The sequence below is a fragment of the Bradyrhizobium sp. LM2.9 genome, from assembly GCF_054056555.1.
In genome coordinates this window covers 4,484,148-4,707,339 of record NZ_JBSRYJ010000002.1, presented here as the reverse complement: position 1 = coordinate 4,707,339, position 223,192 = coordinate 4,484,148, and the positions used below count along the sequence as shown (strand labels likewise).

Sequence of the window (223,192 nt, the reverse complement as noted above, 5' to 3'; positions counted from 1 at the left end):
CGTTTTTTCAGACCGTTGTTGCAGCGGGTAGCTTCCAAAGCGGCGCTGAGCCGATGCGAGTCCCTCCTCGACGCCTACGGTTCTTACGCGCGCGTTGCCCTGTTCGTTCATCCCAACGCTTGCGCGATGTATTTCACCGCACTCGGACTTCTCGGCCGCGACCTGACGCGGGAGCTCGCCTATCTCGGCGTGGGTGCAGCGGCCTCCGTGGGCGTTCTGTTCGTCGTCGTGACCAGACTTGTATCGTCCGTAGGCACGACCGACGATGGGGAATTGCAGCTGTTGCTGGCCGCAGCGCTGGTCGCCATCGGGACACTGGTCGGTCTCTACACGGCCAGGCGGCCGGAGCGGACCGCCTGAAGCTTGCTCCGGAAGAGTGCGGAGGGATTTTGCGAAGCCCCACCCGGCCGCGTGGGACATATCGGGATGACGCCATCCTGCCCGTATTTTGCCCGACGGAGCAAGCGGATTCGGAAAAGGCGTAACACATTGATCCGGCTCGCATCGGCTACTGTGCATGGGGTTGTTTTCGACATTTTTGATTGAGACGGTCCCGAAGCGCCGTCAGGCGTCGACGATGGGTCCGCAATCGGGATGGTTCAGGAAGGTGAATGGTGGGCGCACAAGGGATCGAACCTTGGACCTCTCCCGTGTGAACCACAATTGGTGGACTGTAGCCAACCTAATCCAGCCATGGTCTTATAGTAAAAAGCCCTTGTACGGTAAGGACTTGTGGCCATATTGGACCATCCTTGGCCTCAGTCGGCCTTACCACATTTTGTATGTCCGTGCTGTGCCCTTCAGAGGAATTCCCTTTGGGGCACACATACTAGGAACTTGGAGGCAATGGCTTGTGGTCCATTTCTTCTCGGGTCGCGCCTCGACCCGTCTCAGGGCGCAAGGAGCAAGAGCACAAACGATGGAAAAGAGTAAAGAATCTCTCAGAGCTGAAGGAACGACGAATTACCTGAGACTCACTGACGCGGCGATCCGTGCGGCGACGCTGCCGCCGGGCAAATCGCAGCACTATCTGCACGACACAGAGCAGCCGGGGCTCGCGATCAGGATGCGCGCGACTGGTGGCAGGACCTGGGTCTTCATGTTCACAAAGCCTGGGACGAAAGGCACCCAACGCAAGACGCTGGGTGCATGGCCCAAATTCAATGAGAAGGCCGCGCGCAGGGCCGCCACCGTCGTCGCTGGGGAGGTGGTCATTGGGATCGATCCCAATGAGGTCAAGCGCGAGGCGAAGCGGCAAGCGCTGGCCGAGCGACCGTGCACGACACTGGCGACCCTGATCGTTGAAGATGGCCCCTACGAAATGTCCCTGACCGCGCGCCAGGTCGTCAACTGGAAACCGGCCATGTCGGCACTCCGACGCGGTCTGAAAGATCATTTCGACCTCGCCATCGCCGAGCTCACGCGACGGCAAATCATGGCGGCGGTGGACAGGATCGGCAAGACCGGCAAGCGCGGCGCAGCAAAGGACTTGCGCAAGCACACGCACACGTTCCTCGAATGGTGCGTCGGCGAAGGTTACGTCGAGCACAACGTGCTCGCCGGCTATCGCTTGCCCAGGGAGACGCGCGCGCAGCGGGTCGGGCGCAGAACAAAGGGCCGGGCGCTGACCGACGAGGAGATCATCAAAGTCTGGCACGCATCCGGCAAGCTTGGGACGTTTGGGCTATTGACACGAATGTGCCTACTTGGTGGCCCGCGCCGCAGCGAGCCAGCCATGATCGAGTGGCAAAATCACGTCATGGATGACCGCATCACTTTCGATGCAGCATGGACCAAGATGGGCCTTTACCACGACGTGCCGCGCACCCACCTCGTTGACGAGGTGCTTACGGCCGCAAAACATTTCCAGCGTGCGACGTCGGACTATGTCTTCCCGTCACCGAAGACCGGCGGCCAGATGTCGGGCTTCACAAACTTGGTCGACCGCCTGGTTAAGGAAGCGGGTGTCGCCAAGTTCACAATGCATGACTTAAGGCGCAGCTTGCGAACCATCATGTCACGCTGCGGCTATGACAACGAAATCCAGCGGTTGTGTGTCGGGCAAAAGCCGCGCGGGATCGATCAGGTCTACAATCACGACGAACAGTGGATCATCCGCAAGATGGCGTTCGAAGCTGCTCATGACTACATCGCGGAGTTGGTCGGCGCGAAACGGGGGGGCAAGGTCGTGCGCCTGCAGCGGACGAATCCGCTCGATCCCATCAAGGCCGAATTGCTTGGCCGCCTTCGCGAGCATTATGCGGCTGCGACGACTTAGTTGTCTTATCGCGTCCGGCCAGATAGTCGCGCACCGCATCGACTCGGTAAAGCGGGCGGCTATCGACGTAGCGCCATTTCAGCGGGTGGTTCGGATTGCGCCGCCATAACTCCAGGGCTCCAGGCGTGCGCCGGATCACGGCGGCCGTCTCTAATGCCGTTAAATTTGAGCTGCCCGGCAGCGAATCGATATCGAACGTCGCGGGCGGCGGCATGCCACGATTCTTCCGAGGTCGCTTCATGATGCGGAGCGTCTCCTTCGAGTGGCCCATCGTCAACTCTCACGATTGAAGCGAGCGAGGCTCTTGTGTAATCGCCTCGTCGCTTCTTGGGCGGAACGTCAAGAGAATCAACGCAGTCGTCGAACTTTGCCTGTCGAGTGCCGCCGATTTGACCATCATGCTCCGGTTGATGTTGCATAGGAACACGTCAATTGCGCGTCGTAGGATTGGATATCAACGCGAATAGAAGAAAAGTTGCTGGTAGGGTAGCCGAGACCACTCCGCTCGCTTTGCGGCCCTGCGAGTGGCGACGTCAGCGGCCGGTCACGCCCGCAGGCTATTGGCCGTCATGGGAAGCATGCCGATGAATGAAAAACGAACTGATAGGTGGTTCGACGCTTCGCAGCAACATCGAGGCGGGTTGGCGGACATCGGAATTGACTTGGCGATACGGACTTGCTCGGCGCCAAAGGCGCCTCACGGAAACGACTCGGCACGACGCCACTAGGACGGCGCGTCATGGAAGAACTTCGACGCATCCATCTACCGACCGTTTTCAATTGGCGTTCCATAAAAGCGACGCACCGCGTTCCAGGATTGGGTTCGTTCGCTGGCGGGCCATTCCTGTGTGCCCAATGCACGCGAGCGCTATGGGAATCTCGGTCAACCTTGGCGATAAGATCTGCCTCCTTCATCGCGTCAGGTGCATAGCCCCAAGGACATCCTGGCCGCAGAGTGAACAGTTCAGACGACAAGTGCCGCTGGAACCATCGCCATAAAGATATGTCTACGGATCATTAGCGACAAGAAAGATCTGTTCACGTTTCGCTTGACCGCGATCCATGATCTGTCTACATATCACTTCGGTGTTAATGATCCGAGAACATATCCATGGCTTCGGCTCCAAACCCGCTGCTCAAGGAACTTGGCCTGCACTTTCGAAGAGCACGAATGGCTGCTGGCCTATCCCAGGAGCAAATCGCCCTCCGGGCGAACATTAGCAGGCCCCGCTATCGCGACATTGAAACGGGTGCCGCTGCAGCCCGCGCAACGACACTCGTCAACGTTGCCCGCGCCCTTGCCATGGAAATGATGCTGATTCCGCAAGCGATGGTACCGGCTATTCAATCAATGCTGCAGCCAGCTACGGGCGATGATGACCGTCCTGCGTTCACGTCAGATGTTGAGGAGGAGGAGCATGAATAAGCCTGTCCTCGCGGCTGAACGTATCCAATCGCTCGACATCTCATTAAACGATCTTGCCGTCGGCACGCTCGTCCGAACGCCGGGCGACTACAACGCATTCAATCTCTTGCCCGCGTATCGGAGCTTGAACGGCCCTCCGATCTTCAGCCTGTCGCTTCGCTCGGCGGATGGCAGCCTCCGCCGGGATCCCAAACCCATACGCGGCGCGCTGCCGCCGTTCTTCGCGAACTTGCTGCCCGAAGAGAAACTGCGCGCAGCAATGGAAAAGCACCACGCAGCGTCAGTAAGACCTGGAAACGACTTCGATCTCTTGGCTGCACTGGGGACAAATCTACCGGGAGCGGTACGAGCATTGCCGAGCGACGGCGTCCCCGTTCCGGCCGGGCCAGAATCAGAAGGCAACAAGAAGGCGCGCTTTTCGCTCGCCGGTGTCCAGATGAAGCTCTCCGTCATGAAAAATACCGGGAAAGAAGGGGGGATCACGCTCGCCGTCGACGATGAGCAAGGGCAGTACATCGCGAAATTTCCCTCCCTCACCCATATTGGACTTTCGGAAAACGAATTCGCGATCCTGGCCTTGGCGGAAGCGCTAGGGATGGAAGTGCCTGCACGTGAACTCGTCGAAAAGACGGATTTCGTCGGCATTCCGGAAGAGTTTAACACCATGTCCCCACGGGCAAAGTGCTTCTTGTCCGTCGCTTCGATCGCCGTGCCGATGGAGCGCGCGTGCATATGGAGGACTTTGCACAGGTCTTCGGCCGCTATCCGTCCGAGAAATATACTGGTGCGGCGTATCACAATATTGCGGCCGCGCTGAACAGCGGCGTCTCGTTCGATTCCGCGATCGAATTTGTCCGTCGTCTTGCGCTCACCGTGATCACGGGCAATGGCGACATGCATCTGAAGAATTGGTCGCTACTGTATCCTGGAGACGGACGGACGCCTACGTTGGCGCCAATCTACGACGTGCTCTCAACAGTTCCGTATATCCCGAAAGATGGTCTAGCATTGAGCCTTACGGGCGAAAAGTCATTCAAGGCTCTGACTCCAGAGCGCTGGCGTAATTTCGCGAACCGCAGCCGTCTTCCAGAAGGGGCAGTGGTGACCGCTGTAGCTGAGACCGCGGCGGCCGTGCGCGACCAGTGGTCAGTTCTTCCAGAACGCGACGTCGTGCCTGGGCAGGTTCTCGAGCGTATCGATGCACATATCGACGAAATGGCACCCATCCTTGACCCTTAGGGGGCGGCAGTCCTTGAAAATGTACATCACCCGATTCCCATCGTATAAGTGACGTTTTGACGGATGCGTCCCTGACGGATTTCCTAGCCAGCCTTCCAGGCATCTTGCCAATCAAGACGCGACGGCCGGTTCTCGAAGGCGACCTCTTGTCCGCTGCCAAGCGCAGAGGAGACAGGTCGTTTCTCGACCTCGTCCTGGTGGATCGAATCTAACAGTTGGTGCCCTCGTTTGACGGCGGCTACGATTTTGTCTGGGTCTGCGGTCCATGTGAAGGGTTTTGCATCACTATTGGTTTCGTCGAGGAAGCGGTTGAGGGCGGCCTTGAGTTCGCGGACCGATCGGAAGACGCGCGTTGAGGCGGCGTCTGGAGAGCTTGGCGAAGAATCCTTCGACGGCATTGAGCCACGAGGATGAGGTGGGCGTGAAGTGGAAGGTGAAACGCGGATGGCGATCGATCCATTTGCCGACCTTTGGGTACTTATGGGTGGCATAAATGTCGAGGACGACGCGGACAGCCTTTTTGACCGAAACTTGAGCCTCGATCTGGTTGAGGAAGCGGATGAACTCCTGAGCCGATGCTTCTGCATGCTGGAATATAAGCGAGGGTGGCGTCCAAGGCGTTAGAGCAGCCCTCGTCCAAGGCGGCGGATCCATTGCCGCTGCTATCAAAAACGCTATAGCGAGGTCGCATCGGCTGGTTGAATTGCAGAACGGGGCCGGCCTGATAGAGTGGACAGAAGAAGCGCGCTTCGCCGCAATCGTCCGTCTCGCAGATGCGATGAAGACTAAGGAAATACTAGATCTCGCCAAGTCGCTCGGGGTTGACATGTCCTCAAGTTGGCGCGACCGCGCAATTTCGATCATCGATGGTGTCGATGCTCTCCGCGCTCTTGAGCGCGTCTCGTGGGAACTACTACAATCTCCAACGCTGGAGCACGAGCTGATTGAACAGCTCTTAAGGCAGGCGCAGGTTTCCTGCAGGTCCGTCGAGCTCTACTTTGGTTGCTCTCACATTGGCCACCCGAGCTTGAGGATTGGCGTTGGCTTCACCGAACCCAATAGGCGAGGGCTGGCCAGGTCCCCGGAGTTCGGATCGATCGCTGTGGAGTTACCCCAAACCTATACTGGCACGCCTGCTTGAGACTGTGTGATCTCCAGATGAACGCCGCTACAACTGCGCTTCTACGGTCGGTCCTCGATGAGGTCTGCGTAAGCCTTTCCGCTACGAGACAGGCGCTCGCGTTGATGTCGCCTCGAAAATTCTGGAAGCTGCCAGCAGAGGCGAGACGAGGCCCGAGCGGCTCAAACAGATCGGTCGGGAAGCGCTTTCCAAAGCTCCTATCATGGCGCGACAGGTCCTCGGCACCACGCGGGCTCCCTGCTTTGATTGTCCACCAGAGTGTGGGTGCACTCGGCCGTTAGGCGGCAGTTCTGAGCAGACATGCGGCGCCTGTCGTTGTGGTTGTGATGTGCTGCATCGCCCCATATTTCTGAGGGAGGTCAGCCATTGGTTAGATCACCTATTTCGTGATCGCCGCGATGTTCTTTTGGGACTCTCTTTGGAAGTTGCCGTTCTAATGATCGCGCTGGCTAATCTCAGACTATCGGCATGCTGATTGGCATGATGTTTCGAAAAGTCTGGTCGTATTGCGACTTCCCGGGACCGGCTGGCAAGTGCTCCATCCCGAGGATTGCGCGGAGGAGATGGGCAAGGGCTTTTTCAGTCTTGCGTCGGCCCGAATTCGCTCGCCAGGAACTGATCTTGTGTCCACTGCCTCAGCGCATCATCGTTGAGCGCCGAGTTGACTAGGGCATTCCAGTTCTTACCTGCCTCTTTCCATTTCGTTTTCCGATCCGGAAGGTTCCGCAGCAACTGGAATGCGTTCGTTGCAATCTTGCTTGCCTCTTTACCTTCAGCAGCCTCGCGGATCACGTCTTTGAACATTTGCTCCGGAAAAATCCACCCGGCGCCCGTGACGCGGCCGGCAAATATGTACTCGAATGAGGCGTGAAACATGACGGCAGCTAAGGCATCCTCATGTTCCGTGCCTGCACTACGCTCGTCAAACCATTGCAGCAGCCTTCGAACAGCGGCAGCGGGGGCAAACTGGCGATCACCGAGGGTCAGAGATACGAACATGTATGCGATGTCCGATTGAAGTTCGTCGTCCAGAGACACGTACCAATCTTTGATCGCTTGAATAGGTGTCATGAAAAAATCTCAAGAAAAACGTAGTGAGACAGGGGATGCGCGATTTGGCACGCTTGTTCACGTACTGCCATGGCTCTCAATGCAGCTTGATTGTCTGCAGAGACCCGCGGTTCACGAATCCCTGCGTCTCTGCTGTGCGGCATCGACGGTGGTGCTCGCAGCAGCTCGATCGCACCTCGCTGTCGCTGCAAAACGACAGGCTCCGAACAGAAAAGGATATGAAGCAACGGGGAACAGTTGGTAAGTCCTGCATTTCGGGCGGTTCAAGTCCGTACTCGTTGCCAACGTGCGATCTTGTCGCCGCGCAACATGAAGCGGCAGTAGCAAGCAGCTTCGCGGAACGGTTAAACTGAGGGCGCTCTCGGCTACTGCCGGCGGCGAAGCCTGCGAATCGCGCTGCGCGAGAATTCTGGGTATCGAGAGCTGAAAATTCACATCGTCAACCAAACTCAAGCAACGCGACCGCCGCACATGTTAGCAGCATCTGCCGGAGCCCGCGCTCGGCTTCAAACAAGGACCTGAAAAGTAACGGTAGTCACGGATCGTCCCGCGATTCGGACGCAAATTCAGAATGTCCTTTCGAGTTTTCGGGAGAGGCCCTTTGATGTTTTTCCCGGGCCGTTTCGGCACGACTTACGGGCTGTCAAGCATCGAAGCTGATCCGGGACAGCCCAGTGCTCCACGAAGGCGAGCCTACATTTCCCGAGGAGACGCAGCCAAAAACTCGCGAGAGTGAGTTTCCAATCTAAGGTCGCGACAGAGCAAGAAGATTGAAAACTACCATACGCGCGTGAATGTATCGGCACCCTTCAACTTGCCGGGCTTGCCGTTCTTATCAACGTAGAACAACGTCCATGAGGTCGGCATTTGAGACCCGTTGAGTTTTCCAACCCACCGGGTGAAGGAATTGCACTGGGCAAAGGTAACAACAAAATACAAGCCTGTTGGGCTAACGGCTCCCGATGCAGGATAAGGAATGCCCTGGCACGCAAACCCTTGAGCATGGTTTGTGAAAGTCCCTTGTATTGCCCCGCTATTGGCGGACCAAACAAGAAGTTCTGAACCTCTTTCATTCTTCCAGTATGAGGGAGCAGGAAGCCTCTGCGCAATGGCCTCGGCGGAAAAAAAGAAGGAATGGGCGAGCAGCAAGAGTCCCAGAAGTCTCTTCATATTGAAGCCCCAAAAGGTCGCAATGTGGATCATCCAGCGTGATACAACTTGAGGTCATATTCGCTGCTCTTATCTCGCTTTCGGCAAAGGAATGCGGCGCATACACCCGAAATCACGCTGGATCGCCGCGTAGCCGGACCCTATCGAGCCCTCGGTCTTTTCATCCCCGAATCGGTTCGCCTGGGCGGCCGAGCGCCGAGCCGATGCTCCGTTATTCTGATGTGAGGCAGCAAAGCCATGACTATGGTCGGAGGAGATGCGGAGAGTAGAGGTCATTGTCCACGAGCTGTATCGGATCGGGCAATGCCGAACGCGACGATAAGCGCCGCGGCGCCGACCTCGATAGCTCTCATCGTGAGCACGCCGAATCCGGCCCGGGCCTTTGGCGAGGCGGCTTGCGATCAACAGCTGGTATGGACCGTTCTACGACCTGGTCCAGGCCGCGCTGTCGAAGTCGGCACCGGTCACGGTCGAGCAGTTCTATAGCGAATTGTTGACCTTTACCGGCATCGCGCTGCCCTGCTTTTATGGAGCCTAAAGCAAGTGCCGCTGCCCACGGCGCCAAAGCGCCCGCTGGACCAATTGCATCTCACTGATCTGATCGGCCTTGGGGTCTCAAGGTATTCCTCCGTTGAGGGCCGCCTTGTTTGACGGACGCGAACGCTGCAGGTCCTAGGGGTAATCCTAGGAGAAGCGCTATGACGATTTCGAGGGTGGAGGTGATCACATCGGTCGAGCGGCGGCGCCGGTGGTCGCAGGATGAGAAGGAACGGCTTGTTGCAGCTTCGCTCGAGCCCGGAGCGAGTGTTTCCGAGGTGGCTCGCATGGCTGGCCTTCATGTAAGCCAGCTGTTCCGGTGGCGCAAAGAGCTTTGCAAGCACGGTGAAGCGAGTATAGCGCCGTTCGTGCCGGTCGAGATTGGGCCGTCTGTGCCGCCGCGGGAGATGGCCGAAGCGCCATTGACGACGACGGCGGCGCGTCGACGGAAGAGCCTGGGCATCATCGAGATAGATCTTGGTAGGGCACCGCATCCGGGTCGATGGCGAGGTTGATGGAGACGCACTACGTCGCGTTCTCGATGCTTTGGTACGCCGATCATCCCGGTTCCGACAGGCGCGCGAGTGTGGCTTGCGACAGGCTGCACGGACATGCGCCGAGGCTTTCCGTCGTTGGCGCTGCAAGTGCAGGAGGTGCTTCGCAAAGACCCGCTCAGCGGTCATCTGTTCGTCTTCCGAGGTCGCCGCAGCGACCTTGTGAAGATGATCTGGCACGATGGCCAGGGAGCATGCCTGTTCACCAAAAGACGGGAGAGAGGGCGGTTCATCTGGCCTTCGGTTGCGGGCGATGCAGTGACGATCTCGCCGGCGCAGATGAGTTACCTGTTGTCCGGGATCGATTGGCGCAACCCGCAAGAAACCCAGCGTCCGACGCGGGTCGGATAGCCGTTTTGGGTTTGAATCTGCTGCTTGATCTGATTCAATAGCTTCATGATATCGAAGCCGGACGACCTTCCATCGGATCTTGTCAGTGCCCTGGCAGCGCTGCAGGCCGAGCGTGAGGCCCGGCTGCGAGCCGAGGCGATGGCTGCCAGCGCGCAAGCGGAGCTGTCGGACAACGCGGCGCTGATCGCGCATCTCGAGTTGCGGATCGAGAAGCTCAAACGCGAACTGTACGGGCAGCGCTCGGAGCGCACGGCGCGGCTGATCGAGCAGTTGGAATTGGAGCTCGAAGAACTCGTCACCACGGCGAGCGAGGATGAGCTTGCCGCGCAGGCCACAGCGGCGAAGACGCAGAACGTCCGCCCCTTCATGCGCAAGCGGCCGGTGCGCAAGCCATGGCCGGATGACATCGAACAGGAGCGCGTCGTTATCGAGGCTCCGACGACCTGTGCCTGCTGCGGTGGATCGCGGCTGGCGAAGATCGGCGAGGATGTGACCAAGACGCTGGAGGAGATCCCGCGTCGCTTCAAGGTCGTCGAGACGGTGCGGGAAAAGTTCACCTGCCGCGATTGCGAGAAGATCAGCCAGCCGCCCGCGCGGTTCCATGCCACACCGCGCGGCTTCATCGGCCCACACTTGTTGATCCATTGCCCGCCTAAAGCTTACCGATCCACTCATGGATCTCGGTCAATATCTCTTCAAAGCTTGGTTGGTCACCATAATATAGAGCGCTGCTGTGCTCATAGGCGTTCGCATATAAGGCCCTTGTTTCGGCGTTGCTTAGTAGGAAGGCTTCATTTTCAGCAATGTTCTGATTGTCGCCTTGCCGGAAACGTTCCTGCTTGTGGGCCTCGTAGGCTTCGGTGCCGATGAAATTCTGGACTTCCGGTCGCTTCAGCAGAGCGTAGACGTCGTAATAGTGCCGCATGAATTCGGACGGATCACTACCATCCGCCTGCTGCTTGCGAAATTTTGTCGAGATCGTCTGGAGCTTCTCGACGAACGAGTATCCCGGATCATAACAGGGAACGTCTTTCGCGCGGTTGTCGATGATGGCCACACCCTGCTTAACCGCGTGGTCGTAAGCCCATGAGCTGATCAGCTTCGGCGTGTTGGGTGCCACCGTATCAAAGCCGACTTCGAGCAGCACGCCGTCTCTCAATCCTTCCAGCGGCTCGGAAATGCTTTCATAACTCAGCCTGATTCCAGCGCTCCGGTAATTCGGGACGTCGTCGAAGACGGTGTCACGCTCTATGCTGGAAATGCCGTCAATCCTGATGTTTTTTGCCAACCAGTCGTAGAAGTCGGTTCGCGTCTTGATCTGCGCCCGGCTATTCTGGTTCTTGCCGACCTTCACATTCTGATCCGCCGGTGGCTTGATAAGAATGTCGATGTCTGAGCTGCACCCGGTTCTGTTGACACCGGCTTAAGCTAATCCGACCTTCCGTTCGAACTCCATAGGCTCAGATATTCGATCGTCGAATGCCTTCGCTTCGGATTGTACAACGAGGTTTGAGAACGCCCACAGGACCGTTCTTCGCGAGGTTCTTTATCGATATCATCCTTGGTTTGGCTGCCGAGTTTGCGTTCATGGGGCCGTCGACAAGGCTGGCGATGTCGCCTTCCGCTGCACGCTGGATGGATCGCAAGCAGATCGTTGGCTGGAGGTTCCAGCATGGATGTTCGACCGGACGGCATGCCCTGAGGCGGAGCTTTTGGCAGCTCGGCCATTTGTCAGCATAACCGCACTTGCAGCGTTTTCAGCGCTTCTCGATCTGGCGTTGATGGATCGAACGTCATCAGCTGCTCTGCTTTCTAGCGCATCCAGAGCCTCTCACGACCAGAATCGGGGAGAGACCCATGTCACGGCAGACGGCAATGCCAGGGAGCGGATACCGACACAATCGACAACCGCGGCCGCAGCAGCAGATGGATCTGTTCGGGAGCGGCCTTTCGAACGGCGCCATCGGCGCACCAGCATGGCTGGAGCTGCCGGCGGAAGCTCGGGCGGCCCTCACAAGCCTGATGACGCAGTTGATCGTCGACCATGCTGCGATGACAGCGACGCCGCCCGCGAAGGAGGTCGGTCATGATCTCTGACAAGGTCAGGCCTCATCATCTGGAGCGCAAGGCGATTCTTTACGTGCGTCAATCCTCGGCACATCAGGTGTTGCACAATCGCGAGAGCAGCGCGTTGCAATACGCCATGCGGGACCGGCTGACGGCGCTCGGTTGGTCTGAGATCGAAGTGATCGATGATGATCTCGGTCGTTCAGCCGCCGGCGGGGTCCAACGCGCTGGTTTTGAGCGGATGGTAGCGGAGGTTTGCCTCGGTAAGGTCGGTGCAGTTTGCGCCCGCGAGGTCTCGCGGTTCGCTCGCAACAGCCGGGATTGGCAGCAACTCATCGAGATGTGCCGCGTGGTCGACACCGTTCTGGTCGATCAGGAGACCATCTATGCGCCAAGGCACGGCAACGACCGCCTGCTGCTCGGGCTCAAGGGTAGCCTCAATGAGTACGAGCTGGATCTGTTGCGCCAGCGCTCGCTCTCGGCCCGCTATGAGAAGGCGCGCCGGGGCGAGTTGATTGTGGCGGCGCCCGTCGGCTTCGTGAAGGCCGGCGACCGCTATGAGAAAGATCCGGATCAGCGCGTCCAGGAAGCGATCCAGTTGGTGTTCGACAAGGTCGAGGAACTGGGCAGTGCCCGACAGGCGCTCTGCTGGCTCCACGAGTACAATCTCGATCTGCCGGTGAAACAGTCCAACGGCGACACAGCCTGGCGGCGACCGAGTTACTCCGCCATCCACCGGATCATTGAGAACCCGGTCTACGGCGGCGCCTATGCCTATGGTAAGACGGCTGTGGCGGCGGGATACACCGCCGAGGGCGTGACCGTGAAGATCCGCCGCAAGACGCGGAACGAATGGTTGACGTTGAAGCCTAATACCCACGACGGGTATGTGAGCTGGGAGAGGTTCGAGGCGATCCGCGCGATGGTCAGCAGCAACGTTCCCACTGGTCGGCATCACGGCGCGCCCAAGCATGGAGACGCGCTGCTGGCCGGTCTGATCCGGTGCAAGCGCTGCGGCCGCAAGCTCACACTCCGGTACTCAGGCATGAAGCACCATATCCCGCGCTACAGCTGCAGCCGCGCTTGGATGGACAATGGCGGCCCTCACTGCATCGCCTTCGGAGGATTGCGCGTCGATGATGCAATAGAGGAAGCACTGCTTGGCGTTGTCGGCCCAGGCGCTATCGCCGCTGCAACCGCTGCCGCCAAGGGAGCCAGGGAACGCCGCGATCAGGTGCGCGATGCTCTCAATCGCGACCTCGAGGCGGCGCGCTATGCCGCCGACAGGGCTTTCCGGCAATACGATGCCGCTGACCCCGCGAACCGGCTGGTGGCGAGTGAGCTGGAAGCGCGCTGGAACAGGGCGCTCGCTCACGTGGCGGAGGTCGAGGGCAAGATCGCCATGCATGATGCAGTGACGTCCGCGCCCATTGCTGATCCAGCTTCGCTCAGCGTTCTTGCCTCGAACCTCAAAACGGTCTGGGATGCGCCGACGACGGATGCTCGCCTCAAGAAGCGCATTGTACGCACCCTCGTCCATGAGGTCGTGGCCGATATCGACGACGCGGCTTCCGAGATCGTTCTCATCGTCCACTGGGTGGGTGGTGCCCACAGCGAGTTGCGCTTGCCCAAGCGCCGGCGCGGACAGCGCAACAGCACCTCTGCCGATATTATCCAAGCCGTGCGTCAACTGGTGCTGATCGCCAGCGACGATCTGATTGCCGGCCTCCTCAACCGAAACGGCCTCAAGACAGGCAACGGCAATCGCTGGACCCGCGAGCGCGTCACATCAATGCGCTCGAGCTACCACCTCCCGGTGTTCAAGCCCGCCGATGACGGGATCGAACCCTGGCTCAACCTTAGCAACGCCGCAAAGCTCCTGAAGATCGCGCCCAAGACGCTCCGGCTGGCCGCTGAAGCCGGCGAAATCGAAGCCTTCCATCCGCTATCGGACGGCCCGTGGATCTTCGCCCGCGCCTCGCTGATAACAACTGCCGCTCAATCTATCGCCGAACGAGCGCGACAGAACCCAAGATACCACCACGGGATCGCATCCCAATCAGCAAAGTCTCTTCTCTACAACAACATAGACAGATGGGTGTTCTGATGCGCGGTTGTAGAAGCGCTCGATGTAGTCGAACACGTCGGCCTTGGCCTCGTTGCGTGACCGGTACACTTTGCGCGCTGTTCGCTCGGTCTTCAAGGACGAGAAGAAGCTCTCCATTGCAGCGTTGTCCCAGACATTGCCTGACCGGCTCATCGAGCAGACCACGCCGTGATCGGCCATCAGCCTCTGGAACTGTTCGCTGGTGTATTGGGCGGATTCAAACGGTCGTCGCAACACCAGTTACTTTCACTCATAACAGAAGATCGCCAGATCGCCATCACCAGGGCATCGGTGACGAGCTGTGCCGTCATTGCTGTACTCATTGACCAGCCGACCACCCGCCGCGAGAACAGATCAACGACTGCGGCCACATAGAGCCAACCCTCCGCCGTCCAAACATAGGTGAAGTCAGCGATCCATTTGCGATTGGGAGCGGGCGCTTCGAAGGAGCGGTCGAGCACGTTGGGAGCGACGGCGGCGATCTGCCGCTCACCCAGATCGGGCGGCAGTCGACGCCGTCGTGGGCGTGCTTTAAGGGCCTGCAGCCGCATCAATCGTTCGATCCGGTGCAGCCCGCAAGATATCCCTTCGGCCAGCAGGTCGTGCCACACCCGCCTGGCGCCATAGGTCCGGTCGCTGGCCAGGAAGCTGACTCGAACCTTCGCGCCAAGCTCTTCTTCGGTCCGGCTGCGTTCACTGCGCGGCCGTGTCAGCCAGGCATAGAAGCCACCCCGCGAGACACCGAGCGCCTCGCACAACCATTCCGCCGGCCAGATCCTTCGGTGCTTCGCAACGAAACCGAACTTCACGTCGATTCCTTCGCGAAGTAGGCCGCGGCTTTTTTTAGGATGTCCCGTTCGGCTTTAGATGACCTCGCGCTTCAGCTGCGCGATCTCCAGTTGCTCTGGCTTCATCTGACCGTGGCCAGGGAATGCATGTTGCGGATCGTCCGCAAGCTGCTTCACCCAACTGCGCAACTGGGTCGGATGAATACCAAGGTCTTTGGACGCCTGCGCATACGACACGCCGCGCTGCTTGATCAGCCGCACGGCCTCAAGCTTGAACTCCCGCGTAAACTGCCTTCTCTCCATGACGCACCTCCTGCTCCATAAAACACCTAACTTGGTGTCTTCGGAACCGGGTGCAGCTCAAGTGTCCTCGATCTCGAAGAACGTCTGGCCGCCGAGGTAGTCGTCCGTGAAGAACTCTGGCTTTAGGCTGGCGCAGTCTGAAGCGCGGCGGTGAGAGCGGTGAGGATTTGGCGCAGCAACAGGCTGAGCCAGCGGATGAGGCGGCGGAAGTTGTAGCCGGCGGCGGCGAGGACGGCGTTGGCAGCGTCCCCCTGGCGGAGCCAGAGATAATTGCGGCCCATGCGGTGCTCGGCCTTGAGATGGCCGATGACGGGTTCGACGGCGGCCCTGCGGCGCAGTTCGCGCTTGATGTTGGGCGTCACCCCTCGCTTCTGGCCGGAGATGAAGACCCTGAACTTGTGATCGGGCGGCGCGTTGTGGCCGCGGTATCCCTTGTCTGTCATTCGGCCTGCAATATTGGCTCTGACTCATATGTGGAACGGCCCGGGCTGCAAGATCTTTCTCTGGTTGAACAAGGGATGACGGTGCGGTCATATGTTCGGCCTGTGAAGCGGCGCCTGGCCGCTGGCCACGATGATATCCGCGGAAGCAATCGCCCAATCAATTTCTCGCGCTCGAAGCGCAGTGAGTCAGGCGGTCTGATTGCTACCGGGAATGACGTCATTCGGGGTTCATCCAGATTTGCACCTTGCCTCCTCGGCAGCTTTCTTCTTCCGCCGGAGAGCTCTTAAGATTAGGATTTCAGCATTGCGGTCGGCGCCTGATAGATGCCGCCTCTGACCAGCAAGGCCCAGATCGTGCGCGCAATCTTATTGGCGAGCGCGACCGATACGACCTTGACCCGGCCGTCTTTGCAGCATGGTCCGAATCCAGAGTGGGACTTTCAAGCCTCGTTTAGCAAGCTTGATGATAGAGGTCGCACCAACGATCAAGAGCGTCCGTAGTTGCCGATTTCCACGCTTTGATATCGCGCCGAGCCTTTCTTTTCCGCCGCTCGACTGTGCCCTCGGTGTGAGCCCCGTCCAAGCCGCAAAATCTCGTGCAGTCGCAAAATTGCGAGCATCCAAAACCGATGTCCGAACGGTAGCGGCGATGAGAGGACCGACACCCGGAATGCTCATCAGACGCCTTGCATCGGGGTCCTTTCTGACGGCAACCAAAATCTCTCTGTCGAGCTTCTCTATGCGGGTTGTAAGCAGCTCAATCTGTTCAGCGAATAGGATCAGGGCAAAGCGGGCGGCGCCGGGGATCCTATTGTCTTTTTCGTCCCGGAGAAGCACCAGGAGTTTTGCGATGCTTGCCATGCCTGTGCCGGCGATAATGCCCAATTCGGCCATATGAGCACGTAGGGCATTTGCAGTCTAGCTGCGCTGCCTCATCAGCAGCTCTCGCGTTCGCAAAATCATGCTGGCCGCTTGTTGTTCGGCAGTCTTCACCGGTACGAACCGCATTGTCGGGCGGGTGACCGCCTCACAATTGGCTTCAGCATCCGCCACGTCGGTCTTGTTTCGTTTGACGTAAGGCTTCACGTAGGCTGGCGGCATCATGCGGACAGCGTGGCCCAGCGCCGCGATCTCGCGTGCCCAGTGATGGGCACTCGCACAGGCCTCCATACCTACCAAGCAAGCTGGAAGGCTCCGAAAGAAGGGCAGAACCTGCGATCGCCGCAATGTGCGACGAACCAAGACTTTCCCGTTTTCGGCGATGCCGTGAACTTGAAAGATCGACTTGGCCAAATCCAAACCCACCGTGATAATCTTCTCCATGGAACGGTCCTTCCTTTGTGGCGCTTCTCTACGCGACCACGTTAGGCACTTTTGATGCCGGTTCGAAGGGCCGTTCCACACCATCACTTTTGATGAAGTTCAAGCGCCGGCTCGTGTTGGTTTCACAAAGGAATCAATATGATGCAGCGTGCCCTACGTCCGTCGGCTCTGGTCCCTCACGGGTTTGACGTGGAAAGCGCCTTTTGTGATGGCGCTACGACCGTGATCACCGTGCGTCCCACGAGCGGGACGAGTCTCTGTCCCGGATGCGGGACCAGTTCTGGGCGGATCCATAGCCGATATCAGCGTCGCCTAACCGATCTGCCGCTTGCGGGGCGGCAGGTTCGCTTGGTGGTCGTGGCGCGCCGCTTCCGCTGCGTTACTGCTCTCTGCGGTCGGCGTATTTTCACCGAGCGCTTCGATGACGGCGCTCTAGCACCGTGGGCGCGGCGAACGACCCGGCTCGATCTGATCGTCCATCACCTTGGCCTCGCCTTGGGTGGCCGCCCGGCGGCGAGTTTTGCCCGTCGACTTATGCTGCCCGTGAGCAACGACACATTGCTTCGGGTGGTTAGAAAGGCGCGGATGTCCGCCCTTTGCTGCGCCGAGTGTTATCGGCATCGACGATTGGGCCTGGCGGCGCAATCAGCGGTACGGAACGATCGTCTGCGACCTCGAGCGGCGACGACCGATCACTCTCTTACCCGACAGAGAGCCGGCCACCGCGCAGGCCTGGCTCGCGGGGCAGCCACAAATCGCTGTGGTCGCGCGTGACCGCGGCGGTGGTTATGCCCTTGCTGTGGCCAAGGCACTCCCGCATGCCACCCAGGTCGCCGACCGTTGGCACCTCATGGAGAACGCCAGCCACGCCTTCCTGGATGCTGTTCGCAAATCCATGCGCCAGGTCCGCATCGTGGTCGGCTCCGCCACCATAAATCCCAACTTATTGACCGCCGCCGAGCGCATTCAATATGAGGGCTATCTTCGGCGAGAAGACACCAACTCGGCAATCCTCAAACAGGCTGAGACGGGCGTCTCCATAAAGGAGATCGTACGGCTCACCGGCCATAGCCGGGGCCTCATCCGCAGGGTATTGCGAGGTCAGCGATCCGACGTGTTCAGGGTGCGCGAGAGCTCGCTCGAGCACTACCTGCCATGGCTCGATGTTCAGTGGGCCGCTGGTCATTGTAATGGCGCCGACCTGTGGCGTTGCCTCAAGGCGCAGGGATTTAGAGGCTCGGTGCGAGTCGTTGCCGAATGGGCGACACGCCGTCGGCGTGCCGAAATGCCCGATGCTCAGAGCCTGCAGCGCGTACCGTCCGCGAGAACTATCGCCCGCCTGATGACCCATGGCCGCGATACACTATCAAGGTCAGAGACCGTCACCATTGCGGCGATCGAGCAAGGCGTTCCTCTTCTGGTGGAAGCTCGAGAGATCATAGCCGCTTTCCATGCGATGATCCGCAAGAAGGCTCACGGAGAGCTTGAACCATGGTTGGAACGGGCACGCGCAAGCCTCGTCATGTCTTTCGCCAACGGCGTCATCAAGGACAAGGCCGCCGTCAGCGCAGCGATCACAACGTCCTGGTCCAACGGACAGACCGAGGGCCAGATCACCAAGCTCAAACTGGTCAAACGCCAAATGTACGGACGCGCCAAGCTCGACTTGCTACAGGCTCGGTTAATCGGTGCCACATGACCAGTGCTGCACCAAAATTGCGTCAGAGCCCAAATTTGACCCCTCGTATTGCCTCACTTGCAGATGTTACCCTGGCGGCGCCGTGGCCGATGACGATCCGAGGTCGCCTGATGGGTCGCGCCAGGTAGCTTTCCCGGCTTGCTCGATGAGAGGGGCTGTGGGCGGGTCGGGCCCTACATAGCCCGAGCCGTCCACAACCCCGGGCAATGGGGCTGCGGTCGTGACGTCCGCAAGCGGCTCCTTCGCGAGCAACTGCTTAACAGTCTTCCGTCGAAGCACCCTCAGCAGACGCTGCACAATAGAATGCTGCGTCGGCCCGAAATCCTCGGGGTATTTCTCGCTCAGCCGGCAGACAATGGCGAGCGCAGTTAGCTGCGGCTGCTCGGCGAGCCAACCCTCGATCACAGCAATATGCGGATCGAGCTTGGACGGCATGCGAACCCTGGTTTTATAGGGCCGACGGGTGCGCCGGTGTGTGGCACGTGGCTCGCCGGAGGTCGTCGTCTTGCCGAGCGTCTTCGCAAAGGTGGCTGTGGTGGCTGGCGCGGTGCTCGTGCTGGCGGCTTGCAGGCCGCGCACTTGTCCGGCACGACGATCGACGCGATTGCCGAGTTCGTCCTGGGTCGCGCGAATCTCGGCCAACAGCCCGACCGGATCGAGCGAGCGATACTGATCGCGCAGCCGCTTCTTTGCGGCTGCGGTGACCTTGGGATGCGCCAATGCACGCTCATAGGGTGTTGATGGGAGATGATAGCGCTTGATCACTTTAGCCCCTTCGCGGCGCTTCTCCTTCAGCTTGAATGACGGCTGGAAGAAGTTGACGTAGAGCCTTGCCGCCGCATAGAGGCGACCCATCACGCGCGCCGTCTCGACGCCATCGAAGCGGCCATAACCCATGAGGCGGCGGACGACGGCACCATTCTTCTGCTCGACGAACGCCTGATCGTTCTTCTTGTAGGCGCGCGAGCGTGTGACTTCGAGCTTCTGTTCGCGACACCATGGCACTACGACATCGTTCATGAAGGCGCTGTCGTTGTCGAAGTCGACGCCGCGCAACAGCCAGGGGAACAGGCTCTGTGCGCGGTTGATCGCCTCGACGACCAGCGAACCTTCCCGCGTCACCAACGGCAGACACTCCGTCCAGCCCGTGGCGACATCGACCATCGTCAAAGTCTGGATGAACGAGCCAGCCACCGACGTTCCGCCATGGGCGACCATGTCGACCTCGCAGAAGCCAGGCGGCGGGCTGTTCCAGTCATTGAACGTGCGGATCGGGACCTCGCGCCGGATTGCCGAATAAAATCCGGCACGGCGTCGCCTGCCACCGCTCGCCGCGACCTTCACGTCCACGAGCAGGCGGTCGATGGTTGCGGGGCTGATCGAGAGAACACAGTCACGATCCGCCTGGCCAAGTCGCAATCGGCCATATTGCTCGAGGGCAGGCAGCAAGGTCGGGATCATCACCTTGAGCCGCTTGCCGCACACCCGATCCGACGCCTCCCACAGCGCCGTCATCGCGTCCTTGATCGTCGCACCATATCTACGCTTGCGCTCTCGCGGTGCCTCAACTGCGCCGGGCCCAACCGTTGCGCGTCGCCGGAGTGCGCGCACCGCATGCTTGCGATGCCAGCCCGTCGTCGCGCACAGCTCGTCAAGGATCCGCCCCTTCTCCGCTCGTTTGGCCGATCGGTAACGTTCCATCACCGCCGACACCACCTCGCGCCTCGCGCCCATGCTGATCTTTCCCGCCATGGAGGCCAGCGAACCAATTTGGTGGCGCCGCTGCATTCATCGGCGAGAAGTTGTCCAGTAACATTCTGGGTGAGGCAATGCGCCCCGTATCGGCGTCCAATTTTGGCTCTGACGCATATTCGATGATCGTGATTGTTTTTATGGCGCGCCAATCAGCCTGGCTTGAAGTAGATCGAGCTTAGCGCGCCCGTACATCTGCCGTTTGACCAGCTTGAGCTTGGTGATCTGAGCTTCCACTTGGCCATTGGACCAGGGTTGCGTAATAGCGGCGTGCACCGCGCCCTTATCGTTGGCGATTCCATTCGCGAACGAGGCGATGAGGCTCTGCTTGGATTCATCAATCCAAGGTTCGAGCTCCATCTCGGCCTTCTTTCGGATCATCGCGTGGAAGCGGCCAACGAGGGCTTGCGCATCGGCCAGCATAGGGACGTTTTGTTCGATGACCGCAAGCGTGACGGTCTCGGCCCTGGTTAGGTGGTCGCGCTTCGTCGTCATCAGCTGCGCTATCGTCCTGGCGGCGGGCACCTTCTGCAATTGTTGATGGTTGATAGTCTCGGCACGCCGCCGTCGCGTCGCCCATTCCGCCACCACGCGTAGTGATCCCTTGAAGCCTTGTCCCCTCAAGCGGCGCCAGAGCTCGGCACCGTTGCGACAGCCGACTGACCACTGCGCGTCCAGGAACGGCAGATGTCCGTCCAGGGTGCTTTGACGGGTGCGGAACATATCCGAACCGCCGCCGCGGCTAATTTGGCGAACCTGATTGCGACTATGTCCTGTGCGGCGGACGATCTCCTTGAGCGGCACACCGTCGCTGACGAGAGCCGTAATTACGGCATGGCTGTCCTGGCGCCGCAGATAGCCCTGATAGCGCAGCTTTTCCGCACTGGTCAGCAATTCCGGGTTGATCGTCGTCGCTCCGATTGCGGTTCGGATTCTGTTCATGGAGCGTCGCACCGCATCAAGGAAGGCCGCGCTCGCATTTTCCATCAGATGCCAGCGGTCAGCGACTTGGATGGCGTTCGGCAGCGCCTTGGCTGCTGCCTCGCCGTATCCACCACCGCGATCTCGCGACACAATGTTGATCGTTGGGTGCTTCGATAGCCACGCCCGAACGGTCGCAGTTTCCCTGTCAGGCAGCAGGGTAACGATCTGCCGCCGCTCCAAATCGCACACGATCGTCCCGTATCGAGGGTTTCTCCGGAACGCCCAGTCATCGATGCCCACAACAAGCAATGGATCTGTCGGCATCGCCGCCCGCCGGCGGACCACCCGTAGCAAGGTATCGTTGCTGACGGGCAGCATCAGCCGCTTGGCGAAGCTTGCCGCCGGCCGGCCGCCGAGCGCTAACCCCAAGTGATGGACGATGTATTCCAGTCGTGCCGTCCGGCGCCGTCGAAGCGGGACGATGTCTTCACCAAACCGCTCCGCGAAGATCCGCCGACGGCAATGCGGCACCTCACATGTGAAGCGCCGCGTGAGCAATCGGAGGCGCACCTTTCTGCCCGCTGATGGCAAATCGGCCACGTGCCGGATGTAACGGCTATGGATTCGGCGCGATGCTGTCGCGCATAAAGGGCACTGGGCCTCCGCAGCCTCTGACCGAACAGCCAGAATAACCGTATCCTCTGAATCACTTACGCCATCAAATACCAAACCACTCGGGACGAGCGATGAAATTCGAAAACCTGTCCGCATGGCGCCGATTCTCCGTTGAAGAACCACAGTCGCCGGCGAACTTCATCAGAAATGAGTCAGAGCCAATTTTGGACGCCGATCCCCCGGGCTTAGGGGGTCAATATTGCAGGCCGAATGACAGTCGCGTTATCGCCTTGCGACGCTCGATGGCTTTGCCATGCGGATCATTTCAATGTTTCCGGCGCGCAGCGGACACAACCCGGCAATCTTGCAACTGGCGAGCCCTGGATCGGACTATCCCGCGATACGCAAAGCGGCGGTCGCCCTCTTAGAAGCGGGACATCTCAGCGACGTCCTGCGGGCGACCTACGACAGACTCTTTGTCGATGAATATCAGGATTGCTCGGCTGTGCAGCATGCGCTGGCGAAGGTTATGGCAGATGCGCTTCCGTCCTGCGTCCTTGGCGATCCGATGCAGGCAATTTTCTGGATTCAAGGGAAACACGCTCGTCGATTGGGATAACGACGTGCATGCGACTTTCGGAAGTGCGGGTGAGTTGGGCACGCCCTGGCGATGGAAAAACGCAGGAGAAGAGGCATTCGGTCACTGGCTGCTGGAAGCCCGCAAGACGCTTCTTGCCGATGGGAGCATCGACCTTACCTCGGCGCCCAAGAACGTAGTTCACGTTCTTCTCGATGGATCTAACGATCATGCCATAAGGCTCAAGGCGTGCCTGACCAAGGCACCCACGGCGGACGGTTGCGTGCTGATCGTCGCGGATGCGACGAAGCCAGCGGAGCAGCGGCGTTTTGCCAGCCAGACGCCGGGCGCCGTCGCGGCGGAAAGCGTTGACATGCGCGATCTCGTGGAATTCGCGAACGCATTCGATCTTGGCCACGCGCAAGCCTTGGATCGCCTTGTTAATTTCGCCGCCCTCGTGATGACGAATGTGGGGCCGGACGACCTTCTCACGCGCGTCAAGACGCTTCGGGCTGGGCGCGCCCGGAAGGAGCCATCGGAAGTTGAACGTGCGGCAATGGAATTCGCGGGCAAGCCGAGTTACGCGGGTGCGTCTGCGGTCTTGGCCGCCATCAGCAAGGACGCGGGCGTTATGCGATCACGATAGCGCGCGTCATTTCTTCTCTCTCCTGCTTTGACTATCAAAGAAGATCGGAAAGAAACTGCGCTGCTGTTTCAAGCGCAGGATGTCGCTAATCTTGATCGTGTTGGCTTTGCGGCGCTCCCCGCCGCCTTGTTCGGTGATGACCTCCAGGTCAGGGTTCTCGATGATCGCTGAATTGATGTCGAGCATGTGGGCCGGCGTCGCGTTGTAGATACTCGCGTAAAAATCTCCGACTGGAAGCGCATCGCCGTAATTTGTGATGAGCCGTGGAATATCATCGTGAAGCTGCTTTCTCGCTTGCGCCCTTCCCGCCGCATCGAACACGTAGAGCATGCTATCGGCTTCACTTGGGTCGTAGGACAGCATGTGCAAACCGGACCGTCCGTAGTGCGCCTGGGTGCTGCTGTTCTGATGGAGAATGTTATTGTATTCTTGGCGGGCACGAACCGAATTTGCGAAGTGGATAAGCCAATAACGCCATCCGTCCGGGTTGTGGATGGAAAACGGGCTGACATAGTTCGCGCAGCGCCGGAACGACTCAAACACGATGCGTTCCGCGGCGCCAAGCCAGGCGTCCTTGGTCATCAAACCATCGAGCTGCGATAGATCATCTGGACTGACGCCAAACGGCGCAAGCTGCTTGGCCAGCGCGGCCCGATCCGTCTGATGCAAGAACGTCAGCAACGTCTGGATGCCGAATGTGTAGAAGATCTCAACCGACGTGAACGACGCGACGATGTCGCCGATCGTGTTGATTTCAACACTGCCTGTTCCGCATTGATCCAGGTTGAAGAGGACATTGTGATAACTGCCGCGTTCCAGCAGTTGCTTCACCTCGGGATAGAGTTCGTCGAACTTCTCATTACGATACTCGACGCGAAGGTGGAGCTTCGGCACGTTCTCCTTGATTTCGGCGACGAGCGAAGCGGCATTCGTTTTCAGCAACTCGACAGTCTCTTTGTCGAAGTCATTCAGGATGAGCAGGCATTCGATGTCGAGCGGCGACATCCCCTCGGCCCGACGCTTGATGTTGAATTGCTCAGTCGCGACACGAAGCTCGTTTATAAAGATCAGTGGAGAACCTGGACTGCCGCACTTGTATCGGCCGCCGCCCGCAAAACCATCGACGATGGCAAGACGAAACCGGGACTGCTGAGGAAGCTGGCAGCGCACAGCCAGGTATCGCGCGACGTATTCGGCGATGACCTTGTGCTTGCGTTTTGAGTGCTCCTCAAGAATTGCGCCCGTGACCCATGAATACGGTTTTTTCGACATTCGCCCCCAAATGAATCCTGCTATCCAGAGGCGTCATTCTCATAGCGCGAGCGAAGCCTTCGGCATTTCGTCCCAGACCTGATCGCGATATACGCGCCCATTGGCCTTTTTGGAACGACGCTTGTTGTCTTTCCCCCATGTCCCCCACTGCTTAAAGAAGAACGCGGTGTTGTGCATCGCACACCGATCGAAGATTTCATCGATCCATTCTTCACGGATCGGGCGAGCCGATCTTCCGCTTTCTCCGCCGACGATGGCCCAATGGATGTCGCGAAGATCGACTGACCCTACCGGGCCGATCAGCGGCTCAAATGAGATGAAACGGATCGCAGCCGGGATGGTGCGCAAATGATCGATGCGACCCGCGACGTTGGCGCTCTCGACGCTGGTGCCGAGCCATACGTTCGGCAGAACTTCGCCGATCTTGGAGCGAACCAGCGCCCCCATCCGCTCCGGACGCTTGGTAAGGATCTGATAGTGATGGTGGGGCGTGGCACGCATGACGGCCCACACTCTCAGGATGAAGGCGTCCGTCACCAGATCATGAAACAGGTCAGACATCGAGTTAACGAAGATTTTTCGCGGCTTCTTCCAGCGCAGCGGAATGTCCAAGGCGGCCTTGTCTTCACGGACCACGCCGTTCCAAACGGTTCGTTTTCCGCTGCGGCGCGTGAGTCCTTTATATTTCGGGACATTCATCGCCTGAAGTCGTCTCGCCATTTCCATGGCATAGCAATTCGTGCAGCCGGCGCTGACGATGGAGCAGCCAGCAACTGGATTCCAGGTGGCGTCGGTCCATTCAATTTGCGTCTCGGCCATGACCGTTCCCATATTGTGCTGTCGATGACGTCGTCTGTCGATCACAGCCAATATCAGCTTAACCGTTAATACCGAGTTGGAAGGCGCCGGTCGCGGACGGTTACCCGCTGCAGCACTTGAAGCGTCCGTATTGGACGCCCCTGATGAAACCTTGCGAGACTTTCGCCTCCAATCGCCACTGCACTATAAGCAGGCTCCGGGTCGTACGTCGCGGATCGCCATCCTGCGCCGCAATCGCCTGGTCCACGGCCATATCAAGCCATTTCGATTCCGACATGGAATCGGCTTCCGCCGCTTCTGACATTTCGAGTTCCTGATTGACCTCGCTCGGTCTATGTTCTTATTTTGTTCTCATTGAGTCAAGCAACAAAAAACGCAGATTTACACCCTGGCGGGTCGAAGAGGAAAATGCCGAAACATTCGTCGTCACTGACGCCAACGGAACGAAGGTCGTGTAGGTTCATCATCGCGAGGCCTCGTCACGCTACTAGCTGGGCACGTTGGCCACGGCGCTGACACCGACGAGACCGATCGGGATCCAGCAATGCTGATCGAAGCTGTCGTTGAAGAACGATCGAACCATCGCGCCGACGAAAATCGTGAAATCACACAGACGTGCCCACCGCGACAGGAATGATTTATCCAGAAGCATGCGGCGCAAATCGTAACTGCCGCCCGCCCATAGCGCGGCGCGAAAATTTCCATTAACCCGTGCGGCTGTGTAGTGCGCGCCCCGATACGATCGTCTCGGGAACAGAAGGCGATCATCCGACCGCGTGGCCTTCTCCGCCGTCAGAGCTGGGACAATCCCGACAATAAGGACGTTTGGCTTGAGTTAGCGCGCGCCATAGGACGGCAAATTGCACGGAGATGAAAAAGACGGTTCGGGACAGCCGATAAGGGGGAACGGCATGACGACAGTATCACCGAAAATGAGGGCCGCACTCTATGCCCGTTATTCCAGCGACATGCAAAAGGCCAGCTCAATTGATGGTCAGCTATTGCTTTGCCGAAAGGTCGCCGAACGCAACAACCTGGATGTTATCGGTGAATTCGTCGACGCCGCGAAGTCTGGTCTTACCGAGGATGCGCGGGACGGCTACCACCGACTTCTCAACGGTGTGCGAAATCATGACTTTGACGTGATTGTCGTCGAGCACTTCGATCGACTATCGCGCGATCCCGCTACGATCCAACGCCTAAAGCAAATTTTCGAGTTCAACGGCGTTGACCTGATGGATCAGAAAGGCATTTACGCGACCGCCACCAATATCAGCATCGCGAGCCTCTACAACACCATCTACAAGCCGCAACTCGCTGAAAAGGTTCGACGCGGGCACGACAACGCCGTGGCGGATGGAAAAATTCCCGGCTCGTATGCGTACGGTTATCGGATGAAGCCTGGCGCACCTGGTGAGCGCTTGATCGACAAGAAGGAGGCGAAGATCGTATTCCGCATTTTCAGGGGGTATGTTGCGGGCCGTTCAACCCGAGTGATTGCCGCCGACCTCACCAGCGAAGGCGTGCCCTCGCCCGGTGCCACCCGCCACAAGAACAAGGCCGGGCGCACTACCTGGAATCATCAGTGCATTACGGGCGGTCGTCATGGTCGCGGAATTCTCAGCAATGAGCTGTATATCGGCGAAATACATTGGAATGTTCGTTCGACCATTCTCAATCCGGAGACACAGAAGAAACAAAAGCGCCGCAATCCTGATGAACGCCACCTCTTGGTCAAGAACCCCAAGATGCAGATCGTTCCGCAAGAGCTTTGGGACGCAGCGCAGAAAGTTCGCGGAGAACGTGCAATCCGTAAGTTTGGCCCGACCGGCAAGCCACAGCGCCGGCCACTGATGCCGCGCAATAACGAGCATCCTCTTGCCGGCGTCCTCCGATGCGGCGTTTGTAATGGCCACATGCGAATCGCGCAGTCGTCCCCGGAACGGCGCACCACGTGCCGCATGCGCCACCGCGCATAAGCGAGGCGCCTGCGAGCATAGCCGTAGCTTTAACATGGACGTTATCCGCTTCGCTCCGGCGCGGGCTGAGTTTGGGCCGCGCTAAACGACGTTTTTGAAGCCCGGCGGAAGGATAATTGTCGGCTTGCCAAGTGCGTTCATCGGATAAAGCAGAATGATGACATTGTGTGTCGTGTCGAAAGCCTCCGCCACGCACTCATAAGAGGTGCCGTTGCGATCCGTCAGTGAAAGGGTTGTGGGGCGTGTCATCCTTCGACCAACGGGCAGGATACGGCCAAGACTATGATCGGGCGTGATAACGGTGTCTGCGGGCTTGCCAAACCGAAGCATGAAGGAAGGGGAGGGTTCAATACGGCGGACGGCGGCCCGCGCACCGTGACCCGGAACGAACTCGATAGGTTCGAGGATATACACGACGCAGGCGCGATGGTGAGTACGCGCGAATTCCCGCGCTGAGGCGTAGTTGGATGCGCCGAATTTTTTCGCGAGCGTGATCGGTGTCTTGATGTCGAATTTACAGTCAGCGGCATACCGGGCATAAGCGTCGCCCTTAAACAGGGCGAACCTGGCAAAGTTGTTCGCCTCGCGTTCAAACTGGTCCGAGATTTCAGGATCGAGATGTTGTTCGCTATCTTGGAAAAACCGAAACATGCGCTTGTGCACAGGAAGATCGTGATGCGCGGTTTCGTGAAGGGTCAGGAAGGTCTTTTTGGATTTTGACTTTATAGCGCTGTCGTCAATGTGGATCAGCGTGTCAGCGGAATCGTATAGGCCGAACAACTTACCAAGGGCGGATTTAACGACGGTTGCTGTCTGGATTGCCTTTCCCGCCAAGTATTCCATGACGGCGACGGGATCGAATAGGCTGGTTTGTGCAACGCGCACGTTTGCAGCGGCGAGGATATCTTCAAGAGGCACGGGGAATCTGTCCCATGCGCTTGCGCGGTCAAGGAGCTGCCGCGCTCGCTCCTCGACCGCGCGAAGATCTTCGGGTTCGAGGCTGCTATCGTCAGCTTTTGTCACCCGGCTTTTTCCTCGCCCGCATGAATTCAAGGTACTGCAACATCTCGCTCTCTTCCTCGGCCGACAAATTATGCTCGGCGAACGTCGCGATGCGCCCGTGCCGCTCGGTATCGGCGCGCTTGGTGCCGGATATGTACCCGGCCATATCCATCAGATTCTCGAAGCTGATGGCATAGAGTTCTGCCAGCGCATGCAGAATGTTCGGCGACGGCTTTTTGATCTTGTTGTTTTCGATCTGCGACAAGTAGGCGTTTGAGACCTGCTTATTCGTCGCTTCCTCGACATCGCGCAGGCTCAGGCTCCGGTTCACGCGAATCGATGCGAGATACTGGCCGAGCGTTAGTTTCGACGTGTTCCTTTCGTCCGTGGGGGAGAGCATGGCCGGGTGCTCCTGCAAGGTATTGTTTCTATTGTGTTTCTACTCCAGTCATGCGGCTTCGTCAAGCGCGCAAAGAAGCTGCTTGATATTATTAGCGCGCTATGTAATATTGGAACTGTGGAAGGGCGAGGTGCCCGGATAAGGAGGATATCACATGACTGACAACCTTGAAGAAAGGGGCGCCGATCCCGGCGTGGAAGAGGTGCTGGACGAGATCATCGATCTCGAAGAGTACGCCAAACTGGGCAAGCGCCCGCCGCTCTCAAAGGGCTACCGCATCCTCGTGAACGGCGACCCATTCGTGGTGAACGAACCGAACCCGACCGGTCGGGCGATCCTGACCCTCGCGGGTCTCCTGCCTGCCGAGAACTACACGCTCCGCGTCAAAATTTGCGGGCGAGAAACCGCAGAAGGTTGGGCTCAACGAGCACGTCGATCTTCGCCGCCCGGGCGTCGAGAAGTTCAAAGCGCTGCCGCGTGATCAGACGGAGGGTTGAGCGATGCCCCTCCGCCGTCAGTTTGACTTGCTGCCCATCGACCGGGAATTTCTCGACGAATACGGTTTGCCGTGGGAAACCATCGTGGACGGCTCCCAATGGGTGCTGATCCACGATTTCCCGGTGCCGCGCGGTTATAATCACGCGACGGTGACGGCGGCGATCCGGATCGAGACCGGCTACCCGAACACCGAACTCAACATGGTGTATTTCTTCCCCGCGCTTGCGCGCGCGGACGGAAAGGCAATCGGAGCAACCGAGGCGCAGCAGCAACTCGACGGAAAAACCTACCAGCGCTGGTCCCGCCACCGCACGGGCGCGAACCCGTGGAAGATCGGGCGCGATCACATCGGGACACATGTCATTCTGATCGAGGACTGGCTTGACCGGGAGTTCGAGAAATGACCGCTCCCGTCACTCTGGCCTTTTCAGGCGACCAGCACGAGCACTTGAAGAGTTTTCTCTTCCCCGGCGACGGCAACGAGGCCGTAGCGATTTTGCTGTGCGGCAGCCGTGCGGGCGATCGCAGCCACCGACTCGTTGTGCGCGAGATTCACGGCATCCCCTACGAGGATTGTTCGGAGCGGACCCCGATGCGGGTCACTTGGCCGCCGGACTATATAGCCCCAATGCTCGACCGCGCTGCCGCTGAAGGATTGTCGATCGTTAAGGTTCACAGTCATCCCGGCGGCTATGCCGCCTTCTCGCTGACGGATGACAAGGGCGACGAGCGACTTCTGCCGATGATCCGGGGATGGGTCGAGGCAGACGTGCCGCACGGCAGCGCCGTGATGTTGCCGGACGGCCAGATGTTCGGGCGCGTCTTGAACGCGACCGGCGGCTTCGATCCGATCTATTGCATAAGTGTTGCCGGAGACGATCTGCACTTTTGGTACGCGGACGCGGGCAGTATCGAACTGCCCAACTTCGTAGCCTCCCACGCCCAGGCATTCGACAAGGGCACGATTGAGCGTTTGCGTCGGCTGTCGTTCGCGGTCGTTGGCGCGTCAGGGACGGGCAGCCCGACCATTGAGCAGCTTATGAGGCTTGGTGCCGCCGTGATTGTCGGTGTCGATGACGATCACATGGAGGAGCGCAACGTCAACCGTATCCTGAACTCCACCATGCATGATGTGAAGAACAAGCGCCCTAAGGTTGACGTGTTGGCCGACGCGGTCGAGCGCACAGGTCTCGGCACCACGTTCATTACTATAAAGAAAAACCTGTGGGACCCCGAGGTCATCCGCGAAGTTGCCCAATGCGACATCATCTTCGGCTGCATGGACACCGTAGACGGGCGGTATCTTCTCAACGCCATCGCTTCCTACTATTCGATTCCCTACTTCGATATCGGCGTACGCCTGGACGCGACAAAGGATTTCGATGGCGTAGCGCACATCCGTGAAGTTTGCGGCACCGTGAACTATTTGCGCCCTGGCCGGTCCAGCCTTGTCAGCCGGGGACTGTTCACGATGAGCGACGTCGCCGCTGCCGGTCTGCGCCGCAACGACCCGACTGCTCACGACCGGCAGGTGGAGGATGGATATATCAGGGGCGTGGCCGGGCACCGGCCCGCCGTCATCAGCGTCAACATGTTTGCCTCAGCGCTTGCCGTGAACGAAATCCTTGCGCGCCTGCATCCCTACCGTGAGGAACCGAACGGCGCGTATGCCGCCGTCACGTTTAGCCTCGCGAGCATGGAGCTCATCTACGATCCAGAAGAGGGAATTTGCGATATCCTGGGAGCGAAGGTTGGCTTCAGCGATACCACGCCACTCCTGGGGCTCATGGAGCTCGCGGAAAGGCGAAAGACGTGAACATGTTTCGTCGCTTTTGGCTGAATAAATATGGCCGAGCAAATCGGTTTGTGCGGGGCGCATACGGGCGTATCCATAATTGGATCGTCCCTCCGTATCCTACCTTGTTCGTGGAAGACACCCTTCCCAAGCAATTGAAGCGCCGAACCCTCTACATCGTCGAGGAGGATGGTTTCCAAGAGCAAGCAGCAATGATCTGCCCCTGCGGTTGCCGTTCTGTTTTACATATGAATCTTCTTCCTGATGAACGCCCTTGCTGGCGTGTCACACGCCATGACGACGGGACTGCCACTCTCCATCCCTCGGTCTGGAGGAAGAAGGAATGCGGCTCGCATTTTTGGTTTCGAAATGGCCGCGTCGTATGGTGCTAATGACGATGCGACTATCAAGGAACGCGACACCGCTGAAAAAACGAGCGGGGCGTCGCGCAGGTCGTATTCGACCGCGCCCTCGCTGAAACGCGCCAAGAGGCGCGGATCACTGAGGAGAAGATCGCTAAATTCGTCGGGGTGATGCGAACGAATGTCCTGAGTCGTCCGTTAACAACCCGGTTGAAGCGGTGATCGGTCGCTGGCAGCAGCGATGAGGGCGGTCAGGATCAGGCACCAAAGAGCCCTGAACCAGGCGAGGATGCGGCGGAAGTTGTGGCCGACGGCTGAGAGGATGACGTTGGCGGCGTCTCCTGCGCGGCCTTTGAGGTAGCAGCGGCCGAGGTGACCATCGGTCTTCAGGTGTCCGATGATGGGTTCGATGGCGGAGCGGCGGCGCAGCTCGCGCTTGATGACACCGAAGACGCCGCGCTTTTGACCCGAAATGAAGACGCGACGGGGATTCTGTGCGTCGTGGCCGCGATATCCCTTGTCGACATAGGCCCGCTCGATCGCACAGCCGGTGAGCGTCTCGGTGCGGTCGATGACGTCGCGCAAGGTGTGACCGTCGTACGGGTTGTCGGGCAGCGCCCTGGCGTGCAGCACGAACAGGCCACCGGGAGCACGGCGGTTGTTGGTGACGATGGAGGCTTTGACACCGAACTCGTAAGGCGCGGCTGCCTTGCCCTTGCCGATACACTCCACCTCCGGGGCGTGGAAGGAGTAAAGCTTCCAGCCGCGCTGGCGCTGCTGCTGCGAGCGGATCTGCGAAGCCCGGCTGAGCGGGAGGGCGAAGGCGTTCTCGAGCACCGCCTGCCCTTCGATCTTGCGGCGGATATCGCGAATGATCCGGCCCAGCCGGCTGCGCAGGATGCGCAACTGCCGCTGATGCCGCTTGAATTGCTTGGCATGAGCGTAGCGCCCCGCCATCATTGCCGCGGTCTTGGCGATGCGAAGATAGGACTGCCGCAGCCTGACCCCGTGCTTCCTCGCCAGGCGGTTGAGCCCCTTGATCGCCGCGTGCAGCAGCTTGGCATCGGTCGGGAAGGTGATGGCCTTCGGCTGCACGGTGGTATCGACCGTGACCCGCTTGAGGTCCTGGCTGCGCAACGCGCCGGCCTCGTGCGCTACCCGCAGGCTCTCGGCCAGCAACAGCTCCAGCTTGTCGCCGAGCCGCTTGCGCCAGTGGCTCAGGTCCGAGCGCTCGTGCGGGAACGCGTGCTGGAAGAACTCTTCGCCGGTGAAGTACTGGAAATACGGGTCGTGGACCCAACGCTCGCACACACCCTCATCGGACAGGCCGTAAATGTGCTTGAGCAGGAGCAGCCCGATCACGAAGCGGGTCGCGATGCCCGGACGCCCGTTCTCGCTATAGAGCGGCGCGATCTCGCCGTCGATCCAGTCCCAATCGACCTTGCCGGCGAGCTGAACCAGCTCGTGCTTCATGTTGATGATCTGGTCCAGCCTGGCCCGGAACAGATCGCCCGATCCCGTCGTCCTGTGCTTCTTCGGTCGCATCGCCACCTCCGATGCGACCACGGAATCATGACTGGCGATTCGACGGAATCCTGAAAATGAAATCGCAAGCTTCCGATGCCCGAAGCATCAAATCCCTGCAATCCCAAATCAGTCTACAAAGACAAATGCGATTCTGGCTCAGTCGCTTAGCCCAACTTCACGGACGACTCCTGACGCGCGAGACGCCATTCCCGCGGGCCTACATCCGGGCCGTGATTGACCAGGTCGAGGTCGATGACAAAGAGATCCGCAATCGGCGGGCGGACCGTTCTGGAACGCCTCGTCATGGGCGGCGGCCATTCCGGCCGGAGTGTCCAGTTTTGTTCGGAAGTGGCGCACCCGACACGATTCGAACGTGTGGCCTCCGCCTTCGGAGGGCGACGCTCTATCCAGCTGAGCTACCGGTGCTTACTGCTTACGCAGATTTGGCGCATGAGATAACCCAACGCGCAACCCTCGCAAGCCTTTGCATTACAATGCTCTTTCTTCCTCGCTGTTCGCACCAGCTGCCTTGACACATGCCTTCGGCGGGCAACGGTCCATGCCCATCAATCGGGAAACATCGCGCTCCACCAGTGGCGAGAATGGAACGAGGTGACGAATCAGAAGCTAGCATCCCGCGCTTGCTTCGCTCAGGGTTTGACGAGGAACTTCTATAAGTGGCTTCCCACCCCGCGCGATCGGCCAAATCGCGTAGTTGTGGAGCGTATTTGAGCGCATCTTGGATAGCGTCTGTAATGAATTCGATCGCTCTCGTCTCGCCAGCGGACACTGCGGTCGCCTTGGGTGGCTTGCCGGTGGTGATGAGCTTGATTGCCCTGAGGATGCGGTCAGTGTCGGTCAGCGGCACAGCATGAATCTGGCCGAAGGGCTTGGGCAGGTGTTCGGGCAGGATGTCGGAGTGATGGGCGTTAACAAGCTTGCCCTGCCGTATGGCGTGATCAGCTTCAGAAAGTACCCAATTGGAATTCGCGGAAGTGGCCGACCAAATGATCACCGCGGCGGAGCAATTGTTGAGCTGCGCGTCAATTTCCGCCCCGGAACCGCTGGATCGGCCGCAACTCCGTGTCCCACCAGACGGTGAGGCCGGCGCCTACCAAAATCTTCGCCAAATCTTCGGTCAGTTTGCGTTCCGCCTTGGAGTAGCTGATGAAGACGTCTGCCGTTGCCTAAACCGCTGATCTCGAATCACAAATGTGCTGCAGATGGTACCGTGTTTCGAGGTGCACGCCACTAGGCAAAAGGGTCTTGGCGGAAGCCAGTTTCAGGCCGCACATCAATCGTGGCGACACCGCGAATAACGCGGATTCCTTTCGCCGCCGGAGATATCTGGTTCTGAACAGTTCTGCCATAATTAGCCGGCTGATCGGGGCCTGCGGCATCGCCATCTGGGCGTAACGGGACTGCCGGGTGGAAGACTCGGAAGGTGAGTTCGAGAATCTCCCCGACGTTGTTGACTGTTGGCTCAATTCGGAAACGCGCAGCGCATCCCCAAGTCCCTGCGGCTCGCCACGGAAGGGGCTAGAGAAATCTACGCTTGTTCACGCTATTGCCCTCCAACGCCCCAATGGAATCAAGCTGTTGTTAGCCTCTTGTTGCGATATCGTCAAACCAGAGTTGGCCGACGTTGCGTCGGATACGACCATCGCTGCAGAACCAGCGAGAAAACTCGCTGTAAGGGAACGACGCGTGAGCATGAGAGAATGATCCTACAAAGGTTGAATAGGTGCGCGACTCGTCGAGTCCCGAGGTCTTCACTCCCGCGTCGGTCTCGATCGTCACACGGCCGTCGGCGAATATGCCGCGGCTGCCGGGCGCTGGAAATGGCGTGATCAGTGTCCGCGGACGGCGCGTATCGACCTTAACAAGAACATCCCGGAGACCGTGGGGCTGCTGTTTGATGGTCGGCCGCGTGCGCACGGTCAACGAATTTGCAGACCCGGATTGGGTCAAGGAAATGGAACGCCGTTGTCGACGACCGCGGCGGCGGCACCCTGCGCATGCCGGGCAACCCATGGATTTTCAGCCTTTCGGAATTGCCCGCCCCGGGAGTGCCCGCGTTTCAGGGCGAGTACAACGAGGAGATCCTCAAGAAGCTCCGCCTGCCTGAAGACCGCATTCGCGACATGCAGCAGCGAAACGTTCTTTTGAGCCGACGCTAGCGCAGAAGCGGAGCGCGAAGGTTAGCGTTTTTGGCGGATCGCCCCTCGCGTCTACGATCACCAAAAGCGCTTGTTGCGCTAAGTCGATTGGTGGCTTGCTGAAGTGAGGCATAGTGTTCAAAGACGGCACCTCTCGCCATCAAACCATTCGTGGCGCCATATCGATCGATGAAACAGACCAGCCAAGGACGGTAAAGGGCTGAGGGATGACGCGCGCAACTTTTTGAATTCGCAAGCTCACCCCGTTCAGATCGTACACGATCGCAAATTCGTCTTCGGAAACGAATGGAAGCTCGAGCATGCCCTCATAGAAGGCGCGACCACGTCTTTCGCGAGGGCACCTACCCTGTGGAATGAGGGTACCCCTTGGAAATATCCGGTGGACGGGCCGCGCGAATGCGCTAAACTAAACTGCCAACTACATACCTCTACGCGTTGGAATCAAACGCCGCCCAATCCCTGGGCGGCGTTTCTGCTGTGTGCCGAGTATGAACGACAGCTTGGAGGTGGAAGTCCTCTATCCAGCCTGATGGCGGCGAAGGATTAGCGAAGCGCAAGGGCGTCATCGTGAGGTGGGGTCTGAAGACAGCGTGGAGCAAAGCCGCGGCCCGATGGACAAGCACCGGATAACGAGGCCTACCCGGCCGGACGAGCGAGCAACTGATCGCGAAGTCCACAGTCATCAAGGACCGGGGTGGTAAATTCGGCGGGGGTGCGGTGAAGGCGGTCGGTCTTACCTCGGGAGGTCTGTGCTGTGTCCCGGCAACGGGACTGAGGCCGTCGCAAGGCGGCCTGACCGCAGTGCAGAAGTCAGCCGAGGGCATAGTAGGCGGCGGCGCGCTGCCGAAGGCCTGAACGGTGGAAGAGGCCAGTAGAGCGGTAATCTCGTGCGAGCCATGCGGCAGAAGAAACAGATCGAACTGAACTTGGGCACCGGAGCGAGGGGTGAAGCCCCGAAGGCCGCCGCCCAAGAGGCCGAAGCACGTGCGGCGAAAGCCAGTCTCGAACGCCCGGCGGTCGCAGGGGCCGTTGATGGAAGCAGTGGTCGAGCGTGAGAATCTGAAGGAAGCGTTGGCGCGAGTGAAGCGCAATAAAGGTGCGGCAGGCATCGACGGCATGTCCGTTGATGAGCTGCCGACCTACCTGAAGGAGCACTGGCCCACGATCCGAGCCCAGTTGCTGGAGGGCACCTACAAGCCGCAACCGGTACGACGCGTCGAGATACCGAAGGCATCGGGCGGCACTCGGCCGCTCGGCATCCCCACGGTGCTCGATCGCTTCATCCAACAGGCGGTACTGCAGGTGCTGCAGGCGGATTGGGACGGAACGTTCTCCGGAACGAGCTTCGGCTTCCGGCCGAAGCACTCGGCGCATCAGGCTGTGGAACAGGCGCAGGCGTACATCGCGTCCGGCCACGGCTTTGTCGTGGACATCGACCTGGAGAAGTTCTTCGACCGGGTCAACCACGACGTCCTGATGGGGCTGGTTGCCAAGCGGGTTGCTGACAAGCGCCTCCTGAAGCTGATCCGCGGCTTTCTGACCGCGGGCGTGCTGGAAGGGGGACTGGTCAGCGCGACGGAGGAAGGTACGCCGCAAGGCGGCCCGCTCTCGCCGCTGTTGTCGAACCTGATGCTGGATGTGCTGGACAAGGAGCTGGAGAAGCGCGGCCACCGCTTCGTGCGCTACGCCGATGACTGCAACATCTATGTGCGCAGTCGAAAGGCCGGCGAGCGGGTGATGGCCGGCATCGAGAAGTTCCTCGAAAAGCGCCTCAAGCTGAAGGTCAACAAGGCCAAGAGCGCGGTTGCCAAGCCGAGCGTCCGCAAGTTCCTGGGCTTCAGCTTCACAGGCGGGAAGGAGCCGCGGCGGCGTATCGCACCGCAGGCGATTACCCGCTTCAAAGCGAGAGTCCGGGAGCTGACGCGACGCACGTGCGGACGAAGCCTCGAACAGATCGCCAAGGAGCTGTCCACTTACCTTGTCGGCTGGCGCGGATACTTCGGCTTCTGCCAAACCCCGTCGGTGTTGAGCGCACTCGATCAGTGGATCAGGCGGCGGTTGCGCGCCATCGCCTGGAAGCAGTGGAAGCGTGGTCGCACTCGCTTTGCCGAACTGCGACGCCGTGGTGTCGGCCGGGATCTGGCGGCTCAAACTGCCGGCAGCCCACATGGCCCTTGGCGGTTGGCAGCGAGCCCTGCGCTTAACATTGCCTTGCAAACTGTCTTCTTCAGGTCACTCGGCTTGGCTTCCATCGCGGCTCCGAGACCCGCATAATCCACCGAACCGCCGTATACGGACCCGTACGTACGGTGGTGTGGGAGGGGCGACGCCGCGAGGCGTCCCCCTATCCCGATTCGGGTAGGGACCCGGATTTCTGCTTCGGGTAGGGACCCGGATTATTGAGGAATCCGGGTCACCAGAGCATAGAGCTTTTGACCTTTCTTCAGATTCTTTGCCGAACGTCCCTGCACTTCCATTTCGTTGTCGAGCGCAGCGCGAAATTCCTTTCCAAATTGCATAGCCGTCAAATCGTGGCGCGTGCTTCGCTTCGGATCGCTGGAGAGATTGAACGGACCGATTTTCTTCGGATAGACGAGCACGAGTTCGGCGGTCTGAATGTCATCCCATTCGAGGTTGTTGAACCCGAAGAACTCGGTTTTCTGAAAATTCAGGTCGCTCATATCGTTCGGATGCGAGGTCGGATAGGTACCACGGATCTCCAGGATGTCGCCCTTGCTGAGGTGGGCTTTCGGATCGATGAACTGAATCAAGCAGTGCTTCGCTGCCTTGTGGTCGCTCCTGTCCTCGAGCGCCAGGGCGCGGATCGGAATGTCCCGGTCCCGCGTCTGATTCCTCACACTCCAGATGGTGGGAACAATACTGGTGCCCGACAAGAGGAGATTGGACCGGTAGTATCTCACGTCGTCGCCGAGCACCTTGACTTCCGAGACACGGGTGACCGTATCGGCTGGCCGGCGGGCGGCGTCTTTCTTGTCCCGGAAGAATTTGTCGCAATTGATGCGGATCATGAATCGCGAGAGCGTCTGCTCAAAATTGCCAGCAAAATCGCTGGACAATTCATCCAGCACATTGCGGTACTGATCGACGTCGATGACATCGACCACGCGCGCCTCTTTCGGGGAGGCAATCGAGCCATACGACGTCAGGAAGTTTTCGATTCTGGCAAGCGCGGCGTCTTTTTCTTCTTTGTACCATTTTTTGTCCCGCAACACCGCGAGCGCCTCGCGAAAGTCGAGGAGACCCAGTTCCGTCTTCTGTTCGAACTGAAAGGGCGCTTCGATCTTCGCCTTCGACCTTGAAACGCCGTGGTTGATGGAGGCCGACAGCAGCGCCAGCAGATAGGTGAATATATTGTTTGTCGTTGATGGTTCCTTTTCCGGCGAGACTGGATAGATGGCGAAGACCGGCGAGGCGACGTCAGCCAGCAACCCTTCGATCGGAAGATTGTCGCAAAGCCCGCCGTCGACGTGATGGCTGCCCGCCAGCGAAGCAAACGATCGGAAGATGATTGGCAGGGCGCAGGAATCTGTCAGCGCGGAGACCAATGACCCCTTCTTGTGCTCAACGGCCGCAGAAGCCACGATGTTCGACGCGATGATCGTTAGCGCGGTGGTGCGGTTTTCGATCGCATGATCGTCACGGCCGGTCGAGAACTTGAACAGGGCCCGAAAGAAATCTCTGAGCGCGTTCCCGTTCAGGACTGGCCGTCCCGCCCATACGACGTCCAGGATCGCGTTGCGATGCTTGAACCATGTCCTGAGGTGCCACCATTTGGGAAGCGACTTGAGTTCGGCAAGCGGCCGAATATCTGCCGGTATCAGCTTAGACACCCAGCCATCGCCTTGGCTGTCGAGGAAGTCCAGGACCTTGGAAAAGTCTGCGTCACAGGCCACGAGTGCGGCGCATATGGCGCCGGCCGAGGTTCCGGCAACGGCCTTGATCTGCAGATCACCGCGCTTTTGAGCCGTGACAAAGGCGTCGGCGACGGGCAGCATGACGGCGAACTTGGCGCCGCCACCCTGGAATGCCAATTGGATATTAGGGATTGACATGATATGGTTCGCACCTATCTACCGTGCGCACTCTATCTTAAGAGGCCAAGATGTCGCAGAAGAAGGCACGAGTTGCAACGCGATTGGGCGTTGACGAAGTCGCGCTCTGATCAGATCTGGCCACTAAGGCTCTGATTTGCGTGTATATTTTGATGCTTCGGCCGGGACCGGCGGGAGCATTTTGAGTTTCCGGGAACCCGCCCCGGTTTCCCCTTTCCGAACCAGCCTCACGCGCTCCGTCGTGGAACCATTCACCGCAGTGAGGTCGTGGAACCATTCACCGCAGTGAGTCGGACAGCCTGTGTCCGACGCTGACGATCAGCTCCCAGGCAGGTCCGCGAGCGCTCCCAAAATCCACGCCCAGGAGCGGATGCCTTTGTGGAAGCTCTTGAGGTCGTACTTCTCGTTCGGCGAATGGATGTCGTCGTCGAGGCCGAAGCCGACCAGCAGGCTGTCGAGGCCGAGCGTGCGGTTGAAATCGGCGACGATCGGGATCGAGCCGCCGGAGCCGACCAGTAGGGCCTCCTTGCCCCATTCCTCGGTCAACGCGCGCTTGGCAGCCGCCAGCGGCTTCATGTTCCGGCCGGTCGTCAAGAGCGCAGAGCTTTTTTTTGGCAGCGCCAGCTGCCAATGTCTCTCATTCGTTGCTTCCAGCTACCGTGTTCGAAGCGCGCCCGTTTCTTCGGTTGATGGCTGCGTCCGCATCGCGGATCGCGCCAGACTATTGATCCCCGGCAAAGTGCATGCCGCATTCACGCGGCAGGGCGCTGATGTTTCCCTGCAGGAGCCGAGCTCAAGATTTTGGCGCTTGCTCAGAAAAGCGCCTCTGTGCAAGACAATTGGTTCTCGGAAATCGCAATAAGGGAAATTGCACTGTGACAGCCTCTCTTGATGGCGAAATTCGCGATGGCCGCCATCATATGCAGGTCCGTATCTATTTCGAAGATACGGACGCCGGCCAGATTGTTTATCACGCGAATTTCTTGCGCTTCATGGAACGCGGCAGAACAAATTACTTGCGTCTGCTCGGAACGGATCAGCAAGAGCTCCTCAAGGAAGCGCAGGAAGATGCGCCAGGCTTTGCTTTCGTAGTCCGTTCGATGAGTATCGATTTTCTAAAGCCGGCAATCTTGGACGACCTGCTTGAAGTTGTCACGGTTCCAGAAGAGGTAAGGGGTGCGTCAATTACCCTGCTGCAGGAATGCAGGCGCGGGGACGATCTTTTGGTCACGGCCCGCGTGCGCGTGGCGTTTATCTCAGGCGGAAAAGCGCAACGTATCCCGAAGGCGCTGCGGTTCGCCATGGGAGGAGCGTAGAAAAATCTACGCTTGTTTACGCTATAGCCCTCCAACGTCCCAATGAAATCAAGGCGCTGTGTTGCGATGTTGGCAAGCCAGAGTTTTCCGGCATCGTCTATCACGCCAATTATTTGCGCTTCATGGAGCGCGGACGGACCAATCATCTGCGGCTGATGGGTGCCGAGCAGCAAGCGTTGTTCGAGCAAGCCGAGACGGAAGAGGCGAGCTTCGCCTTCGTGGTGCGATCGATGCATCTGGATTTCCTCAAGCCCGCCCGGATGGACGACGTGCTCGACGTCGTGACCTGGCCGGTCGCGGTGAAGAGCGCCTCGATCATGCTGGCGCAGGAGGTGCGGCGCGGGGAGGACGTGCTGGTGAAAGCCGAGGTCCGCGTCGCCTTCATCAGCGGCGGCCGCGCCCAGCCGATCCCGAAGTCGATCCGCGCCATGATGAAGGCCGATCTGATTTCGTGATCGGGCGATAGCGGGCGGCCTCTCGACTCCGCGGAATGCAGGCGTAGATTGCGCTCCCGTCAACCGATGAGGCCATCATGTCGCGCCCGCCGCTTCCGCCCTTCACCCGTGAGACCGCCGCGCAGAAGGCCCGCATGGCCGAGGACGCCTGGAATTCGCGCGACCCGGTGCGCGTCTCGCTCGCCTATACCGAGGACAGTCGCTGGCGCAATCGTTCGGACGTGTTTCAGGGTCGCGAGGCCATCGTCGCATTCCTCACCCGCAAATGGGAGAAGGAGCAGGAGTACCGCCTGATCAAGGACCTCTGGGGCTTCGACGGCAACCGTATCGCGGTGCGCTTCCAGTACGAATGGCACGACGCGAGCGGCCAATGGTATCGCTCCTACGGCAACGAGCAGTGGGAGTTCGACGGGCACGGGCTGATGAGGCGGCGCGAGGCCTCGATCAACGACATCGCCATTGCGGAGAACGACCGGCGGTTTCACTGGCCGGCGCCGGGGCCGAGGCCGGCGGATGTGCCGGGGTTGGGGACCGATCCGTTCTGAGATTTCAACCCCCATGGTGAGGAGCCGCGAAGCGGCGTCTCGAACCATGCCGGCCCTGTTGCTGCAGCGGGGCTCGATCCTTCGAGACGCGCGCAAATGGCGCGCTGCTCAGGATGAGGGGATGGACTTGCGCGCCAGAAACCGCTCGGCGAACTCAATGCGGCCTCGCTGATCTCCAAGATCACCTCAGCGCGCGCCGATGTCGCGAACTTGCCCGAACTGATCGAGGCCAACACGGCGGTCGCCGCTGATGTCATCAAGCGGCCGGATCTCGGCCGCATCGAACCGGGGGCGACCGCCGATCTCACCGTGGTCGATCTGACCCATCCGCATCTTCAGCCGCTGTTCGACCCGCGCCGCGCGCTGATCGCGCTCGCCAACCGCGCCAATATCGATCAGGTCATGGTCGACGGCCGCATGCTGATCGATGCCGGCCGTTATCTCGGCGCCGACGAGGCGGCGATCATGGCCGCCGGCACCGCTGCGATCGGCAAGATCTGGGACCTGCCCGAGGCCCAGGCCGCGTTCAACGGTTGAGCATCGCTTCGTCCTCGAATTCGGCGAGCGACTTGCGCATGGTCTCGACGAGATCCAGTGCCACCGGCGACGGGCTGCGCTGTGCGGGGAAAACGGCTGAGAACTCGAAGTCGATGCGCGGCAGGAAGCGGCGCGCGATGACGCCGCGGGTTGAAAATTCCTGCGCGGTGAAGGGATCGCAGATCGCGACCCCGAGGCCTGATGACACCATGCCGCACATGATTTCCGACAGTGTGGTCTCGACCCTGAGCACGCGGCGGACGTCGCTGCGGTGGAAGACCTGATCGACGAGGTGCCGGCTCGACGATCCCGCCGATAGCGAGATGAACGTCTCGCCCTCGAAATCGCCCGGCTCCAGCACCTTCTTTTCTGCAAGCCGGTGTCCGGTCGGCAGCACTGCGACACGCGCCAGTGACGGTAGCCGCTGGCTCGGCAGGCCGGAATGGGCGATCGGCACCTCGGCAAAGCCGATGTCGCATTGATTGTTCAGCACCCAGTCGACCACGATCGGCGAGATCACACCGAAGAAAGCGAGGTTAAGGTTCGGCCGCTCTTTCAGAAAATGTCCGGCAAGCCGCGGCAGATAGCCATTCGACAGCGCTGGAAGTGCAGCGATCCGCAGCGAGCCGGTGCGGCGGCCACGGATTTCCTCGGCTGCCGCCGTGATGCGTTCGAGGCCGACGAAGGAGCGCTCGACCTCGGTATAAAGCGCCATCGCTGCGGCGGTCGGCACGAGCCCGGTGCCGCGCCGCTCGAACAGCTCCATCTTCAGCAGCGCCTGAAGGTCGCGCAGCAACCGGCTGACCGCCGGCTGCGTCACGGTCATCAGCGCCGCCGCCTCTGTCACGCTGCCCGTCAGCATCGTCGCCCGGAAGGCCTCCACCTGCCGCGAATTGATCCGCGCCATCCCGAATTCCATTCATAACATTTCGGCATGCAAGGGTTGCCATTATTCATTGGACGATGGAAGGCTAGGTTTGCGATCTTTTTCATCAGAGCTGGAGAGAGCCCGCTTTTTCGGCAGATTGGAGGGGTTCAAACCTCCGGATCGCGTCGAAACCTGTCGAGCAGGGGCCGGAGCCCTGATTGGTGTCGGGTTGGCGCGGAAGGGAATGCGGAAGGCGCTTCGGCTCATGAGACTCGTCGGCACGTCACCTCACCTCGGTATGGAGATCGGACCACATGAAGACTTTTCGCCTTCTGACAGCGGTCGGCATCGCGGCTCTCATGGCCGCCCCCTCGGTCGCCTCGGCCCAGCAAAAGACGCTCTATGTCGCCGGCTATGGCGGCTCGTTCGAGAAGACCATCCGTGACGAGGTGATCCCGACCTTCGAGAAGGAGAACGGCGTCAAGGTCGAATACGTCGCTGGCAACTCCACCGACACGCTGGCAAAGCTTCAGGCGCAGAAGGGCAACCAGCAGATCGACGTCGCCATCGTCGACGACGGCCCGATGTACCAGGCGATCCAGCTCGGCTTCTGCGGCAAGCTTGATGGCCTGCCGGCCGATCTCTACGACACCGCCCGCTTCAAGGACGATCGCGCTGTCGCGATCGGCATCGTTGCCACCGGCCTGATGTACAACACCAAGGTGTTTGCGGAGAAGGGCTGGGCGCCGCCGACTTCCTGGAACGATTTGAAGGACACGAAATACGCAAAACAGCTCGTGATCCCGCCGATCAACAACACCTATGGCCTCGAAGCGCTGGTGATGCTGTCGAAAATGAACGGCGGCGGCGAGTCCAATGTCGATTCCGGCTTCAAGATCTTCAAGGAGCAGATCAATCCGAACGTGCTGGCCTATGAGCCGTCGCCGGGCAAGATGACCGAGCTGTTTCAGTCCGGTCAGGCCGTGATCGCGGTATGGGGCACGGGACGCGTGCAGAGCTTTGCCAATACCGGCTTCCCCGTCGACTTCATCTACCCGAAGGAGGGCGCGGCGACGCTGCTGACGACGGCATGTCCAATCACCAAGCCGAACGTCTCGCCGCTCGCCTCGAGCTTCATCAAGAAGCTGCTCGACCCAAAAATCCAGCTCGTGTTGCTGAAGGACTACGGCTACGGCCCGGTGCTGAAATCGCTGGTGGTCCCGCCGGAGCTCGGCAAGATGGCGCCGATCGGCGAGCGCGCGGCAAAGCTCTACAATCCGGACTGGACGGTCATCAACGACAAGCGCGAGGAGTGGACCAAGCGCTGGAATCGCGAAGTCGAGCGCTGATCGGTCATACCGGAGACAGTGCCATGGCCTATCTCGAACTCGAAGGGATCGCCAAGCAATTCGGAGCGCAGACTGTCGTCGACGACTTCAGTCTCGCGGTGGGGAAGGGGGAGTTCATCTCCTTCCTCGGCCCCTCCGGCTGCGGCAAGACAACGACCCTGCAAATGATCGCGGGCTTCCTCGATCCCACCCGCGGCGCGATCCGGCTGGAGGGCAAGGACCTGACCGCGATCCATCCGGCCAAACGCGGGCTCGGCATCGTGTTCCAGAGCTACGCGCTGTTTCCGCACATGACGGCGGCGGAGAATGTCGCCTTCGGCCTTGAGATGCGTAAGGTGGCGCGCTCAGAGCGGGCCGAGCGCGTCCGCGCCGCGCTCGCGATGGTCGGTCTCGCCGGCTACGAGGACCGCCATCCGCGCCGCATGTCCGGCGGCCAGCAGCAGCGCGTGGCGCTGGCGCGCGCGCTGGTGATCAAGCCGAGCGTACTGCTGCTCGATGAACCCTTGTCCAATCTCGACGCCAAGCTGCGCGAGGAGATGCAGATCGAATTGCGCCAGATCCAGCGCACCATCGGCACTACCACTATCCTGGTCACCCACGACCAGAACGAGGCGATGTCGCTGTCCGACCGCATCGTGGTGATGAGCCAGGGCCGCATCGAGCAGATCGGCACGCCGCAGGAGACCTATGAGAAGCCGGCCTCGGCCTTCGTCTCGCAGTTTTTAGGCAAGACCAACGACTTTGCCGCGACGATTGATCGGACGAGTGCGCGTGCGCGATTGATTGCCGGCTCGTGGAGCGCGCCCGCGCCTGCCGGGCTCAGCGGTCCCGTGACCGTCAGCATCCGCCCTGAGCGGATTGGCTTTGGCGATACGGGACTCGGCGCGAAGATCGTTACCCGCATCTTCCAGGGCAATCACTGGCTGTTCCAGTGCGACAGCGAATGCGGCCCGGCGACCGTGATCCGCCAGAATGACGGCGAGAGGCAGCCGGTCGAGGGTGAGGCCGTTCGTCTCGTCTGGCGTCCGGAGGATATGGGTGTGCGCGGAGGAGCCTCCGCATGAGCGTGGCTGCTGAGGAGCGGAACGCACGCGCGCCCTGGGCGCTGACCGCGCCAGCCCTGATGCTGTTCGTCGGCGTGTTGCTGATCCCGCTGGCAATGACCGTGATGCTGTCGTTCCACGACTGGGGTCAGTACAAGGGCATTGAGCCGGTCTTCATCCTCAAGAACTGGCACGAGATCGTAACCGACCCCTATTACGCCGAGATGTTCTGGCGGACGTTTCGCATCGCGATTCTGACCACGCTGCTCACCGCCGTGCTCGGCGCGCCCGAAGCCTACATCCTCAACCGCATGAGCGGACGCTGGAAGAGTGTCTTCCTCCTCGTGATCCTCGGGCCGCTGTTGATTTCCGTGGTGGCGCGGACGCTCGGCTGGGCGCTGCTGTTCGGCGGCAACAACGGCCTCGTCAACAAGCTGCTGATGTCGGCCGGTGTGATCCGCGCACCCATTCCCTTCATGTTCACCGAAACCGGCATGGTGGTTGCGCTCGCGCATGTGATGATGCCGTTCATGGTGCTCTCGGTGTGGGCCGCGCTGCAGCGGCTCGATCCGCAAATCGAGAATGCCGCGCTGTCGCTCGGCGCCGGCCCTGTGACCATCATCCGCCGCATCATCATGCCGCAGATCATGCCGGGCGTGCTGTCGGGCGCAATCATTGTGTTCTCGCTCTCAGCCAGCGCGTTTGCGACGCCCGCGATCATCGGGGGACGCCGGCTCAAGGTCGCGGCGACGCTCGCCTATGACGAGTTCCTCAACACGCTGAACTGGCCGCTGGGTGCGGCGGTCGCCACGTTGCTGCTCGCCGCGCTGGTCTTGATCGTCGTTGGCAGCAACGCGCTGATCGAGCGCCGTTACGCGGAGGTGTTCCGATGAGCCGGAACGGTCCGCTCGCGCTGATCTTCCACACCATCTTCGTCATCGTCATGGTGTCGCCGATCCTCGTGGTCTGCCTCGTCGCGTTCACGCCCGAAGGCTTCCTGTCGTTGCCGACCAACGGTTTTTCGCTGCGCTGGTTCAGGGCGATCGCCAACTATCCCGAATTCATTCACGCCTTCTGGATCAGTCTTGGCCTCGGCGCGCTGTCTTCTTTTGTGGCGATGTTGTTCGCGGTGCCGGCGGCGCTGGCGATCGCGCGCTATCGCTTCCGCGGTCGCGATGCGCTGGCCGCGCTGTTCCTGTCGCCGCTGATGGTCCCGCATGTCGTGCTCGGTATCGCCTTCCTGCGCTTCTTCACCTCGGCGGGCCTCGGCGGCAGCTTCGCGGCGCTGATCATCGCGCATGTCATCATCGTGTTTCCGTTCGCGCTGCGGCTGACGCTTGCGGCCGCAACCGGCATGGATCTCTCGGTCGAGATGGCCGCGGTCTCGCTCGGCGCCGGCGGCTGGACGCTGTTCCGCCGCGTCACCTTGCCGCTGATCCTGCCAGGTGTCATCAGCGGCTGGGCGCTCGCCTTCATCCAGTCCTTCGACGATCTCACCATGACCGTCTTCCTTGCGGCACCCGGCACCGAGACGCTGCCGGTGCGCATGTTTCTGTACATCCAGGACAACATCGATCCGCTGGTGACGTCGGTCTCGGCCTGCGTGATCGCGATCACCATGACCGCCCTCATTCTGCTCGACCGCTTCTACGGGCTCGACCGCGTGCTCGCCGGCAAGGGCGATACGGGACGATAGGAGAACTCATGTCAGGGGATTACGACGTCGCCGTTGTCGGCGGCGGATTGCTCGGCTCCGCCATTGCCTGGGGCCTCGGCCGGCTCGGCAAGAGCGTCGCCGTGCTTGACGAGGGCGACATCGCCAAGCGCGCCTCGCGCGCCAACTTTGCCCTGGTCTGGGTTCAGAGCAAGGGCTTGGGCATGCCGGCGTATACGGTGTGGACTGTGCAGGCGTCACAAGCATGGGGAAGGCTTGCTTCGGAGTTGAAGCAGCAGACCGGTCTCGATGTTTCGCTTCAGCAAAATGGCGGCTTCCATCTGACGCTCGGCGAAGACGAGTTCGGCCAGCGCGCCGAACTGGTCAAGCGCATGCACAACCAGACTGGTGCGGCCGACTACAAGATGGAGATGCTCTCCGCATCCGACGTGAAGAAGTCGCTGCCGCTGATCGGCCCCGAGGTGTCCGGCGGCAGCTATTGCCCGCTCGACGGCCACGTCAATTCGCTGCGCACGTTCCGAGCGTTCCACACCGGCTTCAAGGCGTTCGGCATTGACTATTTTCCGGAGCGCCCGGTTTCGGCTATCAGCAAAAGCGGTGGTGAATTCAAGTTGGCCACGCCGAAGGGCGAACTTCGCGCCGCCAAGATCGTGCTGGCCGCCGGCAACGCCAACCAGACGCTCGCACCGATGGTCGGTCTCTACGCCCCGATGGGCCCGACCCGCGGCCAGATCGTGGTGACCGAGCGGACCATGCCGTTCCTGCCGCATCCCCTGACCACGATCCGCCAGACCGACGAGGGCACGGTGATGATTGGCGACAGCAAGGAAGACGAGCTCGACGATCGCGCGCTGAAGCACTCGATCAGCGCCGTGATGACCGATCGCGCCCAACGGATGTTTCCGCATCTGTCGCGGCTCAACGTGGTCAGGAGTTGGGCCGGCATCCGCGTCATGCCGGAGGACGGCTTTCCGATTTACGACCAGTCGGAGACCCATCCCGGCGCTTTCGTCGCCTGCTGCCATTCCGGCGTGACGCTCGCCTCCAACCACGCTTTCGAGATCGCGCGGATGGTCGCTCAAGGTTCGCTAGAGCCGGAGCTGGTCGGCGCGTTCTCGGCCAGCCGTTTTGGCGCCGCCGGCGCTGCGAACAACAGCGGCTACTAGAGATATTGAAGGAGCCAAGATGTTCAAACGATCCGAACAGGACAAACGGCCGCCGGTGCAGATCTTCGTCGACGGCGTTGCCGTCGCGGCGCGGCAGGGCGACACCGTCTCGGCCGCGCTGCTGGCCTCGAGCTGCGACGTGCGCCGGTCGACCGCGGTCAGCGGTGCACTGCGTCTGCCCTACTGCATGATGGGCGTGTGCTTCGACTGCCTCGTCACCGTCGATGGCGTCGGCAACCGCCAGGGGTGCCTCGTGCCCGTCGCCGAGGGCATGCAGGTCGAGATCCAGAAGGGCAAGCGGGAGATCGGAAAATGACTGTGGCTCCCAAGCGCGAAGACTATGATGTCGTGGTGATCGGCGCCGGGCCTGCGGGACTCGCGGCCGCTGCGAGCTCCGCCGAAGCCGGTCTGTCGACCCTGCTGCTCGACGAGAACATCGGTCCCGGCGGCCAGGTGTTTCGCGCCATCGCCTCGACGCCGGTGACCGAGCGCAATCAGCTGGGCGCGGACTATTGGGTGGGTGCCGATCTTGTGCAAGCGTTGCGCGCGAGCAACGCCGAAGTCATCCATCGTGCCACGGTCTGGAGCCTCGACCGCAACCTGGAGATCGCCGTCTCGATCGGCGGCGCCTCCGCCTTTGTCAAGGCGAAGCGCGTAATCCTTGCGACCGGTGCGCTGGAGCGGCCGTTTCCGATTCCCGGCTGGACGCTGCCGGGTGTGATGACCGCGGGCGCGGCGCAGACGATGTTGAAGTCGTCAGCGTTGGTGCCGGACGGACGCACGGTGATCGCGGGGCAGGGGCCTCTGCTCTGGCTGCTCGCCGCGCAGATTTTGCGGCTCGGCGGCCGCATCGATCGCATTCTCGACACCACCGAGCGTGGCAACTACTTCGCCGCTCTGCCTCATGCTTTCGCCTTCCTGGCCTCGCCCTATTTCCGCAAGGGCCTGTCGATGATGCGCGAAGTGAAGGCGAAGGTTCAGGTCGTCTCCGGCGTCACCGAGCTTGCGGCATCCGGCGACTGCCAGCTCGCGGGCGTGAGCTATGTGGCCGGTGGCAAGCGCGAGACCATTCCGGCGGATCTGCTGCTGCTGCATCAGGGCGTCGCGCCCAATGTCAATCTGGCGATGGCGGCCGGCGTCGATCATCGCTGGGACGATCTGCAATTGTGCTGGTCGCCGGTGCTCGACGCGAGCGGCAATTCGTCGGTCGCCGGCATTGCGATCGCCGGCGACGGTGCCGGCATCGGCGGTGCGAGTGCAGCCGTGGTACGCGGCCGCATCGCGGCGCGGGCAGCGATGGAAGCATTGGCGCCTGCGGCTGCCGCGAAGCTTCCCGCGATGGCGGCGCTCCGTTCCGATCTCGCCAAGGCCGAGCGTGGTCGCACCTTCCTCGACACGCTGTTCCGCCCAGCGCCGCAGTTTCGCATTCCCGCAGGCGACACCATCGTCTGTCGCTGCGAGGAGGTGACCGCGAAGGACATTCTCGATGCCGTCGCGATCGGCGCGACCGGGCCCAATCAGCTCAAGGCCTATCGCCGCACCGGCATGGGTCCGTGCCAGGGCCGGCTCTGCGGCCTCACCGTCACCGAGCTGATGGCGCAGGCGCGGGCCAAAACCCCGCAGGAGATCGGCTATTACCGGCTGCGCGCGCCGGTCAAGCCGATTACGCTCGCCGAGCTTGCCGCGGTTCCGAAGAGCAAAGACGACATCAAGGCGGTGGTGCGCGGATGACCAAAAACGTGGATGCGATCGTCGTCGGCGGCGGCATCCACGGATGCTCGACCGCGCTGCATCTGTGCCTCGCCGGCCTGAAGCCGGTGCTGATCGAGAAGGACTATGCGGGCCGCCACGCCTCCGGCGTCAATGCCGGCGGTGTGCGCCAGCTCGCGCGGCACATCCCGGAAATCCCCCTCTCGATCCGCTCGATGGGAATCTGGGAGAAGATTTCGGACCTCGTCGACGACGATTGCAGTTTTGAAAACTACGGCCAGGTGCTGGTCGCCGAGAGCGAGGAAGAACTCGCGATCTGCCGCGCGCGCGTCGCCGAGCTGAACGCGCTCGGTTTCACCCACGAGGAGCTGATCGACGCGACTGAATTGCGCCGCCTCGTGCCGGCGGTCGCCGAAACCTGTCCCGGCGGCGTGGTCTCGCGCCGCGACGGCGCCGCCAATCCGGCGCAGACCACGACGGCGTTCCGGCGCAAGGCGGAGCAGCTCGGCGCGATAGTGCGCGAGGGCGTCGCCGCCAGCAACATCCGGCAGAGCGACGGCCTCTGGCATGTCGATGTCGGCGCCGAGAGCTTTGCCGCGCCGGTGCTTGTCAACGCGGCCGGTGCCTGGGCCGGCAGCATCGCGGCTGCGCTCGGCGAGCCCGTTCCGGTCGAGACCGTCGCACCGATGCTGATGATCACCTCACGCGTGCCTCACTTCATCGATCCTGTCGTGATCCTGCGCGGCCGAAAGCTCTCATTCAAGCAATTCAAGAATGGCACCGTGCTGATCGGTGGCGGCTATCTGGCCACGCCCTATCTGGATCGCAACGAGACGGTGCTGGACTGGAAGAGCCTCGCGACCAGCGCCCGCACCGTGTTCGAGCTGTTTCCGGTGATGCGCAGCGCGACGATCGTCCGCGCCTGGGCCGGCATCGAGGCCAAGACGAACGACGATCTGCCCGTGTTCGGGCCGAGCAGCCGACACAAGGGCCTCTATCACCAGTTCGGCTTCTCGCTGCACGGCTTTCAGCTCGGCCCCGGCGCCGGCGCCGTGATGGCGGAGCTGATTGTCAATGGCGGCAGCCAGACCCGCATTGGCGATCTCGGCATCGACCGTTTCTATTCCCCCACGCTCTAGCAGCAAGAGGACATCATGAGCATTACCCGCAGCATTCGCACGCCGATCATGCACCGCGCCGTCGAGGCCAACGGCTTCGTCTTCCTTGGCGGCACCATCGCCGACGACACCTCGGTCTCGATGGGCGAGCAGACCCGCAACATTCTCGGCAAGATCGCCGGCTATCTGAAGGAAGCGGGCACCGACAAGTCGCGCGTCGTGAGCACCTCGATCTTCGTCACGGACCTTTCCAAAAAGAAAGAGATGGACGCGGTCTGGACCGAGTTCTTCGGCGACAATCTGCCGACCCGCGCCACCGTCGGCGCCGCCGATCTCGGCGGCAGCGCGCTGATCGAGGTGGTGGTGACCGCGCTCAAGGGCTGATCACGCAGGCCGGCGGGGAACGTCAGCGTTCCCCGCGCTGTCGGCCCTGCGAGCCTCGCCTTGATCTCGCCCTTCAATGGGACTAGTTAGACAGTCCTCAGACAGGATATTCGAGGGCCATGGATTTTACCCCGACCGCAAAGCCAATCTGCCTTGCTCACGGGGAATTCCATGCCTGCTTCAATCATCCTGTCGAATCTGTCGCTGTGCACGCCTGACGGCCGCTCTCTTTTTTCCAATATCGATCTGACGTTCGGCGCCGAGCGGACCGGCCTTGTCGGCCGCAACGGCGTCGGGAAGACGACGCTGCTTGCGTCGATCTCGCGCGAGCACGTCCCCCAATCGGGGCGCGTTGTCGTCAATGGCACCGTCGGATTGCTACGCCAGGACGTCCAACTCCTTGCGGGCGCGAAGGTGATCGACCTGTTCGGTGCGCGACCAGCGCTGGAGTTGCTTCGTCGCGCTGAACGCGGGGAAGCCGCGGCCGAGGAGGTCTCCGAGGTCGCTTGGACCCTTGAGACACGGCTTGCATCTGCCCTTGCGCTTGTCGGGTTCGGCGTCGCTCCGGAGATCGAGCTCGGGCGCTTGTCGGGCGGGCAAATCACGCGGGTTCGTCTCGCCGCGCTGATTTTCGCGGAGCCGGACTTCCTGCTGCTCGACGAGCCCACCAACAATCTCGATCGGGAGGGGCGCGCGGCCGTGATCGATTTTCTTGCGTCCTGGCGCGGTGGGGCGATTGTCGCCAGCCATGATCGGAGCCTGCTCGAAACGATGGATGCGATTGTCGAGCTGACGTCGCTCGGGGCCATGCGATACGGCGGCAATTGGAGCAGTTACCGCGAGCAGAAGGCCGTCGCGCTTGCGGCTGTCAGGCACGATCTCGCACATGCCGAGAGGCGCCTGTCCGGGATCGACGGGAAGGCGCAGGAAGCTGCGGAGAAGAAAGCGCGCAAGGACAGCGGGGGTAAGAAGAAGCGCGCCAAAGGCGACATGCCGCGCATCCTCGCCGGCACGCGCAAGGATCGCAGCGAGGATAGCGGCGGCAAGAACGTGCAGATCGCTGAGCGGCGTCGCGCGGAAGCGCTTGAGGCCGTCGATACCGCACGCCGGCGCATCGAGATTCTTCAGCCAATGTCGGTGAAACTACCTTCGACCCACCTGCCGGCGGGAAGGGAGGTGGTTTGGCTCGATCGGGCAAGTGCTGGCTATCAGCCGGACCGAATAATCTTGCACGATCTATCGCTCACGATCGTCGGTCCGGAGCGCGTGGCCATTGTCGGGGCCCAACGGTTCCGGCAAGACGACGCTGCTGAAACTCATCGCCGGCGAGCTGCATCCGCTCTCCGGCATCGTGCGGGTCAGGCCGGACTTTGCGCTGTTTGACCAGAAGGTCAGCCTGCTCGATCCCGCGATCTCCATCCTGGACAATTTTGGGCGTCTCAATCCGAAAGCGGGTCCGAATGAGTGCCATGCCGCGCTGGCGCGTTTCATGTTTCGCGCCGATGCGGCCTTGCAAATCGTCGGACACCTGAGCGGCGGGCAAATGTTTCGCGCGGGCCTCGCCTGTGTGCTGGGCGGGGCGACGCCGCCGTCCCTGCTGATCCTCGACGAGCCGACCAATCATCTGGACATCGATTCCATCGAAGCCGTCGAGGCAGGTTTGAGGGCTTATGACGGCGCGCTTCTCGTCGTCAGTCATGACGAGGCGTTCTTGCAGGCGATAGGGATCACGCGCAGGGTCGAGCTGGCCGGATAATTCGGCTCGCCAAGGCCCGTCGTTCTAACAACAAAAACCCGACGCTCTGCCCCCAGCGCGTCGGGTGGAAAAAATGAGTATCAATCCGTGATCCCAACACCGGTATTGTGAGGCTTGCCGCATCAATTTTCCACTCCGGGAAACTACCGCGTCGGAACCGGGCGCGGTCTTACGCACCTCCACCGGGCTCCAGCGCTTCGCCCATCTCCAGCGGATGGGCCATGGTCTCGTGCAGCGCGTCGCGGTCGAGTTCGCCTTCCGAGAGGCTGATGACGACGCAGGCAACGCCGTTGCCGATCAGATTGGTCAGCGCGCGGCACTCGCTCATGAACTTGTCGATGCCGACCAGGATCGCGATCGACTGGATCGGAATGTCAGGCACGATCGAGAGCGTCGCCGCGAGCGTGATGAAGCCCGCCCCGGTCACGCCCGATGCCCCCTTCGAGGTGATCATGGCGATGCCGAGAATGCCGAGTTCCTGCCAGATGGTCAGATGGGTGTTGGTCGCCTGCGCCAGAAACAGCGTCGCCAGTGTCATGTAAATGTTAGTGCCGTCGAGGTTGAAGCTGTAGCCGGTCGGAATCACGAGGCCGACCACCGAGCGCGACGCGCCGAGATGCTCCATCTTCTGGATCATCTGCGGCAGCACCGTCTCCGACGACGAGGTACCGAGCACGATCAGCAGTTCGTCCTTGATGTAGGCGATGAAGCGCAGGATCGAGAAGCCGGCAAGCCGTGCGATTGCGCCGAGCACGATCAACACGAACAGGATGCTGGTGAGATAGAACGTGCCGATCAGGGCGGCGAGATTGAGCAGTGAGCCGAGGCCGTAGGCACCGACGGTGAACGCCATCGCGCCGAATGCACCGATAGGGGCGACACGCACGATGATGCGGATGATGCCGAAGAACATCTTCGCGGCCTTGTCGATCGCTTCCGCAATGGGCTCGCCGGCTTTGCCGAGAAAGGCAATGGCGAAGCCCGACAGGATCGAGATCAGCAGCACCTGCAAGAGATCGCCGCGTGCGATGGCGCCAAGATAGCTGTCGGGGATGATCGCCATCAAATGGGCGACGATGCCTTCCTCCTTGGCCTTGGTGACGTAGGTCGCCACCGACTTCGGATCGATCGTGGCGGGATCGATGTTAAAGCCGCTGCCGGGCTGCAGCACCTCGCCGACCAGTAGGCCTATCGCGAGCGCGACAGTCGAGACCGTCTCGAAATAGATCAGTGACTTCAGTCCGACCCGGCCGACGCGCTTGAGGTCGCCCATCGAGGAGATGCCGTGCACCACGGTGCAGAAGATCACAGGCGCGATCATCATCTTGATCAGCGATATGAAGCCGTCGCCGAGCGGCTTCAGGGCCTTGCCGAGATCGGGGTAGAAATAGCCGATGAGCACCCCGAGCACGATCGCGATCAGAACCTGGACGTAGAGGACCTTGTACCAGGGCTGGTGCCGGCGGTGGATGGCTGGCTGGATCGCGACTTGTGTCATAGAGTGGGCCCCGGAACGTATTGATCTTGTTTGATTTGCATCATGTGATGGCCGCCGCAGAAGCGACAATCACATTTTTGTCTGTTCGCACGAAGATTGATGGCTGCACCGCAACTCGGGGGGAACATGTCGACTGCAACGGGCTCCGAAGAGCGAGCGCAAGGCTATTTTCCGCGTTGGACGCTGAAGTCCTCCGGCGTGATCATGCCCGAGGAGCGATTGCCGCTCGGCCAGACCGTCGTCTCCGGTCTCCAGCATTGCGTCGCAATGTCGGGCTCGACGATCATCGCGCCGCTGCTGATGGGGTTCGACCCCAATATTGCGGTCCTGTTCTCCGGCGTCGGCACGCTGATCTTCTTCGTCATTGTCGCGGGGCGCGTGCCGAGCTATCTCGGATCGAGCTTCGCCTTCATCGCGGTCGTCATCGCTGCCACCGGCTATGCCGGGCACGGGCCGAACCCGAACCTGTCGATTGCGCTTGGCGGCATCGTCGGGGCCGGCGTCCTCTACGGCGTGATTGCGCTGATTGTGATGTGGTCGGGGGTTGGCTGGGTCGAGAGGTTGCTGCCGCCGGCCGTCACCGGTGCTGTGGTCGCCGCGATCGGCCTCAACCTCGCGCCCGTGGCGGTCAAGGCGGTGAGCGCGGGCGCGTTCGACACCTGGATCGGGCTCGCGACCGTTCTGATGATCGGCGTGGTTGCCGTTGCCGCTCCGGGCCTGTGGCGCCGCCTGCCGGTCATCCTCGGCGCGATCGGTGGATATCTTTTGTACTTGCTGTTCGCGAACGGCCTCGGTTTCGGCAAGCCGATTGACTTCACCCAGCTTGCGGCTGCGCCGTGGATCGGCCTGCCGAGCTTCACCACGCCGACCTTTCAGGTCGATGCGATCGTCCTGATCGCGCCGGTTGCGATCATCCTCGTCGCCGAGAACCTCGGTCACATCAAGGCCGTCGGCGCCATGACAGGCCGGAGCCTCGATCGCTATCTCGGCCGCGCCTTGCTCGCTGATAGCCTCGCGACCATCGTGGCGGCCTGTGGCGGCGGCACCGGCGTCACCACCTATGCCGAAAACATCGGCGTCATGGCGGCGACGAAGGTCTATTCGACCTTGCTGTTTGCCTTCGCGGCCATTGTGTCGATCGTACTCGGCTTCTCGCCGAAATTCGGCGCGCTGATCCTCTCGATCCCGGGTCCCGTCATCGGTGGGCTCTCGATCGTGCTGTTCGGATTGATCGCCGCGATGGCGGGCCGGATCTGGGTCGAGAACAAGGTCGACTTCTCAAGTCCGGCAAACCTGATCACCGTCGCGGTCGCGCTCACCGCAGGCGCGGGCGATCTGACGCTCAAATTCGGCGCGTTCACGATCGGCGGGATCGGCACCGCAACCTTCGGCGCCATCATCCTCTACCAGATCCTAAGCTCGCCACTGGCCCAGCGCGCTAAATGAATCGCAGCGATGCGCTGAGGGATGGAACAAAAAGCCGGTTCCGTCGATGATCAGGCGTCCCGGAGAGAACCCATGCCACAAACCGATCGTTCGACCTCGTTTCACTCGCGCCTTGTCGGCCAATACGCGCTGATAACAGGCGCCTCGCAAGGCATCGGCCGCGCGGTCGCGATCCGGCTCGCCCAGGAAGGCGCGACCGTCGCCATCAACTATTTCGGTCACCCTGAAGGGGCCGAGGAGACGCTCGCGCTCGCGCGGACGGCATCGGGTGGCCGCGGCCATGGCAAGCTCGACCACGTCATCGTCAAGGCCGATGTCGGCAATGAGCCGGACATCGCCGCGATGTTCGAGACGATTTTGGCGCGCTGGAAACGGCTCGATTGCCTCGTCAACAATGCCGGCTTCCAGCGAGAATCCCCGAGCGACGCGCTCGATATCGAAACCTATCGCCGCATCATCGACGTCAATCTCAACGGCGCCGTGCTTTGCGCGCAGAAGGCGCTCGCCCATTTCGTCGCGCGCGGCGCAGGCGGCAGCATCATCAACTGCTCCAGCGTGCACCAGATCATCCCGAAGCCCGGCTATCTCGCTTATTCGATCAGCAAGGGTGGCATGGCCAATCTGACGCGCACGCTGGCGCTCGAATTTGCCGGCCGTGGCATTCGCGTCAATGCGGTCGGGCCCGGTGCGATCGACACGCCGATTAACGCCGCATGGACCGGCGACGCCGAAAAGCGCGCCAACGTCGCAAGCCACATTCCGCTCGGTCGCGTGGGCACGCCGGAAGAGATCGCCGCCGTGTTTGCGTTCCTCGCGTCGGATGATGCCAGTTACATCACCGGCCAGACCATCTATGCCTGCGGAGGCCTGACCCTGTTTCCCGAGTTTCGCGAGAACTGGGCGAGCTAGGCGTGCGCCTCCAAGTTTCGGGTGCGGATCAACCGGAGGCGGGCTGGTCGATCAGGTCGAGCACGTGGAGCTGATCGCGATTCGACCTGTCCGATCGGCGGTGATCTGGCAAAAGCCGGCGGAGCGCCCTACATCTGCGCCATGGCAAACCCTCCGCTCCAGGATTTCGTCGGCCGGCACGAAAAACTGTTCGTGCTGACCGGCGCCGGGTGCAGCACGAACTCCGGCATTCCCGACTACCGCGACAGCCACGGCAACTGGAAGCGGACCCAGCCGGTGAACTTCCAGGCCTTCATGTCGGAAGAGCATACGCGCCGGCGCTATTGGGCGCGCAGCCTGATCGGCTGGCGCAGGTTCGGCCAGGCGAGGCCGAACGATGCGCATCACGCACTCGCCCGGCTCGAGGCCAGCGGGCGTTGCGGGATGCTGCTGACCCAGAACGTCGACCGGCTGCATCAATCCGCCGGCCAGCGCCAGGTGATCGACCTGCACGGAAGGCTCGATCTGGTCCGCTGCATGGGCTGCGGCCAAAAGGCGCCGCGGAGCGAATTTCAGGAGACGCTCGGCCGCGCCAATGCGGAATGGCTGACGCTCGATGCCGCCGATGCACCCGATGGCGACGCCGACCTGGAGCATGCGGATTTTTCGTCGTTCAAGGTCCCGGCCTGCGAGGCCTGCGGCGGAATTCTCAAGCCCGACGTCGTGTTCTTCGGCGAGAACGTCCCGCGCGACGTCGTCGCATCCGCGCAGGATCATCTGGCGCAGGCCGACGCCATGCTGATCGTCGGCTCCTCGCTGATGGTCTATTCCGGCTTCCGCTTCGTGCAGGCTGCCGCGCATCGGCAAATCCCAATCGCTGCGGTCAATCTCGGACGCACCCGCGCCGATGATCTCCTGACGCTGAAGGTCGAGGAGCGCTGCGAAGCGGCGCTTGCATTCCTGCTCTGATCGCGCAGGCTGCGAACACGCCTTGCCTATTGCATAGGTGCCAAGCAGAATAGCCGAACGCCGCATGTCCGCGCCATCGATGGCATGGAAATTGCTGCGCTTTTGTCCTCAGTCTTGACGATCAGCACGGAGAATTTGGAATGCTTGAGGGAGCCGAGGTGCGGCTTGCCGTTGATATCGGTGGCACGTTCACCGACATCGTGCTGGACGTGGGGCAGGATCGCAAGACGCGCAAGCTGCTGACGACGCCGCAGCGGCCCGAACAGGCGGTGCTCGATGGCATGCGGCTCATTCTCGCTGATGCGCGCGCGCATATCAGCGACATCGACGTCTTCATTCACGGCACGACGCTCGCGACCAACGCCATCATCGAGCGCCGCGGCGCCAAGACGGCACTGATCGCGACCGACGGCTTTCGCGACGTACTCGATATCGGCACCGAGAGCCGCTACGACCAGTATGACCTCTCCATCGACAAGCCGAAGCCGCTGGCGCCGCGATCCCTGCGCTTCACCGTGCCCGAGCGTATCGACGCCCATGGCGCCGTCCGCCTCCCGCTGGACGAAGCTGCAGTGCGCGCGCTCGCGCCAAGATTGCGCGCGCTGAAGGTCGAGAGTGTCGCGATCGCGTTCCTGCACTCCTACGCCAACCCCGAGCACGAGCGCCGCACGGCTGCGATCATCAGCGAGGAGATGCCCGGTATTTCCGTGACCGTATCGTCCGCGGTGTGTCCGGAGATCCGCGAATATGAGCGCACATCGACTGCGGTGGCCAATGCCTATGTGCAACCGCTGATCGACGGCTATCTTGCCCGCATGTCCGACGCCTTGCAGGTCGAGCAGTACCGCGGCGCGATCTATCTTGTCACCTCCGGCGGCGGTGTCACCTCGATCGAGACGGCGCGGCGCTTTCCGGTGCGTCTCGTCGAATCCGGTCCTGCCGGCGGCGCCATTTTCGCGGCGCAGATCGCGGCGCGTCTCGGCGAGAGCAAGGTGCTGTCCTTCGACATGGGCGGCACCACGGCAAAGATCTGCCTGATCGAAAAATACCAGCCCGAGACCTCGCGCGTGTTCGAGGTCGATCGCGCCGCGCGCTTCCTGAAAGGTTCGGGGCTGCCGGTGCGGATTCCCGTGATCGAGATGGTGGAGATCGGCGCCGGCGGCGGCTCGATCGCCCATGTCGACGCGATGAAGCGCGTCACCGTCGGCCCCGAGAGCGCCTCGTCGGAGCCGGGGCCCGCCTGCTACGGTCGCGGCGGCCTGCGCCCGGCCGTGACGGATGCCGACGTTGCGCTCGGCATGATCGATCCCGACGACTTCGCGGGTGGAACGATTAAGCTCGATCCGGAGCTGTCGAAACAGGCGCTGCTGCGCGCCGTGGGCGAGCCGCTGGGTCTGTCCGCGGAGACTGCGGCCTATGCCGTGCACGAGGTCGTGTGCGAGAACATGGCGAGTGCGGCGCGCGTGCATGCGGTCGAGCGCGGCGAGATTGTCGGTCAGCACACGCTGATCGCCTTCGGTGGCGCGGCACCGCTGCATGCAGCGCGCGTCGCCGAGAAGATCGGTGTCTCCCGCGTGATCGTCCCTTCCAATGCCGGCGTCGGTTCGGCCGTTGGCTTCCTTGCCGCTCCGATCGCCTATGAGCTGGTGCGCAGCCGTCATGTCTGGCTCGATGATTTCGACACCGATGGTGTTTCCGACCTGCTCCAGGAGATGGTGACCGAAGCGCGTGCGCTGGTCGAGACGGGTGCAGCAGGCGCGCCGGTCCGCGAGCGCCGCGCCGCCTTCATGCGCTATGTCGGCCAGGGCCACGAGATCTCGATCGGGTTGCCGAACCGGCGGTTGGCGACGACCGATCTGGCCGGCCTGCGCCAGAAGTTCGAGGCGGATTATGCGGCGATGTTCGAACGGCCGATCCCGGGCGCTGCGATCGAGGTCTTGAGCTGGTCGGTGCTTGCAACCACCGAGGCGCGCAATCCGCCGCGCGTCGCCGATGTGGCGCGCATGCCCGCCGGCAAGGCGTCGGGCATGCGCAAATTCTTCGACGGCCGGGCCGGGGAGCTGATCGAGATCCCGCTCTATCGCCGCGAGGACATGGCGCCCGGCGCGACCATTGCGGGACCCGCCGTGATCGCCGAGGACGAAACGTCCACCTTCGTCTCCACCAGTTTCGACGCCCATATCGACGGTGCCGGCAGCATCGTCATGGAACGGAAGGCAGCCTGATCATGAGCAAGGCAAGCGGCGCGAGCCTGATCGACCTTCAGATCATGTGGCACCGGCTGATCGCCGTGGTTGAGGAGCAGGCGCAGGTGCTGCTCCGCACCGCCTTCAGCCCGATCGTGCGCGAATGCGGCGACCTCTCCGCCGGCGTGTTCGATCTCAAGGGGCGAATGCTGGCGCAGGCGGTGACCGGCACGCCCGGCCACGTCAACTCGATGGCGGAATCGGTCAAGCACTTCATCGCGCAATTCCCGATCGAGACGATGAAGGAGGGTGATGCCTACATCACCAACGATCCCTGGATGGGCACCGGCCATCTCAACGATTTTGTCGTCACCACGCCCTGCTTCAAGGACGGCAAGCCGGTCGCGCTGTTCTCCTGCACCAGCCATCTCATGGACATTGGCGGCATCGGCTTCGGGCCTGATGCCACCGACGTGTTCATGGAGGGGCTCTACATTCCCATGCTGAAGCTGATCGACCAGGGCGTCGTCAACGAGACGCTGATGGCGATGATCCGCACCAACACGCGGCTGCCGATCGACACCGAGGGCGACACCTATTCGCTCGCCGGCTGCAACGACGTCGGCTGCGAGCGCCTGGTCGAGATGATGACCGAGTTCGACATCGACACGCTCGACGAGCTCGGCGACTACATTTGCGACCGCTCGCGCGAGGCCGTGCTGGCCGAGATCGCCAAACTGCCGAAGGGCACCTGGCGCAACACCATGGTGGTCGACGGCTATGACGCGCCGGTCACGCTGGCGGCGACGCTGACGATCTCGGACGAAGGCATCCACGTCGATTTCGACGGCACCTCCGCCGCGTCCAGGTTCGGCATCAATGTGCCTCTGTCCTACACCATCGCCTACACCGTGTTCGGTCTCGGCTGCGTCGTCGCCTCGCAGATCCCGAACAATGCCGGCTCGCTCTCGCCGCTGACGGTGTCGGCTCCCCCAGGCGCGATCCTCAATGCGCCGAAGCCGGCGCCGGTCGCCTCGCGCCACATCATCGGCCAGATGCTGCCCGACGTCGTGTTCGGCTGCCTGCGCCAGATCATTCCCGAGCGCGTGCCTGCGGAAGGCACCTCGTGCCTGTGGAATCTCAACGTGCGCGGCCAGACCCGCTCGGGCGCCGGCGGCAATTACGGATTCTCGATGGCGGTGACCTCCAATGGCGGCACCGGCGCGCGCTTCGCGAAGGACGGGCTGTCGGCGACCGCCTATCCCAGCGGCGTGCGCGGCACGCCGGTCGAGATCGCCGAGACACAGACGCCGCTGATCTTCTGGCGCAAGGAGCTGCGCCCGGATTCCGGCGGGGCAGGGCGCACCCGCGGCGGGCTCGGCCAGATCATCGAGGTCGGCAGCGGCGTCGATGCGCCGTTCGACATCCTGGCGGCGTTCGACCGCATCGATCATCCGCCACGCGGCCGCGATGGCGGCAAGAACGGCGAGGCCGGCTATGTCGGCCTGAAGTCCGGCAAGAAGCTGCGTGGAAAAGGTTTTTCAGCAGGTGCCGCCGGACGACCGGCTGGTGGTGCTGACGCCGGGCGGCGCCGGCATCGGCGATCCCCGGGAGCGCGCGCCGACAGCCGTCAGCGACGACATCGAAAGCGGCCTCGTGTCTGCCGACAACGCGGTTGCAGTTTATGGGTATACGCGATGACGCCTCGGCGTCGTGCGCGTAGCGAACGGAGGGGCTCAATGATCACGCGACGGAATTTTACTGCGGGCGCGGCGACGCTGGTCGCAGCCGGCCACATCTCGACCCGCGCGCGGGCGGCGACGGTGAGCTGGGACATGTCGACGGTATGGCCCGACGGCAATTTCCACACCCAGAACGCGTTTGCCTTCGCGGAAGAAGTGAAGAAGCAGACCGGCGGTTCGGTCGCGATCACCGTAAAGGCCGGTGGCCAGCTCGGCTTCAAGGGCCCCGAGCATCTGCGCGCCGTGCGCGACGGCCTGGTGCCGCTCGCCGACGTCCTCAACATCCAGCAGGTCGGCGACGAGCCGTTCATGGGTGTCGAGAGCATTCCCTTCCTCTGCGGCTCCATGGACGAATTGAAGGTGCTGCACAAATATGTGCGGCCCGAATACGAGAAGGTCGCCGCGCGCAACAACCAGAAGATCCTCTACATCGTGCCGTGGCCGACGCAGTATCTGCACCTCAAGGTCAAGGTCGCCGATGTCGACGGGTTGAAGAACATCAAGATCCGCGTGCCCGACAAGAACGCCGTCGATATGCTGGCTGTTGTCGGTATGGCGCCGGTGATGATCCCCTGGGGCGAGACGATCCCCGCGCTGGCCTCCGGCGCGGTCTCGGGCGTCTCCACTTCGGCCGTATCGGGCGTCGACGGAAAATTCTGGGAATTCTTGAAGTACATCTATCCGACCAACCACGTCTGGTCGTCGCAGATGCTCACCGTCAATCTCGATTCCTGGAAGGCGCTATCGAGCGATCAGCAACAACAGGTCACCGCAATTGCCGAGAAGATGGAGCCGGGCTTCTGGGCGAACTCGCTCAAGGCGGACGTTGACAGCCTCAACCGGCTCAAGGAAGGCGGCATGGAGGTGGTGCCGGTCTCGGGGGCCATGATCACCGACATTCGCGCCAAGACCGCGCCGCAGCTTGATGCTTTCCTCAAGCGCGTGCCGGCAGCCGACAAGGCGGTGCGGGCCTATCTCGCTGAAATGAAGCGCTGAGGCCAGGTCATGGTCAGCGTTTCGCCCGCGGCTCCGCATAGTCTCAATGCAGCGGCGCCGGCGCCGTTGCGCATCCTGCTCGACGGCATCGACCGTCTCGGCCGGCTCGACGGTTGGATCGGTGGCGGCTGCCTCTTGATGCTGACGCTGCTGATGCTGTGCGAGGTCGCAACGCGCTTCCTCTCGAACTTCCTGCCGTTCTTTCCGCCCACGATCTCGATCGCGTGGGAGTATTCCTCCTATCTGATGGCGGCGTCCTTCACCTTCGGCGCCGCCATGACCCTGCGCGTCGGCGGCCATATCCGTGTCGTGCTGCTCTTGAAGAACGTCCCGGCCCTCTTTCAGCGCGCGATCGAAATCTTGTCGGCCGCCGCCGGCTTCGGCTTCATGGCTTTCCTGACATGGTCGATGGCGAAGTTCGCCTTCGGCGCCTATGTGCGCGGCCAGGTTTCGACCTCGAGCGACACTCCGCTGTGGTTTCCGCAGGCCGTCGTCACCTTCGGCATGCTGCTGCTAACGCTCCAGTTCCTGGCGCGCGCGATCCAGGCCGTACTCGGCCTGCCGCTGGAGGATCACCGCATGAAGGCCTCGCCCGTCGAATGATCGCCTTGCTCGCAATCGGATTCAAGTTCGCATGACCATCGAAGTTGTCAGCCTGTTCGTGATCCTGTTCGCGCTTCTGGCATGCGGCGTATGGATCGGCCTGACGCTTGCGCTCACCGCGACGCTGCTGCTTGCGATGTTCCGCTCGATCCCGCTCGACAAGCTGCTGCCGCAATACGCCTGGAACATTTTGACGACGCAGGAGCTGCTGGCGCTGCCGCTGTTCATCTTGATGGGCGAACTGCTGTTCCGCACCCGGCTGTCGCGCTCGCTGTTCCAGGGGCTTGCGCCGTGGGCGGGGCTTCTGCCCGGCCGCCTGCTGCATGTGAATGTGATCGGCTGCACCATTTTCGCTGCGATCTCCGGCTCGTCGGCGGCGACGACTCAGGTGATCGGTCGCATGTCGCTCAACGAGTTGCTGCGCCGTGGCTATTCGCGCGACATCGCGATCGGCTCGCTCGCCGGCGCCGGCACGCTTGGCTTTTTGATTCCGCCGTCCAACATCATGATCATCTATGGCGTGCTCGGCGACGTTTCGATCCTGAAACTGTTCACGGCGGGCGTGCTGCCCGGTCTGCTGCTGGCAGCCACCTTCATGGGGTGGGTCATGCTGCACACGACCCTCAACCCCGGCATGGTGCCGGAAACGGAAACCAAACTCTCGCAGGTGTCGTGGCGCGAGCGTTTTGCTGCGCTGAAGGATCTCGCGCCGGCGCTGTTCCTGATCGCCTGCGTGCTCGGCTCGATGTACGGCGGACTCGCGACGCCGTCGGAGGCCGCCGCGGTCGGCGTGCTTGGCGCCGCGCTGGTCGCCTGGGCGCAGGGCTCGATGTCGCAGCAGGTGATCCGCGACGTGCTGATCGGCTCGGTCGTGACCTGCTCGATGATCGCGCTGATCGTGCTCGGCGCCTCGATCCTCGGCAATGCGGCCGCCTTCCTCGGCATCCCGCAGGCGGTCGCCGCCTTCGTGAAGGGCCTTGGCCTGTCGCCCTTCATGCTGATCGTCGTGCTGATTATGTTCTACCTGATCCTCGGCTGCTTTCTCGACGGCTTCTCGATGATCGTGATGACGCTGCCGATCGTGCTGCCGATTGTAAAGGGTGCCGGCTTCGACGAGATCTGGTTCGGCATCTTCCTCGTGCTCGCGGTCGAGATGGCGCAAATCACCCCACCGGTCGGCTTCAACCTCTTCGTCATCCAGGGCCTGACCGAGGACGGCCTCGGCTACATCGCGCGCGTCACGATGCCCTATCTCCTCATCATGGTGGGCTTCGTGCTGCTGCTGACGCTCTGGCCCGGCATCGTCACGATCCTGCCGAGGGTGCTGTACGGATAAGTCCATCCTCGGGCTCTGGCGCCAGCGCGCAGCGGTCTGCGTCATCCCGATCGTGCTTGTCCGCGACGACGCCCTCCGGCGACAGCTTCGCGCTGTCCGGATAACCGCTTCAGCCTGAGAGTTGCGGGACGAAACGGTCAGCGCAGCTGACGCTTCAAGCGCGCGCTGCGCGTCAAATTCGCGCCGCGCGCGCATTCCATCTTTGCGCTCCCTATCATCCGGCGTACTCTATGAGAGCGAGCAGGAGTGCAACAGCAATCAGTCCAGTGAACGTAGCTCTTTTGGCGATGTCCGCCGAGAGAGCAAGAGCTGTTGGCAACTCATATGCGATGGAGAGAACCGACACATAGCGAGCTGCAAACACATCCCTCGCGGCGCCGTCTGTAAGACGCAAGTTCAACAAACACAAAAGCGGGAGGAACGGATGAAGAAGCGTTGGTGTAAGTCTGCTCTACCTCTTGTTGCCGGCGCGACGCTGATCGTGTCGTCGGCGTTGGCCCAAAGCGTGGATACTGGGCGGATCGAGAGCGCCGGTCAGAACGATTGGCTGACCTATCACGGTTCGTACAAATCCTATCACTACAGCCCTCTGGCGCAGATCAATGCAAGCAACGTCGGCAATTTGAGCGTTGCCTGGCTCCATATTCCCGGACGCTCGACCCGTGGCCTGCAATCAATGCCGCTCGTGGCTGATGGCATACTCTACTACACAGGTTCTTACAGCCGGGTTTTCGCGCTTAACGGCGCGACGGGCGAGGTGATCTGGTCGCATTTTCCGGAACTGGACGAGACGCTGATCGCCCGCCAGACCCATTCTCCCTACAATCGCGGCGTCGCGCTCGGCGAGGGCAAGGTCTTCGTCGGTACCATGGATGGCAGGGCGCTTGGCCTGGATATGAAATCGGGGAAGGTCGTCTGGGAAACCCGGCTGATCGACTCGCAGAAGCTCACAGTCGGTTTCACCGGTGCTCCGCTGTACGCGAAGGGTACGGTGATCATCGGAGCGCAAGGCGGTGAATGGCCGGGCCGCGGCCCGATCTTCGCCCTGGATGCCACCACCGGGAAGAAGAAGTGGGAGTTCCTGACAGTCGCCGGTACCGACGAGGCCATGAAGACGTGGGGCAACGAGTCCTGGCGAACGGGCGGGGGCGGCGGCTGGATGCCGGGCACTTACGACTCCGAGACCAACACCATCCTGTGGGGCACCGCAAACCCGGCGCCGCTCTACGATTGGTCGGGCGCCGATTACAAGACGCAAGGTGCGCGGCCCGGCGACAATCTCCATACGAGTTCGGCGATCGGTCTCGACATCGATACCGGTAAGCTGAAATTCTATCATCAGGAATTGCCGCACGACGCTTGGGACTTCGACAGCGCTGTCGGCGAGTTTGTGATGCTCGAACGCGACGGCCAGAAGTTCGTGGTGCATCCGAACAAAGGCGGTTTCGTCTTCGTCTACGACCGCAATCTCGCCGTGAAGAATGTCTGGCGGCTCGTTGAGAACATCAATTTCGTCAAGGATATCGATCCGAAGACGGGTGCTCTGATCGGCCGTCGCGACTTCTCCGCGGGGAAAGTCACCGAACCGCCGCTGTGCCCATTCATTGGTGGTGGCATCAGCTGGAACGCCGGCTCATACAACCCCAAGACGGGGCTCTACTACAAGATCGGCCAGGAATGGTGCATGACGCTCGACGTCCAGAAGACGACGCCGGTCACGGCGCCACAGGTCCAGCTCAACATCGGCGCCGATTTCAAGATGGCACCTCCTCCGGGCGGCGAGATTTATGGACATCTCGACGCGCGCGATCCCATCACCGGGGCCAAGAAGTGGGAGGTTCGTTATCCCGAGCCGCCGCTTGGGAGCGTTCTGTCGACCGCGGGCAATCTCGTGTTCGTGCCCGACTCCCGCGGCATCATTCATGCTTACGATGCTGAAACCGGGACCGAGCTGTGGAATCACAACAACGGCACCGGCCATCAGGGCGGCATCGTCAGCTATTCCGTCAACGGCAAGCAATACATTGCCGTGGCCGCAGGCTTCGGCGGCATGCTGGCAGACGAGTACGCGCCAAACTTCGGCGGCGTCTACAAGAGCATGCCGCGTGACGACGGGGCGCTCGTCGTCTTCAGCCTGAAATAGGTCATCGCAAATTGCCGGGGAGCAGGCGCAAGCTTGCTTCCCGTGCATTGAAGTTGCGAGCGCGTTTCAGGACATGGAGCTGGTTACCTTGAAATTGCATTTGAAGAAGATCACCGCGCTGCTATCGGCGGTGCTGGGCGCCTCGTCGCTCTGTGCCGCACCGGTTCACGCGCAGTCCGCCACCCCTGCACCGGACAACGGGACGTTCGACGTCGAGCGGTTGTTCGCGGGGACTTGCGGCTTTTGTCACTCCGACGGCGGCCGGGCCGCCGGCAAGGGACCGCAGTTGATGAATTCGCCACGCGATGACGATTTTCTTCACAGCCGCATCAAGAGCGGCAAGTCTGGCGCGATGCCGGCATTCGGCGGGGCTTTCACCGATGCGCAGATCGACCAGATCGTCAAATATATCCGCGCCCTGAAGCCGCGCGAGGGTTGAATCGCCGAGGCCCGATCCATCGATACGAGAACGCGGAATGAAGTCAATTCTCCCGCTTATGGTCGGCGCCATCATCGGACTGTTGGGTCCGGCGCAGGCGCGAACCCTGGACGCGATCCGCTCGTCCGGCGCGCTCGGGTTATGCGCCCATCCCAACTCGCTTCCCTTCGCGAGCAAGGCCGTCGATCCTCCCGGCTTTCAGGTTGAATTGGGCCAGGCGCTGGCACGCGAACTCGGCGTCTCGCTCCGGCTCGACTGGATCATCACCCAGTACCAGCTTGCGGAGCGCCGGCTGCGACATTCTTCTGGATGTGATCGCCGACCACTCGGCGCAAGGCGAAACCCGCTTGAGGATCTCAAAACCGTATTATCGCACGGGAGTCGCACTCGCCGTGCCGTCATCCAGCGCGCTCGCTTCGTTCCAGGGCCTCAACGAGCATACCAAGGTGGGGGTGCAGGTCGGATCCGTCGCAGCCATGATCATCGGTCAACGGCACGTGCCTACGTCGACCTTCGGCTTCGAGAGCGACAGCCTCGACGCCCTGTTGAACCATGAGATCGATGCCGCTGCGGTTACACCCACAGCGGCGAGCTATTTCAATCTGACGCATCCAGGCAAGGCACTCCGCATTCTGGATCGCGACGAGAGCGTGGCCGATCTCAACTGGAACGTTGCCGTCGGTATGGTCCGTCCGGATGATGCGTTGCGCGAAGCTATCGATGGAGCGCTTGAACGGTTGCGAAAAGACGGAACGATCGATCGGATATACGGCCGCTACGGGGTCGTACTGCAAGCGCCGAGATAGCTACGGGTGCCAGGTCGGGAGCAGACGCGATATATTCGCAAGCATCGCGGCGGGTGCCGCCCCGGCCGAGGTAGCCGGGGCGATCTCTCACTGGTTCATTCCGAGTGTTACTACGCCGCCGCCTTCTTCCGCGCCTGCTCGGCCTTGTACAGCTCGAACTCCTCCGCGATCGCGCGTGCGACCGACGGCCGCTGGCGCAGGCGCTCGTAATAGGCCTTAACGTTCGGCCATTTCGCGAGCTCGATCGGCGGCGTCGCCATGGTCCAGTTGATGACCGTGACGAGATAGGCGTCGGCGACGCTGAAATGGTCGAGCAGGAAGTCGCGCCCCTTCAGGTAATTGTCGAGATAGTCGAGCCGCGACAAGTTCTTCTCCAGCGCATAGGCTTTCGTCTCCTGCGGCGCCTTACGGTCGAGCACCGGGATGAACAGGCCCTTGTGCAGCTCGGTGCCGATGAAGCAGAGCCATTGATGCAGCCGCGTGCGATCGATGCCCGCTGCGGCGCCGAGGCCCGATTGCGGGAAGCGGTCGGCGATATATTGCAGGATGGCCGCGTTCTCGGTCAGCACCACACCCTCGTCGGTACGCAGCGTCGGCACCAGGCCGATCGGGTTCACGGTACGGAAGTCAGTGCCATCGCTCAGCACTTTCTTGGTCGGCGGATCGACTTCGAGATAATTCGCCTCGGCGCCGGCTTCATACAGCGCGACGCGGGTTGCCATCGAACAGGCGAGCGGCGAGAAATAAAGATCCATCTTGAGCCTCCTTGGGCAATTCCCTGTGGTGTTTGCTCAACCTGGCCAGATTGATTTTTGTACCATCTTGCATATTATATTCGCGGTCAAGGATTAATTTGCGAAATGGTACAAAAATCGAAACCGCCAGCTGCTGCCAGTGAACCCAAACGCCGGGGCCGTCCGCGCGCCTATGAGCCCGACGTCGCGCTTGGCAAAGCGCTCGACCTGTTCCGTACGCAGGGTTTCGCTGCGACCTCGCTCGACGATCTCAGCGAAGCCACCGGCATGAATCGCCCGAGCCTCTACGGTGCCTTCGGCGACAAGCGCGAGCTCTACATCAAGAGCTACCAGCGTTACCGCGAGGAGGCGCGCGCATCGATGGTGGAGATCTTTCGCCAGGAGATGCCCGTGCGCCTGCGGCTGGAGCGCATCTTCGCCTCCGCGCTGAACATCTATCTCTCCGGCGAGACCGGCCCGCGTGGCTGCTTCACCGTGGTCACGGCGGCCTCCGAAGCGGTCGGCGATCCCGACATCCGCGCCATGGTGCTCGACGGGCTTAACGAGCTCGACAAGGCATTTGCGAGTTGCTTTCGCCGTGCCAAGGAGAAGGGCGAACTGCCCGAGAGCGCCAATCCCGTCGTGCTGGCACAGATCGCATCCGCAACCGTACACTCAATCGCGATCCGCTCCCGCGCGCGGGTATCGCGGAAAGAGCTGGAGGCGATCGTGAACGGGGCGATCGACGTGACGATCGGAGCTAAAAGTTAAGCCGCCGCCGGGACGACAGTGAGATATCGCGTCTACGCCGCGCGAATATGCGCGAGAAAACGATCCACTTCGTCCCGCAGCCGCTGCGATTGTTTTGACAGCTCGATCGCCGAGCCCAGCACTTCCTCCGCCGCAGTTCCCGTCGCGGCGATGCCGGCGGTGACGCCTGCGATGTTTTGCGACACCTCGCCAGTGCGGGCCGCTGCCTGCTGGACGTTCTGCGCGATCTCCTGCGTCGCCGTGCCCTGCTGGCCGACGGCCGCGGCAATCGCGGCGGAGATCTCGTCGACCTCCTGGATCGTCGCGCAGATCGACTGAATGCCGTCCACTGCGCCGGTAGTCTCTCCTTGTACCGCCGTCACCTGCGCGCCAATCTCCTCGGTCGCCTTGGCGGTCTGGGTTGCCAGCGCCTTCACCTCGGAGGCGACCACCGCAAAGCCGCGGCCGGCTTCGCCCGCGCGCGCCGCCTCGATCGTCGCATTGAGCGCCAGCAGATTGGTTTGCTCGGCAATGCCGCTGATGAAGGAGACGACGTCACCGATTTTTTGCGCGGCGTCTGCCAGGCTCTGCACGCGTGCGTTGGACCTCTGTCCATCGCTGGCCGCCTTGCCGACGACTTCGGTCGCGTGCGCAAGGCGTCGGCTGATCTCACTCATCGACGACGACAGCTCTTCCGCGGCGGCAGCAACTGTCTGCACATTTTCCGAGGCGAGCGCGGAGGCCGACGACACCGTGCCGGTCTGCTGCCGCGATTGCTCGACGATGGCCGACATCGAGCGCGCCGTGTGCTCCATCTCGACCGCGGACGAGGAGACCGTGGTGACGACGTCGCGAATGCTGGCTTCGAAATTGTCGGCGAGCGCGGCGAAGGTGCGCCGTTTCTCCGCTTCGGATTGCGCCTTGGCCTCGATCTGGTCCGTCTGGAGCTTGTTGAAGCTCATCGCATTGTCGCGGAACACTGCGACCGCCTTCACCATCGCGCCGACCTCGTCATTCGCTTTGCTGACGGGGACGGCGATGTCGAGGTGTCCGTCTGCCAGCTCGCGCATCACGCTCGTGATGGAGATGATCGGACGCGAGATGCTGCGGGCGATGAGATAGCCGACGATCGCGGCGAGCACGAGCCCGAGCGCGGCGATGCCGAATGCCAGCAGCCAGGCACGGTCGGCGGAGGCCACATAGTCGGCATTGTCCATCACCAGCTCGACCGCGCCGAGCGGCTTGCCGGAAAAATCCCTGATCGGTCCGAGCAGCGCCGCTACCGGCATGGTGTCGAGCTTCGCCTGCCGTACCGTGAAGTCGCCGCCCGCAGCGCGGCTGTAATCGGCCGCGTCGAAGAAGCTGTTGCCCTTCAGCGTGCCGCCGAACAGCTTGAAGCTGCCGCCGTCCGCGAGATGGAAGGCGATGTCGACATGGCGATTGCTCTTGAAGTCGTCCAGGAAGGACTGGCCGAAGGTCAGGCCGAACTCCACTGAACCGAGATGCTTGTCGCCTTGCGCGATCGGCACGACGCCGCGGATGCCGAGCCCGGCCACGCCGCCCTCGAGGCCGACCACGACCTTGTGCTCCTGGTTGGCGATGATCACGGTTTTGCGGAAGCCCGAGAGGTCGTCGCCGAATTTAGCAGGCTGGTGCACGCGCAGGAACGAGGTCGCGGGCGCCACGTGGAACTGGAACTGCTCGACGCCGTACTCCGATTTGGTCGCGGCAAGCACCGGCCCGAACAGGCCGATTAAAGCGTTGCGATCCTGTCTGGCCATGGCGTCCTGCGTCGCTGGCATCGCGGCCACGACGGCGCTCATGGCGGCGGCGCGCTGGGATTCCTCGGCAATTCGCGACTGGAGCGCGTCGTAGTGACTGCGAAGCTCGCGCTGGTCGGCCCGGTCGACGATGCCGGAAATGATCCACATCGCCCCGAGCACGGCGAACAGGGCGGTCGCTGCCGCGGTCACCGCCAGCGCAACCGTGATCCGCATCCTGAGGCCGAGGCTCGCCCGCATGTCCGACTCGTTCGTTGAGCGTTGATTAACAACGCCTATCAACTTCCCGCTAAGAGAGGGTGAACGGGATATCGGCGGACGACAAGGAATCTTACGGCGCGGGTGGCACGTGAGGTCTCAATACCCCCGCGCCCGGTCCACCACGTTCTCCAGCACACCACCCGCCTCGAACCGCGCGATCTGCTCGGCGACATAGGCCGAGATCGCGTCTGCGTCGGTGTCGGCGGCGTTGTGCGGCGTCAGCAGCACCTTGGGATGGGTCCAGAACCTGCTGTCCTTCGGCTGCGGCTCCTGCACAAAGACGTCGAGCGAGGCGGCGCCCAGTGTGCCGTCGTCGAGGCAGGCCAGGATATCGGCCTCGTTCTGCAGGCCGCCGCGGCCGGCATTGATCAGTACGGGCGCGCCGAGCGGGCTTTTGCGGTTGAGCTTGGTGAAGACGTCGCGGTTCAGGATGCCGTTTGTTTCAGGCGTTAGCGGCAACAGGCTGACGAGGATATCGGTCGTACGCAGGAACGGTTCGATCTGCTCGGCGCCATGGAAGCATTCAACGCCCTCGATCCTGCGCGGGCTGCGGCTCCAGCCGGCGACGCGGAAGCCAAGCCGCCGCAGCATATCGGCCGCGTCAGCGCCGAGCGTGCCCAGTCCCATCACACCGACTGTGACGGCGCTCGCCGGCCATTGATATGTCGGCTCCCAGCGCTTTTCGCGCTGCGACTCGCGCAGATAAAGCTCCTGGCGGTGGTGCATCAGCACGTGCTGCACGACGTATTCGGTCATGCGGCCGGTCAGATCAGGCACGGCCACGCGCACCAGCGGCACGTTCGGCAGGCTCTTGTCCGCCATCAGCGCATCGACGCCGGCGCCGAGATTGAAGATCGCCCGCAGATTGGGGAATGAGCCGAGATCGCCCGGCACCGGCTTCCACACCGCGGCATAGTGCACCTCGGCCGGATCGAGCCCGGCATCGGGCAGCAGCACCACGCGGCGCCCGCCGCAGACCGCGTCGAACCGGGCCTTCCAGCGCTCCGGCAGCCAGTTCTGCTGCGTGCTGTTGATCAGGACGGCCAGTATGCCCACGGTCATTCGAAGTGCCTCACAAGGTTCCGCTTTTGGTGCCTCTCCTTGGCACGATCTGCCGGATTTTTCTTGCAGTTTTTTTCCGCAGCCATGTCGGAGCGGGGCATAGTGGATCGTCTTCAAAACAAGCGTTCAGAGAAGGTGCTGCCCATGCTTTATGCGATCCTTTGCTATCATGACGAGGACTTCGTCGGCTCCTGGAGCAAGGACCAGGACGAGGCCGTGATGAAGAAGCTCGCCGTGGTGCAGGAAGATCTCGCGAAGCAGGGCAGGCTCGGCCCCGTGGCGCGGTTGCTGCCGACCACTGCGGCAGCGACATTGCGCAAGGAAGATCCGCCGTTGGTGCTCGACGGCCCCTATGCGGAGACCAAGGAGCAGTTGCTCGGCTTCTACATCGTCGATTGCAAGAACCTCGACGAGGCTCTCGACGTTGCGCGCGACCTCGGATCGGCCAATCCCGGCGGCGCCTATGAGGTGCGTCCGGTCGGCGTGTTCAGGCCCGGAGGGAATCTGACGTGAGCGAGGCCGATACCGCCTGGATCGAGACCGCGCTGACCTCGGCGCGCCCCCAGGCGGTCGGCGCGCTGCTGCGCTATTTCCGCGATCTCGACACCGCCGAGGAGGCCTTCCAGAACGCCTGCCTGCGCGCGCTCAAGACCTGGCCGCAGAACGGACCGCCGCGCGATCCCTCGGCCTGGCTGATCATGGTTGGCCGCAACGTTGCCATCGACGAGGTGCGCCGCACCCGGAAGCAGCAGCCGCTGCCGGAGGACGACCAGGCGATCTCCGATCTCGACGACGCCGAGGGCGCGCTCGCCGAGCGGCTCGACGGCTCGCACTATCGCGACGACATTTTGCGGCTGATGTTCATCTGCTGCCATCCAGGGCTGCCGGCGACGCAGCAGATCGCGCTGGCGCTCCGTATCGTCTCCGGTCTCACGGTGAAGCAGATCGCACGCGCCTTCCTGGTGTCGGACGCGGCGATGGAGCAGCGCATCACGCGCGCCAAGGCGAAGGTCGCCGAGGCCGGGACGCCGTTCGAAACGCCGGGCGCGGTCGAGCGCTCCGAGCGGCTCGCCGGTGTCGCCGCGATGATCTATTTGATCTTCAACGAGGGCTATTCGGCGAGCGGCGACACCGCCGAAATCAGAAAGCCACTGTGCGAGGAGGCGATCCGGCTGGCGCGGCTGCTGCTACGGCTGTTCCAGAGCGAGCCGGAGATCATGGGGCTCACGGCACTTATCCTGTTGCAGCATGCGCGCAGTGCTTCGCGCTTTGCCGCGGACGGCTCGCTGATCCTGCTGGACGACCAGGACCGTTCGCTGTGGAACCGGACCTTGATCGCGGAAGGGCTCGCGCTGATCGACAAGGCGATGCGCCATCGTCGCAGCGGGCCCTACCAGATCCAGGCCGCGATCGCCGCGCTGCATGCCCGCGCATCAGCGCCGGAGGAGACCGACTGGGCGCAGATCGACCTGCTCTATGGTGCGCTGGAGGTGGTGCAGCCCTCACCGGTGGTGACACTCAATCGCGCGGTCGCGGTTTCCAAGGTGCGCGGACCGCAAGCCGCGCTCGACCTGATCGAGCCGCTGGCGCCAAAGCTCGCCAATTATTTCCATTTCTTCGGCGTGCGCGGCGCCTTCCTGATGCAGCTCGGCCGCAATGACGAAGCCCGCATCGCCTTCGACCGCGCCATCGCCCTCGCCAACACGTCCGCAGAAGCCGCCCACATCCGCATGCATCTCGATCGCCTGATCCGGGATAGCCAGCCGAAGGGCGCCAATGGCGGCGCCAGGCAGGGTGCGAAGGTCAAGTAGGGAGCACCCCCATCTCTCGCCGTCATGCCGGGCTTGTCCCGGGCATCCACGTCCTTCTGATCGGCGCCGAGAACGTGGATGGCCGGGACATAGGCAAGCGGAAGCGACGCCGTCCTTTGGACTGCTATGCCCGGCCATGACGGTCGTCCAAATTATTGTTTCCGAATTGTCGGCCCCGGCCATCCCCCTTCGTCCTTAGCGAGCATCCAAGGAGTTCTTTATGCTGAAAGCCATTGCCGTCATCGCCGTCCTGCTCGCGGCCGGAATCGTTGGCGTCCTCGTCTTCGCCCTGACGAAGCCCGACACGTTCCGCGTCGAGCGCAGCCTCGCCGTGAAAGCGCCGGCCAATGCGATCTATCCGCAGGTCGCCGATTTCCATCGCTGGACGGCCTGGTCACCCTACGAGAACCGCGATCCTGCCATGAAGCGTACGTTTGGCGGTACCGCGCAAGGCAAGGGCGCGACCTATGCCTGGGACGGCGACAATAATGTCGGCGCCGGCCATATGGAGATCCTCGAGGCGAATGCGTCGTCAAAACTTCGCATCAAGCTGGATTTCGAGCGCCCCTTCGAAGGCCACAACACCGCCGAGTTCACGTTTGTGCCGCAAGGCGATGCCACAATGGTCACATGGGCGATGTCTGGTCCGGCCCCCTTCATGTCCAAGCTGATGCAGGTGTTCATGAACATGGACAGCATGATCGGCAAAGACTTCGAGGCCGGCCTTGCCAGCCTGAAGAAGCTCACGGAGAAATAACGCCGTCCTCGTCGAAGGAACCAACGGCTCAAGCAAACGAAGAGGAGAGAAACATGCTCAATGCGTATCTGTTCTATCAGGACACCTGCGAAGCGGCGTTCAACTATTATGCCAAGGTCCTCGGCGGCAAGGTCGACGCCATGATGCGTGCATCGGATGCGCCGGCGGACATGGCCGCCGCGCCCGGCCGGGAGAAGACGATCATGCATGCGCGGATGTCGCTGCCCGACGGCAGCGTGTTGATGGCCTCCGATGCACCGGGCGAGCAATTTCACAAGCCGCAGGGCTTTTCGATCTCGCTCACGGTCGCGGACCCTGCGGAGGGTGAGCGCAAGTTCAACGCGCTCGCCGATGGCGGCAGCGTTACCATGCCCTACGGCAAGACGTTCTGGGCCAAGGGCTTTGGCATGTGCGTCGACAAGTTCGGCATTCCCTGGATGGTGAACTGCCCGGCCGATGGAATGTGACAGGCGCGACAGCCTGATGCGCCAAGCGGCGATCCCCTCTTCCTGCCGATGCGGGAGAGGGGACACGCACAAGGACGTTATGTCATATGCCGATCGGCCGCGTGCTCTCTCAGCGGATCGATCCGGTCACGTCGTTGCCCGGTGGTGAGGACGACGGAACGCAGCGAGGGCAGATCACGAGCTTGGTGCCGAGCTGCCTGTCATTCTCCGCTTCGATTTCGTCACGGACGGCCCACCACGCCGCGGAGTTCGGGTGCAAGGTACCGAGCACTCTTTCCCGCTCCTGATTCGGATCGCTCTGTGCGGGAGCTTGGTTCGCCACACGACGCCTTGTAGCAGAGGGGCGGTTCGGATCCTGACCGAGGCCGTCCCATGCGATCGGGCGGCGTTCCTGCGCAGGCGCGACAGCGCATCCCATGAGCGTTATGCAAAAAGTGAGCAAGACAAAGCCGTGTCGCATCATGCCGGACCCTCGGTGTCATACGCGACACGCTAGCCCCGCATGCGGAAACTCGCGTCACGCCGCTAAAATGGAACCTAAGGGAAACGTGTGGCCCGCATGGCCGAATATGGACTTTTGCTCTCGCACCACATTGCGAGGGCAGTGAGGCCACTTCGTGAAATGACGCGGACTGCATCGCACAACAACTGGCGCAATATTAGGCTGTAACTCCGTGACAGAATCGCTAATTATTGCTTCATAAAAAGCTACAAATTGGGGCGGGCGGACTTGGAAGGGGAGCGACCGATGGCGACGGCGCTACAGATCAACTTTGCACTCTGGGGTATGCTCATCTGCGCGACCATGGAACTGACGCAGATGATCCAGAGGTTTTACTAGACCTCACGTGGCGCCTGACCGGCGTAATTTTGCCGACGCGGTTGTCTGCCAGCTCACGAGCAACGCGATGAGCGTGAAGCTGACGCCCGCGATCAGCAGGACAGCGGCGGATTTAACCTGGTCACACGCTTCGCGGCCGCATCATCCTCACCGGCAGCGCGGATAGATCGCGGCGAGGTCGCGGCCCTTCAACAAAAGCAATCTGGACGAGAGACCGCCGCGGCGGCTGATCCAGTCGCGCACCGGGCCGGGATAGGCGGCAAGCACCACGTCGGATGCTTCCGGCTCGGCATAGAAGCGCCCGCGCCGGTCGGCCGAGCGCGCCGCATGGAAGCCGAGCACGGCGCGTCGGGTGACGCAAATGCGCTCGCCCGGAACGATGCTCAGCACCAGCGTGCATGCAGACAGGCAGGGACCGTCGATCACCACGCGCTCGCCGCTCTCGCGCACCTTCTCGAACAAATCGAGGAACGGCCCGACCTGTCCGCCTGGCGACTGAATGATGCGGATTTCAGCCACGGCGGGCGCGGACGCGAGCAGCGCGGATGCGAGCATCAAGGCCTTGAGGGAGATGACGTGTCGCATGGCACTCTCCGAACTCTTCCCGTGCCTACCCGTTCCTCCGCTCGCCGCGCAGCGTCGGCAGGCCGATACCCGCCGCATCGAAGCCGCCATCGACGGCCAAAATTTGGCCGGTGATGTAGCTCGATCGTTCCGAGCACAGAAAGTAGACCGCTTCGGCGAGTTCCTCTTCCAGGCCGTAGCGGTTGAGCGGGATGGCGTCGTGATAGTCGGCGCGGATCTCCCTGGTGTGCACCTGCTTGGCCATCGCGGTGTCGACCGGCCCCGGCGCGACCGCGTTGACACGGATGCCGAGCGAGGCGAGTTCGACCGCGAGCTGCTTGGTGAGATGCGCGAGGCCCGCCTTGCTGGTGCCGTAGGCCGAGCGCAGCGTCGAGGCGCGCACCGCCGAGATCGAGGTGATGTTGACGATGGCCCCGCCATTACCATCGCGCATCAGTGGTACCGCCGCCTTGGTGCAGAGAAACGGACCGGTGAGGTTGACCTCGAGCACCCGCCGCCAATCGGTCTCCGACGTTTCCATCAGCGGTGCGAACACGGCAATGCCGGCATTGTTGACGAGCGCGTCGAGCCGGCCGAACCGCCGTTCGATCGTCGTCATCGCTGCGGCAACCGAGACTGCGTCAGAGACATCGCAGGTCAGCGCCAGCGTGGCCTCGTCCTGGCCGATCTCGGCGACCGCGCGGCCGAGCAACTCGCCCTCGATGTCGAGCAGCGCCACGCGCCAGCCCTCAGCCAGGAACTTCTTCGCGGTCGCAAGCCCGATGCCGCGCGCGGCTCCGGTGACGAGGGCGAGTTTTTGCGGAGTTTGCGGCATTTGCTAATCTGTCCTGTGTCCGAAAGTTCGGTCGCGCGCGAGCGCCCGCTCCTTTTACTTCGCTTTCGTCCCGGCAAGAAAGGGCCTCTGTTCATGCCCATCGATCCCAGTGCGATCCCGCTCGAGGAATGGCGGCCAGGTGTGACGACTCGGATGCTGACATCCGCGCGCAACGGCGCCACTGCGCTCTGCATCTTCGAGCAATGGGTCGCGCCCGGCGCCGGGGCGCCGACGCACAGTCATCCGGTCGAGGAGGTGCTGGCCGTGCGTGCGGGCGAGGCCGATATGTGGATCGAGGCCGAGCGCGTCACGGGTGACGGCCGGCCAATCGCTGCTGGTTCCCGCCGGCCGCAAGCACGGTTTTCGTAATTCGGGCACGACCGCGCTACACGTCCACGCCGTGCTGGCCTCGCCGGTCTTCGAGGCGCTGCCGGAGGGAGCGAGCGAGGCGACGCGGCGATGGACGGCGGACTAGGACGATTTTGCCGCAGGGAATCGGCGTGCGATGTCGGCAGGCCTGCGCGCGGTTCGTCTTCCATCGGAGCTTCAAATGATTTGAGGAGGAGCGACCGTGCCCGAGCATCACGAGCACCTGATTCGAAGTCTGTTCGCCGCCTATCTCGCCAACGACCGGCAACAAGTCAGCGCCGTGCTAGCCGACGAGTTCCGCTTCACCAGCCCGTTCGACGACGACCTCGACAAGGCTGCCTATTTCGAGCGCTGCTGGAAGGACACCGGCTGGATCGCGCGGCACGACATCGAGCGGATTTTCGTCCGGGGCGACGAGGCCTTCGTCACCTATCTCTGCCTGGCGACAGATGGCAGGAGCTTTCGGAACACGGAGTTCTTCACCTTCGCCGGTGGCAAGGTCCGCCGCATCGAAGTCTATTTCGGCGCCGCCCGGCAGGATGGTCGTTTCCTGCCGCAGCCGCGCTAGCGGCCAGCGCAATTACCTCCGGAATAATTTTCGTCACCCTGTCGGTTCGATAAAAGCTCGTTCGTCTTGGAAGTGAGCGCAAAGCAAGGAACCTCCATGCGATTCATGATGCTGATGATCCCGCTCGGCTACGAGACTGCTCCGCCCGATGTCCAACTCGATCCCGAACGCGTTACCGCGATGATGCGCTACAACGAGGCGCTAAAGGACGCCGGCGTACTGATCACGCTCGACGGCCTGCATCCGCCGTCGATGGGCGCGCGCGTCTCCTTTGCGAACGGTGAGCCTGTTGTGACCGACGGGCCTTTCACCGAGGCCAAGGAAGTTCTGGGCGGCTACTGGATGATCGAAGTCGCCTCGCGTGCCGAGGCGATCGCCTGGGCCAAGAAGTGTCCGGCCTCGGCCAACGAAATCATCGAAATCCGGCAGGTGCAGGAGATGAGCGACTTTCCGCCCGACGTGCAGGAGGCCGCCGCCGGTTTCGGCGATCTGAAGAAGCGATAGGGGCCTCGCCCGCGGGCAATGCACTGAACTTTCTAACCCATCAACCTGAGGAGATACCCATGAGCACCGAACATAAATTCCTCGCCGTCTATCTCGGCAGCAAGGCCGGCCCAAAAATGACGGCCTGGCAAGCGCTGCCCGAGGCCGAACGGAAGGCGAAGGAGCAGGAGGGCATGGCCGCCTGGCACGGCTGGGTCGAGAAGCACAAGGCCGTCATTGTCGAGATGGGTGGACCGCTCGGTAAGACCCGGAAGATCAATGCCAACGGAATCACCGAGGTGAGCAATGCGCTGACCGGCTTCACGGTGGTGCGCGCCGCCTCGCAAGAGGACGCGGCAAAACTGTTCGAGAACCACCCGCACTTTGCGATCTTCCCGGGCGAGGCCATCGAGGTCATGCCGGTGCTGCCGATCCCCGGCCGCTAGGTCACGGACGATCGTGAGAGTACGGGGTTAATCACGACCGGCTTCCTGCTAGTGACCTTCACGCCCGGCTCATGTAAAGCTCGTTCACATGAGCTGGCGCAAGGAGACGCGCCGCGCCGAGCGCGGCTATCACCACGGCAATCTGAAGGAAGCCCTGTTACAGGCCGCCCTCGGGTTGATCGCCGAGAAGGGCGCGGCCGGCTTCACCTTCGCCGATGCAGCACGCATGGCCGGCGTCAGCGCGGCGGCGCCCTACCGGCATTTCCGCGACCGCGAGGAACTACTGTCCTCGATCGCGCAGCGCGGCTTCGAGCAGTTCGAGGCGCGCCTGACCGCGGCCTGGGACGACGGACGGCCCGATACGGTCACGGCGTTCGAGCGCGTCGGCAGGGCCTATCTCGCCTTCGCCCGCGAGGAGCCCGCGTTCTACAACGCGATGTTCGAATCCGGCGTGCCGGTGGATGTCAATCCGGCGCTGCAGGCCGCCAGCGAGCGCGCTTTCAACGTCATTCGTGCCGCGGCCGAGCGGCTTGCCGCGCTCGCACCGCCTGGCACGCCCCGTCCGCCGGCGATGATGATGGCGCTGCACATCTGGTCGATGGCGCACGGCGTGGCCTCGCTGTTCTCCCGCGGCGACGCTGCGCGGCGCAAACTGCCGATGTCGCCGGATGAGCTGCTCGAAGCCGAGGTGTTGATCTATCTGCGCGGTCTCGGCTTCCCGACCGACCGCCGATCCCCGGCGAAAAGCGCCGAGCCGCCGCCGGTGCCGCCGGAGGCATCCTCCGGTTCCGGAGTGCCGCCCGGCGGTCCCTGGGGCAAGCCGAAATAAAGTTGCGCAAATAATTTGGCCGCCCTGTCTGGCGGTCGGCTTGACAAAATCGCGGGATGATTTAGCTATGTAAATGTTATTTACATTCACAACGGCGCTGATGCCGTGACGGAGATGGAAATGGCCTACACAGCTGATGTCAATCGATGGCGCGGCCCGTCGGACCAACAGCAACAATACGAGCGTCCCCGCATGCTCGAGACGCCCTGGCATCCCGGCTGGATCGCCGTGACGATCCTCGGCTTCATCATCTGGTGGCCGATCGGACTTGCCCTTCTCTTTTTCACACTCGGGAGCAGAAGAATGTCGTGCTGGAGCAATCAGGACCGCTGGCAGAACAAGATGGAGCGGATGCAGTACAAGATGGACCGCATGCGCGGCCGCATGGAGCGCCGCGGTTTCGGCTTCGGCTTCGGCCCGCCCTCGAGCGGCAACCGCGCCTTCGACGAGTACCGCACCGAGACGCTGCAGCGGCTCGAGGAGGAGCAGGTCGAGTTCAAGAACTTCCTCGACCGTCTGCGTCACGCCAAGGACAAGGAAGAGTTCGACCAGTTCATGTCCCAGCACAAGACGCGCCCGACCCCGCCGCCGACCGACCAGCAGCAAGGCTGATCTCGGGCAGGGTTGATCTTGGACTGACGCCTCTCAAAGCCTTCAGGCGCAAGCCCCCAAAGTCCTGATGGCCCCGAGCCGCCCGCTTGCGCAACCCGCAGGCGGGCGGTTTGGTTTTTGGGAATGCGCGGCTGGCAGCCGCGACGTGGAGAGCCTTGGTCTGAAGAGCCTTGGTCCGGAAGGTTCAGCGCGCCGTGGCGAGTTGCGCGCGCAGCGACTCCAGGAAGTGTTCGTAGGCGGAGTCCACGATCTCGTTGAGTGATCGCGTTCGCGCGAACATCGCCCTCGCCTCGGCGAGAAACTCGTCGCGGGTCGGAATCTTCGGCAAATGCAGATGCGTCAGCGCATCGACGCCTTCATGGGCGCGATTCAGGATGTCGTGCAGCGTTGGCAGCTGCAACTGGGCAAAATCGGGCCGGCGTAGCGCCGACGAGATCGCGTGCGCCAGAGTCTGCGCATCGAACCGTCCGGCAAGCTCGCGGGCCGCCCGATGGATGACCCGCGCGCCGAGCGGCTGCTCGTTGCGCAGCACCTGTTCGGGCGGTGTCTTCATGTTCCAGACGACGCCGAACCAGGACAGCACCTTCAGGATGTAATAGGTCACGTCGATTTCCCACCAGCGAAAACCTTGTCGCACGCTGCTCTGGTAGGCGTGGTGATTGTTGTGCCAGCCCTCACCGAGGGTGAACAGCGCCAGCAGCCAGTTGTTGCGGGAATCGTCGCCGGTCACGTACCGCTTGCGTCCATGCACATGGGCGAGGGAATTGATGCAGAACGTCGCGTGATAGACCAGCACGGTGCTCCACAGGAAGCCGACGACGAGGCCGGACCATCCGGCAACCAGGAAGCAGAGCCCCGCCAGCGTAACGGCCGGCAGGAGTTCCAGCCGATGCAGCCACATCAGCTCCGGATAGGCGGCGAAATCGCCGACCTTCACGAGGTCGGTCCCGTCGTGCTCCCGGTAAAAAATCCAGCCGAGATGACTGTAGAGAAAGCCCCGGTGACGCGGCGAATGCACGTCGTCTTCGGTGTCGGAATGGAGATGATGGTGTCGATGCTTGGCCGCCCACCACAAAACGCTTTTCTGCGCGGTGCTTTGGGCGAGCCAGGCCAGGACGAACTGAAACACCCGGCCGGTCGCAAAAGCCCGATGGGAGAAATAGCGGTGATAGCCTGCTCCGATGGCAAACATGCGCACGACATACAGTGACGCGCAGATCGCGAGGGCCTGCCAAGTGACGCCTGACCAGATGGCCGCAAAGCAGCCGAGATGGACCAGCAGGAACGGCAGGGCGGACGGATACATGATGTCGTCGTGATGGTCGTCGGTGGGGGCGTTGGGCGACATGTATTAGAGTGACCTTGGATAACGGGATTTCGGGATTCGCTTCGGCAGCACTGAAAGCCGCCGCGTACCACAAACCCGGGGATGGCGGACCACCGCGGGGTCTTGAACGAGATGCTCGGGCAACCCTGCCCAAGGCGGCAGTACGCGGCAAGGCCAACCTGAGCCCAAAACTTCGGCCGCGAACTCAACCGACTATATGAGTGCGGTTGTCTGGCATGCAAGCTCGTAGCCTCACGGGGGAGCGTGGTGCGCGGGCTGCGGATGGCCTATATCCGGCAGCAAGAAAGACGCGTCAAAACACCGCAGGCGGTAACGATGGCGGAAGCGGCGATCATGACGAGCGAGAACCTTTGGCAGGAGATCCGCGCCGAGGCGCAGCGCGCAGCAGCCGCGGACCCCGCGTTCGGCAGGGCTCTTGTCGGCCTCATCCTCAAACATGACGATTTTACCGCCGCCTTGGCCGACCTGATCGGGCGCCGGCTTGGCGGTCGCGCCATCGAACGTGAGCGCTTCGCGACATTTTCCCGCGACGCCTTTCGCAGGCACCCGGATCTGATCGAGGCGGCTGGCCGCGACTTGCAGGCCATCGTGCGCAGCGATCCCGCCATCGCCGGCTTGCTGCCGCCGCTGCTGCATTTCAAGGGCTACGTCGCGCTGCAAGCCTGGCGCGTCTCGAACTGGCTCTGGCATCATGACCACCGAGACGCGGCGCTGCTGTTTCAGAACGAGGCCTCGAACGTCCTGCAGGTCAGCATTCATCCGACAGCGAGCGTCGGATCGTCGGTGTATCTCGACCACGCCACCGGCATCGTGATCGGTGCCAACGTGGTGATCGGCGACGGGACCACTATCCTTCAGAACGTCAGCATCGGCCGCAACAGTGAACTGCCGACGCGCTCGCCGCGCATTGGTCGCGGCGTGTTCATCGGCTCCGGCGCGACAATTCTCGGCGACGTCAGGATCGGCGATTTTGCAAAGATCGGTGCCGGCACGGTCGTGACATCGGACGTGCCCGGCGGCTGCACCGCAATCGGCAATCCCGCGCGGTTGACCAATTGTCCCGAACCAGCGTCGGCGGCCTGACTCGCCCTCACGTCATCAGGCGACGTGCCCGTCGTTCAGGCCGCACGGCGGTGGCTCTCGCCGCCATGATGCGGGGTGACCGGCTCCGAACTGATCTGGCCCGGCGCGTCCAGCACCGCGACATGATGCCGGTAGACCATTTCCCAGCCCTTCCATCCCGTGAACAGGAGGATGCCGACCACGATCAGAGAGAGCGCCACGCCCCACGGCTTGATCGCGACCTCCGCGCCTTGCGCGTAGCGGAGGCAGAAATTGATCACGGCCAGCACGACCGCCGCGAGATTGCCGGCCATGTGATACCAGGCGTCGTTGAGGCGGCGGATACGAGGCTCGCTGAGGAAGTCGATAAAGCCCGCCACGGCGGCAACGAGCGCCATGACGATGCCGGCGCCGAGCAGCCAGATCGCGGCCCTGGCCCAGAAGCCGTCACCGGTTCCGATGAAGGCGAGATCGGCGATAGGCGCGCCGACCAGGAAGGCGACGGGGAACGGGATGATCATAGGGTGGAGCGGATGATCGCCGATGGCGGCGGTCGTCTTTGGGTTGATGCTCATGGCAAAACCTCGCGAGAAGTGATGCTCGGGACAATTTTGCGGGCGAGGGCTGGTTCCTCCGACGGAGAGCAGGCTCCGCTCTTCACGGCATCTCGACGCCCTAATGGGCGTTGCGGTGCGTAGCGACACGGAACTTTCCCGGCGGCGCCCAACCCTCTGCGCAACCTCCCTTTCCCGCAGCCAAATTCGCCAGCGGTAACCCGGCATTAACCATCGCCGGGCTCTGGTAATTGCGGACAATCGCGCCCGAGGCCCGACGTCAGGACCTTAGTCAGGACCTTGGGCCAAGGCCCATAGTTTTGACATCTTGGCAGGGAATGCAGGCGGCCGGCTTTGGACGAGCCCTGCACCCCAGAAAGAATATGGCTTTGAGCGGGCTTGCCGGCCGCGCCGATCTAGCGCGGCTATTGGGGAACCGGCGGCCATTTGCTGGCCGGGACATTAGGTAATGATCGCCTTGAGAGGATACTGCTTATGAATCCGGCCGACGTGGCTCAGTCAGCCCTTCCGGTTGCCGCTTCCGCGGATGTGTCGCTGATTGCGCTGTTCTGGCAGGCTCACTGGATCGTGAAAGGGGTCATGCTGGGACTTCTGTCCTGCTCGGTCTGGGTCTGGGCAATCGCCATCGACAAGATCTTCCTGTTTGCCCGCACGCGCCGCTCGATGGACCGTTTCGAGCAGGCCTTCTGGTCCGGCGAGTCGATCGAGGACCTCTATCGCACGCTCTCGGCCAAGCCGACCCATTCCATGGCGGCCTGCTTCGTTGCGGCGATGCGCGAGTGGAAGCGTTCGTTCGAGAGCCAGGCGCGCTCGGTCGCGGGGCTTCAGATGCGCATCGACAAGGTCATGAACGTCTCGATCTCGCGCGAGATCGAGCGGCTGGAGCGCCGGTTGCTGGTGCTCGCGACCGTCGGCTCGGCCGGCCCCTTCGTCGGCCTGTTCGGCACGGTCTGGGGCATCATGTCGAGCTTCCAGTCGATCGCGGCGTCGAAAAATACCTCCCTGGCGGTGGTGGCTCCCGGTATCGCGGAGGCGCTGTTTGCGACCGCCGTCGGCCTTATCGCTGCCATTCCTGCCACTATTTTCTACAATAAGTTCACTTCCGAGGTGAACCGGCAGGCCCAGCGGCTCGAGGGCTTCGCCGACGAGTTTTCAGCCATCCTGTCGCGCCAGATCGACGAGCGGGGCTGACGGACGGCATGTATAGTGTGAAGGGCAATTTGGGCACCAGATCATGGGCATGAACGCAGCCAGTTCGTCCGGAGGCGGCGGCCGTCGCAGCCGGCGCAAGCCGGTCATGGCCGAGATCAACGTCACGCCGATGGTCGACGTGATGCTGGTGCTGCTCATCATCTTCATGGTATCGGCGCCGCTGCTGACCGTTGGCGTGCCGCTCGACCTGCCGCAGACCCAGGCCAAGAGCCTCGAGACCAGCGACCAGAAGCCGATCCAGATGTCGGTCGACATCAACGGCAAGGTGTTCATCAACGACGCCGAGATCGCGATCAACGAACTGGTGCCGAAGCTGAAGGCGATCACGGACGCGCGCGGCGGGCTTGAGGAGCGCATCTATCTGCGCGCCGACAAGAAGGCTGATTACGGCACGGTGGCCAGGGTCATGGGCCTGTTGTCCGGTGCAGGCTTCAAGAAGCTGGCCCTCGTCACGGAAGCGGATCAGGGGTAAGCCGTGAAGGTGAAGGTCGACAAGACACTCGTTGCGTCGATTGCCCTCCATGTCCTCGTGCTTGGATGGGGGCTGGTCACCTTTAGCAGCAGGGCCTTCGTCGTGCCGGAAGAGTCGCTGCCGATCGACATCATCTCCACCGACCAGCTCGCGCAGATGACCAACGGGCAGAAGACCGGCGACAAGAAAGAGCCGAAGCCCAAGGTCGAGAAGATCGCCGAGGCCAAGCCAGATGAAGACGCCGTCGGCAAGGTCACCGAGAAGAAAGAGCTGATCAAGACTAACTCGACGCCCGAGCCGCCGCCGAAACCCGTCGAGAAGCCGGTCGAGAAGAAGCCCGAGCCGCCCAAGCCCGTGGCCGAGGCCAAGCCCAAAGAGGAACCGAAGCCGCAGGAAAAGAAACCTGATCCGGCCAAGGAAGATCCGATCGCCGAGCTCCAGAAAAAGCTCGAGACCAAGAAGCCGCCGCCCAAGCCTCCCGAGCCCAAGGTCGCGGCGGTACAGCCGCAACAGCAGCCGAAGCCCAAGGAGCGCAGCTTCGATCCCGCGCAGATCCAGCGCGATCTCGACAAGCGCGCTGCGACCCGGCACGAGCTCGCCGGTGCGGCGCTGAATGCGTCGGCCTCGCTGGGTTCGACGACTGGGACTGCCGCCAACAACGTCGCGACCTGGCGAGGTGCGTTCCAGGGCGCAGTCAAGCGCTGCTTCACGCCGACCTATAACGGGCAGGACGCCGACCAGTACGAAGCCGACATCGACATCTCCATGAAAATCGATGGATCGCTGGCGTCTGAGCCGGTCATCGTTGGGGTGAGGGGACCGTCCCGGTCGATTGCTCAGGCAATTGCCGAAAGCGCCAAGCGCGCCATCGTGCAGTGTCAGGTCTATTCGTTCATGCCGAAGCCGCAGTACGAGAGCTGGAAGCTCATTCCGATGACTTTCGGTCTGAAAGATATGTTGTGACATCCGAACAAAAGAATTTTCCGATGAATGACGCTCGATCGATCACCCGCCGCCGCTTCATGACCGTCACCGGCTCGGCGGTGGCGATGCTCGGAGGCGGACACGCTTTCGCCCAGGGCCAACCGCGCATCCGCATCGATCCGACCGAATTCCAGCCGGTCCCGATCGCGATCACCAATTTCCTGCCAGGCTCGCCGGCCGACGCCGACGTCGGCATCGGCGTCACGCAGGTCATCACCAACAATCTGAAGCGCTCGGGCCTGTTCGCCCCGATCGACCAGGCCGCCTTCATCGAGCGCATCAACAATATCGACGTCGCGCCGCAATTCCAGAACTGGAAGACCATCAACGCACAGGCGGTGGTCACCGGCCGCATGACGCGGCAGCCGGACGGAAGGCTCAAGGCCGAATTCCGTCTCTGGGACGTGGTCTCCGGCCAGCAGCTCGCGGGCCAGCAATATTTCACCTCGCCGGAATATTGGCGCCGCATCGCCCACATCATCTCCGACCAGATCTACGAGCGGATGACCGGCGAGAAGGGCTATTTCGACAGCCGCGTGGTGTTCGTCGACGAGTCCGGGCCGAAGGAGCGCCGCGTCAAGCGGCTCGCGATGATGGACCAGGACGGTGCCAATGTGCGCTATCTGACCCGCGGCTCCGACCTCGTGCTGACGCCGCGCTTCTCGCCGAACTCGCAAGAGATCACCTATATGGAGTTCGGGCAGGGCGACCCGAAGGTCTATCTCTTCAACATCGAGACCGGCCAGCGCGAGACCGTCGGCAACTTCCCCGGCATGACTTTTGCGCCCAGGTTCTCGCCGGACGGCCAGCGCGTCATCATGAGCTTGCAGCAGGGCGGCAATTCCAACCTGTTCGTGATGGATCTGCGCTCGCGCTCGACCACGCGCCTCACCGACACGCCGGCGATCGACACGTCTCCTTCTTACTCGCCGGATGGCACCCGCATCTGCTTCGAGTCCGATCGCGGCGGCAGGTCGCAAATCTATGTCATGGCGGCGGGCGGCGGAGCGGCGCAACGCATCTCCTTCTCCAAGGACGACACCAACGCCACCTATTCGACGCCGGTGTGGTCGCCGCGCGGCGACTACATCGCCTTCACCAGGCAAGGCGGCGGGCAGTTCTCGATCGGCGTCATGAAGCCGGACGGCTCCGGCGAGCGGCTGCTCACCTCCGGCTATCACAACGAAGGCCCGACCTTCTCGCCGAACGGCCGCGTGTTGATGTTCTTCCGCGATCCCGGCGGCAGCGGCGGGCCGTCGCTGTTCTCCGTCGACATCTCGGGCCGCAACGAGCTGAAGGTGCCGACGCCGGGTTTCGCCTCCGACCCGGCATGGTCGCCGCTATTGTCCTCGACATCGGGCGGCTAAAGATCTTGCGGCTAACATCGCGTGTTGAGGCGCGCGATGTTTCCGAAAAAACGCGCCAATTTTTTTCGCGTTCGGTGGGGAAGGCAAGGTTTCCTTCACCTTGTGCTCGGCAACGCTTGCCTAGTTGCTTGATATTTCAGCGAAAACAGGTTCGCTATTGCCGAAAAACAACTCAACTTTAAGGATGTTCGCTCAGAAAGGCTTCACCTGGGTTGGGTAAAACTGCGCGTCAAACAGGACCCGCGTACAACCCGATGCAGTTCCCAAGCCAGAGCCGGAGAGTCGGAACAGCGGCCGCCGAAAACGTCGGCGGCGCAAATCGATTCGCTGTTCGAAGCGCCCGGTCCGCTGCTGGCCGGTCTCATTTTCGTGTCGATCGGCGCTGCCCTCACCGCGCTGAGGACGGGCGAGCCGCTGATCTGGGCGTGCGTGGCGCTTCTTATCCTGGCCGGCACCGCGCGGGCGATCGACCTGCGCCTCTATCAGGCACGTAAGGCGGTCATGACCGTCAAGGCGGCCGAACGCTGGCAGAAGCGTTATCAGATCGGAGCAAAGATCCAGGCGGCTGCGATCGGCATCTGGTGCGCCACCGCGCTGTTGGCCACGGACGACGCCGTGGCTCACATGATAGCCTTGTCGGTCACCACCGGAATCGCGGCGGGCGGCGCCGGCAGGGCGTATGGCCGGCCCGCGATCTTCCACCTCCAGGCCGTGCTGATTTTCGGCCCGGCCGTGCTCGCGTTGGCGCTGCGTGGGACGCCCTACTACATCGCGATGGCGGTGGTCAGCGGGGCGTTCCTGATGGCTATCATGCAACTGTCGGTGAACCTGCACCGCATCTTCATGGGGGCGGTCGTGGCCCGGGAGCGGGAGGCCGCGCTCGCGGGCCAGTTCGATACGGCACTCAACAACATGCCGCACGGGCTTTGCATGTTCCGCGTCGACGGACAGCTGGCGGTCATGAACCACCGCTTCGGCGCGATGATGAACCTGCCTGCGGATATCGCGCAGAGCGGCACCACCGCGCGCGACATTGTCGCGGCGTGCGTCCGCGCCGGATCCATCTCGACCGCAAGCGGCGAATGGATCGTCGCGGACATCGAAAGTTCGCAGGCAAAAGAGATCATTACCGCCGATCCCGACGCGCAGCGAAACCGCTCGCTGTCCTGGACCGTCCAGCCGATGGCGGACGGTGGCGCGGTGGTGCTGCTCGAGGACATCACCGAGCGACGCAGCGCCGAGGCGAAGATCGCGCATCTGGCGCGCTACGACGATCTCACGGCGCTACCCAACCGCGTACATTTCCGGGACGAGATCGAACACCTGCTGGCGACCTCGCATCATGCGGAGCGCCTCTCGGCGCTGCTGTTCGTCGATCTCGACCAGTTCAAGCAGGTCAACGACACGCTCGGCCACCCCTGTGGCGACCAGCTCCTGTGCGCGGTCGCCAACCGCATGCGCGAGATGCTGCGTCCCGAGGATTTCGTCGCCCGATTCGGCGGTGACGAATTCGTCGTGTTCCAGCAGAACATCTCTTCGCCCGAGGACGCCGCTGCGCTTGCGCGCCGCATCGTCGAGCGGCTGAGCGAGCGTTACCGCATCGACAGTCATCTGGTCGAGATCGGCGCCAGCGTCGGCATCGCGCTGACCTCGCCGGATGGTGTCAGCGCCGATACGCTGCTCAAGAACGCCGACATGGCGCTGTACCGCGCCAAGGCCGACGGTCGCGGCACCTTCTGCTTCTTCCGCGACGAAATGGCGGCGACCGTCGACGCGCGCCGCATCCTCGAGCTCGATCTGCGCAAGGCGCTCGCCAACGAGGAGTTCGAGCTGTTCTACCAGCCGCTGGTCAATCTGAAGTCCGGCAAGATCAGCACCTGCGAGGCGCTGCTGCGCTGGAATCATCCGGTGCGCGGCACGGTCTCGCCGATCGACATCATCCCGGTCGCCGAGGATATGGGGCTGATCGTCGATCTCGGCCGCTGGATCCTGCGCCGCGCCTGCATGGAATGCATGAAGTGGCCGGACGGCGTCAGCGTCGCCGTCAACTTCTCGCCGCAGCAATTCCACCAGCGCGACGTCTTGAGCGAAATCCGCTACGCGCTGGAGGTCTCAGGGCTCCCGGCCCACCGGCTCGAGATCGAGATCACGGAATCCTCGCTGCTGCGGAATACCCAGCTCACGCACGACATCCTGTCGCAATTGCATGCGCTCGGTGTGCGCATCTCGCTCGACGATTTCGGCACCGGCTATTCGAGCCTCAGCTATCTGCACAATTTCCCGATGCAGAAGGTGAAGATCGATCGCTCCTTCCTCGAAGGCATCGACACCGACCGGCCGCTGACGCTGCTGCGTGGCGTGGCCCGGCTGTCCGCCGATCTCGGCATGGCGGTCGTGGTGGAGGGCATCGAGACCAATGATCAGCTCGAGCTGATCAGCGCCGACGGCACCGTCACCGAAGGGCAGGGCTACCTGTTCAGCCGGCCGGTTCCGGCAATCCGGATTCGCCAGTTGCTCAATGCTTCGCACGGCCGTCGCGGGACGGAGGATCAGATCGTCATGGTGTCGTCGCGATCCATCGCTTGATCCTTCTTCGCCTTCTCTTTCAGCAAGCTAAGCTCGGTTTTTGCCCGTATTTTTTCGGGCCCAATGGTTAACCCTAACGATTCTAAGGCTTTGCAATTCCGTTAACGAACCATTAATCTCGCCCCACTCGTAGAAGTTGCTTGGAGTTTAGGGGTATTAGATGAAGTCCGGAGCCGAACCGCACACGGTGCTCCTTCCGCGCGGAGCCGCGCTGTTTGACCGAATCGATTACCGCCTCATCGAAACTCCAGAGGATAGAGACAACCTCTACTTGATGCGGTACCGGGCTTATCTGCAAGCCGGACTGATCGTGCCGTCAGAGTCGATGCGCGTGACCGATCGCTTCGATGATGCGCCCAACACCTGGAATTTCGGGATCTATGTCGATGGAGATCTGTGCAGCTCCGTCCGCATTCACGTCCTGACGTCGGACTGGCGAATGTCCTATACGACCGAAGTGTTTGGCGATGTCCTGCATCCGCGCCTCGACCGTGGCGAGGTCCTTGTCGATCCATGTCGGTTTGTTGCTGATCCCGAAAAGCATCAGCGTTTTCCGGAGCTGCCCTATCTGACGGTGCGGCTTGCTTTTCTGGCTTGCGACCATTTCAATGCCGACACCGGGCTTGCCATGATCCGGACTGACCATCAGGCATTTTATCGCCGCGTATTTCTGCACGAGACCATTTCACCGGAACCGCGTGGATTTCCGGGCTGGCCCACCAAGAAGGCGGTGTTGATGGCATCCGACTTCCGGAACCAGCGCGACAAGGTTCTGACCCGCTTTCCGATCATGCGCTCCAGCGCCTTTGAGCGGCGCATGTTGTTCGAACGCAGCACCCCGCGCCAGGCTGCCCCGCGGCCGGTGTTGCTGGCCACTCCGCGGAATCTGGATGCGGTGGCCTCGACGGCCGGGACGCCCCGTTAGCGGCGTATGTGCTCTCGATCCCTCGCTTGTCCGCTTGGCAGGTCAAAAATTCCGGCAAAAGGCCGCCGTTTGCTTCTCGGCACGGCTTGCCTTCACCCTCGCGCCACATTTACAACCCATTAACCATGACGTTTGCTTTTCGCTGGTTGGGGGCATTTGACCGGCTGTGGCAAGGTTCCATCAAGGTTGACGGAACGTTCGCTTAACCAACCCCCTGTAGACCGGACAGCAGTGGACGAAACGTGAGCGTGGAGGCTCCGGAATGAAACATCCTATGCGTATCCTCCAGGGATTGAAGCTGGTCGCGGTGCTTGCCGTCGCGTTGTCGATGGGCGCCTGCGCCAACAAGAACTCTGCAACGGATGCGATGGCCAACGCGGCGACGCCGGGCAGCCAGCAAGACTTCGTCGTCAACGTCGGCGACCGCGTGTTCTTCGAAAGCGACCAGACCGATCTGACCCCGCAGGCGATCGTGACCCTGGAGAAGCAGGCGCAGTGGCTGCAGAGCTATCCGCGCTACAGCTTCACCGTCGAAGGTCATGCCGACGAACGCGGCACCCGCGAATACAACATCGCGCTCGGTGCCCGCCGCGCCCAGTCGGTGCGCTCGTTCCTCGCCTCGCGCGGCATCGATCCGAACCGCATGCGCACGATCTCCTACGGCAAGGAGCGGCCGGTGGCCGTCTGTAACGACATCTCGTGCTGGTCGCAGAACCGCCGCGCCGTGACCGTGCTGAACGCGAGCTCCTGACGATCAGTCAGGCGTCGTTCATCTTCAGAAACCGATTATGCCGGCGCCCTCTCGGGCGCCGGTATCGTTTCAGCGATCTGTGACCGAAACCCGTTTGTTCCAGCCACAGTTTTGGCGTACTCCCCTTCAATGTGTGGCGCGTCGAGTGTTCGGTCGCAGGCCATTTCGCTTTCGTCGTCAGGGCAAGATGTCATCCAGATTTAAGGTCTTTACCGGCACCGTGGCGATCGCCGCGCTGCTCTCTTCGTGCTCGCCCGCCCTCGCGCAGTCGGACGATGCAGATCCCGAGATGCGGATCGAGCGGCTGGAGAACCAGCTGCGCCAGCTCACCGGCCAGAACGAAGAGCTGCAATATCGCAACCGCCAGCTCGAGGACCGGCTGCGGGCGCTCGAGGGCGGCGCGCAAGGTGCGCCCGGCCAGGCGCCGGTCCAGCCCAATGTCGCGGCCATGCCGCCCGCGCAGGCCGCGCCGGCCTATCGCCAGCAGCAGCCGCAACAGCAGCCGGCCCGGCCGAATTACGAGCAGCCGCAGATTGCCTCTCCCGCGCCGATCGTTCAGGAGCAGCCTGCGCCCGGCGCGCCGGGCACGCGCCGCCGCGGCGATGCCTTCGACCCCAACCAGAGCCCGAATGCGCCGGGTGCGCCGCGCGCGCTCGGCGGCGGGCAGCAGCCGATGCCGGCAGGCACCCCTGGTGGCGCACCCGGCGGTCGTGGCGCGGGCGAACCGCTCGATCTTGCCAATACCGGCCCTCGTTATCAGCAGCAGGCCGCGCCCCCGGCGGCGCAGCCCGGCTATCCGCCGACCCAGCAAGGGAATGCCGCGCCATCAGGCGGCGTTGGCCTAACGACCCTGCCGCCTTCGGCAACGCCGCGCGACGAGTTCGACCTCGGCATCGGCTACATGCAGCGCAAGGACTATGCGCTTGCCGAGCAGACCATGAAGAACTTCTCGCAGAAATACCCGAGCGACCCGCTGCTCGGCGACGCGCAATACTGGCTCGGCGAGAGCTATTTCCAGCGCCAGCAATATCGTGACTCCGCGGAAGCCTTTCTCGCCGTCACCACCAAATACGACAAGTCCGCCAAGGCGCCGGATGCGCTGCTGCGGCTCGGCCAGTCGCTGGCCGCGCTGAAGGAGAAGGAGGCTGCTTGCGCCGCCTTCGGCGAGATCGGCCGCAAATATCCGCGCGCCTCCGCCGGCGTCAAAGCCGCGGTGGACCGCGAGCAGAAGCGGGTGAAGTGCTGAGGCGCGGCGATCGATCCTGACAAGACGGATGGTGATGCGCTAAACAGTCGGTCCATCCGCGGACGGTTGCAGCGCCATGTCAGACGACGACAATTCTCCGATCTCGGCGCCCGAGGCGAAGCGGTTCTTCGCCGACCTGAAAAGCGCGCCCGCGCTGGTGCTCGCGGTCTCCGGCGGGCCTGACTCGGTCGCGCTGATGTGGCTTGCGGCGCGCTGGCAGCGCAGCCTTGCGCGCGGCCCACGTCTCACCGCCGTCACCATCGACCACGGCTTGCGTCCCGAAGCGGCGCGCGAGGCGCGTGACGTCAAGCGGCTGGCCGCCGGGCTTGGCTTGTCGCACCGCACCCTGCGCTGGCGCGGCGCAAAGCCGAAAACGGGACTGCCGGCCGCTGCGCGCGAAGCCCGCTACCGCCTGCTTGCGCAGGCCGCGCGTGCCGTCGGTGCGAGCCATGTGCTGACCGCCCACACCCGCGACGACCAGGCCGAGACGCTGTTGATGCGTCTTGTCCGCGGCAGCGGACTTGCGGGGCTGTCGGCGATGGCCCGCCTCACGGTACGCGATGGCGTCGTCCTTGCGCGCCCGCTGCTCGATGTCCCGAAGTCGCAGCTGATCGCGACCTTGAAGCGGGCAAAGATCGGCTTTGCCGACGATCCCACCAACCGCGACACCGACTTCACCCGGCCGCGGCTGCGCGCGCTGCTGCCGCAGCTTGCCGTCGAGGGCGGCGATGCCCGCACTCTGGTTCGGCTTGCAGGCAGGCTGGCGCGGGCCAATGCGGCGGTCGAGGTGATGGTCGACGGTGCCGAGCGCTTCCTTCAACTCCGGGCGCGCGGCGATGCGCCGCAGGCGGTCGGTCGAAGCTTCGAAGCATCGCGCTTTGCCCTCCTGCCGGAGGAGGTCCGGCTGCGGCTACTGCTGCGGGCGGTCAATGCCTTCGGTCATGAAGGGCCGGCGGAACTCGGCAAGGTCGAAACCCTGATGGCCGCGCTCGATCAGGCCATCGCTGCAGGGGGTGTGGCTGCAGGGCGTATGGCGGCAGGGCGCGCGGCTGCAAATGGCCGGCCGGTGCTGAAGCAGACCCTTGCGGGAGCCTTGATCAGCCTTGCCGGGGGGCGTATCCACATCGCGCCGGCGCCGGCCCGGCAGCGCAAAGGGAGCTGAGCCGCGGACCATGACACCGGGCGTTTCGGCCGCGCGGCGTCAGGTCACCTTAACCAGGCGGGAAAAACCCCTGTCCGACCGCCATTATTTCAGCGGGAATCGCTCTAAGATGGGATAAATAGTCCCATCTCGTTCCCTTGGCAGCGACCGGGGCGGCACCTAAATTGTATGCATCAAACGAAGAGGATTCCTTGGGGATTTCCTCGCACTGCCCAAATAGCTACCCCAAGATACCGCCCAAGGATCAGGCCGCGATCCGCGCGACCACGAAGGAAGATCGATGAACGCCAATCTGCGCAATTTCGCCCTCTGGGTCATCATTGTCTTGCTGCTGTTGGCGTTGTTCACGCTCTTCCAAAATCCGGGTCAGCGCGCCTCCTCGCAGGACATCGCCTTCTCCCAGCTCTTGAGCGAGGTTGACCGCGGCAATGTGCGCGACGTCGTGATCCAGGGGCCGGACATTCACGGCACCTTCACCAACGGCTCGAGCTTCCAGACCTATGCGCCGAGCGATCCGACGCTGGTGAAGCGCCTCTATGACAGCAAGGTGCAGATCACCGCGAAGCCGCCCGGTGACAACGTGCCGTGGTTCGTCTCGTTGCTGGTCTCCTGGTTGCCCTTCATTGCGCTGATCGGCGTGTGGATCTTCCTGTCGCGGCAGATGCAGGGCGGCGCCGGCAAGGCGATGGGCTTCGGCAAGTCGCGCGCAAAAATGCTGACTGAAGCGCATGGCCGCGTCACCTTCGAGGACGTCGCCGGCGTCGATGAAGCCAAGCAGGACCTGCAGGAGATCGTCGAATTCCTGCGCGACCCCGGCAAATTCCAGCGCCTCGGCGGCCGCATTCCGCGCGGCGTGCTGCTGGTCGGCCCTCCCGGCACCGGCAAGACCCTGATCGCACGTGCGGTCGCGGGCGAAGCCAACGTGCCGTTCTTCACCATTTCGGGTTCTGACTTCGTCGAGATGTTCGTCGGCGTCGGCGCAAGCCGCGTCCGCGATATGTTCGAGCAGGCGAAGAAGAACGCCCCCTGCATCATCTTCATCGACGAAATCGACGCCGTCGGACGTCACCGTGGCGCCGGCCTCGGCGGCGGCAATGACGAGCGCGAGCAGACGCTGAACCAATTGCTGGTCGAGATGGACGGTTTCGAGGCGAACGAGGGCGTGATCCTGATCGCCGCAACCAACCGTCCCGACGTGCTCGATCCCGCGCTGCTGCGTCCCGGCCGCTTCGACCGTCAGGTCGTGGTGCCCAATCCCGACGTCGTCGGCCGCGAGCAGATCCTCAAGGTTCACGTCCGCAAGGTGCCCCTGGCGCCGGATATCAACCTCAAGACCATCGCGCGCGGCACCCCGGGCTTCTCCGGCGCCGACCTGATGAACCTCGTCAACGAAGCCGCGCTCACCGCAGCCCGCCGCAACAAGCGGATGGTGACGCAGTCCGAGTTCGAGGAAGCCAAGGACAAGGTGATGATGGGCGCCGAGCGCAAGTCGCTCGTCATGACCGAGGAAGAGAAGTTGCTGACGGCCTATCACGAAGGCGGCCACGCCATCGTCGGCCTCAACGTCGTCGCGACCGACCCGATCCACAAGGCGACCATCATTCCGCGCGGTCGTGCGCTGGGCATGGTCATGCAGCTGCCCGAGCGCGACAAGCTGTCGATGTCGCTGGAGCAGATGACCTCGCGCCTTGCCATCATGATGGGTGGCCGCGTCGCCGAAGAGCTGATCTTCGGCCGCGAGAAGGTGACTTCGGGTGCGTCGTCCGACATCGAGCAGGCGACGCGTCTGGCGCGCATGATGGTGACGCGCTGGGGCCTGTCCGAGGCGCTCGGCACCGTGTCCTATGGCGAGAACCAGGACGAGGTTTTCCTGGGCATGTCGGTGTCGCGCACCCAGAACGCATCGGAAGCGACGGTTCAGAAGATCGATAACGAGATCCGGCGTTTCGTCGAAGAGGGCTACAACGAAGCGACGCGTATTCTCACCGAGAAGCGCGCCGATCTCGAAGCTCTCGCCAAGGGCCTGCTCGAGTTCGAGACGCTCTCCGGCGATGAGATCATCGACCTGCTCAAGGGCAAAAAGCCGAACCGCGAATCCGTGCTCGAGCCGACCACGCCGCGCGCCTCCGCCGTGCCGCCTGCCGGCAAGCCCCGCCCGCGGCCCGATCCGGATCCCGGCCTGGAGCCGCAGCCGCAGGCGTAATCGCGAACGGCAGAATGAATTGAAAAACGCGGCGGCAACGCCGCGTTTTTTGCTGGGCGCCGACACGTTTGTGGGCGCTCGCAATGGCGATGTTATCCAGTTGCGCTCGAAACTCAGGTCTCGTGTCCTGGCCGCAGCGCGGCCGGACACGAGAGGACGCGTATCGTCACCACACTCCGTCATTGCGAGCGAGGGCGCCAAACATTGTCAGACTGCCTTGTCCTCGATCAGCAGCGGGCAATGCATGTATGCCCGGCCATGAGCGAAACAATTCGAGTTCTAGACTAGGCAGCGCTGTCAACCTGATGCGCTACCGCCGGGCGTGGCGGCCAATTAGACCGGCCGGGGTAACCTGCGCCAAAACCCAACAATTGAAATCCGCGAAAGAACCGCCGCCTCAAATCGTTCGAGCTGGTCTCTGAGCCGAAGTGCATGTTTCTCGACGAGGTGCCAGGAAGCGACTGCGACGCCAAAGGCAATCGGCAGGCTGATCAGGACGTTCAGATACCAGTACTGAACCGATGGGCCAACCGTTGCAACGCACTGCTGGATGACAAATCCGTAGAGATACATTCCGTAAGAGTAATCGCCGGACGACACGATCCAGCTTCGCCGCGGATTCATGAGTCCCAGATAACACGCGACATAGGCAGCGGGCACGACAAAAATCGCGTCGCCGCGTCCGCCGGCCATTCCGGCGGCGCAAAGCACAAGCGCAAACAGGCACGCCGCCCGGTTGAACGGTACCTTGTCGCGCCAGAGGTAGAAGCCAACACCTAAAAGGAAAGAGAACACAAGAAGGTGCGGGCGAAGGTGAATGAACAGTTCGTCCGAATGGTAGATATCGTAGCAGACGAGCCCGATCTGGGCGAACACCAGGAACCCGAGGTATAGCACCCTATTGAAGCAAATCGTGGTCGCGGCAAGAAGCGCTAGGATGGCGTAGCACCACAGCTCATACGGCACCGTCCAAAGCTGAGCATTCACCAGATCGGGGGCTGGATTGTGAAGAAATACGCCCGGGAGTTCAAAGTGCATGTCGCCGACGACGTTGAGAAAATAGACATGGAATCTCGAGTCCGCAAAGTATTGGGCCAAGGGTATCGCGGTGAATATCGGGCCGATGATGACGGCCGAGAGCGTCGTCTCGACCACGAGTGCGGGCGCAATGCGAAGCACGCGCAGGCCGATAAACGAAAGCAGGCTCTTGCACCTCAACAAGCTGGCCGTCACCAAAAACCCGCTCAAGGTGAAGAAGAGCGCAAGGATCATTGCGTTTACCGTGCGAAAATGGCCCACTATCTCCATCGCCCGACCGAGCCCAAGAGTGACGTTCGCGCTGTGCAGGCAGATAACGGCCGCCGCCAGCGCAATCCGCATGTAGTCGAAACCTGCGGGCCGATTGCGCGAAAGAGCCAGCTGATCAGCGAGGCTGAACATGATTGCGTTTCCCAGAGACACCTACGTCTCCCGAAACTATCGAATAGTGAACTAAGGCCGTGTAAACGGCGGACGTTGCAATTTCGGCGCGCCCAACGCGGGGCATCGCGCATTTCGCGCGGTACATTCCAGCCATCATCGGAAGCGCCGGTTAAGGTTATTTGTTTGATCAAATAATTCGTCGAATTTTGCCAGACGGTCAACTCCACGAGGCGACGGGCGCATGAATCGAAGCGCAGCGGTGTCAATTGGCTCGCAAGGCCGCTTCACGCTTGGAAGCTGACATCTCATTGTAATACGTACATGGCCTACCGTCCCGTCCTCACCTCGACGGCGTCGCCATTGCATCTTTCGCATCATCCCGCACGTGAATCACCGCGATATTGTCCGCATAGAGCCGCTTCCAGCCCTTGATGTGATCGAGCACTTGCGCTGCGGGCGAGTCCGCGGTCAGCAGGGTGGCGTCGATCCGGTGGTCCTCGAGCAGCCGCGTCAGATTGTCGAGCTTCTTGAGCTCCACGGCCTTGAGGAAATCCATGACGAAGGTTTCGCCGTAGAGCTCGGCGCGGCCGTCGATGAAGACCGGGATGTCGCGGGAGATCAGATAGCCGCCGAACTGGTTGGCGTTGAAGATGCGCTGGGCTTTTCGTTGCTCGAGCAGGTCAACGGCGGCAACCGGTGTCTGGTCCATCGTGAAGGTGAAGCGGTGATGCGACATGTAGAGCGACGTCGAGGTCCAGCCGGCGGCCACGATCATCAGCGCGGCCGTTGCGGTGACATAGCGGGCGGCCCAGCTCTCGCTGCCTTGCGTGCCAGGCCGCGGCAGCGCGGATCGTTCGCCGAGCGGCTTGGCCAGCACCAGCGGCACCAGGAAGGCAAAGGCCTCGATGCTCCTGGCATGGGTGAGCGCCATCCAGGTCAGGAGCAGGATCAGAACAATGCGCGGCGGCGAGAGCGTCAGGCCGCGATACAGCCCGATCGCGATCAGGCCGAACAGCGCGCCTTCGAATGCGTTGAAGGATGCGAAGCTCGCGGGCGACCATTCCGAGATGAGCGTCAGCAGCTCGCCGAGATTGAGGATGTTGGTCGCGCCGAGCAATGTACGCCAGCCGTAGGGGGTGACGCAGCTTGCAGCGAGTGCCGCAACGCCGAACAGGAACCAGCGCGACAGCAGCCTGACCTGCTTGCCGGAGTCCATGCCCCAGAGCGCCACGAAGGACATCGGGCCGATCAGCGCCAGGCCCAGCACGAAGCCGCCATGCAGGTTCGACCACAGCGACATCAGCGGCAGCCAGTACCATGACGGCACGTCCTTGCGGTCGGCCGCGGTCATCAATATGCCGACCCACGCGATCATTACGGGCAGCGCCAGCATGTGCGGCCGCGCCAGGATGTGATGTAGCGACACCACGACCGCGAACATCGCGAACAGGACCGCGCGCGGAATTTCCAGATGGGCCTCGAGCAGATCGACCAGGATTGCCGCCGACAATGCGACCGCAAGCGCGGTGAGGATCACCGGGCCGGCCCAGCCCCATTGCGCATAGGAGAGGGCGAACAGCACCTGCGACAGCCATGAGGTCGAAACCCAGGGCGTCCCCGGCCGGGTGAAGGAATAGAAATCCGTGTAGGGAAGCGCGTGGTGATCGAGGATCCATTGCCCGATCTTGATCTGCCAGAACGAGTCGGAATCCTGAAGCAGCGTGTCGCCGAAATATACGAAGAACAGATAGGCGCCCGCGCCGACGCACAGCGGCACCAGGACCCGCGCACGACTCTGCGTCGCGATGCTGTTGGCAAAGGAAAGCGACATGCCGCCTCGTCGTCCTGTTGTTCTTGTCGAGTTGCGCGAGGAGATGAGGATGAACCGTCGCGCTTAAGGTTGTTGTTTGAGCATGATCCGGAAAACCGCTTCACAGCTTTCCGGATCATGCCCGGGCGGGCATTGGACCACGGCGGTCATAACTTCGCGTAAACCGGCGGTGCCAAGCCGGTTTCATGTCTCGATAATTTAACGGATTTTTTTGGATTTCGGTTTACCATCGGCGAATCCACGCAAACCGCTCGGTGTTTCCGCAGTCGAATTAACTGCGGCGCAATTTTTTGCCGCTACGTTCGGTTCCATGGTCGGGCGGCGCTGGGAAGCCGAAAAGACCGGATCAGTTGTAGCCTCGTGTACCTTTTTGGAGCAGTCATGAAGAACCTCGTTGCGCGTTTCCTGAACGATGAATCCGGCGCCACCGCCATTGAATACGGTCTGATCGCCGCCGGCATCGCGCTGGCGATCATCACGGTCGTCAACAACCTCGGCAGCACGCTGAACACCAAATTCACCTCGATCTCGACCAGCCTCAAGTAAGGCCGGACGAACCGGGAATCTTAGAGAGCCCCGTCCTCGACGGGGCTCTTTTCATTTGGACGATGATTTTCGTCTCTTGCAGTCCGTGCAGTTGTAGGCTGGCAAGGCATCTGCCGCAGCTCGAAGAACGCAAGACGGAAGCGTGTCCGCCGTCGAGAATATCGGATACTGAGGGTTGCTGGTGGCACGGCGCTACGCGCCTTTGCGAAATCCTGCCGCAACTTGCCGCCTGTCATTCCGCGAGGCTGGTCTGCCAGACCGGCGACGGAGCAGGCGCGACAGACGTTCGCGACGCTCGGCCGTGCCATTGCAGATAGAACTTCGCCGCCCAGATCGACGCTGCGGCGACCGCGATGCCGCCGGCGACGTCGATGATGTAATGCGCGCCGATCACCGGCGTCGCTGCGATCATCAGGAGATTGAGCGCGGCCGCGATGCCGCCGAGGCCGCGCACCGGCCACAGCGCCCACATGTAGAGCACGGCCGACGCGGCGTGGAAGCTCGGAAACGAGACGATGCCGGAGAGGAAGAACAGCCGGAGTTCGTGCAGGCTGTCGTCGCGAAGTGCGAGGATGTCGCGCAACTGTCCGGCATAGACCACCGTGCTGATCTCGGGGAAATGCGCAGCGGACAGTTGCAGTCCCCAATAGGTACCGATCGCGGGCACGATGGCGGAGATCGCGATGGTGACCGCGAGCGCGAGGCTCATCGCCAGCATGAACAACTGCAGCCGCACATAGCGCGCCGTCAGCGCCAGCACGACGGGGACGCCGAGCAGCGGCAGTTTGATCAGCCCGTATCCGCGAGCGAGCACGTCCGCGAGCCAGGGATGGTCGTTGACGTATCGCGCGATCGGTTCGGGATCGAGGCCGAGCGCACGGTCGATCGCAAGCAGCGCCTGGTCCTGCAGCGGCCAGTTCAGCTTGCCCGCGACGTAGCTGAGCGGTCCGACGATGGCGCAGGTGAGAATGATCTGTCCGATCGTGCCGAGCGAAAACAGCAGCTTCGGGTCGGCAAGCTCGCCTTTGACGATGCGGTGGCCATAGGCCAGCGCGAGCAGGACCGCAGCGACCGCCAGCGTCACGCCGTAGGCGACAGGCTCGAGGCTCAGGCCAGTCAAGGGGAGGCCGAATGCCAGCAGGCTGCCCATGGCTACGATGGGAAGCCAGTTCAGGTGGAAGAGCTGCCAGGCGGTCCGGGCGTCCGTGTCGACCATGCTGCACCGAGGTGGGATCGCAGTACCGCAGCACAGTCGCGGAGCAGGTTTAAGATGGCGGTAACGTTCGTGGTTACCCCTTCGCCAAACCAGTTGGCGACGTTTTTAGCTGTTTTGAGGTTTTCGCTTTTTTCGCGCGATGCTTCATGCATTTGCACCTTGTCATGCAGTTTGAATAGTTGTTCAGTCCTTGCGGGGCGATTTGCGGCATCAGTGACGAAGCGTTCGGCCGCAGGGCGTGCGGCTGGCGTGTGGGACAGGAAGCGCGCCATGGTTTATCGGCGGACGCATCAAGTAGTGAAGCGCCTTGCGGCAAGGCGCAGTGCGATACTGGCGGCGGCGCGGGAGGCGGCGGCGGAAGGCGGGATGGCGGCGGTGCAGATTGCGCCGGTCGCGGTTCGCGCCAGCGTCGCTGCGGGTACGGTCTACCGCTACTTCCCCTCCAAGGCCGAGCTGATCTCCGAATTGATCGCCGAGGTCTCACGCGACGAGCTCGCGGCGATCCGCCGGGCGGCCGATGCCGCGCCGGGGCCGTCCTCGGCGCTGGCCGCGGCGGTGACCACCGTGGCGGTCCATACCCTGTCGCAGCGCAGGCTGGCCTGGGGCATCCTGGCCGAACCGGTGGATGTCGATGTCAGCGCCTCGCGCCTCGCCAGCCGGCGGGAGATTGCGGGCGAGATGGCCTCGCGGATCGACGCCGCCGTGCGTGCGGGCCACCTGCCGGCGCAGGACACCGGGCTCGCCGCTACTGCGCTGCTCGGCGCGCTGCACGAGGCTCTGGTCGGACCGCTCGCGCCGGATAATCTCGAAGATCCCGCCAGGATGCGCGATGCCGTGCAGACCGTGACGCTGCTGGCGCTGCGCGCGGTCGGCGTCATGGACGCCCGCGCCAGGGGTCTCGTGGTGCAGCAGACGCTGCTACCGACGGCGAAAGCGCTGGTTGGGGCTTAAAACGTCCGCCTGATCGCCGTGGGGACCTGATCGCGCTCAAGCCTTTGTCCCGGCACGTTTTTTCGCGGATCCCCAGCACATCAGCAGGACCGGCCGGCTTACTGTGCATGGGGTTGTTTTCGACTTTTTTGTTGGCCCTGTGCTGGCGGACCTAGATATCCGCTTCGCCCTCGGGGCCGACCGAGGCGATGCGCACCATGTTGGTGGTGCCGGGGATGCCGAGCGGCACGCCGGCGACGATGAGCACGCGCTGGCCGGCGCGGACGAAGCCGTCCCGAAACGCGATCTGGCCGGCGCGGTTCACCATGTCGTCCTGGTCGCGCGCGTCTTCCGCCACCACGCAATGCACACCCCAGACGACGGCGAGCCGGCGTCCAGCGGAAATGTTCGGCGTGATCGCCACGATCGGCGGCTTCGGCCGCTCTCGTGCCACGCGCGAAGCAGTCGAGCCTGAGCTGGTCCAGCAGATCAGCGCCGGCAGGTCGAGCGTCTCGGCGATCTGCCGCGCGGCGTCCGCGATGGCATCGCCGGCGGTGGATTCCGGAGCGGGGCGCTGTGCGGTGATGACGGAGCGATAGATCGGGTCGCGCTCGACCTCCTCGCCGATGCGGTTCATGGTCGAGACGGCCTCGACCGGGAATTTGCCGGCCGCCGACTCCGCCGACAGCATGATGGCGTCCGCGCCTTCGTAGACGGCAGTGGCGACGTCGGAGACTTCAGCGCGGGTCGGCACCGGCGACTGGATCATTGATTCCAGCATCTGGGTCGCGATCACCACCGGCTTGCCGGCGCGCCGCGCCATGCGCGTCATCTGCTTCTGCAGGCCCGGCACGCGCTCCAGCGGCAGCTCGACACCGAGGTCGCCGCGCGCCACCATCAGCGCGTCGGAGGCGTCGATGATGTCGGCGAGGCGATCGATCGCCTGCGGCTTCTCGATCTTGGCCATCACCGCGGCGCGGCCGCGGATCATTTTCTTGGCCTCGATCACGTCGTCGGCGCGCTGCACGAAGGACAGCGCGATCCAGTCGACGCCGGTGACCAACGCCGCCTCGAGGTCGGCGCGGTCCTTCGGCGTCATCGCCGAGACCGGCAGGTCGGTGTCGGGCAGGCTGACGCCCTTGCGGTCGGACATCCGGCCGCCGACCACGACGCGGGTCACCGCGTGCTCCTTCGAGGTCTCCTCGGCGATCAGCCGCACCTTGCCGTCGTCGAGCAGCAGCGCATGGCCCGGCCGCAGCGCAGCCAGGATCTCCGGATGCGGAAGCTGGACGCGGGTGGCGTCGCCCGGCGTCTTGTCGGAATCCAGCGTGAAGGTCTGGCCGTTCTGGAGCTGGACCGCGCCTTCGGCGAAGGCGCCGAGCCGAAGCTTCGGCCCCTGGAGGTCGACCAGGATGCCGATCGGCCGGCCATAGCTGCTCTCGACGTTGCGGATCGTCGCCACCAGCTCCCGCATCTTGTCATGCGGGGTGTGGCTCATGTTGATGCGGAAAAGGTCGGCGCCGGCCTCGAACAGGCGGCGGATCATCGCGAGGTCCGAAGACGCGGGTCCCAGGGTCGCGAGTATCTTGATACGGCGAAGACGCCTCATGGCTTATTTCCAGACGGGGGCGAGAGAGCTGGCGGGAGGCCAGGCGCGGCGGGGGGCGTACCACCGGGCGGCCCATTGGGCAAACCCGGAACCCCCGGGCCGACCGGCCCGGGCAGGCCGGGCACACGCTGCTGTTTTGACGGCTGCTCGTTGGTGTCGGTGAGCTGCACCGTCCAGGCGCGCTGCTCGCCGGTATCGACCTCGAAATAGCCGGTCCGGTCATAGCCGCGCGCGAGGCAATCGTCGGTGCCGCGGATGGTGAATTCCTTGTCGCGCGAGCACATGAAGGCTTGGCCCGACCATTCGCCGCCGCGGTCATAGTCGATGGCGTAGATGTAATAGAAACGGGCGACCAGCGTTCCCCGCAGCAGGGTCTCGCAGGAGCGGGACGAGATGTTCCACCAGCCTTCGGTGGTCCAGCCCTCGGCATCCTTGTAGCCCAGCGCGATGCCGACCCGGCTCGACGTGTTGTTGCAGAGCCGGAAATCGGCGAAGGCCGGGCTGGCGCAGAGGCACAGCAGGGCAACCACCAGCACCGGGACCAACCGGGCGAGCAGGTGAAGGGGGGAGCGGGGAGATTCGGCGATCATTGTCGCGGAAGCTATATCAGATCATTGACGATTTGGCGTAGGGCCCCGGGAACGGCCCGAAGCCAGCTTGGCGCCCGTTTGCGCCGCGATATGGCAAAATCTGTGACAGGGCCCACCTGATCTCGTAAGGGTGACCCCATCCGGGTCAGAGCCAATTCGCAAGCCGAGGGGATCCAGCCATGGCAATCGACGACAAAACCAGAACGGAGCTCGAGGCCGCCGCTTTCCGGCGCCTGATCGATCATTTGAAGGCGCGGACGGACGTCCAGAACATCGACTTGATGAATCTCGCGGGCTTCTGCCGCAACTGCCTGTCCAACTGGCTCAAGGACGCCGCCGACGCCCAAGGCGTCGCCTTGAGCAAGGACGAGAGCCGGGAAGCCGTCTACGGCATGCCCTACGAGACCTGGAAGTCGAAATACCAGGGCGGGGCCACGCCCGAGCAACTCGAGGCCATGAAGAAGGTTCATCCCGGGCACTGAACGGCCGCGTCCTCAGCCGGGCCGACACGCCGCCCCTGAGTCGCATCACACAACAGCTTTCTTCGACGCGCCGCAGGAAGGTGTGGGCGCGCTGTGGACGAGCGCGATGCCGCCTTGAACGCGAGAGGTACGGACCCTAAGGGTCTAACCAGCACGCGCGGTGAGGATGCCGGCGTCACCTCGTTTTGCCAGTTCCATTTGGAGTACCAAGATGGCCACCACCGCCGCCGTCCGCGACGACGAACCCGCGACGAAATTTGCCAAGGACCAGCTCAAATCCATCATCGAGCGCATCGAGCGGCTGGAGGAAGAGAAGAAGGCGATCTCCGACGACATCCGCGACGTCTATGCCGAGAGCAAGGGCAATGGCTACGACGTCAAGGCACTGCGCGCCATCGTGCGGATGCGCAAGCAGGACCCGAACGAGCGCGCCGAGGCCGAGACGATCCTTGAGACCTACATGCAGGCGCTGGGGATGATCTGAGCCGATGAGGCCGCGGCGCCACCAGTAGGGGTACCTCGTCCCGCCCCAATTTGCAGCGCACCCAGCTTGGGCAAAATCCGCTCGTCTGCTAGAGTGCTCGACGAAGGGACCGAGCAATGGATGTGCCTGGACCTGAGCGCAGACTCGCAGCGGTCCTCGCGGCTGACATGGTCGGCTTTAGTCGGCTCATGGAGGTGGACGAGGCTGGTACGCTCGCACGCCTCAAGACCCACCGGATCGAGCTCATCGATCCAGCCATTGCCAAAAATCACGGCCGCATCATCAAAACGACGGGCGACGGCATGCTCGTCGAATTCCATAGCGTCGTCGACGCCGTGCTGTGCGCTGCTGAGATTCAGAGCCGGATGGGGCGACGCAATGCCGACGTCCCGCCGCCGCGATGGATGCAATTCCGCATCGGTATCAATCTGGGCGACGTGATCGTCGACCAGAACGACATTTTCGGCGACGGCGTCAACGTCGCGGCACGGTTGGAGGCACTGGCCGAGCCCGGAGGTATCTGCATCTCGAGCGCGGTGCGCGACCAGCTCGGCCTGCGCCTTGATGGTGTTGCATTCGAGGATATCGGCGAGCAGAACGTCAAGAACATCGTCCGTCCAATCCGCGTCTACCGGATTCGACTGGAGAGTCCGGCAAGCGCATCAGACGGCACGAAGGGCACTGCAAAGGCGACGGACAAGTCGAAGAAGCCGTCCATTGCCGTGCTGCCCTTCGCCAACATGAGTGGCGACCCGGAGCAGGAGTTCTTTGCGGATGGTCTGACCGAAGACATCATCACCGAGCTTTCACGCTTCCACGACCTGTTGGTGATCTCCCGCAACTCGACCTTCGTGTACAAGGGCAAGGCGGTCAAGGTGCAGGACGTCGGCCGCGAATTCGGCGTCGATTATGTCATCGAGGGCAGTGTGCGAAAGGCCGGAGGTCGCGTCCGCGTCACCGTGCAGCTGATCGATGCGGAAACCGACCGGCACATTTGGGCCGAACGCTACGACGGCGAGCTCATGGACATCTTCGCCATCCAGGACGAGATGACCCGGGCGATCGCCGCCACGTTGCCCGGCCGCGTCGAGGCGGCGACGCACGATCGGGCGAATCGCAAGCCCACGGACAACATGGCGGCTTATGAATGCGTGCTGGCCGCCAAGGTCTTACACCATCGCTCCAATCGTGAAGACAATGCGCGGGCGCAACTTCTGCTCGACCGGGCGCTCGAACTCGATGCAAACTATGCTCACGCACACGCGTGGAAGGCGTGCGTCCTGGGCCAGACTTGGGTCTATAGCTGGTGCGCGGATCGCGACGCCACATTCCAACAGGTGGCTTCAGAGCTGGAGACCGCGCTGGGCCTCGACGACAATGACAGCGACGTCCACCGCATCCTCGCGGCGCTCAATCTGAACCGCGACGACCATGACAGGGCCACCTACCATCAGGAGCGGGCGCTCGCGCTCAACCCGAACTACGATCTTGTGGTGGTGCAACAGGGCGAACTGCTGACCTGGCTGGGCCGGCCTGAAGAGGGCATCGACTGGATCAAGAAGGCGATGCGGCTCAACCCGTATCACCCGGAACGCTTCTGGAGCCATCTCGGGCGCGCCTATTATTGTGCCGAGAAATACGCCGAAGCCGCCGAGGCCTTCTCACGGATCACACGCCCCGATCACACCCATCACGCGTTCCTTGCGGGGATCTTCGCGCAAATGGGCAACGCGATTGCTGCTGGCGCGCACGCGGTCGAAGTTCTCAAGCGTGAACCGGCATTTTCGGTGGCCAATCATCTCTCTACCCAGCATTATAAGCGAGACGTTGATCGTCAGCGCTATCAGGCGGGCCTTCTCCGAGCAGGCCTGCCGGCTTGATCTGGGGCACAGCGGAGACCGATTGGTGATCCATCGAGGGTGAAACTGTGACTGCTCCGACGCTGCCGCGCGAGGTGAGCCGTGCCTTCGACGCCTTCCCGGCGCCGATCAGCAAGCGGCTGCTCCAGGTGCGTGCGCTGATCTTCGCGACCGCCGCGACGCAAGAGGAGGTCGGTCGGCTCAGCGAAACCCTCAAATGGGGGGAGCCTGCTTATCTGACCGACGAGACCGGCAGCGGCAGCACGATCCGGCTCGGGCGCATTAAAGAGTCCGAGCACGCCGCCATCTTGTTCAACTGCAAGACGACGCTGATCGATACGTTCCGCGAGCGCTTTGCCGATCAGTTCGAGTATCGGCAAACCAGGGCTTTGCTGTTGCCGGTGTCGGGCGCGCTGCTGAAGCGGCCGCTATCCGTCTGCCTGTCGCTGGCGTTGACGTATCATCTGGATCGCCGGGCCAGGAAAGCCAGATAGAAACCGCGGACTTGTAGTCCGGATGGACTCAACGGTCGGCGCGAAGCGGCGCCCGATGACAAGCTCCGCGAAATCCGGGATCTCGCAGCGAGCGTTGCATTCCCGGATTGCGCTGGGGGCAACGCGGTTGCTGCTGGCACGCAGCCTCAATCCGCAGGATTGTCGGTCTCCGTCTCAATTGCCGCGCCTGCGTTGGGAGTCTCGTCGGGCCTGCGCCCGCTTGTTGGCCTGCGAGAGGTGGGAGTTTCTTGATCCGGTGACGGCTTGGGATGGACCGCATGCCGTCATGCGAAGTTGGAGTTGTCTGCGGTCGAGAAAACTGACGTGCCCGACGGAGTGCCAACGCCCGTCTCGCCGCTTCCCCGAGTTCCCGTCGTGCTTCAAACTTTCGGATGCGCCTCAGCTCGTTCTTAACGCGCTTAGTGGCAGCAGCGAAAACCGATTGGCGCCGATTTGCGTGCTCTGTCGTTCCGGAGAAACTCTTGCCGCGGGGGTCGGCCGTTCCCTTTGTTTCGCGGCGTCGATGCCGCGACAATGTACGCTCCCTGTCACGCAGATCCCGAAGGCGGGCGCGAAGGCCCTCAAGTCCTTCGCGCTCCATCTCTCCAACCATTGGATGGTGCGTATTCAATATGACTTCGCGCTCGTCGGGGTTCAGAAGGCTGAGCTCAGACCTGCATGGAACTGACATCGCACGCTCCTACTTCGCTGTAGCGACATTTCCTCGAGACCTGCAGCAAGCTCGTACTCAATAGTCGCCGCCGGGCTCATGGCAGCCGCTGCCTTCGTATTTTGGATCCGAGCTCGTGTATAGAATCCGCGTCACGCGGCCACTTCGGAAACGCGGGAAACACCGGCACAAGGCAAGCGCGAAGGCCACAATGCGCGTTTGGAATGCGCAGCGATACCGGGTGATTACCCGTTGGAAGTGGAGGAATCCTCCTTAGTGCAGATGTGCACCAAGATTTTGAAAATCCGAACTGTGTGAGGGGAAAGATCTCAGCGCAGCGAGGCGGTGCGGACCACGAATGATGTCGTCTCGAGTTTCGCGGTCGCACTGCCCGTAAAGCTGTCGCAGGACAGGCCTTGCATCGGATCGTCGGCAAAACCCATGGCGATCACGGCCTGCGGCTTGACGAAGTAGGCGCGCATTGCGGCCATGTCGAGCTCGCCCATCAGCGTGACCGACATCGCACGGCTGGCGCTCGGCGACAGCATCACGATCTTGAGCCAGATGCTTTCGCCCTTGGCGGCGGAGAGCCGGGTCGCGGTCGCGACCATGCCATCGATGCGCTTGCCGACAACCGTGTTGATCTCGGTCGCGGGCGCTAGGTTGCGCGCCGCGGAGGCGGGACGGGCGGAGCGCGGGATCGGTGCGGAGGCGGCGACGACGTTGGCGCGGTCGACCGGCGCCGCGGACGCCGGCGCATAGGCCAGCGCCTGATAGGCGGCGTTGGAGACGCTCGCGGTCGGCTGCGGATCGGTGGCAGCGGCAAGTGCCTGGCGGGCTTTCAGCGCAGCCACTTGGGCCGGCGTTGCCTGTTGCGGCGTGGCCGGGGCGTCCCAGAAGCCGCGGGCGTTGATGATGTCGGCCGGGGTCTCGAGCTTTGCGTCGGCAGATTTGCCGGTGGCCGGCTTTTCAACCACGGGCGCGGGCTTCGGCTTGGGCGGCGCCAGGAGCTGCGCATCGGCCGAAGCGAGCTGGAACGTCGCTGCGATCGACGGCTTGGCGCGCGGCGTCGGCACCGGATCGGCCGGCTTGACTGCGGAGGCGACCACGGTCGGCGCGGCGGGCTTCGCGGCCGGGGCGGGCGCGCCCTCGTCATCCTCGTCGCTGCTCGTGGCGGCCGGGGCCGGCTTGCCCTTGAACAATGCGACAAAGAAATTCGGCTTGCTGCCGGCGTCGTCGCCGCTTCCGCGGCGCTCGATGTCGGCCTTGGCGAGCTCATAACCCTTCAGCGGCGTGCCGTCGGTCGGGACATGGACGGTGCGGCCGTCCGGGAAGACGCGGGCGAGCTGGTCATGCGTCATGCGCGGCCAGTGCCGGATGCTGCCGGTGTCCAGATGCACGAAGGGCGAACCGGAGGTCGGATAGAAGCCGACGCCGCCGCGCTGAAGGCGCAGGCCGGCAAAGCGGATTTGCTCCAGCGGCACGCCCGGAATGTGGAAGTCCATCGCATGTCCCAGCATGTGCTGGCTGAAGCGCGCCACCCCGGAGGAGCGGCGGCGGAGCATGGCGTTGGTGGCGGGCGAGCGGTAGGAGGAGATGATCTGGATCGGCTGCTTGGCATCGACGTCGCGATACACTTCCCAGAGGATGTCGAAGAGGTGACGGTCCATGACCGTCTCGTCCTGGGTGCGCCAGTCGCGCAGGAAGTGGTTGAGCTGCTTCAGCGCCGCTTCGTCGTAACGCCCGTCGCGCTTGAAGGTGACGGTAAGGTCTTCGCCGGAATGGGTGTGGTGGAAGGAGAGCGTCTTGGTCTCGTTCAGCGCGGCCGCATTGTGAACTGAACCTGCGGCAGCAAGCAGCAATACGGCAGCGAGGCCGATCCGAGAGCCGGCCTTCACTCCCGCATGGGACAACGACAGCGCAGCGAATTGGCGTGCGATACCAGTCAGCACGTTAGAGCCCACCCAGTCGACCAGCGTTCAAAATGGACTCTCCCGCTAACCCCGTTAGCACGCGAAAGAGGGTGAACGCTTTCTTAAAGCGAGAAGGTTAACTTGAGGTTGACCTTCCTGCCCCCAAACCAAGTCAGACTACAATCCTAACCGGGTGAGTGTGGCAAAAAAACGCCCGCTGCCTGAGGTCGGGTGGAGAATGGTTAACGTTAAGCGACCCCATCCAGAGAATGAGGTCGCTGATTTTGTTGCAGAATTTCAGGAGTTAGGCCCCAGTCTGGGCCGGTCTCAGCGGGTGAATACCCGCTGCTGCTGCGGTCGGCGACCGACCGGAGCCGGCGGCGGAGTCGGAGCTCCGAACAGCCGCTCGAAGAAATTCAGGCCGGACGAGCCGCCATTGTTGGCTGCCAACACGCCGTTCGGCAGCGTCGTTGCCGGGCGTGAATAGCTCGGCTGGGAATGCGCGACGACGTTCTCGAGATCCTTGCCGCGGCCGTTCTTCAGGATGTTGATCATGGTCGCGTCGCGGCCATAGACGTCCTTGCGGAATTGCAGCTTGCCGCCATCGTCCACGAATGCGGTCTGGTAGGTGATGTTGACCGGGATCGGGGTCGGGAATTTCAAGTCGACTTCGCCCTTGCCGTACATGCTGCGCACGCGCTCCGGCGTGTACTTCTCGTTCGGCAGCGCGATGTTGAGCAGGATGGAGGCGTACTGATCCGGGTTCTGCACGCGCATGCAGCCATGGCTGAAGGCACGCTCGTCCCTGGCGAACAGGTTCTTGTCCGGCGTGTCGTGCTGATAGACCAGGAACTTGTTCGGGAAGTTGAAGCGGATGCGGCCGAGCGCGTTGGCTTCACCCGGCGGCTGCGAGATGTGCACCGAGCCGTCGCGGTTCTGTTCGAGCTTGAGGCCCATGCGCTGGAGCACGGTCGGGTCCTGCTGAAGCGCCGGCAAATATTCGTTGTAGACGATCGACGGCGGCACGTTCCAGGTCGGATTGACCGTGATGTACTTCATCGTCTCGGTGAGCAGCGGGGTCGCATGCGTGCCCGGCTTGCCGGTGACGACGCGGGTGGTCCAGACCTGCTGGCCGCGCTGCATCACCTTCAGCGTGTAGTCGGGGATGTTGAGGATGACATAGGCGTCGCCCAGCGCGGGAACGCCGAGGTCGCGCGGCAGCCAGCGCCAGCGCTCCATATTCACCAGCACCACGTCGATCTGCTTGTCGCGCTTCGGCGTGTTGATCGCCTTGACCGTCTTGTCATCGAGGATGCCGGTCGCCTTGATCTCGGCATCGTTCTGGAATTTGCGCACGGCTTCGGCGACCGCAGCGTCATAACGCGTGTCGCTGGCGTTCTCGGCGAGGCCGAGCTTGGCGCGCAGCTGCGGCACGCGCGGATCTTCAACGACGATTTCAGCCCGCTTCTTGCCGGCCGGGGTGTACTTCAGCGCCGGACCGTCGGCGATCTCGATCACCGGGCCGTTGCCCTGGCCGCGGAGCTCCGCGAGCTTCGCCTTCAGCTCCTTGTAGAGCTTCTGCGGCGGGTTATAGCTGTCGAGGGCCGCGGAGGCATCGGTCGCGGTCGTGACCTTGGCGAGCACGTCGCTCGGATCGGTCGGGTGCTCCGGATAGAGGATGTCGCCGCTGACCTGCGACCAGTGCATGCGGCCGCTCTGGGCCTGGCGCGCATAGTCGAACATGCTGGCGGTGAGCTTGAGCTCGGCATCGGCGAGTGCATCGGGCGTCGTGGCGGCGGCAAAATCCGGCAGCTGGTAATCGGCGGGATTGAGACCGTCGGACGCCGCATCCTTCAGCCGTGCGATCACGCCCTTGGCTGCAGGGGTCGGGCTGCCGCCCTGGGTCCAGACCGGCGCGAAGTCGCGTGCACCGTAAAACTTCTCGATCGCCGCGCGCTCGTTCTTGCGGTCGAAATGGCGCGAGGTCTTGGCGCCGATGATGTCTTTGAGCTTGTCGGCGACCGGCTGATCGGCGGCGGGAACGTTGCTCGCGGCCTTCACCGGCTCTGAGGCCGGGGTTGCTGCGACGGCAGGTGCAGAGGGAGCGGTCGGCGTTGTGGTTGCGGTGTCGGCCTTGGCGGGTTCAGTCTTCGCGGGTTCAGACGTCGCGGGTTCAGACTTGGCCGTCTCGCTCTTCGGCGCCTCTGTCGGGGGCGTGGTGGCGACATCGGAAGGCTTGCTCTCAACCTTATCGGGGGCCGGTGCAGCTTCGGCCTTCACGGCCTCCTTGGCCGGTTCCTGAATAGCGGCGGTGGTGTCGAGCTTGATGTCGGATGCGGTCGGGGGCGGGACGTTTGCGGGTTCGGGGCGCGGGATCGCAGCTTCGATCGCAAGCTCGGCAGCGCTGCTGCGCGCCTGATCCTGCGCCAAGGCTGAGCTGGCCGATACCGTGAGGAAGGTCGCAGCGACCGTCATCAAGACACGGTCAAAGCCTGCACGGTGGTTCAAACAGTCACGCATTGTGTCGCACCCCTCGGGTGAACTGTCCCTCGTGGAACAGCTTTGTTATCGCCTAATGAGCTTCGGCTAAACCGCGCCGGCCTCTCGAAAGTTGCACGCCTGCACGCAACGATTCTTACGCAGACGATATACAGGCCCCGATTTCGCAGCCAGCGCTACCCGGGACAACTCACGACAAACTGACTTCAAGGAAGCCTTTTGGCAACGGATTGTGCGCTTCTGCCACGCGCTTTTCCCTGTGTCTGTCACTTCCAAGTCACGGTTCACCGTGCAGTCGAATTCCATCGTCATGCGAACGGCTTACAGTCGTCTCGCTCCGCCCGCACGAACCCCCGTTCGCGTCAGGCTCAGTGCGTCTCCTCACCGCTTTTGCCGCCATGGCCGGGAACCCCGGCTTCGTCGAGTTTGCGGTAGAGGGTGGACCGGCCGATTTTGAGGCGGCGGGCGACCTCGGACATCTGTCCGCGGTAATGGGAGATCGCGAAGCGGATGATCTCGTTCTCGATGTCCTCCAGCGGTCGGACCTCGCCGGTCGCGGTCAGCATGGAGAGGGCACCCACCAGGGGCAGCGGCGCGATCGGTATTTCATTACCTGACACGACGGAGGGGGCCGCCATTGGCTCCAGCATCAGCGGCGCGGTCGGAATGTCGGTTCCCGGATGCGGCTGCGAGCCGAGCAGGGGGAAGTCGTCAAGGCCAAGCTGGTCGCCCTCGCTCATCACCACGGCGCGGTAGACCGCGTTTTCGAGCTGGCGGATGTTGCCGGGCCAATCGAGCTGGGCGAGGTGCGCAACGGCCTCGCCGCTGATGCCGGTGATGGAGCGGTTTTCCTCGGCGGCAAAGCGCGCCAGGAAATGTCTGAGCAGATGCGGGATGTCCTCGCGCCGGGAGCGCAGCGAGGGGATCGTTAGCGGCAGGACGTGAAGGCGATAGAACAAATCTTCCCGGAAGTGTCCCTGCTTGACCCGCTCGAGCAGCCTGCGGTTGGTCGCCGAGATGATGCGGACGTCGACCTTCACGGGCTTGCGGCCGCCGACCGCCTCGACCGCGCCTTCCTGGAGCGCGCGGAGCAGCTTGACCTGCGCGGTCAGCGGCAGCTCGCTGACCTCGTCCAGAAACAGCGTGCCGCCGTGGGCTTCGACGAACTTGCCGGTGTGGCGTTCGGTGGCGCCGGTGAAGGCACCCTTCTCGTGACCGAACAGGATGGACTCAACGAGGTTGTCGGGGATCGCCCCGCAATTGACTGCGACGAACGGTTTTGCCTTGCGCTCGCCGCTGCCATGGATGGCGCGCGCGAACATCTCCTTGCCGACGCCGGACTCGCCTTCGATCAGCACGGGGATCGAGGAGTTTGTTGCTTTCTGCGCTGCGCGCATCACGTCCGCCATCGCCTCGGCGCGGGTGATGATGTCGGAGAAGGTCAGCCGGCCCTCGCGGCTGTGACGGATGCGCTGCAATTCGCCCTTGAGCGCGGACGAATTGAGCGCGTTGCGAAGAGAGACCTGGAGCCGTTCCAGGCCGACCGGCTTGACCACGAAATCAGCCGCGCCCGCGCGCATTGCCGAGATCACATTGTCGATGCCGCCATGGGCGGTCTGCACGATGACGGGGATGCTGAGGCCCGCTTCGCGGATTTTCGCCAGCACGCCCATGCCGTCGAGGCCGGGCATCACGAGATCGAGGATGACGCCGTCGATAACGGGCGCATCGGGGGCGGTGAGGACGGCGATCGCGGCGTCGCCGGAATCCACGACGATCGTCTCATAGCCGCATTTCTGCACCATGTTTTCGACCAGCCGGCGGGCTACAGCGTCGTCATCGGCGATCAAAATACTGGCAGCCATGGTGTTCCCCGCACGCTACTACTATCTGTCTCGAATCGGGGCACTCTGGCCGAAGCCGATTAACGCACTCTTAAACCTTGATGCCCCCGCCCGCTGTCGCGATTGTTGAACACAGGTTTCCCACACAATGAATTCGCGCTCCAAGTTTGCAGTTAAGAAGTCCGCCGCTAGCAAGCCCGCTCTCCGCAAGCCGAACACCAGGAAATCCGCAGCCAAGGTCAAGTCCTCCAAGCCGTCGCTTGCCAAGCCGTCGCTTGCCAAGCCCTCGCTCGCCAAGTCTTCACCCGCCAAGCCTGCGAGCAAGACCGGCAAGCTTCCGGAGTGGAACCTCGCCGATCTCTATACCGGGATCGATGCGCCGGAAGTGGCGCGCGATCTCGCAAAGATGGATGCCGATTGCGTCGCGTTCGAGACGGACTACAAGGGCAAGCTCGCAACAGGAACAGCAAAGGAAGATGGCGGAAAATGGCTCACTGAAGCCGTGCGACGCTATGAGGCGATCGACGACCTCGCCGGCCGTCTCGGCTCCTACGCCGGTCTCGTTCATGCAGGCGACAGCGTGGACCCTGCGATTTCAAAGTTTTACGGCGACGTTTCCGAGCGGCTGACGGCTGCATCGACGCATTTGCTGTTCTTCGCGCTCGAGCTCAATCGTGTCGATGACGATATATTGAACCGCGCGATGCAGGCCGCCGAGCTCGCGCACTACCGTCCCTGGATCGAGGATCTGCGCAAGGAGAAGCCGTACCAGCTCGACGACAAGCTCGAGCAGCTCTTTCTGGAGAAGTCGCAGACCGGCTATTCCGCCTTCAACCGGCTGTTCGACCAGACCATCTCGGGCCTGCGTTTCAAGGTCGGGACCAAGGAGCTCGCAATCGAGCCGACGCTCAATCTGCTGCAGGACCGCGACGGCGCCAAGCGCAAGACCGCGGCCGAGGCGCTCGCAAAGACCTTCAAGGCCAATGAGCGCATCTTTGCGCTGATCACCAACACGCTGGCCAAGGACAAGGACATCTCCGACAGCTGGCGCGGCTTCAAGGACGTCGCGGATTCCCGCCATTTGAACAACCGCGTCGAACGCGAGGTGGTGGATGCGCTGGTCGCCTCGGTGCGCGCGGCCTATCCAAAATTGTCGCATCGCTATTACGCGCTGAAGGCACGCTGGTTCGGCAAGGAGCGCCTGGCTTCCTGGGACCGCAATGCGCCGCTGCCTTTCGCGGCGACCGGCGTCATCGGCTGGCCCGACGCGCGGAACATGGTGCTGACGGCCTATCGTGGCTTCTCGCCTGAAATGGCTGATATCGCCGAGCGCTTCTTCACCGATCGCTGGATCGACGCGCCGGTACGCCCGGGCAAGGCACCGGGCGCGTTCTCGCATCCGACCACGCCATCGGCGCACCCTTACGTACTGATGAACTACCAGGGCAAGCCGCGCGACGTGATGACGCTCGCCCATGAGCTCGGCCACGGCGTGCATCAGGTGCTGGCGGCCAGGAACGGCGCGCTGATGGCGCCGACGCCGCTGACGCTGGCGGAGACCGCAAGCGTGTTCGGCGAGATGCTGACCTTCCGGCGGCTGCTGGCGCAGACCAAGAACCCAAAGCAGCGCCAGGCGCTGCTCGCCGGCAAGGTCGAGGACATGATCAACACCGTGGTGCGGCAGATCGCGTTCTATTCGTTCGAACGCGCGGTCCACACCGAGCGCAAGAACGGCGAGCTCACCGCGACGCGGCTCGGCGAGATCTGGCTGTCGGTGCAAGGGGAGAGCCTGGGGCCGGCAATCGAGATCAAGGCGGGCTACGAGAACTACTGGATGTACATCCCGCACTTCATCCATTCGCCGTTCTACGTCTACGCCTACGCGTTCGGCGATTGCCTCGTGAACTCGCTCTACGCCGTCTACGAGAACGCGGCCGAGGGCTTTGCCGAGCGCTATCTCGACATGCTCGCCGCCGGCGGCACCAAGCATTATTCCGAGCTGCTACGGCCGTTCGGGCTCGATGCCAAGGACCCGAAGTTCTGGGACGGCGGCCTCTCGGTCATCGCCGGCATGATCGACGAGCTGGAAGCAATGGGCTGAGGCGTAAGGAGCCTCTAGGGTCGATGTAAAACATTTGTTGAACCGCGACCCGTACTGCGTTATACAATTGTATAACACAGTACGGTGGGACGACCATGAAGATCGAGATCAAGAAGATCGGTAATTCAGATGGACTGCTGCTTCCGCGCGAGCTGATGCAGCGACTTGACCTCAAGCGCGGACAGCAACTGCACATCGTGGAATTGCCGGGCGGTGGTTTCCAACTGCTGCCCTATGATCCCGATTTCGGGCGGACGATGGAAATCGCCGACGACCTCATGGACAAGTACCGGGACACCCTTGCCGCACTAGCAAAGTAGGCGGGTTCTCAAATGAGCGAGCCCGAAGAGCCGCTCTGGATCACCTACGAGCAGGCTGTCGCAATTCACGGCCGGCAACTCCGCCGCTTCGGCGGCGCGCCGGGATTGCGCGATGAAGGTATGCTGCGATCGGCACTCGATCGGCCGATCAACAAGTGGCGCTACGAACAGGCGTCGCTCGATGAACTCGCTGCGGCCTATGCATTCGGTCTCGCGAAAAATCACGCATTTGTCGACGGAAACAAGCGCATCGCGTTCCTGGCGATGATGGTCTTTCTTCACAAGAACGGAGTGACCTTCAGTCCCGATCCCGCGGAAGCGACAACCATCATCCTTGCGCTCGCCGCCGGTGAAGTCAGCGAGCAGAGCCTCGTCCGCTGGATCCGCGATAATCTGGATTCCAAATGACCTGATTTGCCGCAAAACCGCGCCTGCCTGCCGTTGCCCTGCCCGAAAGTTTGCGGTATCCCAGCGATGAAATTCGACTTTCGACTGGGGACAATTGATGGCTGATCATAGCGAAGTGGCGTACAGCACCGCCGACGGCAACGACTACGTTGCCCACGAGCAGACCTACGAGGGCTTCATCAAGCTGGTGAAGTACGGCACGATCTCGGTCGCGCTCATCGTGATCCTGATGGCGATCTTCCTGACCTGACTATCGCCGGCTGCATCCGCCAGCGCCGGCGGCTGCTCATAAAATTTGCACACAATCCGGTTCCAAAACCGGTATCCAACGTTGCGGGAGTAACGCTAAGTTCGCGTGCGCGCTTTTCCCGCGTCGCCGGAGGGCCTATGAAGATCGCCGTTGCCAAGGAAATCGATCCGTCGGAGCCGCGCGTTGCCGCTTCGCCGGATACGGTGAAGAAGTTCAAGGCGTTGGGCGCCGAGATCGCTGTTGAGCCGGGCGCCGGCCTCAAGTCGGGCCTGCCGGATTCCGAATTCACCGCCGTGGGGGCCATCGTCAGCGCCGACGCGCTGAAGGACGCCGACATCATCATCAAGGTGAAGCGCCCTGAAGCCTCCGAGTTGGCGCAGTACAAGCGCGGCGCGCTCGTCATCGCCATCATGGACCCCTACGGCAATGAGGCCGCGCTGAAGACGATCGCCGATGCCGGCGTCTCTGCCTTCGCGATGGAATTGATGCCGCGCATCACGCGCGCGCAGGTAATGGACGTGTTGTCCTCGCAGGCTAATCTTGCCGGCTACCGTGCCGTGATCGAGGGCGCCGAAGCCTTCGGCCGCGCCTTCCCGATGATGATGACCGCGGCCGGCACCGTGCCTGCCGCCAAGGTGTTCGTGATGGGCGTCGGCGTCGCCGGCCTCCAGGCGATCGCGACCGCGCGCCGGCTCGGCGCCATCGTCACCGCGACCGACGTGCGGCCGGCGACCAAGGAGCAGGTGGAATCGCTCGGCGCGAAATTCCTCGCCGTCGAGGACGAGGAGTTCAAGAACGCGCAGACCGCCGGCGGCTACGCCAAGGAAATGTCGAAAGAGTACCAGGCCAAGCAGGCCGCGCTGACCGCCGAGCACATCAAGAAGCAGGACATCGTGATCACGACGGCACTGATTCCGGGCCGGCCGGCGCCGAAGCTGGTCTCGGCCGAGATGGTCAAGTCGATGAAGCCGGGTTCGGTGCTGGTCGATCTCGCCGTCGAGCGCGGCGGCAATGTCGAGGGTGCGAGGCCGGGCGAAGTCGCCGACGTCGATGGCATCAAGATCGTCGGCTACACCAACGTCGCCGGCCGCGTCGCGGCGTCGGCCTCCAGCCTCTACGCGCGCAATTTGTTCAATTTCATCGAAACGATGTTCGACAAGACCAACAAGGCGCTGGCCGTGAATTGGGACGACGAACTCGTGAAGGCGACCGCGCTGACCAGGGACGGCGCCGTGATTCATCCGAATTTCCAGCCGAAAGCGTAAGGAGAGCCGCCATGGAGCATGTTGCACAGGTCGTTGACCCCTTCGTCTTCCGGCTGTCGATTTTCGTTCTCGCCGTCTTCGTCGGCTATTTCGTGGTGTGGTCGGTGACCCCGGCGCTGCATACGCCGCTGATGAGCGTGACCAACGCGATCTCCTCGGTGATCGTGGTCGGTGCGCTGCTGGCGGTCGGCGTCGGCATGATCTCGAGCGGCTCGGGCTGGGCGCGCGGCTTCGGTTTCGTCGCGCTCATCTTTGCCTGCGTGAACATCTTTGGCGGCTTCCTTGTCACCCAGCGCATGCTGGGGATGTACAAGAAGAAGTCGAAGTAAGCGGCCACCTCGGGCTGAAGGGATCAATGGGGACCTGAGATGAACGCCAATCTCTCTGCATTCTTGTATCTCGTGGCGGGGGTGCTGTTCATCCTGTCGCTGCGCGGGCTGTCGAGCCCGGCGTCGTCGCGCCAGGGCAATCTGTTCGGCATGATCGGCATGGGGATCGCGGTCGCAACCACGCTCGCCAGCCATCCGCCGGCGGACGGCGTCGCCTGGATCCTCGTGATATCAGGTATCGCCATTGGCGGCGCGATCGGCGCGGTGATCGCCCGCCGCGTGCCGATGACCTCGATGCCGGAACTGGTCGCCGCCTTCCACTCTCTGGTCGGCATGGCCGCGGTGCTCGTCGCTGCCGGCGCATTCTACGCGCCCGAAGCCTTCGACATCGGCGCGCCCGGCAACATCCATCCACAGAGCCTGGTCGAGATGTCGCTCGGCGTCGCCATCGGCGCGCTGACCTTCACCGGTTCGGTGATCGCGTTCCTGAAGCTGTCCGCGCGGATGAGCGGTGCGCCGATCATCCTGCCGTTCCGCCACATCATCAACATCGCGCTCGCGATCGCGCTCGTCGTCTTCGTCGTCGGCCTGGTGATGTCGGGCAGCGCGCTCGACTTCTGGCTGATCGTCATTATCGCGCTGGCGCTCGGTGTGCTCATGATCATCCCGATCGGCGGCGCCGACATGCCGGTCGTGATCTCGATGCTGAACTCCTACTCCGGCTGGGCGGCTGCCGGCATCGGCTTCACTCTCGGCAATTCCGCACTGATCATCACCGGCGCGCTGGTCGGATCGTCGGGCGCGATCCTGTCCTACATCATGTGCCACGCGATGAACCGGTCCTTCATCTCGGTCATCCTCGGCGGCTTCGGCGGCGAGACCGCTGCGGCCGGCGGTGGCGGCGGCGGCGAGCAGAAGCCGGTCAAGCTCGGCTCGGCCGACGACGCGGCCTTCATCATGAAGAACGCTCAGAAGGTCATCATCGTGCCCGGCTACGGCATGGCGGTGGCGCAGGCCCAGCATGCGCTGCGCGAAATGGGCGACATCCTGAAGAAGGAAGGCGTCGAGGTGAAATACGCCATTCACCCGGTCGCCGGCCGTATGCCCGGCCACATGAACGTGCTGCTTGCCGAAGCCAACGTGCCCTATGACGAGGTGTTCGAGCTCGAGGACATCAACTCCGAGTTCGCGCAGGCCGACATCGCCTTCGTGATCGGCGCCAACGACGTTACCAATCCGGCCGCCGAAGACGACAAGACCTCGCCAATCTACGGCATGCCGGTGCTCCAGGTCTGGAAGGCCGGCACCGTGATGTTCATCAAGCGCTCGCTCGCTTCGGGCTATGCCGGCATCGACAATCCGCTGTTCTACCGCGACAACACCATGATGCTGCTCGGCGACGCCAAGAAGGTCACCGAAAGCATCGTCAAGTCGATGTAGCGCGGAAGGAAATGGGCCGTGGCCAAAGCGACGCGCGGGCAGCGCGTCGCTTGGCAGGCCGCTCACAAGGCGACGTTGCGGTTGCCGCGACGTTCCGGCGAGCCTCCAGCCCGATGTCATGAAATTGCTGCGGAGCTGTCGCAAGTCCTGAACGGGGACGGGGCCGCGTCATCATGACCATCGTCAAGTGGATCGCCATCCTGTTCGCGGCCGTTTATCTCGGCTGTGTCCTCGTGCTGTATGTCAGGCAGCGCGAGATGCTGTTTCCGATCCCGCCCGTCGGTCGCACCGCGCCGGATGCCGCAGGCTTGCCCGAGGCTGAAGAGCACGTCCTGACCACCTCCGATGGCGAGAAGGTCATCGTCTGGCACGTGCCGGCGAGGCCCGGCCGCCCCGTGATCCTGTATTTCCCGGGCAACGGCGATTATCTCGCCGGTCGCGTCAGCCGCTTCAAGGCCATGACGGCCGACGGCACCGGTCTCGTCGCGCTGTCCTATCGCGGCTATGCCGGCTCGAGCGGTGCGCCGAGCGAGGAGGGCCTGCTGCAGGATGCAGCGGCCGCCTACGCCTTCACCACTGCACGCTATGCGGCGGAACGAATCGTCGGCTGGGGCTTTTCGCTCGGGACCGGCGTGGCGGTCGCGATCGCCTCGCAGCATCGGGTTGGAAAACTCATCCTGGAAGCTCCCTATACGTCGACGGTCGACATTGCTGCTTCATCATTCTGGTTCGTTCCGGTGCGCCTGCTGATGCGAGATCCATTTCATTCCGATGAGCGCATCCCGCGCGTCACTGTGCCGCTATTGGTGATGCATGGCACCAATGACCTTGCCATTTCGATCGTGTTCGGAGAGCGTCTGTTCGCGCTCGCGCATGAACCGAAGCAGTTCGTTCGCTTTGCGGGCGGCGGACACGATAATCTCGATGCTTTCGGTGCGATCGAAACGGCGAGGCGCTTCATTGCTTCCTAGACGGCTTGTTGTTCGGTGCGGGAGCGGGTTCATCGCCGCGATCCTGGTCGTGTTGTTGCCGCAGCACGCATGGGCGGCGACCGGGCTCGACGGCGCGGCGATGCGCTGGCCCTATGCGCTGCCCTTTTGCGGCCTCCTGCTGTCGATCGCGCTCGGCCCGCTGCTGTTTGCACGGTTTTGGCACCATCATTACGGCAAGATCGCCGCGGCCTGGTCGCTGCTGGCACTCGCCTCGCTCGTCATCTTGGCCGGGAGCATGGCGGCGCTGGCGGCACTCGTCCACGCCATGCTCGCCGAATATCTCGGTTTCATCGTGCTGCTGTTCTCGCTCTATGTCGTGGCCGGGGGCGTTCTCGTCACGGGCGATATCAAGGCGACGCCGGCGGCGAATGCCGGCATCCTCGCGCTCGGCACGCTGATGGCGAGACGTCGTCGGCACCACGGGGGCAGCCATGATCCTGATCCGGCCTTTGATCCGCGCCAACCGGCCGCGGCGCCACAACGTCCATGTCGTCATCTTTTTCATCATCCTGGTTGCCAATGTCGGCGGCGCGCTGAGCCCGCTCGGCGATCCCCCGCTGTTCGTCGGCTTCCTGCATGGCGTCGACTTCTTCTGGACCACGCGGACCATTTGGCTACAGACGGCGATCGTTGCCGGACTGCTGCTCGCGATCTTCGTTGCCATCGACGTCTGGCGCTTCCGCAGCGAACCCTTGCCCGGCGACGCCGGCGCCGCGAAGCCGGTCCGCATCCGCGGTCTCGTCAACCTGGTGCTGATCGCAGCCATCGTCGCGAGCCTGCTGGCCTCGGCAATGTGGAAGCCCGGCATTGCCTTCGACATTCTCGGAACCAGGCTGGAGCTGGAAGACATCGCCCGCAACGCGGCGCTGCTGGCGATAGCGGCCCTGTCGGTGTGGTTGACGCCGGAACGAGCACAGGCAAGCCAACGGCTTCACTTGGGAGCCGATTCGCGAAGTCGCAAAACTGTTCGCCGGCATTTTTGTCGCGATCATCCCGGTCATCGCCATGCTCAATGCCGGCCATCACGGTGCCTTCGCCTGGCTGTTGTCGGCCGTGACGGCGCCGGACGGCACGCCGCGCGAGGTTGCCTATTTCTGGTTCACCGGCCTGATGTCGGCGTTCCTCGATAATGCGCCGACCTATCTGTTGTTCTTTGAACTCGCCGGCGGCGAGCCGCAGGTGCTGATGCATGAGCTGTCGGGCACGCTTGCGTCCATCTCCATGGGCGCGGTCTACATGGGCGCGCTCACCTATATCGGCAATGCGCCGAACTTCATGGTGAGCAGCATCGCCAGCGAGAACGGCATCGCGATGCCGAGCTTCTTCGGTTATTTCGTGCGTGCCAGCGCGGTGCTGATCCCGCTGTTCCTGCTGCTGACGCTGCTGCCGCTCGCGCCGATCCTGCACTTGCTTTGAATCTGCCGACCGATTTGCCACTGCTCGCCCAAGGTGCGATGAATATCGTCGCACCCTGGGCTTTTCGTTTGAGCATGATCCTTTCGGAAAGCCGCGATACATTTTTCCGGATCGTGCGCGAAGCAGTTGGAGCCGATAGATGAGCGCGCATAGTCCGATGCCCCGGTCGGCCTGGATCTTTCCGGCCCTGGCTGTGCTGTTGTTTGCAGCCGTCAGCGCGACGGGCTATGTGTTCACGCTGTCGTTTGGCGGGCTCTTCTTCGCCATCGTGCTCCTCGTCATCCTGTTCGGCACCGTCTTTGCCGCGGTTCATCATGCCGAAGTGATCGCCGAACGGGTCGGCGAACCCTATGGCACGCTGGTGCTGACTCTCTCGGTGACCATCATCGAGGTGGCGCTGATCACCACGATCATGCTGGGCGACAAGCCTGCCCCCGAACTGGCGCGCGACACCGTGTTCGCCGTGGTGATGATCGTCTGCAACGGCCTTGGTCGGGCTCTGCATCTTCATCGGCGGCCTGCGCTATCGCGAGCAGGGCTTTCAGCTCTCCGGCGCCAACGTCTATCTCAGCGTGCTGTTCGCGCTCGCGACCATCACCCTGATCATGCCGAACTACACGACCACCACGCCGGGCCCGGTCTATTCGGCGATTCAACTCGGCTTCGTCGACGTGGTTACGCTCGCGCTGTATGGGGTGTTTCTCTACACCCAGACCGTGCTGCACAAGGATTACTTCGTTCACGAACGGGGGGATGGCAGGAGCGGCGAGGCGCATCTGTCGGGCCGGACTTTGGTGCTCAGCGTCGTGCTGCTGCTGATTGCGCTGCTGGCGGTCGTGCTGCTGTCCAAGAAATTCTCGCTGGTGGTCGACGCCGTTGCGGCCAGGATCGGTGCGCCGCCTGCCTTTGCCGGACTTCTGGTCGCGCTTTTGATCCTGCTGCCGGAAGGCGTCGCGGCCGTCTCGGCGGCGCGCAAGAACGACCTTCAGAAGAGCATCAACCTCGCGCTGGGCTCGTCGCTGGCCACCATCGGGCTGACCTTCCCGGCCGTCGGTGTCGCTACCTATGCGCTCGACAAGGAACTCAAGCTCGGTCTCAGCGCCCAGGGCAGCGTCCTTTTGCTCCTGACCTTCTTCCTGAGTATGCTGACCTTCGGTACGGGCAGGACCAATGTTCTGTTCGGGCTGGTCCATATGGTGGTATTTGCCGTCTACGTGTTCATGGTTTTCGTGCCCTGAACCAGTTTTCGGGATCATGCCCCAGGAGAGTTCCGATGCTTGCCGCCAAGTCCGAGGTTCAGGTCGACAATGAGCAGGTTCGGGTGACGGAGTGGCGGCTCGCTCCAAACAGCGCCACCGGGCATCACACCCACGGCATGGACTACGTCATTGTTCCCGTCGTCGCGGGGGAAATGACCATCGTGGCGCCCAATGGCGAGCGGTCCAAGGCGCAGCTTGCGGCTGGAAAATCCTACTTTCGCAAGGCGGGCGTCCAACACGACGTGCTTAACGAAACCGCAACCGAGATCGTGTTCCTTGAGATCGAGCTGAAGCCGTAAGTCCGGCGTACTTCTTTGCCATTGATCCGTCGCAGTTGATCCCTCACTATGCCTCAAAGTTCCCGCATCAGATCGCGCGGGGAGTGGCCGGAATGCTGAAATACGTCGCTAAAATCTCGATGGACATCTTCCCCTCGGTGCTCGCAACGATCATCGGGGCATACATCGTTAATCACTACATCAACGCCAAGCCGGCGGCGGATGCCCCTGCGGCCGTGATGGCGCCTGCCGAGGCCGGCAAGAACGGCAAGCCCGCCGATGTGGCCAACCTCCCGGCGCACGGCGTCAAAGCCAAGGGCATCTCCGAGAAGAGCGTGACGGACAAGCCGGCGGCCGAGAAGACTGCCGAGCAGCCGGGCGCTGAGCCCAAGACGACTGAGAAGACCACTGAGAAGGCGACTGCGGACGTAGCGCCGGCCGAGCCCGCCCCGCGCGGTAAGACGTCCGCGCGCGAGAAGGCGGTCGCCAAGTCCAACCCGGCTGTCACGGCACCCGCTCCCTCCGCCCCGGTGGTGGAGGCCAATTCGGCGCCGGCTGCTGCCGCTCCGGCTGCAACCGCCGATGCCAACGATCTTGTGCGCGCTGCGATCGAGCGCCTGCGCAAGTCGCCTGAGGGCAAAGCGATTGAGGCCAAGTCCTTCGAGACCAAGCCTTCCGAAACTAAATCTTCCGAGACCAAGTCTTCCGAGACCAAGTCTTCCGAAACCAAGTCGGTCGAGAGGACCCAGGAGCCTGCCGTGCGGGAAGCCGCCCGCACCCCGGAAGCCCCGCGTATTATCCCCATGGACCCGTCGATGGTACGGCCGTTGCCGCCCCCGATCACGGTCTCGACGACGCCCGCACCCGAGGCCTATGGCAATGGTGGCTCGTCGCAGGCGAGCCCGCCCTACACGGCCTCGGTCGGCAACGAGAACCCAAATCGGTTGACGCCGCCGGCTGATATTCCGGTCCCGATGATCGCGCCCCCGCTCGACCTGCGCGCCGATGCCGGCGCGTCCATGCCGCGGCCGAAGACCAATGTCGCCGACGACATGCTGTCGGGCGTCAAGTCCATGTTCCATTCCGTTCTACCGAAGAGCGACACCCCGGATTAAGACGGGGCCTGCGCTGCGCCAGAATCGTCAGCCGCCGACGCGGGCGAGGCCGCTGCGGGCGGCGTCGTCGCGTGGACGAAGCGAGACCGCCTTGGTGTAGGACGCCGCCGCCTTGGTCCTGTCGCCCAGCCTTTCATAGGCTTGTCCGCGTGTGCTCCAGACCTGGGCATTGTGCGGATCGGCCTCGGAGGCCTCATCCAGATCGGCCGCAGCTTCCTTGACCTTGCCGAGGGCGAGATAGCTGATGGCGCGGCCGAGTAGCGGCTCGACCTTCTGCGGGTTGAGTCCGCTCGCGGAGCTGAAATCGGCGATCGCGAAGTCGTGCTGGTTTTTGCTTTGGTAGATCAGGGCGCGGCCATAGAGCGCCTGCGCATTGTAGGGATCGAGCCCGACCGCGAGATTGAATTCATCGAGCGCGGCCGCCGTCTCGCCGGACTTTGCCAAGGCCTGGGCCTTTGCCGTATGGGCCTGGGCTTCGCTGACGTTGTTGGCGCTGACCACGTTCTCAGCCGTCGTGGCAGTCTTGGGCGCCTCCTGCGGCTTCTCCTTCTCCGGCATCAGCGATCCCAGATCGAAGGAGCAGCCGCAGAGTGCAATCCCCGTCAAGGCCAGCGCGAGCGGCTGCTGCCAGATCAGGCGGAACCGCGCCAAGCGGCGCTTGGGGAAAGGGGAGGCCATCTACGGTTCGCTCGCGCCGGTGCCGCATCGGTAGTGCCCCGTCCCAGAAAGGCACCGCTCACAAAACAATAACGCGGACCAGGGGCCCGCGTCATCGAAAACTGTAGTCTTTTCAGGTCTGGTAAATCAGCGCGGTCCGCGCGGACCAGCACTTGCACCAGCGCCAGCACCCGGGCCGCCACGACCGCCACGATCACCGCCGGGGCCAGCGCCGAACACCGGCTTCGGCTTCATCGGCAGCAGGCCTTCGCGCTGCAGCTTCTTGCGGGCCAGCTTGCGCGCGCGGCGCACGGCTTCGGCCTTTTCGCGGGCCTTCTTCTCGGAGGGCTTCTCGTAGTGACCGCGGAGCTTCATCTCGCGGAAAATACCCTCGCGCTGCATCTTCTTCTTCAGCGCCTTGAGGGCTTGATCGACATTGTTATCGCGGACGAGAACCTGCACGCGGCATCCTCTTCAGTGGATCGGATTTGAATTCTGGTAAGTCAAAGGGGATGGCGAAGACGCGCAAGCCCTTAACCTTGAGGGCGCGGATGTATCAGACAAAACTGGGGATGTCCACCGACCAACCGCGTTTTCGGGCCAAGTTCAGCCATCAAATGAGGCAAAATACCACTGTGCGGCCCTGATTTGGGAGATTTGACGCCAAGGGCGGGGCCGTTCCGGAGCTTGTTCCGGAATCCTTGAAAGCAGGGGACGACACATGGATATGAAAAAATACGCGGCCGAGGCTATCGGCACCTTTTGGCTCACATTCGCAGGTTGCGGGAGCGCGGTGATCGCAGCCGGCTTTCCGCAGGTTGGTATCGGTCTGGTCGGTGTTTCCCTCGCATTCGGGCTGAGCGTGGTCACCATGGCCTATGCGATCGGCCACATCTCCGGCTGCCATCTCAACCCGGCTGTCACGGTCGGTCTTGCTGCCGGCGGGCGTTTTCCGGCCGGACAGATCCTGCCCTATGTGATCGCGCAGGTGGCCGGCGCGATCGTGGCCGCGTGGCTCCTCTATGTCATCGCAAGTGGAGCTCCCGGCTTCGACGTCAGCAAAGGATTCGCGTCCAACGGTTACGACGCCCATTCGCCCGGCCAGTACAGCATGATCGTGTGCTTCGTCACCGAGGTGGTGATGACCATGATGTTCCTGTTCATCATCATGGGCGCCACCCATGGCCGTGCGCCCGTGGGCTTTGCGCCGCTGGCGATCGGGCTCGCGCTGGTGATGATCCATCTCGTCAGCATCCCCGTCACCAACACCTCGGTGAACCCGGCGCGCAGCACGGGTCCCGCATTGTTCGTCGGCGGCTGGGCGACAGCGCAGCTCTGGTTGTTCTGGGTTGCGCCACTGATCGGCGGCGCGCTGGGCGGGGTGATCTATCGCTGGCTCAGCGACGAGCCCACCGGCGTCGTCGCGGGCGCGAAGACGGCGTAATTGCAAAGCGGCATCGCGGCATGCGCCGCGGTCCCGTTACTTGCCGGTCGTGGGTCGCACTTCGGTGACGTGGCCCATCTTGCGGCCGGCGCGCGGCGCGCCCTTGCCGTAGATGTGCACGGTCGCGCCTGGCACGCTCAGCCACTTGTCGTAGTCTTTGATCTCGTCGCCGATCAGATTGGTCATGGTGACGACCTCGCCGTGGCGCACGGGCTTGCCGAGGGGCCAGCCGGCAATGGCGCGGATATGCTGCTCGAACTGCGAAATTGACGCACCGTCGAGCGTCCAGTGTCCGGAATTGTGCACGCGCGGAGCGATCTCGTTGACCAGCACCTTTGGTCCGGTGCCGTTGGCGAGCACGAACATCTCGACGGCGAGCACGCCGACATAATCGAGCGCGCTCGCGATCTTGCCGGCGATGCTGCGCGCTTCCTCGGCGAGCACGTCCGGGATCCGGGCGGGCGCACGGGAAATCTTCAGGATGTGATCGCGGTGCTCGTTTTCAGTGACGTCAAAACACTCGACCTGACCTGTGGCCGAACGGGCGGTGATCACGGAAATCTCGCGCTCGTACGGCACGAAGGCTTCCAGGATCGCTGATTTGGTGGCGAGACTGGTCCACACTTTCGCGATGTCGTCGCCCTCGCGGATGATGGCTTGGCCCTTGCCGTCATAGCCGAAGCGGCGGGTCTTCAGCACCGCCGGAAGGCCGATCCTGACGATCGCCTCGCGCAACGACGAGACCGAGGTGACGTCGGCATAGGCTGCGGTGCCGATGCCGAGCCGCGTCACGAAATCCTTCTCGGCGAGCCGGTCCTGGGTGGTCTCGAGGATCTTGCGGTTGGGCAGCACGGGGCGCCGCGCATCCAGCACCATCGCGGCCGCGGACGGCACGTTCTCGAATTCATAGGTGATGACATCGACGTCGTTGGCGAACAGCTCGAGCGCTTCGACGTCGGCATATTCGGCGCAGGTCGCGTTCAGGACGACGTCGAAGGCCGGCGAGTCCGGATCGGGCGAGAACACCTGGCAGCGCAGGCCGAGCCGGGCCGCCGCCATGGCCAGCATCCGCCCCAATTGTCCGCCGCCGAGGATGCCGATGGTGTCGCCGGGCTTCAGCTTCACCTGCTTTGCGTCAGTCACGCCTTGTCCTCCGGACGCTCGGCAACCGCCTCGGTCTGCGCCTTGCGCCAGGCGGCCAAGCGATCGGCCAAGGCCGGGTCGGACAAGGCCAGCACGGCAGCCGCCAGCAGCGCCGCATTGATGGCGCCGGCCTTGCCGATGGCGAGGGTCCCGACCGGGATGCCCGCAGGCATCTGGACGATCGAATAGAGCGAATCAATGCCCCTGAGCGTCCTGGATTCGACGGGAACGCCGAACACGGGCAGTTCCGTCAGCGCCGCCGCCATGCCGGGCAGGTGCGCAGCGCCACCCGCGCCGGCGATGATGACCTTGTAACCGGCCACCTTGGCGCCCTTGGCGAACGCAAACAGCCGGTCGGGGGTGCGGTGGGCCGAAACGATGCGGGTATCGGCGGCAACGCCGAGCGCTGCAAGCGTGTCGGCGGCATGCCGCATCGTGTCCCAGTCCGACTGGCTTCCCATGATAACGGCGATCGGCGCGGTCATGACGTCAATTGTGCTCGAAAAACAGAAAGATAGGCCAGATTAACGGTTCCGGCCGGCGGCTCGCAAGGCGGTGGCAAGGAGAAGCGAATGCACTATCCTGTCTTGGTGAATATCCCCGCAAGCCTTCATTGAGCAGGATGCCCATGAAGAAACCAAAAACGGCGAGCGCTGCGAAGGCTAAAAAGGGCCTGAAGACCAGCGCCAGCCGCGCCAAAGCTGCCCCCAAAAGCCCGGCCAAGCGCCCGGCCAGGCGTTCGATCAAACCGTCGGGGCGCGAAGCGTCGGCCGATGACGGAGCTAAGACGGCCATCAAGACGGCCATCCGCAACCTCCGGAGCAAGCTCAAGGGGGCGCTGCGGCGGGTCGCGGAACTCGAAGCCGCCGCCGACACCGACTTCCTGCTCGAGATTCCGAACCGGCGCGGCTTCGAGCGCGAGCTCGCGCGCGCCGTCGCCTACATGAAGCGTTACCGCGCCAGCGGCGCGCTGATCGTGCTCGACGTCGATCGGTTGAAGCCGATCAACGATTCCTTCGGCCATGCCGCCGGCGACGAGGTGCTGAAGGCGATTGCCACAACGCTGGCGCGGCAGATCCGCGCCTCGGACGTGGTCGGCCGGCTCGGCGGCGACGAGTTCGCGCTGCTGCTCTGGAATCTCAGCGAGACCGACGCCAAGGCGAAGGCCGCGGCCTTCGAGGAGGCCATCGACGAATTGTCCTTTGTGTTCCACGGTCAGCACGTGAGCGCGGGCGCCTCTGCCGGCGTCGCCCTGCTTGGCATGCAGTCCGACGCCGCGCGCGCGCTGGAGGAGGCCGATGCCGCCATGTATGTGCGCAAGGCGCACCGGCGGCATGAACCGGGCATCAGGCTCGTCAGCAGCTGATTTCAGAGCGTGCCGAGGTCTTCCGGTACATTGCCGAAGCGGCGGAGCAGTTTGGCGTCACCGAATTCGCCGGTCATGGGATTGCCGCTGCGGCTGAACGCGACCGCGCCGATGTGGCCGGCGCTGTGCGACATAATTTCGGCGCGCCGTAACGCGGCCGCCGAGGTCTGGCATTCTTCGGCCGCACCTGCGACCGGCGATCCGTCGTCGTCGGTCAGGAAGGGTAATGCTACGTAATAGGTGACATCGGACATGGTCGGCTCCGATAGCTGACAGCTCAGGCGGCGCTGCTCTTGCTCCGCATCGTGCTGCGTGAGGACTCCGGAATGCAGCCGGCGGAAATCGCCGCCCGCAATTCTTCGAGCTCGGCCTCCAGATATTCATTGGCCATGATCAGCGCCTTGATGGTGCTGCGCAGATTGCCGTCGCACATGGCGATCGCCTGATCGCAGGCTTGTTCATAATGGCTGTTGTCGAGAAGGGCGGTTGCCGTCATCTGCGTTTTCCTTGGCATTTTCCTGGGGCGCTCGGTGCCAAAATGTTCTTATTTTGTTCCTTTGGAGTCAAGCGGATTCACGTGCGGCGGGCCGCCGCAAAGCCATTCCCTGTGGATCAGGCGATGATGTCCGGCGTGATCTGATCTTCGATGAACGCGATACGGTCGCGCAACAACAGCTTGCGTTTCTTCAGCCGCTGTAACCGCAACAGGTCGGGGGCGGGCGATTGATGCAGTGCATCGATCGCCGCATCGAGATCTCGGTGTTCCTGGTGCAACCGGGCGAGCTCGGATTCGAGTTCGCGCTCGTCTTCATTGGTCATGTTTGCGGTGGCCGAAAAACCGATAGGCGTGAGAGAGATTAAGGCTGTGGATGCCCTGTGGAAATTATCGTCCTTGCGCGGCGTGATCGCAAGCGATCTGCGACCGTCGCTCGCCGATCTCCCGCGACATATTTCTGCGGCTTGCGACGGCGCTGCGCAAGCACGTTGATATCATGGATTTTTCCCGCGTGGTTCCCTTGCTCACGCTTCGTTACATATGAATTTTCAAAAATGACGGTGCGACGACGGATACCCATCGACAGAACGAATCGGTGATGTAGACTTCCTTGTCCGGATCGAATCCTAAAGGTTCAAACTACCGAGGAGGTTTCGAATGACAATTCAGGCACATCTCGTTGAATTGGAGCGGAAGCACAAAGTTCTCGAAAACGAACTGCACGAAGCTCTCGTGCACCTTTCAACAGACGACCTGCAAATTGTTGAGTTGAAGCGCCGGAAGTTGATGGTCAAGGACCAGATCGAGCGTCTCAGGCACGGCGACACGCTCCACTAGTAACCCCGTAATAGCGTAAAATTGATCGTACCCTTTCACGCAGGGGTGAGAGCCTGTGCGCTCATCCTTGCGGCAAGGTGCGCGCCGCGCAATCATTGCGCGAGACCGAGCCCTGCGAGTTCGGCGACGTGATCCGCGATCGCGAGCGATGACGTCAATCCGGGCGACTCGATGCCGAACAGATTGACCAGGCCTTCGACGCCGTGATCGCGCGGGCCCTGCATCAAGAAATCCTGCGTGGCCACCGCCGGCGGCACGATCTTCGGGCGGATGCCCGAATAGCTCGGCATGAGCGCGTCGTCAGGCAGCGTCGGCCAGTATTTGCGGATCGCCGGGTAGAAGCGCTCGGCGCGTGACGGGTCGACCTCGTAGTCGATCGTCTCGATCCATTCGACGTCAGGGCCGAAGCGTGCCTGCCCTGCCATGTCCAGCGTCAGGTGCACCCCTAGCCCGCCGGGCTCGGGCACCGGATAGATCAGGCGCGAGAACGGCGCCCTCGCATTGCAGCTGAAGTAGTTTCCCTTGGCGAGGTAGGCCCGCGGAATCCGGTCCAGCGGCATGCCGTCGATGTTGCGCGCTACCGTGGTCGCCGAGAGCCCCGCGGCGTTGACGAGGAGGCTGCATTGCAGCGTCATCGGCGCTTCGCCGCCCGCCTCGATCTCGATGACGCCGGCGGTCGCCTTGGCGCGGATCAGCGGGGTGTGAAACGCGAAGGCCGCACCCGCGTCCTCGGCTTCACCGCGTAGCGAGAGCATGTAGGCGTGGCTGTCGATGATGCCGGTCGACGGGGACAGCAGCGCGGCATCGCAGGCAAGCGCCGGCTCCAGCGCGCATGCCGCCTCGCCCGTGAGCAACTGCATGTCGAGCACGCCATTGGCTTCGGCATGCGCCTTGATCGATTGCAGCTTCTCGGTCTCTTTCGGATTGGTCGCGACGATCAGCTTGCCGCAATTCCTGTGCGGGATGCCGCGCTCGGAGCAGTAGCGGTAGAGCGCGTGCTTGCCGTCGACGCACATGCGCGCCATCCAGCTCCCGGCGCGGTAGTAGATGCCGGCATGGATCACCTCGCTGTTGCGCGAGGAGGTGATGGTGCCGATGGCCTCGGCTTCCTCGAGCACGATCACCTCGCGCCCGGCCTGCGCCAGCTTTCGAGCCACCGCGAGCCCGACCACGCCGGCTCCGATGACGACGCAGTCGACCCTATCCATGGCTGTGCAGGACGTCCGCTCGAAGCGAAGGAGGCCTCAGACCTGGGGAGGACGGCGCGGGGGCGTTTTCCGTTAAGGAGGCATTTATCATGTCAGGGCAATTGCCGTATTTGGCGTCACATTTTTCCGTTGCACGTACAGGCGTTTACCCGATCCAAACCGGCGAGGCCAGACAATCCGACGTTGAAATCGCGGGTGGCTGATGGCTGAGAAGAACTGGCACGTGGGCAGCACGCTTCCGATTGCGGTGCAGGCCGTCGTGTGCCTGGCCGCAGCCGTCGCGCCTGCGCGCGCCTTTGCCCTCTCCGACAGCTTCGCCCCGCCGAGCTATCTCGGCGAGCTCAATCCCAACGTGATCTGGGAAGCCTTGATCGCGGGTGTCGTCATCTGCTCGTTCCTCGCCGCGATCGCGCTGTGGATCCATTCCTCGCTGCGCCGGACCAGGCGTCTGCAGCTGCGGCGCAATGCCTTCATCTCCTCCGCCATGAACAATCTCAACCAGGGCGTGGTGATGACGGATGCGCAGCGGCGCGTCATCTTCTGCAACGATCGCTATCTCGAGATTTACGGCCTCGGCCGTTCAGAGCTCTGGTCGGGCATGACGGGACCCGACATCCTCGCGTTGCGGCGCAAGCGTGGCGTCCTCGGCGTCGCCTCCGACGACGAGTTCTACGAAAAGGCGGCAAGCACCAACGGCTTGATCACCGAACTGCCGGACGGGCGGGCCATCCTGGTGAAATATTTCGTGCTGCCCAACGGCGGCTCGGTGGCGACGCATCTGGACGTTAGCGAGCAGCGTAGGCTGTCGCGGCAGCTCGCCTCCACCAAGCAGTTCCTGGAAACGGTGCTGGACAACGTGCCGGCCTGCGTGGCCGCGAAGAGCATCGAGGATGGCCGCTACATCTTCGCCAACAGCGCCTATGAGCGCTTCTGGGGATTTTCGCGGGACCAGGTCGTCGGCAAGAACGCGCGCGAGCTGTTCGGGCCGAATTCGGCGGCCAGCATCGAGGCGACCGATCGGGCGGCGCTCATCGCGCCCGCCGGCCAGTACCGCAACGAATTCGAGGTCGAGCGCGGCGCGACCCAGCGCATGGTGGCCTCGATCCGGATCGTGGTCCGCAACGAGAGCAACAAGCCTGAATTCCTGCTGGTGGTGTTCGAGGACATCACCGACCGCCGCTCGCTGTCGCAGGAGCTGGAGAGCACGAAGAAGTTCTTGGAGCTCGTGGTCGACAACATCCCGGTCGCGCTGATCGTCGAGCAGGTCAAGGACGGCCGCTATCTGCTCGCCAACCGCAGCGCGGAGACGATCCTGAACCGCAGACGCGAGGACGCCACGGGCCTGACCGCGTCCGACATCTTCAATCCCAAGGAAGCCAAGCTGATCATCGCGCGCGACGAAGCCGCGATCAAGAAGCGCGGGATGATCACCGAAGAGCATCCGATCTCGACCAAGGACGGCCTGCGACTGTTCCTCACCCGTCGCGCCACCGTGCTGAGCGACGCCGGCGAGCCGCAATATCTGATCAAGACCCACGAGGACGTCACCGATCGCCGGCAGACCGAGTCGCGCATGGCGCACATGGCCTATCATGACGGCCTCACCGATTTGCCGAACCGTGCCGCTTTCTTGCAGGCGCTGACCCAGATGATCGAGGCCTGCGAAGGCACCGGCGAGGAGTTTGCCGTTCTGTGCGTCGACCTCGACGGTCTCAAGGAGGTCAACGACGTCTTCGGTCATGCGCACGGCGACAAGCTTCTGGTCGAGGTGGCCCAGCGGCTCCAGGACTCCGCGCGCGGCGGCGTGGTGGCACGTCTGTCCGGCGACGAGTTCGGCCTGATCATCGATGGCAAACAACCTGAGGCAGGTCTCGCGCTGGCGCAGCAGATCGGTGATGCCGTCGCCAAGGAATTCCAGATCGACGGCCGCCCGGTCCGCGCCGGTGTCACCACGGGCATGTCGATCTTCCCGCACAACGGCGCCGACGGCGCCTCGCTGCTCGCCAATGCCGGCGCGGCGCTGTTCCGCGCCAAGCAGAAGTCGCGCGGCACGATCAGCCTCTTCCAGCCGGAGATGGACCAGCAGATCCGCGATCGCCGCGTGCTGCATCAGGACCTCTCGATGGCGATCAAGAACGGCGAGCTTTCGCTGGCGTTCCAGCCGCAGGGCGCCACGGGCCACAGCGTCGCCGAGAGCGAGATCATCGGCTTCGAGGCACTGGCGCGCTGGCAGCATCCGGTGCGCGGCCAGGTCTCCCCGGCCGAATTCATCCCGATCGCGGAGGAAAGCGGCCTGATCGTCGAGATGGGCGAGTGGATCCTGCGCGAGGCGTGCCGCGAGGCGGCGTCCTGGCCGAAGCCGCTCCAGGTCGCGGTCAATCTGTCTCCGGCGCAGTTCATGCACGGCGACGTGGTCGGGCTGGTCCATTCGATCCTGATCGAGACGGGTCTCGCACCCGGCCGGCTCGAGCTCGAAATCACCGAGGGCGTGCTGATCGAGGACTTTGATCGCGGACTTGCGCTGCTGCGCCGGCTGAAAGCGCTTGGCGTGCGCATCTCGATGGACGATTTCGGCAGCGGTTATTCCTCGCTGAGCTATCTCCAGGCGTTCCCGTTCGACAAGATCAAGATCGACCGCGCCTTCATCATCAATCTCGGCCGCAACCCGCAATCGGCGGCGATCGTGCGCGCGGTGATCGATCTCGGCCATGGCCTGGAAATGTCGATCGTCGCCGAGGGCGTCGAGACGCTCGAACAGCTCGCCTTTCTCGCCGAGGAAGGATGTGACGGCGTGCAGGGCTATCTGCTCGGCAAGCCCCTGCCGATCGGGAAATATGCCGGCCTCGTCGGCCGCGCCGAAGTCATGGAGCTTGCGCTCAAGACCGGCTAGAGATGGCGAGCGTTTCGCTCCTTCTCGACGGCTTCATGGCGGATTACGACCTTGCGATCATCGGTGGCGGGCTGAACGGTGTCAGCCTCGCGCGCGATGCCGCCGGCCGCGGCCTGCGGGTCATCCTGTTGGAGCAGGGCGATCTGGGCGGCGCGGCATCGTCGGCAACGCCGCGGCTGATCCACGGCGATCTGTCGGTCCTGGAACGGCGCGGCTTCCGGCGGGTGCGTCGGGCGCTTGCCGAGCGCCGGACCTGGCTCCGGATCGCGCCGCATCTGGTCCGGCCGATGCGGTTCGTGAATCCCGGCGCATTCCGACGAGCGTCCGCCATGGCTGTTGCGCGCCGGCCTGTTACTCTACGACAGCCTCACCAGCCGGAGCGGCCTGCCGGGAGCGACCACGCTCGACATCACGCATCATCCGGTCGGCAACGCGCTGAAACGACCGTTCGGCACGGCCTTCGAATATTCGGACTGCGTCGTCGACGATTCCCGCCTGGTGGTGCTGACGGCCCTGGATGCGGCCGAGCGTGGCGCTGCAATCCGAACCGGAGCGCGCTGCGTGCGCGCCGATCGAACCGACACATGGCGGCTCGCGGTGGTCGATCGCGGCCATCGCCGCACGATCACGGCCCGGGCGCTGGCCAACGCCACCGGCGGCTGGACCTCGATTGTCGCGGAGACCGTGCTGCGGCAGCCGCAACCCGCCATGGCGGCGATGCAGATGAGCCAGATCGTCGTCCCACGGCTGTTTGATTCCGATAACGTCTACGTTTTCCAGAACAGCGATGGCCGGCTGATCTTCGCGAGCCCCTTCGAGCGCGACTTCACGCTGATCGGCACGATCACGCACGATTTCATCGGCGATCCCGCGATCGTCGCGATGCCGGGGGCCGACGTCGGCTATCTCTGCGAAGCGGCCAGTCGCTATTTCCGCGCGCAGATCGCCCCGACCGACGTGGTGCGCGCGGTTTCCGGCGTCAACCTGACGCTGGCATCCACGCGCCGCCGTGACGGCACGACGCTGTTCCATGCGCGGCGCCGCAAGGCGCCGCTGATCACGATGTTCGGCGGCGACGTCACCACCTCGCGCCTGCGCGCGGAGCGGGCAGTGACGAAGTTGACGCCGTTCTATCCGACGTCGCCGTCCTGGACCGCAGGCGAGGCGCTGCCGGGCGGTGATTTCGCCTGGGATCGTTTCGACACCGAGCTCGATCTTGCGCGTGACCGCTGGCGCTTTCTCTCGGAGCCGCAGACCCAGCGCCTGGTGGCGGCTTATGGTTCGCGCCTATCAGCGGTGCTCGGCGAAGCGAACAGCCGTGACGATCTCGGCCCGGCTTTCGGCCCTGAGCTGACCGGCGCCGAGGTACGCTATCTCATGACCCACGAATGGGCGCGCTTTCCCGAGGACATCCTGTGGCGCCGCTCCAAGCTCGGCCTGACGATGCCCGCGGCGGACCGCGATGCGCTGGCGGCGTTCATGGCGAACCTGAACTAATCAGAGCCGCGCGTGCCGGGCATCCTGCCGGGATCGCGAGCACCATGGCGGATGGCGTGGATGATGATCTCCTGGCTCCGAATCTCGTAGAAAACGAGAAACGGGTGGGGCGTTGTGGTTAGCCTCCGGATATCCGGATCGTCTGTTCGCAGGCCGATCTCAGGATGCGCCAGCAGCAGGCCGACCACGTCCTGAATGCGCTTTTGGACACGTGCTGCTCCCCGCGGTGACGTCGCTGAGATGTAGGTTAGAATCGAATCGAGATCGGCCAGCGCCGGAAGCGTATAGCGGATCTTCACAGGCCGTGTTTGGCCCAGGTCGCGCGGACTTGAGCCTCGGTTGCGAATTCGCCTCGCTTTGCAGCCTCCTTGGACGCGGCAATCGCCGACCGCTCGTCATCCGAGAGGATGACGGGGGCGGCCCCTTCCGCGCCGGCGAGCTGCATCACAATTCGGGCGATGTTATCCTGCGCGTCCGCCGGCAGACTGCGCGCGATTTTCAGGGCTTGATCCAGCAGCTTTGTCATCTCTGTAACCTTACGCCATTTGGGGGCTAGCATGAAGACCAATTCGGGCCGATCCGCCCCGACCCGGTTGAGGTAGGGGTGATCGGCCGCTAGCGTGCGGCGGAATCGGGGTTGGCGGGGACCATGACTGACAAGTTGCCCAGAACGAATGCCACGGCCAAGGTGGCCCGCGGGGACGCGCACCCGGCGGCCGGCGAGCCGCTGCTGCGCATCGAGGGCGTTGCCAAGACATTCGGGACGTTCCGCGCCGTGGACGGCGTGTCGCTCGACATCCAGGCCGGCGAGTTTTTCGCGCTGCTCGGACCCAGCGGCTGTGGCAAGACCACGCTGCTGCGCATGCTCGCCGGCTTCGAGGCGCCGGACGAAGGGCGCATCCTGCTCGGCGGCAAGGACATCGCGCAGGCGCTGCCGCATGAGCGGCCGATCAACATGATGTTCCAGAACTACGCGCTGTTTCCGCATCTCACGGTGCGCGACAACATCGCCTTCGGCCTGCAGCGCGCCGGCATGGCGCGCGCCGAGATCGCCATGCGTGTGGCGGAGATGGTCGCGCTGGTGAAGCTCGAAGGGCTGGAGAAGCGCAAGCCCGATCAGCTCTCGGGCGGCCAGCGCCAGCGCGTGGCGTTGGCGCGTGCACTGGCGCGACGCCCGCAGCTCCTCCTGCTCGACGAGCCGCTCGCGGCGCTCGACAAGAAGCTGCGCGAAAACACGCAAGGCGAGCTGATGGAGCTTCAGCGTCGGCTCGGCATGACCTTCATCATCGTCACCCACGATCAGGAGGAGGCGATGACGATGGCGAGCCGGATCGGCGTGATGAGGGACGGTAAGCTCGCGCAGGTCGCGAGTCCCCGCGAGCTCTACGAGGCTCCGCACTCGCGCTGGATCGCGGAGTTCGTCGGCGACGTCAATCTGTTCGACGGTGAGTTCAAGCTGCGCGACGGTCATCGACTGGTGATCGCCACGCAAGGTGCGGGCACGCTGGTGGTCGCCGAGCCGCGGGAACGGGTGGGCGAGAGCCATTTGTCGGTGGCCATTCGCCCCGAGAAGGTGAAGCTGTCCCGCCGCGGCCCGGTGGGCGAGATCGGCCATGCGGTGGCGATCAACAGTCTGGACGGCGTGATCGCCGACATCTGCTATCTCGGCGGCACCACCACTTACAAGGTGAAGCTCGACGCCGGTGGGATGATGCAGGCTGCAGTCGCCAACAGCGCGCGCCTGGACATCGATGCCTACAGCCTGAACCAGCATGTCGTCGCCTGGTTCACGCCCGACGACTGTGTGGTGCTGCCGTCATGAGCGCGCGCCGCATTTTTGCGCGACCGGCTCGCCTTGCCGCCATCATGCCCTATGTCTGGATGGTGCTGTTCTTCCTGGTGCCGTTCGGCTTCGTGCTGAAGATCAGCCTGTCGCAGACGGCGATCGCGCAGCCGCCTTACGAGCCGGTGTTCGACCTGACGCAAGGATGGGAGGCGCTGAAGGCCGCCTTTGCCGCGCTGTCTGTCGACAATTTCAGGCTGCTCGCCTCCGACGACATCTACATGTTCGCCTATGTGCGTAGCCTCACCGTCGCCGTCACCGCGACCGCGCTGTTGCTCCTGATCGGCTATCCCATCGCCTACGGGATGGCGCGGTTGCCGACGCGCTGGCAGGCGGTGGCGATGGTGCTGGTGATCGTGCCGTTCTGGACCTCGTTCCTGATCCGGATCTATGCCTGGATCAACATCCTCCAGCATGACGGCCTGCTCAACCAGATCCTGCTGGCGCTGCATCTGGTCAGCCAGCCGGTGGTATGGCTCTCCACCGACAGCGCGATGTATATCGGCATCGTCTATTCCTACCTGCCCTTCATGATCCTGCCGCTCTACGCCACGCTCGCCAAGATGGAGCCGGTGCTGGAGGAGGCCGCCTCCGATCTCGGCGCGCCGCCCTGGCAGGTGTTCTGGCTCGTCACCTTCCCACTGTCGCTCCCTGGCGTCGGTGCCGGCGTGCTGCTGTGCTTCATCCCCATCGTCGGCGAGTTCGTCATCCCTGATCTCTTGGCCGGCTCCAATTCGCTGATGATCGGCCAGACGCTGTGGCTCGAATTCTTCACCAACAAGGACTGGCCGGTCGCCTCCGCCGCGGCCATCGTGCTGCTGGTGGTGCTGCTGGCGCCGCTGCTGCTGTACGAACGGCTCCAGAAGCGGCAGCTGGAACAGGGGAGGTGAGACGATGCGCAAGATCTCCCGCCTGTCCCGTTTCAACATCGCCTCGCTCGCACTGGGTCTGGCGTTCCTTTATCTGCCGATTCTCATCCTCGTCATCTATTCCTTCAACGCCTCGCGGCTGGTGACGGTCTGGGGCGGCTGGTCGCTGCGCTGGTATCAGGAGCTCTTCAGCGACCGCGCCATGATCGAGGCGGCCTGGATGAGCCTGCGGGTCGCGATCTCCTCGGCGACCATTGCGACCCTGCTCGGCACGCTCGCGGCTGTGGCGCTGTCACGCGGCGAGCGTTTTCGCGGCCGCACGCTGTTTTCCGGCATGCTCTATGCGCCGCTGGTGATGCCGGAGGTGATCGCCGGGTTGTCGCTGCTGCTGCTGTTCGTGGCGCTGAACGCCGAGCGTGGCTTCTGGACCGTGACGATCGCGCACACCACGCTGACGATGTGCTTCGTTGCCGTCGTCGTGCAGTCCCGCCTCGGCTCACTTGATCGCTCGCTGGAAGAGGCCGCCATGGATCTCGGCTGCGATCCCGTCCGCGCTTTTCTGGCGGTGACCTTGCCGCTGATCGCCCCCGCGATCGTCGCCGGCTGGATGCTGGCCTTTACGCTATCGCTGGACGATCTCGTGATCGCGAGCTTCACCACAGGGCCCGGTTCGGCGACCCTGCCGATCCGGATCTATTCCGAGGTGCGGCTTGGCGTGAAGCCCGAGATCAATGCCATTTGCACGCTGGTGATAGGCCTGATCGCGGTGGTCATCGTCATCGCCTCGCTCGCCTCGAAACTGTCGAGCTCGCAGGGCGAGAGCGCGGCGCCATTGTAGTCTCATAGGACGATGAATCGCGCGGAAGAATGGCGTCAACTTGAGGAGGCTCTCACAAATCTGGTTGGGTCGATATCATCTCAACTCTCTCGCAGAGACCGTGAGCTACTGACTGAGTTTATCGAGAATCGAGAATTTGGCGTCGCGCTGGAATGGCTGCACTCGTCAATCATAGGAAATGATCTCCGGCCCTCTTCGGGCCAGCAACTTGAAATTCAACGATTGGCGGCAGTGGTGAATATCGACCTGTCGTAGCCGCTGCCTGCGACAGGTATTCGGGTCGATGATCGCGCGAGATCGAGATTACGACTTCACCGCGCCCGCCGTGAGCCCGCCCACCATGTAGCGGCGGAAGGCGTAGTAGATCGCGGCCGGCGGCAGCGCGTAGATGAAGCCGGTCGTCATCAACAGCTCCCACGGCGAGTCGTCGGCAGCGAGGAAGTTGCCGAGCGCGACGGGGAGGGTGATCTCGCGGTCGTTCGAGAGCAGCAGGAACGCGTAGAGGTATTCGTTCCAGGCGAGCAGCACCGCATAGGTGCCGATCGCGACCAGCGAGGGCATCATCAGCGGCAAATAGACCAGGCGGAAGATCTGGAGGGTGGTCGCGCCGTCCATCACAGCGGCCTCGTCCAGCTCGACCGGCAGCTTGTCGGAGGCCTGCTTGAGCACCCAGATCGCGTAAGGGCTGGCGATCGTCACCATCGCCAGGATCAGCGACCAATGATTGTTGAGCAGGCCGTAATTGCCCATGGTGCGATACATCGGCACCGCGAGGAACGCCGCCGGGATGAAGTAGGTGAACAGCGCGAGGTTCATCACGATGCGCCCGCCGGGCACGCGCAGCCGCGAGATCGAGAACGCTGCCGCGGTCGCGATGACCAGTGTCAGCACGCCGACGGCCGCCGCGATCACCAGCGAATTCCAGAACTGCACGTAGAAGTCGCGCAGGAAGTAATGCTGCTGCTTGAACACGATTTCGAAGTTGTGCAGCGTCGGATGATCCGGCCACAGTTTGCCCGAGAACGCGTCCTCCTTCGGCGAGATCGCGAACAGGAACATGTGATAGATCGGTATCATCGTCCACAGGAAGACGGGAATGCCGATCAGGAGCAGCCGCGATTCGGTCGCGACATCGCGTAGAGAGGGAAGCTTCATCGCGACAACCGTTTCATCATGAAATACATCAGCGGGAGGACGAACGGTACCGCGCAGACGATTGAGGCCATCGCGAGCGAGAGCTGGTCGAGCCGGAGATAGCGGATGCCGAGCGTCGACAACACGTGCGTGAGGTCGGCCGGGCCGCCGCCGGTGAGCAGATAGACGCTGTTGAAGTCGCCGAGCGTCCAGATCATCGAGAGCAGTGTGCAGGTGATGTAGAGCGTCTGCAGCGACGGCCAGGTAATGTAACGGAATTTCTGCCACCAGCTCGCGCCGTCGACCTCTGCGGCCTCGAACAGATCTTGCGCGATCGCAAGGCGTCCGGTCATCAGAATCAGCGTCCAGAACGGCAGCGACTTCCAGATGTGGACGCCGATCGCCATGGTCAGCGCCACGGTCGGGTCGTTCAGCCAATTCGGGCCGTCATCGCCAGTCAAGGAGAAGATGAAGTGGTTCACCATGCCCCATTCGGGGTTGAACATGAAGCGCACCGACAGAATGGTCGGGATCGACGGCACTGCCCAGGGCAGGATGAAGATCACCGAGAGCCATTTGATCCAGGTGCGCTGCTGGGCGAAGAAGCCGGACAGGAACAGCGCGATCAGCATCTTGATGTTGATGCCGATGAGCAGGAAGATCAGCGTGTTGACGGCTGCGCGCGCGAAGATCGGGTCGTTGTAGAGCGCGACATAATTGGACGGGGCCCGCGCCAGCCATAGCCCGTAACCGACGGGGTAGACGACGAAGGCGAGGAAAACGAGCAAATAGGGTGCGAGCAGCACGATGCCCCAGATTTGCGGCGGGGTCAGCCGCGACGACAAGGGCGGTGCAGGGATCGACTGATCGCCAGAGAGCGTAATCGCCATTCTTTTCCGACTCTTCAAAGAGTTGCCGGCCGCGAAACGCGGCCGGTGTTATTCTTATACCTTCCCACGCAGAGCGGGGAGAGGGGTGGGATGAATTAACCCGCGACCTGCTTGATGCGGACGATCAGCTCGTCGACGGCCTTGTCGACCGGCACCTTCTCGCTGACCACCCGGTTCATAGCCTTGGCCCAGACGTTCTCGTTGTTCAGAATCGTGAACTTCCAGTTCTTGGTGAAGTCGAACGGCGCGGTGCCGCCCGTGAACTGGGCATAGACCGCCCTGCGGTGCTTGTCGGCCTGCCAGAACGGGCTGGCCTGGCTTTCCTTCGTCACCGGGAACCAGCGGCCGAGCGCGCCCTCGATATAGGGGCGAACGTTCTCTTCCTGGAGCAGGAAGCTGATGAACTGCTTGGCCTCGGCCTTGTTCTTGGCCGCGGTGAAGACCAGCCCGGTCTTGACGTCGGAGCGGTAGCGAATGGTTGAACCATCCGGTGCCTTGGGGAAGGACGCCGTCACGATGTCCTGCTCGTAAGCCTTCTTGCCGGCGTCGCGCTGGTCCTGCGTGAGAGCCTGGTTCTGGGAATCTTCGTACCATTTCGCCGCGATCGAGATCGTGAAGTTGTGGGTCATCACGATGGTCTTGTTGTGGAAGGCGACGTTGTTGTCCGGATCCTTCCAGGTCGTGGAGGACGGCGGCGTGCAACCTTTGATGTAGGTGTCGGTGTAGTCCTTAAGCGCCTTGATCAGGTTCTCGCGAACCTTGGGATCGTCGACCGTGAGCTTGCCGTCGTCGTCGACCAGCTTGACGTGGTAGGCGTCCATGAAGGTGTAGAACGACTGAAAGGCATCGGTGGATTCCACGCCCATCGGCTGGCCGACGCCATAGATGCGCTGGCCGGTGGCTTTACGGATCCCCGGTTGCACCTTGTCGCACCAGAACGTCCAGTAACCTGCCCAGTCGGTCGGGATGTCGGCGAGCTTGAAGCCGGCCTTCTCCAGCATGTCGTTCCAGATCTCGACATGCATGCTCTGCTGCTTCAGCGGGAAGCCGTAATAGGCTTTCTTCTTGGTGACGTCGTTATAGAGGATCGACGCATCCAGCGTGTTCTGCACGAACCGGCCCTTGATCGGCTCCATCACGTCCGTGAGGTCCTCGAGCTTGCCCTCATAGGCCCACTTGCCCTGCGCCTGCACGTCATAGGAATCGGAATAGGCGACATCGGGCACGGTGCCGGCATCGAGCGCGGCGACCGTCTTCGGAATCATGTCCTGGATCGCGTACTGCGACAATTCGACCTTGATGCCAGTCTTGGCTTCGAACTTCTTGATCGTTTCGAGCAGCGCGTCGTCTTCGGAACGGTAGAAGCCCTTGCCCCACCAGACCGTAATCGTCTTCTGCTGCGCAAATGCGGGTGCAGCGGCTGCAAGCAGCCCGGCCGCAGCGACCGCCAATGATACTGCGCCAATAACCTTGGATTTCACGTTTATCTCCCTCAAACGGCCGGTGTTTTTAACCGGTCGTATAAAACACTAGCCCATGGCCGTCAGCCGATCTAGCGGCATCTTGTCAGACATAGGTCGTGGGTGTCGGGCGAGAGAAGATGCTTAATGTGCGCATCAATCCAATCGCCGCATCAATTCGCCCTGATCAATTCGCGCCGATCGGCTGGTGCCGCTTGATCGCTGTTCCTAGTTGGACTTCGCGCCTTGCTTGGCGTTCTCCGCCGTCGGCGATTCGGCCGGTGCGGGACGTTTTCCGCTGCCGGTGATGCGCTCGATCGCGGAGCGCACCGCGTCGCCCGGCTTGCGGTCCTTGAGCATGTCGAGCAGCGGCGCTGAAGCCGGCGAGCGACGGATCAGGCTTTCCGGATCGGGGAAGATCAGGGGATCGTCCCAGGGGCCCTGCACCACGAAGGGCAATTCGAAGCCCGACGCGCTGTTGAGGCTGGCCACGCCCTTCATGTCATATTCACGCGTCGGCACCGAGGCGGTGCCGGTCATCGTGATCTTCGCCGCAGGTCCTTCGACGCGGATGTCCTCGGCGGTGGCGACGCCGTCGGAGAACTTCACCGCGATGGTGAGATTGTCGTAAGGGGTAGTGCCGTTGCGGAAATTGCCGCCGCCGGACAGCGGCCGCCGCTCCAGCCGCTTCAGGAGCTGCTCGGCATTGAAGCCCGAGATCGCGCCGTCATGTCCGATCACGGTGGCGCTGCCGTCGAGCGACTGCACGAGGCCGAACGGGCTCGAGCCGGAAGCGAGGAGCGAGACGTTGATGTTGCCGCGGCCGGACAGCTTGTTGAGACCGAACAGCTCGGAGGCGCAGGCCTGGAGGTCGACGTCGGTGAACTGGAATTGCGCCTTGATGTCGGCGACGGTGTCGGAGCGCGCGATGCCGAACGAGCCCTTGGCGATACCGCCATAGACCTGGGCCTCGCCGACCGAGAGCGCCAGCGTGCCATTGCGCAAATTCGCGCCGATCGCGGTGCGGCCGAGTTTCGACGCGCCGACCGTCAGCTTGGCTGCCGACAGCCGCATGTCGAGGTCGGTGGTCGACAGGGCGTTGAGATCGAACAGCTGCCTGTTCCAGTCGCGCGCGCCGCTCGCGAGCAGGCGGAAGGTCGAGATATAAGGTGTGAAGTCGAGCACGTCGGCGGCGAGCGTCGCCTGCAGCGTCTGCCGGCCGTTATTGGCGTAGGTCATTACGCCCTCGGCGCTGTTGCCGTCGAGCTCGATATTGACGTTGGTGAGCGCGATCGAGGCGCCGACGACATTGGCGCGCGCCTTCAGCGCGAAGCGGCCGAAGCCGCCGCTGGCAGGCTGCGGCTGCCCGGTCCAGCGCAGCGCGTTGCGCAAGGACGGGCTGTCGATGGTGAGCGTGCCCTCCATCATCGGGCTGGTGCGGTTGGCGACGCTGCCGTCGAACGCGAGCTTGAGCGGGGCGCTCGCGATCCGCGCCTTCAACCCCGAACGGTCGCCGGAAAGGGCGGCGACGAAATCGGCGAAGCTGATCGAGCCGTCGACGCGCTCGCCGCGCCAGTCGAATTGTCCGGTCGCGGCGAAGGAGCGCGAGATCGAGGGCCACGCCAGCGACAGGTCGATGTCCTCGAATTTCTCGGTGCCGTGCGTGGCAGCGTTCTCGTAATTGAGCACGCCGTCCTGGATTCGGATTTCGGAGAACGACACCTGATTCTCGGCGCCGGGCTTCATGGTGCGCGCGATGGTCTGGATGAAGGGCGTCCAGTTGCTTTCGCCGTCCGGCTTCAGGCTGACATGGATGCGCGGCCGCAGCAGCGTCAGGTCGGCGATCTCGAACCGCTGCAGCAGCAGCGGCAGCAGCCGCAGGTTCGCGGTGAGCACGTCGACATGGAGCGCGGGATCGCTGGTGCCGCCACCCTTCAGGCCGACGTCATGGAAGGAGATGTAGCTCGCCGGCAGCACCGAAATGTCGATCGCGCCGTTGACGCTGAGCTCGAGCCCGGTGACGACGCGGATCTGCGCTTCCACCGCCTTGCGCAGCGCGTCGCGGTTGATGAGCCAGGAAGTCGCGATCAGGGCGATCAGCGCGCCGCCGAGCAGCGCCGCGATCGGCGTCCCGAGGCGCTTTATTCCTTGGGCCATGGTCAATGGCATGTCCTGATCGGGTTGGTCGTTGGAGCCAGAAGGGCGGGCCGGTAAACCTGCGTGCCCACACCCGACCCCCGCAACTTGATGGGTTTTCTTGTCGCTTTCAAGGCCACGGACGGTTTTGCCCACGGCGTGGGCAGCTTCTACCACCAGGCTACCGGGCGGAGAACCCCGTATCATTGACGGCTTCGGACGATTTCGCCTAATAATCGCCGCCAATAAGGCGCGACGCCTGCAAGCCGAAGGTTCACTCGAAGGTTATTTGCATGAACAAGGTCTATCCCGACGCCAGGTCGGCTCTCGAGGGCGTTCTGAAAGACGGCATGATGATCATGTCGGGCGGCTTCGGCCTCTGCGGCATTGCCGAGACGCTGTCGGACGCGATCCGCGAGTCCGGCGTCAAGGACCTGACGGTCGTCTCCAACAATGCTGGCGTCGACGGCATCGGGCTTAGCCGCCTGCTCGAAACCAGGCAGATCAAGAAGATGATCTCGTCCTATGTCGGCGAGAACAAGCTGTTCGCCCAGCAATTCCTCGCTGGTGAGCTGGAACTCGAATTCAACCCGCAGGGCACGCTGGCCGAGCGCATCCGCGCGGGCGGCGCCGGCATTCCGGCCTTCTACACCAAGACCGGCGTCGGCACGCTGATCGCCGAAGGCAAGGAAGTGAAGGAATTCGACGGACAGAAATACCTGATGGAGCGCGGCTTGTTCGCCGACCTCGCCATCGTCCACGCGTGGAAGGGCGACACCGCCGGCAACCTCATCTACCGCAAAACCGCGCGCAACTTTAACCCGATGATGGCAACCGCCGCCAAAGTCACGGTGGCCGAGGTCGAGCATCTGGTTCCGGCCGGCGAACTCAATCCCGACCACATCCACACGCCCGGTCTTTTCGTAAAGCGCATCGTCGAGGTCGGAACGGCCAAGAAGCGCATCGAATTCCGCAACACCCGCCCGCGCACCGCCGCTTAAGCGTATCAGGAGATACACATGGCCTGGACCCGTGAACAGATGGCTGCGCGCGCCGCGAAGGAATTGCGTGACGGCTATTACGTCAATCTCGGCATCGGCATCCCGACGCTGGTCTCGAACTACATCCCTGATGGCGTCGATGTCAGCCTGCAGAGCGAGAACGGCATGCTCGGCATGGGACCGTTCCCGTACGAGGGCGAAGAGGACGCCGATCTCATCAACGCCGGCAAGCAGACCGTGAGCGAGCTGCCCTCGACCTCGTATTTCTCGAGCGCTGACTCTTTCGGCATGATCCGCGGCGGCCACATGGACCTGTCGATCCTCGGCGCAATGCAGGTGGCCCAGAACGGCGATCTCGCCAACTGGATGATCCCCGGCAAGATGGTCAAGGGCATGGGCGGCGCGATGGATCTCGTCGCCGGCGTCAAGCGCGTCGTCGTGGTGATGGAGCATTCGGCCAAGGACGGCTCGAAGCTTCTGAAGCAGTGCAATCTGCCGCTGACCGGCGAGCGCGTGGTCGACATGGTGGTGACTGACCTGGCCGTCTTCACCATCGACAAGCATGGCAACGGCGGCATGGCGTTGATCGAGCTCGCCGACGGCGTCTCGCTCGACGAGGTCAAGGCCAAGACCGAAGCCGAATTCCGCGTCGCGCTGAAGAACACGTAAGATCTTGGCAAAAGGGGGCGCGCATGACGATAAGGTCTGCGCGTCCTGAAGACGCCGATTTTATCGCACAAACCATCCTGTCATCGCAGCGCGGCTACCGGCCGCGCGGCTGGTTCGACGTTGCGCTCGGCTGGCCTGAAACACAGTGCCGCGATTTCATCGCGCGCGTCGCGGTCGCGCGTGCTGTGTCGATGTGGCACGTCTCGCAATTTCTGGTCGCCGAGATCGACGGGCAGCCGGGCGCCGCGCTCTGCGCCGTGCCTGCGGCGGGCACGGGACCCGCGGCGTGGCGTGCGATCGAGGAGGTCGGTGCTGCGACCGGGCTCCCCGCTTCGGACCTGGACGCCATCCGCCAACGCGGCGCCTACACGCACGCCTGCTGGGTTCAGGGCGGCGAGGGCGATTGGATGATCGAGTATGTAGCGACCGATCCCGCCTATCGCGGCCGCGGCCTGGTGCAGGCGTTGATCGCGCATGCGCTGGAGAAGGGCCGTGCGGCTGGATTTGCCCGGGCGACAATCTCGTTCCTGATCGGCAACGAGGCCGCCGAGCGCGCCTACGCCAAGGCCGGATTTGTCTTTGCGGAAGAGAAGCGCGATCCCGCCTTCGAGGCGATCATCGGCGCGCCGGGCTTTCGCATGTTCGTGCGGACGATGTGATCGGCCTTGAAATTCAGGCTGCGGCCGCCGCCGGTGGCCGGACGCCTTTGCGCCATGCGGTGATGGTGCAGCCGAAGCGGCCGCGGAACCAGCGGGCCATGGCGCTCTGTGCGGAGAAGCCGAGCTGCACGGCGATGTCGGCCAGCGGCCGGTCAGGGTCGTCGATCAGCTGGACCACGAGATCGGCGCGCTGCGTGTCGTGAATGGCCGAGAAGCTGGTGCCGGCTTCGGCGAGGTGGCGGTGGATGGTGCGGCGGGTGCAGGCGAGGTGCTCGGCCACGCGCTCGACCGTGCAGTCGCCGCTGGCGAGCAGGAGGCGCACGACCTCGTCGACCTTCTCCTCCCAGCTTGCCGGCCGTGTCTCGATCGCCTCGATCCGCTTGCGCAGATAGCTCGCGATCAGCGGATGCGCGCTCGGGATCCGGCGCTCCATGTCGTGTGCCGACAACAGGATCGAATCGTTCTCCGCATTGAAAGTCACACGGCAGCCGTAGAACTCGCGGTAGCGCTTGCGGTCGTGCGGCGGTGGATAATGCAGGTGAACTTCCTGCGGCCGCCAATCGCTGCCGAACAGCGACTGAATGATGCGGTGGACGCTCCCGAGCGCCATGTCGATCGACTGCCGCGGCGCGGTCGGTTGGCGGCCACGCAGATGCAGCGTAACGGTCACGGTCTGCTTGTTGCGGGTGACGTCCAGCTTCATGCCGTCGTGATGGATGGGGATGAAGCGCGAGAAGGCTTCGATGGCTTCGCCGACGGTCGCCTGTTCGCGCACGATCAGGCCAACCGCGCCGAAATTGGTCAGCCCGCCGCGCTCGGCGAGCCGCAAGCCGAAATCTTCGGCCCCGGAAGCTTCTGCCGACAATTCGAGCAGGCGGCGGAGACCGGTGACGGCAATGGGCGTGTCGGGCTTTTCGAGGCAGGCCAGCGGCAGCCTGACCTTGCGCATCATCTGTTTGGGGTCGAGCCCGACCGACCGGGCGACCTCCGGGTAATAGCTCAAGCCTGCGCTGCGAATGAGGTCGGTCATGCGACCCGTTCCAGTCAGCCATTCCCGCAGATGTCCCGAAATGTAAAGTTTCTGTCCCGATCCGTCAAATCCGGAAACAGGGTGGAACATACATAAGTGAAACCGAAGCACTGGCGCGGATGCCGTGCTCACGACGCGGGGCGCTATGAGGCCCTCGGCCGTCTCGGATCATTTGAGCAAGACATTATTGGATCGGGATCATGCCGGGAAACATGCTTTCCAAGGGTGAGGTATTCGTCATCGACACCGACGCCGCCTCCCGAGAACAACTTTCCACCGCGCTCCAACACAGCGCCTATGACGTGATCTGCTTCGCCGACGGTGCGTCTCTGCTGTCGGAAGCCAAGGCGCGGATGCCGGCTTGCGTGCTGCTGGAAATGCCACCCGATCGCTCCGGCCTCGACGTGCTCAAGCGCCTGCGTGAGGAAAACTGCATGGCGCCGGTGCTGGTGACTGCGGCTAACGGCAGCATCGCCATGGCGGTTGACGCGATCAAGAGCGGCGCGGCCGATTTCATCGAAAAACCGTTCCGCACCCACGATATCGTCGACCGGATCGATGCCGCCATCGACGAATTCGCACAGCCCGGCTCTCACCGACAGCGCTGGCTGCCCGGCTGCGAACCCCTGGCCGGGCGTGAAGGCGACGTGCTCGAACATCTCGCCGCCGGCCTCACCAACAAGGAGATCGCCCGACGCATGCATTTGAGCGCGCGGACGGTCGAGGGCTATCGCGCCGGCATCCTGAGAAAGGCCGGCGCCAAGAACGTCACCGATCTGCTCCGCCGCATCTTCGGCCAGGGTTCGTCCACCCAAGTCTAAAGTCTGAAGTCAAAAGCTTCGCCGCGGGACGCCACGTTCCGCGGCCTTGGTGCCGCCGCGGCCGCGCCCCACGGAAACCCCAATCGAACCAGTTCCTTCACTGCCGCGTCTCATCACATGGCGTGGCATCTTTTCGCGCGTCCGGCTGCGGCGCGGCGATATCGGCAGGGAGGAAATTTATGCGCATCATCGCAAAATATCTGGCGACGACGAGTCTGGTCCTGGTGACCAGTGCGGCCGCGTTGCCGTCATGGGCCGCAGACGTCGACGCCACATCGGCGATCGACACCGTCACCGTCTATCCCGATGGCGCCACCGTCACCCGTATCATCGCGCTGGACGTTGCCTCCGGCGACAGCACGCTGGTCGCCAGGGATTTTCCGCTCTCGCTCGATCCGTCCTCCCTCCGCGTCGAAGGCGAGGCGGGCGCAAAACTCACCATCGGCACGATCGATGCGCGGCCGCCGCGTGCGGCGCCGCCGGTCAACCTGTCCGAACTCGACAAGCGCATCGAAACGCTCAAGGACGAGCGCTCCGATTTGCAAGGAGCAATCGATGCGGCGGTTGCGCGGCGCAAATTCGCGCAGCGGTTTGCCGAAGCGTCCCCCGCCGGGCTCGGTGAAAAGGGCGAAGCGCGCCCGATCACCGAATGGCGGGCGGCGTTTGGCGCGGTCGGTGAGGAGATCGCGACCGCCGACACCGCGATCCGAGATGCCACGCGGAAACAGCGCGAGATCGATCGCCAGATCGCGCAACTCGAAGCCGAGCGCTCGGCCAAACCGCCGAGCAAGCTCGAGGTGCGCATTGACGTCGCCTCGGCGGCCGCGACCAAGGCAACGCTGCGTGTGACCTATGCCGTGCGCAACGCGCGCTGGCTGCCGCTCTACGACGCCCGGCTCGATACCGGCGCCAAGGACCGCAAGCCGCAACTCGAACTGGTCCGCCGCGCCGAGGTCACGCAATCGACCGGCGAGGATTGGTCGAACGTGACGCTTGGCGTCTCCACGGTTCGCCTCGGTCGTGGCGGCAGCGCGCCGGAGCTGAACTCGCTGGTCGCGCAGTATTTGCAAGTGCCGAAGCCGCGCGCGTTGGGTTCAGTCTCCGATACGGCAATGCCTGCGGCGGCACCGATGCAGCGAAAGGTGGAAGCCCCCGCCTACGCTGGCAGATCCAGGGAAGATCTTGCGGAACGCGCCGAAGAACAGCAGGCCGTTGCCGAGATCGGCGATTTCCAGGCCACCTTCAGGATTCCCGGCCGCGTCAGCCTCGGCGCCGCCGAGGGCGCCAAGAGCCTGCGCGTCGCTTCGATGAACGTGCCCGCCGATCTCATGGTGCGCGCGGCACCGGTGATGGACCCGACCGCCTTCCTCGAAGCGAGCTTCAAGCAGACTGATGACGCGACACTGCTGCCGGGCAAGGTCGCGATCTATCGCGACGGCGTCTTCGTTGGCCGCGGCAAGCTCTCGGCCTCCGCCAAAGACGACATCGTGCGGCTCGGCTTCGGCGCCGACGACAAGATCAAGGTCGAGCGCGCCGTGCTCAAGCGCAACGAAGGTTCGGCCGGTCTCCTGGTGACAACGTCGAAGACCGACGAGCGCGCATTCAAAACCACCGTCCGCAACGGCCACGACTTCCCGATCAGGGTTGCGATCGAGGATCAGCTGCCGGTCAGCGAGAACGAGGACATCGTGGTGGAGATGCTGCCGGCGACCACGCCGCCGACCGCAAGCAATATCCGCGACCGGCGCGGCGTGCTGGAATGGTCGTTCGACGCCAAACCCGCCGAGGTCAAGGACATCAACTTCGTCTGGCGCATCCGCTGGCCAAAGGACAAGAGCATGGTGATCGTGCCGGCTGGCTAGAGTCCGGCCACTGGCGGCGCCGCGCGCATCGACAGGTCACGTCCAGCCGGTTCGGTTTCGAGAGAGCCGAGCCCTGCTTCGCCTTCAGGAAATCCGCGACGTCGAGCAGCATGAACTCGTCGTCGTCGGCCTTGTTGGGATCGCGGCTGGACGAGAACGGCAGATTGTTATGCGTCTCCTGTTAGCGGATGCCGTCCTATGCAGATCGCGTGTTGCAGTTTTGTGAAACCGGGCCCAACGCCGCCGCCGCGGTTACTCCTTCACCGCGCCGGTCAGTGACGACACGTAATAATCCACGAACAGCGAGTAGAAGATCGCGACCGGCAGCGAGCCGAGCAGCGATCCCGCCATCAACGCCCCCCACTGGTAGACGTCGCCGGTGACGAGTTCGGTCAGGATCGCGACCGGCACGGTCTTGTTGGCGCCGCTCTGGATGAAGGCGAGCGCGTAGATGAACTCGTTCCAGGACAGCGTGAAGGAGAAGATGCCGGCCGAGATCAGGCCGGGTACCGCCAGTGGCAGCGTGATCCGGCGCAGGATCTGCAGCCGCGTGGCGCCGTCCACCAGCGCGCATTCCTCGAGCTCGTAGGGGATCGACTTGAAATAGCCGATCAGCAGCCAGGTGCAGAACGGCACCAGAAAGGTCGGATAGACCAGGATCAGGGCAAGCGGGCTGTCGAACAGGCCGAACTGCACGACCACGGTTGCGAGAGGAATGAACAGGATCGACGGCGGCACGAGATAGGCGAGATAGATGCCGAGACCGACATAGGCGCTGCCGCGAAAGCGCAGGCGTTCGATTGCATAGGCGGCAAGCGTGCTCGCGATCAGCGACAGCGTGGTCGAGCCGATCGCGACCAGCATCGTCGTCCACAGCCAGCGTGGATAGGCGGTATCGAACAAGAGATGCTTGATATGGGCAAGCGTCGGCGAGGAGATCCAGAACGGATTGTGCTCCTTGTAGTTCATCAGCTCCGCGTTCGGCTTGAACGACGTGATCGCCATCCAGTAGAACGGAAACAGCAGGATCAGCACGAAGCAGCCGAGCGGCAGGTAGATCATCATCAGCCGCCGCAGCCCGGAATCCCAGGCCATGGTGTCGGGCGCGGCCTTCGCGTCGGCGGTGGCCGGTTGAGCGACAAGATCAGTCATTGTTCTCTCCCTGCTGCCATTTGCGGCGCGCCAGGCCGAAATATGAGAACAGCGTCGCGAACACCAGGAACGGGATCATCGACACCGCGATCGCCGCACCTTCGCCGAGCTCGCCGCCGGCAATGCCGCGCTGGAAGGCCAGCGTTGCCAGCAAATGGGTCGAGTTGCCGGGGCCGCCACGGGTGATGGCATAGACGAGCTGGAAGTCGGTGAAGGTGAAGATGATGGAGAAAGTCATGACGATGGCGAGGATCGGCATCATCATCGGGAAGGTGATGTAGCGGAAGCGCTGCCAGGCGGTGGCGCCATCGAGCATCGCGGCCTCGTACAGCGAGGGCGAGATGGTCTGCAGCCCCGCCAGCAGCGAGATCGCGACGAAGGGAATGCCGCGCCAGATGTTGGCGGCGATCAGCGAGAAGCGCGCCGGCCAGGGCGAGCCGAGGAAGTCGATATTGGTCGTGCGCCAATGCAGCACGTCGACCAGAAGGTAGGAGATGATCGAGAACTGCGGATCGTAGATCCACCAGAACGCCAGTGCCGACAGCACCGTCGGCACGATCCAGGGCATCAGGATGATCGCACGCAACAGGCTCTTGAGCGGAAAATGGTTGTTGAGCAGCAGCGCGAGCCAGAAGCCGAGCGCGAACTTCCCGAACGTCGCGATCGCCGTGTACACCACGCTGTAGAACACCGCGTTCCACCACAGGGAATCGGTGAGCAGATACTGGAAGTTCTCCAGGCCGACGTAGACGCCTTTTCTGCCGATCGTTGTGTCGGTGAAGGCGAGCCAGATGCCGAGGCCCAGCGGATAGGTCAGGAACACCGCGAGCAGCCCGATCGCGGGTGCGAGGCACATCACGATCAGGAACGGCTTGTAGTCGAACAGGCGTACCAGCCAGGATGGCTGCCGCTGTGCGAGTACGGGGGAGGAGAGGGTGGTCACGGACATCGGTCAGGCGTCCTGTTCTAGACTGTCACCACATCCGTCATTGCAATCGAAGCGAAGCAATCCAGTCTGTCTGCGCAGTTACAGTCTGGATTGCTCAGTCGCTTCGCTCTCGCAATGACGGTCGCTTTATCGTCGGGCGTTATTTCTGGCGCCGGAAGTACCGCTTGCTGCGCTGCTCGGCTTCCGCGGCCGCGGCTTCCGGCGTGGCAGCGCCGGTCGCAACGGACGCGAACATCTGAATCAGCACATAGTCGGCGCTGACGGCACCGGTCGCCGTCGAGATCGGGCCGGCGTAGCCGTCATAATAGGTGCTGTTCATTGTGTCCTTGAACAGCTTCACCTTGGGATCCTGCGCCCACACGCCGGCCTCGCCATAGGCGGCCAGCGGCTGAGACCAGTAGCCGGAGTTGGCGTTGAGCCAAGGCTCGTACTGGTCCTTTTCCAGCATGTATTGCAGGAAGGACTTTGCGGCGTTGGGGTACTGGCTGTGCTTGAACACCATGGCGTTCAGGGTCAGGCCCGCCATCGGAGAGACCTTGGCCAAGCCCTTCGGCAGCAACTGATGCTCGCTGTCGTCGGCGATCGCCTTGGTCGCGGGATCGTTCTTCAGCGAGAAATACAGCGAGACGCCGTTGGCGGTCAGCGCGATCTCCTGCGCGGCGTAGGCGCGGTTGTTGCTGACGTCATTCCATGACGTCGTGCCGGCGATGAAGGTAGGGTAGAGCTGCTTGACCCAGTTCAGTGCGGCGATCGTCTCCTTGCTGTTGATGACGACGTTGCCCTCTTCGTCGAGCAGGGCCGCGTTGTGCGACCACAGCGCCCAGCTCGCGAAGCCGTTGCCGTCGCCCTTGGCATTGCCGAGCGCGAAGCCTGCCGGCTTGCCGGCCTTCTGGAGCTTCCGGCACAGGTCGAGGATTCCGGCATGGTCTTCCGGCACCTTGTCGAAGCCCACCGATTGCAGGATCGATTTGCGGTAGATCAGGGGCCCCGCGGTGGCGCCAAACGGCAGCCCGATCCAGGTGGGGCTCTTGTTCTTCTTGCCGTAGCGCTGCGCCAGCGGCAGCCAGCCGCCGTAGCGCTTGCCGAGATAGTCGGCGACGTCGGTCAGCTCGACCAGCTTGTCAACATAGATGTGCGGTGCGTCGGAGAAGCCGATGATGATGTCGGGACCGGCGCCGGAATTCGAGGTCACCGCAGTCTGCTGGTTGATGTCTTCCCAGCCGACGAAATCGACCTTGACCTCGACACCGGTCTCCTTGGTGAATTTTGCCGCATTGGCGCGGAACACGTCTTCGTCGGCCTGGACGAAGCGTACCGGTCGCAGCATGCGCAGGGTTGCGCCTTTCTCGATCGGCAGTTTCGGTGCGGGGACGTCGGCGGCCTTGATCGCGGATTGGGCGTTTGCCGGAGCACCGGTTGCCGCGATCGCGGCAGCGGACAGGCCCAGCGCCAAGGCATCACGACGTGTGATGTCGTTCCTCATCGATTTCTCCCTATATGTTTCCCTTCCCGGCGTTGATCGCCGGTGAAGGGTCTTTTCGGTTTCCGGCGCGCCTGGCGGCCGGCCGCCTAGCTGTTCGGACCGCGGTCCATGCTGACAGGCTGCCAGCGGCGGAGCGCGGTGTCTTGCAGCACCGACGGATTGACGCAGCTTACCGGCCACATGCCCTGAAGCACCAGTGACAATTCGTAGCCCACCCGGCGCTTGCGCGCCTCGTCGAACCGTGCCGAGGCCGAGGCGACATGGGCGGTCAGGGTCACGTTCTCCATGCCGAGCAGCGGATTGTTGTGCGAGGGCGGTTCCTTCTCCAGCACGTCGAGGCCGGCATGGGCGATCCAGCCCTCCTGGAGCGCCTTGATCAGGCTCTCCTCGTCCACAGTGGCGCCGCGGCCGGTGTTGATGAAGACCGAGCCCTTCTTCATCTGCCGGAAGTGCTTCTCGGTGAGCATGTGATGCACCTCCGGCCGGGCGGGGGCGTGCATCGAGACGAAATCGGATTGCGACAACACCTCGTTCAGCGTTGCCGGGATCACGCCGTGGTCGGACATCAGCGTTTCCTGGATGAACGGATCGTAGGCAATCATGCGCAGGCCGAACGGCGCCGCGCGCTTCGCAACCGCGCGCGCGACGCGGCCGAACGAGACGAAGCCGAGCGTCTGGCCCATCAGCCGCGGAATCTTCGACAGCGCCGGCCGGCCCTCGGCCCAGCGGCCGCTGCGCACCATCCGGTCCTGCTCGACCAGCCGGCGGAAGCCGGCGAGCAGCAGCATCATGGCATGGTCGGCGACCTCCTCGATGAAGGTGTCGGGGATGTTGGTGACGGGAATGCCGCGCGCCGTCGCGGCCTTGATGTCGACGCTGTCGACGCCGACGGAGCCGAGCGTGATGACTTTGCAGGTCTCCAGAGCGTCGATGATCGTCTTGGTGATCGGGATGCCCTTGGCGTAGATGGCGTCGGCGGTCCTCGCGGCGGCGATGAACCCGGCCTCGTCGGCAGGAGCCTCGACGATCTCGGCGTCGATCGGATCGAGCGCCTCGCGCTCGTAGGAATAATCGCTGCTCGCGACGGTGAAGCTCGCGCCCTTCGGCGTCACCACCCTGTATTTCGGCATGTCCTGCTCCCGATTTGGTTTCTTGTTGGGGCCCGGCCTTCGCGCGGGCCTTCGCGCCTTTTACGCGAAATCGGGCAGGTCGCGTACAATTCCCAGTTGTCGTTGAGGTGATTTATACGACCGGTTCGACCCCTTCTCCGGGCTTCTACGGGGCGTCCCGTAACAGGTTGCTAAGGGGTCCCCACTAAAACTTGATTTAATTTCGACCGACTCACTCGCGCGTCCTTATCCCTTTGTTGCCGGAGCCTCCCGTGAAATTGAGCAATCTGAAGATCGCCCCCAAGCTCGGCATTCTTGTCGGCGTCACCTTGTTTGGCCTGTGTATTTCCGGGGTTCTTGCCGGCTATCTGATGAAGCGCGAGATGGTGAATGCGCGCATCGACCAGGCCAAGGCCATCGTCGAGATGGGTCGCAACTATGCGATTACGCTGAAGAAGCGCATCGACGCCGGCGAGCTGACGAAGGACGCCGCGATGACGGAGCTTCGGCGCTATGGCAACGCGATGACCTACGACAAGGGCGCCGGCTATCTGTTCGGCACCTCCTATGATGGCATCACGCAGCTCGCGCCCGATCCCAAGCAGATCGGTATCGATCGCATGGACGTCGAAACCAACGGCCGCAAGCTGAACCGCGAATTGATGGCAGGCGTGAAGGCCAACGGCGACACGATGCTGTATTATGAATATGTGAAGCCCGGTCAGGACACGCTGATCCGCAAGATCGGCTATGCGATGGCAGTCCCCGGTCTCGACATGTTCATCGGCACGGGCGCCTATCTCGACGATATCGACGCCAAGATGGGCCCGGTCTACTGGCTGCTTGGCTTCGCCATGCTCGGCATCATGATCGTCGCCGGCAGCGTTGCCTGGCTGATCGGCCGCAGCATCAGCCGTCCGCTCGCGCTGCTCGGTACCCGCATGAAGGATCTCGCCGACGGCAAGCTCGAGGGCGACATCCCCGGTGTCGGCCGCAGCGATGAGGTCGGCGCGATGGCTTCGACCGTCCAGATATTCAAGGACAACGCCGTTCGCATTCGCGGTCTGGAAAGGACCGAAGCGGATGCCAAGGATCGCTCCGCGGCGGAACGTCGCAGCACGATGGAGGGTATTGCCAGCGACTTCGAACGCAGCGTCAACGGCATCGTCCGCTCGGTCTCCTCGGCCGCGACGGGCATGCAAGCCACGGCGCAGTCGATGACCGCGACCGCCAGCGACGCCTCTACGCGTGCGGCGACTGTCGGCGTGGCCTCACAGAGAGCGTCGGGCAATGTCGGCACGGTTGCTGCGGCCGCGGAAGAGCTGTCGAGCTCGGTTGCGGAAATCTCCCGCCAGGTGACGCGCTCGACCGAGGTGGCGAGCCGCGCCGTCAACGACGCCGAACGCACCAATGCCACGGTGCAGGGGCTCTCCACCGGCGCCGAGAAGATCGGCGAGGTGGTCAAGCTGATCCACTCGATCGCCGCGCAGACCAATTTGCTCGCCCTCAACGCCACCATCGAGGCGGCCCGTGCAGGCGAATCCGGTCGTGGCTTCGCCGTCGTCGCCTCCGAGGTCAAGGCGCTTGCCAACCAGACCGCGAAGGCGACCGAGGAAATCTCCGCCCAGGTTGCGGCAATGCAGACCTCGACCAGCGATGCGGTCGCAGCCATCGGCGGCATCACCCAGACCATCGCCGAGATGAGCGAGATCACCGCGGGCATTTCCGCGTCGATCGAGCAGCAGGGCGAGGCCACCCGCGAGATCGCCCGCAACATCCAGTCGGTCGCGGCCGGCTCGAGCGAGATCAACACCCATATCGGCAGCGTCGCCTCGGCCGCGGAAGCCACCGGTACGGCCGCCTCCGACGTGCTCACCAACGCCCGCGAGCTGGACAACCAGTCCGGCGCGCTGCGCAGCGCGGTGGATGGCTTCCTCGCCAAGGTGCGCGCGGCGTAAGACAGGTTCTCGTGCCCCGGACGCAGCGCAGCGCTTCTTCAGCGGTGCGCTGCAGAGCCGGGGCCCATGCCTGTCGCATTCTGGGTCCCGGCTCTGCGTCGCACCGCTTCGCGCTGCGCCGCGTCCGGGACACGAGACCGTCCTACTGCTTCTCGATCCCCGCTTCCCGGATCAGCTTCTCCCACAACACCAGCTGCTCGTTCACGAACGTGCCGAGCTGCTCCGGCGTGCCCGAAAATGCGTCCATGCCGAGGGTGGCGAGCTGGGCCTTGATCTCCGGCTTCTCGACGATCTTCCGGATCTCGGCGTTGAGCCGCGTCACGATTTCCTTGGGCAGACCGGCGGGACCGAAATAGCCCTGCCACGACGAGATGTCGAAGTCCGGCACGCCGGCCTCCTGCATCGAGGGCAGGGTCGGCACCAGCGATGAGCGGTCCTTGGTCGTGACAGCGAGCGCACGTAGCGCGTTGCCCTGGACGTGGGGCAGGCCGGTCAGGATATCCACGAACATCATCGAGACGCGGCCGCCCATGACGTCGTTGAGCGCCGGCGGCGAGCTCTTGTAGGGCACGTGCAGGAGGTCGAGCCCGGCATTGTGCGCAAAGGTCGCGCCTGACACGATCGCCGAGGACGAGCCCGAGGCGTAGCTCAGCTTGCCGGGATTGGCCTTGCCGTAGGCGACCAGCTCGCCGACGGTCTTGGCCGGTACTTCCGGGTGGATCACCAGCATGAAGGGCAGGTCGCCGGTGCGCGCGATCGGGGTGAAGTCCTTGACCGGATCGTAGGTCAGGCTTTTGAGCAGATAGGGATTGGCCGAATGCGTGGTGTTGGTGGTCACCAGCAGCGTGTAGCCGTCGGGGGCGGCGCGCGCGACATAGGTCGCGGCGATCATGCCGTTGGCGCCCGCCTTGTTCTCGATGACGATGCCGACGCCGAGCGCCTGTGACAAATGCTGCGAGATCAGCCGCGTCGTGGTGTCGGTGCCGCTGCCGGCCGCAAACGGCAGCACCAGCGTGATGTTGCGGCTCGGATAATTGTCGGCCTGCGCAGCGGATGCGGCGGCGAGACAAAGCGCGGCGGTGCCGACGGCACGCAGGTTTCGGATCAACGCTGAAAGCATGTCTGGTCGTTCCCTCTTTTTTCGTTGGCGGGGAACCTAGCGTCTCCTCGTTGAAATCGGAAGGCGCGAGTTTGTCGCCTTGTCTCCGCACTGCGGAATTACTTCACCGCAGAGCCCTGGCGCGAGGCGATCACGACGCCGGCGAGCACCAGCAGGTAGCCGATCAAATGGTAAGGCTGGAGCTTTTCGCCGAGCAGCAGGATCGCCATCGCTGAGCCGAACACCGGCACCAGATGGAAGAACGGCGCGGCGCGGTTCGGGCCGATCAGCGCCACACCGCGGTTGAAGAAGAGATAGGCCAGCGTCGAAGGAAAGATCAGGATGTAACCCAGCGTCGCCAGCGTCACCGTGTCGAATTGCATGACATGGCCGCTCCAGGCCTCCCAGATCGCGGTCGGCAGCAGCATCGTCGCGCCGCAGCAGGTGGTGAAGGAGAGAAACGAGAGCTGGTGGATCTTCGGTCGCCGCGGAATGAAGGCGGAGTAGATCCCGAACGCGACCACCGAGGAGGCGAACATGATGTCACCCCGGTTGAAGCTGATGCTTGCGAGCGCCGCGAAATCGCCGTGCAGGATGATGACGAGCACGCCGAGCAGCGAGATCGCGATGCCGGCGAGCTGCGCACCCGTCAGCCGGACGCCGAACAGCACCAGCGACCACAGCGCCACGAACAGCGGTCCGGCCGACTGGATCAGCAGCGCGTTCAGCGCTTCCGTATATTGCATCGCCCAGTACGAAATCGCGTTGTTGAAGGCAAAGCCCACCAGCGACAGGAACAGCATCAGCGGCAGGCTTTTGCGCAAATTCGGCCAATCGCGCTTCAGATGCGGCCAGGCGAACGGCAACAGGATCAGGAATACGCCGAACCAGCGGATCGTGGTCACCGTCAGCGGCGGCACATGCGCGCCGACATGGCGCGCGAGCACGATGTTGCCGGCCCAGAACAGTGAGCTCAGGCTGAGCAGCAGATAAGGCTGGTTGTTGAGCCAACTGGCCGGATTGGGGGGCTTTGGCGCGGGCGAAGCGATCGTCATTGGCGTTGGATACAAGCTTGCGCCGGATTTGCGTCGTGACACAAGTCACGTCGCCGCAATGCTACAATGCAGGCATGACCAGAGGAGGCGGCATTGGCGGTTAATATGTTGAACATCCACGGCCTGGGGCGGCTCGATCAGGATGCCCCGGTGGTGATGCTGAATCTGATGCGCTTCCACGAGCGTTCGCGCGACGGCGACGGATCCGGCTGGGACGCATATTTGCGCTACAGCGCCGTCACAGTGCCCATGATCAAGGCGCGCGGCGGCACGCTGCTCTGGACCGGCGACGCCAAGGCGGTCGCGCTCGGCGCGCAGCAGGGAAACGATTGGGATTTCGCGGCGCTGGTCTATTATCCCACCGTCGCGGCTTTCCTCGCCATGATGACGTCAGAAGCCTATGAGACGGAGGCCGACCCGCATCGCGTCAACGGCTGCGCGGAGCACGTCATCATTGCGACGAGCGAGGCGTACAGCAAGTTCAAGATCGGCTGACGTTGGGCGTCAGTTATGTCGCCTGCTTCCGCGACGCCACGAACACGCCGGCCAGGACCAGCGCAAAACCGATGAAGTGGAACGCCCGCGGGTTTTCGCCGAGGAACGCCATCGCCATGATCGAGCCGAACACCGGCACGACATGGAAGAACGGTGCGGCGCGGTTGGCGCCGATCAGGCGGACACCACGGTTGAAGCAGAGATAGGCGAGCGTCGACGGGAACACCGCGACATAGAACAGGGTCAGGAGATTTGGTCCGTCGAGCTTCATCAGGGGACGTGCGGACAGCTCCCAGATCTCCAGCGGAATGAGACAGGCCGCACCGCAGCCGAAAGTGAAGGCGAGGAACGACAGGCCATGCATCGGCGGCCGCTTCAATGTCAGCACCGAATACAGCGCGAAGATGATGAGCGCGACGATGAAGATGAGGTCGCCCTTGTTGAAATCGATGTTCGACAGCGTGGTGAAATCGCCATGCAGCAGGATGATCAGCACGCCGCACATCGAGAGCAGCACGCCAAAAGCCTGCGCCGCGGTGAGCCTGATACCGAGGATGGCCAGCGACCACAGCGCCACGACCAGCGGTGCGGCCGATTGCAACAGGAGAGTATTGAGCGCCTGCGTATGCTCCAGCGCCCAATATTGCAGAGTGTTGAAGGCGCCGATGCCCGTGATCGAGAGCGTGACCATCAGGCCGAGCTTGCCGCGGATCGCGGGCCAGTCTTGCGCCAGATGTTTCCAGGCGAACGGCAGCACCAGCAGGAAGGCGAAGAACCAGCGCAGGAAGGACAGCGTGACCGGCGGGATATGACCGGCGGCGAGCCGCCCGACGACGGCATTGCCGGCCCAGCACAGCGCGGTGATGCTGAGCAGCAGGTAAGGCTGGTTGGCGATCCAGCCGTGACCGGATGTCTCCGCGCTTGTGGTCTGGCCGGTGGCGGACATTGTGATTGTTATGGCCCCGCGTCATGCGCCGAAGCCTTCCGGCCCGGCGTTGTCCGGGCCGGCGCGTGGCCCGGCTCCTCTCAAAGACACGGAAATCGGGGCTGCATCAACGGGGGGCGGATGCATCGCGACCATGCAGCGGCAGATGCGGCGCCTTACGCTTTGGTCGAAGCTATCGCACAGCCTTGGAATATTTCTGGATTTTCAGGGGATATCAAAGGCTTGGGATGGGCTTCGGGCCCCGAAAAAGCCCCGTTCTAGCTTGCCTAGAGAGGCTGCTTCCTTTATCCGGTTGGGCTGCCTCGCGTGCGAACGGCCTCTGGCCGGGAATCAGGCTGGGCCGCAGGCATGGTCCCGGAAAAGTGGGTACCGGTTTTCCGTTTGGATCATGCCGCTTACAGAGAAATCTTCGAAGGATTACCCGCGAATGGCCAATGTTGTCGTCGTCGGCGCCCAATGGGGCGACGAGGGAAAGGGCAAGATCGTCGACTGGTTGTCGGAGCAGGCGGACATCGTGGTCCGCTTCCAGGGCGGCCATAACGCCGGCCATACGCTGGTGATCAACGGCGAGACCTACAAGCTGGCGCTGCTGCCGTCCGGCGTGCTGCGGCCGTCGAAACTCGCCGTCATCGGCAATGGCGTGGTGTTCGATCCGCAGGCTTTCCTCGACGAAGTTGCAAAACTGAAGGGACAGGGCGTCGCCATCAGCCCGGACAACCTGCGCATCGCGGAGAACGTCACACTGATCCTGCCGTTGCATCGCGAGCTCGACGCCCTGCGCGAATCCTCCAACGCCGCGACCGCGATCGGCACCACCCGTCGCGGCATCGGGCCGGCTTACGAAGACAAGGTCGGCCGCCGTGCCATCCGCTTGATGGACCTCGCCGATCTCGACACGCTCCCGCACAAGATCGACCGGCTGCTTGCTCACCACAATGCATTACGCCGCGGCCTCAATCTGCCGGAGTTCGACGGCAAGGCCATCCAGGACGAATTGACCGCGTTCGCGCCGCAGCTGCTGCCCTATGCAGAGACGGTGTGGCGGCTGCTCGACATCAAGCGGCGCGAGGGCAAACGCATCCTGTTCGAGGGTGCGCAGGGCGCGCTGCTCGACGTCGACCACGGCACCTATCCCTATGTGACGTCGTCCAACACGGTGGCGGCGCAAGCGGCGACCGGCACCGGCATGGGCCCGGGCGCGGTCGGCTATGTGCTCGGCATCTGCAAAGCCTACACGACGCGCGTCGGCCAGGGTCCGTTCCCGACCGAACTCAACAACGAGATCGGCGAGGAGATCGGTCGCCGCGGCAAGGAATTCGGCGTCAACACCGGCCGCAAGCGCCGCTGCGGCTGGTTCGATGCCGTCTTGGTCCGGCAGACTGTCCGCACCTGCGGCATCACCGGTCTGGCGCTGACGAAACTCGACATTCTCGACGGCTTCGATTCGATCGACGTCTGCACCGGCTACATGCTGGACGGCAAGGAAATCGACCATCTGCCGGCGGGCGAGGGCGCCCAGGCCCGGGTCGAGCCGATCTACGAGACCATCGAAGGCTGGAAGGAGCCGACCGCAAACGGCCGTTCCTGGGCCGACCTGCCGGCCCAGGCCATCAAATATGTCCGCCGGATCGAGGAATTGGTGGGGTGCCCCGTCGCGCTGCTTTCCACCAGCCCCGAACGCGAGGATACTATTCTGGTGCAAAATCCGTTTGAGGCTTAACGATATCTTACCGGGACGTGCGCTAGTTGAGTTGAAATGGCTGATTACTATCCGCTGATCGCCCGCGCTATTGCAGCCCTGGACCCCAACGCTCCCGGCGAGAGCCGTCGCGCGCTCTACGAGCGGGCGCGCACGGCGCTGATCGCGCAGCTCCGCAGCGTGCAGCCGCCGCTCTCCGAATCCGAGATCACCCGCGAACGGCTGTCCCTGGAAGAGGCCGTCCGCAAGGTCGAATCGGAAGCTGCCCAGCGTGCCCGCGAGGCCTCGCGCCCCGGTGGCGGTGCCCGCAGCAGCGGCAGCGGCGATGCCTTCCGCCGCGCCAGCACCCGCGCCACCGAGGGCAACGCGCCCGCGCCCCAAACCGCTGCCCCGCCGCGCACCCGTCCGGCTCCGCCGCCGCCGCGCGCCGATCGGCCGTCCTTCAACGTCGATGACCAGGGCGACGCCCCGCGTGCGCCGCGGGCCCCGCGTTTCGACGCGCCGCGCCAGTCGGGTCCGTCGGCACCGCCGCCGATGCCGGAGCCTCCGCCGGCCGGACGTGATCGCGCCAGTGGGCGCCGTCAGCCGGACGTCGGGCCGCCGTTGCCGCCTGCACCGGGCGTACGCGGCTTCCGTGACATCACGGCCGACGCCAATGATCTCGGCGGCGCCGCCGCGCAGGCCAACCGTGCCGCGCGCCGCACCTACGCCAACGTGCCCTCGCCCTCTCCGGAATTCGACCGGCTCGAGCCGAGCCTGGAAAATCGCGCCGCCGGGGAGGCGCCTTATTCCTACGACGAATCGATCGAGGAAGCCGAGCGCTACGCGCCGCAGTCGCAGTCGCCATCGCAGCGTCCGCACATCCCGGTTCTCGACCGCAATACCAACAAGAAGCGCGCCCGCACCGGCTCCGTTTTTCCGTTCAAGAGCGCAATCGCCGTCGGCATCGTGCTGATCCTGGTCGGTGCCGGCATCCTCTGGGGCAAGCAGCTGGTCCAGACCGCGAGCGGCCTGTTCAAGTCTTCGCCGACGCAGGTGGTGGAGGCGCCGAAGGATTCGTCGCAGCCGCAGAGCAAGCCGAAGATTCCGGATCGCGTCGGCCAGCCTTCAGCCAGCGACCAGCCGGTCGCGCCGGTGGCGCAGAAGGTGGTGCTCTATGACGAGGATCCGTCCGACCCCAAGGGCAAGCAATATGTCGGCTCGGTGGTGTGGCGGCTCGAGCCGATCAAGGCGTCCGGCAACCAGAAGGCCGACGTCGCCGTGCGCGCCGACATCGAGATCCCCGATCGCAAGTTCAAGATGACGATGTCGTTCCGCCGCAACACCGACTCGTCGCTGCCGGCGAGTCACACCGCGGAATTGACCTTCATTCTGCCGCCGGATTTCCCGGGCGGCAGCGTCTCCAACGTGCCCGGCATTTTGATGAAGTCGAACGAGCAAGCCCGCGGCACGCCGCTCGCAGGTCTCGCGGTCAAGGTCACCGACGGCTTCTTCCTGGTCGGCCTCTCCAACGTCGATGCCGACCGCAGCCGCAACGTCCAGCTCCTGAAGGAGCGCTCCTGGTTCGACGTGCCCCTGGTCTACGCCAACCAGCGCCGCGCCATCATCGCCATCGAAAAGGGCGCCCCCGGCGAGCGCGCCTTCAACGACGCCTTCGCGCAGTGGGGCGACTGAGGTCGCGCCTGACTGTCGTTCACCTTTCCCTCCGGAGAGGTGAACCGGGCATTCAACGATCCAACCGAAATTGAACCGGCGCTATTGCGCAGCAGCTTCTCGTTTGCGCGATCCTGTCGCGGCTGCGTGCTCGCGGTCCATCACGGCACGACAGCCGGGGCTGACCTGCGCCTTTTTGTGAACCATGCAGGCTCTGATCCTGGGGATGTCGGGGATTTCACTCGAGCAGAGCCGCATGGCATCGCCGGAGCACATCTGTTGCGCTTCGGACGAGAAGGCGAGGCCGGGCGATGTCTGGAATGCGACGGCGGTGGTGGCGATGGCGAAGAGAGTTGCGATTGTCTGATAGCGTGTCATGCAGAATGCGTCCCCGAGTTCCGTGGGCTTGAGCCACTTGGTTTTTGGGGCGCCGCACGCGGCTTGATCTGCCGCATGTCACAGCCTTCACGCCGGGACCTCAATCCCGCATGTGGTCGCTCGATCTCTCGTGATGTGCGAATCGAAAAGTGCTGCGCCGCCCGAGCCAAGTATGCGCCATTGTCACGCGGCCGCAATGGGACGCAAAAAGGAATTCGCAATTGTTGCGTGCACGTCACGCACAAAAACGGCGCGCGCGATCAGATCAACCGATCGGAGGATACGCTCGCTTGTTCCGCGTCGCCCGCGCCAAGCCCTGCGGCGTGTTCCTCGACGGCGGTGACGCCTCTTGCTGTGAGTTCGAACAGATCGCCGTCTTTCATCACGTAACCGTCGGCGATCAGCTGTCCCACCTTGCCTTGCCGATCGTCGGCGAAGGCAACGGACTGACTGATGTCCCTGAGGATCGAGAGCTGTTCGTCGCGCAACATGGCTTCACTCTCCGTTCGAGCGGAATGGTCCGGTCCTTACATGCCGTGGCTCTGAAACACCTTCTTGCAAGAGCGCGACAGCTTGGCTCTGTTGGCCTGCAAGCAGCCTTGTACCGCCGTGTCGTTGCCGAGCTCTTTTCGGCACAGCCGCGAAGCATCGCGCGAGCAGGCCTGCTGTTCCTGCGGGGTGCCGCCATGACCTTGCGCGCGCGCAGGCAGGCTCGACAGGCCGGTCAGGACCGTCAACGCGATCGTCGTCAGAAAGAACAGTTCGCGGGACATCGGCGGCTCCAAATCTGACAGGTGAGTTTCAAGTCCTGTCTGAACTCGTCGCTATGCCGCTTGTTCCCAAAGGCAGAGCCCGCACCCCGCTATTCAAGGTTCCCGCGGCACTGCTATAACAGGGCGAAGGATGGGGGTGGTTGATGAAACGCTATCTGGTGTTTGCGCTGGTCGGCCCGTTCGTGGGCGGGTTCCTGCTGCTGCTGACGACGACTTATCAGTCCGGCTATTGGGCCCAGACCAACCTCGGCGAGGTCGGCAAGCTGTTCGCAGTATTCTTCAAATCGCTGCAATACAGCTATCTGTTCGGCTTCCTGCCCTCGCTGATGCTCGGCGCGGTCGACGATATTCTGCTCCACGTCCGCCGGATCGGCCCGGTGCTGCGGATGCTGCTGGTCGGCGTGTTCGCTTTCATCCTGGCCTCCCTGACCTACAGTTCGCGTGGGCCGGATTCGGGCGCGGTGCAGTTCATCCTGTACGGCCTCGTCGGGTTCGTGCCGGCGGTGATTTCATCCTGGCTCGTGCATAAATATGTCGCGGAGCCGCTGCCGGCGGCGGCGCGGAGCTGAGCGCACGACCCCTTGATCAGGGCCGCAGCAACCTCCGCCGCGCTGGCGCGTTGCCTTGAGATCATGACCATGTCCGATGACGATATTCTTGCTCCACGCCGATCCCGTTCGGGAAGCCGCTCGGGTGCGGCCTCTTCGGGCAGCGAGGGGCGTGGGCCGATCATCGACCAGGACGGTCGCGAGATCCGGCCCGAAACGCTGGAGCAAGGCTTTCGCGAATTTCGCTTCGAATTCGGCAAAGATAATCCATTTGCTGGCAGCCCGTTCGGCAATCTGACGCGCGAGCAGCGGATCGCGCGGATCGAGGCGATCGCAAAGCTGCTCGACGTCGCTTTCGTCCTGCCCGGCACCAATATCCGCTACGGCATCGACGGGCTGATCGGACTGATCCCCATCGTCGGCGACATCATCACGACCGCGATCTCGCTGTGGCTGGTGCGTGAGGCCCGCGCGCTCGGCGCGCCCTGGTACCTCACCGCGCGCATGCTCGGAAATGTCGCCGTCGACGGCGTGGTCGGCATCGTCCCGTTCGCAGGCGACGCCTTCGACGTCATGTTCCGCGCCAATATGCGCAACGTGCGCCTGTTGCGCCGCTGGCTCGACAAGCAGCCGCGCACCTGACACTCCCCAAAACGCAAAAAGCGCGACGGCTTATGGCCATCGCGCCTTCAGCGCACATCGGAGACTTGCGATAAAGCAGGCTTGCAATAAAGGAGGCTTGCGAGAAAGCTTACGCCGCGTCGGCGTCGGCGTTCTCGACGGGCTCAGGCTTGCGGTGACGGGGCAGCGGGAAGGCTTCGCTTTCGTAAAGCGAGCGGATCCCGTTCTGGTCGAAGCGCGCTTCTTCGACCTGGAGATAGGCGCCGTTCAGCGAATCCGTCGGCAGCTGCTCCATTGCGAACTGCACGGCTTCGGCCGCGGTACCAAACCGCCGATAGGTGAAGCCCGCGCGCTTCTTCTTGCGGATCGCGGCGGGAAAGAGTTCGGCGGAGGTGTTGAAGTTGAACGGACGCAGTGGACGCATGGTCAAAGACCTCGTGATCGCTCTGGGGCTTTAAGCGCGTGGGATTTGGACGGGCGGAGGCCACGATCAGGTGGGCCCGCCGCACATGTCATTTTCGTTCTCTAATATAGGCCGTTTTGACAAAATTGCGACCCCTGCGATGAGAGATGATGAATCCACGCATGGCAGGTCCGCGACTTGGAAAGTCGCAATAACATCAATGGCTTGATTGGTTTATAGCTTACCGAGGAGCAGCAGCACGAGCAGCACCACCAGCACGAGGCCCCCGATCCCCATGCCGGAATGGCCCATCCCGTAGCCGTAGCCACCGAAGCGGCCCGACAGGCCGCCGAGCAGATAAATGATCACCAGGATGATCAGGATGGTCCCAAGCGTCATGGCATCCTCCCTGACGGCCGCCTAAACATGATGGTCGGCCGTACCGCCAAAGAAGAAAAGCACATCGCGTCCCCCGGTTCCATGACGGAACCGGGGGACACGCAACGATTATTTCGGCTCGAGCTTCAGCGCCGCCGAGTTGATGCAGTAGCGCAGGCCGGTCGGCCCGGGGCCGTCAGGGAAGACATGGCCGAGATGGCCGCTGCACTTGGAGCAGAGCACCTCGGTGCGGATCATGCCGTGGGTGACGTCCCGCTCCTCGTCGACATGGCTTTCGACGGCGGGCCGGGTGAAGCTCGGCCAGCCGCAGCCGGAATCGAACTTCGCATCGGATTCGAACAGCTCGTTGCCGCAGCCGGCGCAGGTATAGGTGCCGGCGCGGTGGTCGTGCTCATATTCGCCGGAGAAGGGACGCTCGGTCGCCTTCTCGCGCAGCACCGCGTACTGCATCGGCGACAACTCGCTGCGCCATTGCTCTTCGCTCTTGATGACCTTGTCGTCTGTGGTTTTCGTCTTGGTGTCGGGCATGGGTCTCCCGTCTTTTTTGGTGATCTCGCGATCAGTTGGTAGCCTTGCTGGCACTCACCAGCGTCGGCTTCTCAATGTAGTTATCCGCGAACAGCTTTTTCAGGTTCTCGACCTTCGGGAGATCGTTGTAGGCGATATAGGGCTGGTTCGGATGCAGCGTCAGATAGTCCTGGTGATAGGCCTCCGCCGGATAGAACGCCTCCAGCGCGCCGACCTTGGTCGCGATCGGCTTGCTGAAGACCTTGGCGCCGTTGAGCTGGGCGATATAGGCCTCGGCCACCTTCTTCTGCTCGTCGGAGGTGGTGAAGATCGCCGAGCGATATTGCGTGCCGCTGTCGGGACCCTGGCGGTTGAGCTGGGTCGGATCGTGCGCCACCGAGAAGTAGATCTGGAGGATCTTGCCGTAGGAGATCTTCTTCGGATCGTATTTGATCTCGACCGCTTCCGCGTGGCCGGTCCGGCCGCTCGAAACGGTCTGGTAGTCGGCCGTCGCCTTGGTGCCGCCGGCATAGCCGGAGACCGCGTTGACGACGCCTGCGGTGTGCTGGAACACGCCCTGCACGCCCCAGAAGCAGCCGCCGGCGATCACGGCGGTCTGGGTCCCGCTTGCGGGGGCCGCATCCACCGCGGGAGTCGGGATCACGACCGCATCCTCGGCGGCCCGGGTCGGCGCGGCAAAAGCCAGCGTCAGGGCGGTGGTTGCGGCGAGCAGGGACAGGATGGCAGGTCGGCGCATGGCGATCCTCTTTCGGAAGGTCTGACAGTCTAGGGCGGTCGGAGCCGGGCGAACAGCCTGCCCGGGATTTCCAGACGTTCGAGATACGGGCCGGCGGGCCGATTGTTACGGCCGGACGGACACGAGTCTGTGAAAAACGTGGCTTGGGACCGTCCGGCTTGGCGAGGACCGGAACTCCGCGCTAGATGAACCCGCGCGATCGGTGATCGACCTAAAGATTGATGGCTGGAGCTGACCTGACAACATGCTGCGCGTCATATCCCTGACCCTCGTCGCTGTGCTCGCCGGCTTGGCCGCCTGGAGCTCAATCGCGGCGGCCGGTCCGCAATCCGGCGACGACCTCGCGATTTGCCGCGACCGCCAGGCGGATGCGCAGGCGAGGGCGCAGGCCTGCGACAATCTGCTCAACGCCGACCGTGTCACCGGCAAGGACAAGGGCATCGCGCTCTCCGTGCGCGGCAATACGCTGATCAACAAGCGCGACTACGTCCACGCGATCGAGACCTTGTCCATGGCCGTCGATCTCGATCCCGACAACGTTGTCACGCTCAATTTGCGCGGCCTCGCCCATGAGCGGACGGGCCAGGACGACCTCGCGATGGCGGACTACAACCTCGCGCTCCAGAAGCGTCCGACCTACGGTGTCCCCTACAACAACCGCGGAATCATACAGCTGCGCCGGGGTGCGCTGCAAAGCGCGCTCGACGATTTCAACCTGTCGATCAAATACGCGCCCAAGTTCCTGCTCGGCTACACCAACCGCGCCCGCGTCCGCACGCTGATGAAGGATTTTGACGGTGCGATCGCCGATTTCGCGGAGGCCGAGAAGATCGAGCCGGCCGCGCAGCAGATCACCGGCAACCGCTGCATCACCTACGGCATGATGGGCAAGTTCGACCAGGCCTTCGCCGACTGCAACGGCTTGATCGAGAAGCAGCCGAAGAACACTTACGCGATCAACAATCGCGCCGACGTCAACATGTTGAAGGGCGATTTCGACGCCGCGCTGAAGGACTACAACACGGCGATCCAGGTCAACCCGAACAATGTCCGGGCACATTCAGGCCGCGGCCAGATCTACGAGCGCAAGAAGGATCTCGCCCACAGGCCCGCGCCGACTATCGCGCGGCAGCCTATTCGCTGACGAAGTTCGACGAGCTCGATGTCGCGCGCGCCCGCGCGATCGCGCGGGAACGGCTCGCCGCGCTGACACCGCAGGCGCCGGCCGGATCAACGGGGCGCCGTGTGGCGCTTGTGATCGGCAACGGCGCCTACAAGAACGTCCACGCCTTGCCCAATCCGCCCCGCGACTCGAAAATGATCGCAAGCGTACTGCGCGATGTCGGCTTCCAGACCGTGATATCCGTCAGCGACCTCACCCGCGACAAGTTCTTCGAAGCGTTGCAGACGTTTGCCGCCGAGGCGGAGAAGGCGGATTGGGCGGTGGTCTATTACGCCGGCCACGGTTTCGAGATCGGCGGTGTCAACTATCTCGTTCCTGTCGACGCCAAGCTCGCCGCGGACAGGGACGCCGAGACCCAGGCGGTTGCGCTGGAGCAGGTGATTGCCGCCGTCGGCGCCGCGCGAAAGGTGCGTCTGGTGATGCTGGATGCCTGCCGTGACAATCCGTTCGCGCCGACCATGCAGCGCACGCTGTCGCTCAAGTTGGTCGACAAGGGCTTTTCCAACATCGAGCCCGGCGCCGGCTTCATGGTGGTCTACGCCGCCAAGCACGGCGAGACCGCGATGGACGGCGATGGCGGCGCCGACAGCCCCTTCGCCACCGCGCTCGCCCGCGAGATCAAGGTGCCGCGCGTCGAGATCAGAAAACTGTTCGACATTGTCCGCGACGACGTCTGGGTTGTGACCAAGCACGAGCAGCAGCCGTTTTCGTACGGCTCGCCGCCGGGGCGGGAGGATTTTTTTTTCGTCGCGGGGAAGTGAGAGAGCAAATGAAGCCGCGATGCCGGTATCGTAGGGTGGCAAAGCAAAGCGTGCCCACCGTTCTTACCGCGTGCTTGGACGAATGTTGGGCACGGCGCTTCGCGCCTTTGCGCCCTATAGCCGCGGAGCTTTAAACCACAATGCTCAGCCGCTTCGCCGCCCGCGTGATCCCGGTATACAGCCACCTCGCTCGGCTCTCCTGAAACGCAAAGCTCTCGTCGAATAGCACGACGTCGTTCCATTGCGAGCCCTGCGACTTGTGCACGGTCAGCACATAGCCGTAGTCGAACTCGTCATAGGGCTTGCGTTGCTCCCAGGCGATCGCCTCGACGCCGCCCTCGAAGCAGTCGGCGCGTACCGAGACCTTCGTCACCTTGTGGCCAAGATCCTCGTCCGGCGACAGCCGCATGCTGAGAATGCGCGATTTCGAGCGCGTGGTGTTGCGCGATTTCACGCGCCACAGGCCGCCGTTGAACAGGCCCTTCTTGCGGTTGTTGCGCAGGCACACCAGCTTGTCGCCGGCAACGGGGAAGACGTCCTCGATGTTCTGGCGCTGACGCACCCGCATATTGTACGCGCGCCGCGTGTTGTTGCGGCCGACCAGGACCTGGTCGGCGGCCATGACGCGATCGGGATCGAGTTCTTTGCGCGACACCACCTCGCTCTCGCCATAGCGGCCGATGTCGAGCTCACGTCCCTCGCGGACGTCCATCGACATTCGCACGATCGGGTCGTCCTGGGCCTGGCGGTGCACCTCGGTCAGCATCGCGTCGGGTTCGCTATTGGTGAAGAAGCCGGCGCCCTGGATCGGCGGCAGTTGCGCGGGATCACCCAGCACCAGCAGCGGGCAGTCGAACGACATCAGGTCGCGGCCCAATTCGGCATCGACCATCGAGCATTCGTCGATCACGATCAGCTTGGCCTTCGAGGCCGGGGCGTCGTCCCACAGCTCGAAGCTCGGCTGTTCCTCGCCGGATTCGCGGGTGCGATAGATCAGCGAATGGATGGTGGAGGCCTCGTCGCAACCCTTGTTGCGCATGACCAGCGCCGCCTTGCCGGTGAAGGCAGCGAATTTCACCTCGCCGTCGACGCCGTCGGCAATGTGCCGCGCCAGCGTGGTCTTGCCGGTGCCGGCAAAGCCGAACAGGCGGAACACCGGCGGCGTGCCGTTGCGGCCGGGTTTTGCCTTCAGCCAATCGCCAACGGCTTTGAGCGCGGCATCCTGATGCGGGGTGAATGTGGCCATGTCTGTTTTGAGGAGGGGCGAAACGGAGCGATTCGCAATCCCCAAAACTAACCATTCGCACCGCCGGTTCAAGCGCAGGACATCGCATTTAAGACCGTTTCTCAGCGGCCCATCCTTCGAGACGCCCGCCGTTGGCGGGCCCTCAGGATGAGGGCGGAATGCGCGGCCGCAATTTCCGCGGGCAAAGATGCCGCTCAGCCTCGTCCTGAGGAGACCGCAAAGCGGTCGTCTCGAAGGACGAGGCGCTCGCTCAGGCCAAGCGGCCCAAACATGCGCTTACGGCGCACACTGCTACGTGCGGTCGAGCAATCGTTCTCCCGCACGACGGAATTGCTGCTCCGTAGACAGCGCCGCCTCGCGCATTAAGATGAGCGCAAGAACAATAAGCGGGCAAGAAAACTTGGGAGAGACGTCGTCATGAAGTTCGGCATCTTCTATGAGCTGCAACTGCCAAGGCCCTGGGTGGCCGGCGACGAGCTCAGGCTCTACCAGAATGCGCTGTCGCAGATGGAACTCGCCGACCGGCTCGGCTACGACCATGCGTGGGTTGTCGAGCATCACTTCCTCGAAGAATACTCGCATTCGCCCTCGCCGGAATCCTTCCTCGCGGCGGCCAGCCAGCGCACCAAGAACATCAGGCTCGGCCACGGCATCCTTCAGCTCACCACCAACCATCCCGCCCGCGTTGCCGAGCGCGTCGCCGTGCTCGACCTGCTCTCCAACGGCCGCTGCGAGTTCGGCATGGGCGAGAGCGCGTCCATTACCGAGCTCACGCCGTTCGGCCGCGACATGGAAACCAAGAAAGAAGTGTTCGAGGAAGCCGTCCAGGCGATCTTCCCGATGTTCAAGGACGCGGGCTCCGAGCATCACGGCAAGTACTTCGACATCCCATTGCGCAACGTCGTGCCGAAACCGGGTGCAGAAGCCGCATCCGCCGTTGTGGATGGCCTGCTCGCAGCTGCCGACCATCGAACGTGCCGGCCGTCACGGCTTTGGCGCGCTCGGCTTCCAGTTCGTCAGCGCGGACGCCGCGCACGCCTGGGTGCACGCCTATTACAACGCCATGACCAAGCGTCTCGCAAAGCTCGCCGACTACGAGATCAACCCGAACATGGCGTTGGTGTCGTTCTTCATGTGCGCGAAGACGGATGAGGAGGCCCGCGCCCGCGCCGACGGCGCCACCTTCTTCCAGTTCGCGCTGCGCTTCTACGGCGCCTCGCAGAACCGCCAGCGTCCCGCGCCCTACACCGTCAACATGTGGGACGAGTACAACAAGTGGAAGCGCGACAATCCCGAGGCGCAGGAGGCCGCGCTGCGTGGCGGTCTGATCGGCTCGCCCGAGACCATCCGCAGGAAGCTGAAGCGCTTCCAGAGCTCGCACATCGACCAGGTCATTCTCCTGAACCAAGCGGGCAAGAACAGTCACGAGCATATCTGTGAATCGCTCGATCTGTTCGGCCGCGAGGTGATGCCGGAATTCCAGAACGATCCCGCGCAGGCGGCCTGGAAACAGGGCGTGATGAGCGGTGAGATCCAGCTGGAAGAGATCGACACGGAGGCCTTCACCGACCGCTACGGCAAGCTCGCGGTCAGCGTGGCGCCGCTGAAGGCGGCGGCGGGGTAGGGCGTCTTCCGGCCCGCGATCTTTGCTGATAGGCTTCGGCAAAACGCGGCAGGGAGAGAACGATGCGGTCCCGCGGGACAGGCTCAGGCTCAAGCTTGGCGGCTGGCGACATCGCGCCCGCGGTGCTCGCGATCGGCCGCCCCGACTTTCCAAATGTCCTGATCGACACGCTGCGTCGGCAGGCCGATGTCGGCCATTGCATGGTGTTCGCGCTGAGCCGTGCCGGCGCCGCACACTGTCTGCTCGATGCCGGCAACATCCCGATCGGCGGCGACCTCGGCGCGGCCTATGCCGGGCAGTTCCACGAATCCGACCCCAACCGCGATGCGCTGTTCGAAGGGAAGGGGCGCGCGCCGATCGTACTGCCCGCCTTCGCGCCCCGTATGTACGGCGCGCGCTACCGAAAAATGTTCTTTGTGGATTCCGGCATCGTGGACAAATGCGCGACCGCGATCTGGGTCGACGACACCTGCTTCTACGTCAATTTCTATCGGATCGCCGCCCAGGGCCGCTTCAGCGCCGAGCAGCATGAGCGGCTCCGAACCATTGCACCAGCAATTGGCGCGAGCGTGGCGCGCCATTTCCAGCAAGGCGCGGCGACCACCGATCAGACTCTCGCCACGCTGTTTGCGACGCGCACGCCGCTCGCCAGCCTCACCTCGCGCGAGCAGGACGTTTGCCGTCGCATCCTCTCCGGCTTCAGCTCCGAGGCGATCTCGCAAGCACTCGGCATCAGCCTGCATTCGACGCTGACCTACCGCAAACGCGCCTATGAGCGGCTTGGCATCTCCTCGCAGAGCGAGCTGTTTGCCATCGTGCTGCGCCTGCTGGCTGGCCCCCGCAGCCTGAATTGAGGGTGCTTCAGGTCCGCGAAGAGTTCGGCGTTAACCATCTCCACGGTTCCAGTCTGAGCGAAATCGCTTCGAAGTTTCTTAAATTTTGCCGCGTACCTCTCTTGGGCATGGTGACCTGGGGAAAGACATGAGTAAGCGGGCCAAACGTGGAAAGGCAGAGACGCTCGCACTTCCAATGGCCGGGAGAGTTGCGATTGGCGCCGTGGCCATCGCGGCATTGGGGTACAGTTTGCTGTCTCGCCCGGCGAGCGTGCAACCGATCCGAAAATCGTCTGCGAACCAAGCCATGGCGTCGTCAACTCCGGTTTACGTGTCAACTCCAGTCCATGCATCAGCTCCGGCTCCGATTCCGGCCCCGGCGCCTCTGGTCGAACCACCAAAAGCTGCTGACGGCCCCGGAGCATTTGTTCGGCAGGTCATTGACTACACCAGCCACCAGGCGCCGGGCACCGTGATCATCGATACCGGAAACACGTTCCTTTATTTCGTTCTGAACGACAGGCAAGCGATGCGCTACGGCATCGGTGTTGGCCGCGAAGGTTTCACGTGGTCCGGTGAACAGACTGTGGCCCGTAAAACAGAATGGCCGGATTGGCGTCCGCCTGCGGAGATGGTTGTGCGTCAGCCTTATCTGCCGCGGTTTATGGCGGGCGGCCCCGGCAACCCGCTCGGCGCTCGGGCGATGTATCTAGGCGAGACCGAGTATAGAATTCACGGCACCAACAAGCCCGATACGATCGGGAAGCGGGTTTCGTCCGGCTGTATCCGCCTGACCAATGAAGACGTCGTGGACCTTTTTGAGCGGGTGAAGATCGGAGCGAAAGTGATCGTGCTTCCAACAACCGCTGCCCGTCGACCATCCGAGCGAGCACCGCCCGACGCCGCTTCCCGATCGCCGGACCCGGCGTTGCTGTCGAACCGACCCTCGGCAATTAACGCGCAGATGCAGTCATCTGGACCGAAGATTGCCGAGGCCCAGTAACTCCCATTCCGTACGTCCCTATCGCTAGGGACAGACCCGGGCCGCGGAGTTCGCTAGTCTGTCCTGAAGCACAGGAGAATTCAGGGGAGGCCGTCTTGAGCACCGCGCCGCGCATCGACATCGACCCTGTCGCGTTCTGGGCCGACCCCTACCCGATGCTCGCGACAATGCGTAAAGAGGCGCCGATCGCCTTCGTACCGCAACTCGGCTCGACGCTGCTGACGCGCCGCGACGACATCTCGATCTCCGAGAAGCAGATCGACGTGTTCTCCTCGCATCAGCCGGCCGGCCTGATGAATCGGCTGATGGGCCATAACATGATGCGCAAGGACGGCGAGGCGCACCAGGTCGAGCGCCGCGCGATGTTTCCGACGGTGTCGCCGAAGACGGTGAAGGCGCACTGGACCGCGCAATTCCAGGCGCATGCTGACCGCATCATCGATGCAATCGTTCCGCGGCAGCCGGATCGACTTCATGCGCGACTTCGCGCTGCCGTTCTCCGGCGAATGCCTGAAGTCCATTACCGGCCTCACCAATATCGGCTTTGGGGACATGGATGCATGGTCGCAGGGCATGATCGAGGGCATCGCCAACTACAGCGGCGATACGGCCGTCGAGGCGCGCTGCCATGCGGCGACATCAGGCATCGATGCGGCGATCGACGACATCCTGCCGGTGATGCGCAAGCATCCTGACCGGAGCATCCTTGGCGTGCTGCTCGCTTCGGGCATGTCGATGGAGAGCGTGCGCGCCAACGTCAAACTCGCGATATCAGGCGGCCAGAACGAACCGCGCAAGGCGATCGCCGGCACGGTGTGGGCGCTGCTGTCCCATCCCGAGCAGCTCGATCTGGTGCGCAAAGGCGAGGTGACCTGGCTCCAGGCCTTCGAGGAATATGCCCGCTGGATCTCGCCGATCGGCATGTCGCCGCGGCGCATCGCAAAGCCGTGGAGCATCCGCGACGTCTCGTTCGAACTTGATGAGCGTGTGTTCCTGATGTTCGGCTCGGCCAACCGTGACGAGCAGCATTTTGAGCGCGCCGACCAGTTCGACGTGCGGCGTGATACCGCCAAGAGCGTCGCGTTCGGCGCCGGTCCGCATTTTTGCGCCGGCGCCTGGGCCTCGCGCGCCATGATCGCCGATGTCGCGCTGCCAACTTTGTTCGCACGTGCCCAAAAGCTCGAGCTTGCCGACGACGAGCCGGTGCGGATCGGCGGCTGGGCGTTCCGCGGGCTGCAGAATTTGCCGGTGAGGTGGCTGCATTAGCCCGCCAGAGGCGGGTCCATCCCGAACGCCGCCACGATCTCATCTTGCCCCCGTGTTGTCCGACGAGTCAAACGAATTTCGGATATACGTAAGTCATTGTTTTCGCACGCCCCGGCTACTGTGCATGGGGTTGTTTTCGCGGTTTTTGGTCCGGTCGCGAGTCGTGAGACCCAACGCGCTCGGCATTCACATCCGCGTGCAGAAAAATTCCATCTTCATTCGCTCCACCGCTTGAAAGATTAATCGTGCGCGCGGCACCGGGCGCAGTGCTCGCATCGCTATTTTCTCGCGCGTCTCGACACCTCCGATAAGTCGCACCATCATTTGGGCAAGATGAATGATGACGGCCACGTGCGGCCGGGAGTGCGGAATGCAGCGTCGCGACTTTCTCAAATTATCCGTCGGAACTGCGGCAGTCGCTGCATTCGCCTCGCGCGCCAACGCGCAAGGAACGTCACAAGGCGCGCTGAAGGAAATTCGTGTCGGCTACCAGAAGACCGGCGTGCTGGTCATCACGCGCCAGCAGGCGGCCTTGGAAAAACATTTCAATCCGCAAGGCATCGAGGTGAAATGGGTCGAGTTTTCCTCGGGGCCTCCGATGATGGAGGCGATGAATGTCGGCAGCGTCGATTTCGGCTCGGTCGGCGATTCCCCGCCGGTGTTCGCCCAGGCCGCGGGCGCGGCAATCGTCTATGCCGCCGGCCAGCCCATCACCAACGGCCAGGGCATTTTGGTGCCGAGGGGCTCGCCGATCCGCACCATCGCTGACTTGAAGGGCAAGCGCATCGGCTTCACCAAGGGCTCCAGTGCCCATAACATCGTGGTGCAGGCGCTGGAAAGGGCCGGTCTCACCTACGCCGACATCACGCCGGTCTATTTGACGCCGCCGGATGCCGGGCCTGCCTTTGCCAATGGCAGCATCGAGGCCTGGGCGATCTGGGATCCGTATTTTGCGATCGGCGAGACCAAGCAGGGCGGCCGCATCCTGATCAATGCGCGCGAAGTCACCAAGACCAATTCCTTCTACATCGCCAACCGCGATTTCGCGAAGAACCACGGTGCGATCCTGCAACAGATCGTCGACGTGACGACGGCGGCCGGCAAATGGGCCGAACAGAACCGCGACGAGGTCGCGAGATCGCTCGCCGCGATCACCGGCGTCCCGCTGGATATCCAGACCGTCGCAGCCAATCGCGCGAACTACGTGGTCGGCCCCGTCACCGACGACATCGTCGTCACCCAGCAGGGCGTTGCCGACCGCTTCTACAAGCTCGGCCTGATCCCCAAGCCGATCGTCGTTCGCGACATCGTCTGGCGCAACCCGGCAGCCTGATCGTGCCGACCGATCTTCCCATCCAGAAGGGTTTGAACATGAGACGTATCATTCAGCGTCTGATCGCGGCCATCGTGTTCTCGATCGGCATCGTCGCCGCCGCGGTCGGCACCTCCTACGGTCAGGACAAGGTGGTCCGCATCGGCTATCAGAAATACGGCAAGCTGGTGCTGCTCAAGAGCAAGGGCACGCTGGAGCCGAAGCTCGCGGCCAACGGCTACAAGGTGGTGTGGACCGAATTCCCCTCCGGCCCGCCGCTGCTCGAGGCGCTCAATGTCGGCGCGATCGATTTCGGCAACACCGGCGAAGCCCCGCCGATCTTCGCGCAAGCCGCCGGCGCCCCGATCCAGTATGTCGCCTACGAGCCGCCGGCCCCGAAGGGCGAGGCGATCCTGGTGCCGAAAGACAGCCCGCTGAAGTCTGTCACCGATCTCAAGGGCAAGAAGGTCGCGCTCAACAAGGGCTCCAACGTCCACTATCTCCTGGTCAAGGCACTCGAGAAGGCCGGCGTCAAATATTCCGAGATCGAGCCGGTATTTCTGGCGCCAGCCGATGCGCGCGCCGCCTTCGAGCGCGGCGCGGTCGATGCCTGGGTGATCTGGGATCCGTTCCAGGCCGCCGCGGAAGCGGCGACCGGCGCACGTACGCTCGCTGACGGTACCGACATCGTGGCGAACTACCAGTTCTATTTCTCCTCGAAGAAATTCCTCGAAGCCAATCCTGAGATCGTCGACGCCGTGCTGGCCGAGCTGAGCGCGGTCGACGATTGGGCCGAGGGCGACATTCACGCGGTCGCCGAGCAGCTGGCGCCCGCGATCGGCCTGCCGGTCCCCGTGGTCGAGGTGGCGCTGAAGCGGCAGGCCTACGGCATCAAGCCGATCACCGACGCCGTCGTCGCCGATCAGCAGCAGGTTGCCGACGCGTTCTTCGCGCTCAACCTGATTCCCAAATCCATCAAGATTTCCGACGTGGCGCGGAAGCCAGGATCATGAGCAAGCACATGAGCAAGCAAGCAAACGCCAACATCCTCTGGTTCCTGCCGACCCACGGTGACGGCCGCTATCTCGGCACCGGCGTTGGCGGCCGCGAGGTCAATTTCAACTATCTACGCCAGATCGCGCAGGCCGCCGACCAGCTCGGCTATTTCGGCGTGCTGCTGCCGACCGGGCGATCTTGCGAGGATTCCTGGATCGTCGCCTCCTCGGTCGCGCCGTTCACCGAGCGGCTGCGCTATCTCGTGGCCGTCAGGCCCGGCCTGCAATCGCCGAGCGTGGCCGCGCGCATGACGGCGACGCTCGACCGCATCACCAACGGCCGGCTTCTGGTCAACGTCGTCACCGGCGGCGATCCCGTCGAGAACAAGGGCGACGGCATCTTCCTCGGCCATGACGAGCGCTACGACGTCACCCGCGAGTTTCTCAACGTCTATAGCGACCTGCTCGCCGGCAAGACCGTCAATGTCGAGGGCAAGCACATCCATGTCGAAGGCGGCAAGCTGCTGTTTCCGCCGGTGCAGTCGCCGCGGCCGCCGCTCTATTTCGGCGGCTCGTCGGATGCCGGCATCGACGTCGCCGTCGACGCCGTCGACAAATATCTCACCTGGGGTGAGCCGCCGGCGCTGGTCGCGGAGAAGATCGCCAAGGTGAGGGAGCTCGCAGCAGCACGTGGCCGAAAATTGTCCTTCGGCATCCGGCTCCACGTGATTGTCCGCGAGACCAATGAAGCGGCCTGGCAGGCTGCCAACGAGCTGATCAAGCATGTCAGCGACGAGACCATCGCCACGGCGCAGAAGAACTTTGAGCGGATGGATTCCGTCGGCCAGCAGCGCATGGCACAGCTGCATGGCGGCAAGCGCGACAAGCTCGAGATCGCTCCGAACCTGTGGGCCGGTGTCGGCCTCGTGCGCGGCGGCGCCGGCACGGCACTGGTCGGCGACGCCCAGACCGTCGCGGCCCGTATCAAGGAGTATCAGGACATCGGCATCGATACCTTCATCATGTCGGGCTACCCGCATCTGGAGGAAGCCTATCGCTTCGCCGAGCTGGTGTTCCCGCTGCTTTCGCTGGAGCAGCCCAGCAACGTGACCAAGCTTCACTTCAACGGCGGCCCCTTTGGTGAGACGGTCGGCAGCGACTTCCGTCCGCAGCACAAGGTGTCGCAGTCATGAGCCTGATCGACAGCGTTTCGTTCCCGCGCAGTTTTCGCCTGCCGCGCCTCGACGGCCTGATCCAGTGGATCGTGCCGCTCGCCATCATCGCGATCTGGCAGGTTGCCAGCGTCACTGGCTTTGTGCCGACGCGCGTGCTGCCGGCGCCGAGCGACGTCGTGCTTGCGGGCTGGAAGCTTTTGCTCTCCGGCGAGCTCATTCGCAACATCTGGGTCTCGTTCTGGCGCGCCTCGATCGGCTTTTTGATCGGCGGCAGCATCGGCTTCGCGTTCGGTCTCGCCAACGGCCTGTCGCAGCTCTCCTCAAAGCTCACCGACACCACGCTCCAGATGGTGCGCAACGTGCCGCATCTGGCACTGATCCCCCTGGTCATCTTGTGGTTCGGCATCGACGAGAGCGCGAAGTTGTTCCTGGTGGCGCTCGGCGTGTTCTTCCCGATCTACCTCAACACGCTGCACGGCATCCGCACCGTCGATCCCCAGTTGATCGAGATGGGCCGCATCTACGGCATGAGCGATGGCGAGCTGTTCCGGCGCGTGATCTTCCCGGGCGCGCTGCCCTCGATCTTCGTCGGCATCCGCTTCGCGCTCGGCATCATGTGGCTGACCCTGATCGTCGCCGAGACCATCGCGGCGTCTTCGGGCCTCGGCTACATGGCGATGCAGGCGCGCGAGTTCATGCTGATCGACGTCGTCGTGCTCTCGATCCTGATCTACGCGCTGCTCGGCAAGCTCGCCGACAGCGCCTCCCGCGTGCTGGAGCGCCTGACGCTCTCCTGGCACCCCGCCTTCCAGAAACGTTGAGAGTGACATGCAGACAGCCCTTCGTACCTCCCTTCCGGAAACCGAGCTCGCCGGCCGTGCCAATTTCGCGCCTCACGCCCGTGTGCTGCGCGAGGAGCGGCCGGCGCAGACCAGCGGTTTGCCGCTCAGCATCCGGGCTTTGCGCAAATCCTACGGCGACAATGAGGTGCTGCGCGGCATCGATTTGCACATCCCGGCCGGCCAGTTCGTCGCGATCGTGGGCAAGAGCGGCTGCGGCAAGAGCACGCTGCTTCGCCTGATCGCCGGCCTGGAAAAATCTGACGCCGGCAGCATCTCGCTCGGCGACGCGGTGAAACCCGAGGATATCCGCGTGATGTTCCAGGAGCCCCGGCTGTTGCCCTGGGCTCGCGTTCTCTCCAATGTCGAGGTCGGTCTCGGTCGCGATCGTTCATCCAGTGACGCGCACACGCGCGCCGAGAAGGCGCTGACCGAGGTCGGGCTGACCGACAAGCGCGACCAGTGGCCCTCGGTGCTGTCGGGTGGCCAGAAGCAGCGCGTAGCCCTTGCCCGCGCGCTGGTCTCGCGTCCGCGGGTGCTCGCCTTCGACGAGCCGCTCGGCGCACTGGACGCGCTGACCCGTATCTCGATGCAGCGGTTGCTGGAGCGCGTCTGGCGCGACCAGGGCTTTACCGCGATCCTGGTGACCCACGACGTCGCCGAGGCGGTCGCGCTGGCCGACCGGGTGCTGGTGATCGAGGAGGGGCGGATCGCCCATGACGTCGTGGTTAACATGGCCCGGCCCCGCGAACGCGGCTCGGCCGAGCTCGCGGGTCTCGAAGGCTCGATCCTGAGCCACCTTTTGTCGGCGGACGATCGTACCTAAATAGCGAGGGACCCCGTTTGGGGGCGATGCCATGAATGTAGTGCCCCGCGATCTCATGACCGAAATTGCCGTCACGTCCGCCGATTTCCGCGGCGCCATGCGCCACCTCACCGGCGGCGTCAGCGTCATCACCGCCGGGCGAGGCAAGGACATTACCGGCATGACGGTCACTTCCGTCGCCTCGCTGTCGGTCGAGCCGCCGACGCTGATCGTCAGCATCAATCGCGATGCCTCGTCCTTCCCGCTGATCCGGCGCCACGGCGCTTTCGGCGTGAACATCCTCGCGGCCGATCAGCTCGACGTCGCCGAGCGCTTTGCCGGCAAGGGAGGGCTCAAGGGTGCCGATCGTTTCGCGGGCGCCCGGTGGGTAACGGCGGTTTCGGGCGTTCCGCTGCTGGTCGGCGCATTGTCCGCCGTCGATTGCGAGGTCGAGGAGATCGTCGAGCGCCATTCGCATGGCATCGTCATCGGCCGTGTCCGGGATGTCAGGAATTCCACCCGCAACGCTGCCCTGGCCTATTGGCACGGCCAGTACGTGGCGGTCGATCAGGACGAAGACGCGGCCAGGCTTGCGGACGTCAGCGTTCCCACCCACCTCCGGCGCGGCATTTGATCGCCGCCGGCCGAGGGGCGCACAGGCTGGCCTTTTCGCTTTCATCGCTCTAGAAGCACCTTGGCCTCCCGCCAGGGCGGCAATGGAGCGCAATGATGAAACGCGTCGCGACCTGGGCCTTCTACGCGGTCGGCGCGCTCGCGATCGCCTATCTCGCGCTCTACGCCTATGCCATGTTCAGCGGCCAACCGATCGTGCCGGGCGACCCCATCCACATCTTCCGCAAGCCGGACGCGCCGAGTTATTCATAGAATACGGTAGGTCTCGTGGGGTGGGCAAAGCGAAGCGTGCCCACCACTTCTATCCAACGAAAACCAATGGCGGGCACGGCGCAAGTGCGCCTTAGCCCACCCTGCGGCACCTACATCACCCTCGCAAAATCGCCAGCGCCAGCGCCTGTGCGCGAGGCACGATGCTGTCGAGCTCGAGATATTCCTCCGGCGTGTGCGCAAGCCCGCCGACGGGGCCGAGGCCACAGATGGTCGGCGTGCCGACCGCGGCGGTGAAGCCGGAATCGGCGCAGCCGCCAGAGAACTCACCCTGGAGCGTGGTGAGGCCGGCCTGCCTTGCTGCGGCCTGATAATTTTCGAACAGCGCTTTTGAATCGGCGCTCTGCACCACCGGGACGAACTCGCCCTTGACCGTCAGCGTCGCGCTGGTGCCCGGCACGTAAGACGTCGCGATGATCGCCTCGATCGCGGCCATCACCCTCGCACGATCCGCGGGATCGACGTAGCGCATGTCGATCTGCCCCTCCGCGTAAGGCGCCGTCGTGTTGACGGACTGCCCGCCCGAGACGAGACCGACGTTCAGCGTGATGCCCTTGTCGAGATCGGTCAGCGCGTGGATCTGCACGATCTTGTGCGCGAGCTCGCCGATCGCGCTGACGCCGGCGGCGAAATTGGCGCCGGAATGCGCGGCTTTGCCAGTGATGGCGACATGCATGAAGATGCCGCCCTTGCGCCCCGTGACGATATTGCCGGTCGGGCGGCCCGGCTCGGAATTGAACACGGCGCGCGCGGCGCGTCCTTCGCGCTCGATCACCGGCCGGGAGGAGGGCGAGCCGATCTCCTCGTCCGAGGTGATCAGCACCTTGATCGGGTGCGGGCTGCCGCCGAATTTATGGAAGGCGGTCGCCACGAATATGTTCATGACGACGCCCGACTTCATGTCGGCAACGCCCGGACCATAGGCGCGCTTGTCTTGAATCGTGAACGGACGCCGCCCGGCCTCGCCCTTGCCGAACACGGTGTCGCGATGTCCCATCAACAGCACCGGCTTCTCGTTGCTGCCGGGCTTTGCGACGTCGGCATGGATCGCATCGCCGAAGGTGGCGTTGTTTTCACGCCGGAACGGGATGCCGTGCTCGGCAAAATGCCGCTCGAACCGCGCCCCGACCGCATCGACGCCTTCCTTGTCATAGGACCCGGAATCGATGTTCACGACATCGCGCAGCAGGTCGATCATCGCCTGCCGCTGCGTCGCCAGCCAGTCCGTGATTTGAGCTTCAGACATGTTTACCCTCGCGTGGTTTTCATGCGGGGTTATAGGGCGTTGCCTGCGGATGGCCTAGTCACGTAGCGCGGTCCCGTTATGCGAGAACCGCCCTCAACGCCGTCATTGCGAGCGAAGCGGTAACTGCCCAGGTCCGTTTGCTCGGTTAGGCGACGCTGAGTTTGTGGATGAGTTGTGTGGGGCATCGGGACAATGTTTCGAGCATGTTCCATCCGCGCTTTCGAGCGGTACCGATCAGGGTGCGAAGCGTGGCGAAATTGTCTGCGCCTTGTGAGGTGCGGAAGCCGGCAGAGATCTTCTGCCGCAATTTCATCATCCGAGCATCGCGCTCGGCCTCGTTGTTGGTAAACGGCACTGCCGAGTTGTGCAGAAACAGCAGCACCGCCTCTTTATGTAACTTGAGGCGCAACAGGAGATTATGGCCCGTGCGCCGTCTGATCCGCCCGCGCTTGATGTCGCGAGGCAGCGCGGGTAGCGCCTCGTGCCAGGCGATACCGGCGCGGATAATGCGGTCATAAAGTCGCTCGGCGGCGCGGATTCTGCTGGGACGCAGCGCGCCTGTCTGATCGGTTGGATGCTCTGACGCCAGATTGACCTCGTGGCACAGGCAGCGGAGCAACCCGCGCATGCGCCGGGCCCAGGCCTCGCCATCGATGTCCACCAGCGCCGTCAACTCGCGCAGGTGATGCGCATTGCACAGCGCATGCGTGACACCGGACATCTGAAAATAGGATGTCCAATGGTCGTGCACAACGATATGCGCCGCTTGCGTCAGCACCTCGCCGCGCCTGGGTGAGACGCGATAATGCACCAGCCCATTGATCCCGGCGGTGCCCGCGACATGCAGCCATTGCGGCGTGGCGCCCACCCAGAACCCGGTCTCATCCAAATGCTTGACCGGTGCCCGGCGGATTTGCTCGCAGACTGCCGCAGCGAAATCCTGCGTCCGGCTGGCAGCCCGGGCGATCATTTGTCCGATCGTGCCGGCCGAGATGGTCACGCCAAACAGATCGGAGAGGATTTGCCCGAGCCGATCTTCAGGCAGAAACTGTCCCGCCGACAGATAGGTCACCACAGCGGCCAACCGGACGCCATATTGCGCTGGCGCCCTTACCTCGGGTGGAAACGATCCTGTCGTGACCGCGCCACAGCCGCTGCATTTGCAACGATAGAGCTGATGCTCCGTGACGAGCAGCGGCGCCGGCGCCGGCAGATCGAACACCTGACGGCTGCCGACAAGTTCCAGCAGTTCACCCTCCAGCGCCATTCGGCAGCGCCCGCATCTGACAGGGCGATGCATGATCGTATGATCGACCCGTTCGGACCGCTTCAAGTGTTTGCCTGCATGGCCGGGCTGGCCGCCGGGCTTCTTCAACCCTCGCTCACGCAGGCTCTGTGTCCGGCGAGAAGCCTGGGCCCCGGTCCATCGCTCGAAGGCGGCTTGCTGCTATTGGAGCTATCCAGACCAAGCCGACGCTCCAGATCGGCCACACGCACCGTCAGCAATGCGTTCTGCTGCTCCAACATCAGGTTGCGCTCCTGCAACTCCCCAATCAGGGCCAGCAGGGCATCCACAGACAATGAGGAATTTGGCGGCGTCATCCATACCTTGACTCACAAACACATGTGGTCAGTCAAGAGAATACAAACGGCCACCTGGGCAGTTACGCGACGCGAAGCAATCCAGTCTGTCACCGCGGAAAGATCCTGGATTGCTTTACTGCGCTCGCAATGACGAGGGCGGTAGCCTGCATTCAAACAAAAATGCCCGGGACTTGGCCCGGGCATTCGCATTCTCTCGATCAGCGTAGAGCGCCTACGCCCCCACCATCGGCATGCGCGGATATTCACCCGGCGTGCCGGCGGGCGTAATCGGGATGCCGCCGTCGGAATATTCGTTGAGCTTGTTGCGCAGCGTGCGGATCGAGATGCCGAGGATGTTGGCGGCATGGGTCCGGTTGCCGAGGCAGTGCTTCAGCGTCTCCAGGATCAGGTCGCGTTCGACATCGGCGACGGTGCGGCCGACCAGGGCCCGCGTTACCTGCTCGGCGGCCATGGTGGCATGCGCCACGGCCGGCGCGGTCTTGGCGAGGTCGAGGCGGTCGCCGTCCGGCGTGAGGATGGCGTCGGCGCCGATCTCGTCGCCCTGCGCCATCAGGACCGAACGGTGCATGGTGTTTTCGAGTTCGCGGACGTTGCCCTGCCAGCGGTTGGCGGAAAGCACGCGTCGCGCTTCCGCCGAGATCGGGCGCATCGGCACGCCGTTGGCTTCGGCGTATTTCTTGACGAAGTGCTGGGCGAGCTCGAGAATGTCGGCGGGACGCTCGCGCAGTGGCGGGATCTTCAGATTCACGACGTTGAGCCGGAACAGGAGGTCCTCGCGGAACGTACCTTCGCGTACGGCCTCAACCAGATTGCGGTTCGAGGTCGCGATGATGCGAATGTCCACCGGGACAGGCTTGGTGCCGCCGACGCGGTCGATCACGCGCTCCTGGATGGCGCGGAGCAGTTTCGATTGCAGGCGGACGTCCATCTCCGAGATTTCGTCGAGCAGCAGCGTGCCGCCGGTTGCCTCCTCGAACTTGCCGATGCGGCGGGCGATCGCGCCGGTGAAGGCGCCCTTTTCGTGGCCGAACAGTTCGGACTCGAGCAGATGCTCGGGGATCGCGGCGCAGTTGATCGAGATGAACGGGCGCTTGGCGCGGGCCGAGCGGGTATGGACGTAGCGGGCCAGCACTTCCTTGCCGGTGCCGGATTCGCCGGTGACCATCACGGAAGCGTCCGAGCCCGCGATCTGCTGGGCGAGCTTGATCACCTTGGCCATCGCCTCGTCGCGGTAGACCAGCTCGCGGGAATCGTTGGCGACCGCGGCCAGCACGGCTGCGATCAGCTCCGGGTCCGGCGGCAGCGGGATGTATTCCTTGGCGCCGGCGTGGATCGCGGCAACCGCGGCGCGGGCGTCGTTGGTGATGCCGCAGGCGACGATCGGAGCGTGGATGTGCTCGGCTTCGAGCCGCATCACGAGGTCGCGGATGTCGAGGGCGACGTCGACCAGCAGCAGGTCGGCGCCTTTGCCGCCACGCAGCACGCGCATCGCCTGCTCGTGATCCTCGGCGTGGGTCACGGTGGCACCGTTCGCCATCGCGATCTTGGTGGCGGTGGTGAGCTGGCCCTTCAATGTGCCAACGATGAGAAGCCGCATATCAGTCTCCTGTCCGTCTGGTCGCGCTGCCGCGCGTCATCGCTTTAAGCGCGTTCAGTCTTGATGATTTCGGTCATGGTCACGCCGAGCTTGTCCTCCACCAGGACCACTTCGCCGCGGGCGACCAGCTTGTTGTTGACGTAGATGTCGATGGCTTCGCCGACGCGCCGGTCGAGCTCGAGTACGGTCCCGGGCCCGAGCTTCAACAGCTCGCTGACGTCCATCTTGGAGCGGCCGAGCACGGCCGAGACCTGCACCGGTACGTCGAACACGGCCTCGAGGTCGGCGGCGGCGCGCATCGCATATTCGTCCTCGTTGTAGCCGACGTCGGTGCCGGCAGGCGGCATCGGGCCGTTGAGATCGGGCAGCGGGACCTGTCCGTCAGTGTCGCTCATGGCTTAGCTCCCCCTGCGGGACGCAACATAGCGTCCCACCATTTCGTCGATCTTGGCTGTGATGGCGCCGCGCTCCAGCACGACGCCGCCATCGGCCCATTCGATCCGGCAATCACCGGTAGCAATCTCGGGCTCGGCCAGAATCACCAGCCGGCCTTCGAAGCCGCTCTGCTTGGCCAGCCGCTCCATGTTCTCGCGGGCCGCGTCGTAGAGCGCGTCGTTGATGCGGATGACGAGATGCGGCGTCGCGACCAGATGCGAGAAGCAGTCCTTGATCAGCGCGACGATCTCGCCGAGCGGCTCGGCGGCGACCAGATCGGCGCACAGCTTACGCGCCACCGCCACCGCCACGTCGACCGCCTCGGTCTCCATCTTGGTTTCGATGTTGCCGATGCCCGAGGCAATGCCCCGAATTCCGATGTTGATCTCTTCCATCGCGAGCGCGACGCGGCGGTCGCTCTCGGCCTTGGCCTCGCGCTGGCCGGCGGCAAAGCCGTCTTGATAGGCGCGCGCCTCGGCTTCCGCGACCTTCTGGGCGATCTCGGCCGCAGTTGCGGCCTTCTCGCGCGTCCGGTCGGGCGCGGCGAAGTCGTTGTCGAACAGGAATTTTGCCGGAGCGCCCATCAATACACCAGCTCGTCGTCGGCGCGGTTCTTGGTCAGCATGATCTCGCCCTTGGCGGCGAGGTCCTTGGCGAGGTTGACCAGCAGCGCCTGGGCCTCGTCGACGTCGCGCAGGCGGACCGGACCCATCGCCGCCATGTCGTCCTGGAGCATTTTGGCCGCACGCGAGGACATGTTGCCGAAGAAGAAATTGCGGACGTCCTCGTTGGCGCTCTTGAGCGCGACGCCGAGCTTGTCCTTGTCGACGTTGCGCATCAAGGTCTGGGCCGAGCCGGAATCCAGCTTCACGAGGTCGTCGAAGGTGAACATCAGCGCCTTGATGCGCTCGGCCGATTCGCGATTGTCCTCTTCCAGCGAGGTGATGAAGCGGGTTTCGGTCTGGCGGTCGAAATTGTTGAAGATTTCCGCCATCACCTCGTGGGCGTCACGGCGGCGGGTCTGTGACAGGTTGGACATGAATTCGGTGCGCAGCGTCTTCTCCACGCTCTCGATCACCTCCTTCTGGACCGCCTCCATCTTCAGCATGCGGTTGACGACGTCGAGCGCCAGATCCTCGGGGAAGATGCCGAGCACGCGCGCGGCGTGTTCCGGCTTCAGCTTCGACAGCACGACCGCGATGGTCTGCGGATATTCGTTCTTGAGATAGTTGGCGAGCACCTCTTCCTGCACGTTGGAGAGCTTCTCCCACATGTTGCGGGCCGGCCGGACCGCGGATTTCGTCCATGATGCCGTTGACGCGCTCGGGTGCAAGATATTGCTGGAGCAGCCGCTCGGTGGCGTCGAAATTGCCCATCAGCGCGCCGGAGGCCGACATCCGCGAGACGAATTCGAGCAGCATGTCCTCAACAGTGTCGACCTCGACGGTTCCGAGCGTCGACATCTCCAGCGAGAGCTGGCGCACTTCGTCGTCGTCGAGCAGTGACCAGATTTTGCCGCCATATTGCTCGCCCAACGCCAGCATCAGGATCGCGGCACGCTTCGGCCCCGCCACGGCTTCGACCTTCGCACCTCCACGGCTGCCGGCACGCTGACCAAGCGTGGAGATCACGCTGGTGATGTCGTTGGAGTTGGCATTTTGCAGGGCAGCGGCCATGTCAGATCACTTCTTGATTCACTTGACGCGGATTATTTGGCTGGTTCGGTCAGCCACTGGCGGATGATGGCGACGGTTTCGTTGGGGTTGCGCTCGGCGAGCTCGCCGACGCGATGCACGGACTGGGCATGGACCTGGCCCTGGATGGTAGCGACGTCGATCGCGCTTGCGGCGGCGCCGGGCAGGAGCGGCTGGCTGCTGGGCGCTGCATCGTCGCTCGCGGCGGGGCCGGTCAGAACGCCGGAGATGGCGGCTGCGACTTCGTCGGATGCCAGGATGCGCTTGACCAGCGGGCGGATCACCAGGAACAGCACGATCAGACCGAGCAGCATCATCACGCCGAGCTCGACGAAGTACATGACGTCGTCCTTGGTGAACTGGAGCATGCCGAGCAGGCCGGAGGGTTCGGCGATCGGGGTGGTGGAGGGGGCGTCGGCAAAGCGCAAATTGACGACCTCGACCTGGTCGCCGCGCTTCTGGTCGAAGCCGATCGCCGAACGCACCAGCGTGGCGATGCGGTCGAGCTGATCCTTGGTGCGGTCCTGGTAGGCCAGATCGCCCTTATCGTTCTTGGAGTAGATGCCGTCGACCAGCACCGCGACCGAGATGCGGTTGACCCGGCCGGCTTCGGTCACTTCGGTCTTGGTGGTGCGGGAGATCTCGTAATTGTTGGTCTCTTCGCTCTTCTTGCTCTGGTCCTTGGCCGCGACGCCGCTGTTCTGCTGGTTGCCCGGCAACTCGTTGTTGACGGTGACCTGGCCGTTGTTGTCGGCGGTCATGCTCTGCTCTTCGCGGGTTTGGCTCGAGCGCAGCACGCGGCCTTCGGGATCGAACTTGTCCGAGGTCTGGGTGATCTTGTTGAAGTCGAAATCGGCGGAGAGCTGGACCCGGGCGCGCCCCGTCCCCACCACGGAGGAGACGATGTCCTCGACCTGCTTGCGCATCCGCTTCTCGAAGGCGGTGCGGCGCTCGTCGCCGATCTGCTGGTCCGGATCGGTCTGGGCGCCGTCGGCGAGCAGCTGCCCGGTCTCGTCGACGATCGAGACCCGCTGCGGCTTCAGGCCGTTCACGGCCGAGGCGACCAGGTGGCGGATGGCGCGGATCTGCTGGGCTTCGAGCGCGCCGCGGACCCGGACCACGATTGAGGCCGACGGCTCCGGCGCCTCGCGCGAGAACAGCGGACGCTCGGGCAGCACCAGATGGACGCGGGCGGCCTGGATGCGGTCGATGGCGCGGATGGTGCGGGCGAGCTCACCTTCCAGCGCGCGGAGATGGTTGATGTTCTGGACGAAAGAGGTGGTGCCGAGCGCGTCCGACTTGTCGAACACCTCGTAGCCGACCCCGCCGCCCTTGGGCAGGCCGCCCTCGGCGAGCTTCATCCGCAGGCGGGTGACCTTGTCCTTGGGCACCATGATGATGGTGCCCTCGTTGCGCAGCTCGAACTGGATGCCCTGGCGCTCCAGGTCCTTGATAATGCCCGAGGAGTCCTCGACGCTGAGGTCGGTGAACAGGGTCGTCATCTGCGGCGTGGTGACGCGCATGATGACGAACGCGAAAAAGCCGACAAGCGCGGCGGTAACCGCGATCATCGCCCCGAACCGGGCGGGCTCCGATACCCTTCAGAAAGTCCGCAAGACCTTGCAAGCAACCGCCCCGATAGATTCGGCTGCTTTCACAGGAAAGGCCGACTGGGCAATTATTGCCTAGGTGATGGTTTCGATATGGTTAACGAAGGTTAAGAGCTGCGACAAAAGTAGCGCCATGAAAAAAATCGGCCTCGCGAGGCGAGTCCGATTTTCGTCAAAAGCCGCAGATTTCCGGATTGCCTACTGGCGGTATTGCTGGATGCGGGTGGTGCGAAGCCCCGCCAGACCGTGCTGGTCGATGGAAAACTGCCAGGAAAGGAATTCGTCTACCGTCAGGGTATAACGGCTGCAAGCCTCCTCAAGGGAGAGAAGCCCGCCACGCACAGCGGCGACGACTTCGGCCTTGCGGCGGATAACCCAGCGTTTGGTGCCGGGTGCGGGCAGATCTGCAATCGTCAGCGGACTGCCGTCCGGCCCGATGACGTATTTTACCCTCGGGCGATGGGGTTCTGTCATGGCGTACTCACAAACTCTCAACCACTGAACTCACGCCACAACCATAGGCATCGCGGCTTAAAAATCCGCTAAGCCTAAGGCTTCAATACAATTCTCGTTGAAAATGGCTGGAACGCAGCCGTCTCGACCGGCGGGAAGGGTGCATCCAGGCAGGCCGAGGGGGTATTTTAAATACTTTACTAACGAACGAGGCCTGCGCGGGGCTTCGCAAGGCCTCTCAACCGTGCACCCAGGCCTTAATTGCTGGCCGTGGCGATGATGCTCTTCACCTGGCTCAGGGTGTAGCTGGCGCCGTCGATGGTGAGCAGCGGCGGCGACTGGGTCAGGTCGACGGACGACACCGTGCCCTGCACCTGCGCGGCGATGCCGACATTGTTGTTGGCGACATCCTTGCCCGTGGCCGAGATCGTGTACTTGCCGTCGGGCCATTGCGTGCCGTCGTTGCCCATGCCGCTCCAGGTGAACGGAACGTCCGTGCCGGCGCCGGCGGTATATTTGCCGGTGAACACGGTCTGGCCGCTGGCATTGGCGACGGTGATGTCGACCGTCGCGTCGCTGGGCACGTTGAGATGCCAGGTCGCCGACGAATTCGTCATGGACGCCGTGGTGCCGTCAACCAGGGCGGTTTTGCCGACGAAGCCGAGCGCCTGGGTCGCCTGCGTGGTCTGTTGCAGGGTGACCAGCTGGGAGAGCGAGTCGTTGGTCTTGAGCTGCTGCTCGACGCCGGCGAACTGCACCAGCTGCTGGGTGAACTGGTTGGTGTCGAGCGGATCGAGCGGGTTCTGGTTCTGCAGCTGCGTCGTCAGCAGCGTCAGGAAGGTCTGGAAGTTGCCCGCCAGCGTCGCGCCGGTGGTCGAGCCCAGGCTCGAGCTCGACGTGGAGGATTTCGTCAGATCGGTCGTGCCGGAGACGACCGAAGGAGCGGTGGCGCCAGTCGTGGTGGTCATGTCTCGATACTCCTCACACTCTGATGTCGACGCCGCTGCTCGATCCGAGCATGCGGCACGTAGCTGCGCCCGACCGGGGCTGTGGGAACTGCTTCCTCGTCGCTGATGATCAGCCGGCGGGCATTACCGCCATTGTCGTTGTTCTGGCCGGAGTTCTGGCCGGACGAATTCTGGTCGCGCAGGCTGAAGGACAGCCCGTTGCTGCCGGTCTTGAGGCCGGCATCGTCGAGCGCGCGCTGCAATTGCGGCGCGTCCTGCCGCAGCATCTGCAGCGTCTCCGGTTTCTCGACGGTGAGATGCGAGGTGATCTGGCCGTTACGGTCGACATTGATGCGGACATCGATGCGGCCGAGGTCGAGCGGATCGAGGCTGATGTCGAACCGGGTCTTGCCCGCGCGTGCGGCCGCCGCGATCTCGATCGGCACGCCACTGATCGGAATGGCGTTGGCATTCGCCGCGGTCGCGGTGAGCGTCGCGGTCGTGGCCGATGTCGTATTGGTCAGCGGCGCCTGCACGGCAGAGGCCGCCTGCGCGCTGGTGTCGGTCGCGGGGACAGCGGCCTGCGTGCCCGCATGGGCATGCGGTGTTGCCGTCGCCGGTGTCGCATCGGCCGTGCGGTCGGAAGTCCCAGCCTTGGCGTCGGCCGCGTTCGCATCGATTGGCGGCTTGTCGGCTTGCGGATGCACCGCGTTGGCGGACGCTGCCGTCGCCGGAGTCTGCGCGGCGTTCGCCTTGCCGGTGTCCTGGCCGATGTTGGAGACGTCGCTCCCACCTTGCGCGGTCGCGACGGCCTTGAACGAAGTTTTTGGCGTGCCCTGGTCGACGGCGGCGATCAGGCCGCCATTGGTCTTCGCATCGGTCGCGGTCGCGTCGGTCGTCCCGGTCGCGGCATCGGCCAGCGTCGCCGAGGTAGCGGCATCGACCTTGGCGCCCGCGGTCTTGGCGCTCTTGTCGCCCGGCGTCGCGGTATCGGTCTTGGCGCCGGCGATCTGCGCCGCGGTGGATGCGCTGGCGGCGATGCCGGCGGCGGCGATCGTCAGCGGCGAGGAGGCGGTGCTGGCGGCCTGGTTCGCGGCCGCGTTCGGATCGAGCGGCACGACCGGCGCGGCCACCACGACGCTGGGATCGGGCACGGCGGCTGGCGTCGCGTCGACTTGCGCGGTTGCGGCGGCATTGACGGTGGCGGCAAGGCCATCGGTGCCGTCGGTCTTCTTATCCTTGGTGTCGTCGGACTTGTCCGCCGATTTGGCGTCGGAGGTCTCGGACTTGTCCTTGGTCTTGCTATCCGCCTTGGCCGGATCGGCCGTTGTATCGTTCTTGGTATCGTTCTTGGCCGGCGCGGAATTGTCGGTGTCGTCACTGGCCTTGCTCTGCGAGGACGGGTCGGTCGCCGAATGATCGCGCGGGCTCTTGTCCGAGGACGACGAGGAATCGGTCCGGCGCGGTGCGGTGTCCGGGGACGACGCGCTGTCGCTGATAGCTTGAGTGTTGCTGTCGACCAGCGAACCGAAGGAGTCGTTGGACGTGTCTTTCGACGCCTGCGACCGAGCAGGCTTTTGCTGCGCGCTCTGGACTTGCGCGCTTGCCGCTACATCTGACGTACGACCGACCACAGGCGACCCCTCGGAAACATCTTCGGCATAAGAGGTAGCAAGGAGCGGGCCAGCCCCGCGCCTCGGTGTTTTATCAAGATAAATCAATGATTTGAAGAATCGTCCCCGCTGCTGCAAGGCCTTTCAAAGCCCCGTCATTTCTGCCTCCCCGGCAAGAATTGCCCTAACTGGCCGCCCCCATGATTGCTTCACCGGAAGGCCGCCTATATTAAAGAGACAGCTCTCAGCCGCTTTCGACCGGGCAAGCCGCCCTTCGGGAACCAAAGTTCCCGGGGATCGCTTATGTCCCGCCGGAAGCATCCAGCGGATCGCCCAACGCCGCCGTCACAACGCTTTAAGGCCCATGCTCAACAGTCTGGATCTCGAAGGCCGTCCTGAGGATACCAGGGTCGTCGTTGCCATGTCGGGCGGCGTCGATTCATCGACGACGGCTGCGCTTTTGAAGGCGGAAGGCTATGACGTCATCGGCATCACGCTGCAGCTCTACGACCATGGTGCCGCGACCCACCGCAAGGGCGCCTGCTGCGCCGGCCAGGACATCCACGACGCCCGCGACGTCGCGGCCAAGCTCGGCATTCCCCATTACGTGCTCGACTACGAGGACCGCTTTCGCGAGTCCGTCATCGACAATTTCGCCGACAGCTACGCGCTCGGCGAGACGCCGGTGCCGTGCATCGAGTGCAACCGCTCGGTCAAGTTCCGCGACCTGCTCAAGACCGCGCGCGAGTTAGGGGCGACCGCGCTCGCCACCGGCCATTACGTCGCCTCGCGCCGCCGCGCCGACGGCTCGCGCGCTCTGGTGTGTGCCGCCGATGCCGATCGCGACCAGAGCTACTTCCTGTTCGCGACCACGCAGGAGCAGCTCGATTACTTGCGCTTTCCGCTCGGCGACATGACCAAGCCCGAGACGCGCGAACTGGCGCGGCGCTTCGGTCTCGCGGTCGCCGACAAGCACGACAGCCAGGACATCTGCTTCGTGCCCACAGGGCGCTACACCGACATCATCACCCGACTGCGGCCGAACGCGATGGACCCCGGCGAGATCGTCGATCTCGACGGCCGCGTGCTCGGCCGGCATAACGGCATTGCCAATTTCACCATCGGCCAGCGCCGCGGCCTCGGCATCGCCGCCGCCGCGCCGCTGTTCGTGGTGCGGCTGGAGGCCGCCAACCGCCGCGTCGTCGTTGGCCCGCGCGAGGCGCTGAAGATGCACCGAATCGTGCTGCGCGACGTCAACTGGATCGGCGACGGCGACATCGACCGCGCGATCGGCGCCGGCCTCGAAATGTTCGTGCGCGTACGCTCGACCCGCAGCCCCCAGCCGGCATGGCTGCGTGGCGCGAACGGCCATTACGAGGTCGAGCTCGTCGCAGGCGAAGAGGGTGTCTCGCCGGGCCAGGCCTGCGTGTTTTACGACGCGCCCTCGGGCCAGGCGCGTGTGCTCGGCGGCGGCTTTATTCAAAGCGCCGCCGCGAAGGCTGCGACCGGCACGGCACGTCCGCTCGCCGAAGCCGTGCGCGGCTAATCCATGAAATCGGACCGCACTCTCGCGACACCGGAAGTGCGCCCCCTCTCCCGCCTGCGGGAGAGGGTTGGGGAGTGGGCTCTCTCCACCCGCGATATATCGCGAGCGGATAAAGCCCTCACCCGGCGCTACGCGCCGACCTCTCCCGCAAGCGGGAGAGGTGCCAGACCGCGCGCGGGGCTGACTTCGATCTCACCAATAATCAATTCTCGATAGAGTTTGGCGTAAGGGCAGGGGCATGGCAGCAGACATCTCGCGGGCCGGGGTCGAGAAGGCCTATGGCCGCTGGGCGCCCGTCTACGATCTCGTGTTCGGCAAGGTCTTTGACGCTGGCCGGCAGTCGACCATCATCGAGGCCGACCGCATCGGCGGCCGCATCCTCGACGTCGGCGTCGGCACCGGGCTTTCGCTATCGGACTATTCGCGCACCACAAAGATCTGTGGAGTCGACATTTCCGAGCCGATGCTGCGCAAGGCGCAATCGCGCGTGCGTGCGCTGCGCTTGAGCAATGTCGAGGTGCTCTCGGTGATGGATGCGAAGAATCTCGCCTTCCCCGAAAACTTCTTCGACGCGGTGGTCGCGCAATATGTCATTACCGCCGTGCCCGATCCCGAAGGCACGCTCGACGAGTTCGTGCGCGTCTTGAAGCCCGGCGGCGAGCTGATCCTCGTCAACCACATCGGGGCGGAAACGGGTTTTCGCAAACTCTCCGAACTCGCGTTTGCCCCGCTCGCCCGCCGTCTCGGCTGGCGTCCGGAATTTCCGTGGCAGCGACTGGTCGACTGGGCCGCAAAACACGGCGGCGTTACGCTGGCCGAGCGCCGCCCGATGCCGCCGATGGGACACTTTTCGCTGATCCGCTACCTCAAATCGTAATGTTCGGGGTGGGAACAGGGCGTACACCCCGCGCGTTCTCCGCCCATGCGCACAAGATCAAACATCATTCTGGCCAGCCTCCTGATCGCCGCCTCCGGCAGCGCGATCGCGCAGGCCCCGCCCGCCCCGGCGACGCCGCCGCAAGCGACCGCGCCGCCATCCCCGCAGCACGCCACCAGCTGCACGCCGCAGGATCGCCCCAACCGCCAGGCCGACGGCACCACCACGGGCCAGTCCCGGGAACCGCTCGGCGACAAGCTCGCCAAATCGGACGGCGTGCTCTGCCCGCCCTCCGGCGTCGATCCCGAGATGCACGCGCCGGCGCCCAGCACGAACGGCGCCATGCCTGTCATCCCGCCCCCCGGCAGCCCCGGCGGTGACCCGACGGTAAGGCCGAAATAGGCCAATTCTGTCTCCCGATCTCGTCATGGCCGGGCTTGTCCGGACCAGTCCGGCCATGACGGGTGTGGCTGGAAATCTGGTCCCGAAATAGGTCCAATTCGCTCCCCGAAGCGGACTTGTCCCGCCGTAGCTTCAGCAAAGGCGGAAGCTTACGCAAACGCGGATTGACAGCCCGCCGCCCCCTTCCTTATATGCCGCGCGTTCGCGAGATCGGCTGTATCAGGCCCTCGCGACCCTGTGGCGGGGTAGCTCAGCTGGTTAGAGCACGGGAATCATAATCCTGGGGTCGGGGGTTCGAGTCCCTCTCCCGCTACCATGTATCCCCCACTATTACGGTGGGCCTGAGGAAAGATGTCCCCGCCTATTAGGGCGGCGAGTTTGCCTTTCACCTCAACCTCCCAGCCTTTCCGAGGTCCTTTTGGGTGAACAGTTACGCTGTGCACAAGGGCTCGAAAATCCTCGATCAGTGAACCCCGATCGTCCTCTGCCTTTGAATGCTTAGCCATTGTCTCGGCAAGTGTGTTCACTGTTCTGATGTAGCGGTCTAGGGTAGCTGGGTGGAGCGCGATGGGGACTGGGGCCTCTTCGAGTGCGGCCATTTCGGCCTCGACGCGCAATCGCTCTTCCTTCAGCTCCGCGATCCGCTGTTTGGCATCCTCCTCGGAGATGACGTACTTGATCACAAGATCAATGTTCCGTTGCCGCTCGCCTTCGATCCGGTCACGTTTCGCCACAAGTCGCGCGCGCACCGCGACCGCGTTCCCGGCAAGCCGCTCCCGCTCATTGTTGTAGCTGCGCACATAGGTCTCGATCAGACGAGGATCCTTCAATTCCTCGACCATGCCGCTGAGTACAAGCCCTTCGATATCGCGCAGGTAGATGATCCTACGATTTGAGCAGATCCCGCTTTCGCGAATCGCCGAACACCGAATCCTGGTCTTTCCAGTCTTGTCGCGGTCATGAACCGACATTCCCGATCCGCAACAGCCGCAGCGAAGTAGACCCGAGAGAAGATGCGGCGCCCGTCGCTTCACGTGGCTGGCCAAGTGGCTCCTTTCGGTTTTCAAGGCGTGAGCCTGCTCCCAAATAACCTGATCGACGATGCGCAGCTGAGGTGCCTCGATGCTCTGCCACTCGTCACGAGGGTTCGGGCGAGATAGTCGTTTGCCGGTATCGGGATCCTTGACCATTCGGACTTTGTTCCACACGATACGACCGGCATAGAGTTCGTTGAAGATGAGCCCAGCACCACGTTGGGCATTGCCGTTGATCGTCGACGCGTTCCATCGTCGGCCTCGCGGTGGACGAACGTTTTCTCTGTTGAGATCGTGCGCGATGCCTCGGGGCGTCCGTCCCGCGGCATATGCCGTGAAAATGCGCCGGACGATCGCAACTTCGTCGTCGACGATTTCGAGTTCGCCGGGTTTGCCGGGAACGGCTCGATATCCGTAGGCGCGCCCCCCGGCGTGTCGACCGTCGCGTATCACGCCGGCCATGCCGCGACGGACCTTCTTCGCTCCGTCTTCGCGCTGCATCTGTCCAACGAGGCCGCGAATACCAATCAAGATCGAGTCCGCGGTGCCGTCATGAACAGCCTGGATTTCGATCCCCTGGAAAGACAACCTTTTGTGGATGCCGGCGGCCAGGTCTTCCATGTCACGAGAAAGCCGATCCAACGCTTCCACAATGACGACGGTAAATCGCTGTTGGCGCGCCGCATCCATAAGCTGCATCAAGCCATCGCGGCCGAATACAGATGCCCCAGAACGAGCCTTGTCTTCGAAAGTCGCAACGACGTTGAGTTGATGACGGGCCGCATAGGCCCTACACAAAGCGATCTGATCTTCAGTCGACTTTTCGTTTTGAAGCTCGGTCGAGAACCGAGCGTAAATTGCTGCGGGCTTCATCTTGAACACCACCGCCGATGCGTTTCTCGCTGGCGGCATCAATATGAATCTTCATCAGCCGCTCATTCTCGAAGAGATGATCGCGCCGTGCATCGGCGATTGCAAGGGCTTCAATAAATTTCAGCAAAGCACGATCTAATTCAGGTGGGCTTACACACCGTGGCGTATGATGAAAACTTTCCCTTATCTTCGCGCGCTTCATAACAGCAAGATGCTGTATGAAGTCCAAGAAGGGTACGTCGCTTATACATCGATCGCAGAATTGGATATGATTGAAAGCAGAACGGATAGACTTGAGACCGGAAAAATCTGGAGTAGGGTCTCGCAGAGATTGGGATCGGGAATCCAAGACCTCCAACCAGACAGTTATGAGCGGCGGGATAACGATCGGCTTCGTTGATGTCGTTGTCTTTTTTATCAATCCGATCGCGTTCGTTGCGCGTCGGTTGGCTCATTTCTGGTGCGAAACTGGTGCGGTCACGCCTGGTCGTGCAAACAGGTCGAGATTGACATCTACAGGCTCTATCGCCGAACTCTTTTCAGGATGATCGATCTGATCATCGAACGGGTCGACCTGACCCTCTCAAGGCTGAAACAGGGGTTCGATTCCTCTTTCCTAGGGAAGCGCCACTCGACGCCTCTCCCGTCCGCCATTGCGCGGGATGCATCAAGTGCCCCCTAGAGCCTCCTATTGGAGGCAATCACTTGAAATTATCAAAGATTACGGCCACTGGCCGCATTGGCTTCGCTAGGCTCCGCCCACATTACCGGGCATGGAGCGATCAACTGACTTCGAAGGCGTCCAACAAAACGTCCAACAATTCGTCCAATGGTGAGGTGGGTCATGCCTGACTTCCTCACTCGACGGAACGGCGTGTGGCACTTCGTGCGCCGAGTTCCAGCGGAATTTGCGACATTGGATCCGCCGTGGCATCGTCCGGCATTCCACGAAAGTCTCGGTCGCCACCGATCGCACTGGGAGAAGGGGCCGTCCGCGTAGCAGAGCGGCTCAATAGCGAGCTGGAGGCCCATTGGCAGCAGGCTTGTAGGGCTAGCGCCGATGAAGTTACGCGTGGCTACGATGATGCAAGGCGGCGCGCCCGTTCTCTAGGGTTTGAGTACGCTGAGAACGGTCAATTGCTTCAGTTCTCAGCCGAGAAACGGCTTGAACGCCTGGAGGCTCTTGTTGCCGCCGGGCTGGAGCACGAAGCGAATCGAAAACCGCATTCGGTTCGGTCGCATCGTCAAGGAACGGAAGCTTGATCGTCACCGGCGTGTTCTGTCATTTGCACCCGGCGGCATCTTTGCCCTTATCCGTTGGACCTCCAACGACTTTGGCACGATCATTTCGCGGATCGATATTTTGCGCGCGGTCGCACCGGGACAGCGCTGCTCGACCGTGCCGTATGTGAAGCCCGGCGGGGAGATTTTGCTGCGGCTCTCCGGTTGGCCGAAAGTCGAACGGGTGCTGCAGATGGTCGACGCCATCGAAGCGCTCGGCATCGATCCCGCCGACGTTGCTCCTGATCATTGGCATCACATTCACAATCGCCTGTCCGTCAACGAAAACCCGCGCCCCTACACGAGAGCGCGCCACCAGGCATGGCTTTACCGGCAGAGGGTCATGCGATGACACCGCGGCTCAAGACGTTGACCACGATGCTCTGCGGTGCCGTCGCACTTATCGCGCCAATCGTTCTGGAGATTACGCCGGCCTACATCTGGAATGCATCCGAGAGCGTACCGATCGGGCTCTACCGTGTGCAGCCGGCGGACAAGCTGTTCGTTACCGAACTCCTCGCCGTACAGCCACCGGAGCCGCTCGCGACCTTCCTCGACCTGAACGGCTATCTGCCAGCGGGATTGCCGATGCTCAAACGCGTGCTGGCGCTTCCCGGGCAGACCGTTTGCCGAAGCGGGCTCACGATTTCGGTTGACGCCATCGAAATGGGCGAAGCCCGAGATCGCGATGGCCGTGGCCGTCCCCTCCCGAAATGGCAGGGCTGCCACATCGTCGGTGACGGCGAACTCTTTGTCATGAACTGGCAATCCGCCAGCTCGCAGGATGGCCGCTATTTCGGGCTCTTGCCGGCATCGGCTGTCATTGGCCGCGCGCTGCCGGTGTGGACCTGGGAGGATTGATGGTGCCCCTATTGAGTTTCCGACCAGCTATTCCTCTGTTCGGCCGAGTGCTGCACCATTCCTCCGTCCCGACCAACGATTGCGCGGCCGTTGCGCGCAGCGGCGGTCCAGGGCGGCCGAACGGCCGGCGCGAAGCGGCTTTACCCTGGACGGGCGCGAGCACGACGGCACGCTTGCGTTTGTTCGAGGGGAGCCTGCGCGCTGTCGTGCCGTTGTTCATCGCGCTGGCCGTGAGTAGCGCCGCTGCTGTCGCCGAGACGCGACCCCGCGGAGCCTCCAGCACGTCATCAAGCTGGCGGTCCGTTTGCGGAATTTGTCGAGCAGGCCTCGCGCCGCTTCGGTGTGCCGGTGCACTGGATACGCGCAGTCCTGGACGTCGAAACCGCCCAAGACATGCGTGCCAAGTCACTGAAAGGTGCCATGGGCCTGATGCAAATCATGCCGGCGACTTGGGCGGAACTTCGCGAGCGGTACGACCTCGGCAATAATCCCTACGATCCCCGCGATAACATTCTTGCGGGGACTGCGTACCTTCGGGACCTGCACGACCGGTACGGCTCTCCGGGCTTCCTTGCAGCCTACAACGCGGGACCCTGGTCGCTACGAGGAACATCTCACCGGTCGTCCGTTGCCGGCCGAGACCAAGGCCTATTTGCAGAAACTTGTGCCTCTCATCGGTAGCGACATCGCAGCTTCTGGTGCCGTCGCGGGTCTGCGGCCACCAGCAGCGGCGCTCTTTGTTGCTAGATTTGAAAGTACGAACACCGCTGACCCGCAGCAGTCCGGGCGCTCGTCAAATCGGGCTCCGGCGGCGACCTCCTTTCACGACATCTCGGCCATCGTGCCACCGGCAACAGGGTTGTTCGTCGCGAGATCTAATGCAGGGGGCTCGCGATGAGCGAATGCGCAAGCTGGCATGCAGTGGCGTACGTTGGAGATGAAGGGGCGGAAGGGCGAGCGCAATGGGCAGGTACGACATCAGGACGGCGAGATAAAAGGGGCTCGCCGGTCGAACCGCAAGCCATTGGCATGGCTTGGGTTCCGGCGTGCCGGTCGGTCGGGGCGCGTGCCGCGCCTTGCATTTTGACGAATGCAATCAAAGGCGTTTTCGGCACCGTGTGCGTTTTTGATCGTTGGGAGGCCCTACCGTGAGCGTGGGCGACAGCGATCTGCATATTCGGCCTGGGCGCATCCGCAACACCCGCGCGCCGAGGCAAAAGAGCTTCATCAATCAGGTGCTGCGGGCGGCGACGAAAGCAGGACACACGTCGCGTCCGGCCGCGGCTGGGAGGCGTTCCATGGCCTACGGGCGCTCGACTTTTGGCCGCGGCCGGCTCGCCTTTAGTCGCAGCCGGTTGTTCAGCCCGACACGGCGTGTCGTGGTGAAAGCGCGTGTTGTCCGCCACAAAGGCCGAGCTTTCCGTTCAGCGCCACTAACCGCCCACCTCTCATATCTGAAGCGCGACGGCGTGACCCGGAGTGGTGAGCGGGCCGAGATGTTCGATGCCGGCAGTGACCGCGCCGATGGCGGCTTTCGCAGAACGCTGCAAGGAAGACCGGCATCATTTCCGGTTCATCATCTCGCCGGAGGATGCCGGCGACATGACCGACCTGACGGCCTTCACCCGCGATCTCGCCAGGCAGATGGAGACCGATCTCGGCACGCGGCTTGACTGGGTGGCTGTCGATCATTGGAATACCGATAACCCTCACGTCCATCTGCTCGTTCGGGGAGTAGATGAACAAGATGCGGATCTCGTGATCTCCCGCGACTATATCAGCCAGGGCCTGCGCTCGCGCGCCGAGGAACTGGTCGCCATCGAACTGGGCCCAAAACCCGAGCACGAGATCCGCAATTCACTGGAGAGGGAGGTTTCGGCTGAACGATGGACGCGGCTCGACCGGGAGATCCGGCTGGCGGCCGATGAGACCGGCTATATCGATGTTCGCCCAGAGAACCCCGGCAAGTCCGATCCCGAGATCCGGCGCCTGATGGTCGGCCGCCTTCAACATCTGGAGAAGATGGGCCTTGCCGCATCCGCCGCACCGGGGGAATGGCCGAGCGTAGCTTGCGCGACCTCGGCATGCGCGGCGACATCATCAAGACCATGCACCGCGCCTTCACCGAGCGTGGGGAAGCTCGGGGCGTTGCCGACTATGCCATCGAGAGTGGACAACCGACGTCCGAGATTATCGGACGGCTCGTCGACCGAGGATTGCACGACGAACTGACGGGCGAGGCTTACGCCCTGATTGACGGAACAGACGGACGCGCGCACCATGTCCGTTTCCGCGGGATCGAAGCTTTCGAACATGCGCCGCCGATCGGCGGAATCGTCGAAGTCCGACGCTTCGGTCAAGCCGGCGATGCGCACCCGCGCCCAGCTGAAGGGATTGCAAGGCTGGCAGGGGCCGGGCTGGACGGCGCCGGATCCCGGCAGCCGGCATTATCCGGAAGTGAGGGGCGGCGCGGTGATCGCGCTCTTCTATCTGCCGGCTGGGCGCATCTCCTACGACTTCAAGGTGCCGGCCTGACCGTTCGGCGCCGGCGGCGTCGGCCACATCCGGTTGGAGAAGGCAGGCGTGCTGCCAGCGTCAGTTCACGGCGATTGCCTCAATGCATGGCTGCCCGGCCTGTCAAGACAACAAGGATCACCGTGACTAACGCGCCGGAGACGTAGAGAATTGTTCTGACACTGCCACCTTTAGCTGCGTTGCCGCCGCGCAAATAGATGGCGGTATGAACAAGGCGGATCGCAACATGGGTCCACACCAGCAGCGCGAGCGTGCTTGGCCTGACACCTACCATCATCGCCAGCACGGCCGGGACCACGAAGGGTGCCAGCGCCTCCACAGAATTCATGTGTACACGATCGATGCGATAAAGGAGGTTCGCATCGTCAGCCGGAAGTATTGGTCCAGAGAGGGCCCCCGCACGTCCCTTGGAATACCCCGATTGGACCGCCAAAAGGATGGACACGAGACAGAGCGCGAGCACTCCGATGACACTCAGGCTGTAGGCTTCCATGCTGACCTCGGTTAGCTGGATCGCGATGTCGGCGGGACAGAACCAATTAAGGTGATTGAGTTTCTGTCCGAGCGCTTCGGAGCGCGTCTGTCAGGAAGGGCGGGTGAAAAGATCGGCATAGCGCTGAAGATAAAGCGGCCAGCCGTGATCACCGGCGACACCGTCCCGCACGCCTTCCCAGCCGTCGCCATGGCGTTCCAGATTGCGATGCTCAAGGTCGATTCGGGTCCGGTTCGGCGTTTCAGCAGTGAACCGCACCTCCCACTCGCTGGTCTTTTCTGGGTCAGTCTCGATCTGCCATTTGGGGCTGATGTCCCAGCTGAGCAGCACCCGGTCCGGCGGTTCGTAGGCCAGCACGCGCGCCCAGCGGCACTCGCTGCCATCGATGCCTCGGTCATAAATGTACCCACCCACCCGAGCCTGGAACACCGTCTCGGCGATCTGGACGCGGAGCAGGTTGTGCTCGGGCGGTTTGAAACTCCCGAACCCCTCGGTGAAGATTTTAAATGCGCGCGCGATCGGTGCCTCGACCACGATGGATTGTTTCACGGCCGCAAGTCCTACACGCGTGTTCATTGTGTCTCCTGTTGCTCGACGACCAACTTGTAGGCGGCCAGCGTCTTGCTCCAAAACCGGTCGAGCCAAGCACGCATCTGGCCAAGCCCGTGAGGGTCGATGTGATAGACGTTGCTTGCGCCCTTCTGCTCCGCGCGGACTAGTCGTGAGTCTCGTAGCACCTTCAGATGCTGCGAGACGGCCGACTGAGAGACCGGTACCTGTCGGGTAATCTCAACTACCGAACGTGGACGCTCCGCGATCAGCTCGAAAATCGTTCGGCGCGTCGAGTCGCCAAGCGCGGCCAGCTGCGCGTGATCAATAGTCATGACTTATGATTAGTACAAACTTATGATATGGTCAAGCGGTGTGAACGTCTCGTGTTCTCGGTGCCATTGAGGCTCTTGGATTGACCCGGCCAGTCTCCCTGCCGGTCCGACTTCTTGGGCCACGCGATGTTGGCATCCACGCGAAAAAATCCTGATATCGACCGGTGAGGTGATGGGCGTAGCAGTACCGGCAAGGCACGTTCAGCTGGCGGAAGCGGCGAAGGGTTCTTGTCCGGAAAGGACAGACCGATGTCCTGATCCCTGCGGTTGAGTTCGTTGCCTAAAGCAACAACTCCGCCGATGCCAGGCGCAGGCGTGTCGAGCTGAGCGCAAGGAGTGTGAGATGACCCCCAGCGGCATCGTTCCTCAAGGTCAATCAACAATGATGGCCTGGCGCGTGCACGAGTTTGGGCCGCCAGAGGTCATGAAGTTTGAGTCCCTCTCACGACCTGAACCCGGGCCCGGCGAGGTCCTGGTCAAAGTTGAAGCGGCCGGAGTGGGGCCACGGGATGCCTGGATCAGAGCCGGGAAGAGCGCTTTGCCGCAGTCGCTCCCGCTCATTCTGGGCTCGGATCTTTTCGGTGAACGTGGGATCCTACGCGCCCCAATTGGCCCGTCATGCGGGTGTGCAAACTATCGCAACAGTATCGACGGCCGACTTTCCTTCGTTCGCGATCTCGGCGCAAACACCGGGATCGACTATCGGATTCAGCGCTTTGAGAATGAAGTGCGGGATGCGGACGCCGTCATTGATCTAGTCGGCGGCGAAACGCAAAGCCGCTCGTTCCAGGTCCTTTCGAGGCGGCAAGCTGATCTCGGCAGTGTCCGCCCGGATCAGGACCTTGCAAAACACCACGGTGTCGAAGCCACCTTCTTTTTAGGAACGTCACGAGCCAGTATCTGACGGAAATCGCTCGCCTCGTCGAGGTGGAGAACTGAGAATAAACGTCGGGGTAGTCTTACCTCTCGCGGATGCGCGCGAGGCCACTTCATGCTGGACGGCGTGCGGCCCCGGCCAAAGGGAAAGATCGTGCTCGCCGTCGAAGCGAGCTGATCGATCGCGCCTCATCTTGCGTTCGACTCTGAATGTGCCAGCGAAGTCCAACGGTTGCTCTTGAAAGGACAAAAATGATATCGCGAACTCCCGCCCACGCCCTCGTCATTCCCGATCCGCTGCTCGCGAGATAAGCAACAGACGTCCTGCGCGAATATTCCACCAATCTGCTCTTTATTCACTCGATCCGCGTCTACGGAGCGGGGCGTCAGAGGAAACTGCGAGCTTCTCTACGTGGCCGTCGCATTCCACGATTTCGGCCTTGTCAAGAAGTTCTCGACACGCTTCGAAGTCGATGGCGCAAATACAGCTCGGCAGTTTCTGACCGCCCACGATATTGCTGAAGACCAGGTGCAGACCATCTGGAAGCGATCGCGCCGCACACCACTCCCGGCATCCCGAAGTACATGGGTCCCGAGGTCGCGCTCCTCAATTCGGGTGTTCTGCTCGATGTAATCGGGGTAGGGCTCGATCAATTTCCGGTGGAGGTTCGCGAGGAGATCGTTGCCAAATATCCCGCACAAATTTAAGGAACGCTTCGTTCAGGCCGAAGCGCATATCATCCGCGAAAACATCTTCCCGTACTCGAAAGTGCTTCAGCGCGTTGCGCAATCGGCCCCGAAAGCCTTGGGATCAGATCGGACGCTGTTCCGGAAGCTCGGGTTTGTCAGTTCGCTGGTTGGCCCGTGTTTGAAGAGTCCCTCTCTAAGACTTGGCTCGCTTGCCGTTATCGATTTTCGATCATCTCCAATGTCGACGCCCATCTACTCTCCCAAACGATCAAGCAAGTTAAAGTGCCCTTTGAAATGATAATAACCTCTCCGCAAACCAGGTCGTACAAGCCTGATCGTGCCACTGTAGGAGCCCTGGAGAGCCTGGAGGGAAGCAGGATCTCAACGTTTGCCGTCAAGTACCGTGGTTACCAGGTTGAACGCTTCGTACCTCATCTTTCGCTCTTCCGGCCTCCGCGCCGCTTACCGCGCGAATACCGGTATCGATGCTACTGCGACCCCATAGCGACACGCGCCATGCTTTTCGTAGAGCCTCGCTCGGTCCTAGACCCCAATCAATCTCTGCTGCAGACTACAAGCGGAGCCATCTGTAGCCGGCTGCGATCTGAAAGGGCTAGAGTGGCCCGTCGTGAGGGGCTCGGTCGAGGATCTGACGGATGACGGCTAAAATCGATCTCCTGACGCTGCAATTGTTCGTGGCGATCGTCGAGGAGCAGAGTATCGCGAAAGCGGCGGAGAAGAAGAACATTGCCGCATCTGCAGTCAGCCGCCGTATCTCGGATATTGAGGTCCTGTTCAAGGTCGAGCTGCTGCATCGCCATTCGAAAGGGATCGAGCCGACACCTGCCGGTTTCGCCCTGCTCGAGCACGCCCGCATCATCCTGGGAAACCTCAGCAAGCTCGAGGCCGAGCTGACGGGATTTAGGGAGGGCAAGCGCGGGCTGATCCGGGTCTGTGCCAACAAGTCCGCGATCCTCGAAGCCCTGGCGGACGAGCTCAGCCTGTTCCTGGAACAGCATCCGCTGGTCCACATCGACATCGAGGAGGATCTCAGCCCTGCGATCGTGCGCGCGGTGATGGAGAACCGTGCCGACATCGGCATCTTCGGCGGCAACATCGACGGACAGGATCTGGAGCTGCTGTCCTATCGCAGCGACAGTCTGGTCGCGCTGGTCACGCGCGATCACCCGCTGGCGGACCGCAGCAGCGTTCGCTTCCGTGAGCTGGTCGATTTCGACTTCGTCAGCCTGGAGAAGGGCAGCTCGATCGAGACGCTGTGTGTCAGGGCCGCTGCGGCGCTTGGGCAGCACCTCAAGGTGCGCATCCGCGTCAGCAGTTTCGATGCACTGTTCCGCGTCATCGATGCCAGGATGGGGGTCGGCATCGTGCCGCTCGAGATCGTTCGCGGCCGCTACGGCGTCGACAGCCTCGTCACCGTCCCGCTCGATGAGTCCTGGGCGCGACGCGAGCTGGTCATGGGCGTGCGCGATTACAAGTCGCTGCCGCCAGTGACGAAGCTGCTAGTGGACCATTTGCGGTCCCACGACGATGCGCGTCTCGCCGCGAGCGGCGTGTCCGACCGGCTGACGGTCGTGCCGGGCAGCGGCTGACGTTGCTCCTGTCAGCGGCCGCCATCGCCGCCCGCGATGGCTGGCTGCCCAACCGTCACTGCACATTTTTGGGACGGACTTCTATCCTGCTCCCCAACATCGCTGTCGGTCGGCATGATCGGCAGCAACACGGTACATCAGATGCCGAACATGGGAGGACGGATCGTGGACACGCACGGTCGCACGCTGCTGGCCAAAATCTGGGACCAGCATGTCGTCGCTCGCGTCAGCGATGATACCGATCTGCTGCATGTGGATCGCCATTTGCTGCATGACCTCGGCGGCTCCCGCGGCCTGCTCGACCTCAAAAGCCGCAATATTGCGGTCCACAATCCCGAACTGACCTTCGCCACGCCCGATCATGCGATTTCGACCGCGTCCGGGCGGGCCGGCACGATCAAGACCGGGTGGGATCTGCTGGCGGCGCTGCGGACCGAGACGTCGGCCAGCAACATCCGGCTGTTCGACCTCGACCAGCCGGGGCAGGGCATCGTCCATGTCATCGGCCCCGAGCTCGGCCTCAGCCTCCCCGGCTGCCTGATCGTCTGCGGCGATAGCCACACCTGCACCCATGGCGGGCTCGGCGCGCTCGCCTTCGGCATCGGCTCCAGCGAGCTCACGCACGTGCTGGCGACCCAGACCATCATCCAGCGCCGGCCCAAGACCATGCGCGTGACGTTCGACGGCGCCCTGCCGTTCGGTGTCACGGCGAAGGATCTCATCCTCGCCTTGATTGGCCATGTCGGCGCCGCCGGCGGCACCGGTTATGCCGTCGAATACGCCGGCCGTGCGATCAGGGACCTGCCGATAGAAGGCCGCCTCACCATCTGCAATCTGTCGGTCGAGCTCGGCGCCAAGATGGGGCTGATCGCGCCGGACGAAACGACATTTGCCTATATCCGCGGCCGCCCCTATGCGCCGCAAGGCGAGATGTGGGACCAGGCGGTCGCGGCGTGGCGGACGCTTCGAAGCGACAGCGATGCAATGTTCGATCGCGAGGTGTCGATCGACGTCGGCACCATCATCCCCCAGATCACCTGGGGCACGAGCCCGGAGCACGTGCTTGGTATCGACGGCCGCATCCCGGATCCCGCTGACATCGCCGATCCCGCGCGCCGCGGCGCGATCGAGATCGCGCTCGACTATATGGGCCTGACGCCGGGAGCGCCGATCGCCGGCACGAAGGTGGATTGGGTCTTCATCGGCTCCTGCACCAACAGCCGCCTCAGCGATCTCAGAGCCGCGGCCGAAATCGCGCGCGGCCGCAAGGTTGCGCCGGGCGTGCGCGCCTGGGTCGTGCCGGGTTCGGAGACCGTCAAGCGCGATGCAATGGCCGAGGGGCTCGACAAGATCTTCATCGACGCGGGCTTTGAATGGCGCGAGCCCGGATGCTCGATGTGCCTTGCCGCCAACGGCGAAACCGTGCCGCCCGGCCAGCGCTCGGTGTCGACGTCGAACCGGAATTTCATCGGCCGGCAGGGGCCGCGTGCCCGCACTCATCTGGCAAGCCCGGCCATGGCCGTGGCGGCGGCGATCTCCGGCGCCATCGCCGACGTCCGAACCATGGAGCGCTAGATGGCGCAAGCCTTCACCAAACTATCCGCGACCGCCGCGCCGATCATGCGCACCAATGTCGATACGGATGTCATCATCAGCATCAACCGCATGATCGGAAATTCCGTCCGCGGCAGTCTCGGCAAATGGGCGTTCGGTTCGCTCCGTTATTTACCTGACGGTTCGGACAATCCAGCGTTTATCCTGAATCGCGAGCCTTATCGCGCGGCGGAAATCCTGGTCACGGGTCCGAACTTCGGCTGCGGCTCGTCGCGGGAGGCGGCGGTGTGGGCGCTACAGGAGATGGGCGTTCGTGCCATCATTGGATCCGGCTTCGGCGACATCTTCTTCGCCAACTGCTTCCAGAACGGCATCCTGCCGGTGGTGCTCGATAAGGCCACGATCGATGGCCTCGCCGCCGAGATCGAAGCGAGCCAGGGCGCGGGGCGCCTCAGTATCGACCTGGAGGAGCAGACGGTCACCTCGCCGTCGCGCGTCCGGCATGCCTTCGAGATCGATCCGCGCCGGCGTGCGGGGTTGCTCGAAGGCTTAGATGAGATTTCGCTGACGTTGCGGCGCGACCAAGAGATCCGCGTATTCCAGGCATCCGACCGCGATGCGCGGCCGTGGATTCATTTTGTGGGATAATCGGCATGAACACGCTCTCGAACACGATCAAGGTGGCTGTGGTCGGTGGTGAAGGCATCGGTCCGGAGGTGACCGACCAGTCCCATCGCATTCTCAAATGGTTTTCGGACCGGCGCGGCGCTCCGGTCGTTTTGCGCGAAGCGCAATACGGTCTCATCCCCTATCTCGCGACCGGCAAGGTGTTGCCGGATGACACCGTTGAGGCGATGGAGGAAGCCGACGCTATCCTCTGGGGGGCGACGGGTGGCCCGGAAACCACGGAAGTACCTCCCGCGGCGCGCAAGGAGGGAAGCCTACTGTCGCTGCGCAGCAAATACGACCTCTATGCCAATCTCCGGCCTATCGTCGCCAATCCGGCGCTGGCGGATTCCGCGCCGCTCAAGGCTTCGGTATTGAAGGATGTCGACTTCATCATTATCCGCGAACTCACCAGCGGCATCTATTTCGGTGAGCCGCGCGGCATCGAAACGCTGCCCGACGGCCAGCGCCGTGGCTTCAACACCCAGCAATACACCACCAGCCAGATCCGCCGGGTGGCGCGGACCGCGTTCGAACTGGCGCGGACGCGCAAGGGCCGGGTCTGCTCGGTCGACAAGGCCAATGTGCTGGAGACCAGCGTGCTGTGGCGCGAGGAGGTCATCGCGCTGCATCAAGCAGAATTCGCCGATGTGAAGCTGTCGCATCTCTATGTCGACAACGCCGCGATGCAGATCGTCCGCGCGCCGTCGCAGTTCGATGTCATGGTGACCTGCAATATCTTCGGCGACATTCTTTCCGATTGCGCCGCGATGGCATCCGGTTCGCTCGGCATGCTGCCGTCGGTCTCGCTCGGGCCGCCGGACCGGCTGGGACGCCGCAAGGCGCTCTATGAACCGGTCCATGGCAGCGCGCCCGATATTGCGGGCAAGGGAATCGCCAATCCGCTCGGCTCGATCCTCAGCGTCGCAATGATGTTGCGCATCACCCTCAATCGGCCTGATGATGCCACGCTGTTGGAGAAGGCGGTGGATACGGCGCTGGCTGCCGGCGCAAGAACGGCCGATATCGCCGAACCCGGCTCAAAAAGATTGTCGACCCAGGAGATGGGCGATGCGGTGCTGAACGCGCTCGACAAGGTGGTCGGCAAGGAGAGGGAGCACGCGTGATGAGAACTCGGGTCACCAGACGGGCCGCGCTGACCATTGTCGCCGGCGCCGGTGCCTCCATGGCGGTTGGAAGGGCGTGGGCCGATACCCCGTCGGGCCGCGTGATCTATCCGGTGGCCATTCCAGTCTATCAGTCGCAATTCGTCGCCGACCGGGCCGGATTCTTCAAGGACGCCGGCCTTGACTGCAAGCTGATCCAGGGCGGCAGCGGCGTGAAGACGCGCGAGATCATCGCTTCGTCCCAGGGCGATATCGGCATCGGCGACATCACCCACCCGATGCAGCTCAGCAATCATGGCCGCAGCGCACGTGTCCTGATGCCGGTCGATACCCGCAGCAACGCCGCGATCTTCATCATCCGCAAGGATCTGTTCAACCAGGGCATCACCAGCCTCGAGGCGCTGGCGAAGTGGAAGCGGCCGGACGGACGCAAGCCGATCGTCTCGGTATCATCGCTGGGCGGCACCAACCACGTCTGGGCGTCCTACTACATGGAAACTATGGGGCTCGATGACAAGGTGACCTGGATCGGCACCGGCAATGTCGACACCATGATGGGCACGTTGAAGACGAAACAGGTCGATGTTCTCATCAACTCGCCATCGATCCTGAACGATTCGGTCGAGCAGGGCTGGGGCGCGCTGTTGTTCGATGGAACGGACGAGGCGGTCTGGGCCAAGTATATCGGCGGCAAGGTCCCGGTGACGTCTCATTTCACCCTGCAGTCGACCATCGACAAGGACCCGCCGAAGATGCAGGCCTTCGTTACGGCGCTGTGGCGCGCAACCCAGTGGATCAAGGGGCATTCTCCCGAAGAGATCTACGATGCGATTGAGCCCTATGTCGGGAGCACGTCGCGCGACGCGAACATTTTCGACCTCGCCATCATGAAGAAGGTCACCGATTACGAATGCGTCATCGACGAAGCCAGCTTCGCGCGCGGCCAGAAGGTCTGGTTTCGTGAAATGACCGGCATCAAGCCGCTCGCGATGGCCGATGTCGTCACGACCAGCTTCATCGAAGCAGCCCGCAAGGCCTATCCGGCTTGACGATCCGGGCCTTACACACGCCGCACGTCGATGCGCCGCCCGACGCGCGGCGCATCGATGTGCGCGGTTTGTGCAAGACCTTCCAGCTGGCGGGTGCGGCGATCGAGGCGGTGCGCGACGTTTCCTTCAATGTCCGGCGCGGCGAATTCGTTGCTCTCCTGGGTCCATCCGGTTCGGGCAAGAGCACCGTCCTCAACATGATCGCGACCCTGATCAAGCCGACCAGCGGTCAGATCCTGATTGACGGCGTGCCTGTCTTTCCCGGACGGGCGACGCCCGACGTCGGCTATGTGTTCCAGCGCGATACCCTGTTTCCCTGGCGCACCGTCGCCAACAACATCGGCTACGGCTTGGAGCTGGCCGGTATCCCGACGGCGGAGCGAAAGGATCGTGTCCGTGCTTGCCTCGCGCAAGCCGGACTGGAGGGTTTCGGCGATGCCTACCCCTCCGCATTGTCGGGCGGCATGCGCCAGCGCGCCGCCTTGATGCGAACGCTGGTCGTCGAACCGCAGGTCCTGCTGATGGACGAGCCGTTCGGCGCGCTCGACACCCACACCAAGATCGACATGCACGACGTGCTGCTTCGCATCTGGGAACGCGAGCAGCAGACAGTGCTGTTCGTGACCCATGATCTCGGCGAGGCCCTGACGCTGGCGGATCGCATCATTCTGTTTTCGGCGCGGCCCGGCCGGATCAAGGAAACCTTCGAGGTGGATTTCGCCCGCCCGCGCAACGCCGTGAAGATCCGGGAGACGCCGCGTTATGCCGAGTTGTTCCAGCTGATCTGGCATTCGCTCGGCGAGGAGTTCATCAAGGGCCGCAAGCCATGAGACGAGGTCGCCACCCCGGCAGAATCCTGGCCTGGCAGATGTTGATCTGCGTCGGCTTGCTGTCGATCTGGCAGTGGGGATACGATCTGCACAGCCGCCTTCCCTGGCTGGTGCCGGATCTGCTCGACCCCTATTTCGTGTCCAAGCCGTCCCAGATCTTCGAACATTTCCTGATCCTGAGCTGCCTCAAATCCAAGGTCGGAATGTTCAACGGCTGGTTCAATGGCGAATTCGCCCGCTGCATGGCGCGATCCGAGAACAATCTCTGGATCGCCACCGCGGTCACCCTGAAGAACACCTTCTTCGGCTTCGTGACCGGCGTCAGCAGCGGCTTTGCCGCAGGACTCGTGCTGGGGCGTTCGGACCGGCTGAGCGCCATTTTCCAGCCGTTCATCACCGCGGTGAATTCGATCCCCCGCATCGCACTTGCGCCGATCATCGTGCTTGCCTTCGGCATCGGCGATACTTCGAAGATTGTGACGTCATGGATCGTGGTCGTCTTTCTCGTGTTCTTCAACACCTTCGAAGGCGCCCGCTCGATCGACGAGGGCTTTGTCAATGCGGCGCGGCTGCTCGGCGCCCGCGAGTGGCAGATCACCCGCACGGTGGTGATCCCGTCGACCATGGCCTGGGTCTTTGCCTCGCTGACACCTGCGATTTCCTTCGCCTTGATAGGGGTCATTGTCGGTGAATTCATCGGTGCAGAACGGGGCATCGGGCGCCTGATCATCGAGTCCGAGGCGCGCGCGGAGGCCTCGGGAATGATGGTCGCGGTTATCGTGCTGATGCTGGTCGGTGTTGCGCTGTCCGCGTTGATCTGGCGACTGCAGGCCTATCTGCTGCGCTGGCAACAGCACAATCTGGCGGAATAACTCTGCTGTGCTAAACGTTCTGGACTTGCGCGAGGAGCAATCCTTTAGTCTCCGCATCCTTGCTCGATCCTGGCGACCTGCGTGATCAGCAGGCGCGCGCTATCGCCGGATCAATTGTCTTCAGGTGTCTGGATAGCGGCGGTGCACCTCAAGAAGGAAGGTCCGTGAACTCTGCCATCGCGCTAAATTCATCGGATGTGCAGTGCGGTACGACCCGGTGAACCTTGCTCCGCTCTCGTTGCAAATCTTTACTTTTCGGTGTTTCGCCCCGATTTGCGTTGTGTTGGACGATTGGAAAGCTGGATTCAGTGATCGCTTGATCTTGCCGCTACTGGATCCGTTAGTGCTCCCAATCGGCATGATCCAAGGCATTCGAAAGCTGATCTAAAAGTTGCGACAACTGTTGTTTGTCGGTGGTTGAGAAATCTTTGAATAGCCGAGCCTCGCCCTTTACGCGAGGCTTCAGCCATTCTAGTGGCGAAATCTCTACCTTCGCGGGTAAGCTTGGCGATAGCGGCTCTGCCACGGGAGCGAGTTTGCTCAATCGAGATCAGCCCTCGATCCGCCAGGACGGCGAGACTGCGACTTGCTGCGGCCTTGTCGACATCGGCAGCGTCGGAGAGTTCACTGAAGCAGCGGTTGATGACCTCCATCTGCGACGGATGGATCGCGGCCTTGGCCGAAAAACCGTCACGGCGTGCGGCGTCTGCCTCGCGGCGCAGGGCGTCTTGGCCTCCTATCCGTTTGGACTCGACCTTCGAGCCCATCTTTTCGACCGCCACCAGCGCTGCCCGACAAAAATCAGTCCGGCGGCCTCGCAGGCGCGCACGAAGCCGGCGTTTTCGGAAAGAAATCCATCGCGGGGATGGATCGCGTCGGCGCCGCTTTGCGTCCGGTCGTTCCATGCCGCCAGCTTGGCCGGCACAGCGTGTCCGCATGTCACAACCAGCCTTCTGTTTTGAGTTCGACTGGCGAAGCAGGCCGGCTATTCCACAACGGCGCCTTGCAGACACGACGCAGCGCAAGGCTAGGTGCACAATAGCAGAAGCAAAGTGCTGATTTGGCGGCTGAAAAGTCGAACTCAAATGTGCAAGGCGCGAATTATGCACTATTCCCCGCGGTTATTGCCTATCACGTCGCCCGAATTAGCAGGGTGTCCGGGCGACGCTCAGGCATCGGCGCTAGGCCGCGGCTACGTCGAGTTTTCCAGCGGGGTTTAGCGTCAGACGGTTGCCTCCTGACAATGCAATCGAGCTTCCGATTTTCTGGCTCAGTTCTTTGAAGCGGCCGAGGATCTCCCGCCCAGCGCTTGTATCCGCCCCGTGCACGCAGATATCGTTGTGCTCGTTGCGCCGGACCGGCATCAATTCGATGCCGACGATTGCTGTCCCAGAGATCGAGCAACGCAATGCCAATCCATCGAGATGACGGCCGCGCATGACGTCCCAGTCGAACGCGAAGTTGCCGAGGCTGTAGAAGACCGGCTTGTTCCTATAGATCTCGGCGGCTTGCACCACATGCGGATGATGACCGAACACCATGTCTGCTCCGGCCTCGATGGCGGCCCGGGCGATCTCGCGCTGATAGGCGACCGGCTCATCCTTGGAGGAAACACCCCAGTGGCATGACAGGATTACAAGATCGACCTTGGTTCGTAAGGAGCGGACGTCTTCCTGCATGGCTTGGAGCTCGACAGGGTCCGCGAAGGTATGCGTAATGGGTTCGGCACCCGGCATTTCCAGGGCACGCGGACCGGGCTCATAGGCCGCATGGGCCTTAATCGTAGCACATCCCGGGCTGTTGGCTGAGGCGGCATGATTGCTTGGCCAGAACACTGATGTGTAGCTTAGGAAACCGAAACGAACGCCGTTCTTCTCGATCACCACCGGTTGCCTTGCTTCAGCGAGCGTTTCGCCGACGCCACAATGCAGGATCCCGACCGAATCCAGCGCCTTGACACTGGCGACGGCGGCGCTCGCCGGATGAGCAACGTTACTGGCGCAACTCACGCCGACATAGCCGGCCTTCTTGAGGGCGGGCCCGACCTTGGCGCCCGAGTGGCGCCAACCTGCTTTGTGCGGAATATCGGGCCGCGTTGGATCGACCGAGGGCTCGGCGAGCGGGCCTTCCAGTTGCCCGAACACGACATCCGCCGAAGACAGCATGTCGCGCACGTTGACGAATGCGCTGAAGGGATCTTCGCGGTTCTGGATATTGGTATCGCCCAGGATAAGAAGCGTTTGGTTCAAGTGCTGTTCCTTTTCAGTGATGGAGGCGCTGATGTGGGATTGAGACGGAATTCAAACTGCGCTTTCGGCGGAACTTGGCGTCGCCACCATGGCTTCGCCTTCGCCCCCCGGTGCAATCGATTCAAGGGAGCGCTGGTTGGTTTCGATGCCAAAAAGAAGGACGCCGAGCGCCAGCAGTAGATAAAGCGCTGCGATCGCGTAGAGCACTGACGGCAGGCCATAAGTGTCATAGAGCGATACCACCATGTATGGCGAGGCGATCACCGCGATTCGTCCCGTCATCTGTGCAATGCCGGAGCCGCGGAAGCGGTACTCTGTTGCGAACAATTCCGGCGTATAGCCGCCGAGGCCGAATCCGATCATCAGGCTCATGCCGCCCTGCAGGAGGAAGCCGAAGACCAGGACCCAGGTTGGATCGGTCTGCTGCGAATAAGCGAGCGCAAACACGCCGCACCACAAGGCCGCAAACATCGTGCCTCGGCGGCGCCCAATCCAGTCGGACGTCAGCATGCCAACCAGCGGTCCGAGCGAGCTTCCCAGTGCCATGACTGTGGCGAAGCCCAGCGACTTGGTGACGCTCATGCCTTGCTTGACGAAGAAAGTCGGCACCCAATAGGAAAAGCTGTAGGAGCCGACGAGGCAAGTGATGCAAACTGCCATGGCGAGCAAAGTGCGGGTAATGACGCCGCGCGAGAATAGGATGGAGATCGGAACCCAGGCTGGCGCAGGCGGCGCCATGGCGGTCATCGGCGGCAGCGGCCCTGCCTTTGAAGCCTCCGCCTCGATCTCCTGCATGATCTTCTCGGCTTCCTCGTAGCGGCCGCGTGCTTCGAGCCAGCGGGGCGACTCCGGCAGCTTGCGGCGCAGGAACCAGACCCATAGTGCGCCGCAACCGCCGATCAGATACATCGGCCGCCATCCGAATGCGGGGATGATGAACAGGCCGGTGAAGTTGACGGCGAATGTCGATGCCATCGACACTACGCTGATCAGACCCAGCGCCCAGCCGCGCCGTTGCGGCGGAACGAATTCGCTGACCATGCCATAGCCGCAGACGTATTCCGCGCCGATCCCGACGCCCATGAAGAACCGCAGCGTGGTCAGCCATGTCATCGACGGCGCAAGCATCGAAAGCAGGCACATGCTGCCGAAAATCAGGAGATTGAATTGATAAGCGAAGCGCCGACCATATCGATCGCCGACCAAGCCGGTCATCAGGGCGCCGACAGCAAGGCCCGCAAAGGTGATCGAAATATAGTGGGCATTCATCTCCATATTGGACCAACCCTCCTTGACGAGGGCACCCAGCACGCCAGCGGCCATCTGGTTGTCGAAGCCGTCGAAGAACATTCCGAGGCCGATAAGGCTGAGGATTCGCCACTGAAATGCACCCATCGGGAGCCGGTCGAGCCGGCCGGCGGCATTAACGGAGGTGGTCATCAAAGGCGTTTCTCCCGCAAGCTCCGGCATTGACGACCGGTTTATCCGGATAAAATAAGCGGAACGTCCTCGGGCGAGTATGCTAATTTACTCATCACAACGATGACTTATCTTCAGAGCGGCTCAGAGATTATGGCGCGGACGCGATTAGTCCTCGATCGGGGGCGCTGATGACCCGGAAACTGCCTCCGCTAAACGCGCTTCGCGTCTTCGAGACCGCCGCCCGTTCCGAGAACTTCACGCAGGCTGCCAAGCGGCTCAACGTCTCCCAGGGGGCGGTGAGCCGGCATATTGCCCAACTCGAGGCCTTCCTTGGCCTCCGCCTGTTCGTCCGCGGCCAGCGGGACGCCAGGTTGACGGCGCCGGGCGAGGAATATGCGCGGTCCATCGCCGAAGCTTTCGATCGCATCGAACTCGCGACACACGTCAGCCGACGGGAACGGCAAGGCAGCGTGGTGCGGATAAGGCTTTTTCCTACCGTGGCGATGAAATGGCTCGTCAAACGGCTCGCTCATTTCCATGCCCTGCATCCAAGCATCAATGTGCAGGTCACAATCGCCAACGACCTCGTCGATGTGATGGCCGAAGAGGTAGATTTCACCATCCAGATCCCCGCTGTTGCGAAGCCTGGCGTCCGGTATGAGACCCTGTTTCCGATCGAGTTGCTGCCGGTTTGCAGCCCCGCCGAGTTCGGTAAGCATCCGCCAATTCACGACCCGCGAGACCTGCTCGATCACACTCTGCTGCATTCGATGAAAAGACCGCACGATTGGCGGATCTGGTTCGAGGCCGCAAATGTCATACCGGGGAGCTTCCGCGAAGAACTGTCGTTCGGCAATTCCTCGCTGGCCTATCAAGCCGCGATCGATGGGCTCGGGGTTGCGATGGCGCATCTGGAACTGATCCAGGACGATCTCGATGGCGGGCGACTATTGGCGCTTCACCCGTTAGTGGTGCGGAGCGCCGACAGCTATCGACTCGTTGGCCGCGAATCCGAGATCGGCAGGCCGGAGATCGCTGCGTTCCGCAACTGGGTGTTGTCCGAGGCCGAAATAACCTAGTTGCATCTGGAGCGCTCGCTCATCCAGTTCAGCGGCGGCAGGCGCTCAGATATCGACGCGCTTGCCGGAAGCTCCCTGCCAAGAGGGGCGGACGTAATTCAGCTACCTTCCCTTGAAGAGCGGTGCCCGCTTCTCATTGAATGACAAGATGCCTTCCCGACGATCCTCGGTGCCGACAAGCTGATTGTAGGCGTCGATCTCGAAAAACATCGCAGAACGGAGATCCATGCGTGCACCGAGCGTCATGGAGCGCTTTGCTTGCCGAATCGAGAGCGGGGCGTTCCGGGCGATCCTGCGCGCGGTCGCAAGCGTCTCCTCCATCAGCCGCTCCGGCGCACAGAGCCGGTTGACCACGCCCCATTCGAACGCCTGCTCGGCGCCGAAGGGTTCGCCGGTCAGAATGATCTCGGCGGCGCGGGAATAACCGATGCGCCGCGGCAGGGTCTGCGTGCCACCGCCGCCAGGCATGATCCCGATCGTGACCTCCGTGAGAGCAAACCGTGCCGACAGCGCCGCGTAAGCGAAGTCGCACAACAGCATGAACTCGAACCCGCCCGCGTAGGCGGCGCCATTGACGGCTGCGATGACCGGCAGCGGACAATCGAGGATGCCCAGCATCATGCGCTCGAAAAGAGCGTGCTGCCTGTTCCAGGTGTCATCCGACATGCCGCGCCGTTCCTTGAGGTCGACGCCAGCGCAGAATGCGCGGTCACCGCTGCCGGTCAGCACCACGCAGCGCCATGCCGACGGATCGGCGTTGATCCGCGTGAACAGGTCCACCATCTCGTGACCCATCTTCGTGCTGATGGCATTGCGGACGTCAGGGCGATTGAAGCGGATGACGAGAACATCGGCAGTCGGTGTCTCCAGCGCTAGGGTCTCATAGCAATCGAGATCGAATGACATGTAGAATTCCTTCAGGATTTGAGAGCGCTGCTGGATCGCGGGAGAGCGATCGACGGCCGCTCGATGAATTCGCTGCGGATCAGCACATGCTGCGGCTCGTCGCTGGCGACCTCACGGATCCGGTTGAGCAGGAGGTTTGCGGCGGCAGCCCCGACCTCGCCCTGATCCCAATGCTGGACCGCAATCGCGGGCATATGCAGCTCGGCAAGCTCAGAATCGCCGGCGCCAACGAGCGAGATGTCGTCCGGGATGCTCAAGCCCCGGACCCGAATCGCCCTGATGACGCCGGCGAGCATGTCGATGCCACCCGCGATGATCGCAGTCGGGGGCTCTTTGCTCGCGAGCAGCGCGGAGGTCTGCTGGAAGCTCTCGGGCGAGAGGAAGCTGTGGGCGCGGATAAGCGAGCGGTCGAGCTCGATGCCCTTTGCCTCGAAGGCCTCGGTGAAGCCACGGATGCGGGTCCGTGCCGGATAGACGACCGGCGTACCGGTGAGGAGTGCGATCCGGCGATGGCCGAGTTCGATGAGCCGGCTGGTCGCCTTGCGTGTTGCGCCGGCATGATCCGCCATCACCGCATCGGCCCAAGCGGGCTCGTCGCGATCGACCATCACAATCGGCGCGCCGAGGCCGCGGAGGAACTTGTCGAACGCGGGGGTCATCGGGCTGTATGGACCGATCATGATGCCGTCCGAGCGTTGGCTCGACAGGCGCATCAGGAGCTCCCGCTCGCGATCCTCGCGGCCCTCCGAATTGGAGAGCAGCAACGAGAAACCTGCTCGGTCCAGCACATTATGCGCAGCATGCACAAAGGAGGCGAGCATCGGGATGTTGATGTCGCGGATCACACATCCAATGACATGCGTCGATCCGCGCCGCATGCTCTGTGCAATCGCGTCCGGACGATAGCCGAGCGTCTCGATTGCCTTGAGAACGCGGCTTCGGACCTCCCGCCCGACCGTCGTCTTGCCGTTGATGACCCGCGATGCTGTGCCCACCGACACTTCGGCCGCCCGCGCGACATCGCGAATAGTGGTATTTCCTTTCAATAGCGCCGCCTTACTCCGAAAAGCGTGTATTTTA

The 223,192-nt window shown here is 63.0% G+C and carries 199 protein-coding genes, 2 tRNA genes and 27 pseudogenes (1 of these 228 running past the window's edge); 138 read left to right on the top strand and 90 right to left on the bottom strand.

What is annotated here, in order from left to right:
* Nucleotides 1-360, top strand: partial view of a hypothetical protein gene (locus ACVWW3_RS24565; protein ID WP_456649753.1) — the 3' portion only. It extends 318 nt beyond the left edge of the window; only the last 360 of its 678 coding nucleotides appear in the window; its start codon lies beyond the left edge, outside the window; the stop codon is at nucleotides 358-360.
* Between the two features lie 559 nt (nucleotides 361-919).
* Nucleotides 920-2,278: a tyrosine-type recombinase/integrase gene (locus ACVWW3_RS24560; RefSeq protein WP_456649754.1), complete on the top strand. Its 1,359-nt coding sequence runs from the start codon at nucleotides 920-922 to the stop codon at nucleotides 2,276-2,278.
* Here ACVWW3_RS24560 and ACVWW3_RS24555 read toward each other — a convergent pair.
* Nucleotides 2,223-2,549, bottom strand: a complete 327-nt coding sequence (locus tag ACVWW3_RS24555) for a hypothetical protein (RefSeq protein ID WP_456648384.1) — start codon at nucleotides 2,547-2,549, stop codon at nucleotides 2,223-2,225. The genes ACVWW3_RS24560 and ACVWW3_RS24555 overlap by 56 nt on opposite strands.
* An 840-nt stretch (nucleotides 2,550-3,389) precedes the next feature.
* Between ACVWW3_RS24555 and ACVWW3_RS24550 the strand changes: the two genes are divergently transcribed.
* Nucleotides 3,390-3,704 (top strand): helix-turn-helix domain-containing protein, encoded by a 315-nt coding sequence (locus ACVWW3_RS24550; RefSeq protein ID WP_456648385.1) that lies wholly within the window; start codon nucleotides 3,390-3,392, stop codon nucleotides 3,702-3,704.
* A pseudogene (locus ACVWW3_RS24545) lies at nucleotides 3,697-4,943 on the top strand (type II toxin-antitoxin system HipA family toxin). Before ACVWW3_RS24550 ends, ACVWW3_RS24545 begins: the two are co-directional and overlap by 8 nt.
* A 200-nt stretch (nucleotides 4,944-5,143) precedes the next feature.
* Here ACVWW3_RS24545 and ACVWW3_RS24540 read toward each other — a convergent pair.
* Nucleotides 5,144-5,533: pseudogene (locus tag ACVWW3_RS24540) on the bottom strand (transposase); the annotation flags it as partial.
* A 113-nt stretch (nucleotides 5,534-5,646) separates the two neighbouring features.
* Here ACVWW3_RS24540 and ACVWW3_RS24535 point away from each other — a divergent pair.
* Together ACVWW3_RS24535 and ACVWW3_RS24530 are read left to right on the top strand one after the other, a co-directional pair.
* Nucleotides 5,647-6,084 (top strand): hypothetical protein, encoded by a 438-nt coding sequence (locus ACVWW3_RS24535; protein WP_456672164.1) that lies wholly within the window; start codon nucleotides 5,647-5,649, stop codon nucleotides 6,082-6,084.
* A 17-nt stretch (nucleotides 6,085-6,101) separates the two neighbouring features.
* A pseudogene (locus ACVWW3_RS24530) lies at nucleotides 6,102-6,295 on the top strand (hypothetical protein); the annotation flags it as partial.
* Between the two features lie 368 nt (nucleotides 6,296-6,663).
* Here ACVWW3_RS24530 and ACVWW3_RS24525 read toward each other — a convergent pair.
* Both ACVWW3_RS24525 and ACVWW3_RS24520 read right to left on the bottom strand, forming a co-directional pair.
* Entirely contained in the window at nucleotides 6,664-7,155 is a 492-nt protein-coding gene (locus tag ACVWW3_RS24525) for a hypothetical protein (RefSeq protein WP_456648387.1), read from the bottom strand.
* A gap of 777 nt (nucleotides 7,156-7,932) precedes the next feature.
* The gene (locus tag ACVWW3_RS24520) at nucleotides 7,933-8,325 is read right to left on the bottom strand and encodes an avidin/streptavidin family protein (RefSeq protein ID WP_456648388.1); all 393 of its coding nucleotides are present in this window, start codon (nucleotides 8,323-8,325) and stop codon (nucleotides 7,933-7,935) included.
* 394 nt (nucleotides 8,326-8,719) lie between these two features.
* On the opposite strand from ACVWW3_RS24520, the pseudogene ACVWW3_RS24515 reads away from it, so the two are divergent.
* The 4 genes and pseudogenes from ACVWW3_RS24515 to ACVWW3_RS24500 form a co-directional block, all read left to right on the top strand.
* A pseudogene (locus tag ACVWW3_RS24515) lies at nucleotides 8,720-8,839 on the top strand (SbmA/BacA-like family transporter); the annotation flags it as partial.
* Between the two features lie 184 nt (nucleotides 8,840-9,023).
* Complete coding sequence (tnpA, locus tag ACVWW3_RS24510; RefSeq protein WP_456648389.1) at nucleotides 9,024-9,377, top strand: IS66-like element accessory protein TnpA; 354 nt, start codon at nucleotides 9,024-9,026, stop codon at nucleotides 9,375-9,377.
* 69 nt (nucleotides 9,378-9,446) lie between these two features.
* Entirely contained in the window at nucleotides 9,447-9,767 is a 321-nt protein-coding gene (gene tnpB / locus ACVWW3_RS24505; RefSeq protein ID WP_456648390.1) for an IS66 family insertion sequence element accessory protein TnpB, read from the top strand.
* A gap of 45 nt (nucleotides 9,768-9,812) precedes the next feature.
* Nucleotides 9,813-10,406, top strand: a pseudogene (locus ACVWW3_RS24500) (IS66 family transposase zinc-finger binding domain-containing protein); the annotation flags it as partial.
* Between the two features lie 13 nt (nucleotides 10,407-10,419).
* Here ACVWW3_RS24500 and ACVWW3_RS24495 read toward each other — a convergent pair.
* Nucleotides 10,420-11,121: a nucleotidyl transferase AbiEii/AbiGii toxin family protein gene (locus ACVWW3_RS24495; RefSeq protein ID WP_456648391.1), complete on the bottom strand. Its 702-nt coding sequence runs from the start codon at nucleotides 11,119-11,121 to the stop codon at nucleotides 10,420-10,422.
* 572 nt (nucleotides 11,122-11,693) lie between these two features.
* Here ACVWW3_RS24495 and ACVWW3_RS24490 point away from each other — a divergent pair.
* A complete protein-coding gene (locus ACVWW3_RS24490; RefSeq protein WP_247349117.1) occupies nucleotides 11,694-11,864 on the top strand; it encodes a hypothetical protein in 171 nt (56 codons plus the stop codon).
* Complete coding sequence (locus tag ACVWW3_RS24485; RefSeq protein ID WP_456672163.1) at nucleotides 11,854-13,941, top strand: recombinase family protein; 2,088 nt, start codon at nucleotides 11,854-11,856, stop codon at nucleotides 13,939-13,941. Before ACVWW3_RS24490 ends, ACVWW3_RS24485 begins: the two co-directional genes overlap by 11 nt.
* On the opposite strand, the pseudogene ACVWW3_RS24480 reads toward ACVWW3_RS24485, so the two are convergent.
* The 3 pseudogenes from ACVWW3_RS24480 to ACVWW3_RS24470 all read right to left on the bottom strand — a co-directional run bounded on the left by ACVWW3_RS24480 (nucleotide 13,894) and on the right by ACVWW3_RS24470 (nucleotide 16,798).
* Nucleotides 13,894-15,032: pseudogene (locus tag ACVWW3_RS24480) on the bottom strand (IS3 family transposase). The gene ACVWW3_RS24485 and the pseudogene ACVWW3_RS24480 overlap by 48 nt on opposite strands.
* 122 nt (nucleotides 15,033-15,154) lie before the next feature.
* Nucleotides 15,155-15,472, bottom strand: a pseudogene (locus ACVWW3_RS24475) (IS5/IS1182 family transposase); the annotation flags it as partial.
* Nucleotides 15,473-15,765: 293 nt separating this feature from the next.
* Nucleotides 15,766-16,798, bottom strand: a pseudogene (locus ACVWW3_RS24470) (IS110 family RNA-guided transposase).
* Nucleotides 16,799-16,939: 141 nt separating this feature from the next.
* On the opposite strand from ACVWW3_RS24470, the pseudogene ACVWW3_RS24465 reads away from it, so the two are divergent.
* Nucleotides 16,940-18,497, top strand: a pseudogene (locus ACVWW3_RS24465) (ISL3 family transposase).
* Nucleotides 18,498-18,563: 66 nt separating this feature from the next.
* Here ACVWW3_RS24465 and ACVWW3_RS24460 read toward each other — a convergent pair.
* The gene (locus ACVWW3_RS24460; RefSeq protein WP_456648392.1) at nucleotides 18,564-20,231 is read right to left on the bottom strand and encodes a transposase; all 1,668 of its coding nucleotides are present in this window, start codon (nucleotides 20,229-20,231) and stop codon (nucleotides 18,564-18,566) included.
* 156 nt (nucleotides 20,232-20,387) lie between these two features.
* Complete coding sequence (locus tag ACVWW3_RS24455) at nucleotides 20,388-21,944, bottom strand: ISL3 family transposase (RefSeq protein WP_456648393.1); 1,557 nt, start codon at nucleotides 21,942-21,944, stop codon at nucleotides 20,388-20,390.
* A 157-nt stretch (nucleotides 21,945-22,101) separates the two neighbouring features.
* Here ACVWW3_RS24455 and ACVWW3_RS24450 point away from each other — a divergent pair, with 157 nt between their 5' ends.
* Both ACVWW3_RS24450 and ACVWW3_RS24445 read left to right on the top strand, forming a co-directional pair.
* Entirely contained in the window at nucleotides 22,102-22,407 is a 306-nt protein-coding gene (locus tag ACVWW3_RS24450) for a UvrD-helicase domain-containing protein (protein ID WP_456672162.1), read from the top strand.
* Between the two features lie 4 nt (nucleotides 22,408-22,411).
* Nucleotides 22,412-23,011 (top strand): hypothetical protein, encoded by a 600-nt coding sequence (locus tag ACVWW3_RS24445; protein WP_456672161.1) that lies wholly within the window; start codon nucleotides 22,412-22,414, stop codon nucleotides 23,009-23,011.
* A gap of 6 nt (nucleotides 23,012-23,017) precedes the next feature.
* Here the strand turns inward: ACVWW3_RS24445 and ACVWW3_RS24440 are convergent, their stop codons facing one another.
* The 3 genes from ACVWW3_RS24440 to ACVWW3_RS24430 all read right to left on the bottom strand — a co-directional run bounded on the left by ACVWW3_RS24440 (nucleotide 23,018) and on the right by ACVWW3_RS24430 (nucleotide 25,763).
* On the bottom strand, nucleotides 23,018-24,283 hold the full coding sequence (locus tag ACVWW3_RS24440; protein ID WP_247280251.1) for a three-Cys-motif partner protein TcmP: 1,266 nt from the start codon (nucleotides 24,281-24,283) through the stop codon (nucleotides 23,018-23,020).
* A gap of 39 nt (nucleotides 24,284-24,322) precedes the next feature.
* Entirely contained in the window at nucleotides 24,323-25,102 is a 780-nt protein-coding gene (locus tag ACVWW3_RS24435) for a phage Gp37/Gp68 family protein (protein ID WP_247280252.1), read from the bottom strand.
* A gap of 487 nt (nucleotides 25,103-25,589) precedes the next feature.
* Nucleotides 25,590-25,763: a hypothetical protein gene (locus tag ACVWW3_RS24430; RefSeq protein WP_247280253.1), complete on the bottom strand. Its 174-nt coding sequence runs from the start codon at nucleotides 25,761-25,763 to the stop codon at nucleotides 25,590-25,592.
* A 250-nt stretch (nucleotides 25,764-26,013) separates the two neighbouring features.
* On the opposite strand from ACVWW3_RS24430, the gene ACVWW3_RS24425 reads away from it, so the two are divergent.
* Nucleotides 26,014-27,081 carry a recombinase family protein gene (locus tag ACVWW3_RS24425; protein ID WP_456648395.1) on the top strand — a complete coding sequence of 356 codons (1,068 nt, stop codon included), beginning with the start codon at nucleotides 26,014-26,016 and terminating at the stop codon, nucleotides 27,079-27,081.
* Between the two features lie 81 nt (nucleotides 27,082-27,162).
* Here ACVWW3_RS24425 and ACVWW3_RS24420 read toward each other — a convergent pair whose 3' ends face one another.
* The gene (locus tag ACVWW3_RS24420) at nucleotides 27,163-28,104 is read right to left on the bottom strand and encodes an ImmA/IrrE family metallo-endopeptidase (protein ID WP_456648396.1); all 942 of its coding nucleotides are present in this window, start codon (nucleotides 28,102-28,104) and stop codon (nucleotides 27,163-27,165) included.
* Entirely contained in the window at nucleotides 28,091-28,483 is a 393-nt protein-coding gene (locus ACVWW3_RS24415) for a helix-turn-helix domain-containing protein (RefSeq protein WP_456648397.1), read from the bottom strand. The genes ACVWW3_RS24420 and ACVWW3_RS24415 overlap by 14 nt, the downstream gene beginning before the upstream one ends.
* A gap of 154 nt (nucleotides 28,484-28,637) precedes the next feature.
* Between ACVWW3_RS24415 and ACVWW3_RS24410 the strand changes: the two genes are divergently transcribed.
* From ACVWW3_RS24410 to ACVWW3_RS24395, 4 genes are read left to right on the top strand one after another with little or no spacing between them, the layout of a single operon-like run.
* Entirely contained in the window at nucleotides 28,638-28,964 is a 327-nt protein-coding gene (locus ACVWW3_RS24410) for a multiubiquitin domain-containing protein (RefSeq protein ID WP_456672160.1), read from the top strand.
* A gap of 19 nt (nucleotides 28,965-28,983) precedes the next feature.
* Nucleotides 28,984-29,385 (top strand): E2/UBC family protein, encoded by a 402-nt coding sequence (locus ACVWW3_RS24405; RefSeq protein WP_456648399.1) that lies wholly within the window; start codon nucleotides 28,984-28,986, stop codon nucleotides 29,383-29,385.
* Nucleotides 29,382-30,797: a ThiF family adenylyltransferase gene (locus tag ACVWW3_RS24400; protein WP_456648400.1), complete on the top strand. Its 1,416-nt coding sequence runs from the start codon at nucleotides 29,382-29,384 to the stop codon at nucleotides 30,795-30,797. Before ACVWW3_RS24405 ends, ACVWW3_RS24400 begins: the two co-directional genes overlap by 4 nt.
* Before the next feature lie 2 nt (nucleotides 30,798-30,799).
* A complete protein-coding gene (locus tag ACVWW3_RS24395; RefSeq protein WP_456672422.1) occupies nucleotides 30,800-31,168 on the top strand; it encodes a DUF6527 family protein in 369 nt (122 codons plus the stop codon).
* Between the two features lie 168 nt (nucleotides 31,169-31,336).
* On the opposite strand, the gene ACVWW3_RS24390 is transcribed toward ACVWW3_RS24395, so the two are convergent.
* The 4 genes from ACVWW3_RS24390 to ACVWW3_RS24375 form a co-directional block, all read right to left on the bottom strand.
* A complete protein-coding gene (locus tag ACVWW3_RS24390; protein WP_456648401.1) occupies nucleotides 31,337-32,683 on the bottom strand; it encodes an IS5 family transposase in 1,347 nt (448 codons plus the stop codon).
* Between the two features lie 331 nt (nucleotides 32,684-33,014).
* Nucleotides 33,015-33,091, bottom strand: a tRNA-Arg gene (locus tag ACVWW3_RS24385).
* 617 nt (nucleotides 33,092-33,708) lie between these two features.
* The gene (locus ACVWW3_RS24380; RefSeq protein WP_456649756.1) at nucleotides 33,709-33,834 is read right to left on the bottom strand and encodes a hypothetical protein; all 126 of its coding nucleotides are present in this window, start codon (nucleotides 33,832-33,834) and stop codon (nucleotides 33,709-33,711) included.
* 433 nt (nucleotides 33,835-34,267) lie between these two features.
* On the bottom strand, nucleotides 34,268-34,609 hold the full coding sequence (locus ACVWW3_RS24375) for a hypothetical protein (protein WP_456648402.1): 342 nt from the start codon (nucleotides 34,607-34,609) through the stop codon (nucleotides 34,268-34,270).
* Nucleotides 34,610-34,614: 5 nt separating this feature from the next.
* On the opposite strand from ACVWW3_RS24375, the gene ACVWW3_RS24370 reads away from it, so the two are divergent.
* Both ACVWW3_RS24370 and ltrA read left to right on the top strand, forming a co-directional pair.
* A complete protein-coding gene (locus ACVWW3_RS24370; protein ID WP_456648403.1) occupies nucleotides 34,615-34,845 on the top strand; it encodes a hypothetical protein in 231 nt (76 codons plus the stop codon).
* A gap of 1,032 nt (nucleotides 34,846-35,877) precedes the next feature.
* Complete coding sequence (gene ltrA, locus ACVWW3_RS24365; RefSeq protein ID WP_456672159.1) at nucleotides 35,878-37,119, top strand: group II intron reverse transcriptase/maturase; 1,242 nt, start codon at nucleotides 35,878-35,880, stop codon at nucleotides 37,117-37,119.
* Nucleotides 37,120-37,241: 122 nt separating this feature from the next.
* Here ltrA and ACVWW3_RS24360 read toward each other — a convergent pair whose 3' ends face one another.
* Together ACVWW3_RS24360 and ACVWW3_RS24355 are read right to left on the bottom strand one after the other, a co-directional pair.
* Entirely contained in the window at nucleotides 37,242-38,918 is a 1,677-nt protein-coding gene (locus ACVWW3_RS24360; protein WP_456648404.1) for a patatin-like phospholipase family protein, read from the bottom strand.
* 318 nt (nucleotides 38,919-39,236) lie between these two features.
* Nucleotides 39,237-39,497: pseudogene (locus ACVWW3_RS24355) on the bottom strand (M20/M25/M40 family metallo-hydrolase); the annotation flags it as partial.
* A 296-nt stretch (nucleotides 39,498-39,793) separates the two neighbouring features.
* Here ACVWW3_RS24355 and ybgC point away from each other — a divergent pair.
* The 4 genes and pseudogenes from ybgC to ACVWW3_RS24335 all read left to right on the top strand — a co-directional run.
* On the top strand, nucleotides 39,794-40,234 hold the full coding sequence (gene ybgC / locus ACVWW3_RS24350) for a tol-pal system-associated acyl-CoA thioesterase (protein ID WP_456648405.1): 441 nt from the start codon (nucleotides 39,794-39,796) through the stop codon (nucleotides 40,232-40,234).
* Nucleotides 40,235-40,257: 23 nt separating this feature from the next.
* Complete coding sequence (locus ACVWW3_RS24345) at nucleotides 40,258-40,689, top strand: YbgC/FadM family acyl-CoA thioesterase (protein ID WP_456649757.1); 432 nt, start codon at nucleotides 40,258-40,260, stop codon at nucleotides 40,687-40,689.
* A 77-nt stretch (nucleotides 40,690-40,766) separates the two neighbouring features.
* Complete coding sequence (locus tag ACVWW3_RS24340) at nucleotides 40,767-41,234, top strand: nuclear transport factor 2 family protein (protein WP_456648406.1); 468 nt, start codon at nucleotides 40,767-40,769, stop codon at nucleotides 41,232-41,234.
* 144 nt (nucleotides 41,235-41,378) lie between these two features.
* A pseudogene (locus ACVWW3_RS24335) lies at nucleotides 41,379-41,771 on the top strand (amidohydrolase family protein); the annotation flags it as partial.
* Here ACVWW3_RS24335 and ACVWW3_RS24330 read toward each other — a convergent pair.
* The gene (locus ACVWW3_RS24330; protein WP_456648407.1) at nucleotides 41,761-42,678 is read right to left on the bottom strand and encodes a LysR substrate-binding domain-containing protein; all 918 of its coding nucleotides are present in this window, start codon (nucleotides 42,676-42,678) and stop codon (nucleotides 41,761-41,763) included. The pseudogene ACVWW3_RS24335 and the gene ACVWW3_RS24330 overlap by 11 nt on opposite strands.
* 275 nt (nucleotides 42,679-42,953) lie before the next feature.
* Between ACVWW3_RS24330 and ACVWW3_RS24325 the strand changes: the two genes are divergently transcribed.
* The 10 genes and pseudogenes from ACVWW3_RS24325 to ACVWW3_RS24280 all read left to right on the top strand — a co-directional run bounded on the left by ACVWW3_RS24325 (nucleotide 42,954) and on the right by ACVWW3_RS24280 (nucleotide 52,840).
* Complete coding sequence (locus ACVWW3_RS24325; RefSeq protein WP_456648408.1) at nucleotides 42,954-43,988, top strand: ABC transporter substrate-binding protein; 1,035 nt, start codon at nucleotides 42,954-42,956, stop codon at nucleotides 43,986-43,988.
* Nucleotides 43,989-44,011: 23 nt separating this feature from the next.
* The gene (locus tag ACVWW3_RS24320) at nucleotides 44,012-45,052 is read left to right on the top strand and encodes an ABC transporter ATP-binding protein (protein ID WP_456648409.1); all 1,041 of its coding nucleotides are present in this window, start codon (nucleotides 44,012-44,014) and stop codon (nucleotides 45,050-45,052) included.
* Entirely contained in the window at nucleotides 45,049-45,924 is an 876-nt protein-coding gene (locus ACVWW3_RS24315; RefSeq protein WP_456648410.1) for an ABC transporter permease, read from the top strand. Before ACVWW3_RS24320 ends, ACVWW3_RS24315 begins: the two co-directional genes overlap by 4 nt.
* Nucleotides 45,921-46,727, top strand: a complete 807-nt coding sequence (locus ACVWW3_RS24310) for an ABC transporter permease (protein WP_456648411.1) — start codon at nucleotides 45,921-45,923, stop codon at nucleotides 46,725-46,727. The genes ACVWW3_RS24315 and ACVWW3_RS24310 overlap by 4 nt, the downstream gene beginning before the upstream one ends.
* A gap of 8 nt (nucleotides 46,728-46,735) precedes the next feature.
* Nucleotides 46,736-47,872: an NAD(P)/FAD-dependent oxidoreductase gene (locus ACVWW3_RS24305; protein WP_247447455.1), complete on the top strand. Its 1,137-nt coding sequence runs from the start codon at nucleotides 46,736-46,738 to the stop codon at nucleotides 47,870-47,872.
* Between the two features lie 19 nt (nucleotides 47,873-47,891).
* Nucleotides 47,892-48,188: a (2Fe-2S)-binding protein gene (locus tag ACVWW3_RS24300; RefSeq protein WP_456648412.1), complete on the top strand. Its 297-nt coding sequence runs from the start codon at nucleotides 47,892-47,894 to the stop codon at nucleotides 48,186-48,188.
* Complete coding sequence (locus tag ACVWW3_RS24295; RefSeq protein WP_456648413.1) at nucleotides 48,185-49,603, top strand: FAD/NAD(P)-dependent oxidoreductase; 1,419 nt, start codon at nucleotides 48,185-48,187, stop codon at nucleotides 49,601-49,603. Before ACVWW3_RS24300 ends, ACVWW3_RS24295 begins: the two co-directional genes overlap by 4 nt.
* On the top strand, nucleotides 49,600-50,721 hold the full coding sequence (locus tag ACVWW3_RS24290; protein WP_456648414.1) for an NAD(P)/FAD-dependent oxidoreductase: 1,122 nt from the start codon (nucleotides 49,600-49,602) through the stop codon (nucleotides 50,719-50,721). The genes ACVWW3_RS24295 and ACVWW3_RS24290 overlap by 4 nt, the downstream gene beginning before the upstream one ends.
* A gap of 15 nt (nucleotides 50,722-50,736) precedes the next feature.
* A complete protein-coding gene (locus ACVWW3_RS24285; protein ID WP_456648415.1) occupies nucleotides 50,737-51,084 on the top strand; it encodes a RidA family protein in 348 nt (115 codons plus the stop codon).
* A gap of 171 nt (nucleotides 51,085-51,255) precedes the next feature.
* A pseudogene (locus ACVWW3_RS24280) lies at nucleotides 51,256-52,840 on the top strand (ABC-F family ATP-binding cassette domain-containing protein).
* A gap of 169 nt (nucleotides 52,841-53,009) precedes the next feature.
* Here ACVWW3_RS24280 and ACVWW3_RS24275 read toward each other — a convergent pair.
* Nucleotides 53,010-54,338, bottom strand: a complete 1,329-nt coding sequence (locus ACVWW3_RS24275) for a dicarboxylate/amino acid:cation symporter (protein ID WP_247342926.1) — start codon at nucleotides 54,336-54,338, stop codon at nucleotides 53,010-53,012.
* 126 nt (nucleotides 54,339-54,464) lie between these two features.
* Between ACVWW3_RS24275 and ACVWW3_RS24270 the strand changes: the two genes are divergently transcribed.
* The 11 genes and pseudogenes from ACVWW3_RS24270 (at nucleotide 54,465) to ACVWW3_RS24220 (ending at nucleotide 67,892) form a co-directional block, all read left to right on the top strand.
* Nucleotides 54,465-55,784: a solute carrier family 23 protein gene (locus ACVWW3_RS24270; RefSeq protein ID WP_456648417.1), complete on the top strand. Its 1,320-nt coding sequence runs from the start codon at nucleotides 54,465-54,467 to the stop codon at nucleotides 55,782-55,784.
* A gap of 72 nt (nucleotides 55,785-55,856) precedes the next feature.
* Nucleotides 55,857-56,693, top strand: coding sequence for an SDR family oxidoreductase (locus tag ACVWW3_RS24265; RefSeq protein ID WP_456648418.1), 837 nt, complete (start codon nucleotides 55,857-55,859; stop codon nucleotides 56,691-56,693).
* 141 nt (nucleotides 56,694-56,834) lie between these two features.
* Nucleotides 56,835-57,641: an NAD-dependent protein deacetylase gene (locus ACVWW3_RS24260; protein ID WP_247342936.1), complete on the top strand. Its 807-nt coding sequence runs from the start codon at nucleotides 56,835-56,837 to the stop codon at nucleotides 57,639-57,641.
* A 140-nt stretch (nucleotides 57,642-57,781) separates the two neighbouring features.
* Nucleotides 57,782-59,866, top strand: a complete 2,085-nt coding sequence (locus ACVWW3_RS24255) for a hydantoinase/oxoprolinase family protein (protein ID WP_456648419.1) — start codon at nucleotides 57,782-57,784, stop codon at nucleotides 59,864-59,866.
* A 2-nt stretch (nucleotides 59,867-59,868) separates the two neighbouring features.
* A pseudogene (locus ACVWW3_RS24250) lies at nucleotides 59,869-61,528 on the top strand (hydantoinase B/oxoprolinase family protein).
* A gap of 38 nt (nucleotides 61,529-61,566) precedes the next feature.
* Nucleotides 61,567-62,565 (top strand): TRAP transporter substrate-binding protein, encoded by a 999-nt coding sequence (locus ACVWW3_RS24245; RefSeq protein WP_456648420.1) that lies wholly within the window; start codon nucleotides 61,567-61,569, stop codon nucleotides 62,563-62,565.
* 9 nt (nucleotides 62,566-62,574) lie between these two features.
* Entirely contained in the window at nucleotides 62,575-63,168 is a 594-nt protein-coding gene (locus ACVWW3_RS24240; protein WP_456672158.1) for a TRAP transporter small permease subunit, read from the top strand.
* 31 nt (nucleotides 63,169-63,199) lie between these two features.
* Nucleotides 63,200-64,504: a TRAP transporter large permease gene (locus ACVWW3_RS24235; RefSeq protein WP_456648421.1), complete on the top strand. Its 1,305-nt coding sequence runs from the start codon at nucleotides 63,200-63,202 to the stop codon at nucleotides 64,502-64,504.
* Between the two features lie 424 nt (nucleotides 64,505-64,928).
* Nucleotides 64,929-66,647, top strand: a complete 1,719-nt coding sequence (locus ACVWW3_RS24230) for an outer membrane protein assembly factor BamB family protein (RefSeq protein WP_456648422.1) — start codon at nucleotides 64,929-64,931, stop codon at nucleotides 66,645-66,647.
* 88 nt (nucleotides 66,648-66,735) lie between these two features.
* The gene (locus ACVWW3_RS24225; protein WP_456648423.1) at nucleotides 66,736-67,086 is read left to right on the top strand and encodes a c-type cytochrome; all 351 of its coding nucleotides are present in this window, start codon (nucleotides 66,736-66,738) and stop codon (nucleotides 67,084-67,086) included.
* Between the two features lie 37 nt (nucleotides 67,087-67,123).
* Nucleotides 67,124-67,892 (top strand): annotated as a pseudogene (locus ACVWW3_RS24220) (substrate-binding periplasmic protein).
* A 110-nt stretch (nucleotides 67,893-68,002) separates the two neighbouring features.
* On the opposite strand, the gene ACVWW3_RS24215 reads toward ACVWW3_RS24220, so the two are convergent.
* Nucleotides 68,003-68,647 (bottom strand): glutathione binding-like protein, encoded by a 645-nt coding sequence (locus tag ACVWW3_RS24215; RefSeq protein ID WP_354044876.1) that lies wholly within the window; start codon nucleotides 68,645-68,647, stop codon nucleotides 68,003-68,005.
* 105 nt (nucleotides 68,648-68,752) lie between these two features.
* Between ACVWW3_RS24215 and ACVWW3_RS24210 the strand changes: the two genes are divergently transcribed.
* Complete coding sequence (locus ACVWW3_RS24210) at nucleotides 68,753-69,397, top strand: TetR/AcrR family transcriptional regulator (RefSeq protein ID WP_456648425.1); 645 nt, start codon at nucleotides 68,753-68,755, stop codon at nucleotides 69,395-69,397.
* Nucleotides 69,398-69,429: 32 nt separating this feature from the next.
* Here ACVWW3_RS24210 and ACVWW3_RS24205 read toward each other — a convergent pair whose 3' ends face one another.
* A complete protein-coding gene (locus ACVWW3_RS24205; RefSeq protein WP_456648426.1) occupies nucleotides 69,430-71,397 on the bottom strand; it encodes a cache domain-containing protein in 1,968 nt (655 codons plus the stop codon).
* 117 nt (nucleotides 71,398-71,514) lie between these two features.
* Complete coding sequence (locus ACVWW3_RS24200; protein WP_456648427.1) at nucleotides 71,515-72,480, bottom strand: 2-hydroxyacid dehydrogenase; 966 nt, start codon at nucleotides 72,478-72,480, stop codon at nucleotides 71,515-71,517.
* A gap of 144 nt (nucleotides 72,481-72,624) precedes the next feature.
* On the opposite strand from ACVWW3_RS24200, the gene ACVWW3_RS24195 reads away from it, so the two are divergent.
* From ACVWW3_RS24195 to ACVWW3_RS24180, 4 genes are all read left to right on the top strand, one after another.
* A complete protein-coding gene (locus ACVWW3_RS24195; protein ID WP_211394665.1) occupies nucleotides 72,625-72,993 on the top strand; it encodes a YciI family protein in 369 nt (122 codons plus the stop codon).
* Nucleotides 72,990-74,291: an RNA polymerase sigma factor gene (locus ACVWW3_RS24190; protein WP_247447475.1), complete on the top strand. Its 1,302-nt coding sequence runs from the start codon at nucleotides 72,990-72,992 to the stop codon at nucleotides 74,289-74,291. Before ACVWW3_RS24195 ends, ACVWW3_RS24190 begins: the two co-directional genes overlap by 4 nt.
* Nucleotides 74,292-74,511: 220 nt before the next feature.
* Entirely contained in the window at nucleotides 74,512-75,048 is a 537-nt protein-coding gene (locus tag ACVWW3_RS24185; RefSeq protein WP_247447476.1) for an SRPBCC family protein, read from the top strand.
* 53 nt (nucleotides 75,049-75,101) lie between these two features.
* Nucleotides 75,102-75,515, top strand: coding sequence for a VOC family protein (locus ACVWW3_RS24180; RefSeq protein ID WP_456648428.1), 414 nt, complete (start codon nucleotides 75,102-75,104; stop codon nucleotides 75,513-75,515).
* A 109-nt stretch (nucleotides 75,516-75,624) separates the two neighbouring features.
* On the opposite strand, the gene ACVWW3_RS24175 is transcribed toward ACVWW3_RS24180, so the two are convergent.
* From ACVWW3_RS24175 to ACVWW3_RS24165, 3 genes are all read right to left on the bottom strand, one after another.
* Nucleotides 75,625-75,978, bottom strand: coding sequence for a hypothetical protein (locus ACVWW3_RS24175; RefSeq protein WP_456648429.1), 354 nt, complete (start codon nucleotides 75,976-75,978; stop codon nucleotides 75,625-75,627).
* Nucleotides 75,979-76,503: 525 nt separating this feature from the next.
* Complete coding sequence (locus ACVWW3_RS24170) at nucleotides 76,504-76,941, bottom strand: hypothetical protein (RefSeq protein WP_247342984.1); 438 nt, start codon at nucleotides 76,939-76,941, stop codon at nucleotides 76,504-76,506.
* A gap of 25 nt (nucleotides 76,942-76,966) precedes the next feature.
* On the bottom strand, nucleotides 76,967-77,755 hold the full coding sequence (locus ACVWW3_RS24165) for an SDR family NAD(P)-dependent oxidoreductase (RefSeq protein ID WP_456648430.1): 789 nt from the start codon (nucleotides 77,753-77,755) through the stop codon (nucleotides 76,967-76,969).
* 93 nt (nucleotides 77,756-77,848) lie between these two features.
* On the opposite strand from ACVWW3_RS24165, the gene ACVWW3_RS24160 reads away from it, so the two are divergent.
* The 6 genes from ACVWW3_RS24160 to ACVWW3_RS24135 all read left to right on the top strand — a co-directional run bounded on the left by ACVWW3_RS24160 (nucleotide 77,849) and on the right by ACVWW3_RS24135 (nucleotide 81,062).
* Nucleotides 77,849-78,124, top strand: coding sequence for a cupin domain-containing protein (locus tag ACVWW3_RS24160; protein WP_456648431.1), 276 nt, complete (start codon nucleotides 77,849-77,851; stop codon nucleotides 78,122-78,124).
* Between the two features lie 202 nt (nucleotides 78,125-78,326).
* Nucleotides 78,327-78,692, top strand: coding sequence for a nuclear transport factor 2 family protein (locus ACVWW3_RS24155; RefSeq protein ID WP_354044891.1), 366 nt, complete (start codon nucleotides 78,327-78,329; stop codon nucleotides 78,690-78,692).
* Nucleotides 78,693-78,788: 96 nt separating this feature from the next.
* Nucleotides 78,789-79,196, top strand: a complete 408-nt coding sequence (locus tag ACVWW3_RS24150; protein ID WP_456648432.1) for a YciI family protein — start codon at nucleotides 78,789-78,791, stop codon at nucleotides 79,194-79,196.
* 59 nt (nucleotides 79,197-79,255) lie between these two features.
* Complete coding sequence (locus tag ACVWW3_RS24145; protein ID WP_456648433.1) at nucleotides 79,256-79,621, top strand: hypothetical protein; 366 nt, start codon at nucleotides 79,256-79,258, stop codon at nucleotides 79,619-79,621.
* Nucleotides 79,622-79,709: 88 nt separating this feature from the next.
* The gene (locus ACVWW3_RS24140; protein ID WP_247343000.1) at nucleotides 79,710-80,450 is read left to right on the top strand and encodes a TetR/AcrR family transcriptional regulator; all 741 of its coding nucleotides are present in this window, start codon (nucleotides 79,710-79,712) and stop codon (nucleotides 80,448-80,450) included.
* A gap of 120 nt (nucleotides 80,451-80,570) precedes the next feature.
* Nucleotides 80,571-81,062, top strand: coding sequence for a DUF2852 domain-containing protein (locus ACVWW3_RS24135; RefSeq protein ID WP_247343004.1), 492 nt, complete (start codon nucleotides 80,571-80,573; stop codon nucleotides 81,060-81,062).
* 184 nt (nucleotides 81,063-81,246) lie between these two features.
* On the opposite strand, the gene ACVWW3_RS24130 is transcribed toward ACVWW3_RS24135, so the two are convergent.
* Complete coding sequence (locus ACVWW3_RS24130; protein WP_456648434.1) at nucleotides 81,247-82,410, bottom strand: acyl-CoA desaturase; 1,164 nt, start codon at nucleotides 82,408-82,410, stop codon at nucleotides 81,247-81,249.
* A 315-nt stretch (nucleotides 82,411-82,725) separates the two neighbouring features.
* Here ACVWW3_RS24130 and ACVWW3_RS24125 point away from each other — a divergent pair, with 315 nt between their 5' ends.
* Nucleotides 82,726-83,493 (top strand): serine O-acetyltransferase, encoded by a 768-nt coding sequence (locus tag ACVWW3_RS24125; protein WP_456648435.1) that lies wholly within the window; start codon nucleotides 82,726-82,728, stop codon nucleotides 83,491-83,493.
* Between the two features lie 35 nt (nucleotides 83,494-83,528).
* On the opposite strand, the gene ACVWW3_RS24120 is transcribed toward ACVWW3_RS24125, so the two are convergent.
* A complete protein-coding gene (locus ACVWW3_RS24120; RefSeq protein WP_456648436.1) occupies nucleotides 83,529-84,047 on the bottom strand; it encodes a DUF2231 domain-containing protein in 519 nt (172 codons plus the stop codon).
* Between the two features lie 474 nt (nucleotides 84,048-84,521).
* Between ACVWW3_RS24120 and tolQ the strand changes: the two genes are divergently transcribed.
* From tolQ to ftsH, 10 genes are all read left to right on the top strand, one after another.
* On the top strand, nucleotides 84,522-85,238 hold the full coding sequence (gene tolQ, locus ACVWW3_RS24115; RefSeq protein ID WP_247343015.1) for a protein TolQ: 717 nt from the start codon (nucleotides 84,522-84,524) through the stop codon (nucleotides 85,236-85,238).
* 43 nt (nucleotides 85,239-85,281) lie between these two features.
* Nucleotides 85,282-85,731: a protein TolR gene (tolR, locus tag ACVWW3_RS24110; RefSeq protein WP_354044903.1), complete on the top strand. Its 450-nt coding sequence runs from the start codon at nucleotides 85,282-85,284 to the stop codon at nucleotides 85,729-85,731.
* A gap of 3 nt (nucleotides 85,732-85,734) precedes the next feature.
* On the top strand, nucleotides 85,735-86,694 hold the full coding sequence (locus ACVWW3_RS24105; protein WP_247343022.1) for a protein TolA: 960 nt from the start codon (nucleotides 85,735-85,737) through the stop codon (nucleotides 86,692-86,694).
* Nucleotides 86,695-86,717: 23 nt separating this feature from the next.
* Complete coding sequence (gene tolB / locus ACVWW3_RS24100) at nucleotides 86,718-88,082, top strand: Tol-Pal system beta propeller repeat protein TolB (protein WP_456648437.1); 1,365 nt, start codon at nucleotides 86,718-86,720, stop codon at nucleotides 88,080-88,082.
* A 318-nt stretch (nucleotides 88,083-88,400) separates the two neighbouring features.
* Entirely contained in the window at nucleotides 88,401-90,668 is a 2,268-nt protein-coding gene (locus tag ACVWW3_RS24095; protein WP_456672421.1) for a putative bifunctional diguanylate cyclase/phosphodiesterase, read from the top strand.
* A gap of 160 nt (nucleotides 90,669-90,828) precedes the next feature.
* Nucleotides 90,829-91,593 carry an N-acyl amino acid synthase FeeM domain-containing protein gene (locus tag ACVWW3_RS24090; protein ID WP_456648438.1) on the top strand — a complete coding sequence of 255 codons (765 nt, stop codon included), beginning with the start codon at nucleotides 90,829-90,831 and terminating at the stop codon, nucleotides 91,591-91,593.
* A gap of 262 nt (nucleotides 91,594-91,855) precedes the next feature.
* Complete coding sequence (pal, locus tag ACVWW3_RS24085; protein WP_247319754.1) at nucleotides 91,856-92,344, top strand: peptidoglycan-associated lipoprotein Pal; 489 nt, start codon at nucleotides 91,856-91,858, stop codon at nucleotides 92,342-92,344.
* A gap of 187 nt (nucleotides 92,345-92,531) precedes the next feature.
* The gene (gene ybgF / locus ACVWW3_RS24080) at nucleotides 92,532-93,590 is read left to right on the top strand and encodes a tol-pal system protein YbgF (RefSeq protein WP_456672157.1); all 1,059 of its coding nucleotides are present in this window, start codon (nucleotides 92,532-92,534) and stop codon (nucleotides 93,588-93,590) included.
* Nucleotides 93,591-93,666: 76 nt separating this feature from the next.
* Nucleotides 93,667-94,752, top strand: coding sequence for a tRNA lysidine(34) synthetase TilS (gene tilS / locus ACVWW3_RS24075; protein WP_456648439.1), 1,086 nt, complete (start codon nucleotides 93,667-93,669; stop codon nucleotides 94,750-94,752).
* A gap of 280 nt (nucleotides 94,753-95,032) precedes the next feature.
* Entirely contained in the window at nucleotides 95,033-96,955 is a 1,923-nt protein-coding gene (gene ftsH, locus ACVWW3_RS24070; RefSeq protein WP_247343042.1) for an ATP-dependent zinc metalloprotease FtsH, read from the top strand.
* 333 nt (nucleotides 96,956-97,288) lie between these two features.
* On the opposite strand, the gene ACVWW3_RS24065 is transcribed toward ftsH, so the two are convergent.
* A complete protein-coding gene (locus tag ACVWW3_RS24065; protein WP_247343044.1) occupies nucleotides 97,289-98,395 on the bottom strand; it encodes an acyltransferase family protein in 1,107 nt (368 codons plus the stop codon).
* A gap of 322 nt (nucleotides 98,396-98,717) precedes the next feature.
* Nucleotides 98,718-100,208 (bottom strand): hypothetical protein, encoded by a 1,491-nt coding sequence (locus tag ACVWW3_RS24060; RefSeq protein WP_456648440.1) that lies wholly within the window; start codon nucleotides 100,206-100,208, stop codon nucleotides 98,718-98,720.
* 381 nt (nucleotides 100,209-100,589) lie between these two features.
* Between ACVWW3_RS24060 and ACVWW3_RS24055 the strand changes: the two genes are divergently transcribed.
* Nucleotides 100,590-100,754 (top strand): Flp family type IVb pilin, encoded by a 165-nt coding sequence (locus ACVWW3_RS24055; protein ID WP_247343049.1) that lies wholly within the window; start codon nucleotides 100,590-100,592, stop codon nucleotides 100,752-100,754.
* A gap of 232 nt (nucleotides 100,755-100,986) precedes the next feature.
* Here ACVWW3_RS24055 and ACVWW3_RS24050 read toward each other — a convergent pair whose 3' ends face one another.
* Both ACVWW3_RS24050 and ACVWW3_RS24045 read right to left on the bottom strand, forming a co-directional pair.
* Nucleotides 100,987-101,970: a phosphatase PAP2 family protein gene (locus ACVWW3_RS24050; protein WP_247343052.1), complete on the bottom strand. Its 984-nt coding sequence runs from the start codon at nucleotides 101,968-101,970 to the stop codon at nucleotides 100,987-100,989.
* A complete protein-coding gene (locus ACVWW3_RS24045; RefSeq protein ID WP_456648441.1) occupies nucleotides 101,925-102,242 on the bottom strand; it encodes a hypothetical protein in 318 nt (105 codons plus the stop codon). The genes ACVWW3_RS24050 and ACVWW3_RS24045 overlap by 46 nt, the downstream gene beginning before the upstream one ends.
* Between ACVWW3_RS24045 and ACVWW3_RS24040 the strand changes: the two genes are divergently transcribed.
* Nucleotides 102,241-102,921, top strand: coding sequence for a TetR family transcriptional regulator (locus ACVWW3_RS24040; RefSeq protein WP_456648442.1), 681 nt, complete (start codon nucleotides 102,241-102,243; stop codon nucleotides 102,919-102,921). The genes ACVWW3_RS24045 and ACVWW3_RS24040 overlap by 2 nt on opposite strands.
* Nucleotides 102,922-103,072: 151 nt before the next feature.
* Here ACVWW3_RS24040 and pyk read toward each other — a convergent pair whose 3' ends face one another.
* Together pyk and ACVWW3_RS24030 are read right to left on the bottom strand one after the other, a co-directional pair.
* Nucleotides 103,073-104,509: a pyruvate kinase gene (pyk, locus tag ACVWW3_RS24035; RefSeq protein WP_456648443.1), complete on the bottom strand. Its 1,437-nt coding sequence runs from the start codon at nucleotides 104,507-104,509 to the stop codon at nucleotides 103,073-103,075.
* Nucleotides 104,506-105,099, bottom strand: a complete 594-nt coding sequence (locus tag ACVWW3_RS24030) for a DUF1036 domain-containing protein (protein ID WP_354106118.1) — start codon at nucleotides 105,097-105,099, stop codon at nucleotides 104,506-104,508. Before ACVWW3_RS24030 ends, pyk begins: the two co-directional genes overlap by 4 nt.
* A gap of 179 nt (nucleotides 105,100-105,278) precedes the next feature.
* Between ACVWW3_RS24030 and ACVWW3_RS24025 the strand changes: the two genes are divergently transcribed.
* From ACVWW3_RS24025 to ACVWW3_RS24010, 4 genes are all read left to right on the top strand, one after another.
* On the top strand, nucleotides 105,279-105,581 hold the full coding sequence (locus ACVWW3_RS24025; RefSeq protein WP_456648444.1) for a DUF1244 domain-containing protein: 303 nt from the start codon (nucleotides 105,279-105,281) through the stop codon (nucleotides 105,579-105,581).
* A 211-nt stretch (nucleotides 105,582-105,792) separates the two neighbouring features.
* Nucleotides 105,793-106,065, top strand: coding sequence for a DUF2312 domain-containing protein (locus ACVWW3_RS24020; RefSeq protein WP_247343070.1), 273 nt, complete (start codon nucleotides 105,793-105,795; stop codon nucleotides 106,063-106,065).
* A gap of 116 nt (nucleotides 106,066-106,181) precedes the next feature.
* Nucleotides 106,182-107,945 carry an adenylate/guanylate cyclase domain-containing protein gene (locus ACVWW3_RS24015; RefSeq protein WP_247343074.1) on the top strand — a complete coding sequence of 588 codons (1,764 nt, stop codon included), beginning with the start codon at nucleotides 106,182-106,184 and terminating at the stop codon, nucleotides 107,943-107,945.
* Between the two features lie 47 nt (nucleotides 107,946-107,992).
* On the top strand, nucleotides 107,993-108,418 hold the full coding sequence (locus tag ACVWW3_RS24010; RefSeq protein ID WP_456648445.1) for a DUF1801 domain-containing protein: 426 nt from the start codon (nucleotides 107,993-107,995) through the stop codon (nucleotides 108,416-108,418).
* A gap of 999 nt (nucleotides 108,419-109,417) precedes the next feature.
* On the opposite strand, the gene ACVWW3_RS24005 is transcribed toward ACVWW3_RS24010, so the two are convergent.
* The 3 genes from ACVWW3_RS24005 to ACVWW3_RS23995 form a co-directional block, all read right to left on the bottom strand.
* Nucleotides 109,418-111,040: a DUF882 domain-containing protein gene (locus ACVWW3_RS24005; RefSeq protein ID WP_354044929.1), complete on the bottom strand. Its 1,623-nt coding sequence runs from the start codon at nucleotides 111,038-111,040 to the stop codon at nucleotides 109,418-109,420.
* 288 nt (nucleotides 111,041-111,328) lie between these two features.
* Nucleotides 111,329-113,521: a L,D-transpeptidase scaffold domain-containing protein gene (locus ACVWW3_RS24000; RefSeq protein WP_456648446.1), complete on the bottom strand. Its 2,193-nt coding sequence runs from the start codon at nucleotides 113,519-113,521 to the stop codon at nucleotides 111,329-111,331.
* 347 nt (nucleotides 113,522-113,868) lie between these two features.
* Nucleotides 113,869-115,365, bottom strand: coding sequence for a sigma-54-dependent transcriptional regulator (locus ACVWW3_RS23995; RefSeq protein ID WP_456648447.1), 1,497 nt, complete (start codon nucleotides 115,363-115,365; stop codon nucleotides 113,869-113,871).
* A gap of 127 nt (nucleotides 115,366-115,492) precedes the next feature.
* Between ACVWW3_RS23995 and ACVWW3_RS23990 the strand changes: the two genes are divergently transcribed.
* The 12 genes and pseudogenes from ACVWW3_RS23990 (at nucleotide 115,493) to ACVWW3_RS23935 (ending at nucleotide 126,517) form a co-directional block, all read left to right on the top strand.
* The gene (locus ACVWW3_RS23990; protein WP_456648448.1) at nucleotides 115,493-117,445 is read left to right on the top strand and encodes a M3 family oligoendopeptidase; all 1,953 of its coding nucleotides are present in this window, start codon (nucleotides 115,493-115,495) and stop codon (nucleotides 117,443-117,445) included.
* Nucleotides 117,446-117,540: 95 nt separating this feature from the next.
* A complete protein-coding gene (locus ACVWW3_RS23985) occupies nucleotides 117,541-117,765 on the top strand; it encodes an AbrB/MazE/SpoVT family DNA-binding domain-containing protein (protein ID WP_247343091.1) in 225 nt (74 codons plus the stop codon).
* 12 nt (nucleotides 117,766-117,777) lie between these two features.
* A complete protein-coding gene (locus tag ACVWW3_RS23980) occupies nucleotides 117,778-118,173 on the top strand; it encodes a type II toxin-antitoxin system death-on-curing family toxin (protein WP_456648449.1) in 396 nt (131 codons plus the stop codon).
* 97 nt (nucleotides 118,174-118,270) lie between these two features.
* Nucleotides 118,271-118,423 (top strand): aa3-type cytochrome c oxidase subunit IV, encoded by a 153-nt coding sequence (locus ACVWW3_RS23975; protein ID WP_247343096.1) that lies wholly within the window; start codon nucleotides 118,271-118,273, stop codon nucleotides 118,421-118,423.
* A 137-nt stretch (nucleotides 118,424-118,560) separates the two neighbouring features.
* Entirely contained in the window at nucleotides 118,561-119,688 is a 1,128-nt protein-coding gene (locus ACVWW3_RS23970; RefSeq protein WP_456648450.1) for a Re/Si-specific NAD(P)(+) transhydrogenase subunit alpha, read from the top strand.
* Nucleotides 119,689-119,699: 11 nt separating this feature from the next.
* On the top strand, nucleotides 119,700-120,017 hold the full coding sequence (locus ACVWW3_RS23965; protein ID WP_247447502.1) for a proton-translocating transhydrogenase family protein: 318 nt from the start codon (nucleotides 119,700-119,702) through the stop codon (nucleotides 120,015-120,017).
* 39 nt (nucleotides 120,018-120,056) lie between these two features.
* Complete coding sequence (locus ACVWW3_RS23960) at nucleotides 120,057-121,457, top strand: NAD(P)(+) transhydrogenase (Re/Si-specific) subunit beta (protein WP_456648451.1); 1,401 nt, start codon at nucleotides 120,057-120,059, stop codon at nucleotides 121,455-121,457.
* A gap of 173 nt (nucleotides 121,458-121,630) precedes the next feature.
* On the top strand, nucleotides 121,631-122,428 hold the full coding sequence (locus ACVWW3_RS23955) for an alpha/beta hydrolase (protein ID WP_247343110.1): 798 nt from the start codon (nucleotides 121,631-121,633) through the stop codon (nucleotides 122,426-122,428).
* Nucleotides 122,382-123,865, top strand: a pseudogene (locus ACVWW3_RS23950) (sodium:proton antiporter). Before ACVWW3_RS23955 ends, ACVWW3_RS23950 begins: the two are co-directional and overlap by 47 nt.
* A gap of 139 nt (nucleotides 123,866-124,004) precedes the next feature.
* Nucleotides 124,005-125,103 (top strand): annotated as a pseudogene (locus tag ACVWW3_RS23945) (calcium:proton antiporter).
* 35 nt (nucleotides 125,104-125,138) lie between these two features.
* Nucleotides 125,139-125,423: a cupin domain-containing protein gene (locus ACVWW3_RS23940; RefSeq protein WP_247447506.1), complete on the top strand. Its 285-nt coding sequence runs from the start codon at nucleotides 125,139-125,141 to the stop codon at nucleotides 125,421-125,423.
* A gap of 92 nt (nucleotides 125,424-125,515) precedes the next feature.
* Complete coding sequence (locus ACVWW3_RS23935; protein ID WP_456648453.1) at nucleotides 125,516-126,517, top strand: hypothetical protein; 1,002 nt, start codon at nucleotides 125,516-125,518, stop codon at nucleotides 126,515-126,517.
* A 27-nt stretch (nucleotides 126,518-126,544) separates the two neighbouring features.
* Here the strand turns inward: ACVWW3_RS23935 and ACVWW3_RS23930 are convergent, their stop codons facing one another.
* Both ACVWW3_RS23930 and rpsU read right to left on the bottom strand, forming a co-directional pair.
* Entirely contained in the window at nucleotides 126,545-127,195 is a 651-nt protein-coding gene (locus tag ACVWW3_RS23930; protein ID WP_354106106.1) for a tetratricopeptide repeat protein, read from the bottom strand.
* A gap of 126 nt (nucleotides 127,196-127,321) precedes the next feature.
* Complete coding sequence (gene rpsU, locus ACVWW3_RS23925) at nucleotides 127,322-127,636, bottom strand: 30S ribosomal protein S21 (RefSeq protein ID WP_007614218.1); 315 nt, start codon at nucleotides 127,634-127,636, stop codon at nucleotides 127,322-127,324.
* 259 nt (nucleotides 127,637-127,895) lie between these two features.
* Here rpsU and aqpZ point away from each other — a divergent pair, with 259 nt between their 5' ends.
* Nucleotides 127,896-128,618 carry an aquaporin Z gene (aqpZ, locus tag ACVWW3_RS23920; RefSeq protein ID WP_456648454.1) on the top strand — a complete coding sequence of 241 codons (723 nt, stop codon included), beginning with the start codon at nucleotides 127,896-127,898 and terminating at the stop codon, nucleotides 128,616-128,618.
* Nucleotides 128,619-128,654: 36 nt separating this feature from the next.
* On the opposite strand, the gene ACVWW3_RS23915 is transcribed toward aqpZ, so the two are convergent.
* Nucleotides 128,655-129,761 (bottom strand): 5-(carboxyamino)imidazole ribonucleotide synthase, encoded by a 1,107-nt coding sequence (locus ACVWW3_RS23915; protein WP_456648455.1) that lies wholly within the window; start codon nucleotides 129,759-129,761, stop codon nucleotides 128,655-128,657.
* Nucleotides 129,758-130,246 (bottom strand): 5-(carboxyamino)imidazole ribonucleotide mutase, encoded by a 489-nt coding sequence (purE, locus tag ACVWW3_RS23910; RefSeq protein WP_247343133.1) that lies wholly within the window; start codon nucleotides 130,244-130,246, stop codon nucleotides 129,758-129,760. Before purE ends, ACVWW3_RS23915 begins: the two co-directional genes overlap by 4 nt.
* 143 nt (nucleotides 130,247-130,389) lie before the next feature.
* Between purE and ACVWW3_RS23905 the strand changes: the two genes are divergently transcribed.
* Nucleotides 130,390-131,127, top strand: coding sequence for a GGDEF domain-containing protein (locus tag ACVWW3_RS23905; RefSeq protein ID WP_247447511.1), 738 nt, complete (start codon nucleotides 130,390-130,392; stop codon nucleotides 131,125-131,127).
* A 2-nt stretch (nucleotides 131,128-131,129) separates the two neighbouring features.
* Here ACVWW3_RS23905 and ACVWW3_RS23900 read toward each other — a convergent pair whose 3' ends face one another.
* The 3 genes from ACVWW3_RS23900 to ACVWW3_RS23890 all read right to left on the bottom strand — a co-directional run bounded on the left by ACVWW3_RS23900 (nucleotide 131,130) and on the right by ACVWW3_RS23890 (nucleotide 131,946).
* Nucleotides 131,130-131,381 (bottom strand): hypothetical protein, encoded by a 252-nt coding sequence (locus tag ACVWW3_RS23900; protein ID WP_247343141.1) that lies wholly within the window; start codon nucleotides 131,379-131,381, stop codon nucleotides 131,130-131,132.
* A 23-nt stretch (nucleotides 131,382-131,404) separates the two neighbouring features.
* A complete protein-coding gene (locus tag ACVWW3_RS23895; RefSeq protein WP_247343144.1) occupies nucleotides 131,405-131,623 on the bottom strand; it encodes a hypothetical protein in 219 nt (72 codons plus the stop codon).
* Between the two features lie 116 nt (nucleotides 131,624-131,739).
* Nucleotides 131,740-131,946, bottom strand: coding sequence for a YdcH family protein (locus ACVWW3_RS23890; protein ID WP_247343148.1), 207 nt, complete (start codon nucleotides 131,944-131,946; stop codon nucleotides 131,740-131,742).
* A 334-nt stretch (nucleotides 131,947-132,280) separates the two neighbouring features.
* On the opposite strand from ACVWW3_RS23890, the gene ACVWW3_RS23885 reads away from it, so the two are divergent.
* Entirely contained in the window at nucleotides 132,281-132,460 is a 180-nt protein-coding gene (locus ACVWW3_RS23885; protein WP_247343151.1) for a YdcH family protein, read from the top strand.
* A gap of 92 nt (nucleotides 132,461-132,552) precedes the next feature.
* Here ACVWW3_RS23885 and ACVWW3_RS23880 read toward each other — a convergent pair whose 3' ends face one another.
* Nucleotides 132,553-133,668, bottom strand: coding sequence for an NAD(P)/FAD-dependent oxidoreductase (locus ACVWW3_RS23880; RefSeq protein WP_247447512.1), 1,116 nt, complete (start codon nucleotides 133,666-133,668; stop codon nucleotides 132,553-132,555).
* A 202-nt stretch (nucleotides 133,669-133,870) separates the two neighbouring features.
* On the opposite strand from ACVWW3_RS23880, the gene ACVWW3_RS23875 reads away from it, so the two are divergent.
* Both ACVWW3_RS23875 and ACVWW3_RS23870 read left to right on the top strand, forming a co-directional pair.
* Nucleotides 133,871-136,558 (top strand): sensor domain-containing protein, encoded by a 2,688-nt coding sequence (locus tag ACVWW3_RS23875; protein ID WP_456648456.1) that lies wholly within the window; start codon nucleotides 133,871-133,873, stop codon nucleotides 136,556-136,558.
* A gap of 35 nt (nucleotides 136,559-136,593) precedes the next feature.
* Nucleotides 136,594-138,055 (top strand): annotated as a pseudogene (locus tag ACVWW3_RS23870) (glycerol-3-phosphate dehydrogenase).
* Here the strand turns inward: ACVWW3_RS23870 and ACVWW3_RS23865 are convergent.
* Nucleotides 138,052-138,354, bottom strand: a complete 303-nt coding sequence (locus ACVWW3_RS23865) for a type II toxin-antitoxin system RelE/ParE family toxin (protein ID WP_456648457.1) — start codon at nucleotides 138,352-138,354, stop codon at nucleotides 138,052-138,054. The pseudogene ACVWW3_RS23870 and the gene ACVWW3_RS23865 sit on opposite strands and share 4 nt — an antisense overlap.
* The gene (locus ACVWW3_RS23860) at nucleotides 138,351-138,581 is read right to left on the bottom strand and encodes a hypothetical protein (protein WP_247343162.1); all 231 of its coding nucleotides are present in this window, start codon (nucleotides 138,579-138,581) and stop codon (nucleotides 138,351-138,353) included. The genes ACVWW3_RS23865 and ACVWW3_RS23860 overlap by 4 nt, the downstream gene beginning before the upstream one ends.
* A gap of 123 nt (nucleotides 138,582-138,704) precedes the next feature.
* Between ACVWW3_RS23860 and ACVWW3_RS23855 the strand changes: the two genes are divergently transcribed.
* The 3 genes from ACVWW3_RS23855 to ACVWW3_RS23845 are packed head-to-tail and all read left to right on the top strand — an operon-like array spanning nucleotide 138,705 to nucleotide 141,605.
* Complete coding sequence (locus ACVWW3_RS23855; protein ID WP_456648458.1) at nucleotides 138,705-139,877, top strand: ABC transporter ATP-binding protein; 1,173 nt, start codon at nucleotides 138,705-138,707, stop codon at nucleotides 139,875-139,877.
* On the top strand, nucleotides 139,874-140,788 hold the full coding sequence (locus ACVWW3_RS23850; protein ID WP_247343167.1) for an ABC transporter permease: 915 nt from the start codon (nucleotides 139,874-139,876) through the stop codon (nucleotides 140,786-140,788). The genes ACVWW3_RS23855 and ACVWW3_RS23850 overlap by 4 nt, the downstream gene beginning before the upstream one ends.
* A 4-nt stretch (nucleotides 140,789-140,792) precedes the next feature.
* Entirely contained in the window at nucleotides 140,793-141,605 is an 813-nt protein-coding gene (locus tag ACVWW3_RS23845; RefSeq protein WP_456648459.1) for an ABC transporter permease, read from the top strand.
* A 303-nt stretch (nucleotides 141,606-141,908) separates the two neighbouring features.
* On the opposite strand, the gene ACVWW3_RS23840 is transcribed toward ACVWW3_RS23845, so the two are convergent.
* The 4 genes from ACVWW3_RS23840 to ACVWW3_RS23825 all read right to left on the bottom strand — a co-directional run bounded on the left by ACVWW3_RS23840 (nucleotide 141,909) and on the right by ACVWW3_RS23825 (nucleotide 147,246).
* A complete protein-coding gene (locus ACVWW3_RS23840) occupies nucleotides 141,909-142,760 on the bottom strand; it encodes a carbohydrate ABC transporter permease (protein WP_247343175.1) in 852 nt (283 codons plus the stop codon).
* A complete protein-coding gene (locus tag ACVWW3_RS23835) occupies nucleotides 142,757-143,629 on the bottom strand; it encodes a carbohydrate ABC transporter permease (protein WP_247343177.1) in 873 nt (290 codons plus the stop codon). Before ACVWW3_RS23835 ends, ACVWW3_RS23840 begins: the two co-directional genes overlap by 4 nt.
* 95 nt (nucleotides 143,630-143,724) lie before the next feature.
* On the bottom strand, nucleotides 143,725-145,110 hold the full coding sequence (locus ACVWW3_RS23830; RefSeq protein WP_247447518.1) for an ABC transporter substrate-binding protein: 1,386 nt from the start codon (nucleotides 145,108-145,110) through the stop codon (nucleotides 143,725-143,727).
* 207 nt (nucleotides 145,111-145,317) lie between these two features.
* Nucleotides 145,318-147,246, bottom strand: coding sequence for an AsmA family protein (locus tag ACVWW3_RS23825; protein WP_456649759.1), 1,929 nt, complete (start codon nucleotides 147,244-147,246; stop codon nucleotides 145,318-145,320).
* Nucleotides 147,247-147,518: 272 nt separating this feature from the next.
* Between ACVWW3_RS23825 and ACVWW3_RS23820 the strand changes: the two genes are divergently transcribed.
* Genes ACVWW3_RS23820 through ACVWW3_RS23810 form a run of 3 tightly spaced genes read left to right on the top strand, consistent with a single transcriptional unit; the run spans nucleotide 147,519 to nucleotide 149,554 of the window.
* A complete protein-coding gene (locus ACVWW3_RS23820) occupies nucleotides 147,519-148,226 on the top strand; it encodes a CoA transferase subunit A (protein ID WP_247343184.1) in 708 nt (235 codons plus the stop codon).
* Nucleotides 148,227-148,244: 18 nt separating this feature from the next.
* The gene (locus ACVWW3_RS23815) at nucleotides 148,245-148,895 is read left to right on the top strand and encodes a CoA transferase subunit B (protein WP_247343187.1); all 651 of its coding nucleotides are present in this window, start codon (nucleotides 148,245-148,247) and stop codon (nucleotides 148,893-148,895) included.
* A gap of 23 nt (nucleotides 148,896-148,918) precedes the next feature.
* Nucleotides 148,919-149,554 (top strand): GNAT family N-acetyltransferase, encoded by a 636-nt coding sequence (locus ACVWW3_RS23810; RefSeq protein WP_456648460.1) that lies wholly within the window; start codon nucleotides 148,919-148,921, stop codon nucleotides 149,552-149,554.
* A gap of 13 nt (nucleotides 149,555-149,567) precedes the next feature.
* On the opposite strand, the gene ACVWW3_RS23805 is transcribed toward ACVWW3_RS23810, so the two are convergent.
* The gene (locus ACVWW3_RS23805) at nucleotides 149,568-150,584 is read right to left on the bottom strand and encodes an AraC family transcriptional regulator (RefSeq protein ID WP_247447523.1); all 1,017 of its coding nucleotides are present in this window, start codon (nucleotides 150,582-150,584) and stop codon (nucleotides 149,568-149,570) included.
* Between the two features lie 200 nt (nucleotides 150,585-150,784).
* On the opposite strand from ACVWW3_RS23805, the gene ACVWW3_RS23800 reads away from it, so the two are divergent.
* On the top strand, nucleotides 150,785-151,405 hold the full coding sequence (locus ACVWW3_RS23800) for a response regulator transcription factor (RefSeq protein ID WP_456648461.1): 621 nt from the start codon (nucleotides 150,785-150,787) through the stop codon (nucleotides 151,403-151,405).
* Between the two features lie 179 nt (nucleotides 151,406-151,584).
* A complete protein-coding gene (locus ACVWW3_RS23795; protein ID WP_456648462.1) occupies nucleotides 151,585-153,267 on the top strand; it encodes a mucoidy inhibitor MuiA family protein in 1,683 nt (560 codons plus the stop codon).
* A 252-nt stretch (nucleotides 153,268-153,519) separates the two neighbouring features.
* On the opposite strand, the gene ACVWW3_RS23790 is transcribed toward ACVWW3_RS23795, so the two are convergent.
* The 4 genes from ACVWW3_RS23790 to ACVWW3_RS23775 all read right to left on the bottom strand — a co-directional run bounded on the left by ACVWW3_RS23790 (nucleotide 153,520) and on the right by ACVWW3_RS23775 (nucleotide 157,981).
* Nucleotides 153,520-154,419 carry a carbohydrate ABC transporter permease gene (locus ACVWW3_RS23790; protein ID WP_456648463.1) on the bottom strand — a complete coding sequence of 300 codons (900 nt, stop codon included), beginning with the start codon at nucleotides 154,417-154,419 and terminating at the stop codon, nucleotides 153,520-153,522.
* Nucleotides 154,412-155,368 (bottom strand): carbohydrate ABC transporter permease, encoded by a 957-nt coding sequence (locus ACVWW3_RS23785; protein ID WP_247343201.1) that lies wholly within the window; start codon nucleotides 155,366-155,368, stop codon nucleotides 154,412-154,414. Before ACVWW3_RS23785 ends, ACVWW3_RS23790 begins: the two co-directional genes overlap by 8 nt.
* Before the next feature lie 139 nt (nucleotides 155,369-155,507).
* Nucleotides 155,508-156,851: an ABC transporter substrate-binding protein gene (locus ACVWW3_RS23780; RefSeq protein WP_456648464.1), complete on the bottom strand. Its 1,344-nt coding sequence runs from the start codon at nucleotides 156,849-156,851 to the stop codon at nucleotides 155,508-155,510.
* Nucleotides 156,852-156,937: 86 nt separating this feature from the next.
* The gene (locus tag ACVWW3_RS23775; RefSeq protein ID WP_354106096.1) at nucleotides 156,938-157,981 is read right to left on the bottom strand and encodes a C-terminal binding protein; all 1,044 of its coding nucleotides are present in this window, start codon (nucleotides 157,979-157,981) and stop codon (nucleotides 156,938-156,940) included.
* A 251-nt stretch (nucleotides 157,982-158,232) separates the two neighbouring features.
* Here ACVWW3_RS23775 and ACVWW3_RS23770 point away from each other — a divergent pair, with 251 nt between their 5' ends.
* Nucleotides 158,233-159,918, top strand: a complete 1,686-nt coding sequence (locus ACVWW3_RS23770; RefSeq protein WP_456648465.1) for a methyl-accepting chemotaxis protein — start codon at nucleotides 158,233-158,235, stop codon at nucleotides 159,916-159,918.
* Nucleotides 159,919-160,060: 142 nt separating this feature from the next.
* Here ACVWW3_RS23770 and ACVWW3_RS23765 read toward each other — a convergent pair whose 3' ends face one another.
* Both ACVWW3_RS23765 and ACVWW3_RS23760 read right to left on the bottom strand, forming a co-directional pair.
* Nucleotides 160,061-161,038, bottom strand: a complete 978-nt coding sequence (locus ACVWW3_RS23765) for a Bug family tripartite tricarboxylate transporter substrate binding protein (protein WP_456648466.1) — start codon at nucleotides 161,036-161,038, stop codon at nucleotides 160,061-160,063.
* A 98-nt stretch (nucleotides 161,039-161,136) separates the two neighbouring features.
* Complete coding sequence (locus ACVWW3_RS23760) at nucleotides 161,137-162,072, bottom strand: DMT family transporter (RefSeq protein WP_456648467.1); 936 nt, start codon at nucleotides 162,070-162,072, stop codon at nucleotides 161,137-161,139.
* A 105-nt stretch (nucleotides 162,073-162,177) separates the two neighbouring features.
* On the opposite strand from ACVWW3_RS23760, the gene ACVWW3_RS23755 reads away from it, so the two are divergent.
* Nucleotides 162,178-162,567 carry a DUF1330 domain-containing protein gene (locus ACVWW3_RS23755; protein WP_456649760.1) on the top strand — a complete coding sequence of 130 codons (390 nt, stop codon included), beginning with the start codon at nucleotides 162,178-162,180 and terminating at the stop codon, nucleotides 162,565-162,567.
* Nucleotides 162,568-162,580: 13 nt separating this feature from the next.
* Here the strand turns inward: ACVWW3_RS23755 and ACVWW3_RS23750 are convergent, their stop codons facing one another.
* Nucleotides 162,581-163,513 carry a DMT family transporter gene (locus tag ACVWW3_RS23750; RefSeq protein ID WP_354044987.1) on the bottom strand — a complete coding sequence of 311 codons (933 nt, stop codon included), beginning with the start codon at nucleotides 163,511-163,513 and terminating at the stop codon, nucleotides 162,581-162,583.
* A gap of 427 nt (nucleotides 163,514-163,940) precedes the next feature.
* Between ACVWW3_RS23750 and ACVWW3_RS23745 the strand changes: the two genes are divergently transcribed.
* Together ACVWW3_RS23745 and ACVWW3_RS23740 are read left to right on the top strand one after the other, a co-directional pair.
* Nucleotides 163,941-165,233: an adenylosuccinate synthase gene (locus tag ACVWW3_RS23745; protein ID WP_247343225.1), complete on the top strand. Its 1,293-nt coding sequence runs from the start codon at nucleotides 163,941-163,943 to the stop codon at nucleotides 165,231-165,233.
* 36 nt (nucleotides 165,234-165,269) lie between these two features.
* The gene (locus ACVWW3_RS23740) at nucleotides 165,270-166,886 is read left to right on the top strand and encodes a hypothetical protein (protein WP_456648468.1); all 1,617 of its coding nucleotides are present in this window, start codon (nucleotides 165,270-165,272) and stop codon (nucleotides 166,884-166,886) included.
* An 81-nt stretch (nucleotides 166,887-166,967) separates the two neighbouring features.
* Here the strand turns inward: ACVWW3_RS23740 and ACVWW3_RS23735 are convergent, their stop codons facing one another.
* From ACVWW3_RS23735 to ACVWW3_RS23725, 3 genes are all read right to left on the bottom strand, one after another.
* On the bottom strand, nucleotides 166,968-167,243 hold the full coding sequence (locus ACVWW3_RS23735) for a hypothetical protein (RefSeq protein ID WP_247343230.1): 276 nt from the start codon (nucleotides 167,241-167,243) through the stop codon (nucleotides 166,968-166,970).
* 260 nt (nucleotides 167,244-167,503) lie between these two features.
* Nucleotides 167,504-167,734, bottom strand: coding sequence for a hypothetical protein (locus tag ACVWW3_RS23730; protein WP_247447535.1), 231 nt, complete (start codon nucleotides 167,732-167,734; stop codon nucleotides 167,504-167,506).
* Between the two features lie 36 nt (nucleotides 167,735-167,770).
* Nucleotides 167,771-168,016 carry a hypothetical protein gene (locus ACVWW3_RS23725; RefSeq protein WP_247343234.1) on the bottom strand — a complete coding sequence of 82 codons (246 nt, stop codon included), beginning with the start codon at nucleotides 168,014-168,016 and terminating at the stop codon, nucleotides 167,771-167,773.
* 143 nt (nucleotides 168,017-168,159) lie between these two features.
* Between ACVWW3_RS23725 and ACVWW3_RS23720 the strand changes: the two genes are divergently transcribed.
* Entirely contained in the window at nucleotides 168,160-168,585 is a 426-nt protein-coding gene (locus tag ACVWW3_RS23720; RefSeq protein ID WP_456648469.1) for a DUF5413 family protein, read from the top strand.
* 63 nt (nucleotides 168,586-168,648) lie between these two features.
* Nucleotides 168,649-169,206, top strand: coding sequence for a DUF4112 domain-containing protein (locus ACVWW3_RS23715; protein ID WP_456648470.1), 558 nt, complete (start codon nucleotides 168,649-168,651; stop codon nucleotides 169,204-169,206).
* A gap of 109 nt (nucleotides 169,207-169,315) precedes the next feature.
* Here ACVWW3_RS23715 and ACVWW3_RS23710 read toward each other — a convergent pair whose 3' ends face one another.
* The 4 genes from ACVWW3_RS23710 to msrA all read right to left on the bottom strand — a co-directional run bounded on the left by ACVWW3_RS23710 (nucleotide 169,316) and on the right by msrA (nucleotide 171,251).
* Entirely contained in the window at nucleotides 169,316-169,609 is a 294-nt protein-coding gene (locus ACVWW3_RS23710; protein ID WP_247343240.1) for a hypothetical protein, read from the bottom strand.
* A gap of 213 nt (nucleotides 169,610-169,822) precedes the next feature.
* Nucleotides 169,823-169,987: a DUF3309 family protein gene (locus ACVWW3_RS23705; protein ID WP_211394774.1), complete on the bottom strand. Its 165-nt coding sequence runs from the start codon at nucleotides 169,985-169,987 to the stop codon at nucleotides 169,823-169,825.
* Nucleotides 169,988-170,095: 108 nt separating this feature from the next.
* Nucleotides 170,096-170,515 (bottom strand): peptide-methionine (R)-S-oxide reductase MsrB, encoded by a 420-nt coding sequence (msrB, locus tag ACVWW3_RS23700; protein ID WP_456648471.1) that lies wholly within the window; start codon nucleotides 170,513-170,515, stop codon nucleotides 170,096-170,098.
* Nucleotides 170,516-170,546: 31 nt separating this feature from the next.
* The gene (gene msrA, locus ACVWW3_RS23695; protein WP_456648472.1) at nucleotides 170,547-171,251 is read right to left on the bottom strand and encodes a peptide-methionine (S)-S-oxide reductase MsrA; all 705 of its coding nucleotides are present in this window, start codon (nucleotides 171,249-171,251) and stop codon (nucleotides 170,547-170,549) included.
* A 244-nt stretch (nucleotides 171,252-171,495) separates the two neighbouring features.
* Here msrA and ACVWW3_RS23690 point away from each other — a divergent pair.
* Nucleotides 171,496-173,195 (top strand): annotated as a pseudogene (locus ACVWW3_RS23690) (caspase family protein).
* A 130-nt stretch (nucleotides 173,196-173,325) separates the two neighbouring features.
* On the opposite strand, the gene ACVWW3_RS23685 reads toward ACVWW3_RS23690, so the two are convergent.
* Entirely contained in the window at nucleotides 173,326-174,441 is a 1,116-nt protein-coding gene (locus tag ACVWW3_RS23685) for an ATP-dependent DNA helicase (protein WP_456648474.1), read from the bottom strand.
* A 417-nt stretch (nucleotides 174,442-174,858) separates the two neighbouring features.
* Here ACVWW3_RS23685 and ACVWW3_RS23680 point away from each other — a divergent pair, with 417 nt between their 5' ends.
* From ACVWW3_RS23680 to ACVWW3_RS23625, 12 genes and pseudogenes are all read left to right on the top strand, one after another.
* Nucleotides 174,859-175,593, top strand: coding sequence for an LLM class flavin-dependent oxidoreductase (locus ACVWW3_RS23680; protein WP_456672156.1), 735 nt, complete (start codon nucleotides 174,859-174,861; stop codon nucleotides 175,591-175,593).
* Nucleotides 175,505-176,065 (top strand): hypothetical protein, encoded by a 561-nt coding sequence (locus ACVWW3_RS23675; RefSeq protein WP_456672155.1) that lies wholly within the window; start codon nucleotides 175,505-175,507, stop codon nucleotides 176,063-176,065. Before ACVWW3_RS23680 ends, ACVWW3_RS23675 begins: the two co-directional genes overlap by 89 nt.
* Nucleotides 176,066-176,127: 62 nt before the next feature.
* Nucleotides 176,128-176,919, top strand: a complete 792-nt coding sequence (locus ACVWW3_RS23670) for a helix-turn-helix transcriptional regulator (protein WP_247447541.1) — start codon at nucleotides 176,128-176,130, stop codon at nucleotides 176,917-176,919.
* A 127-nt stretch (nucleotides 176,920-177,046) separates the two neighbouring features.
* Entirely contained in the window at nucleotides 177,047-177,901 is an 855-nt protein-coding gene (locus tag ACVWW3_RS23665; RefSeq protein WP_456648476.1) for a L,D-transpeptidase, read from the top strand.
* Between the two features lie 95 nt (nucleotides 177,902-177,996).
* Nucleotides 177,997-179,167 (top strand): annotated as a pseudogene (locus ACVWW3_RS23660) (cytochrome P450).
* A gap of 370 nt (nucleotides 179,168-179,537) precedes the next feature.
* The gene (locus ACVWW3_RS23655) at nucleotides 179,538-180,500 is read left to right on the top strand and encodes a sulfonate ABC transporter substrate-binding protein (RefSeq protein ID WP_456648478.1); all 963 of its coding nucleotides are present in this window, start codon (nucleotides 179,538-179,540) and stop codon (nucleotides 180,498-180,500) included.
* Between the two features lie 38 nt (nucleotides 180,501-180,538).
* Complete coding sequence (locus ACVWW3_RS23650) at nucleotides 180,539-181,492, top strand: sulfonate ABC transporter substrate-binding protein (protein ID WP_456648479.1); 954 nt, start codon at nucleotides 180,539-180,541, stop codon at nucleotides 181,490-181,492.
* 8 nt (nucleotides 181,493-181,500) lie between these two features.
* On the top strand, nucleotides 181,501-182,667 hold the full coding sequence (gene ssuD / locus ACVWW3_RS23645) for an FMNH2-dependent alkanesulfonate monooxygenase (RefSeq protein ID WP_456648480.1): 1,167 nt from the start codon (nucleotides 181,501-181,503) through the stop codon (nucleotides 182,665-182,667).
* The gene (gene ssuC / locus ACVWW3_RS23640) at nucleotides 182,664-183,470 is read left to right on the top strand and encodes an aliphatic sulfonate ABC transporter permease SsuC (protein WP_456648481.1); all 807 of its coding nucleotides are present in this window, start codon (nucleotides 182,664-182,666) and stop codon (nucleotides 183,468-183,470) included. Before ssuD ends, ssuC begins: the two co-directional genes overlap by 4 nt.
* A gap of 7 nt (nucleotides 183,471-183,477) precedes the next feature.
* The gene (locus ACVWW3_RS23635; protein WP_456648482.1) at nucleotides 183,478-184,314 is read left to right on the top strand and encodes an ATP-binding cassette domain-containing protein; all 837 of its coding nucleotides are present in this window, start codon (nucleotides 183,478-183,480) and stop codon (nucleotides 184,312-184,314) included.
* 31 nt (nucleotides 184,315-184,345) lie between these two features.
* Nucleotides 184,346-184,927, top strand: coding sequence for a flavin reductase family protein (locus ACVWW3_RS23630; RefSeq protein WP_354106079.1), 582 nt, complete (start codon nucleotides 184,346-184,348; stop codon nucleotides 184,925-184,927).
* A 95-nt stretch (nucleotides 184,928-185,022) separates the two neighbouring features.
* Nucleotides 185,023-185,178 carry a hypothetical protein gene (locus tag ACVWW3_RS23625; RefSeq protein ID WP_247424234.1) on the top strand — a complete coding sequence of 52 codons (156 nt, stop codon included), beginning with the start codon at nucleotides 185,023-185,025 and terminating at the stop codon, nucleotides 185,176-185,178.
* 115 nt (nucleotides 185,179-185,293) lie between these two features.
* Here the strand turns inward: ACVWW3_RS23625 and ACVWW3_RS23620 are convergent, their stop codons facing one another.
* The 10 genes and pseudogenes from ACVWW3_RS23620 to ACVWW3_RS23575 form a co-directional block, all read right to left on the bottom strand.
* On the bottom strand, nucleotides 185,294-186,442 hold the full coding sequence (locus ACVWW3_RS23620; protein WP_456672154.1) for a M20 family metallopeptidase: 1,149 nt from the start codon (nucleotides 186,440-186,442) through the stop codon (nucleotides 185,294-185,296).
* Between the two features lie 145 nt (nucleotides 186,443-186,587).
* A pseudogene (gene tnpC, locus ACVWW3_RS23615) lies at nucleotides 186,588-188,044 on the bottom strand (IS66 family transposase).
* Nucleotides 188,045-188,258: 214 nt separating this feature from the next.
* Nucleotides 188,259-189,644, bottom strand: a complete 1,386-nt coding sequence (flbD, locus tag ACVWW3_RS23610) for a sigma-54-dependent transcriptional regulator FlbD (protein WP_247343288.1) — start codon at nucleotides 189,642-189,644, stop codon at nucleotides 188,259-188,261.
* A gap of 44 nt (nucleotides 189,645-189,688) precedes the next feature.
* Entirely contained in the window at nucleotides 189,689-190,039 is a 351-nt protein-coding gene (gene fliN / locus ACVWW3_RS23605) for a flagellar motor switch protein FliN (RefSeq protein WP_247447549.1), read from the bottom strand.
* 3 nt (nucleotides 190,040-190,042) lie between these two features.
* Nucleotides 190,043-190,663, bottom strand: a complete 621-nt coding sequence (locus tag ACVWW3_RS23600; protein WP_247343294.1) for a FliH/SctL family protein — start codon at nucleotides 190,661-190,663, stop codon at nucleotides 190,043-190,045.
* Nucleotides 190,663-191,755: pseudogene (gene fliG, locus ACVWW3_RS23595) on the bottom strand (flagellar motor switch protein FliG). Before fliG ends, ACVWW3_RS23600 begins: the two are co-directional and overlap by 1 nt.
* Nucleotides 191,756-191,787: 32 nt before the next feature.
* A pseudogene (gene fliF / locus ACVWW3_RS23590) lies at nucleotides 191,788-193,399 on the bottom strand (flagellar basal-body MS-ring/collar protein FliF).
* 182 nt (nucleotides 193,400-193,581) lie between these two features.
* On the bottom strand, nucleotides 193,582-193,857 hold the full coding sequence (gene sciP / locus ACVWW3_RS23585; protein ID WP_002714638.1) for a CtrA inhibitor SciP: 276 nt from the start codon (nucleotides 193,855-193,857) through the stop codon (nucleotides 193,582-193,584).
* A 236-nt stretch (nucleotides 193,858-194,093) separates the two neighbouring features.
* Nucleotides 194,094-194,804, bottom strand: coding sequence for a flagellar hook assembly protein FlgD (locus ACVWW3_RS23580; protein ID WP_456648483.1), 711 nt, complete (start codon nucleotides 194,802-194,804; stop codon nucleotides 194,094-194,096).
* A 13-nt stretch (nucleotides 194,805-194,817) separates the two neighbouring features.
* Nucleotides 194,818-196,417 (bottom strand): annotated as a pseudogene (locus tag ACVWW3_RS23575) (flagellar hook-length control protein FliK).
* 343 nt (nucleotides 196,418-196,760) lie between these two features.
* On the opposite strand from ACVWW3_RS23575, the gene mnmA reads away from it, so the two are divergent.
* The 5 genes from mnmA (at nucleotide 196,761) to ACVWW3_RS23550 (ending at nucleotide 200,117) form a co-directional block, all read left to right on the top strand.
* The gene (gene mnmA, locus ACVWW3_RS23570; protein ID WP_456672153.1) at nucleotides 196,761-197,942 is read left to right on the top strand and encodes a tRNA 2-thiouridine(34) synthase MnmA; all 1,182 of its coding nucleotides are present in this window, start codon (nucleotides 196,761-196,763) and stop codon (nucleotides 197,940-197,942) included.
* Between the two features lie 238 nt (nucleotides 197,943-198,180).
* Nucleotides 198,181-198,819, top strand: coding sequence for a class I SAM-dependent methyltransferase (locus ACVWW3_RS23565; protein WP_456648485.1), 639 nt, complete (start codon nucleotides 198,181-198,183; stop codon nucleotides 198,817-198,819).
* A 45-nt stretch (nucleotides 198,820-198,864) separates the two neighbouring features.
* Entirely contained in the window at nucleotides 198,865-199,221 is a 357-nt protein-coding gene (locus ACVWW3_RS23560; protein WP_247447553.1) for a hypothetical protein, read from the top strand.
* 239 nt (nucleotides 199,222-199,460) lie between these two features.
* Nucleotides 199,461-199,537, top strand: a tRNA-Met gene (locus ACVWW3_RS23555).
* A 241-nt stretch (nucleotides 199,538-199,778) separates the two neighbouring features.
* Entirely contained in the window at nucleotides 199,779-200,117 is a 339-nt protein-coding gene (locus ACVWW3_RS23550) for a hypothetical protein (protein WP_456648486.1), read from the top strand.
* A gap of 9 nt (nucleotides 200,118-200,126) precedes the next feature.
* On the opposite strand, the pseudogene ACVWW3_RS23545 reads toward ACVWW3_RS23550, so the two are convergent.
* Nucleotides 200,127-201,128 (bottom strand): annotated as a pseudogene (locus ACVWW3_RS23545) (recombinase family protein); the annotation flags it as partial.
* 1,186 nt (nucleotides 201,129-202,314) lie between these two features.
* On the opposite strand from ACVWW3_RS23545, the gene ACVWW3_RS23540 reads away from it, so the two are divergent.
* The 5 genes and pseudogenes from ACVWW3_RS23540 to ACVWW3_RS23520 form a co-directional block, all read left to right on the top strand.
* Nucleotides 202,315-202,761 carry a DUF2840 domain-containing protein gene (locus ACVWW3_RS23540; protein WP_354106072.1) on the top strand — a complete coding sequence of 149 codons (447 nt, stop codon included), beginning with the start codon at nucleotides 202,315-202,317 and terminating at the stop codon, nucleotides 202,759-202,761.
* Nucleotides 202,758-203,270 (top strand): S26 family signal peptidase, encoded by a 513-nt coding sequence (locus ACVWW3_RS23535; protein WP_456648487.1) that lies wholly within the window; start codon nucleotides 202,758-202,760, stop codon nucleotides 203,268-203,270. The genes ACVWW3_RS23540 and ACVWW3_RS23535 overlap by 4 nt, the downstream gene beginning before the upstream one ends.
* 342 nt (nucleotides 203,271-203,612) lie before the next feature.
* Entirely contained in the window at nucleotides 203,613-203,951 is a 339-nt protein-coding gene (locus tag ACVWW3_RS23530; protein ID WP_456672152.1) for a lytic transglycosylase domain-containing protein, read from the top strand.
* A gap of 467 nt (nucleotides 203,952-204,418) precedes the next feature.
* Nucleotides 204,419-205,648 (top strand): annotated as a pseudogene (locus ACVWW3_RS23525) (relaxase/mobilization nuclease domain-containing protein); the annotation flags it as partial.
* Nucleotide 205,649: 1 nt separating this feature from the next.
* Nucleotides 205,650-205,805, top strand: a pseudogene (locus ACVWW3_RS23520) (4-hydroxylaminobenzoate lyase); the annotation flags it as partial.
* 79 nt (nucleotides 205,806-205,884) lie between these two features.
* Here the strand turns inward: ACVWW3_RS23520 and ACVWW3_RS23515 are convergent.
* From ACVWW3_RS23515 to ACVWW3_RS23505, 3 genes are all read right to left on the bottom strand, one after another.
* Complete coding sequence (locus ACVWW3_RS23515; protein ID WP_456648489.1) at nucleotides 205,885-206,298, bottom strand: MAPEG family protein; 414 nt, start codon at nucleotides 206,296-206,298, stop codon at nucleotides 205,885-205,887.
* 90 nt (nucleotides 206,299-206,388) lie between these two features.
* Nucleotides 206,389-206,874, bottom strand: a complete 486-nt coding sequence (locus ACVWW3_RS23510; protein WP_354106068.1) for an SRPBCC family protein — start codon at nucleotides 206,872-206,874, stop codon at nucleotides 206,389-206,391.
* On the bottom strand, nucleotides 206,871-207,182 hold the full coding sequence (locus ACVWW3_RS23505) for an ArsR/SmtB family transcription factor (protein WP_354106067.1): 312 nt from the start codon (nucleotides 207,180-207,182) through the stop codon (nucleotides 206,871-206,873). Before ACVWW3_RS23505 ends, ACVWW3_RS23510 begins: the two co-directional genes overlap by 4 nt.
* Before the next feature lie 382 nt (nucleotides 207,183-207,564).
* On the opposite strand from ACVWW3_RS23505, the pseudogene ACVWW3_RS23500 reads away from it, so the two are divergent.
* The 8 genes and pseudogenes from ACVWW3_RS23500 (at nucleotide 207,565) to ACVWW3_RS23465 (ending at nucleotide 216,456) form a co-directional block, all read left to right on the top strand.
* Nucleotides 207,565-208,236 (top strand): annotated as a pseudogene (locus ACVWW3_RS23500) (zinc-binding dehydrogenase).
* A gap of 1,168 nt (nucleotides 208,237-209,404) precedes the next feature.
* On the top strand, nucleotides 209,405-210,358 hold the full coding sequence (locus ACVWW3_RS23495) for a LysR family transcriptional regulator (protein ID WP_354106066.1): 954 nt from the start codon (nucleotides 209,405-209,407) through the stop codon (nucleotides 210,356-210,358).
* Between the two features lie 150 nt (nucleotides 210,359-210,508).
* Complete coding sequence (gene leuC, locus ACVWW3_RS23490) at nucleotides 210,509-211,933, top strand: 3-isopropylmalate dehydratase large subunit (protein WP_354106065.1); 1,425 nt, start codon at nucleotides 210,509-210,511, stop codon at nucleotides 211,931-211,933.
* Entirely contained in the window at nucleotides 211,934-212,560 is a 627-nt protein-coding gene (gene leuD, locus ACVWW3_RS23485; protein WP_354106064.1) for a 3-isopropylmalate dehydratase small subunit, read from the top strand.
* Between the two features lie 5 nt (nucleotides 212,561-212,565).
* Nucleotides 212,566-213,705: a 3-isopropylmalate dehydrogenase gene (gene leuB / locus ACVWW3_RS23480; RefSeq protein ID WP_354106063.1), complete on the top strand. Its 1,140-nt coding sequence runs from the start codon at nucleotides 212,566-212,568 to the stop codon at nucleotides 213,703-213,705.
* Nucleotides 213,705-214,754: an ABC transporter substrate-binding protein gene (locus ACVWW3_RS23475; protein ID WP_354106062.1), complete on the top strand. Its 1,050-nt coding sequence runs from the start codon at nucleotides 213,705-213,707 to the stop codon at nucleotides 214,752-214,754. The genes leuB and ACVWW3_RS23475 overlap by 1 nt, the downstream gene beginning before the upstream one ends.
* Nucleotides 214,751-215,584: an ABC transporter ATP-binding protein gene (locus ACVWW3_RS23470; protein ID WP_456648490.1), complete on the top strand. Its 834-nt coding sequence runs from the start codon at nucleotides 214,751-214,753 to the stop codon at nucleotides 215,582-215,584. The genes ACVWW3_RS23475 and ACVWW3_RS23470 overlap by 4 nt, the downstream gene beginning before the upstream one ends.
* Entirely contained in the window at nucleotides 215,581-216,456 is an 876-nt protein-coding gene (locus ACVWW3_RS23465; protein WP_456648491.1) for an ABC transporter permease, read from the top strand. The genes ACVWW3_RS23470 and ACVWW3_RS23465 overlap by 4 nt, the downstream gene beginning before the upstream one ends.
* 305 nt (nucleotides 216,457-216,761) lie before the next feature.
* On the opposite strand, the gene ACVWW3_RS23460 is transcribed toward ACVWW3_RS23465, so the two are convergent.
* The 4 genes from ACVWW3_RS23460 to ACVWW3_RS23445 form a co-directional block, all read right to left on the bottom strand.
* On the bottom strand, nucleotides 216,762-217,238 hold the full coding sequence (locus ACVWW3_RS23460) for a hypothetical protein (RefSeq protein WP_456649842.1): 477 nt from the start codon (nucleotides 217,236-217,238) through the stop codon (nucleotides 216,762-216,764).
* The gene (locus tag ACVWW3_RS23455) at nucleotides 217,193-217,381 is read right to left on the bottom strand and encodes a biotin carboxylase N-terminal domain-containing protein (RefSeq protein WP_456672151.1); all 189 of its coding nucleotides are present in this window, start codon (nucleotides 217,379-217,381) and stop codon (nucleotides 217,193-217,195) included. The genes ACVWW3_RS23460 and ACVWW3_RS23455 overlap by 46 nt, the downstream gene beginning before the upstream one ends.
* A gap of 256 nt (nucleotides 217,382-217,637) precedes the next feature.
* A complete protein-coding gene (locus ACVWW3_RS23450; RefSeq protein WP_456648493.1) occupies nucleotides 217,638-218,705 on the bottom strand; it encodes a CapA family protein in 1,068 nt (355 codons plus the stop codon).
* Nucleotides 218,706-218,756: 51 nt separating this feature from the next.
* A complete protein-coding gene (locus ACVWW3_RS23445; protein ID WP_456648494.1) occupies nucleotides 218,757-220,145 on the bottom strand; it encodes an MFS transporter in 1,389 nt (462 codons plus the stop codon).
* A 170-nt stretch (nucleotides 220,146-220,315) separates the two neighbouring features.
* On the opposite strand from ACVWW3_RS23445, the gene ACVWW3_RS23440 reads away from it, so the two are divergent.
* Nucleotides 220,316-221,206, top strand: a complete 891-nt coding sequence (locus ACVWW3_RS23440; RefSeq protein WP_456648495.1) for a LysR substrate-binding domain-containing protein — start codon at nucleotides 220,316-220,318, stop codon at nucleotides 221,204-221,206.
* A gap of 102 nt (nucleotides 221,207-221,308) precedes the next feature.
* Here ACVWW3_RS23440 and ACVWW3_RS23435 read toward each other — a convergent pair whose 3' ends face one another.
* Nucleotides 221,309-222,112, bottom strand: coding sequence for an enoyl-CoA hydratase/isomerase family protein (locus ACVWW3_RS23435; RefSeq protein ID WP_354106056.1), 804 nt, complete (start codon nucleotides 222,110-222,112; stop codon nucleotides 221,309-221,311).
* Nucleotides 222,113-222,123: 11 nt separating this feature from the next.
* The gene (locus ACVWW3_RS23430) at nucleotides 222,124-223,158 is read right to left on the bottom strand and encodes a LacI family DNA-binding transcriptional regulator (RefSeq protein ID WP_456648496.1); all 1,035 of its coding nucleotides are present in this window, start codon (nucleotides 223,156-223,158) and stop codon (nucleotides 222,124-222,126) included.
* Nucleotides 223,159-223,192: the final 34 nt, after the last annotated feature.

What these genes read in the sequence shown, in the direction of transcription:
- ACVWW3_RS24275 (WP_247342926.1), bottom strand. Translation starts at nt 54,338, where the DNA reads ATGACACAAGTCGCGATCCAGCCAGCCATCCACCGCCGGCACCAGCCC.
- ACVWW3_RS23960 (WP_456648451.1), top strand. Translation starts at nt 120,057, where the DNA reads ATGAACGCCAATCTCTCTGCATTCTTGTATCTCGTGGCGGGGGTGCTG.
- ACVWW3_RS24295 (WP_456648413.1), top strand. Translation starts at nt 48,185, where the DNA reads ATGACTGTGGCTCCCAAGCGCGAAGACTATGATGTCGTGGTGATCGGC.
- ACVWW3_RS24135 (WP_247343004.1), top strand. Translation starts at nt 80,571, where the DNA reads ATGGCCTACACAGCTGATGTCAATCGATGGCGCGGCCCGTCGGACCAA.
- ACVWW3_RS24260 (WP_247342936.1), top strand. Translation starts at nt 56,835, where the DNA reads ATGGCAAACCCTCCGCTCCAGGATTTCGTCGGCCGGCACGAAAAACTG.
- ACVWW3_RS23905 (WP_247447511.1), top strand. Translation starts at nt 130,390, where the DNA reads ATGAAGAAACCAAAAACGGCGAGCGCTGCGAAGGCTAAAAAGGGCCTG.
- aqpZ (WP_456648454.1), top strand. Translation starts at nt 127,896, where the DNA reads ATGGATATGAAAAAATACGCGGCCGAGGCTATCGGCACCTTTTGGCTC.
- ACVWW3_RS24015 (WP_247343074.1), top strand. Translation starts at nt 106,182, where the DNA reads ATGGATGTGCCTGGACCTGAGCGCAGACTCGCAGCGGTCCTCGCGGCT.
- ACVWW3_RS24455 (WP_456648393.1), bottom strand. Translation starts at nt 21,944, where the DNA reads ATGCGGACAGGTTTTCGAATTTCATCGCTCGTCCCGAGTGGTTTGGTA.
- ACVWW3_RS23955 (WP_247343110.1), top strand. Translation starts at nt 121,631, where the DNA reads ATGACCATCGTCAAGTGGATCGCCATCCTGTTCGCGGCCGTTTATCTC.
- ACVWW3_RS23970 (WP_456648450.1), top strand. Translation starts at nt 118,561, where the DNA reads ATGAAGATCGCCGTTGCCAAGGAAATCGATCCGTCGGAGCCGCGCGTT.
- ACVWW3_RS24045 (WP_456648441.1), bottom strand. Translation starts at nt 102,242, where the DNA reads ATGGCGCGCTTCCTGTCCCACACGCCAGCCGCACGCCCTGCGGCCGAA.
- ACVWW3_RS24025 (WP_456648444.1), top strand. Translation starts at nt 105,279, where the DNA reads ATGGCAATCGACGACAAAACCAGAACGGAGCTCGAGGCCGCCGCTTTC.
- ACVWW3_RS23800 (WP_456648461.1), top strand. Translation starts at nt 150,785, where the DNA reads ATGCCGGGAAACATGCTTTCCAAGGGTGAGGTATTCGTCATCGACACC.
- ACVWW3_RS23980 (WP_456648449.1), top strand. Translation starts at nt 117,778, where the DNA reads ATGAGCGAGCCCGAAGAGCCGCTCTGGATCACCTACGAGCAGGCTGTC.
- ssuD (WP_456648480.1), top strand. Translation starts at nt 181,501, where the DNA reads ATGAGCAAGCAAGCAAACGCCAACATCCTCTGGTTCCTGCCGACCCAC.
- ACVWW3_RS23990 (WP_456648448.1), top strand. Translation starts at nt 115,493, where the DNA reads ATGAATTCGCGCTCCAAGTTTGCAGTTAAGAAGTCCGCCGCTAGCAAG.
- ACVWW3_RS23975 (WP_247343096.1), top strand. Translation starts at nt 118,271, where the DNA reads ATGGCTGATCATAGCGAAGTGGCGTACAGCACCGCCGACGGCAACGAC.
- ACVWW3_RS23820 (WP_247343184.1), top strand. Translation starts at nt 147,519, where the DNA reads ATGAACAAGGTCTATCCCGACGCCAGGTCGGCTCTCGAGGGCGTTCTG.
- ACVWW3_RS23995 (WP_456648447.1), bottom strand. Translation starts at nt 115,365, where the DNA reads ATGGCTGCCAGTATTTTGATCGCCGATGACGACGCTGTAGCCCGCCGG.
- ACVWW3_RS24120 (WP_456648436.1), bottom strand. Translation starts at nt 84,047, where the DNA reads ATGAGCATCAACCCAAAGACGACCGCCGCCATCGGCGATCATCCGCTC.
- ACVWW3_RS24130 (WP_456648434.1), bottom strand. Translation starts at nt 82,410, where the DNA reads ATGTCGCCCAACGCCCCCACCGACGACCATCACGACGACATCATGTAT.
- ACVWW3_RS23775 (WP_354106096.1), bottom strand. Translation starts at nt 157,981, where the DNA reads ATGCCGAAATACAGGGTGGTGACGCCGAAGGGCGCGAGCTTCACCGTC.
- ACVWW3_RS24215 (WP_354044876.1), bottom strand. Translation starts at nt 68,647, where the DNA reads ATGGATCTTTATTTCTCGCCGCTCGCCTGTTCGATGGCAACCCGCGTC.
- ACVWW3_RS24330 (WP_456648407.1), bottom strand. Translation starts at nt 42,678, where the DNA reads ATGGCGCGGATCAATTCGCGGCAGGTGGAGGCCTTCCGGGCGACGATG.
- tolQ (WP_247343015.1), top strand. Translation starts at nt 84,522, where the DNA reads ATGAATCCGGCCGACGTGGCTCAGTCAGCCCTTCCGGTTGCCGCTTCC.
- ACVWW3_RS24290 (WP_456648414.1), top strand. Translation starts at nt 49,600, where the DNA reads ATGACCAAAAACGTGGATGCGATCGTCGTCGGCGGCGGCATCCACGGA.
- ACVWW3_RS24270 (WP_456648417.1), top strand. Translation starts at nt 54,465, where the DNA reads ATGTCGACTGCAACGGGCTCCGAAGAGCGAGCGCAAGGCTATTTTCCG.
- ACVWW3_RS24240 (WP_456672158.1), top strand. Translation starts at nt 62,575, where the DNA reads ATGGTCAGCGTTTCGCCCGCGGCTCCGCATAGTCTCAATGCAGCGGCG.
- tilS (WP_456648439.1), top strand. Translation starts at nt 93,667, where the DNA reads ATGTCAGACGACGACAATTCTCCGATCTCGGCGCCCGAGGCGAAGCGG.
- ACVWW3_RS24460 (WP_456648392.1), bottom strand. Translation starts at nt 20,231, where the DNA reads ATGGGCGCGAGGCGCGAGGTGGTGTCGGCGGTGATGGAACGTTACCGA.
- ACVWW3_RS23735 (WP_247343230.1), bottom strand. Translation starts at nt 167,243, where the DNA reads ATGACACGCTATCAGACAATCGCAACTCTCTTCGCCATCGCCACCACC.
- ACVWW3_RS23465 (WP_456648491.1), top strand. Translation starts at nt 215,581, where the DNA reads ATGAGACGAGGTCGCCACCCCGGCAGAATCCTGGCCTGGCAGATGTTG.
- ACVWW3_RS23860 (WP_247343162.1), bottom strand. Translation starts at nt 138,581, where the DNA reads ATGACAAAGCTGCTGGATCAAGCCCTGAAAATCGCGCGCAGTCTGCCG.
- purE (WP_247343133.1), bottom strand. Translation starts at nt 130,246, where the DNA reads ATGACCGCGCCGATCGCCGTTATCATGGGAAGCCAGTCGGACTGGGAC.
- ACVWW3_RS23850 (WP_247343167.1), top strand. Translation starts at nt 139,874, where the DNA reads ATGAGCGCGCGCCGCATTTTTGCGCGACCGGCTCGCCTTGCCGCCATC.
- ACVWW3_RS23630 (WP_354106079.1), top strand. Translation starts at nt 184,346, where the DNA reads ATGAATGTAGTGCCCCGCGATCTCATGACCGAAATTGCCGTCACGTCC.
- ACVWW3_RS23740 (WP_456648468.1), top strand. Translation starts at nt 165,270, where the DNA reads ATGGCTGATTACTATCCGCTGATCGCCCGCGCTATTGCAGCCCTGGAC.
- ACVWW3_RS23725 (WP_247343234.1), bottom strand. Translation starts at nt 168,016, where the DNA reads ATGTCCCGCGAACTGTTCTTTCTGACGACGATCGCGTTGACGGTCCTG.
- pyk (WP_456648443.1), bottom strand. Translation starts at nt 104,509, where the DNA reads ATGAGGCGTCTTCGCCGTATCAAGATACTCGCGACCCTGGGACCCGCG.
- ACVWW3_RS23720 (WP_456648469.1), top strand. Translation starts at nt 168,160, where the DNA reads ATGAAACGCTATCTGGTGTTTGCGCTGGTCGGCCCGTTCGTGGGCGGG.
- ACVWW3_RS23505 (WP_354106067.1), bottom strand. Translation starts at nt 207,182, where the DNA reads ATGACTATTGATCACGCGCAGCTGGCCGCGCTTGGCGACTCGACGCGC.
- ACVWW3_RS23790 (WP_456648463.1), bottom strand. Translation starts at nt 154,419, where the DNA reads ATGACTGATCTTGTCGCTCAACCGGCCACCGCCGACGCGAAGGCCGCG.
- ACVWW3_RS23670 (WP_247447541.1), top strand. Translation starts at nt 176,128, where the DNA reads ATGCGGTCCCGCGGGACAGGCTCAGGCTCAAGCTTGGCGGCTGGCGAC.
- ACVWW3_RS23840 (WP_247343175.1), bottom strand. Translation starts at nt 142,760, where the DNA reads ATGAAGCTTCCCTCTCTACGCGATGTCGCGACCGAATCGCGGCTGCTC.
- pal (WP_247319754.1), top strand. Translation starts at nt 91,856, where the DNA reads ATGAAACATCCTATGCGTATCCTCCAGGGATTGAAGCTGGTCGCGGTG.
- ACVWW3_RS24425 (WP_456648395.1), top strand. Translation starts at nt 26,014, where the DNA reads ATGACGACAGTATCACCGAAAATGAGGGCCGCACTCTATGCCCGTTAT.
- ACVWW3_RS23655 (WP_456648478.1), top strand. Translation starts at nt 179,538, where the DNA reads ATGCAGCGTCGCGACTTTCTCAAATTATCCGTCGGAACTGCGGCAGTC.
- ACVWW3_RS24325 (WP_456648408.1), top strand. Translation starts at nt 42,954, where the DNA reads ATGAAGACTTTTCGCCTTCTGACAGCGGTCGGCATCGCGGCTCTCATG.
- tolR (WP_354044903.1), top strand. Translation starts at nt 85,282, where the DNA reads ATGGGCATGAACGCAGCCAGTTCGTCCGGAGGCGGCGGCCGTCGCAGC.
- mnmA (WP_456672153.1), top strand. Translation starts at nt 196,761, where the DNA reads ATGCTCAACAGTCTGGATCTCGAAGGCCGTCCTGAGGATACCAGGGTC.
- ACVWW3_RS24440 (WP_247280251.1), bottom strand. Translation starts at nt 24,283, where the DNA reads ATGTCGAAAAAACCGTATTCATGGGTCACGGGCGCAATTCTTGAGGAG.
- ACVWW3_RS24415 (WP_456648397.1), bottom strand. Translation starts at nt 28,483, where the DNA reads ATGCTCTCCCCCACGGACGAAAGGAACACGTCGAAACTAACGCTCGGC.
- ACVWW3_RS24145 (WP_456648433.1), top strand. Translation starts at nt 79,256, where the DNA reads ATGAGCACCGAACATAAATTCCTCGCCGTCTATCTCGGCAGCAAGGCC.
- ACVWW3_RS23940 (WP_247447506.1), top strand. Translation starts at nt 125,139, where the DNA reads ATGCTTGCCGCCAAGTCCGAGGTTCAGGTCGACAATGAGCAGGTTCGG.
- ACVWW3_RS23730 (WP_247447535.1), bottom strand. Translation starts at nt 167,734, where the DNA reads ATGTTGCGCGACGAACAGCTCTCGATCCTCAGGGACATCAGTCAGTCC.
- ACVWW3_RS24315 (WP_456648410.1), top strand. Translation starts at nt 45,049, where the DNA reads ATGAGCGTGGCTGCTGAGGAGCGGAACGCACGCGCGCCCTGGGCGCTG.
- ACVWW3_RS24245 (WP_456648420.1), top strand. Translation starts at nt 61,567, where the DNA reads ATGATCACGCGACGGAATTTTACTGCGGGCGCGGCGACGCTGGTCGCA.
- ACVWW3_RS23620 (WP_456672154.1), bottom strand. Translation starts at nt 186,442, where the DNA reads ATGTCTGAAGCTCAAATCACGGACTGGCTGGCGACGCAGCGGCAGGCG.
- ACVWW3_RS24520 (WP_456648388.1), bottom strand. Translation starts at nt 8,325, where the DNA reads ATGAAGAGACTTCTGGGACTCTTGCTGCTCGCCCATTCCTTCTTTTTT.
- ACVWW3_RS23495 (WP_354106066.1), top strand. Translation starts at nt 209,405, where the DNA reads ATGACGGCTAAAATCGATCTCCTGACGCTGCAATTGTTCGTGGCGATC.
- ACVWW3_RS23845 (WP_456648459.1), top strand. Translation starts at nt 140,793, where the DNA reads ATGCGCAAGATCTCCCGCCTGTCCCGTTTCAACATCGCCTCGCTCGCA.
- sciP (WP_002714638.1), bottom strand. Translation starts at nt 193,857, where the DNA reads ATGACAGAACCCCATCGCCCGAGGGTAAAATACGTCATCGGGCCGGAC.
- ACVWW3_RS23900 (WP_247343141.1), bottom strand. Translation starts at nt 131,381, where the DNA reads ATGTCCGATGTCACCTATTACGTAGCATTACCCTTCCTGACCGACGAC.
- ACVWW3_RS23825 (WP_456649759.1), bottom strand. Translation starts at nt 147,246, where the DNA reads ATGGCCCAAGGAATAAAGCGCCTCGGGACGCCGATCGCGGCGCTGCTC.
- ACVWW3_RS23675 (WP_456672155.1), top strand. Translation starts at nt 175,505, where the DNA reads ATGACCAAGCGTCTCGCAAAGCTCGCCGACTACGAGATCAACCCGAAC.
- ACVWW3_RS24435 (WP_247280252.1), bottom strand. Translation starts at nt 25,102, where the DNA reads ATGGCCGAGACGCAAATTGAATGGACCGACGCCACCTGGAATCCAGTT.
- ACVWW3_RS24060 (WP_456648440.1), bottom strand. Translation starts at nt 100,208, where the DNA reads ATGTCGCTTTCCTTTGCCAACAGCATCGCGACGCAGAGTCGTGCGCGG.
- ACVWW3_RS23805 (WP_247447523.1), bottom strand. Translation starts at nt 150,584, where the DNA reads ATGACCGACCTCATTCGCAGCGCAGGCTTGAGCTATTACCCGGAGGTC.
- ACVWW3_RS24195 (WP_211394665.1), top strand. Translation starts at nt 72,625, where the DNA reads ATGCTTTATGCGATCCTTTGCTATCATGACGAGGACTTCGTCGGCTCC.
- ACVWW3_RS23445 (WP_456648494.1), bottom strand. Translation starts at nt 220,145, where the DNA reads ATGACCACCTCCGTTAATGCCGCCGGCCGGCTCGACCGGCTCCCGATG.
- ACVWW3_RS23560 (WP_247447553.1), top strand. Translation starts at nt 198,865, where the DNA reads ATGCGCACAAGATCAAACATCATTCTGGCCAGCCTCCTGATCGCCGCC.
- tnpA (WP_456648389.1), top strand. Translation starts at nt 9,024, where the DNA reads ATGACGATTTCGAGGGTGGAGGTGATCACATCGGTCGAGCGGCGGCGC.
- ACVWW3_RS24395 (WP_456672422.1), top strand. Translation starts at nt 30,800, where the DNA reads ATGTTTCGTCGCTTTTGGCTGAATAAATATGGCCGAGCAAATCGGTTT.
- ACVWW3_RS23440 (WP_456648495.1), top strand. Translation starts at nt 220,316, where the DNA reads ATGACCCGGAAACTGCCTCCGCTAAACGCGCTTCGCGTCTTCGAGACC.
- ltrA (WP_456672159.1), top strand. Translation starts at nt 35,878, where the DNA reads ATGGAAGCAGTGGTCGAGCGTGAGAATCTGAAGGAAGCGTTGGCGCGA.
- ACVWW3_RS23785 (WP_247343201.1), bottom strand. Translation starts at nt 155,368, where the DNA reads ATGTCCGTGACCACCCTCTCCTCCCCCGTACTCGCACAGCGGCAGCCA.
- ACVWW3_RS24050 (WP_247343052.1), bottom strand. Translation starts at nt 101,970, where the DNA reads ATGGTCGACACGGACGCCCGGACCGCCTGGCAGCTCTTCCACCTGAAC.
- ACVWW3_RS23665 (WP_456648476.1), top strand. Translation starts at nt 177,047, where the DNA reads ATGAGTAAGCGGGCCAAACGTGGAAAGGCAGAGACGCTCGCACTTCCA.
- ACVWW3_RS23880 (WP_247447512.1), bottom strand. Translation starts at nt 133,668, where the DNA reads ATGGATAGGGTCGACTGCGTCGTCATCGGAGCCGGCGTGGTCGGGCTC.
- ACVWW3_RS23515 (WP_456648489.1), bottom strand. Translation starts at nt 206,298, where the DNA reads ATGGAAGCCTACAGCCTGAGTGTCATCGGAGTGCTCGCGCTCTGTCTC.
- ACVWW3_RS24555 (WP_456648384.1), bottom strand. Translation starts at nt 2,549, where the DNA reads ATGGGCCACTCGAAGGAGACGCTCCGCATCATGAAGCGACCTCGGAAG.
- ACVWW3_RS23875 (WP_456648456.1), top strand. Translation starts at nt 133,871, where the DNA reads ATGGCTGAGAAGAACTGGCACGTGGGCAGCACGCTTCCGATTGCGGTG.
- ACVWW3_RS23815 (WP_247343187.1), top strand. Translation starts at nt 148,245, where the DNA reads ATGGCCTGGACCCGTGAACAGATGGCTGCGCGCGCCGCGAAGGAATTG.
- ACVWW3_RS24090 (WP_456648438.1), top strand. Translation starts at nt 90,829, where the DNA reads ATGAAGTCCGGAGCCGAACCGCACACGGTGCTCCTTCCGCGCGGAGCC.
- ACVWW3_RS24175 (WP_456648429.1), bottom strand. Translation starts at nt 75,978, where the DNA reads ATGATGCGACACGGCTTTGTCTTGCTCACTTTTTGCATAACGCTCATG.
- ACVWW3_RS24150 (WP_456648432.1), top strand. Translation starts at nt 78,789, where the DNA reads ATGCGATTCATGATGCTGATGATCCCGCTCGGCTACGAGACTGCTCCG.
- ACVWW3_RS23680 (WP_456672156.1), top strand. Translation starts at nt 174,859, where the DNA reads ATGAAGTTCGGCATCTTCTATGAGCTGCAACTGCCAAGGCCCTGGGTG.
- ACVWW3_RS23535 (WP_456648487.1), top strand. Translation starts at nt 202,758, where the DNA reads ATGACACCGCGGCTCAAGACGTTGACCACGATGCTCTGCGGTGCCGTC.
- ACVWW3_RS24485 (WP_456672163.1), top strand. Translation starts at nt 11,854, where the DNA reads ATGATCTCTGACAAGGTCAGGCCTCATCATCTGGAGCGCAAGGCGATT.
- ACVWW3_RS23750 (WP_354044987.1), bottom strand. Translation starts at nt 163,513, where the DNA reads ATGTCCGCCACCGGCCAGACCACAAGCGCGGAGACATCCGGTCACGGC.
- ACVWW3_RS23600 (WP_247343294.1), bottom strand. Translation starts at nt 190,663, where the DNA reads ATGGGCGCTCCGGCAAAATTCCTGTTCGACAACGACTTCGCCGCGCCC.
- ACVWW3_RS24200 (WP_456648427.1), bottom strand. Translation starts at nt 72,480, where the DNA reads ATGACCGTGGGCATACTGGCCGTCCTGATCAACAGCACGCAGCAGAAC.
- ACVWW3_RS24230 (WP_456648422.1), top strand. Translation starts at nt 64,929, where the DNA reads ATGAAGAAGCGTTGGTGTAAGTCTGCTCTACCTCTTGTTGCCGGCGCG.
- ACVWW3_RS24405 (WP_456648399.1), top strand. Translation starts at nt 28,984, where the DNA reads ATGCCCCTCCGCCGTCAGTTTGACTTGCTGCCCATCGACCGGGAATTT.
- ACVWW3_RS24055 (WP_247343049.1), top strand. Translation starts at nt 100,590, where the DNA reads ATGAAGAACCTCGTTGCGCGTTTCCTGAACGATGAATCCGGCGCCACC.
- ACVWW3_RS24400 (WP_456648400.1), top strand. Translation starts at nt 29,382, where the DNA reads ATGACCGCTCCCGTCACTCTGGCCTTTTCAGGCGACCAGCACGAGCAC.
- ACVWW3_RS24165 (WP_456648430.1), bottom strand. Translation starts at nt 77,755, where the DNA reads ATGCCGCAAACTCCGCAAAAACTCGCCCTCGTCACCGGAGCCGCGCGC.
- ACVWW3_RS23635 (WP_456648482.1), top strand. Translation starts at nt 183,478, where the DNA reads ATGCAGACAGCCCTTCGTACCTCCCTTCCGGAAACCGAGCTCGCCGGC.
- ACVWW3_RS23835 (WP_247343177.1), bottom strand. Translation starts at nt 143,629, where the DNA reads ATGGCGATTACGCTCTCTGGCGATCAGTCGATCCCTGCACCGCCCTTG.
- leuB (WP_354106063.1), top strand. Translation starts at nt 212,566, where the DNA reads ATGAACACGCTCTCGAACACGATCAAGGTGGCTGTGGTCGGTGGTGAA.
- ACVWW3_RS24000 (WP_456648446.1), bottom strand. Translation starts at nt 113,521, where the DNA reads ATGCGTGACTGTTTGAACCACCGTGCAGGCTTTGACCGTGTCTTGATG.
- flbD (WP_247343288.1), bottom strand. Translation starts at nt 189,644, where the DNA reads ATGCGGCTTCTCATCGTTGGCACATTGAAGGGCCAGCTCACCACCGCC.
- ACVWW3_RS24410 (WP_456672160.1), top strand. Translation starts at nt 28,638, where the DNA reads ATGACTGACAACCTTGAAGAAAGGGGCGCCGATCCCGGCGTGGAAGAG.
- ACVWW3_RS23715 (WP_456648470.1), top strand. Translation starts at nt 168,649, where the DNA reads ATGACCATGTCCGATGACGATATTCTTGCTCCACGCCGATCCCGTTCG.
- ACVWW3_RS24125 (WP_456648435.1), top strand. Translation starts at nt 82,726, where the DNA reads ATGGCGGAAGCGGCGATCATGACGAGCGAGAACCTTTGGCAGGAGATC.
- ftsH (WP_247343042.1), top strand. Translation starts at nt 95,033, where the DNA reads ATGAACGCCAATCTGCGCAATTTCGCCCTCTGGGTCATCATTGTCTTG.
- ACVWW3_RS23780 (WP_456648464.1), bottom strand. Translation starts at nt 156,851, where the DNA reads ATGAGGAACGACATCACACGTCGTGATGCCTTGGCGCTGGGCCTGTCC.
- ACVWW3_RS24390 (WP_456648401.1), bottom strand. Translation starts at nt 32,683, where the DNA reads ATGCGACCGAAGAAGCACAGGACGACGGGATCGGGCGATCTGTTCCGG.
- ACVWW3_RS23685 (WP_456648474.1), bottom strand. Translation starts at nt 174,441, where the DNA reads ATGGCCACATTCACCCCGCATCAGGATGCCGCGCTCAAAGCCGTTGGC.
- ACVWW3_RS24140 (WP_247343000.1), top strand. Translation starts at nt 79,710, where the DNA reads ATGAGCTGGCGCAAGGAGACGCGCCGCGCCGAGCGCGGCTATCACCAC.
- leuC (WP_354106065.1), top strand. Translation starts at nt 210,509, where the DNA reads ATGGGAGGACGGATCGTGGACACGCACGGTCGCACGCTGCTGGCCAAA.
- ybgF (WP_456672157.1), top strand. Translation starts at nt 92,532, where the DNA reads ATGTCATCCAGATTTAAGGTCTTTACCGGCACCGTGGCGATCGCCGCG.
- ACVWW3_RS24320 (WP_456648409.1), top strand. Translation starts at nt 44,012, where the DNA reads ATGGCCTATCTCGAACTCGAAGGGATCGCCAAGCAATTCGGAGCGCAG.
- ACVWW3_RS23985 (WP_247343091.1), top strand. Translation starts at nt 117,541, where the DNA reads ATGAAGATCGAGATCAAGAAGATCGGTAATTCAGATGGACTGCTGCTT.
- ACVWW3_RS24265 (WP_456648418.1), top strand. Translation starts at nt 55,857, where the DNA reads ATGCCACAAACCGATCGTTCGACCTCGTTTCACTCGCGCCTTGTCGGC.
- ACVWW3_RS23580 (WP_456648483.1), bottom strand. Translation starts at nt 194,804, where the DNA reads ATGACCACCACGACTGGCGCCACCGCTCCTTCGGTCGTCTCCGGCACG.
- ACVWW3_RS23475 (WP_354106062.1), top strand. Translation starts at nt 213,705, where the DNA reads ATGAGAACTCGGGTCACCAGACGGGCCGCGCTGACCATTGTCGCCGGC.
- ACVWW3_RS24170 (WP_247342984.1), bottom strand. Translation starts at nt 76,941, where the DNA reads ATGCGACACGTCATCTCCCTCAAGGCCTTGATGCTCGCATCCGCGCTG.
- leuD (WP_354106064.1), top strand. Translation starts at nt 211,934, where the DNA reads ATGGCGCAAGCCTTCACCAAACTATCCGCGACCGCCGCGCCGATCATG.
- ACVWW3_RS24040 (WP_456648442.1), top strand. Translation starts at nt 102,241, where the DNA reads ATGGTTTATCGGCGGACGCATCAAGTAGTGAAGCGCCTTGCGGCAAGG.
- ACVWW3_RS23895 (WP_247343144.1), bottom strand. Translation starts at nt 131,623, where the DNA reads ATGACGGCAACCGCCCTTCTCGACAACAGCCATTATGAACAAGCCTGC.
- ACVWW3_RS24210 (WP_456648425.1), top strand. Translation starts at nt 68,753, where the DNA reads ATGGTACAAAAATCGAAACCGCCAGCTGCTGCCAGTGAACCCAAACGC.
- ACVWW3_RS23795 (WP_456648462.1), top strand. Translation starts at nt 151,585, where the DNA reads ATGCGCATCATCGCAAAATATCTGGCGACGACGAGTCTGGTCCTGGTG.
- ACVWW3_RS23765 (WP_456648466.1), bottom strand. Translation starts at nt 161,038, where the DNA reads ATGCTTTCAGCGTTGATCCGAAACCTGCGTGCCGTCGGCACCGCCGCG.
- ACVWW3_RS24185 (WP_247447476.1), top strand. Translation starts at nt 74,512, where the DNA reads ATGCTGAAAGCCATTGCCGTCATCGCCGTCCTGCTCGCGGCCGGAATC.
- ACVWW3_RS23855 (WP_456648458.1), top strand. Translation starts at nt 138,705, where the DNA reads ATGACTGACAAGTTGCCCAGAACGAATGCCACGGCCAAGGTGGCCCGC.
- ACVWW3_RS24300 (WP_456648412.1), top strand. Translation starts at nt 47,892, where the DNA reads ATGTTCAAACGATCCGAACAGGACAAACGGCCGCCGGTGCAGATCTTC.
- ACVWW3_RS23930 (WP_354106106.1), bottom strand. Translation starts at nt 127,195, where the DNA reads ATGGCCTCCCCTTTCCCCAAGCGCCGCTTGGCGCGGTTCCGCCTGATC.
- tolB (WP_456648437.1), top strand. Translation starts at nt 86,718, where the DNA reads ATGAATGACGCTCGATCGATCACCCGCCGCCGCTTCATGACCGTCACC.
- ACVWW3_RS23565 (WP_456648485.1), top strand. Translation starts at nt 198,181, where the DNA reads ATGGCAGCAGACATCTCGCGGGCCGGGGTCGAGAAGGCCTATGGCCGC.
- ACVWW3_RS24305 (WP_247447455.1), top strand. Translation starts at nt 46,736, where the DNA reads ATGTCAGGGGATTACGACGTCGCCGTTGTCGGCGGCGGATTGCTCGGC.
- ACVWW3_RS23710 (WP_247343240.1), bottom strand. Translation starts at nt 169,609, where the DNA reads ATGCGTCCACTGCGTCCGTTCAACTTCAACACCTCCGCCGAACTCTTT.
- ACVWW3_RS24310 (WP_456648411.1), top strand. Translation starts at nt 45,921, where the DNA reads ATGAGCCGGAACGGTCCGCTCGCGCTGATCTTCCACACCATCTTCGTC.
- msrA (WP_456648472.1), bottom strand. Translation starts at nt 171,251, where the DNA reads ATGCGCCGACCTGCCATCCTGTCCCTGCTCGCCGCAACCACCGCCCTG.
- ACVWW3_RS24560 (WP_456649754.1), top strand. Translation starts at nt 920, where the DNA reads ATGGAAAAGAGTAAAGAATCTCTCAGAGCTGAAGGAACGACGAATTAC.
- ACVWW3_RS24160 (WP_456648431.1), top strand. Translation starts at nt 77,849, where the DNA reads ATGCCCATCGATCCCAGTGCGATCCCGCTCGAGGAATGGCGGCCAGGT.
- ACVWW3_RS23625 (WP_247424234.1), top strand. Translation starts at nt 185,023, where the DNA reads ATGAAACGCGTCGCGACCTGGGCCTTCTACGCGGTCGGCGCGCTCGCG.
- ACVWW3_RS24285 (WP_456648415.1), top strand. Translation starts at nt 50,737, where the DNA reads ATGAGCATTACCCGCAGCATTCGCACGCCGATCATGCACCGCGCCGTC.
- ACVWW3_RS24490 (WP_247349117.1), top strand. Translation starts at nt 11,694, where the DNA reads ATGGATCTGTTCGGGAGCGGCCTTTCGAACGGCGCCATCGGCGCACCA.
- ACVWW3_RS23890 (WP_247343148.1), bottom strand. Translation starts at nt 131,946, where the DNA reads ATGACCAATGAAGACGAGCGCGAACTCGAATCCGAGCTCGCCCGGTTG.
- ACVWW3_RS24340 (WP_456648406.1), top strand. Translation starts at nt 40,767, where the DNA reads ATGTCGCGCCCGCCGCTTCCGCCCTTCACCCGTGAGACCGCCGCGCAG.
- ACVWW3_RS24020 (WP_247343070.1), top strand. Translation starts at nt 105,793, where the DNA reads ATGGCCACCACCGCCGCCGTCCGCGACGACGAACCCGCGACGAAATTT.
- ACVWW3_RS23810 (WP_456648460.1), top strand. Translation starts at nt 148,919, where the DNA reads ATGACGATAAGGTCTGCGCGTCCTGAAGACGCCGATTTTATCGCACAA.
- msrB (WP_456648471.1), bottom strand. Translation starts at nt 170,515, where the DNA reads ATGCCCGACACCAAGACGAAAACCACAGACGACAAGGTCATCAAGAGC.
- ACVWW3_RS23650 (WP_456648479.1), top strand. Translation starts at nt 180,539, where the DNA reads ATGAGACGTATCATTCAGCGTCTGATCGCGGCCATCGTGTTCTCGATC.
- ACVWW3_RS23705 (WP_211394774.1), bottom strand. Translation starts at nt 169,987, where the DNA reads ATGACGCTTGGGACCATCCTGATCATCCTGGTGATCATTTATCTGCTC.
- ACVWW3_RS24550 (WP_456648385.1), top strand. Translation starts at nt 3,390, where the DNA reads ATGGCTTCGGCTCCAAACCCGCTGCTCAAGGAACTTGGCCTGCACTTT.
- ACVWW3_RS24030 (WP_354106118.1), bottom strand. Translation starts at nt 105,099, where the DNA reads ATGATCGCCGAATCTCCCCGCTCCCCCCTTCACCTGCTCGCCCGGTTG.
- ACVWW3_RS24065 (WP_247343044.1), bottom strand. Translation starts at nt 98,395, where the DNA reads ATGTTCAGCCTCGCTGATCAGCTGGCTCTTTCGCGCAATCGGCCCGCA.
- ACVWW3_RS23755 (WP_456649760.1), top strand. Translation starts at nt 162,178, where the DNA reads ATGTTGAACATCCACGGCCTGGGGCGGCTCGATCAGGATGCCCCGGTG.
- ACVWW3_RS23965 (WP_247447502.1), top strand. Translation starts at nt 119,700, where the DNA reads ATGGAGCATGTTGCACAGGTCGTTGACCCCTTCGTCTTCCGGCTGTCG.
- ACVWW3_RS24180 (WP_456648428.1), top strand. Translation starts at nt 75,102, where the DNA reads ATGCTCAATGCGTATCTGTTCTATCAGGACACCTGCGAAGCGGCGTTC.
- ACVWW3_RS23435 (WP_354106056.1), bottom strand. Translation starts at nt 222,112, where the DNA reads ATGTCATTCGATCTCGATTGCTATGAGACCCTAGCGCTGGAGACACCG.
- ACVWW3_RS24450 (WP_456672162.1), top strand. Translation starts at nt 22,102, where the DNA reads ATGCGGATCATTTCAATGTTTCCGGCGCGCAGCGGACACAACCCGGCA.
- ACVWW3_RS23510 (WP_354106068.1), bottom strand. Translation starts at nt 206,874, where the DNA reads ATGAACACGCGTGTAGGACTTGCGGCCGTGAAACAATCCATCGTGGTC.
- ACVWW3_RS23885 (WP_247343151.1), top strand. Translation starts at nt 132,281, where the DNA reads ATGACAATTCAGGCACATCTCGTTGAATTGGAGCGGAAGCACAAAGTT.
- ACVWW3_RS23935 (WP_456648453.1), top strand. Translation starts at nt 125,516, where the DNA reads ATGCTGAAATACGTCGCTAAAATCTCGATGGACATCTTCCCCTCGGTG.
- ACVWW3_RS24235 (WP_456648421.1), top strand. Translation starts at nt 63,200, where the DNA reads ATGACCATCGAAGTTGTCAGCCTGTTCGTGATCCTGTTCGCGCTTCTG.
- ACVWW3_RS24205 (WP_456648426.1), bottom strand. Translation starts at nt 71,397, where the DNA reads ATGCGGGCGAGCCTCGGCCTCAGGATGCGGATCACGGTTGCGCTGGCG.
- ACVWW3_RS24255 (WP_456648419.1), top strand. Translation starts at nt 57,782, where the DNA reads ATGCTTGAGGGAGCCGAGGTGCGGCTTGCCGTTGATATCGGTGGCACG.
- ACVWW3_RS23760 (WP_456648467.1), bottom strand. Translation starts at nt 162,072, where the DNA reads ATGACGATCGCTTCGCCCGCGCCAAAGCCCCCCAATCCGGCCAGTTGG.
- ACVWW3_RS23745 (WP_247343225.1), top strand. Translation starts at nt 163,941, where the DNA reads ATGGCCAATGTTGTCGTCGTCGGCGCCCAATGGGGCGACGAGGGAAAG.
- ACVWW3_RS24525 (WP_456648387.1), bottom strand. Translation starts at nt 7,155, where the DNA reads ATGACACCTATTCAAGCGATCAAAGATTGGTACGTGTCTCTGGACGAC.
- ACVWW3_RS24360 (WP_456648404.1), bottom strand. Translation starts at nt 38,918, where the DNA reads ATGTCAATCCCTAATATCCAATTGGCATTCCAGGGTGGCGGCGCCAAG.
- ssuC (WP_456648481.1), top strand. Translation starts at nt 182,664, where the DNA reads ATGAGCCTGATCGACAGCGTTTCGTTCCCGCGCAGTTTTCGCCTGCCG.
- fliN (WP_247447549.1), bottom strand. Translation starts at nt 190,039, where the DNA reads ATGAGCGACACTGACGGACAGGTCCCGCTGCCCGATCTCAACGGCCCG.